This window comes from Ruminiclostridium cellobioparum DSM 1351 = ATCC 15832, from assembly GCF_000621505.1.
In the GTDB taxonomy this organism is placed as follows: domain Bacteria; phylum Bacillota; class Clostridia; order Acetivibrionales; family DSM-1351; genus Ruminiclostridium; species Ruminiclostridium cellobioparum.
The window spans coordinates 115,344-346,029 of record NZ_JHYD01000001.1; the positions used below are offsets into that span (position 1 = coordinate 115,344).

General features: G+C 41.6%; 198 protein-coding genes, 1 tRNA gene, 4 pseudogenes, 2 riboswitches and 1 other annotated feature (2 of these 206 only partly in view). Of the genes and pseudogenes, 172 read left to right on the forward strand and 31 right to left on the reverse strand.

Translation table 11 applies throughout. The features are described from left to right. The 30 genes and pseudogenes from mtaB to T344_RS31850 form a co-directional block, all read left to right on the forward strand. Nucleotides 1-703 carry the 3' portion of a tRNA (N(6)-L-threonylcarbamoyladenosine(37)-C(2))-methylthiotransferase MtaB gene (mtaB, locus tag T344_RS0100555; protein ID WP_027627098.1) on the forward strand. 614 nt of this gene lie to the left of the window's left edge, so the window shows 703 of its 1,317 coding nt (coding positions 615-1,317); its start codon lies beyond the left edge, outside the window; the stop codon is at nt 701-703. A gap of 203 nt (nt 704-906) precedes the next feature. Beyond that, nucleotides 907-1,173, forward strand: a complete 267-nt coding sequence (locus tag T344_RS0100560) for an IreB family regulatory phosphoprotein (protein WP_004630108.1) — start codon at nt 907-909, stop codon at nt 1,171-1,173. Nucleotides 1,174-1,311: 138 nt separating this feature from the next. Then, entirely contained in the window at nt 1,312-1,737 is a 426-nt protein-coding gene (gene ruvX / locus T344_RS0100565; RefSeq protein ID WP_027627099.1) for a Holliday junction resolvase RuvX, read from the forward strand. A gap of 132 nt (nt 1,738-1,869) precedes the next feature. After that, nucleotides 1,870-2,163, forward strand: a complete 294-nt coding sequence (locus T344_RS0100570) for a DUF1292 domain-containing protein (protein WP_479692225.1) — start codon at nt 1,870-1,872, stop codon at nt 2,161-2,163. A gap of 270 nt (nt 2,164-2,433) precedes the next feature. Next, the gene (gene nuoE / locus T344_RS0100575) at nt 2,434-2,928 is read left to right on the forward strand and encodes an NADH-quinone oxidoreductase subunit NuoE (protein WP_027627101.1); all 495 of its coding nucleotides are present in this window, start codon (nt 2,434-2,436) and stop codon (nt 2,926-2,928) included. 14 nt (nt 2,929-2,942) lie between these two features. Beyond that, complete coding sequence (locus T344_RS0100580) at nt 2,943-3,521, forward strand: ATP-binding protein (protein ID WP_027627102.1); 579 nt, start codon at nt 2,943-2,945, stop codon at nt 3,519-3,521. Continuing rightward, complete coding sequence (locus T344_RS0100585; protein ID WP_027627103.1) at nt 3,505-3,879, forward strand: (2Fe-2S) ferredoxin domain-containing protein; 375 nt, start codon at nt 3,505-3,507, stop codon at nt 3,877-3,879. Before T344_RS0100580 ends, T344_RS0100585 begins: the two co-directional genes overlap by 17 nt. Nucleotides 3,880-3,896: 17 nt before the next feature. Continuing rightward, the gene (nuoF, locus tag T344_RS0100590; protein ID WP_027627104.1) at nt 3,897-5,690 is read left to right on the forward strand and encodes an NADH-quinone oxidoreductase subunit NuoF; all 1,794 of its coding nucleotides are present in this window, start codon (nt 3,897-3,899) and stop codon (nt 5,688-5,690) included. A 16-nt stretch (nt 5,691-5,706) separates the two neighbouring features. After that, complete coding sequence (locus tag T344_RS0100595; RefSeq protein WP_027627105.1) at nt 5,707-7,464, forward strand: NADH-dependent [FeFe] hydrogenase, group A6; 1,758 nt, start codon at nt 5,707-5,709, stop codon at nt 7,462-7,464. A 173-nt stretch (nt 7,465-7,637) separates the two neighbouring features. Next, the gene (locus T344_RS29505; protein ID WP_027627106.1) at nt 7,638-8,435 is read left to right on the forward strand and encodes a zinc dependent phospholipase C family protein; all 798 of its coding nucleotides are present in this window, start codon (nt 7,638-7,640) and stop codon (nt 8,433-8,435) included. A 188-nt stretch (nt 8,436-8,623) separates the two neighbouring features. After that, a complete protein-coding gene (locus tag T344_RS0100610; RefSeq protein WP_027627107.1) occupies nt 8,624-9,946 on the forward strand; it encodes an ABC transporter substrate-binding protein in 1,323 nt (440 codons plus the stop codon). A gap of 137 nt (nt 9,947-10,083) precedes the next feature. Further along, nucleotides 10,084-10,956, forward strand: a complete 873-nt coding sequence (locus T344_RS0100615) for a carbohydrate ABC transporter permease (protein WP_034860457.1) — start codon at nt 10,084-10,086, stop codon at nt 10,954-10,956. Beyond that, on the forward strand, nt 10,953-11,777 hold the full coding sequence (locus T344_RS0100620) for a carbohydrate ABC transporter permease (protein ID WP_027627109.1): 825 nt from the start codon (nt 10,953-10,955) through the stop codon (nt 11,775-11,777). Before T344_RS0100615 ends, T344_RS0100620 begins: the two co-directional genes overlap by 4 nt. Nucleotides 11,778-11,881: 104 nt before the next feature. Next, the gene (locus tag T344_RS0100625; protein ID WP_027627110.1) at nt 11,882-13,681 is read left to right on the forward strand and encodes a sensor histidine kinase; all 1,800 of its coding nucleotides are present in this window, start codon (nt 11,882-11,884) and stop codon (nt 13,679-13,681) included. 5 nt (nt 13,682-13,686) lie between these two features. Then, nucleotides 13,687-15,243 carry a response regulator transcription factor gene (locus tag T344_RS0100630; RefSeq protein WP_027627111.1) on the forward strand — a complete coding sequence of 519 codons (1,557 nt, stop codon included), beginning with the start codon at nt 13,687-13,689 and terminating at the stop codon, nt 15,241-15,243. Continuing rightward, the gene (locus T344_RS0100635) at nt 15,240-17,252 is read left to right on the forward strand and encodes a beta-galactosidase (RefSeq protein ID WP_027627112.1); all 2,013 of its coding nucleotides are present in this window, start codon (nt 15,240-15,242) and stop codon (nt 17,250-17,252) included. Before T344_RS0100630 ends, T344_RS0100635 begins: the two co-directional genes overlap by 4 nt. Then, the gene (locus tag T344_RS0100640; protein ID WP_027627113.1) at nt 17,242-19,851 is read left to right on the forward strand and encodes a glycosyl hydrolase family 2 protein; all 2,610 of its coding nucleotides are present in this window, start codon (nt 17,242-17,244) and stop codon (nt 19,849-19,851) included. Before T344_RS0100635 ends, T344_RS0100640 begins: the two co-directional genes overlap by 11 nt. Nucleotides 19,852-19,943: 92 nt before the next feature. Further along, complete coding sequence (locus T344_RS27290; protein WP_051571504.1) at nt 19,944-22,322, forward strand: glycoside hydrolase family 95 protein; 2,379 nt, start codon at nt 19,944-19,946, stop codon at nt 22,320-22,322. A gap of 269 nt (nt 22,323-22,591) precedes the next feature. Beyond that, the gene (locus T344_RS0100650; RefSeq protein WP_027627114.1) at nt 22,592-24,430 is read left to right on the forward strand and encodes a cache domain-containing sensor histidine kinase; all 1,839 of its coding nucleotides are present in this window, start codon (nt 22,592-22,594) and stop codon (nt 24,428-24,430) included. Continuing rightward, nucleotides 24,423-26,006, forward strand: coding sequence for a response regulator (locus T344_RS0100655; protein ID WP_027627115.1), 1,584 nt, complete (start codon nt 24,423-24,425; stop codon nt 26,004-26,006). Before T344_RS0100650 ends, T344_RS0100655 begins: the two co-directional genes overlap by 8 nt. A gap of 195 nt (nt 26,007-26,201) precedes the next feature. Beyond that, nucleotides 26,202-27,167, forward strand: coding sequence for an ABC transporter permease (locus tag T344_RS0100660; RefSeq protein ID WP_034860462.1), 966 nt, complete (start codon nt 26,202-26,204; stop codon nt 27,165-27,167). Between the two features lie 51 nt (nt 27,168-27,218). Further along, nucleotides 27,219-28,100, forward strand: coding sequence for a carbohydrate ABC transporter permease (locus T344_RS0100665; RefSeq protein WP_027627117.1), 882 nt, complete (start codon nt 27,219-27,221; stop codon nt 28,098-28,100). A gap of 96 nt (nt 28,101-28,196) precedes the next feature. Then, the gene (locus tag T344_RS0100670) at nt 28,197-29,786 is read left to right on the forward strand and encodes a type 2 periplasmic-binding domain-containing protein (RefSeq protein ID WP_027627118.1); all 1,590 of its coding nucleotides are present in this window, start codon (nt 28,197-28,199) and stop codon (nt 29,784-29,786) included. 115 nt (nt 29,787-29,901) lie between these two features. Further along, a complete protein-coding gene (locus tag T344_RS0100675) occupies nt 29,902-30,918 on the forward strand; it encodes a dienelactone hydrolase family protein (protein ID WP_027627119.1) in 1,017 nt (338 codons plus the stop codon). 391 nt (nt 30,919-31,309) lie between these two features. Then, complete coding sequence (locus T344_RS0100680; RefSeq protein WP_027627120.1) at nt 31,310-32,464, forward strand: aldo/keto reductase; 1,155 nt, start codon at nt 31,310-31,312, stop codon at nt 32,462-32,464. 271 nt (nt 32,465-32,735) lie between these two features. Further along, a complete protein-coding gene (locus T344_RS0100685) occupies nt 32,736-34,481 on the forward strand; it encodes a glycoside hydrolase family 9 protein (protein WP_084331035.1) in 1,746 nt (581 codons plus the stop codon). Between the two features lie 54 nt (nt 34,482-34,535). After that, nucleotides 34,536-35,234 (forward strand): flavin reductase family protein, encoded by a 699-nt coding sequence (locus T344_RS0100690; RefSeq protein ID WP_027627122.1) that lies wholly within the window; start codon nt 34,536-34,538, stop codon nt 35,232-35,234. A 16-nt stretch (nt 35,235-35,250) separates the two neighbouring features. Then, a complete protein-coding gene (locus tag T344_RS0100695) occupies nt 35,251-36,156 on the forward strand; it encodes a dienelactone hydrolase family protein (RefSeq protein ID WP_004629711.1) in 906 nt (301 codons plus the stop codon). A gap of 406 nt (nt 36,157-36,562) precedes the next feature. Next, nucleotides 36,563-37,240 (forward strand): annotated as a pseudogene (locus tag T344_RS31845) (sensor histidine kinase); the annotation flags it as partial. Nucleotides 37,241-37,334: 94 nt separating this feature from the next. After that, nucleotides 37,335-37,526, forward strand: a complete 192-nt coding sequence (locus T344_RS31850) for a hypothetical protein (protein ID WP_422784856.1) — start codon at nt 37,335-37,337, stop codon at nt 37,524-37,526. A gap of 118 nt (nt 37,527-37,644) precedes the next feature. On the opposite strand, the gene T344_RS0100705 is transcribed toward T344_RS31850, so the two are convergent. The 4 genes from T344_RS0100705 to T344_RS0100720 form a co-directional block, all read right to left on the reverse strand. Then, entirely contained in the window at nt 37,645-38,514 is an 870-nt protein-coding gene (locus T344_RS0100705; RefSeq protein WP_027627123.1) for a MurR/RpiR family transcriptional regulator, read from the reverse strand. A 48-nt stretch (nt 38,515-38,562) separates the two neighbouring features. After that, on the reverse strand, nt 38,563-39,486 hold the full coding sequence (locus tag T344_RS27300; RefSeq protein ID WP_051571508.1) for an ROK family protein: 924 nt from the start codon (nt 39,484-39,486) through the stop codon (nt 38,563-38,565). Further along, a complete protein-coding gene (locus tag T344_RS0100715; protein ID WP_027627124.1) occupies nt 39,479-41,323 on the reverse strand; it encodes a class I mannose-6-phosphate isomerase in 1,845 nt (614 codons plus the stop codon). Before T344_RS0100715 ends, T344_RS27300 begins: the two co-directional genes overlap by 8 nt. A gap of 88 nt (nt 41,324-41,411) precedes the next feature. Beyond that, on the reverse strand, nt 41,412-42,833 hold the full coding sequence (locus T344_RS0100720) for a hypothetical protein (RefSeq protein WP_027627125.1): 1,422 nt from the start codon (nt 42,831-42,833) through the stop codon (nt 41,412-41,414). A gap of 623 nt (nt 42,834-43,456) precedes the next feature. Here T344_RS0100720 and T344_RS0100725 point away from each other — a divergent pair. Further along, nucleotides 43,457-45,538: a beta-galactosidase gene (locus T344_RS0100725; protein WP_027627126.1), complete on the forward strand. Its 2,082-nt coding sequence runs from the start codon at nt 43,457-43,459 to the stop codon at nt 45,536-45,538. A gap of 81 nt (nt 45,539-45,619) precedes the next feature. Here T344_RS0100725 and T344_RS0100730 read toward each other — a convergent pair whose 3' ends face one another. Then, nucleotides 45,620-46,459, reverse strand: coding sequence for a MurR/RpiR family transcriptional regulator (locus T344_RS0100730; protein WP_242842004.1), 840 nt, complete (start codon nt 46,457-46,459; stop codon nt 45,620-45,622). 269 nt (nt 46,460-46,728) lie between these two features. Between T344_RS0100730 and T344_RS0100735 the strand changes: the two genes are divergently transcribed. From T344_RS0100735 to T344_RS0100785, 10 genes and pseudogenes are all read left to right on the forward strand, one after another. Further along, nucleotides 46,729-47,676 carry an ABC transporter permease gene (locus tag T344_RS0100735; protein ID WP_027627128.1) on the forward strand — a complete coding sequence of 316 codons (948 nt, stop codon included), beginning with the start codon at nt 46,729-46,731 and terminating at the stop codon, nt 47,674-47,676. 10 nt (nt 47,677-47,686) lie between these two features. After that, nucleotides 47,687-48,565, forward strand: a complete 879-nt coding sequence (locus T344_RS0100740; protein WP_027627129.1) for a carbohydrate ABC transporter permease — start codon at nt 47,687-47,689, stop codon at nt 48,563-48,565. 77 nt (nt 48,566-48,642) lie between these two features. Beyond that, a complete protein-coding gene (locus T344_RS0100745) occupies nt 48,643-50,193 on the forward strand; it encodes an extracellular solute-binding protein (protein WP_027627130.1) in 1,551 nt (516 codons plus the stop codon). Between the two features lie 134 nt (nt 50,194-50,327). Then, nucleotides 50,328-52,316, forward strand: a complete 1,989-nt coding sequence (locus T344_RS0100750) for a DUF6259 domain-containing protein (RefSeq protein ID WP_027627131.1) — start codon at nt 50,328-50,330, stop codon at nt 52,314-52,316. Between the two features lie 6 nt (nt 52,317-52,322). Next, nucleotides 52,323-53,186, forward strand: coding sequence for an aldose 1-epimerase (locus T344_RS29515; protein WP_051571510.1), 864 nt, complete (start codon nt 52,323-52,325; stop codon nt 53,184-53,186). Nucleotides 53,187-53,257: 71 nt separating this feature from the next. Beyond that, nucleotides 53,258-54,340, forward strand: a complete 1,083-nt coding sequence (locus T344_RS0100760; protein WP_027627132.1) for a glycerol dehydrogenase — start codon at nt 53,258-53,260, stop codon at nt 54,338-54,340. Nucleotides 54,341-54,392: 52 nt separating this feature from the next. After that, nucleotides 54,393-56,080 (forward strand): annotated as a pseudogene (gene dhaK, locus T344_RS31855) (dihydroxyacetone kinase subunit DhaK). Between the two features lie 325 nt (nt 56,081-56,405). After that, complete coding sequence (locus T344_RS0100775; RefSeq protein WP_027627134.1) at nt 56,406-63,371, forward strand: S-layer homology domain-containing protein; 6,966 nt, start codon at nt 56,406-56,408, stop codon at nt 63,369-63,371. Nucleotides 63,372-63,445: 74 nt separating this feature from the next. Beyond that, complete coding sequence (locus tag T344_RS0100780) at nt 63,446-64,303, forward strand: Cof-type HAD-IIB family hydrolase (RefSeq protein ID WP_051571512.1); 858 nt, start codon at nt 63,446-63,448, stop codon at nt 64,301-64,303. A gap of 27 nt (nt 64,304-64,330) precedes the next feature. Beyond that, complete coding sequence (locus T344_RS0100785; protein ID WP_027627136.1) at nt 64,331-64,855, forward strand: type 1 glutamine amidotransferase domain-containing protein; 525 nt, start codon at nt 64,331-64,333, stop codon at nt 64,853-64,855. A 211-nt stretch (nt 64,856-65,066) separates the two neighbouring features. Here the strand turns inward: T344_RS0100785 and pflB are convergent, their stop codons facing one another. Next, nucleotides 65,067-67,295: a formate C-acetyltransferase gene (gene pflB, locus T344_RS0100790; RefSeq protein WP_027627137.1), complete on the reverse strand. Its 2,229-nt coding sequence runs from the start codon at nt 67,293-67,295 to the stop codon at nt 65,067-65,069. A gap of 83 nt (nt 67,296-67,378) precedes the next feature. Then, a riboswitch (ZMP/ZTP riboswitch) is annotated at nt 67,379-67,458 on the reverse strand. Between the two features lie 286 nt (nt 67,459-67,744). Between pflB and T344_RS0100795 the strand changes: the two genes are divergently transcribed. The 3 genes from T344_RS0100795 (at nt 67,745) to T344_RS0100805 (ending at nt 70,048) form a co-directional block, all read left to right on the forward strand. After that, nucleotides 67,745-68,311, forward strand: a complete 567-nt coding sequence (locus T344_RS0100795; RefSeq protein WP_027627138.1) for an HD domain-containing protein — start codon at nt 67,745-67,747, stop codon at nt 68,309-68,311. Nucleotides 68,312-68,319: 8 nt separating this feature from the next. After that, entirely contained in the window at nt 68,320-68,979 is a 660-nt protein-coding gene (locus tag T344_RS0100800) for an HAD family hydrolase (protein WP_027627139.1), read from the forward strand. Nucleotides 68,980-69,184: 205 nt separating this feature from the next. Continuing rightward, a complete protein-coding gene (locus tag T344_RS0100805; protein WP_027627140.1) occupies nt 69,185-70,048 on the forward strand; it encodes an AraC family transcriptional regulator in 864 nt (287 codons plus the stop codon). 243 nt (nt 70,049-70,291) lie between these two features. Here the strand turns inward: T344_RS0100805 and T344_RS0100815 are convergent, their stop codons facing one another. Then, nucleotides 70,292-71,539 (reverse strand): 6-phosphofructokinase, encoded by a 1,248-nt coding sequence (locus T344_RS0100815; RefSeq protein ID WP_027627141.1) that lies wholly within the window; start codon nt 71,537-71,539, stop codon nt 70,292-70,294. 481 nt (nt 71,540-72,020) lie between these two features. Between T344_RS0100815 and fba the strand changes: the two genes are divergently transcribed. Both fba and T344_RS0100825 read left to right on the forward strand, forming a co-directional pair. Continuing rightward, nucleotides 72,021-72,956: a class II fructose-1,6-bisphosphate aldolase gene (gene fba, locus T344_RS0100820; protein ID WP_027627142.1), complete on the forward strand. Its 936-nt coding sequence runs from the start codon at nt 72,021-72,023 to the stop codon at nt 72,954-72,956. A gap of 291 nt (nt 72,957-73,247) precedes the next feature. Then, complete coding sequence (locus T344_RS0100825) at nt 73,248-74,048, forward strand: CPBP family intramembrane glutamic endopeptidase (RefSeq protein WP_027627143.1); 801 nt, start codon at nt 73,248-73,250, stop codon at nt 74,046-74,048. A 2-nt stretch (nt 74,049-74,050) separates the two neighbouring features. Here T344_RS0100825 and T344_RS30675 read toward each other — a convergent pair. Further along, nucleotides 74,051-74,173: pseudogene (locus T344_RS30675) on the reverse strand (IS200/IS605 family transposase); the annotation flags it as partial. Nucleotides 74,174-74,849: 676 nt separating this feature from the next. Here T344_RS30675 and T344_RS0100830 point away from each other — a divergent pair. From T344_RS0100830 to T344_RS0100865, 8 genes are all read left to right on the forward strand, one after another. Then, nucleotides 74,850-77,846, forward strand: coding sequence for an N-acetylmuramoyl-L-alanine amidase (locus T344_RS0100830; RefSeq protein WP_027627144.1), 2,997 nt, complete (start codon nt 74,850-74,852; stop codon nt 77,844-77,846). A gap of 15 nt (nt 77,847-77,861) precedes the next feature. After that, entirely contained in the window at nt 77,862-78,575 is a 714-nt protein-coding gene (locus tag T344_RS0100835; protein WP_027627145.1) for a response regulator transcription factor, read from the forward strand. Then, on the forward strand, nt 78,572-79,618 hold the full coding sequence (locus T344_RS0100840; RefSeq protein WP_027627146.1) for a sensor histidine kinase: 1,047 nt from the start codon (nt 78,572-78,574) through the stop codon (nt 79,616-79,618). The genes T344_RS0100835 and T344_RS0100840 overlap by 4 nt, the downstream gene beginning before the upstream one ends. 127 nt (nt 79,619-79,745) lie before the next feature. Next, entirely contained in the window at nt 79,746-80,516 is a 771-nt protein-coding gene (locus T344_RS0100845; RefSeq protein ID WP_027627147.1) for an ABC transporter ATP-binding protein, read from the forward strand. Further along, nucleotides 80,506-82,482 (forward strand): ABC transporter permease, encoded by a 1,977-nt coding sequence (locus tag T344_RS0100850; protein ID WP_027627148.1) that lies wholly within the window; start codon nt 80,506-80,508, stop codon nt 82,480-82,482. The genes T344_RS0100845 and T344_RS0100850 overlap by 11 nt, the downstream gene beginning before the upstream one ends. Nucleotides 82,483-82,598: 116 nt before the next feature. Further along, a complete protein-coding gene (locus T344_RS0100855) occupies nt 82,599-83,597 on the forward strand; it encodes an acyl-CoA dehydratase activase-related protein (RefSeq protein ID WP_027627149.1) in 999 nt (332 codons plus the stop codon). Beyond that, complete coding sequence (locus T344_RS0100860) at nt 83,569-84,684, forward strand: CoA protein activase (RefSeq protein ID WP_027627150.1); 1,116 nt, start codon at nt 83,569-83,571, stop codon at nt 84,682-84,684. Before T344_RS0100855 ends, T344_RS0100860 begins: the two co-directional genes overlap by 29 nt. Next, nucleotides 84,653-85,621 (forward strand): acyl-CoA dehydratase activase, encoded by a 969-nt coding sequence (locus T344_RS0100865; protein WP_027627151.1) that lies wholly within the window; start codon nt 84,653-84,655, stop codon nt 85,619-85,621. Before T344_RS0100860 ends, T344_RS0100865 begins: the two co-directional genes overlap by 32 nt. Before the next feature lie 154 nt (nt 85,622-85,775). Here the strand turns inward: T344_RS0100865 and T344_RS29520 are convergent, their stop codons facing one another. Next, complete coding sequence (locus tag T344_RS29520; protein WP_051571513.1) at nt 85,776-86,531, reverse strand: DUF6544 family protein; 756 nt, start codon at nt 86,529-86,531, stop codon at nt 85,776-85,778. A gap of 423 nt (nt 86,532-86,954) precedes the next feature. On the opposite strand from T344_RS29520, the gene T344_RS0100875 reads away from it, so the two are divergent. Further along, a complete protein-coding gene (locus tag T344_RS0100875) occupies nt 86,955-87,512 on the forward strand; it encodes a hypothetical protein (RefSeq protein WP_027627152.1) in 558 nt (185 codons plus the stop codon). 117 nt (nt 87,513-87,629) lie between these two features. On the opposite strand, the gene T344_RS0100880 is transcribed toward T344_RS0100875, so the two are convergent. Both T344_RS0100880 and glgP read right to left on the reverse strand, forming a co-directional pair. Further along, nucleotides 87,630-87,884, reverse strand: coding sequence for a hypothetical protein (locus T344_RS0100880; RefSeq protein WP_027627153.1), 255 nt, complete (start codon nt 87,882-87,884; stop codon nt 87,630-87,632). Between the two features lie 346 nt (nt 87,885-88,230). Further along, the gene (glgP, locus tag T344_RS0100885) at nt 88,231-90,792 is read right to left on the reverse strand and encodes an alpha-glucan family phosphorylase (protein WP_027627154.1); all 2,562 of its coding nucleotides are present in this window, start codon (nt 90,790-90,792) and stop codon (nt 88,231-88,233) included. A gap of 833 nt (nt 90,793-91,625) precedes the next feature. Here glgP and T344_RS0100890 point away from each other — a divergent pair. The 12 genes from T344_RS0100890 to mnmL all read left to right on the forward strand — a co-directional run bounded on the left by T344_RS0100890 (nt 91,626) and on the right by mnmL (nt 102,944). After that, a complete protein-coding gene (locus tag T344_RS0100890; RefSeq protein WP_479692226.1) occupies nt 91,626-92,054 on the forward strand; it encodes a putative ABC transporter permease in 429 nt (142 codons plus the stop codon). A gap of 189 nt (nt 92,055-92,243) precedes the next feature. Then, nucleotides 92,244-93,272 (forward strand): phosphodiester glycosidase family protein, encoded by a 1,029-nt coding sequence (locus T344_RS0100895; protein ID WP_027627156.1) that lies wholly within the window; start codon nt 92,244-92,246, stop codon nt 93,270-93,272. 96 nt (nt 93,273-93,368) lie between these two features. Then, complete coding sequence (locus T344_RS0100900; RefSeq protein WP_027627157.1) at nt 93,369-94,418, forward strand: hypothetical protein; 1,050 nt, start codon at nt 93,369-93,371, stop codon at nt 94,416-94,418. 85 nt (nt 94,419-94,503) lie between these two features. Beyond that, entirely contained in the window at nt 94,504-94,830 is a 327-nt protein-coding gene (trxA, locus tag T344_RS0100905; RefSeq protein ID WP_027627158.1) for a thioredoxin, read from the forward strand. A gap of 195 nt (nt 94,831-95,025) precedes the next feature. Beyond that, nucleotides 95,026-95,457, forward strand: coding sequence for a membrane protein (locus T344_RS0100910; protein WP_027627159.1), 432 nt, complete (start codon nt 95,026-95,028; stop codon nt 95,455-95,457). A gap of 138 nt (nt 95,458-95,595) precedes the next feature. Then, nucleotides 95,596-95,863 (forward strand) — a binding site (T-box leader). Between the two features lie 117 nt (nt 95,864-95,980). Continuing rightward, complete coding sequence (locus tag T344_RS0100920; protein WP_004630105.1) at nt 95,981-96,460, forward strand: Lrp/AsnC family transcriptional regulator; 480 nt, start codon at nt 95,981-95,983, stop codon at nt 96,458-96,460. Beyond that, nucleotides 96,457-97,623: a pyridoxal phosphate-dependent aminotransferase gene (locus T344_RS0100925; RefSeq protein WP_027627160.1), complete on the forward strand. Its 1,167-nt coding sequence runs from the start codon at nt 96,457-96,459 to the stop codon at nt 97,621-97,623. Before T344_RS0100920 ends, T344_RS0100925 begins: the two co-directional genes overlap by 4 nt. 45 nt (nt 97,624-97,668) lie before the next feature. Beyond that, on the forward strand, nt 97,669-98,496 hold the full coding sequence (locus T344_RS0100930; RefSeq protein ID WP_027627161.1) for a Cof-type HAD-IIB family hydrolase: 828 nt from the start codon (nt 97,669-97,671) through the stop codon (nt 98,494-98,496). Nucleotides 98,497-98,555: 59 nt separating this feature from the next. Further along, nucleotides 98,556-99,678 (forward strand): peptide chain release factor 2 gene (gene prfB, locus T344_RS0100935; protein ID WP_207641809.1). Its coding sequence is split into 2 segments (ribosomal slippage): nt 98,556-98,630 and nt 98,632-99,678, totalling 1,122 coding nucleotides; the frame shifts between segments, so codons are not numbered across the junction. Between the two features lie 49 nt (nt 99,679-99,727). Continuing rightward, a complete protein-coding gene (gene larB / locus T344_RS0100940) occupies nt 99,728-100,474 on the forward strand; it encodes a nickel pincer cofactor biosynthesis protein LarB (protein ID WP_027627163.1) in 747 nt (248 codons plus the stop codon). Between the two features lie 123 nt (nt 100,475-100,597). Then, nucleotides 100,598-102,019 (forward strand): nickel pincer cofactor biosynthesis protein LarC, encoded by a 1,422-nt coding sequence (larC, locus tag T344_RS0100945; RefSeq protein ID WP_027627164.1) that lies wholly within the window; start codon nt 100,598-100,600, stop codon nt 102,017-102,019. After that, nucleotides 102,006-102,944, forward strand: a complete 939-nt coding sequence (gene mnmL / locus T344_RS0100950) for a tRNA modification radical SAM protein MnmL/YtqA (RefSeq protein WP_027627165.1) — start codon at nt 102,006-102,008, stop codon at nt 102,942-102,944. The genes larC and mnmL overlap by 14 nt, the downstream gene beginning before the upstream one ends. Before the next feature lie 47 nt (nt 102,945-102,991). Here mnmL and T344_RS0100955 read toward each other — a convergent pair whose 3' ends face one another. Beyond that, complete coding sequence (locus T344_RS0100955; RefSeq protein WP_027627166.1) at nt 102,992-103,741, reverse strand: type II toxin-antitoxin system Phd/YefM family antitoxin; 750 nt, start codon at nt 103,739-103,741, stop codon at nt 102,992-102,994. 481 nt (nt 103,742-104,222) lie between these two features. Here T344_RS0100955 and guaA point away from each other — a divergent pair, with 481 nt between their 5' ends. The 16 genes from guaA (at nt 104,223) to T344_RS0101050 (ending at nt 121,872) form a co-directional block, all read left to right on the forward strand. Next, nucleotides 104,223-105,758: a glutamine-hydrolyzing GMP synthase gene (gene guaA / locus T344_RS0100960; RefSeq protein WP_027627167.1), complete on the forward strand. Its 1,536-nt coding sequence runs from the start codon at nt 104,223-104,225 to the stop codon at nt 105,756-105,758. 455 nt (nt 105,759-106,213) lie between these two features. Further along, nucleotides 106,214-106,435, forward strand: a complete 222-nt coding sequence (locus T344_RS0100970; RefSeq protein WP_154669401.1) for a hypothetical protein — start codon at nt 106,214-106,216, stop codon at nt 106,433-106,435. Continuing rightward, nucleotides 106,413-106,796, forward strand: a complete 384-nt coding sequence (locus tag T344_RS0100975) for a PDDEXK family nuclease (RefSeq protein WP_242842005.1) — start codon at nt 106,413-106,415, stop codon at nt 106,794-106,796. Before T344_RS0100970 ends, T344_RS0100975 begins: the two co-directional genes overlap by 23 nt. After that, nucleotides 106,783-108,609, forward strand: a complete 1,827-nt coding sequence (locus tag T344_RS0100980; protein ID WP_027627170.1) for a Mu transposase C-terminal domain-containing protein — start codon at nt 106,783-106,785, stop codon at nt 108,607-108,609. Before T344_RS0100975 ends, T344_RS0100980 begins: the two co-directional genes overlap by 14 nt. Then, nucleotides 108,593-109,843, forward strand: a complete 1,251-nt coding sequence (locus tag T344_RS0100985; RefSeq protein WP_027627171.1) for a TniB family NTP-binding protein — start codon at nt 108,593-108,595, stop codon at nt 109,841-109,843. Before T344_RS0100980 ends, T344_RS0100985 begins: the two co-directional genes overlap by 17 nt. Continuing rightward, nucleotides 109,840-111,264 (forward strand): TniQ family protein, encoded by a 1,425-nt coding sequence (locus T344_RS0100990; RefSeq protein WP_027627172.1) that lies wholly within the window; start codon nt 109,840-109,842, stop codon nt 111,262-111,264. Before T344_RS0100985 ends, T344_RS0100990 begins: the two co-directional genes overlap by 4 nt. A gap of 738 nt (nt 111,265-112,002) precedes the next feature. After that, complete coding sequence (locus T344_RS27320) at nt 112,003-112,206, forward strand: aspartyl-phosphate phosphatase Spo0E family protein (RefSeq protein ID WP_034860471.1); 204 nt, start codon at nt 112,003-112,005, stop codon at nt 112,204-112,206. A gap of 62 nt (nt 112,207-112,268) precedes the next feature. After that, nucleotides 112,269-112,619 carry a hypothetical protein gene (locus T344_RS0101005; RefSeq protein WP_027627173.1) on the forward strand — a complete coding sequence of 117 codons (351 nt, stop codon included), beginning with the start codon at nt 112,269-112,271 and terminating at the stop codon, nt 112,617-112,619. Continuing rightward, nucleotides 112,616-113,479, forward strand: coding sequence for a diguanylate cyclase (locus tag T344_RS0101010; protein ID WP_027627174.1), 864 nt, complete (start codon nt 112,616-112,618; stop codon nt 113,477-113,479). The genes T344_RS0101005 and T344_RS0101010 overlap by 4 nt, the downstream gene beginning before the upstream one ends. A gap of 191 nt (nt 113,480-113,670) precedes the next feature. After that, a complete protein-coding gene (locus T344_RS30895) occupies nt 113,671-113,820 on the forward strand; it encodes a hypothetical protein (protein ID WP_154669402.1) in 150 nt (49 codons plus the stop codon). A gap of 237 nt (nt 113,821-114,057) precedes the next feature. Next, complete coding sequence (locus T344_RS0101020; protein ID WP_027627175.1) at nt 114,058-114,483, forward strand: Hsp20/alpha crystallin family protein; 426 nt, start codon at nt 114,058-114,060, stop codon at nt 114,481-114,483. A 461-nt stretch (nt 114,484-114,944) separates the two neighbouring features. Then, a complete protein-coding gene (locus T344_RS0101030; RefSeq protein WP_027627177.1) occupies nt 114,945-115,517 on the forward strand; it encodes a putative ABC transporter permease in 573 nt (190 codons plus the stop codon). Nucleotides 115,518-115,585: 68 nt separating this feature from the next. After that, nucleotides 115,586-115,870 carry a co-chaperone GroES gene (locus T344_RS0101035; protein WP_027627178.1) on the forward strand — a complete coding sequence of 95 codons (285 nt, stop codon included), beginning with the start codon at nt 115,586-115,588 and terminating at the stop codon, nt 115,868-115,870. Nucleotides 115,871-115,885: 15 nt separating this feature from the next. After that, complete coding sequence (gene groL, locus T344_RS0101040) at nt 115,886-117,508, forward strand: chaperonin GroEL (protein ID WP_027627179.1); 1,623 nt, start codon at nt 115,886-115,888, stop codon at nt 117,506-117,508. A gap of 194 nt (nt 117,509-117,702) precedes the next feature. Further along, complete coding sequence (locus T344_RS0101045; RefSeq protein ID WP_027627180.1) at nt 117,703-118,404, forward strand: hypothetical protein; 702 nt, start codon at nt 117,703-117,705, stop codon at nt 118,402-118,404. A 579-nt stretch (nt 118,405-118,983) separates the two neighbouring features. Further along, nucleotides 118,984-121,872: a DEAD/DEAH box helicase gene (locus T344_RS0101050; protein WP_027627181.1), complete on the forward strand. Its 2,889-nt coding sequence runs from the start codon at nt 118,984-118,986 to the stop codon at nt 121,870-121,872. Nucleotides 121,873-121,909: 37 nt separating this feature from the next. Here the strand turns inward: T344_RS0101050 and T344_RS0101055 are convergent, their stop codons facing one another. Continuing rightward, nucleotides 121,910-122,641, reverse strand: coding sequence for a hypothetical protein (locus tag T344_RS0101055; protein WP_027627182.1), 732 nt, complete (start codon nt 122,639-122,641; stop codon nt 121,910-121,912). A gap of 119 nt (nt 122,642-122,760) precedes the next feature. Continuing rightward, nucleotides 122,761-123,158, reverse strand: a pseudogene (locus tag T344_RS31860) (four helix bundle protein). Nucleotides 123,159-123,382: 224 nt separating this feature from the next. Here T344_RS31860 and T344_RS0101065 point away from each other — a divergent pair. The 8 genes from T344_RS0101065 (at nt 123,383) to T344_RS0101100 (ending at nt 133,978) form a co-directional block, all read left to right on the forward strand. Then, nucleotides 123,383-124,900: a type I restriction-modification system subunit M gene (locus tag T344_RS0101065; RefSeq protein WP_027627183.1), complete on the forward strand. Its 1,518-nt coding sequence runs from the start codon at nt 123,383-123,385 to the stop codon at nt 124,898-124,900. Nucleotides 124,901-124,904: 4 nt separating this feature from the next. Continuing rightward, entirely contained in the window at nt 124,905-125,162 is a 258-nt protein-coding gene (locus tag T344_RS0101070; RefSeq protein ID WP_027627184.1) for a hypothetical protein, read from the forward strand. Continuing rightward, nucleotides 125,155-126,423: a restriction endonuclease subunit S gene (locus T344_RS31115; RefSeq protein WP_051571518.1), complete on the forward strand. Its 1,269-nt coding sequence runs from the start codon at nt 125,155-125,157 to the stop codon at nt 126,421-126,423. The genes T344_RS0101070 and T344_RS31115 overlap by 8 nt, the downstream gene beginning before the upstream one ends. A gap of 16 nt (nt 126,424-126,439) precedes the next feature. Beyond that, on the forward strand, nt 126,440-126,775 hold the full coding sequence (locus T344_RS0101080) for a hypothetical protein (RefSeq protein ID WP_027627185.1): 336 nt from the start codon (nt 126,440-126,442) through the stop codon (nt 126,773-126,775). A gap of 83 nt (nt 126,776-126,858) precedes the next feature. After that, complete coding sequence (locus T344_RS0101085) at nt 126,859-128,628, forward strand: CFI-box-CTERM domain-containing protein (RefSeq protein WP_027627186.1); 1,770 nt, start codon at nt 126,859-126,861, stop codon at nt 128,626-128,628. Between the two features lie 30 nt (nt 128,629-128,658). After that, the gene (locus T344_RS0101090; RefSeq protein ID WP_027627187.1) at nt 128,659-131,811 is read left to right on the forward strand and encodes a type I restriction endonuclease subunit R; all 3,153 of its coding nucleotides are present in this window, start codon (nt 128,659-128,661) and stop codon (nt 131,809-131,811) included. A 9-nt stretch (nt 131,812-131,820) separates the two neighbouring features. Continuing rightward, complete coding sequence (locus tag T344_RS0101095; RefSeq protein WP_051571519.1) at nt 131,821-132,540, forward strand: M48 family metallopeptidase; 720 nt, start codon at nt 131,821-131,823, stop codon at nt 132,538-132,540. A gap of 40 nt (nt 132,541-132,580) precedes the next feature. After that, a complete protein-coding gene (locus T344_RS0101100) occupies nt 132,581-133,978 on the forward strand; it encodes a hypothetical protein (RefSeq protein WP_027627189.1) in 1,398 nt (465 codons plus the stop codon). A 581-nt stretch (nt 133,979-134,559) separates the two neighbouring features. On the opposite strand, the gene T344_RS0101110 is transcribed toward T344_RS0101100, so the two are convergent. Continuing rightward, on the reverse strand, nt 134,560-135,168 hold the full coding sequence (locus T344_RS0101110) for a hypothetical protein (RefSeq protein ID WP_027627191.1): 609 nt from the start codon (nt 135,166-135,168) through the stop codon (nt 134,560-134,562). A 432-nt stretch (nt 135,169-135,600) separates the two neighbouring features. On the opposite strand from T344_RS0101110, the gene T344_RS0101115 reads away from it, so the two are divergent. From T344_RS0101115 to T344_RS30900, 4 genes are all read left to right on the forward strand, one after another. Continuing rightward, the gene (locus T344_RS0101115; RefSeq protein ID WP_027627192.1) at nt 135,601-136,089 is read left to right on the forward strand and encodes a hypothetical protein; all 489 of its coding nucleotides are present in this window, start codon (nt 135,601-135,603) and stop codon (nt 136,087-136,089) included. 116 nt (nt 136,090-136,205) lie between these two features. Beyond that, entirely contained in the window at nt 136,206-136,517 is a 312-nt protein-coding gene (locus tag T344_RS0101120; RefSeq protein WP_027627193.1) for a hypothetical protein, read from the forward strand. Nucleotides 136,518-136,600: 83 nt separating this feature from the next. Continuing rightward, complete coding sequence (locus tag T344_RS0101125) at nt 136,601-137,182, forward strand: homing endonuclease associated repeat-containing protein (RefSeq protein ID WP_027627194.1); 582 nt, start codon at nt 136,601-136,603, stop codon at nt 137,180-137,182. Between the two features lie 368 nt (nt 137,183-137,550). After that, nucleotides 137,551-137,724: a hypothetical protein gene (locus T344_RS30900; RefSeq protein ID WP_154669403.1), complete on the forward strand. Its 174-nt coding sequence runs from the start codon at nt 137,551-137,553 to the stop codon at nt 137,722-137,724. Nucleotides 137,725-137,744: 20 nt separating this feature from the next. On the opposite strand, the gene T344_RS30905 is transcribed toward T344_RS30900, so the two are convergent. Next, entirely contained in the window at nt 137,745-137,912 is a 168-nt protein-coding gene (locus T344_RS30905) for a hypothetical protein (RefSeq protein ID WP_154669404.1), read from the reverse strand. A 120-nt stretch (nt 137,913-138,032) separates the two neighbouring features. Here T344_RS30905 and T344_RS0101140 point away from each other — a divergent pair, with 120 nt between their 5' ends. Both T344_RS0101140 and T344_RS0101145 read left to right on the forward strand, forming a co-directional pair. Continuing rightward, nucleotides 138,033-140,006 carry a hypothetical protein gene (locus T344_RS0101140; protein WP_027627196.1) on the forward strand — a complete coding sequence of 658 codons (1,974 nt, stop codon included), beginning with the start codon at nt 138,033-138,035 and terminating at the stop codon, nt 140,004-140,006. Beyond that, entirely contained in the window at nt 139,969-140,958 is a 990-nt protein-coding gene (locus tag T344_RS0101145; RefSeq protein ID WP_027627197.1) for a hypothetical protein, read from the forward strand. Before T344_RS0101140 ends, T344_RS0101145 begins: the two co-directional genes overlap by 38 nt. Before the next feature lie 738 nt (nt 140,959-141,696). Here the strand turns inward: T344_RS0101145 and T344_RS0101150 are convergent. Both T344_RS0101150 and T344_RS0101155 read right to left on the reverse strand, forming a co-directional pair. Further along, nucleotides 141,697-141,903: a hypothetical protein gene (locus T344_RS0101150; RefSeq protein ID WP_027627198.1), complete on the reverse strand. Its 207-nt coding sequence runs from the start codon at nt 141,901-141,903 to the stop codon at nt 141,697-141,699. Between the two features lie 37 nt (nt 141,904-141,940). Further along, entirely contained in the window at nt 141,941-142,351 is a 411-nt protein-coding gene (locus T344_RS0101155) for a hypothetical protein (RefSeq protein WP_027627199.1), read from the reverse strand. 134 nt (nt 142,352-142,485) lie between these two features. On the opposite strand from T344_RS0101155, the gene T344_RS0101160 reads away from it, so the two are divergent. The 4 genes from T344_RS0101160 (at nt 142,486) to T344_RS0101175 (ending at nt 146,891) form a co-directional block, all read left to right on the forward strand. Further along, a complete protein-coding gene (locus tag T344_RS0101160; RefSeq protein WP_154669405.1) occupies nt 142,486-142,800 on the forward strand; it encodes a hypothetical protein in 315 nt (104 codons plus the stop codon). Nucleotides 142,801-143,275: 475 nt separating this feature from the next. After that, nucleotides 143,276-143,360, forward strand: a riboswitch (cyclic di-GMP riboswitch). A gap of 125 nt (nt 143,361-143,485) precedes the next feature. Then, complete coding sequence (locus tag T344_RS29535; protein WP_162178014.1) at nt 143,486-144,670, forward strand: stalk domain-containing protein; 1,185 nt, start codon at nt 143,486-143,488, stop codon at nt 144,668-144,670. Between the two features lie 13 nt (nt 144,671-144,683). Then, nucleotides 144,684-146,423, forward strand: a complete 1,740-nt coding sequence (locus T344_RS0101170; RefSeq protein WP_027627201.1) for a tetratricopeptide repeat protein — start codon at nt 144,684-144,686, stop codon at nt 146,421-146,423. A gap of 132 nt (nt 146,424-146,555) precedes the next feature. Continuing rightward, nucleotides 146,556-146,891 (forward strand): helix-turn-helix domain-containing protein, encoded by a 336-nt coding sequence (locus T344_RS0101175; RefSeq protein ID WP_027627202.1) that lies wholly within the window; start codon nt 146,556-146,558, stop codon nt 146,889-146,891. A 556-nt stretch (nt 146,892-147,447) separates the two neighbouring features. Here the strand turns inward: T344_RS0101175 and T344_RS0101180 are convergent. Beyond that, nucleotides 147,448-148,314, reverse strand: coding sequence for a tyrosine-type recombinase/integrase (locus T344_RS0101180; protein WP_242842013.1), 867 nt, complete (start codon nt 148,312-148,314; stop codon nt 147,448-147,450). Between the two features lie 178 nt (nt 148,315-148,492). Then, nucleotides 148,493-149,044 (reverse strand): helix-turn-helix domain-containing protein, encoded by a 552-nt coding sequence (locus T344_RS0101185; protein ID WP_027627204.1) that lies wholly within the window; start codon nt 149,042-149,044, stop codon nt 148,493-148,495. Between the two features lie 155 nt (nt 149,045-149,199). Here T344_RS0101185 and T344_RS0101190 point away from each other — a divergent pair, with 155 nt between their 5' ends. The 12 genes from T344_RS0101190 (at nt 149,200) to T344_RS29540 (ending at nt 158,385) form a co-directional block, all read left to right on the forward strand. Beyond that, on the forward strand, nt 149,200-149,421 hold the full coding sequence (locus T344_RS0101190) for a helix-turn-helix domain-containing protein (RefSeq protein WP_027627205.1): 222 nt from the start codon (nt 149,200-149,202) through the stop codon (nt 149,419-149,421). Between the two features lie 172 nt (nt 149,422-149,593). Beyond that, nucleotides 149,594-150,196 carry a hypothetical protein gene (locus T344_RS0101195; RefSeq protein ID WP_027627206.1) on the forward strand — a complete coding sequence of 201 codons (603 nt, stop codon included), beginning with the start codon at nt 149,594-149,596 and terminating at the stop codon, nt 150,194-150,196. A gap of 86 nt (nt 150,197-150,282) precedes the next feature. After that, nucleotides 150,283-150,576, forward strand: coding sequence for a hypothetical protein (locus T344_RS0101200; protein ID WP_027627207.1), 294 nt, complete (start codon nt 150,283-150,285; stop codon nt 150,574-150,576). 14 nt (nt 150,577-150,590) lie between these two features. Further along, nucleotides 150,591-150,848, forward strand: a complete 258-nt coding sequence (locus T344_RS0101205; RefSeq protein WP_027627208.1) for a hypothetical protein — start codon at nt 150,591-150,593, stop codon at nt 150,846-150,848. Next, on the forward strand, nt 150,832-151,323 hold the full coding sequence (locus tag T344_RS0101210; protein ID WP_027627209.1) for a hypothetical protein: 492 nt from the start codon (nt 150,832-150,834) through the stop codon (nt 151,321-151,323). The genes T344_RS0101205 and T344_RS0101210 overlap by 17 nt, the downstream gene beginning before the upstream one ends. A gap of 336 nt (nt 151,324-151,659) precedes the next feature. Beyond that, nucleotides 151,660-151,833 carry a hypothetical protein gene (locus T344_RS30910; RefSeq protein ID WP_154669406.1) on the forward strand — a complete coding sequence of 58 codons (174 nt, stop codon included), beginning with the start codon at nt 151,660-151,662 and terminating at the stop codon, nt 151,831-151,833. 293 nt (nt 151,834-152,126) lie between these two features. Then, nucleotides 152,127-152,927, forward strand: coding sequence for a nuclease-related domain-containing protein (locus tag T344_RS0101215; RefSeq protein WP_027627210.1), 801 nt, complete (start codon nt 152,127-152,129; stop codon nt 152,925-152,927). Nucleotides 152,928-153,924: 997 nt separating this feature from the next. Next, a complete protein-coding gene (locus T344_RS0101220) occupies nt 153,925-154,563 on the forward strand; it encodes a glycoside hydrolase family 11 protein (protein WP_027627211.1) in 639 nt (212 codons plus the stop codon). Between the two features lie 179 nt (nt 154,564-154,742). After that, entirely contained in the window at nt 154,743-155,600 is an 858-nt protein-coding gene (locus T344_RS0101225) for a formylglycine-generating enzyme family protein (RefSeq protein WP_027627212.1), read from the forward strand. 221 nt (nt 155,601-155,821) lie between these two features. Continuing rightward, complete coding sequence (locus T344_RS0101230; protein WP_027627213.1) at nt 155,822-156,715, forward strand: lysozyme family protein; 894 nt, start codon at nt 155,822-155,824, stop codon at nt 156,713-156,715. Between the two features lie 12 nt (nt 156,716-156,727). Then, entirely contained in the window at nt 156,728-157,474 is a 747-nt protein-coding gene (locus T344_RS0101235) for a sulfite exporter TauE/SafE family protein (RefSeq protein ID WP_027627214.1), read from the forward strand. A 122-nt stretch (nt 157,475-157,596) separates the two neighbouring features. After that, nucleotides 157,597-158,385, forward strand: coding sequence for a flavodoxin family protein (locus T344_RS29540; protein WP_051571524.1), 789 nt, complete (start codon nt 157,597-157,599; stop codon nt 158,383-158,385). Between the two features lie 387 nt (nt 158,386-158,772). Here T344_RS29540 and T344_RS0101245 read toward each other — a convergent pair whose 3' ends face one another. Continuing rightward, nucleotides 158,773-160,437, reverse strand: a complete 1,665-nt coding sequence (locus T344_RS0101245; protein ID WP_027627215.1) for a peptidoglycan-binding protein — start codon at nt 160,435-160,437, stop codon at nt 158,773-158,775. Nucleotides 160,438-160,783: 346 nt separating this feature from the next. Continuing rightward, nucleotides 160,784-161,485 (reverse strand): Pr6Pr family membrane protein, encoded by a 702-nt coding sequence (locus tag T344_RS0101250; protein ID WP_027627216.1) that lies wholly within the window; start codon nt 161,483-161,485, stop codon nt 160,784-160,786. A gap of 345 nt (nt 161,486-161,830) precedes the next feature. On the opposite strand from T344_RS0101250, the gene T344_RS0101255 reads away from it, so the two are divergent. The 6 genes from T344_RS0101255 (at nt 161,831) to T344_RS0101280 (ending at nt 171,074) form a co-directional block, all read left to right on the forward strand. After that, entirely contained in the window at nt 161,831-162,958 is a 1,128-nt protein-coding gene (locus tag T344_RS0101255) for an ROK family transcriptional regulator (protein ID WP_027627217.1), read from the forward strand. Between the two features lie 445 nt (nt 162,959-163,403). Further along, the gene (locus tag T344_RS0101260) at nt 163,404-164,915 is read left to right on the forward strand and encodes a sugar ABC transporter ATP-binding protein (RefSeq protein WP_027627218.1); all 1,512 of its coding nucleotides are present in this window, start codon (nt 163,404-163,406) and stop codon (nt 164,913-164,915) included. A gap of 1 nt (nt 164,916) precedes the next feature. Then, a complete protein-coding gene (locus T344_RS0101265; protein ID WP_004629889.1) occupies nt 164,917-165,918 on the forward strand; it encodes an ABC transporter permease in 1,002 nt (333 codons plus the stop codon). Nucleotides 165,919-166,049: 131 nt separating this feature from the next. Further along, nucleotides 166,050-167,060: a sugar ABC transporter substrate-binding protein gene (locus T344_RS0101270; RefSeq protein ID WP_004629828.1), complete on the forward strand. Its 1,011-nt coding sequence runs from the start codon at nt 166,050-166,052 to the stop codon at nt 167,058-167,060. Between the two features lie 343 nt (nt 167,061-167,403). Then, nucleotides 167,404-168,441: an NAD(P)-dependent alcohol dehydrogenase gene (locus tag T344_RS0101275; RefSeq protein ID WP_027627219.1), complete on the forward strand. Its 1,038-nt coding sequence runs from the start codon at nt 167,404-167,406 to the stop codon at nt 168,439-168,441. A 746-nt stretch (nt 168,442-169,187) separates the two neighbouring features. Further along, nucleotides 169,188-171,074: an SUKH-3 domain-containing protein gene (locus T344_RS0101280; RefSeq protein WP_207641810.1), complete on the forward strand. Its 1,887-nt coding sequence runs from the start codon at nt 169,188-169,190 to the stop codon at nt 171,072-171,074. Nucleotides 171,075-171,415: 341 nt separating this feature from the next. On the opposite strand, the gene T344_RS0101285 is transcribed toward T344_RS0101280, so the two are convergent. Further along, nucleotides 171,416-172,171 carry an alpha/beta hydrolase gene (locus tag T344_RS0101285; RefSeq protein ID WP_027627221.1) on the reverse strand — a complete coding sequence of 252 codons (756 nt, stop codon included), beginning with the start codon at nt 172,169-172,171 and terminating at the stop codon, nt 171,416-171,418. 287 nt (nt 172,172-172,458) lie between these two features. Here T344_RS0101285 and T344_RS27345 point away from each other — a divergent pair, with 287 nt between their 5' ends. The 5 genes from T344_RS27345 to purF all read left to right on the forward strand — a co-directional run bounded on the left by T344_RS27345 (nt 172,459) and on the right by purF (nt 176,638). Further along, nucleotides 172,459-172,917 carry an ABC transporter permease gene (locus T344_RS27345; protein ID WP_278246130.1) on the forward strand — a complete coding sequence of 153 codons (459 nt, stop codon included), beginning with the start codon at nt 172,459-172,461 and terminating at the stop codon, nt 172,915-172,917. A 138-nt stretch (nt 172,918-173,055) separates the two neighbouring features. Next, nucleotides 173,056-173,268 (forward strand): hypothetical protein, encoded by a 213-nt coding sequence (locus T344_RS0101295; protein WP_027627222.1) that lies wholly within the window; start codon nt 173,056-173,058, stop codon nt 173,266-173,268. A gap of 165 nt (nt 173,269-173,433) precedes the next feature. Beyond that, nucleotides 173,434-174,414: an AEC family transporter gene (locus tag T344_RS0101300; protein WP_027627223.1), complete on the forward strand. Its 981-nt coding sequence runs from the start codon at nt 173,434-173,436 to the stop codon at nt 174,412-174,414. A 218-nt stretch (nt 174,415-174,632) separates the two neighbouring features. Further along, on the forward strand, nt 174,633-175,145 hold the full coding sequence (purE, locus tag T344_RS0101305; RefSeq protein WP_027627224.1) for a 5-(carboxyamino)imidazole ribonucleotide mutase: 513 nt from the start codon (nt 174,633-174,635) through the stop codon (nt 175,143-175,145). 29 nt (nt 175,146-175,174) lie between these two features. Next, a complete protein-coding gene (gene purF, locus T344_RS0101310) occupies nt 175,175-176,638 on the forward strand; it encodes an amidophosphoribosyltransferase (protein WP_027627225.1) in 1,464 nt (487 codons plus the stop codon). Nucleotides 176,639-177,013: 375 nt separating this feature from the next. Here the strand turns inward: purF and T344_RS0101320 are convergent, their stop codons facing one another. Continuing rightward, nucleotides 177,014-178,177: an IS110 family RNA-guided transposase gene (locus tag T344_RS0101320; RefSeq protein ID WP_027627226.1), complete on the reverse strand. Its 1,164-nt coding sequence runs from the start codon at nt 178,175-178,177 to the stop codon at nt 177,014-177,016. Between the two features lie 285 nt (nt 178,178-178,462). On the opposite strand from T344_RS0101320, the gene purM reads away from it, so the two are divergent. The 11 genes from purM to T344_RS0101375 all read left to right on the forward strand — a co-directional run bounded on the left by purM (nt 178,463) and on the right by T344_RS0101375 (nt 189,251). Continuing rightward, entirely contained in the window at nt 178,463-179,494 is a 1,032-nt protein-coding gene (purM, locus tag T344_RS0101325) for a phosphoribosylformylglycinamidine cyclo-ligase (protein WP_027627227.1), read from the forward strand. Then, nucleotides 179,482-180,150 carry a phosphoribosylglycinamide formyltransferase gene (gene purN, locus T344_RS0101330; RefSeq protein WP_027627228.1) on the forward strand — a complete coding sequence of 223 codons (669 nt, stop codon included), beginning with the start codon at nt 179,482-179,484 and terminating at the stop codon, nt 180,148-180,150. The genes purM and purN overlap by 13 nt, the downstream gene beginning before the upstream one ends. Before the next feature lie 23 nt (nt 180,151-180,173). Beyond that, the gene (purH, locus tag T344_RS0101335; RefSeq protein ID WP_027627229.1) at nt 180,174-181,718 is read left to right on the forward strand and encodes a bifunctional phosphoribosylaminoimidazolecarboxamide formyltransferase/IMP cyclohydrolase; all 1,545 of its coding nucleotides are present in this window, start codon (nt 180,174-180,176) and stop codon (nt 181,716-181,718) included. A gap of 54 nt (nt 181,719-181,772) precedes the next feature. Next, nucleotides 181,773-183,032, forward strand: a complete 1,260-nt coding sequence (gene purD / locus T344_RS0101340; protein WP_027627230.1) for a phosphoribosylamine--glycine ligase — start codon at nt 181,773-181,775, stop codon at nt 183,030-183,032. 207 nt (nt 183,033-183,239) lie between these two features. Continuing rightward, the gene (locus T344_RS0101345; protein WP_027627231.1) at nt 183,240-183,797 is read left to right on the forward strand and encodes a CBO0543 family protein; all 558 of its coding nucleotides are present in this window, start codon (nt 183,240-183,242) and stop codon (nt 183,795-183,797) included. Between the two features lie 225 nt (nt 183,798-184,022). Further along, entirely contained in the window at nt 184,023-184,628 is a 606-nt protein-coding gene (gene nadD, locus T344_RS0101350) for a nicotinate-nucleotide adenylyltransferase (protein WP_479692227.1), read from the forward strand. 64 nt (nt 184,629-184,692) lie between these two features. Beyond that, nucleotides 184,693-185,274, forward strand: coding sequence for a bis(5'-nucleosyl)-tetraphosphatase (symmetrical) YqeK (yqeK, locus tag T344_RS0101355; protein WP_027627233.1), 582 nt, complete (start codon nt 184,693-184,695; stop codon nt 185,272-185,274). Between the two features lie 25 nt (nt 185,275-185,299). Continuing rightward, nucleotides 185,300-185,827: a LytR C-terminal domain-containing protein gene (locus T344_RS0101360; RefSeq protein ID WP_242842007.1), complete on the forward strand. Its 528-nt coding sequence runs from the start codon at nt 185,300-185,302 to the stop codon at nt 185,825-185,827. Nucleotides 185,828-185,877: 50 nt separating this feature from the next. Continuing rightward, nucleotides 185,878-186,219: a ribosome silencing factor gene (rsfS, locus tag T344_RS0101365; RefSeq protein WP_027627235.1), complete on the forward strand. Its 342-nt coding sequence runs from the start codon at nt 185,878-185,880 to the stop codon at nt 186,217-186,219. Nucleotides 186,220-186,221: 2 nt separating this feature from the next. After that, nucleotides 186,222-187,580: an MATE family efflux transporter gene (locus T344_RS0101370; protein WP_027627236.1), complete on the forward strand. Its 1,359-nt coding sequence runs from the start codon at nt 186,222-186,224 to the stop codon at nt 187,578-187,580. A gap of 54 nt (nt 187,581-187,634) precedes the next feature. After that, entirely contained in the window at nt 187,635-189,251 is a 1,617-nt protein-coding gene (locus T344_RS0101375) for an ABC-F family ATP-binding cassette domain-containing protein (RefSeq protein WP_027627237.1), read from the forward strand. A 130-nt stretch (nt 189,252-189,381) separates the two neighbouring features. Here T344_RS0101375 and T344_RS0101380 read toward each other — a convergent pair whose 3' ends face one another. Together T344_RS0101380 and T344_RS0101385 are read right to left on the reverse strand one after the other, a co-directional pair. Continuing rightward, entirely contained in the window at nt 189,382-191,100 is a 1,719-nt protein-coding gene (locus tag T344_RS0101380; RefSeq protein ID WP_027627238.1) for an AMP-binding protein, read from the reverse strand. 194 nt (nt 191,101-191,294) lie between these two features. Then, nucleotides 191,295-192,623, reverse strand: coding sequence for a D-alanyl-D-alanine carboxypeptidase family protein (locus tag T344_RS0101385; RefSeq protein ID WP_027627239.1), 1,329 nt, complete (start codon nt 192,621-192,623; stop codon nt 191,295-191,297). Between the two features lie 330 nt (nt 192,624-192,953). Between T344_RS0101385 and T344_RS0101390 the strand changes: the two genes are divergently transcribed. The 3 genes from T344_RS0101390 to thrS all read left to right on the forward strand — a co-directional run bounded on the left by T344_RS0101390 (nt 192,954) and on the right by thrS (nt 197,368). Further along, entirely contained in the window at nt 192,954-193,721 is a 768-nt protein-coding gene (locus tag T344_RS0101390) for a ComEA family DNA-binding protein (RefSeq protein WP_027627240.1), read from the forward strand. A 577-nt stretch (nt 193,722-194,298) separates the two neighbouring features. Next, nucleotides 194,299-195,066 (forward strand): fumarylacetoacetate hydrolase family protein, encoded by a 768-nt coding sequence (locus tag T344_RS0101400; protein WP_027627241.1) that lies wholly within the window; start codon nt 194,299-194,301, stop codon nt 195,064-195,066. Between the two features lie 364 nt (nt 195,067-195,430). Further along, nucleotides 195,431-197,368 (forward strand): threonine--tRNA ligase, encoded by a 1,938-nt coding sequence (thrS, locus tag T344_RS0101410; RefSeq protein WP_027627243.1) that lies wholly within the window; start codon nt 195,431-195,433, stop codon nt 197,366-197,368. Nucleotides 197,369-197,467: 99 nt separating this feature from the next. Here thrS and T344_RS0101415 read toward each other — a convergent pair whose 3' ends face one another. Continuing rightward, nucleotides 197,468-197,887, reverse strand: coding sequence for a hypothetical protein (locus tag T344_RS0101415; protein ID WP_027627244.1), 420 nt, complete (start codon nt 197,885-197,887; stop codon nt 197,468-197,470). A gap of 336 nt (nt 197,888-198,223) precedes the next feature. Between T344_RS0101415 and T344_RS0101420 the strand changes: the two genes are divergently transcribed. The 8 genes from T344_RS0101420 to dinB all read left to right on the forward strand — a co-directional run bounded on the left by T344_RS0101420 (nt 198,224) and on the right by dinB (nt 204,764). Then, a complete protein-coding gene (locus tag T344_RS0101420; RefSeq protein WP_004629834.1) occupies nt 198,224-199,177 on the forward strand; it encodes a glycosyltransferase family 2 protein in 954 nt (317 codons plus the stop codon). A gap of 28 nt (nt 199,178-199,205) precedes the next feature. Continuing rightward, the gene (locus T344_RS0101425; RefSeq protein ID WP_027627245.1) at nt 199,206-200,639 is read left to right on the forward strand and encodes a glycosyltransferase family protein; all 1,434 of its coding nucleotides are present in this window, start codon (nt 199,206-199,208) and stop codon (nt 200,637-200,639) included. Nucleotides 200,640-200,787: 148 nt separating this feature from the next. Further along, nucleotides 200,788-201,582 carry a thymidylate synthase gene (locus tag T344_RS0101430; RefSeq protein ID WP_027627246.1) on the forward strand — a complete coding sequence of 265 codons (795 nt, stop codon included), beginning with the start codon at nt 200,788-200,790 and terminating at the stop codon, nt 201,580-201,582. Further along, complete coding sequence (locus T344_RS0101435; protein ID WP_027627247.1) at nt 201,579-202,058, forward strand: dihydrofolate reductase; 480 nt, start codon at nt 201,579-201,581, stop codon at nt 202,056-202,058. Before T344_RS0101430 ends, T344_RS0101435 begins: the two co-directional genes overlap by 4 nt. 349 nt (nt 202,059-202,407) lie before the next feature. Continuing rightward, on the forward strand, nt 202,408-202,902 hold the full coding sequence (gene infC, locus T344_RS0101445) for a translation initiation factor IF-3 (RefSeq protein WP_027627249.1): 495 nt from the start codon (nt 202,408-202,410) through the stop codon (nt 202,900-202,902). A gap of 18 nt (nt 202,903-202,920) precedes the next feature. Continuing rightward, a complete protein-coding gene (gene rpmI / locus T344_RS0101450; protein ID WP_004630256.1) occupies nt 202,921-203,118 on the forward strand; it encodes a 50S ribosomal protein L35 in 198 nt (65 codons plus the stop codon). A gap of 18 nt (nt 203,119-203,136) precedes the next feature. Further along, nucleotides 203,137-203,490, forward strand: a complete 354-nt coding sequence (rplT, locus tag T344_RS0101455; protein ID WP_004630110.1) for a 50S ribosomal protein L20 — start codon at nt 203,137-203,139, stop codon at nt 203,488-203,490. An 83-nt stretch (nt 203,491-203,573) separates the two neighbouring features. After that, nucleotides 203,574-204,764, forward strand: a complete 1,191-nt coding sequence (gene dinB / locus T344_RS0101460) for a DNA polymerase IV (protein WP_027627250.1) — start codon at nt 203,574-203,576, stop codon at nt 204,762-204,764. Nucleotides 204,765-204,877: 113 nt separating this feature from the next. On the opposite strand, the gene T344_RS0101465 is transcribed toward dinB, so the two are convergent. Beyond that, nucleotides 204,878-205,591 carry a flagellar brake protein gene (locus T344_RS0101465; protein ID WP_027627251.1) on the reverse strand — a complete coding sequence of 238 codons (714 nt, stop codon included), beginning with the start codon at nt 205,589-205,591 and terminating at the stop codon, nt 204,878-204,880. A 251-nt stretch (nt 205,592-205,842) separates the two neighbouring features. Here T344_RS0101465 and T344_RS0101470 point away from each other — a divergent pair, with 251 nt between their 5' ends. The 12 genes from T344_RS0101470 to T344_RS0101530 all read left to right on the forward strand — a co-directional run bounded on the left by T344_RS0101470 (nt 205,843) and on the right by T344_RS0101530 (nt 216,708). Further along, nucleotides 205,843-206,634 carry a lysophospholipid acyltransferase family protein gene (locus T344_RS0101470; protein ID WP_027627252.1) on the forward strand — a complete coding sequence of 264 codons (792 nt, stop codon included), beginning with the start codon at nt 205,843-205,845 and terminating at the stop codon, nt 206,632-206,634. An 83-nt stretch (nt 206,635-206,717) separates the two neighbouring features. Further along, nucleotides 206,718-206,794, forward strand: a tRNA-Pro gene (locus T344_RS0101475). 557 nt (nt 206,795-207,351) lie between these two features. After that, nucleotides 207,352-209,190, forward strand: a complete 1,839-nt coding sequence (locus T344_RS0101480; protein ID WP_027627253.1) for a TIGR03960 family B12-binding radical SAM protein — start codon at nt 207,352-207,354, stop codon at nt 209,188-209,190. A gap of 51 nt (nt 209,191-209,241) precedes the next feature. Continuing rightward, the gene (locus tag T344_RS0101485; protein WP_051571525.1) at nt 209,242-209,952 is read left to right on the forward strand and encodes a TIGR03936 family radical SAM-associated protein; all 711 of its coding nucleotides are present in this window, start codon (nt 209,242-209,244) and stop codon (nt 209,950-209,952) included. Nucleotides 209,953-210,033: 81 nt separating this feature from the next. Then, the gene (locus T344_RS27350; protein WP_034860479.1) at nt 210,034-211,341 is read left to right on the forward strand and encodes an Rne/Rng family ribonuclease; all 1,308 of its coding nucleotides are present in this window, start codon (nt 210,034-210,036) and stop codon (nt 211,339-211,341) included. 435 nt (nt 211,342-211,776) lie between these two features. Continuing rightward, entirely contained in the window at nt 211,777-213,264 is a 1,488-nt protein-coding gene (gene araA / locus T344_RS0101500) for an L-arabinose isomerase (protein WP_027627255.1), read from the forward strand. Nucleotides 213,265-213,526: 262 nt separating this feature from the next. Continuing rightward, nucleotides 213,527-213,838 (forward strand): 50S ribosomal protein L21, encoded by a 312-nt coding sequence (rplU, locus tag T344_RS0101505; RefSeq protein WP_004630078.1) that lies wholly within the window; start codon nt 213,527-213,529, stop codon nt 213,836-213,838. A gap of 13 nt (nt 213,839-213,851) precedes the next feature. Further along, nucleotides 213,852-214,184 (forward strand): ribosomal-processing cysteine protease Prp, encoded by a 333-nt coding sequence (locus tag T344_RS0101510; protein WP_004629646.1) that lies wholly within the window; start codon nt 213,852-213,854, stop codon nt 214,182-214,184. Between the two features lie 4 nt (nt 214,185-214,188). Further along, nucleotides 214,189-214,467 (forward strand): 50S ribosomal protein L27, encoded by a 279-nt coding sequence (rpmA, locus tag T344_RS0101515; protein WP_004629598.1) that lies wholly within the window; start codon nt 214,189-214,191, stop codon nt 214,465-214,467. Between the two features lie 257 nt (nt 214,468-214,724). Then, on the forward strand, nt 214,725-216,002 hold the full coding sequence (gene obgE / locus T344_RS0101520; RefSeq protein WP_027627256.1) for a GTPase ObgE: 1,278 nt from the start codon (nt 214,725-214,727) through the stop codon (nt 216,000-216,002). A 38-nt stretch (nt 216,003-216,040) separates the two neighbouring features. After that, a complete protein-coding gene (gene yhbY, locus T344_RS0101525) occupies nt 216,041-216,331 on the forward strand; it encodes a ribosome assembly RNA-binding protein YhbY (protein WP_027627257.1) in 291 nt (96 codons plus the stop codon). A gap of 107 nt (nt 216,332-216,438) precedes the next feature. Then, complete coding sequence (locus T344_RS0101530) at nt 216,439-216,708, forward strand: hypothetical protein (RefSeq protein WP_004630070.1); 270 nt, start codon at nt 216,439-216,441, stop codon at nt 216,706-216,708. 52 nt (nt 216,709-216,760) lie between these two features. Here T344_RS0101530 and T344_RS0101535 read toward each other — a convergent pair whose 3' ends face one another. Beyond that, complete coding sequence (locus T344_RS0101535; protein ID WP_027627258.1) at nt 216,761-217,294, reverse strand: DUF4364 family protein; 534 nt, start codon at nt 217,292-217,294, stop codon at nt 216,761-216,763. Between the two features lie 235 nt (nt 217,295-217,529). Here T344_RS0101535 and folE point away from each other — a divergent pair, with 235 nt between their 5' ends. From folE to cobO, 6 genes are all read left to right on the forward strand, one after another. Further along, nucleotides 217,530-218,117, forward strand: a complete 588-nt coding sequence (folE, locus tag T344_RS0101540) for a GTP cyclohydrolase I FolE (RefSeq protein ID WP_027627259.1) — start codon at nt 217,530-217,532, stop codon at nt 218,115-218,117. Nucleotides 218,118-218,139: 22 nt separating this feature from the next. Beyond that, nucleotides 218,140-218,619, forward strand: coding sequence for an HD domain-containing protein (locus tag T344_RS0101545; protein ID WP_027627260.1), 480 nt, complete (start codon nt 218,140-218,142; stop codon nt 218,617-218,619). A 94-nt stretch (nt 218,620-218,713) separates the two neighbouring features. Next, entirely contained in the window at nt 218,714-219,538 is an 825-nt protein-coding gene (folP, locus tag T344_RS0101550; RefSeq protein ID WP_084331050.1) for a dihydropteroate synthase, read from the forward strand. A 2-nt stretch (nt 219,539-219,540) separates the two neighbouring features. Further along, a complete protein-coding gene (folB, locus tag T344_RS0101555; RefSeq protein WP_027627262.1) occupies nt 219,541-219,906 on the forward strand; it encodes a dihydroneopterin aldolase in 366 nt (121 codons plus the stop codon). A gap of 1 nt (nt 219,907) precedes the next feature. Continuing rightward, nucleotides 219,908-220,396, forward strand: a complete 489-nt coding sequence (folK, locus tag T344_RS0101560; protein ID WP_034860483.1) for a 2-amino-4-hydroxy-6-hydroxymethyldihydropteridine diphosphokinase — start codon at nt 219,908-219,910, stop codon at nt 220,394-220,396. A 53-nt stretch (nt 220,397-220,449) separates the two neighbouring features. Next, the gene (gene cobO, locus T344_RS0101565) at nt 220,450-220,983 is read left to right on the forward strand and encodes a cob(I)yrinic acid a,c-diamide adenosyltransferase (RefSeq protein WP_027627264.1); all 534 of its coding nucleotides are present in this window, start codon (nt 220,450-220,452) and stop codon (nt 220,981-220,983) included. A 62-nt stretch (nt 220,984-221,045) separates the two neighbouring features. Here cobO and glgA read toward each other — a convergent pair whose 3' ends face one another. Next, nucleotides 221,046-222,488: a glycogen synthase GlgA gene (gene glgA / locus T344_RS0101570; protein WP_027627265.1), complete on the reverse strand. Its 1,443-nt coding sequence runs from the start codon at nt 222,486-222,488 to the stop codon at nt 221,046-221,048. A gap of 276 nt (nt 222,489-222,764) precedes the next feature. Here glgA and T344_RS0101575 point away from each other — a divergent pair, with 276 nt between their 5' ends. From T344_RS0101575 to T344_RS0101610, 8 genes are all read left to right on the forward strand, one after another. Further along, the gene (locus T344_RS0101575) at nt 222,765-223,061 is read left to right on the forward strand and encodes a YtxH domain-containing protein (RefSeq protein ID WP_004630175.1); all 297 of its coding nucleotides are present in this window, start codon (nt 222,765-222,767) and stop codon (nt 223,059-223,061) included. 38 nt (nt 223,062-223,099) lie between these two features. Next, the gene (locus T344_RS0101580; protein WP_027627266.1) at nt 223,100-223,480 is read left to right on the forward strand and encodes a hypothetical protein; all 381 of its coding nucleotides are present in this window, start codon (nt 223,100-223,102) and stop codon (nt 223,478-223,480) included. Nucleotides 223,481-223,733: 253 nt separating this feature from the next. Next, the gene (locus tag T344_RS0101585) at nt 223,734-225,125 is read left to right on the forward strand and encodes a LysM peptidoglycan-binding domain-containing protein (RefSeq protein ID WP_027627267.1); all 1,392 of its coding nucleotides are present in this window, start codon (nt 223,734-223,736) and stop codon (nt 225,123-225,125) included. A gap of 175 nt (nt 225,126-225,300) precedes the next feature. Further along, entirely contained in the window at nt 225,301-227,439 is a 2,139-nt protein-coding gene (locus tag T344_RS0101590) for a YcdB/YcdC domain-containing protein (protein ID WP_027627268.1), read from the forward strand. A 459-nt stretch (nt 227,440-227,898) separates the two neighbouring features. Next, nucleotides 227,899-228,186: a Dabb family protein gene (locus tag T344_RS0101595; RefSeq protein ID WP_027627269.1), complete on the forward strand. Its 288-nt coding sequence runs from the start codon at nt 227,899-227,901 to the stop codon at nt 228,184-228,186. A gap of 152 nt (nt 228,187-228,338) precedes the next feature. Further along, complete coding sequence (locus tag T344_RS0101600) at nt 228,339-229,496, forward strand: polysaccharide deacetylase family protein (protein WP_027627270.1); 1,158 nt, start codon at nt 228,339-228,341, stop codon at nt 229,494-229,496. A gap of 276 nt (nt 229,497-229,772) precedes the next feature. Beyond that, nucleotides 229,773-230,084 (forward strand): hypothetical protein, encoded by a 312-nt coding sequence (locus T344_RS0101605; RefSeq protein ID WP_027627271.1) that lies wholly within the window; start codon nt 229,773-229,775, stop codon nt 230,082-230,084. A 22-nt stretch (nt 230,085-230,106) separates the two neighbouring features. Next, nucleotides 230,107-230,286: a hypothetical protein gene (locus T344_RS0101610; protein ID WP_027627272.1), complete on the forward strand. Its 180-nt coding sequence runs from the start codon at nt 230,107-230,109 to the stop codon at nt 230,284-230,286. 49 nt (nt 230,287-230,335) lie between these two features. Here the strand turns inward: T344_RS0101610 and argH are convergent, their stop codons facing one another. After that, nucleotides 230,336-230,686 carry the 3' end of an argininosuccinate lyase gene (gene argH / locus T344_RS0101615; RefSeq protein ID WP_027627273.1) on the reverse strand. The gene runs 1,029 nt beyond the window's last position, so the window shows 351 of its 1,380 coding nt (coding positions 1,030-1,380); its start codon lies beyond the right edge, outside the window; the stop codon is at nt 230,336-230,338.

The window sequence follows — 230,686 nt, forward strand, 5'->3', positions numbered from 1 at the left end:
CTACGGCAGGGACCTGAAAACCACAGATCTGCTTGATATCATACAAAAGCTCAATGGGATAGAGGGTATACAACGGATCAGGCTGGGGTCAATTGAACCTACTACCATAACAGAAGAGTTTGTCAGAGCTGCGGCTGAAATGCCAAAACTTTGCCCCCACTATCATCTTTCGCTTCAAAGCGGGTGTGATAATACCCTGAAGGCTATGAACCGGAAATACACATCGGAGGAATACAGTAAAAGTGCTGCCCTGCTTAAAAAGTATATTCCTGACGCAGCCATAACTACCGATATTATGGTGGGTTTTCCGGGAGAGACCGAAGAGGATTTTAAAAAGTCACTGGAATTTGCAGAGAAAATAGGTTTTTCAAAAATCCATGTGTTTAAATACTCTCCAAGAAAGGGAACTCCCGCAGCCGGGGCGGCAAACCAGATTACCCCCGAAATCAAGGAGGCAAGAAGCGAAAAAATGCTTGCGTTGTCCGACCGGTTGGAAGAACAGTATTTAAACAGATTTATTGACAGGGAAATGGAAGTGCTGTACGAACAGGAACTTCATGACAAAAAAGGATATATCGAGGGCCTTACCAAAAATTATATCAGGGTTGCGGCACAGGGCGGCCCGGAAATGACAGGTAAAATAGTCAATACAAAATTGAAAAAAGTTTCGGGAAACCTGTTTGAAGGAAATATTTTATGGTAAATAAGACATAAAGACTTCAACCTGGATTGGGAAGTGGAAATAAATAACAAATTTGTTATTGACACAGTAAAGTTGTTGCAAAAGCTTAAAGGATATATTAGTATTAATATATAGCGTATAAGGAGAATTAAAACCCAAAAAGGGTTCGGCAGGTTACAAAAGCGTATAATGAGAGACTACGGCTACGCTAGGAAGGTGATTAAATGGGCATTAATGAAACTATGATGTTTAATGTAGACAAGGAAAAGGATAATGAAGCCAAAGAGATTTTGATTTCGGTTTATCAGGCGCTTAAGGAAAAGGGCTATAACCCCATAAACCAAATGGTAGGTTATATATTATCCGGAGACCCTACTTACATCACAAATTACAAAAATGCAAGAAGCATTATTCGGAGATTGGAAAGAGACGAGCTTCTGGAGGAAGTGCTGAAGTTCTACCTTGAAAGCAATAATAATACCGTGGAATAAATATTATTAAGATTTTAAGGCACTCTAAATTAAAGGAGTGCCTATTAATTTTTCCCGAAATATTTTTATGTGCGGCGGGCGGACAAGGAAAGGGATTTTTATTATTGTTTGCGTGCTGTACGGTGGCGGAGGTTAAAGTTGAGAGTATTGGGCATAGATTACGGAGATTCCAGGATAGGCGTTGCTGTCAGCGACCCCATGGGCTGGACTGCGCAGGGGCTTGAAACGGTAAAGTGCAAGGATAGCCTGAGGAAGGCAATTGAGAGAATAATGGAGATAATAAAGCAGTATGAGATCAAAGATATTGTCATAGGTTATCCCCTTAACATGAATGGAACGGCAGGTCCACGGACAGAACGCACCGAAGCGTTTATAAAGAAACTGCTGGAACAGGGTGATTTCAATATTGTCAAATGGGATGAAAGACTTACAACGGTATCGGCCCACAGGGCCATGAATGAGCTTGGGGTCAGAGCCTCAAACAAAAAGAATATTGTGGATACCATGTCTGCCGTATTCATCCTTCAGGGATATCTGGACAGACAGAGCAGGAATAACATATAAAACTTATTGTTGGAAATCCTTTATAAGTGTGATATTATTAAATCAATAATTTTAGTGTAAAAATATTGAAATTATTGTTTGATAAATAGTAATAAAATAATAAATTCGATTGGTTTCAGGAGGAAATAGATTATGAGCAATATGGATGAAGAAAGAGACGACATTGTAATATTGGTAGGAGAAGACGGAGAAGAAGTAGAGTTTGAACATATCGATACCATTGAGATGAACGGAAATGAATATGTAGTTCTTCTGCCGGTGGAAGACCAGGAGAATGAAGAAGCTGATGAAGTGGTTATCCTCAAAGTCGATCACGGTGATGACGGAGAGGATTCCTTCGTAACTGTTGATGATGAAGACGAATTAAATAGTGTATTCGAGGAATTTAAAACAAGAATGGAAGAAGAATACGACTTCGAGGAATAAGCTTGCCAACAGGCCTCCAAATGGGTGAATATGCATCGTTTGGAGGTTTTTAGTTATATATTGGATCACAAAACTCAATTCTATTAAAAAATTTCCATACAAAATTAAAACAGACTACATGCAAAATATGTATTATGTACCTTATCTATAATTTGATATATTTTTAACAGGTTTATTGAATAATTCAACTTTATTTGTTATAATATTAACGAATATTGTTAATATTATAACAATTTAAATTAATACATTTTTTAAGGGGGGTCAAAATTAATGAGTGCAAATGAGTGCTGCTGCGGATGTGCAGACGAAACCAGCTTGAAACTCACCGAAATCATTGCAAAATACAAAGAGACCAGAGGTGCTCTTATCCCTGTTTTGCACGAAGCTCAAGAGGTATACGGCTATCTGCCGGAGAAGGTATTGAAAACAATCTCCGACGAGTTGAACGTACCGCTTGCTGAGATTTACGGTGTTGTAACTTTCTATACTCAATTCTCATTAAATCCAAAAGGACGTTTTAAAATCAATGTTTGTATGGGTACTGCCTGCTACGTGAAAGGTTCGGGGGACATTCTTGAAAAGTTCAAGGAGAAACTCGGCATAGACGTAGGACAATGCACTGAAGATGGGAAATTCTCATTGGATGCATGCAGGTGTATTGGTGCCTGCGGTCTTGCTCCTGTAATCATGATTAATGACGATGTCCATGGAAGACTGGTTCCTGACGATGTAGCCGGGATACTGGAACAATATAAAGACTTATAAAACCGGAGCTACATATGAGAGACTTATCACTTCATATTCTTGACATAGTACAAAATTCTATAAAGGCAAAAGCAACAGAAATCTCAATAATATTAAAACACGAAGACATTTCATCACTTGGTAAAAATATTCTGAAACTTATAATAACAGACAATGGCACAGGAATGGAGTACGAACTGCTGAACAGGGTTGAAGATCCTTTTATGACAACACGGACTTCCCGCAAAGTAGGACTGGGAATACCGCTGTTAAAGGAATCTGCCTTAAAATGTGACGGTGAATTCAAATTAAGTTCTCAAAAGGATGCAGGAACGGAGATTACAGCCGCTTTTCCAATCGACCACATCGACAGGCTTCCTGTAGGTGATGTGGGTGAGACCATGATTACCTTGATATCATCAAATCCGGAAATACGCTTCATGTTGTTTTTGGAAGGTGAAAAGGGTAGTTTCGGGCTGGATACCCGGGAGGTTGCTGAATCACTTAAGGGTGTGATTATTACGGAATATACAGTTATAAACTGGTTGAAAGAGTATATTGATGACGGCATAAAAAATATTTTCGGAGGTGTACTTAATGAAGTCAATTGCTGAATTGGATGAGATCAGAAGGAAAACACTTGAACAGATCTCGCTCAGATCAAATGAAAATGGTCTGAGGGTTATTGTCGGAATGGCTACCTGCGGTATTGCAGCGGGTGCAAGACCGGTGATGAAAGCTTTTATGGAAGAGATAAGCAAAAGAAAGCTGCAAAATATTACCGTATTTATGACGGGGTGTATAGGTGCATGCCGGCTTGAGCCCATAGTGGATATCATTGACAGTGAGGGAAATAAGACTACCTATGTGAAAATGACTGCTGAAAAGGCTGAAAGAGTTGTATTGGAGCACATTGTAAACGGCAAGGTATGTTCCGAGCTTACTATTGGAGCTGAAGAGTCCAAAAAATAATTATGGAGGTTGAAATTATGCAATTATATAGAGCACATGTGCTGGTCTGTGCAGGTACGGGGTGTACTTCCTCCAACTCCTTGAAAATCATGGAGGAAATGGAGACCCTGCTCAAGGATAACAGCCTGGAAAGTGAGATAAAAATTGTTAAGACAGGCTGCTTTGGTCTCTGTGCCGAAGGTCCCATCGTTGTAGTATACCCTGAAGGTGCCATGTACACCAGGGTTGGAGTTCCAGATGTGAAGGATATTGTTGAGGAGCATTTGCTCAAGGGCAGAATTGTCAAGAGATTGCTTGCAGGGGAAAAGGAAGCCGAGGATATTTCAAAAGCACTTGAAAGTGTCGACTTTTTTAAGAGACAGCACCGTATAGCGCTGAGGAACTGTGGGCGTATCAATCCTGAAAATATCGATGAATACATAGCTTTCGACGGATATAAGGCACTTGAAAAAGTATTGACCGAAATGACTCCCGAGGCGGTTATTGACACCATTAAGAGATCAGGCTTGCGCGGAAGAGGGGGCGGAGGCTTTCCGACAGGTGTAAAGTGGGAATTTGCAGCAAAGCAGGTTGCGGATCAGAAGTATGTCTGTTGTAACGCCGACGAAGGCGATCCCGGCGCGTTTATGGACAGAAGCGTACTTGAGGGGGACCCTCATTCGCTGATAGAGGCCATGTCAATTGCAGGATATGCCATAGGCGCAACAGAGGGTTTCATATACGTTAGAGCGGAATATCCCATAGCTGTAAAAAGACTGCAAATAGCCATCGAACAGGCAAAAGAATACGGAATTCTTGGTGACAATGTACTTGGTACCGGCCATAAGTTTGATCTTGAAATAAGACTTGGAGCCGGAGCTTTCGTTTGCGGTGAGGAAACCGCATTGATGACTTCCATTGAAGGACACAGAGGGGAACCGAGGCCAAGACCTCCTTTTCCTGCTGTTAAGGGATTATGGCAGAAACCTACCATACTTAACAATGTGGAAACCTATGCAAACATTCCTGTAATAATTCTTGAAGGCGCCGAATGGTTTGCCGGCATCGGAACGGAAAAGAGCAAGGGAACAAAGGTTTTTGCACTGGGCGGAAAAATCAACAATACCGGCCTTGTGGAAGTTCCGATGGGAACTACCCTCAGAGAGGTTGTTTATGATATAGGAGGAGGTATTCCAAAGGGCAAAAAGTTTAAAGCTGCCCAGACAGGAGGACCTTCGGGCGGATGCATCCCTGCATCCCATCTGGATACACCCATAGACTATGATTCACTTATAGCCCTTGGTTCCATGATGGGCTCCGGCGGCCTTATAGTTATGGACGAAGATAACTGTATGGTTGACATAGCAAAATTCTTCCTTGAGTTCACTGTGGACGAGTCCTGCGGTAAATGTCCGCCTTGCAGAATAGGTACAAAGCGCATGCTTGAAATACTTGAAAGAATAACCGAAGGAAAAGGTGAAGACGGCGATATTGAAAAGCTCGAGCTTCTGGCTAAAAATATCAAGGCCTCGGCACTGTGCGGTCTGGGGCAGACTGCTCCAAACCCCATACTGAGCACTTTGAAATATTTCAGAGATGAGTATGAAGCCCACGTGTACCAGAAAAAATGTCCTTCCGGGGTTTGCAAATCCATGCTGCAATACACCATAGACGCCGCCAGGTGCAAAAGCTGCGGTCTGTGTACAAAAGTCTGTCCAATGAACTGCATAAGCGGAGAAAAGAAGGTTCCGTATGTGATAGACCAGAGCAAATGCGCAAAATGCGGCGCTTGTATGGAAAAATGTCCATTCAAGGCCATAGCGAAAATATGAGGGAGGAGAGTGCGATATGTCAATGGTTAATATAACAATAGACGGCAAAAAACTGCAGGTTGAAAAGGATATGACTATTTTAGAGGCAGCGAGGCAGGCCAACATTAAAATACCAACACTTTGCTTCCTGAAGGACATTAACGAAATAGGCGCATGCAGGATGTGCGTCGTTGAAATAAAGGGGGCAAGGGCACTCCAGGCAGCATGTGTTTATCCTGTGGCCGAGGGACTTGAAATATATACCCAGAGTCCAAATGTAAGAGAAGCAAGAAAGGTAACCCTGGAATTGATTTTATCCAATCATGACAAGAAGTGCCTCACCTGCGTCAGAAACAGGAACTGTGAGCTTCAGACCCTGTCGGAGGAATTGAATATCAACGAACTTAGATTTGAGGGCCAGAGCACGGATATGCCGCTGGACAATTTTTCACCTTCAATAGTAAGAGATCCCAATAAATGCATACTTTGCAGACGTTGTGTAAGCGTGTGCAGGAATGTTCAGACCGTATCGGTCATAAGTGCTGCAGAAAGGGGTTTCAAGTCGGTAATTTCCTGTGCTTTTGACAAATCCCTGGCTGATGTGCCCTGCACCATGTGCGGACAATGTATAAGTGTCTGTCCCGTAGGTGCCTTGAAAGAAAGGGATGATACCGGCAGAGTCTGGGAGGCGCTGGCAAATCCCGAACTGCATGTGGTGGTTCAGACTGCTCCTGCCGTAAGGGTGGCAATTGGAGAGGAATTCGGTTTGCCTATCGGCTCCAGAGTCACCGGTAAAATGGTTTCGGCGTTGAGCCGCCTGGGCTTTGCAAAGGTTTTTGACACCGATACCGCTGCCGATCTCACAATCATGGAGGAAGGCACCGAACTGCTGAACAGGATCAGGAACGGGGGGAAACTTCCGGTCATAACTTCCTGCAGCCCCGGATGGATCAAATTCTGCGAGCACAATTATCCTGAATTTCTGGATAACCTGTCCTCCTGCAAATCGCCCCATGAAATGTTTGGAGCCGTTCTGAAAACCTATTATGCAGAAAAAACGGGTATTGATCCCGCTAAGATATTTGTTGTTTCAATCATGCCGTGTACCGCAAAGAAGTTCGAGGCGCAAAGGCCGGAATTGTCGGCGGCAGGCTTTGCTGATGTGGATGTTGTACTCACTACCAGAGAGCTTGCAAAAATGATAAAGGAAGCGGGAATAGACTTTAACAGTCTGGAAGACGGCCAATTTGATGATCCCATGGGTGAAGCAACAGGTGCGGGGGTTATTTTCGGAGCCACCGGCGGCGTAATGGAAGCAGCCCTGCGTACAGTGGCCGAAATCGTATCGGGAAAATCCTTTGATCTTGTGGAATATGCTGCTGTCAGGGGAATTGAAGGCATCAAGGAAGCTACCATAGAGATAGGCGGCATGAAGGTGAGAGCCGCCGTTGCAAACGGTCTGGGCAATGCGAGAAAGCTGCTGGACAGTATCAAGGCAGGAGAGGCACAGTATGATTTTGTTGAGATCATGGCTTGCCCCGGCGGATGTGTAAATGGCGGCGGACAGCCGATACAGCCTTCATCGGTCAGAAGCTGGACCGACCTCAGAGCTGAAAGGGCGAAGGCAATATACCGGGAGGATGAGAGCCTCACCATCAGAAAGTCCCATGAGAACCCAATCGTACAGGAAATGTATGAAAAATATTTTGGTGAGCCCGGAAGCCATAAGGCCCATAAGGTACTGCACACACACTATGTACCGAGAGAAAATTATCCTGAAATAACAAATAAATAATTAACTTATTGGTTATTATAAGTCCTGAGTTTCAATTTGATGAATTGAAGCCCGGGACTTATTTTTTGTCAATAAAAATTTTTACACAAACTTTACACCAGTATAATTTGAAATCATAACAAGCCGGTTATTCTGTAATTAAAGAATATAATATTGCACAGGAGCGATAACATATGCCTAGTATAGCTGCTCATTATTATTTCGGACAGGAGATATTAAAAAAGATAAATAAGGATAATTCTGAAATAGGTGAATTTATTCATAATTACAGGGCTGTATTCAATCTGGGCTTGCAGGGACCCGATCTGTTATTTTATTATAAGCCGTATATGAATAACAAAATAAATATACTGGGGGAGGAAATTCATTTCCGTCCTGCCAGAGACCTGGTTGGCAGTGCGGCTGTAAATATCAGACAGGAAAAAAGCAATGCCGCACTTGGGTATCTGATGGGGCTGGCCTGCCACTTTGTGCTGGACAGCGGCCTGCACGGGGAAATAACCCAATATGCCCCTGATATAAGAGAGCATCTTCTGCTGGAAGCCGAGATGGACAGGCAAATCATTAAAGGGAATTACAGCAGCAAGCCTCACACTTTTAACAGATATCAGCTGGTAAAATCAACAAATAAAAAATGGGATTTTCTGAAACTGGTCTATCCGCAAATTGAAGCAAGGCATTTAAAAGAGTGTGTGAACAGTATGGGCTTCTACCTGATGATATTGTTTTGCAGGTGGGATATCAAGAAAAAGCTCCTTGAGTTTGCAGAAGGCCTTTCGGGCAAAAAAGGTCCTTTTACAGCTCTGATTGTGGACAGCAAGGAAAATAAACACTTTCAGCCATATGCGAAAAAATTGTGCTGTGATATGAAGGACATAGTTTCAGATGGTCTGCTTGCAGTTGAGAATATATATGAAACAACAATATACAATGCACCGTTGAACTGTATGTTCAACCGGAATTTCGGATGACAAATCAAAAGAATAAAAGTTCATGCTGCCGGTATTGCTGAAAAGCTCACCGGCTTTTTTATATCCAAATGGCCGTATCCTGCCGGTGCAAAAAATAGTCCATATTTTATTTGTGAAATCTGAATATAATTGCTGTTCAATTCGGGATACAATAAAGACAAATCAACAAATGAACAGGGGGAAACAGAATGAAATACGGAAAGAAGCTATTGACAATGAGTCTGGCGGTTATGATGTCCATGGCATTTGTTCTGACAGGCTGCGGAGGAGAAAAGCCGGCCGAAAGCGGCAGCAGTACTTCGACGGATACGACTTCGGCTCCAAAGAAAAATGTTACATTGAGTATTGTTATGGCAAAGGGCTGGGAAAAGCCTGCAATGCATGAACTGTTCCAGAAGTATACCGACAAGACAGGCGTACAGTTTGATGTTCAGGTATTGCCTGATGACAAAGCCTCTGAAATCATTAAAACCAAATTTGCAACAAATGAGTTCCCGGATATTATGGTTAATTCAGCGTCGGTATTGGAACTGAACTATATGATGCCTGAACAAAAGCTGGTGGACCTCACCAATGAACCATGGGTGGACAAGCTCATCAATAAGGAAGATTTTATGGCTGAGGGCAAGGTTTGGGGACTTCCGCTCTGGGGTCAGGATTTATGGGGCTTTGCAGTTAATACCGAGGTATTCCAGAAATACAATATTCCCATCCCGAACAGTAAAGATGAGCTGTTAAAAGCCTTTGACACTTTAAAGCAAAACAATATACAGCCATTGTATCTGGGAAGCAAAGATCCCTGGATGGTAGGGCAGATGACCAGCGGTTCGCTGTGGGCGGCCATACAGAAAGATCCCGAACTTCCGAAAAAGCTGGAGACCAATCAGGCAAAATACTCTGAAATACCGGGTTTTGTAAGCTGTCTTGCAGATTTGAAAAGCTTTAATGACAAGGGTTATCTCGGACCGAATACCATGGCAAACACCTGGGACGGACAGTTTGCAGCTTTTGCCGAGGGCAAGGCAGGCGTAGGTGTAGGATTGACTTCCTGGGTTAATGAAATTGAGAAAAAATATCCGGGGACAGCTGATAAAATAGAATTTATTCCGTTTTATATAGGGGATAATACAACAATCTTTGCAGGAACAAGCGGACAGTGGTATATACCCAAAACCGGCAAAAATGTTGATATTGTAAAGGATTTCTTTAATTTTGCCGCAGAGCAGGATAATTTAAATGCATATTACAGCAATTTGCAGTCCATATCCCCGTTCAAGGATGTTAAGGCACAAATTCCAAGTGCTGCACAAAAGCTTTCAGACAAAATCAACAGCGGGGAATATTTGACTCACCGTTCACACAATTCATTGGTGAAGGGGCAGGACTATGACGGTCTTTGCAAGCTGGGACAGGAAGTTATCATAGGTGGAAAAACACCTGAAGCTGCTGCAAAGGAATACGATACCATGAGGGCAAAAATTGCAAAATCCATTGGATTGGAAGGGTTTTAACAAGTCAGAGATTGTTTAGGATTTTCACACGGGGATAAGGTCAATGGATTTTACGGTACCTGTAAAATTGTCGGCTTTATCCCCGATGTTCAATAACGTATATTTTTCAGAGCATCAGGAAATTGAGGTGTATGACAATGAATATGAAAAAGACTTATCCCAACTATTTTTGGATAGTACCTTTTGCCATTTACACAATTCTTTTTATTTTACCGGGCCTTTTGGGGCTCATATATTCCTTTACCAACTGGACTATTTATTCCTCTACCAAGTCTTTTGCCGGACTGGAGAATTACACCAACCTGTTGAATGACAGTTTATTCAAAACAGGTTTAAAAAATACTCTGCTTTTTGCACTTATCACTACCGTGTTTAAAAATGTATTTGGTTTTGCGCTGGCTCTTGCGCTCAATACAAAGCTTAAGACCAGAAATCTGCTCAGGACGGTTTACTTTCTGCCCATGGTTTTAAGTACCCTTATAGTGGGTATTATTTTCAAATCTATTTTTATGCCCGATACCGGGCTGCTTAATGTATTTTTCTCATTTTTCAGCACAAACCTTTCGTCTACCGATTGGCTGGGGAATCCCGCATATGCCATGTGGATGGTAATACTTGTTGAAATATGGAGGGGTACGGGTTATTGCATGGTAATCTTTTTAGCCGGACTTCAGGTAATTTCCAAGGATTACTATGAGTCTGCAACAATTGACGGAGCAAACAACTGGCAGCAGTTTAAAAATATTACTCTGCCGATGATGATACCTTCATTGAATGTAAATATTCTGCTCAGCATTATTAACGGGCTTAAGGTTTTTGATATTGTCATTGCACTTACCGGAGGAGGCCCCGGCCTTTCCACCGAAGTGCTTAGTACGGGGATTTACAAATATATGGGCAACGGGGCACTTGCTACCGGAGGTGCGGCCAATATAGTACTTACACTGTTTGTTGTAGCTGTATTTGCAGTCATCAACGGTGTGTTCTCAAAACTGGAGGTGGAAAGATGAACAGGCAAAAACGCTTTTTTCAAGGTTTGGCACTGGTGGGGCTTTGGGCACTGAGTCTGTTGATTTTACTGCCTTTGCTGCTGGTGGTCATAAATTCCTTCAAGTCGTCGGCCGAAGCAGATGCCATGAATCTGCTGATGCCTAAAAGCTTTATGGTTGAAAACTTTAAAACGGTTTTAACAACGGGCTCGGTGTTCCGCTCTCTCATGAACAGCGCTTTAATTACCGGAGCAGCGGTACTTCTGTCCGTAATCCTGGGTTCAATGGCCGCATTTGTATTCAACCGCAGGCGTTCTTCTCTGAACCGGACCGTATATAATTATTTCCTGCTGGGCCTTGTCATTCCGGTACAGATAATCACCCTGATAGAGATATTGAAATATTTCCATATGATGAATAGTTATCAGGGCATTATTTTAGTTTATGTGGCAATATTCACGCCCTTGACGATTTTTCTCACCTACGGCGCGGTGTCGTCCATTCCCCGGGAACTGGATGAAGCTGCAATCGTGGATGGCTGCGGGGCACTGAGGCTGTTCTTTAAAATACTTTTTCCTTTGCTGACACCGGTGATTATCACTTCCTGTATCACGCAGTTTATGTTTATCTGGAATGATTTCCAGTACCCTTTGTACCTGCTTTCAGATACTAAGAAATGGACGCTTGTACTGGGGATTTACGGGTTTATAGGCCAATATTCCTCTGACTGGAATCTGGTTTGCGCACATATACTGATGTCGAGCCTGCCTGTTGTAATCATCTATTTGTCGGGACAAAAATATATTATTTCAGGCATGGTTTCAGGTGCGGTGAAAGGCTGACGGATACAAAGCTGTTACAGGCATACGATTGGATATATAAGTATTACTGCTGGTATAATTGTGTATGATAATATAAATATCTGTCGGATTCGGAGGTTTGGGCTTTGCTGAAAAATGTAAGTTATCTTACGAAACTGCTGTTGGCATATTCTACAATAATAGGTCTTTTGTTTCTGATTTTCATAAGTATTTATTATGAGGTTCAGGTCAAAAATTTGAAGAAATCCTCCCAGGATAATCTGATTCAGATGACTTCCAGGGTTTCGGACCAGTTTAAGGGAGTGCTGGACGAAATGAGCCGTATATCGCGCGGAGTTGCCATCAGCAGCGAAGTCCAGGCTGCAATGAATGAAATTACCCAGGATAATGCACCGGAGAATTATTTTTATTTCCACCCCCAGGGAAAAAGCCGGATACAGGATGTTATTATCGGTCTTAACGGCACGTATTTCAATAACCGCAGCTTTAATGTAATATCAAAGAACTACGACTATGTGGGGGTGGACATTTATAATGGTGTAACACTGGACAAGAAAGCCCTTTCCCGGATTACCTGGATCCGTTACGTACTTGAAAACAATATAAGCAAATATATTTCACCCGTCTCTGAGGATATGTACGGAAGATCCCGGAACGAAACCTTTTCCTTCGTACGGCTGATTCAAAATGAATATAAAACCTATGGAGTAATTGATGTTCAGTTTGAAAGAACCTACCTGGATAAAATATTTACCATGGAGCTGTCGGGCTATCCGGTGCATACGGTAGTGGTGAAGGATGACAATATAATGTTTTATTCAACAGGCGGTGCCCCGGCCGGAGCCATGGAGCCGCTGGTCCGGAATTGTGAGGTGGGGCCGGGCAGCCAGACCATACAGTCAATGTCCCTGGAAGGGAAAAAGTATATCGTTTGCTCCACTTTGCTCAATGATTATGACATGAAGCTTTATTTGCTGGTCAATACCGAGCACTATCTGGCTTCTGTCAACAATACAACTACAGTTTTTGTAATATGTGCCGTTACCATCCTTGCAGCCCTGCTGCTGATTGTCTATGGGGTGACGCAAAGCCTTTACAAACCCATCAGACAACTGCGTGACAATGTGAGCCGCATTGATTATGCCACTATTTCAGTGGATTTGCAGGTAGCCGATACCAACAATGAGGTAACTCAGCTCACCCATGCCTTTGAAAAAATGCTGGAGGATATACGGCATGCAACAGGGGAATTGATGCAGCTCCGCACCAGGGAAATCCAGGCTTATTATAAAATGCTCCAGGCCCAGATAAATCCTCACTTCATGCACAATATCCTGGCGGTTATCGGAATGATGGGCAGGCAAAAAAATGCACCTGAGATTATGGACATGTGCTCTTCACTTACCAGAATGCTGAGCTACTCCACAGATACCACTCAATCAACCGTGACCATGCAGCAGGAACTGGAACATGTGTCCAATTATCTGAAATTAATGAAATACAGGTATCTTGATTATCTTGAGTACACACTGGAGATTGATGAGCGCTTAAGACAGGTGATTATTCCCAAATTTGTACTCCAGCCCATTGCCGAAAACTGCTTTCAGCACAGCCTGCAGGATGCTGAACCTCCGTACAGGATCATAATCCGGGGAAGTATTGATGAAAATGGCTGGAATATCGCCGTAGAGGATAATGGAAGGGGTTTTACAGAAGGAGCCATTGTCCGGCTGAAGGAACAATTTGAGACGGTAAACCGGGAGATTGACGAGGGAATGTTCTCCTCCGATTTCCAGATCGGCGGACTGGCTCTTATAAACACATACGGCAGATTACGCCTGTATTCCAATGGGAAGATGCGGCTTGATTTAAGCAATACCCCAGACGGAGGATCAAGAGTGGTAATTTCATTTGAGGGAGAGTGATAACTATGGCAAAACTGCTTATTGTTGAAGATGAACCGGCTATTCAGAACGGGATTATGGCAATGATCCCGGACTTGAATCTTCCCCTGCAGATTGTGGGGGCCTGCTTCAACGGAAAAAGTGCGCTGGAAAGTCTGGAAACACTTCAGCCCGATATTGTGCTTACCGATATAAAAATGCCGGGTATGAACGGTCTGGAGCTGATTCAAAAGTCCCGTGAAATTATGCCCTCCATAGAATATATTATTCTCAGCGGGTACAGTGATTTTGAGTATGTAAGGACGGCCATGCAGTACGGTGTCAATGATTATATACTGAAGCCTTTTACTTATCAGGAATTCCGGGAGGTAATGAAAAAGGTATGCGAAAAAGTTGAAAATAAAAAAATGTACAATTACAGGCGGTATATACAGGAGCTGTTGTTTAATAATCATCCTGAGAAAAATAAAGGGGCGGAGGTACCTGGAAAATACCGCTGCCATTATCTGGCCCTCCTGTGCCTGGGAGCCTTTTCGGTGCGTTCGGTGGATTTTATAACGCCTGACTATACAGTTTGGAATGCGCCGGAAATCGAAAAGCGGATCAATGATAAAATGGGACAGAGCGGACAATGCTGTGTCCTTGATGCCAAGGTGGCCAATGAGAAGATTGTTTTCCTCTCTGTCACCGATGAGAGTGTAATGCATGTAAAAAGGTTTGTCAATGAGGCAAGCAATTATGCAAAGGAACTGGATATGCCGATGACAATTGCCCTGAGCAACCCTTTTGAAGATATTGAACAGCTCAACAAAATCCACCATGAGGCCAGAATAAATCTCAGCAACCGTATTGTGCTGGGGAAAAGCAGTGTGATCATACCCGAGGATACCGCACCGATTGAAAATTATGTTGCTATCAACAGCCAGCAGCGCAAAAGCATCCATGAATTGCTGGGCAACGAAAACCTTACCGGTGTGATAGACCAGTTTTTGCTGCTGGCCGGAGAATGGCAGAAGGCCAGGCTGCCCCAGGTGATTTGTGAGTTCAGCGCTAAATATCTGGTTTCGGAAATATATAACCGGTACGATTGTCTTCAGAAGTTATATCCGCTGGAGGATTTGCTTTCAAAGGTGGAACAGGTTGTTTGTTCATCGGCCGGCTTCGGGGATTTCAAGGAAGGCATTGCAGGCCTTATGCGGGATATTGGGGAAGATGTGGTGAGATCCAAGGTAAATCTTAATGTGCATGAGGTGGTTGAACGGATTTACCAGTATATATGCCAGCATTATACAGAGGCTGTTTCTTTTGAGCAGTTGTCAAGAAAATTCGGTTACCATGCAAGTTATATTTCAAACACCTTTACAGGAATCAAGGGGATATCCCCCATGAAACTGATGACCAATCTACGGATTGCAAAGGCAAGGGAAATGCTTGCGGATTCAAAATGGCCCCTGAAGGAAATTGCCGCAATGACAGGCTACAATGATGTGAACTATTTCAGCAGGATATTTAAAGAGGTGGCGGGGGTAAGCCCCAAGCAGTACAGAAAAAATATACGACAGGGGGATGTTGATAAAATATGAGTATTTTTTTTGGAGTGGATTATTATCCCGAACATTGGCCCAGGGAGCGTTGGGAAACAGATGCCTCCATGATGCGTGAGATGGGACTGCAGGTGGCCCGGCTGGGGGAGTTCTCCTGGGCCAGGTTTGAGCCCCGCATGGGCGAATTTCATTTTGAGTGGCTGGATGAAGCAATCGAGATCCTGGGAAAAAACGGGATCAGCACTGTACTTGGTACACCCACGGCGGCGCCGCCTGCCTGGATAATCGAACAAAATCCTGAAATACTTCCGGTGGATTCCGACGGCCTGGTAAAAAGCTTCGGAGGCAGGCATCATGACTGCCAGAGCAATCCGGCCTACAGGGAGCATGTCGGCCGCCTTGTAACCGCCATGGCCGGGCACTATAGGGACAATCCGGATGTAATTGGCTGGCAGATTGACAATGAGCTGGGAAACAGCCATGAGAACCTGTGCATGTGTGATTCCTGCAAGGCACATTTTCAGCAGTGGCTGAAAAAGAAATATAAAACTGTTGAAACACTGAACAGGGAATGGGGAACCTGTTTCTGGAGCCAGGACTATGACAAATTCGAGCAGGTACCGGTTCCCAGAAAGACACCCACAGCCCATAATCCTTCTCTTTTACTGGACTGGAAGCGATTTTGCTCGGATTTGATAGTGGATTTCCAGGATTTCCAGGTAGATATTATCAGGGAAATATGTCCGCACCATTTTATAACCCATAATATGATGGGCTTATATGATAAAACCAATTATTTCGATCTGGGCAGGAACCTTGATTTTGCCTCAAACGACCAGTATCCCACGGGATATTATTTTGAAAGCGGAGAAGGACAGCCGGATTTTGAGATTTCGGCCTGCCTTGACTTTATCAGGGGAGTAAAGAAGAAGAATTTCTGGATGATGGAACTGGAAGCAGGCCCTACCGGCGGTGCCATAATAGGCAGAACGCCGCGGCCCGGCCAGCTGAGGCTGTGGACCATGCACTGTGTGGCGCACGGAGCCGATACAATAGTGTACTTCCGGTGGAGAACCTGTACTGTGGGAACCGAGCAGTACTGGCATGGGATTTTGCCCCACAGCGGTATTCCGGGCAGACGGTATGAGGAATTAAAAAAGACCATTGCAGAAATGGTTCCTGTCATGGAAGATATCCATGGAGTGGTAACAAAAGCACAGGTGGCCGTCCTCTTTTCCTATGATCAGGACTGGGCCTTTCAGATACAGCCTCATCACCCTGAGCTCAGTTATGTTGACCAGATAAAAAAATATTATGACGGGTTTTACAAACGTAATGTTCCAATGGATTTTATAAGCGAAAAGGATGATTTTACAGCTTACAGGTTGGTGATAGCACCACTGCAGATTCTCATGACACCTGAGCTGGAGGAAAAATTTGAAAATTATGTGTCCAACGGCGGAAATCTCGTGCTTACAATGCGGACGGGCGTAAAGAACATCAACAGTGTATGTGAGATGGACAGGGAACTGCCGGGGAATTTGGGCAGGCTTACCGGCCTTGTCATAAGGGATTATGACTGCCTTCTGGATATGGAGGTTGAAGTTGAATGGAAAAACGGCAGAGAGAGGGGAAAAGCCCGGAAATGGTGTGACATTGTCACATTGAAGGGGGCAGAGGCGCTTGCGGAATATAAGGGGGAATTCTATAAGGATACCTCTGCCGTTACTGTGAACGGTTTTGGTAAAGGCAAAGCTTTCTACATTGCCACAGAGCCGGATGGACCTCTGATGGACAGGCTGGCGGATTATCTGATATCGGAGCTGTCCCTCCAGAACTGGGGCACTTCACCCGATGGTGTGGAGCTCACTGTAAGGAACGGCAGAAAAAACGACTATATGTTTGCCATAAATCATACAAATAAGGCCCAAAGCCTTGAAATAGACCAGACCTGGAGGCCGGTTTCACCGGGCTGTCAGGGCACGGTCAGAGAGTACGGGGTAGAAGTTTTTACCCGGGCAGCCAGGGAGGATAAGAATGGACAATAAACTGCAGCAGGTTTTAAAGAACCGTCAGGACAATTATATATTTCCGTTTTTCTGGCAGCACGGGGAGGCTCCGGAGGTCCTTCTGGAGGAAATGAAGCGCATCCGTGAAAGCAATATTTCAGCTGTATGTGTGGAATCAAGGCCTCACCCGGATTTTGCAGGAGAGCACTGGTGGCGTGACATGGATCTCATTATGGAGGAGGCGCGCACCAATAATATGCAGGTATGGCTTCTGGATGACGACAGTTTTCCAACCGGCCATGCCAATGGAGCATTCTCAGGCGTTCACAAGAATTTGGCCAATCTTTTTCTGACAGAGTGGCATGCCGATGTGAACGGTCCCCTGGAAAGGAGTGCCATGCTGGTGGACGCCGTGCTTGGGGAAGGCGATGAACTCATAGCTGTAACGGCTTATCCCAGGACCAGCCAGGATACGGGGGACATTGATCTCAGGCAGGGTGTGGATTTGACGGCGCAGGTGCGCAACGGCTGGCTTCGCTGGGATGTACCCCGGGGGTTATGGAGGGTGTTCATAATATATACCACCCACCATGGCGACGGAAAGAGGGATTATTTTAACATACTGGATTCACAATCGGTGGGCGTACTGATTGATCAGGTATACAGGCCCCATTACGAAAGGTACCGAGAGGATTTCGGCAAAACCTTTATGGGCTTTTTTTCCGACGAGCAGGAATTTGGCAATTTGCCGGGCTATGATTTTCAGGCACGGCTGGGAAAAGGCATGAAATTCATCCCCTGGAGCGGGGAACTGAGAGAGAGATTGAAAAAACGCTGGAAGGACGGTTTCTCTATCTTTCTTGCGGCGCTGTGGTTTTATGCGGGACAGGCTACCGAAAAAATTCGGTATTCCTATATGGATGAAGTGACCCTCCAGCTGGAGGCCGCATTCTCAAACCAGATTTACCAGTGGTGCAGCCAGCGCGGCGTTTCACATATCGGACATATTATAGAGGACGACAATTCCCATGGAAGGCTGGGCTGCAGCACGGGACATTATTTTAGAAGTATTTCGGGAATGGGCATGGCCGGGATTGATGTGGTACTGCTGCAGATCATGCCCGGGCTCACCCAGACCGTCCACCAATGGGTGGCGTCCGACAGGGACGGGGAATTCTTTCATTTCGGACTGGCAAAAATGGGCAGCTCCCTGGCCCACATAGATGCAAAAAAAGAAGGAAGGGCCATGTGTGAGATTTTTGGAGCATACGGCTGGCAGGAAGGCGTTTCCCTTATGAAATGGCTGGCTGATCATATGCTGTGCCGGGGCATAAACCACTTTGTTCCCCACGCTTTTTCTCCCAAGGCTTTTCCGGACCCCGACTGCCCGCCGCATTTTTATGCCGGAGGGAATCATCCGCAATACCGGCACTTTGGGGATTTGATGGCATATATGAACCGGATGAGCCATTTGCTTTCGGGAGGACGTTATCTGGCCGAGGTTGCGGTGCTGTACCATGCCGATGCCGAATGGGCGGGCGGTGCCATGCTGTTTCAGAAGCCCCTCAGAGCATTGATGGAGCATCAGATAGAATGTGATGTTGTTCCCAATGACCTGTTTGCAGAACCTGAAAAATACGGTATGAAATTTGATACCCTGCTCCATGCGGGTACACAGGCTTACCGTGCTCTGGTAATTCCGTATTGCGAATATATTCCGCAGGCGGTGGCGCGTTTTGCAGGTGAGGCGGTACAAAAAGGGTATCCCGTATTCCTGCTGGAAGGTGTGCCCCGGGCTGTTTGCGAGGACATACCCGATGAGGCTGAAGTTTTGAAGAAGCTGGCCGCCGTCCCGGTGGCTTCACTTGAAATGCTTGCCGGAATGGTGCAGGAAGCTATAGGGCCTGCAATAAAGACTGACGGAGTTTATCCCGATCTGCGTACCTATTCCTACCGGAATGACAGCGGGATTTGCATATACTGCTTCAATGAGGGTATGGTAAATGCTGTAGATACTGTTGTAACAGCTGCATTTCAGGAATGTACGGGAAAGATTCTGAGGCTTGACGGGTGGAAGAACAGGATATATACACTGTGCGAGGGAATTTCTGAAGGAAAGACATCTTTTCGGCTGCAACTGGCACCGGGGGAGGCAACTGTTATCATTTTAACGGATGAAGCCCCGTATGCACCGCCCTTTACACCCGGATACAGCTGTGAAAAACTGCAGGGTGCATGGAAGGTATTCTGTGCAGACGTGAGTGAATATCCTGATTTCAAGTGGCTGTGCGACATCGGGGAAGAGGAAGTTTTTCCGGATTTAACCGATTGGGCGGCCGAAGGTAAGTTCAACGGCATGGTGCGCTATGAAACTGTTTTGATTGAGAAGGCAGGGCCAAGGCAGGCTGTTCTTGCACTTGAGGGACTGCCGGATGCCGTGGAGGTTTTTGTCAACGGAAAGTCCTGCGGCAGGCGAATTGGTACTCCCTATGATTTCGAGCTGGTACTGGAGCAGGGTGAAAATGTGATTGCAATTGAACTTTCAACTACACCGGTATGGCGGGCTGGAGATGCGTGGTCGGCTCTTGCGGTGCTGCCGCCCTTCGGGCTGCGGTCGCGGCCGCAGCTAAGGGTATAGGCCAGGCTTTACATTGGACTTTACCTTTATGTACAAACCTATGAATATATACGACCTATGAAAATGTGCAACCTACGAAATGGAGAATATATATGAGCTTGAATCTTAATTCCAAACTGTGGTATCAAAGGCCTGCCCGGGCTTTTAAAGAGGCTCTTCCCCTGGGAAACGGGCACATGGGAGCCATGGTTTACGGCTCCTGCCCCGGGGAGCGTATCAGCCTTAATTCGGATACATTATGGTCCGGAGTGCCCGGAGTAAAAGAGGTTCCCGTAGCAGCCGGGCAATTGTCCGGCGTACGCAGTCTCATTTTCAGCAGGAAGTACCATGAAGCGGAGAAGCTGATGGAGCAGGATATGCTGGGCTGCTGGAATGAATCCTATATGCCTTTGGGAACGCTGCACATCAGTTATAATGATGTGGCGGATTTTACTGAATACCGCAGGGAGCTGGACCTGGAGACAGCCATAGCTTCGGCCTCTTTTCAGGCCCACGGGAGATTGATAAGCAGTGAAGTTTTTATTTCTTATCCTGCAAATGTCATGGCTGTCAGAATTGTCAGCCGGTCGGCTCAAAAGCTCAATCTGACGGTGGGACTGGAGAGCCGGCTGCAGTGCAAAGTGGAGGAGAAGGGTGAAGATGGCCTGGTACTGTATGGAAATGCTCCGTCCCATGTGGAACCCAATTATGTCAGCAGCCGGAATCCTGTTGTATATGATCCTGAAAGCCCGGGGATGAGATTTCATATTCATTTGAAGGCGGCTGTGGACCATGGGAAAGTGAGTACAAAAGAAGGAAAAATAACTATAGAGAATGCAAGCGGAGTTTTGCTGCTGCTGAGTACGGCCAACGGATACAGGGGTTATGACAGTCCCTTGGAAGTTAATGACCGGGTTTTGGAATCCTGTTGCAGAGAGCGGATAACAGCTTCGGAGAAAAAGGGATACCTTGTTCTCAAGGAAGAGCATATTGCAGATCATCGCAGTCTATACGGCCGTGTTGGTTTACAGCTGGGAGATGAGGAAAGAGCCATGCTCCCCACCGATGAGAGAATCCGGCGTTTTAAACGGGGGGAGAGGGACAACGGCTTGTTCAGTCTGCTCTTCAATTATGGCAGGTATCTTCTGACAGCAAGTTCACGTGAAGGCTCCCAGCCCGCCAATCTCCAGGGAATCTGGAATGAGGACATGAGGCCGGCCTGGAGCAGCAACTGGACAACAAATATCAATGTGGAAATGAATTATTGGCCGGCAGGTGTCTGCAATCTGAGCGACTGTGAAGCCCCGCTCATTGATATGGTCAGGGAATTGAAGGACAGCGGAGTGAAAACGGCTGAGCTGACCAATCACTGCAGAGGTTTTGCGGTGAATCACAATGTGGATATCTGGAGGCAGACTGCTCCTGTTTCAGGCCTGGCGAAATATGCCTACTGGCCTATGGCAGGTGTATGGCTCTGTGCCAATTTGTACGAACATTACCGTTTTACCCGGGACAGTGAATATCTCATTGAGACCTGCTACCCGGTTATGAAAAGTGCGGCGCAGTTTTGCCTGGACTGGCTGGTAGAAGGTGAGGATGGAAAATTGCACACCTGTCCGTCCACTTCCCCGGAAAACAGCTTTTTTGATTCAGAGGGCCGACCCTGCAGCGTCAGCTATTCCTCTACCATGGATATGGCGTTGATAAAGGAACTGTTCGGCAATATTATAGAAGCAAATGAGCGTTTCCACATGGATGACGGATTTACAGAGGTTTTAGCCCAAAAGCTGCCGCTGCTGCCCGGATTCAAAATCGGCAGATACGGTCAGCTCCAGGAGTGGATTGAGGATTTCAGGGAAGTGGATGCCGGTCACAGGCATTTTGCGCCGGTTGTTGCCTTCCACCCCTTTGCGCTGATAAACCAGAAGGATACGCCAGGGCTGGTACAGGCGGTGAAAAGGCTGATAGACAGGAGGCTGGAGAACAGCAGCGGTCACATCGGCTGGAATTGTGCATGGCTTATAGGGATTTTTGCAAGGCTGAGGGAGAGCGGAAAGGCATATGACTACTGCAGGCAGTTCATCACCCACGCCATGTATGACAATCTCTTCGGACTTCATCCTCCGCTGGGGGAAACTGAAGGCGAACTGGAGGTTTTCCAGATTGACGGCAATCTGGGAGCAGTGGCCGGTATTGCAGAAATGCTGCTGCAAAGCCACCTCGATGAGATTCTGCTCCTTCCTGCCCTGCCGGAAGAATGGGACAAGGGTTCTGTTACCGGTCTGAAGGCAAGGGGGGGCTTTGAAGTGAATATGGAGTGGAGCTCCGGAAAACTGGTACTGGCAAAGATCAAACCGTTAGAAACCTGCAGGGTAAAAGTAAGGTACAGGGAGACTTCCATTGAATTTGATGCAGAAGCCGGAATATGGTATGAGGTAGCAGGCAACCGGGACAGTTTGACACAATCCGGGAGAAATGCATCTTTTCTGTAGACGGAGGATATTATTAGGTTATAGATGCGGTTCCATTCCGGTCTTGGGCACCATCCCATAAAAAAGCGGCATTAAGAGTTTGGGGAAACTTTAATGCCGCTTTTTTATGTTTTTAAACAATTCTTTGATTGACATAACTGTACAAGCTGGTATAATTAGTAATTAACAAAATCAGGATTTGCACAGCAGTCCGAATATATGGAAATCAATATGTGCAGGCCTTTAATGACCAATGACCTAACGCGGTTGTTATCAGAGGGAGTTATATCATGCCTATCATGCCAAAAATTAATGACGTTAAAATGCGTCAAAAGCTTTTGCTGTCATATCTTTTTTCAATCATATTACCAATACTTATAATCGGAAGTTTTTTCATTACAAACACCAAAAATACTGTCTTAAATTACATAAATCATATTAATGAAATAGCTACCGATCAGGTGAGAACCAATATTGTCAATGAATTTGGCAGCTATATCAAAGTATCGGATAATATACTGCCTGAATCAAAACTTGTGGAAATGCTCTCAACACAATATGAAAGTAATTCAGACTATTTGAATTACTATATGGATAATATTTTGATTTACGTAAACAGAGTGCTGCTTGTAATGCCTGATTCAGTCAAAGTATCTTTTTTTACAACTAATAATACGATAGTGCCTGACAATAATGTTGTGCTGTACGCAAATGACAGTATTAAGGCTCAGGAATGGTATAAAAACTCTGTCAATGCGATGGGAGCCAACACAATTTCCATGCCCTATACAGGTAAAAACGGTAAAAAATATTTTTCTGTTTCAAGAATGCTCAGTTATAACGGCTACAAATATGTTACCGTCATGAGGATTGAGATTCCATTGGAAAAAATAAATGACCTGATAAAAGATGAAGGGAAAAACAAGGATATCTTTTTATTGAACAGCGATAATCGTATCTTTACTCTGTCGGCCATAAACAAATCGGTTGATGAGTATGGCATCGGAGATGTATTCAATTATGACGGGCAAACGGCTAAGAGCAATGTAAGCGGCTATGAAAGCAGTGAATTTATTAAAATTGAAAGAGATTTGGCAAGTAAAGGTGTATTACGCGGATGGAAACTGGTTTCAGTTGTTTCTTCCGAAGTGATAATGCAGGATATCAACAGAACGGTTCTATACAGCCTGATTATATGCCTGATAACGGTTATGATAACGATTATCCTGATAATTCTGTTTTCGTACAAATTGACCGGAAGATTAAGAAATCTGGCAAGTTCCATGATCAATCTGAGAAGCAATCTGCATGTGAATAATTCACTGGAAGTTGTTATGGATTGCGAAGGAGAGGATGAAATAGGCGAGTTGTCACGAAGCTTTAAAGATATGATAGACAGGATAAATATATTGATTTCAGAGGTGTATTTGTCAAATATAAAAATAAAGGATCTTGAGCTTGAGAAGAAAAAAGCCGAACTGCATGCATTGCAGAGCCAGATAAACCCTCATTTTGTGTTTAACACTATGGAATCAATAAGTATGAATTTGCTGAATAAAGGCGATATAGAGACTTGTGAAATAATCAGAAGCTTTTCCAAGATGCTCAGAAGAAGCATAGAATGGGGAAGCGGCATAACAACCCTGAAATCGGAGATGGATTTTGTCTGGGATTATATAAAAATACAAAAGTTCAGGCATAAAGACAAGATCGAATTCAAAATAGACATAGATCAAAATTTCTATAATATTGGCATACCCAAATTCGTAGTACAGCCAATTGTTGAAAACTCCATTTATCATGGACTGGAACTTAAAGAGAGTCCGGGCTTGCTGCATTTATACACCCGGCCGGCGGAGGATGCTCTGGAAATTGTTATTGAGGACAATGGCCTTGGCATCAAGCCAGATCTACTCAATACAATTTGTGTAAGCATTGAAAGCGGAAATGATATTGTGAAAAATACAGGAGACCGGAAAAGCATCGGGCTCTGTAATATCAACCAGAGGCTGAAGCTTTACTACGGTGAGGAGTATGGCCTCAGAATATCAAGTATTCCAGGCGTTGGAACAACAGTTATAGTTAAGATTCCCATGAATTCCGATAAAGGTGGTTTTGTTCATGTATGACGTTTTGATCGTTGACGATGAGTCCATTATTTGCGAAGGAATATCCAAAATAATCGATTGGAGAAAATACAACTTTAATGTGATCGGTCTTGCCGGAAACGGAAGGGAAGCAATGGAAATAATAAAAAACCGGCATACCGACCTTGTTATAACCGACATCAGGATGCCGGCCATGGATGGGCTGGAATTATCCGGACAGATAAAACAATATGATCCCAATATAAAGGTTATTATAGTCAGCGGATACGGAGATTTTGAATATGCCAGAAAAGCTATCGAATACGATGTTAAGGCATATCTTTTAAAGCCTGTCATTCCTGAGGAACTTCTGGAACAACTGCGATATGTACTTGAACTGCTTGACAAACAGGCCAGTTTGAACAGGGAAGAGTGTGAAAAGCAAAAAATAATCAAGGATAAGCTGTTGTATGAATTAGTCAGCGGGCCGTCTAATGCCGGGCAGATAATTAGTGAATTGGAGAGGTATAATGTAAATCTTGCCGGCGCTGCATATAATGTTGCGGTTATAAGCATTGAAAACCATTCCTCGGCAAGTAAGGCCAGCTTTGAAAATACAGAATCCCAAATCAGGGATATGGTTGAAAGCTATGCGGCGGAAAAACACCTGGGATATACGTATGAGGATATTAACGGCGCCATTGGCATTCTGACGGCTGGTAGTCCGGGCTCAAATGAAGGTGAATTGCGCGGTCATTTGACGGCAATTTCAGTTTCAATCGAAAAACAAACCGGTGCAGTAACTGTTATTGGGCTTGGAACTGAAAAGGCCGGACCGGAGAATATATTTTTGTGCAGACGAGAGGCATTGCGCGCATTGGAAAGAAAAATCACCGATAAGCATAACAATATATTTTCATACCGGGATCTTGCCGGGGCCGACCAGCAATTATGGTCGCTGAAATGGAATAAAGGAATTTTTATAAAATCGGTGGAAGATATGGATGAAGACTCCATAAAGGTGCAAATTCAAAACCTTATAGACGGCATAGTTTCCAGAGGGTTGGGAGTGGATATCATCAGATCGGTAATCATAAATATTATGTTTGAACTGTCCTTCCTGATACAGAATTACAGCGGGGATGCCAGCAAGGTATTCGGCTGTGATCCGGCAAGTGAAATAGAAATCATATGCGGCGATCTGAACACCATAAATGAATGGATACTGGACAACTGCAGGAAAACAATGCACTATATCATGGAACTAAGGTCAAGAAATACTGTCAGTGTGATTGACAATGTTTTGAAATATATTGATGAAAATTATGCGGAGGATATAAGCTTGTTTTCCGTTGCCGGGAAATTTTACGTCAATTCCGCCTACCTTGGTCAGCTTTTTAAGGAAAAGACCGGCTTGTACTTTTCTCAATATTTAAATACAAAAAGGATAGAAAAAGCCAAAAAGTTATACAGGGAAAGCGATTTGAAGGTATATGAGATTATTGAGAAAGCAGGCTTCAAGCACACAGAGTATTTTTACAGACAATTCCTTAAGTATGAGGGCATTACTTTTGCCGAGTACAGGGACCGCTTATCGGCAAGCCGGAGCCGGGAATAAGCAGTGGGACGAAGTCCTTATTCTCAATATGGATACCCTGGATACAGGGCTGATGCGACGAGTAAAACGCCGCATTTTTTATTGTCAATAATAAATACACCTTCAATCAATAATTTATCAGTTAACTTACTCGCCGGTTTTGTTTAAAATAAACTTGTCACAAACGAAACAACGTATCAGGAGGGTTTTGAGTCAATGATCAATAATTCGCTTACCGGCAAAAAGCATGCAAATCATTTGTGGAACAGTTTTAAAAAACAGGCGTATCTTCAAGCATTTGTTCTCATCGGAATACTATTCCTGTTTGTGTTCAGCTATATACCCATGATCGGGTTAATAATAGCTTTTAAGGATTATGTTCTTACCGACGGGGTAAAAGGCTTTTTCACCAGCCCCTGGGTCGGCTTGAAGTATTTTATGGAATTTTTTACTGAAGTCGACAGCGGAATGATCATCAGGAATACTTTTGGGATAAGCATATTAAAAGTTATTTTTACCTTCCCTGTTCCGATAATTTTTGCGATCATGATAAGCGAGGTCGGACCCCTCAAGTATAAAAAGGTTGTTCAAACGGCAAGCTACCTGCCGCACTTTATTTCATGGGTGGTTGTCTACGGGCTGGTATTCTCGTTTTTTTCCAATGATGGAGTAATTAACAGTGCCCTTAAATCCTTGAATATTATCGACAAGTCCCTTCCGTTTCTGACCGATCCGTCCAAATTCTGGCCGTTGGCCGTTATATCCGACGCATGGAAAGAATTTGGATGGTGGGCCATCATATTTATCGCCGCAATAGTGGGGATAGACCCGAGCATATATGAGGCCGCGCAGATAGACGGAGCATCCAGGCTGCAAAAGATCAGGTACGTGACTCTGCCGGGAATACAGGGCACTATCTGTGTAGTACTTATACTGACTCTTGGAAATCTGTTGGGCGGCGGCATGTCCGGTTCCAATTTCGAGCAGTCACTGCTGCTTGGAAACAATCTGAACAGGGAAGCTTCAGAAATACTGCAGACCCATATACTGAAGGTGGGTCTGGTGCAGCTCAGATATTCGTATGCCGCTGCGGTAGGAATGCTTCAGTCGGTAATTTCCGTTGTCATGATATTCGGCAGCAATTTTATAATCAAAAAACTATCCGGGACGGGTCTGTATTAAATTTCCGTCAGAAACCAGGATGACGAATTATTCAGAAAGGATCATCGCCATATGAAAAACATCAAAAACGAAGATAGGATTTTTAAAATCATTAACTATACATTTCTTACACTGCTAACTTTTTTGACCATCTACCCGTTTTACTACATACTTATAATATCTCTCAACTCGGGTATCGATGCTTCAAGAGGCGGTATATATTTTTTCCCGAGGGTGCTGACTTTCGAAAATTATGAAAAGATCCTGTCCGACAGCAAGTGGATAAACGCACTGGGAGTTTCTGTATTCAGAACGGTAGTCGGTACCATATTGTCGGTATTTTTCACGAGTATCGTGGCATACGGACTTTCACATAAAACTCTGGTATTCAGAAAGTTCTATTATTCAATTATAATTTTTTCAATGTATTTTTCCGGGGGATTGATTCCTTACTATGTACTGCTGAAATCACTCGGCATTACAAATACCGTTTGGGTATATATCATACCATTATTGCTGAACTCATTTCTGGTTTTAATAATGATATCGTTTTTCAATGAAATATCTCCTTCACTCAGGGAATCGGCATATATAGACGGAGCCAATGACCTCAGGATATTCCTGCAGATTATCCTGCCCATTTCCAAACCCGTTTTGGCTACCGCTGTTCTGTTCACTGCGGTAAACCACTGGAATTCATGGATAGATTCCGCATATTTTGTGTCAAAGCCGGGTCTTAGAACGATGTCCTATCTTATGATGGAGATCATAAACAGGAGCCAGGCATCCAATATGGGAGACCTGCAAAGCGCTTTCAGGAGCACTACCAGCGTGACCACCAGATCCATTCAATCTGCTGTAATTATCGTATCGACGGTGCCTATCCTTTTGTCTTACCCATTCCTGCAGAAGTATTTTGTGAAAGGTATAATGCTTGGGTCGGTAAAGGAGTGAGTTTTCCGGATAGAATTTAAATAGCTTTGAAATCCTAGGAAAATCAAGGCTATATTAAAGGGTATATATAACAAAATATTAATTGGAGGTGTCATAATGAAAATCAGGATGTTTTCAACCGTATTACCGTTGCTTATTGTCCTTTCAATGGTTATGACGGCATGCGGGTCACAGACCGGGAACCAGACTGCCAATACGGCGGGAGAAACAAATTCAGCAGATGCAGGCAGCACTCAGCTCGAGCCCATCACATTATCGATATTCGTCAACATGGATTGGTATTGGGTTGACTCTTTCGGCGGCAGGCCGGTAGACGACGAGATCACAAAAAGAACAGGTGTAAAGCTTGAGGTCACCAAAGCGGCAGAGCAGGACAACCAACTTGCCATATTGATCAGCTCAAATGATTTGCCCGACCTGGTTTACAACGGTACAAAAAAGCTCGATCCAATGCTGATAAAGCAAAGCTATTCTTATAATGAACTGATAGAAAAATATGCAAAAGATTTTGTTGTTGAACCCGAGGTAATAGCAAATAATACGGTAGAGGACGGAAAGTTTTATACTATCAAAAACAATTACTCCACTCCTGAGGAATGGAGAGCAGACAATCCGAGGCTTGTAGCTTCTCCGGGATCTCCCACGCTTGCTGTCCGGCAGGATATACTCCAGGAACTTGGCAACCCGGCCATAAATACTTTGGCGGATTATGAAAAAGTACTCGGCATGGTAAAGGCCAAACACCCTGATATGAATGCTCTGGCTCTGGGACCTGATCAATACGGCGAAAGGTATTTCAAGATGTTGTTTGGTATCAAGTCGGGAGAAAGTGAGATATTTGAAGAAAACGGGGCAATAAAGTTCCAGGCCAGAGATCCGAATTATATAAATGCATATAAATACATGAATAAATTGTACCGTGACGGGTATATAGAGGCCGAATCTTTGATTTATAAATATGAAGATTTCCAGCAGGCCGTCAATAACGGCAAGACCTTTAGCGCAGCACGTTCGGCAGATTTGTACGCCGAAGCCAATAAGGCTTTTGAACAGGCAGGCGCGCCTTATAAAATGGCCATATTGAACAAAATGCTCACCGAAGAGGCTGGCACTGTTAACGACGGCATAGGCTGGGCAGGACTTTATATAACCAAAAACTGCAAAGCTCCGGACAGGGCAATCAAGCTCGAACAGTTCCTCAGAAGTGATGAAGGTCAGAAGCTTTGCGTATGGGGTGTTGAAGGAGAGCATTATACACTTACCTCCGACGGTTATCCCGAACTCACTCCGAAGATGGCTGAACTGGCCGGAGATTATACAAACATGGTACAAAAGGTCGGAAACATGGCATGGTCCTTTGCTGTCACCTCCAAACCGGAAGGCGTCTGGAACTACAGTGAAAATGAAAGGACACAGTGGTTAAGGCTGAGCAAGGAAAAAATTAAGGATTTCAAGCCTGTTTATAGTTTCCTCGTACCGACTGATAACATAGAGGAAACGGCCATATATTCCAAAGTCGTTGACTATGAAAAAACGCAGACGGTCAAGCTGATCAGTGCAAAGTCAGAGGAGGAATTCAACAAAGTATACGATACTATGATTAAGAATTTCGAATCTATGGGGCTGGTAAAGCTTGAGACCTGGATGACAAACAAATACAATCAAATCAAGTCGCGCTTTAATTAAGCTTTATCAGGGTCATTATCAGCCAACCGTTTTGCATATGCCGGTTGGCTGATAATGTATTGTAAGTGTATACTATACCGACAATTTGGAAATGAGGATAATGAGAATAATGAGGATGAGAAGTGTAGAGAGCTATTTGCAGCAGCAATATGAAAATATCATGCCTGAGTTCAGGTTTCAGGCCCGGAACAGGAATGAGTGGGAAAAATGGAGAATTGGACTAAGGGACGCTTTAGTGCATGACCTGGGTGGTTTCCCGGAAAGGAGGGGTCCTCTGAAAACTGCTGTTATGGAGAAAAGGGAATATGAGGATTACTGGATGCAGAAGATAACCTATCAGATGGATGATTTACTTCCGGTTCCCTCGTATGTATTGATTCCAAAAAAGAAATCCCGGAAAATGCCCGCAGTGCTGGCCTGCCATGGTCATGGCCGCGGATGCAACGAAATGCTGGGACTGAATCTGGACGGAACGGATAATACAGGGGATCCCGGTTATCAAAAAAAGTTTCCGGTAGAATTGGTTAAGAGGGGCTTTCTGGTAATTGCTCCTGAATTCCTGGGATTTGGTGAACGCAGGCTAAAAGCGGATAAGGAAAAGCGGGCGGATAACTCCTGCTACAATATATCGACAAATTTGCTGATGATGGGCAGTACAATGGCTGCTTCCAGGATTTATGACGCCATTTGCGCCATAGACTACCTGGAGTCATGCGATGATGTGGATATAAAAAGGATCGGGTGTATGGGTATTTCGGGAGGGGGACTGGTAGCAGGGTTTGCCAGTGCTCTTGACGACCGCATAAGGGCCACGGTAGTCAGCGGTTATACAAATACCTTCAAGAACAGCATAATGTCCGTATACCATTGTGTGGATAATTTTATCCCCGGAGTCCTAAAGCATGCCGAATTGCCCGACATATTGGGTTTAATCGCTCCGAAGCCTTTACTTATAGAGTCCGGAACAGAGGATCCCATTTTCCCCATAAAGGTGACGCGGGAATCTTATGAGCAGATAGGAAAGGTTTATCGTTTGCTTGAGTCGGAAGATAAGCTTGACCACGACTTTTTCAAGGGCGTACATGAGATATCCGGGGCTAAATCATATGACTTTTTTGGGAAATGGCTTTAAAATAACCCGACCTCCGGCTTTTTGTCCAGAGCTCCGTGCAGTCCCGCGGAGCTTTCATCATGCAGACTGGTACTGCAATGCAGAATTTACTTTAGCTTTTACTCAATCAAGAATTTACCTTTTCATTTAACAAAAAACTATTGCATTAAAGTGCACTCTAAGGTATACACTTTATTTATAACACAGGGGTACAGGTAAAACAGTTCCCGCGGCCTGTTGGAGGCGGGGACTGCTATAACCCGGTTATAATCAGCTGAGACAGCTGATGCCGTTCATAGACGGCAATAAAAAAATGTATGGGTTGCTTGATACGTAACAAAATACATATACTCTACCTGGTAAAATTTTGACTCGCAGGACAAAAATAAGATTTATTACAGGAGGCATGATTATGCAGTACAGAAATTTCGGAAGTCTGGATTTTAAGGTATCTGCCCTTGGTTTCGGAGCAATGCGTTTACCCACCAGGGAAGTTGAAACAGCCGGCGACAAGCCGCAGAACAAAATTGATGAGGCTGAAGCAATAAGAATGATGCGCTACGCCATTGATAAGGGAGTTAATTATATTGATACGGCATATGTTTATCACGATGGCTTCAGCGAAATAGTAACAGGTAAGGCACTGAAAGACGGCTACAGGGAAAAAGTAAAACTGGCTACAAAATCCCCTACCTGGTTAATTAAAAAGCCTGAAGATTTTGACAGATTACTTGACGAGCAGCTTGAAAAACTTCAGACTGATCACATAGACTTTTATCTGCTTCATTCTCTTTCAAGGAATTCCTGGAATAACGTCATATTAAAGTTTGATATTATCAAAAGGGCTGAAGCCGCTAAAAAGGCCGGAAAAATCAAATATCTCGGGTTTTCCTTCCACGATGAAGGTTCAGCATTCATTGAAATAATAGATGGATACGATAAGTGGGACTTCTGCCAGATACAGTACAATTACCTCGACATTGAAAACCAGGCAGGTCAAAAAGGGTTAAAATATGCGGCGGAAAAAGGGATTGCAGTTGTAATAATGGAACCTCTTTTAGGCGGTAAATTGGCTAATCCCCCAAAAGATATCAAGGCCATTCTTGATGAGAACGGAAAAAATCAATCCGGAGCAGACTGGGCTTTGCAATGGCTCTGGAATCAGCCAGAGGTTTCGGTTGTATTAAGCGGTATGAGCACTATGCAGCAGGTTGAAGAAAATATTGTATCTGCCGGCAAATCCGGTGTCGGAACCCTGGATAAAACTGACCTGGGCATTGTCTGTAGGGTAATAGACAGGTATGCTCAAAGGGCGGCCATACCGTGTACCGCATGTGCCTATTGCATGCCATGTCCCAATAACGTAAACATTCCAAAGAATTTTGCACTGTACAATGAGAGTGTAATTCATGAAGATTTAAAGGGAGCAAGATTTTCTTACAGCAATTTCTTCAACAAGGAGAATCACGCCAGCGAATGTGTTCAGTGCAGAGTCTGTGAAGAAAACTGTCCTCAGAAAATACCCATAAGCGAGTGGATGCCCAGGGTTCACGCTACACTGGGATAAGCCGTATTAAAAAAGCCTTATGTTAACGTAGGGCTTTTTTTGTGCACAAAAATTCATTAGCAGTATTTGGCTTATATGGTATAATATTTAGTTATATACGGATATATGGCATATTTACTTGAAAGCATATTAATAAAAAGTTAATAAATTTACATTAAAAATGCTATATAATTGAAGGAGTATTTTCTTAAAATAAGTCTGAAAGTAGAGTGTACATATGAATTTATTGAAAAGAATAGTTACTATTACATTAACCGGGAGTCTAATATTTATGACAGCATCATGCACCTCAAAGACAAAGCCGGCGGACAGTACCCTGCCAACCAATGCAGGAGCCGGAGAAACAGGCCTCTCTTCAGCAGCCGGAAATGGGACGGCTAATTCCGAGGAATTAAGTGAAAATATACTTGTAAATCAGGTCGGTTATAAAATTGATGATAAAAAAATTGCAATCATAAAAGGCTTTGACAAAAAATTCAAGGTAATAGAAACTGCAACCGGCAAGGTTGTTTTATCCAAGGATACAACCGGCAAGGTAAATGATGAATCCAGCGGTGATACCGTCTCCTATGCTGATTTTTCAGAGTTAAAAACCGTTGGCAGTTACTATATTTCGGTTGAAGGCCTTGGAAAATCCTATGACTTTAAAATAGGTGACGGTAATCTGTTTTCAAAAGTAAATGAGGCAATGGTAAAAGCCTTATATTATCAAAGGTGTGGAATGGCATTGGACTCAAAATATGCAGGGGAATATGCCCATGCATCCTGCCACACAGGCAGGGCCAGGCTGTATGGGAACGAGGAAACCGAAATAGATGTCAGCGGCGGCTGGCATGATGCCGGGGATTACGGCAGATATGTGGTGCCTGCTGCCGTGACGGCTGCCGATCTTATGCTGGCCTATGAGTTTTATCCTCAAAGCTTTGAAAACAAATACAATATACCTGAGAGCACCAACAATATACCGGATATTTTGGATGAAGTAAAATACGGTATGACATGGATGCTGAAAATGCAGGATAAGCAGACCGGCGGAGTGTACCACAAGGTTACCTCCAGAAACTTTCCCGATTTGACTGCCATGCCGGATACCGATGTGGATGAGCTTCTGGTCATGCCGGTATCAACCACTGCCACGGCAGATTTTGCTGCCGTAACAGCTATGGCTTCAAGAATATTTAAGGACTTTGACTCCGCTTTTTCACAACAGTGCCTGATTGCTTCATTAAAGGCCTGGAACTGGCTGGAAACGAACAAGGATTTTGTTCAATATAAAAATCCTCAGGATGTTACGTCAGGAGAATACGGCGACAGCTCAGGCAAGGATGAAAAAGCCTGGGCGGCAGCCGAGCTGCTTAGAGCGACAGGGGATAAAAAGTACAATGACTATTTTAAGGCAAACTACGGAACTGAGGGCTTTGGACTGGGGTGGCAGAGTGTAAGCGGTTTTGCAGCCATATCATATTTGTTTTCAGATCAGAGTACAATTGATTCCCAAAAGGCTGAAGAAATAAAAAAAGCGTGGCTTGAAAAAGCCGATATGTTCGTCAGTACTGCTGAAAAAGACGGCTACCTGCTGGCAATGCATAAAATGGAATACACCTGGGGAAGCAATATGAATGTGGCCAATCATGCCATACATTTATTAATTGCCGATAAATTGAGCAATAATGAAAAATACACCGAAATGGCAGCGAACTGCGTTCATTATTTTCTTGGCAGAAATACCATGAATCAAAGTTATATTACAGGCTACGGCAGTAAAAAGGTCATGCAGCCCCACCACAGACCATCGGTGGGAGACGGTGTGGCCGAACCGGTTCCGGGACTGCTGGTGGGAGGTCCCGATTCTGCGCTGGAGGACGATGTGTCCAGGTCAAAGCTGTCGGGAAAAGCTCCGGCACAGTGTTACATAGACGATATGAACTCCTATTCCTCTAATGAAGTTGCAACCTATTGGAATTCGGCTGCGATTTTTGTATTTTCATTTATGTCATCCAGGCAGATGCAGGGCTGATTAACCAATTAGCACAGCACATTAAATTAATATAGCTGATAGGAGGCGGTTTTTTTGGCTAAACAGATATGGAAGCCTTCCACCATGCTGAATCCGGTGCCTGTGGTCATGGTATCCTGTTCAGACAGTGATGGAAAACCTAATATTATTACTCTTGCGTGGGCGGGAACAATAAATTCCGATCCGCCCATGGTATCTATATCAGTGAGGAAACAAAGATATTCCTATGAATTGATTAAACAAAAAGGACAATTTGTTATAAATCTTCCCACGAGGAATCTGACTTTTGCTACAGATTTCTGCGGTGTAAAATCGGGGAAGGATGTTGATAAATTTGCAGAAATGAAGCTGACACCCGAAAGAGCTTCCAAAGTTGAGGTTCCATTAATAAGGGAATGTCCTGTAAACCTTGAGTGCATAGTCAGGCAGGTTATGGAGCTGGGTTCACATGATTTGTTCCTGGCCGAAGTGGTAGCCACCAATGTGGACGAAAAGCTTCTGGATGAAAACGGAAAATTAGATCTTCATAAAGCGGAGCTCATATGCTATTCCCATGGAGAGTACTACCCTCTGGGGGCTTCTTTGGGCTATTTTGGATACTCTGTGACCAGGCGGAAGAACTTGAAAAGAAATCAGAATATTACAGCCGGTAAAAAGCCCTCGGAAAATTTGAAGTCAACAAATAGAAAACCCAGGCCGGTATCCGGAAAATATAAAGCAGCAGGAAAAAAGAAAAATAATCATTCAATATAATTAAGGTGAGGGAAATATGAGCAGGACCGAGGACAGAGCAAAACTATACGGTTTGTTGGGGGACTTGCCCGACAGGCGGGCTCCTGTGAATTCAAGGCTGATTTCCAGGGAGGAAAGAGAAAAATTCCATTTGGAAAATCTCATATTGGACCTGAACGGTATTGAGCCGGTACCCGCTTATTTTATAACTCCAAAAAAGGCAGGAGAAAAAACTCCCGTAGTAATATTCAATCATTCCCATGGAGGACATTATGATGTAGGCAGGCAGGAGCTGATAAACGGTGCACCCTACCTGAACAGGGCTTCATATGCAAATGACCTTGCCGAATGCGGTTTTTCGGTACTTTGCATAGATGAATGGGCTTTTGGAGATAGAAGGGGAAGAACTGAAACCGAGATATTCAAGGAAATGCTCTGGAAAGGGCGGGTAATGTGGGGAATGATGGTTTATGACAGCATGAGAGCCATTGACTACCTCTTTACAAGACCTGATGTGGATACCGGGCGTATTGCCACACTGGGTATGTCCATGGGCGGAAACAAGGCATGGTGGCTTTCGGCTGTGGATGAAAGGATCAAGGTATGCGTTGACATCTGCAGTATGACCGAGTATAACTCATTGATCGAAACCCAGGGCATTGACAAGCACGGTGTATATTATTATGTGCCCGGTCTGCTGAAATACTTTTCAACTGCCCGGATAAATGCTCTCATTTGCCCCAGACCCCACTTGAGCATGAATGGAATCTTTGACAGGATCACTCCTCATAAGGGTTTGGATTCAGTCAATGAGGAATTGAGGGAAATATACCTGAATGATAACAGCAGTGAATGTTTTGAGTTGAAAAAGTACCCGGTGGGACACTATGAAACACAGGAGATGAGGACTTACGCTCTGGAATTTTTAAAGAAATGGCTGTAGAGATTTTAGAGATGAAAATATTATGAAAACCCCTTTTGATATGATAAAGTTTCTGCAAAAAATTTTAAATATGAAAATGCTTTATCTGGCGGCCCGGTTTGTTCTGCTTGTCTGGGCGGCGGTGGGGATAAGCGCTGTCCTACCGCAGAACTCACCGTTATTTGTACTTTTATTTGTAATTGTAACCCTGCTGATTCTGCTTGATATTGGAAGGCTGTGCCTGCCGTTTGTCGGCAGACATTCTGCCGCCTTTTTAATTCTGTCCATTACTCTGTGCTTATTGTTCTTTACAGCAAGAAGAGCCGACCTGGTCCAGATATATTACTTCTTCCTGCTCCACGATATTTTCACCATACAAAAAGGCAAAGTACCGAAGGCACTGGTGGCATTCCATTTCGCCGGATTTATGGGCGCGGAGGGCTACGCCGTTTTTGTGACGGAGCATGAAATTTTCAGGCACGGTTTTTCAGACATCATTGTGGTGTTTGTCTGCTATGCCCTGATATTACTCATTTTTGCCTGGATACACTATTTCAAATGGGAACGGGAACGGCTGAAGGTTCTTAATGCCAATCTGATCGAATACTCTTTTCAGGAACGGGAATATCTCCTTGCGAAGGAAAGGGGCAGCATATCACAGGAACTTCATGATTCACTCGGACACTCCCTCATGGCGGTAGTGATGAACGTACAATATTTAAAAGCAATTCAGGGCAAAAGCCAGGAAGAAAAGGACAAACAGCTCGACGAGATTGAGAATCTCCTCAAGGAGTGCGTCACAAACCTGCGAAGCAGCGTATATAGCTTGAGGGAACTGGATAAAAACATCAACCTGCGCCAAGAAATCCAGCGTATTATTCAAAAATTCGACGAACTGGGCCTTGTTAGGATCGGCCTGGATTATGACAGTGAGGCGGATAAGGCCCCCGGTCATGTCAAAGAGGTCATACATAAGGCCATACGCGAGGGAATAACCAACAGCATCCGGCACGGCAGCGCAAGCTCGATACAGATTTCCATTCACTGCAGGGAAGACGGTGTTGAACTTGTCATTGAGGATAACGGTTCGGGCTGTGCGGATATTCACAAGTCCTTCGGCCTTAACGGTATTATGGAGCGCGTGCATGATCGTCGTATTGGTTATGGCAGGTATTCTGATACTGGTAAATTCCATCTCCATGAACATCAAGAACAACGGATATTCACTGGCTGTCACAAAACTGCTTGGAGCCGCAAAATGGGATCTGATGCTGCAAAGCGGGATAGAAGGCATTCTTTACGGCATTTTCGGGGCGGTTCTTGCCGAAATAATGGCAACGGCGCTCAATTACAGGTATGTCTTTAAGTCTGGGCTGAGGGTACAACTTTGATAAAAGGGAAGCTATATTAAAAGTACAAACCTGAAATTGTGGTAAACCATAAAAATTTCAGGTTTGTACTTTTTGAGCAGCCCTTAATCAGGTGCTTGACTGAAGCTTACTGATGCGATTACTGGTATTGGTTGCCTCCATGGAGATGCTTCCGTGCCGAGAGCAGCCTTGTTTCATCCAGATGGATTTTTACAGAGCCGTAAAGCCGGCTTACCACAGCAGTGTACAAAATATCAATAATTGTAAGCTGTCCGATTCTCTGCCCCATTACACCGCTGCGGATCAATGTCTCGGAAGACGAGGAATACAGGCTGATGTCGGCTTTCTGGCTGAGAGGATTCTTGCTGTAACAGGTGATGCTTATTAATATTGCGTCTGTTTTCCGTATTACTTCGGCTGTTTCAAGGATATCCTTTGTATCACCGCTATACGAAATAAGTACTGCCACATCTCCTTTTTGAAGGCTGGTAGCGCATAAAAGCTGATCGTGGGGATCGGAACTGGACATGGAGAGCTTATGAATACGTACAAATTTATTATGAGCATCCATTGCTATGATTCCGGAGGTGCCCACACCGTAAAAGTCCACACGCTTTGCAGCACTTATCGCATCTATGGCGCGGTCAAGAATTTCGATATCCAGAAATGCCCTGGTATTTTCAATGGATTTGATATTGCTGCTGCAAACGCTTTGCACGATGGATTCGGTGGAATCACCGGGCCTTACGTCATTGTAGGGTGTGACCTCCTGCTGCTCAAGGGCCAGGTCTGTGAACAGCATACGGCAGAGCTCCTTATAGCCTGAATAATTGGCAGACTTGCAGAGCCTGACAACCGAGGACATACTGGTGCCGCAAGCATCGGCCAACTCCTCTATGGACATATTTACAACTTCGCCGGGAAAATCAAGTATAAACTTTGCGATTTTCTGCTCCTTGGGAGCAAAGGAATTCATCAGCTCCTTAAGACGCAGGCAACAGCTGGACATAAGGCTTCCTCCTTAAAACTAAAATACTGTTATTAATGCTGTTATTATTTATGTCAATTCATACTGGTAATGGAGCGGAAAAAGTGCCGCACGGGCTGCTCCAAATACCGGTGCCATATCAATATCGTCTGCAGCTGCAATGTAACGCAGCTGCGGCAGATCGGACAGGCCATTTTTGAGCTGGGGAAGAAACAAACCGGCAGATTTCGAAATGGCCCCTCCCAGAAGCAGGCCTTTAAAATGGTTGTCACGCAGGATATCATGTATTATTTCAGAAAGATGCTGTCCCAGCTCTTTAAAAACCAGTTGAGCTTCAGCCTGCCCCTGGTATGCCAGCCCTGCAATATCAACTACATCAAGGGTATCCGGAGTGCAGCCTGTCAGCTCGCAATAGCGGGACAGTATGGCCCGGCGCGAAACATGGTCTTCGCTGGTCCGGCCTTTGTAAGGCCTTGAAAATATACTGATACCCGGCCCGTTCTGCAGGTTTGCATATATTCTGCCGTTCAGCATGGAAGCAAATCCTAAACCTGTGCCGATTATAACGCCTGCAGTTCTCTCTGCTCCATAAACCGTGCTGTTCCACAGTGCTCCAAGTAAAAAGGCATGTGAATCGTGAAGAAAGCAGACAGGAATATCACCAAGGCTTTCCTGCAGCCATGGACGCATTGGCAAGCCTTTTACAGAGGCATACTTATGGGTCATCAGACTCTTTCCTTCAACATAGTCAAAGGGACCGGGAATGCATACACCCACCGCCGTTAGATTAAGATTGTTCTCCCGGGCTTTTGCCAGACCAAGAACCGCCAGCTGCCTGTAAGAGGTGCTGATAGCGCCGGCACTTCCGGCTGAATTGACAGGCACCCGGAGAAAGCTGTTTTCTACAAGGGTTCCGTCACCTTTAACAAGCGCGGCTTTTAAAAAGGTTCCTCCTGCGTCTATGGAAAGAACACATGCATCGGATTTACTCATTTTCAAAGCCGTCCTTCAACAGGGTTTTGTGTATTGTAACCTTGCCGACACCTTTATTTATAACCTCATAAGGTCCGAAACCGGCAGGGATGATAACCATATCAAGATAATTCTGTTCAAAAAAGCGGCCAGGATCGGTCAGTGACCGGATCAGGCACTTTTCGCCCTCAACAAGCACCAGGACATGGAATCTGTCGGTAGTTTCATCCTCATATTTCTCAAAAAACCTTACGTTTCTCAAGCTGAAATACAGAAGCTCATGTTCTCCGACAACTGTTTCCTCATATCCATTCCCTTCGCGGATGACACGGGGCTTCTGGATAAGGTTTTCCCTGACCCAGCTTTCCTTGAAGTCTCTGCGCAATACCTTGTCACCGTGGTATGTGTGAATGGGCCGAAGATTACCGTCCAGGTCTTTTCTCATATAATCATACATTTTATAAGTATAGGAACCAATTGTCAAGCTGCCGATCTCCAGGATGACCTGGTTGCGTCCCGAAGCATGTATGGTGCCGGCAGGTATCAGGAACTGCTGTCCCGCAACCGACGGTTCGGAGTACACATATTCGTCATGATCAAAGCCTTCTCCGTATTTTTCGGCACGTCTGGCTTTTTCGATGAATTCCTCCACATCTGCATTTTGGCGGAAACCGCAGTAGGTTTTTGCCTCCTGGCCGGTAACGACCATGTAATAGCTTTCATCCTGGCGTCCAAGTTCGTTATTCCCTTTTATGTAATCGCCGTTGGGATGAACCTGGATTGACATGTTTCCGCTGGAATGGTAGGTGTCGTCATAGTTAAACCTGACAGGGAAATAACCGTTGAATTTTTTTGCGGATTTTTCACCCATGAGCTTTGTACCGATTACCTGCACAAAACAGTAGAAGGGAAATTCCAGCTCCATTGTATCAATGTCGGCAGCAATGGAGACTTCCATAGGAATCAAATCGAAAACCCATGCGCAATTTTTCATATCCTCCGGCAGGTTGCGCAGGCGCTTTATATAGAACCCCCCCCATACACCTTCAAGATAAACCGGACGGCAGCGGAGAGGATAGCTGACCATGGTATCGAAAAGTGCTTTCAAAGTATTGACCGGAAGCATTTTTATCTTATCGGGATTGTCACCGGTCAGATAATAGTCGATTTCATTATTGCGTATCAATTGTCCGCGCAGTTCTGCCGCTACTTCAAAATCTATGTAATAACTGCGGCGGAGAATATGATTTATCGTCATCTGCCTGGTTGAACCAAGATTGGAGAAGGCTCCGGCACGGATATTCAAAATAGTACGCTTTTGGGTCATATCGATGTAAAGCTTAAGATTGTAAAAGGGGCGGAGAGCATCTATAAGTGCTCCGTAACCGTATATGACAAGTACGCCTTTTCCTTTTTCGGAAAACTCCTTTAGCCTGGCAGACAGCTTTTCAATTTCTTTCTGCTGCATCAGGCTTTCATAACCTTCCTCATAACGGGAACCGTAGAGCAGGACAGGGTCGGTTTCCCTGTCCTCGGGCAGGTAGGGAAGAAATTTCTCGTAAAGCGTATCGCTGTCCAGAAAGAGTGTTCCAGTGGATAGCGTATCGACCTGGATACCATTAAGAGCCAGCTGAAGCGAAAGAAGTCCTTTGAAACTGTCCATAGGTGCACTCATATAACCATCAAGGCCTATAATGCAGCGGGGGGACCCCGAAAGCATATCCTTGACCTGTGCGGCCAGCTTTTTGGCCGATGCAGGTGAATCAGGAGTGATGCTGCTTTTCAATTCAGAATTAAAGGAAATATGATTGACGGCATTTGGATCATCATATGGGTATGGATTAAACATAAAACTCATTATCGGGCACCTCACTATTTTTTATTTTAATTATGATTCTTATATGATTCTTAATTGAGCTTCATACATTTATCAGATGACACCAGAATTATAGAATTTCGAAATCAAAATCCAGCAACTGTGCCAAATATGACAATTCACGGGTGTAGTCACCGGAGACTATACCGTAGTGTTGAGTAACTCCAATACTTACAAGCCTTTGAAACAGTTCCTGTACCGTGCCGGCCGCAGGACGGAAAAGGCCGTGGGAATAGGATGTGATAAAATGCTCGCAGGGCAAGGCCTTCACCAAGGTACATACCATTTTAAAACGGCCGCTGCATTCCGAGACATGAAGCATTGTTTTCAGTCCCGGGGGAATCACATACCAGGCAAAGGGAGCCCCGGCATGTTTGTAGTTTGTTTTTGCGAACCTGACATCTCTGGCAATTCTCACACTGCCGGAAGGATCGGTATAATCGTTTGGTCCTGCGTGGCCTCCTGCAAAGCAGTCCTTTTTCATATCAATATGAAAAGGTTCAATAAAGCTGACCGGTTTCCCGGATAGCTTTTTTAAAATATAAACTGCCAGGCCTCCTCCCAAATCCCCTTCAGGTACGACCGCAACGTCGTCGGTGCCAGGGCATGGCAAAAATCCGGGACGGAGGCCTACCTCGGTCAATAGAACGGGGTCCACGTCGTTGAGCACCACCATGCTCACACCTGCCTTGCGCGCCATGCTCTCAACAGCCAGGGAGGCGCGGATGGAGGCATTGAATTTTTCGACGTCAATGTCAGGCAAAACCTGATACTGTTTCTCTAAAATGTTACGGGTATTATGTACAAGTTGGCTGTCAATTGTGCCGATTTCTTTCGTCAGACCGGCAACAGAAAGAAATCTGAGCTCCGGACCGGCTTTCATGAAAAAATTATAAGGATCTACATAGGTTGACCACATGACTTCATTATACGAGGCCAGCAAACCGAAGCTGATATTCCGGAGAGCAGTGCGGACTGCGGCAGCCTGTGAAAAATGTCTTGCGGCAAGCATGAGCTCATCTGTTTGCCCGATGGATGTGACCAGCATAGGCCGGCCGAAACGTTTTATTGAGCCGGATGCTTCAAGGGTACCTACAAGCCCTCCGGCCGAAAGGAATTCTACAAAGTCCGATTCATCGGCGGTATCGGTGAATGAAATACTGTCTCTGGTTTTGCAGCCAAAGAAGACAGGTACAGGCACCATATCCCGCAAAAACCGTACCCAGGCAAAATCCTCTGACCAGGAAAGAAACAGTGCAAAAACCCAATCAACTTTTTCGGACTGAAAAAATTGTATGGCAGTCTCAATATCCTCACGGGTATAAACTATGCCGGGGAACGATACCTTACTGAATTTCTCAAGCTCCTTTACATATTGATCTGCTTCTGCTTCCTTTCGTAAACCATAATCGCCCTGCGCAAGGCCTTTGCCAAGTTCACGGAAGCGGGACGTAGCAATCAGCAATAGTCCTGTTTTTGGTATTAGTTGCATGTTAACCTCCAAGCCATGCTATGGCTTTAAGCCGCAATAGCGGCAACAAATTGTAATGAAATTTGTTAACTCCTCTATTATCCCCAAATATGCGGACAACAAAAGCATTTTATACTTTTTTATGGGGTTAATTTATTTAATGCACCAGCTGTTTGTTTGCCCGGCAAACGGGCAGATGATACCGGCTTTTCCGACTAAAAGTCTTTCCACCGTTACTCCTAATTAGTAGTAAGAATGACCTTAAGATAACATGTTCAGGGCAGCTGCCCACTTAAGGCTTATATTCCCGTTATCACAATTATATATTTAACACCAAAAAGCGTCAATAGTATTTTCGAAAAAAAATAATAATGATGAAAATAATTTCGGAAATTATAAATTATATAAGAATAATATTTAGGTCAAAAGCCCACGTATTAACGGTTTTCTAAAATTTTACATAAGTATATTATGGGAAACATAAATGAAAAATATGAAACAAAATATCAGAAAGTATTTTTAAATGCGAAACAAATTATCTTGAATTTTAATTTAAAATGCGATATATTTCGTAATAAAAGGAACAGTAAAATTTGAGTTGGGCAGTGTAAAGTTACTTCAATTATTAAATCAGGAGGCTTGAAATGAATAAACAGAATATTGATTTAAAAAAATTCCGTTTACTGCAGGGGACAGAACTCAATGGCGGGGATTTGCGGGTTATTGAGCCCGATGCCGACGGTTTCATCAGGCTGAGGCTTGAGGGCGAAACTGCTGAAATGGGAGATGTCAGCTGGGGGAATTACCGGTACTTTATTGTTGACATGCTTGCGGACATGGATTCCCAGATGCTTCTGGATTTTCGCTTTGAAAAGGCCAAACCGGCTGAAGGAGAGGAAACGGGGTATATCAATTATGAAATGCTTCCTACAAGAAGGGTGAAGCTGGTTGTGGACCTTGAAGCACTTCAGTCCAGGCGCTTTTTCCTGTTGACCTTACCGGGAATGCTGAAGGCAAGGGTCAGCTGCAAGCCATGTACCATTACTGAAATGAACGCTGTGGAGCTGTATTTCCATCCTGGCTACAGCCGTATTTTCAACAGTATCACCATTTTTGAGGCATATCTTTCCGATGCCCTTCCCGATATGAAGGTCATAGGCCAGCCGATGGTGGATGAAATGGGGCAATGGATTCAAAAAAGCTGGAGTTCAAAAACAGGCAGTGTGGAAGAAATGGTGGAATATCTTCAGCAGGAATATAAACGCTCCGAAACGGACAACAGCTACCCGGAAGGCTGGAGCGTATACGGCGGCTGGAAGGCACTGAAGTTTGATGCTACCGGATTCTTTCATACGCATTATGACGGTAAACGCTGGTGGCTTGCAGATCCTGACGGGTATGCTTTTTTCAGCAACGGTATGTGTTATGGCAGCAGAATGGGAGTACATGGTTTTGTGGATAAAATGGAAAACCTGTTTTCCTGGCTTCCTGATCCCGGGGATGAAACTTACACAGCTGCCTGGACCACTGCCGACAGGATACCGGAATTCGCAAAGAGGAACGGTCCCGAGGCAGGTAAAAACAGAAAGATGTTCAACTTTGCACGTGCAAACATGATCAGGGCTTTCGGCCCTGATAAATGGTGGGAGGCCTGGCTGAAAATAAACAGCGCCAGGCTGAAAAGGTGGGGCTTCAACACCATCGGTGTCGGTGTAGATAACTACGGCGATGAAAGAGTTATGGACTTTCTTGCTCAAGCCAGGATTCCTTTCGTGTGGACGCTCAAGGATTTTCCTCTCACGGATGAACTTGTATTCCGTGACTTTCCGGATGTATACTCCCGGCAGTATGAGGAGCGTTCAAGGCTATTTGCCGAAAAACAGCTGGCACCTTTTGCGGGAAATCCGTATATGATAGGATACTTTATCACCAACGAACCGGAATGGAAGTTCCAGACCTCGGTCAATATTGCCGAGAGGGTATTTGCCCATCCTCAAAGGCTGGCATCAAAAACAGCGCTTATAGATATCCTGCGCAATAAATACGGTACCATAGATGCATTGAATGGGGCCTGGAACCGGAGTTTCGGAGCATTTGAGGACTTGTATGAGCCCTTTTCCCATGCGGACGGCTTCAGCGCTGAAGCCATGGAAGATATGAAATTTTTAAGGGCCAGGCTTCTAGAAAAATATTCACAGGTTCCGGGGGATGCCCTGCGCAGAGTAGATCCCAATCACATGAATCTGGGAATGCGGTACAGCGAAATCAGCAGGAATGAAATAGCAGGCAGTGAATACTTTGAGGTTATTTCATTCAACTGTTATTTCGATTCGGCGGTACTCAGCCTGAAAATTGCGGCGGATTCTGCAGACATGCCCTGTATTGTTGGGGAATGGCATATCGGAGGGGCCGACAAGGGACTTCTGTCCTGCGGCCTGCTGGCCGCCGAAACCCAGGAGGAGCGCGGCAGGGCGTGCGAATACTATATGCAGGGGGCTATGAATCACAAAAACTGTATTGGAATTCATTATTTTGAAATGAATGATCAGCCTCTGCTGGGACGTTTTGACGGCGAGTGCATGCAGCATGGAGTAATAGACATATGCAACCGGCCCTACGATGAACTGATAAGGCATTTTATTTCAACAAATCATAAGCTTTACGACTATGTATCCGGCAGCATCAGTCCTGGGGCAAAACCGGCAAAAGTCTTCCGGTCGAGATAATAAACAGGATAATAAATATGAATTTCCGGAAATAAAAACAGGAACGGATGGAGTATTTCCAGGCTCCAACCATTCCTGTTTTTATTTGCTTGAACGCAGACGTCCGGCGGCAAACAGTGATTTGTCCAGGTGAGGCTTCACCTTTGAATAATTATTGCTGGCTACCGCCGTGTATAAAATATCGATGATGGTAAACTGGCTTATTCGTGAACTCATGGCGCCGCTGCGGATGAGATTTTCAGTACTGTAGGTGCACAAATTTATATCTGCCAGTGTGCTCAATGAATTTTTTCCGTATTTTGTCACGGCAATTACTGTTGCGGAAGTTTTCTTGATAATGTCTGCAATAACCAGTATATCCCTGGTTTCACCGCTGTAGGAAATGATGACGGCAACATCGCCTTTCTTCAGGGTGGCTGCGCTTAAAACCTGCACATGGGGGTCTTCGCTGGCGTTGCTGTTCTTGCTTATACGCAGGAACTTGCTGTGAGCGTCCATGGCCACAAGACAGGAGGTGCCGACTCCGTAAAAATCCACCCTGTCGGCCTCTGAAATAGCGTCTACAGCCTGCTCCAGCTGGGCTTCGTCCAAAATCTGCAGAGAACTTTCAATAGCTCTGATATTACTCATGGCAACACTTTTGGCAATGGAGGAAAGACTGTCTCCGGGACGCACATCTTCGTAAACTATGTCATCTTTCCTGCTGGCACTGACATCTGCGGTAAGCAGTCTGCAAAACTCCTTGTAGCCGTCATAGCCAAGACTTTTACAGAGTCTGACTACTGCAGAGGGACTTGTTCCGCTGGCCACTGCAAGCTCATAGATGGACATTTTGGGGACATCCTGTGGAAATTGAAGTATATAATTTGCCACCAGCTTTTCTTTTTTGGTAAGTCCACTTAATGACTCTTTTATCTTCAAACAGCATCCGGTCAATTTACTTGTTCCTTTCTTTGAATTCCTTGTATTTATTTGAATTCTTTGTATTTATTAAAATTCATTGTATTTATATTATCAATAAATCAAACAAAGGACAAGTTACAAAAATATATTTAAAAATTTGTTTTAAAATAAATAAAAAATATTGACATAATCATTTCAAATGATTATACTATGAAATATCAACAATTTACATCTCAAAAACTCTATATTATTTATGCAATTTTTAGTTCCAGAGAGGAGAAACAAAAATGTCAATTCAGACCAGGCCACTCGCTGTTCCTAAAAAACGGGGAATCTTTTCCTATATGAGAAGTGAATATATGCTTTATCTTCTTATGGTCCCGGGGCTTCTTTATTTTCTTGTTTTCAAGTACATACCTATGTATGGCGTATCAATTGCTTTTCAAAACTATAACATTTTTAATCCCGACAATTCCACCTGGGTGGGATTTGACAATTTCAGCAAACTTATTTCCCAGGTCGGATTTCAAAGAGCATTGTATAACAACATTGTAATCAGTCTGCAGAAGCTGGTTATCGGCTTTCCAATACCGATTATACTGTCTTTGATGATAAATGAGGTGAACAGCCGCAATTGCAAAAAATTTATCCAGACTTCGGTTATCCTGCCGAACTTTGTTTCATGGGTGGTAATAAATGGTCTGATGTACGCACTGTTTTCTCCAAGCATGGGCGGAATACGTGAAATAGCCAATTTTATAGGATATACCGGACAGCTTCCCAACCTCCTGACAGATGTGGACAGCTTTCAATCGGTGATTGTTTGGTCCCACGTCTGGAAAAATGCAGGTATGGGTACAATCGTTTACCTGGCAGCCCTTATGGGCATTGACGATCAGCTGTATGAGGCAGCTTCCATTGACGGCGCGGGAAAATGGCGCCAGCTGATACATATAACACTTCCCTGTATAAAATCCACAATAATCGTACTTCTGATGTTCCGTGTCGGTGAGGTTATGTATGCGGGTTTTGACCAGATTTTTGCCATAACCAATCCTATGGTAAACCCTGTAGCCGATATCATAGACACATTTGTGTACCGCGTGGGACTTCAAAACAAACAATTTGCCCTTGCCACTGCCGCAGGTCTGTTCCAGTCCGTGATCGGTCTTGTGCTGGTTATCATAACAAATGCTATCGCTAAAAAAACTGATCCTGATAGCAGCATGATCTAAGGAGGATACCATGAAAAAGTCAAAAGCAGAAATAATCGGAATGATCATAAACGGTGTAGCCTTGTTCCTGATCGCGTTTATTACAATATACCCTTTCTGGCATGTTTTAATGTACTCTATAAGCGATTCCCAGAGGGCGTCGGCAGGAGGACTGTTCTTCCTGCCCAAGGGCCTGGACATTACAGGCTATGAGCTGGTGCTGAAGCAGCCGCAGCTGTATAACGCGTACTGGAATACCATAGCAAGGACTGCAGTGGGAACCCTGCTCAGTGTTATACTGACGGCCATGCTGGCTTATCCTCTTTCATTGCCGCGCCTGAAAGGCAGAAAGTTCCTATGTATTGCCATATTCTTTACAATGCTGTTCAACGGCGGCATGATTCCTACATATCTTCTTGTAAACGACCTTCATATGATTGATACTTTCTGGGCGCTGGTTATACCAAACGCAATGAGTGCCTACAACCTGTTCATCATGAGAAACTATTTCCAATCCATTCCGGCAAGCCTGGAGGAATCTGCGAGAATTGACGGAGCCAATCCCATAACCATTCTGTTCCGTATAATTCTTCCCATTTCGACTCCCACTCTTGCAGCAGTCGGTATGTTCTACGGGGTCAGCAACTGGAATGCGTATCTGGACGGAGTCCTTTACATTAACAACAACAGTCTTCAAATCTTGCAGGTTTACTTGAGAAACCTGTTTTCCTCGGCGGGTTCAGGAGCGGTACTTTCAGGTATACAGGGCATCAGCGATGCTGCCAGGGTGACGGAGGAAACTCTGAAAATGGTAACCATATCGGTTTCTGTAATACCTATACTGATCGTATACCCGTACCTGCAAAAATACTATACAACCGGCATAACCACCGGCGCGGTGAAGGGATAATATTATGCTGAAACCTGCCAAATGGGTTTTGGTGTTTTACAAATAACCAAAAAAAATAATTGTTAAGGAGAGAGCGTATGAAAAGGATTCAAAGAATTATAAGCGCAGCACTTGTTGCCGTAATAGCATTTACAATGAGTGCCTGCGGGGGTTCACCTTCGGAAAATTCCGGAAGCTCAGGTGCTTCGGCCGGGCAGACGGCTTCTGCATCAGCAGCTGGTCCTGCTGAATTAAGCATGCTGGTGGTAGGTGACAATTCTCCGCCGGATACCAACTCAGTATTGAAGGAAATCGAAAACAAGACCAACAGCAGTTTGAAGGTAACCTATGTTTCACTGGCTGATTCAGCCTCAAAGCTAAATACCTTGATCGCAGCAAAAACTCTACCTGACATCTTTTGGGCGTCGACCATATCTGACGCCGAACAGTTAAAACAAAACGGTATGCTGTCCGACCTGACGGAATATGTTAAGGATGCAAAGGCAATTCAGGACAATCTTGGAGAAGTGCTTGCCAGCCATCCCTTAAACAAGGACGGAAAAGTATATGCACTGTTCAACGCCGATCACGATTATGCACAGAATATGAATATCCGTACCGACTGGTTGAAAAAAGTCGGAAAGGAAATGCCTACAGATCTGGACAGCCTGTATGACGTACTCTATGCTTTTACTTTCAATGATCCGGATGGCAACGGAAAAAATGACACATTAGGGCTTGGTGCTTCCATAGTAGGCAACTGGAACAATTTCACCAGCATACTGGGAGCCTATGGTATTGCAGCAAACATGAACGGTCTGCGTCCTGTCCAACTGGACGACGGTACTGTAACCACAGGCTTGAAGCATAAAAACTTCCTGGATGCCATTAAATATTTCCAGAAGCTGTACCAGAACGGAGTAATGGATCCCGATTTTGCCACCATCCCCACAATGGATTCCTTTGGCAAGCTGTGGAACGGTAAGGTTGGAGCTTTTGACTTCCAGTGTCCGGGACCGACTAATAACTGGATGCCTTCCCGTTACACCGAAAATCCTGTGCCGACCTTTGATTTTGCAGCAATAAAAGGGCCCACAGGCCAGGCGGCCCAGGGAAAAATCTATCCCAGCTATACACCGAGTGTTGTTGTAAGTTCCACCTGCAAGAATCCTGCCGCAGCCGTAAAGCTTATTGATTTCTTCCTGACCGAAGATGGAAATGCTCTTCTTCGTCTGGGTGTTGAAGGCAAGCACTTTAATTGGGTGGACAAAGCTGCCGGCACCTATGAGATGATTAAACCATATGACGACAGCACAACCAACAGAAATGACGGAGTGTTTGTTTATTCCGATTTCATCAGACCAAAGATAACCACCGAACGCCGTACATTTAATGCACAGACCAAACAGGGCGTGGAAATGGCCGATGCAATGTGTACAATAGAATGGCCTTTCATTTACACATCCTTTGAAGCTGATACCAATTACGGAGCGAATTTAAAGACTGTAGAAAAGGAAGTATTCTGTCAGCTTATATCAACGAAGGGAAATCTGGAAGAGGAATATAAGAAAGCCATAGCCCGCTGGGAAAATGAGGGCGGAAAAGAGTGGGAGCAGGAAGCGACAGCCGCTTACAACTCACAGAAATAGAGATATCGTAATCAAGTAAAGCGGGGCTGTCTCAGAGCCTGTTTAACGTCTCATTGCACTCGCCGTTTTGTCGGATTTTGCAGCAGAGATTAAACAGGCTCTCAAAATGAGACAAATTTTTGGAGGATAAGAACATGTATCAATACGAGACGTTGGAAGCAGGTAAATTGCAGTTACAGATCAGCAGTGACGGAAGCCGGATAATATGGTCGGCAAAGGAGCTTCCGCTTGAAAACAGGGAGCAGGCTGATTTCTGGCGTTGTCACATGGATGACGGATATTACCGTTCCATGACAATACGTTCTTCAAAGCAAAAAGGTACTGCCGAAAAATTTAAAGATGAAATCATAATAAGTTATCCTCAGTTGACAGGTGATGACGGGCGGGTATTTGATGTAAAGCTCAAAATTCATATAAAAGCCGCGGTCCACACATATGAGTCGCTGGAAATGTGGGCCGAAGCAGAAAACCAAAGCGGAGCAAGGCTCAACGAGTTGCAGCTTCCATTTGTGGAACTGTCCTCCATCGCTTCTCTTGAGCGTGAAAAGGACATCTATTACAAGATGAACGGGCTGGGGGAGAAAATCATAAACCCGTGGGAAGCTCTAAAAAAATCACACAGCGAGTATATGGCGGCAGACTACAATGAGATATGGAATGTGGTGCAGTATCCCTGCGATGCGGCAATGTGCTGGTCCGGTGTGGAAAGCGGAGGGCATTTCCTGTATGTGGGCCGCCATGACAATCAATTCCGGTCTGCTACTCTGGCAGCGGGGTTGAATCCGCGAGGCTCCGGGCCAAGGATGATTCTTTCGATTTCCAACTATATGCTGGTTCAACCGGGAGAAAGGCTGGAAAGCGCGCACTCTGTGATCTCATTGAACGAGGGGGACTGGAGAACAGGCTCCGATATCTACGGGAACTGGGCCAGGGGCAACTGGTATTCAGTGCCTGAAAAACCTGAGTGGGTTCAGGATATGCCGGGCTGGCAGAGAATAATACTGAGGCACCAGTATGGTGAGGTATTTTTCAGATATGAGGATTTGCCCCGCGTTTATGAAGAGGGCATGAAATACGGACTCAATACACTGCTGGTGTTTGGCTGGTGGAAGGGCCGGTTTGACAACGGCTATCCCCGGTATGAGGCCGACCCGGAGCTGGGCGGAGAGCAGGGCTTGAAGGACGCCATTGCTCAGGTGCGTCAGATGGGAGGGCATGTGGCACTCTACACCAACGGGGTCCTTATCGATATAACTACCGACTATTATCAGGAAACCGGCCGGGAGATCTGCCGCAAGGATATAGACCTCAATGAATACCGTGAGCACTACCAGTTTTCAAACGATGGCATGCTGCTGCGGAGCTACGGATACAAGAGCTTTGTATCGGCCTGCCAGGCAACGGAACAGTGGCAGGAGAAGCTGCTGGAAAATGGAAGGACAAAGCTTTCCTTCGGTCCCGACTCCATATTTTATGACCAGATGGGGGGACATCTGCCGAAAATCTGCTTTGATGAAACACATAAGCATGGAAAACGCGGGGATACCGAGGCAAAATGGCGCATTGAGAATATGGATGCCATAGTCAGGCTGTGCGGGCCGGAAGTGGCTTACGGAACCGAGCAGTGTGTTGACGCTTTTGCACCCCATGTTCATTACCATCACGGCTGCCAGTACGGTAATTTTTATGGCGAGACTGCTTTTCCGGAAATGTTTCTGAGGACTTTCCCCGAGCCCATCATGTCGGACAGATTTCTGCACGATGACCGGGAGGATTTCAAAAGGATACTCAACTATTCATTTGCCTACGGTTTCCGGTTCGACGTTTCAATATACCGGGGCAGGAAGTCCATAATCAGTGATTTGCCAGATTATGCGGCCTATGTTAAAAAGCTGCTGGATCTGAAAAAAATGTACAGGGATTTTTTCTACAGGGGGCGTTTTGTGTGCAGGCATACTCCTGTTTTACCGGAAAAAGTGCGCATGACCCAGTATGAAAATGCAGACCGGCAAATCCTGCTGGTACTCTGGAACGATTCGGACATACCCGTGGAGTTTACAGTATGCGGTCAGGCAGTGACCCTGGCTTCACAGGCTGTGACCTGCCTGCCCTTGAAAGGCTGAAAACCTATGCTTGAAAATTGTATACACTTGGGCTTTGAGGACTGGGAGGCTGAAATATTGCCGTCCTTCGGGGCGAATTTGATTTCACTTGAATATAAAGGTCTCCCGGTTTTGCGCACACCGGATAATATTGAACAGCTGAGGGAAAATCCATGTCTGTACGGAAATCCGGTGCTTTTCCCTCCAAACAGGACTGCAGACGGCATTTTCAAGTTCGAAAACAGGAAATATCATCTGCCGGTGAACGAACCCAACACAGGCAGCCACCTGCATGGCAGACTGTACAATGCACCCTTTGAGGCTGCTGAAGTAACAGACAGAAGTGCTACATGCCTGTTAAAAAACAGTGGGAAATGGTTCCCCTTTGACTTTTCCATGAAGCTATCCTTTGAACTTGACAGGGAGGGTCTTACCCAAAACATAGAGATTCTCAACGACGGCAGCTGCAGCATGCCGGTTTTGCTGGGCTTTCATACCAGCTTTGCCGCACCCGGGGAATTTTCGGTATCCATAAAAGAGCGCTGGGAAAGGGATGAACGTCATCTCCCCACAGGAAAGCTCAGCGCTTTGAAGGAACATGAGCTGTGTTTCAAGAATGGCTGTGCTTCAGAGGGACAGGTGATTTCGGACTATTTTACTGCTGAAAACCAAGCTGCACGTCTGGGACATATTTTGTATCAGGTTTCTTCGGAATTTACGCAGTGGGTGCTTTATAACGGCGGAGGAAATAAGGGATTTTTGTGTGTTGAGCCTCAGACAGGACCTGTAAACGGGCTTAATATGCCGGGAGGCCATTTGGTATTGCCCCGGGGAGAAACAGCGCGGTTCTGGCTCAGGTTTTCAATTACCGGATACAAAAAACAAAATTAAATTCCAGGTTTAAGTTAAATAAGACCAATTTAATATTATGTAAATAATTTATTTTACAAGGAGTGTGTGATATGAAAAAAATAATGATTTCGCCATCAAAGTATATTCAGGGACAGGATGTGCTGTCCGAACTGGGCGAACTGGTACTGGAGTTTTCAGACAGTGCTCTGCTGGTAGCTTCAAAAGATGACCAGGCACGTGTCCAGAAGTACCTGGATGATTCAATCAAAAAAAATCCTTTTAAAATTATTTATGGAGAGTTTAAGGAAGAGTGTACACAGGCTGAAATCCAACGCATGATGAAGCTGGCGGAAGACAACGGCTGCGGTGTGTTCATCGGCCTGGGAGGAGGTAAGGCCCTTGACACTGCAAAGGCAGCAGCCTGCAACGACAAAAAGCCTGTTATCATCGTACCTACCATTGCATCTACCGATGCCCCCACCAGTAAACTTGCCATAATTTACAATGAAGCCCATGAATTCGTGCAATATTTTCATCTGAATAAAAACCCGGACATTGTACTGGTGGATACGGCTATTATAGCAAAGGCCCCGGTAAGATTTCTGGTGGCAGGTATGGGCGATGCAATGGCCACATACTTTGAAGCAAGATCCTGCGTGCGCGCAAATGCAGATAACATGTCGGGCGCCAAAAGCACAAAAGCTGCTTTTGCAATAGCCAGAACCTGCTATGAGACGCTGCTGGAGGATTCGGTCAAGGCAAAGGCGGCCTGTGAGTCCAAAGTTGTCACCCAGGCACTTGAAAATATTGTGGAGGCAAATATACTTCTGAGCGGCCTGGGCTTCGAAAGCAGCGGACTTGCAGCCTGCCACGCAATCCATGACGGCCTTACACAGCTGGAGGATACCCACCACTACTATCATGGGGAAAAGGTGGCATTTGGGGTAGTGGTTCATCTTGTACTGGAAAATGCTCCCGAAGAAGAAATCAATACTATAATAAAATATTTTAAAACCGTAGGGCTGCCAACCTGCCTCAAGGATGTGGGTGTCACAGAGCCTGACGCCGAAAAGCTGATGCTTGTCGCCAGAGCAGCCTGTGCCGAGGGTGAGACTATACATAACATGCCGTTTAAAGTGACACCGGAGGATGTGTATTCCGCTATCCTGGTTGCAGATAAATTGGGAGCATAAGCAGGGTATTCAAGGGCTTGATACTGATTATTCACATACTATGGAGGTTACTATGAAAAAAATTATTAACAGTCCTGAAGCAGTTGTAAATGAAATGTGCCTGGGCATGGAACGGGCCCATCCGGATTACCTGGTTTTTGATCCAAAATACAGGGTTTTATCGAGAAAACAGCCCGATAAAAGCAAGGTATGCCTAATAAGCGGAGGCGGCAGCGGCCATGAACCCGCTCACGGAGGTTTTGTGGGCAAGGGCATGCTGGATGCGGCCGTTTGCGGAGATGTCTTTGCGTCTCCGTCAACCGTGCAGGTATATAATGCCATTGTAAACAATAAAACGGATAAAGGCACACTGCTCATTATAAAGAACTATACGGGGGATAAGCTGAATTTTGAAGCGGCAGCCGAGATGGCACAGGAAGATGACGATATTGCAGTAGAAAAAGTATATGTGGAGGATGATGTTGCGGTAAAAAACAGCTTGTATACGGTTGGCCGCAGGGGTGTAGCCGGTACCGTTTTTGTGCACAAGATAGCCGGTGCCGCTGCAGAGACAGGTCTGGAACTGCCCCAGGTGAAAAGGATAGCTGAAAAGGTGGCTGAAAATGTCCGCTCAATAGGATTTGCTCTTACCTCCTGTACCGTTCCTGCCAAAGGTACGCCTACCTTCAGCCTTGCTGAAGATGAGCTGGAATTTGGAGTGGGTATACACGGTGAACCGGGTGTCGAAAGGAAAAAAATCACCGGTTCCGATGATCTGGCCCAAAAACTGCTGGACATGATTCTTGAAGATATGCCGCTGGCTCGGGGTGAAAAAGCAGCTCTTATGATCAACGGGCTGGGAGCCACGCCCCTTCAGGAACTGTATATACTCAACAACAGCGCCGGAAAAATATTGGATCAGCACGGAATAGAAGTATACCGGACTTTTGTAGGAAACTATATGACGGCAATAGATATGGCAGGTGCTTCAATTTCACTGTTAAGGCTGGATGAGGAAACTATGGCCTATCTGGACAGTCCTGCCGATACGCCGGCTTTCAGGCTTCTCTGACAGAGTCTGCGCCGGAACTGAAAATATAGATTGGAGTGTTGTAAATGGATGTGCTTACAGTAAAACATATTGAAATCATTATAGAAACCATGACAGATATCATTATTGAAAACGAGGTGCCCTTTTGCCAGCTTGATTCTGCTGCCGGGGATGGTGACTTTGGAATGTCGCTGGCAAAAGGCTTCAAAGAGGTTAAAGCCAGATCGGGTGAGCTGTCACGGGAGAGTATCGGACATTTTTTGAAGGATGTCGGTATGATCATCACCGAGTATTGCGGCGGGGCTTCAGGACCAATCTGGGGCTCGGCCTTCAGAAGTGCTGCCAAATATTCTGCCGGAGCCGCAGCTTTGGATCTCAATGGTATTGCGGAAATGCTCAATTGTGCCGTTGAAGGAATCCAAAAGAGGGGCGGGGCGAAGCTGGGGGACAAGACCTTGCTGGATGCACTGATTCCGGCGGCACAGTCTCTGAGAATAAGTGCAAACTCAGGATTGTCAATTTCCGAAGCTTCCAAGCTGGCAGCGGTGTCGGCAGTTCAGGGGGGAGAAAAAACCCGTTCCTATGTCGCATCAAAGGGCAGGGCCAGCTATCTGGGCGAGAGGAGCCTTGACTATCCCGATGCAGGAGCGGTGGCAATAGGTGTAATTTTTACGGGTATTTCAAAAAAGCTTGAAGATATATTAAAATAATTAAAATATAAGTCTGATCCAATAGAAACAATTCTCAAAATGTTTTCTGGGAAAATTTGAGCAAGAAGGCATTTTTCGCAGCATATCAGGAATACCATACCAAAATTATCGGGACTACTTTTCATTCCATATTTTTTTATTGTTTTTCTCAGATCATTCCCAATCTTACACGAAACTTTTAGCTATCTATTAAAAATAACGGAAAGTTAACAGTAACTGTACAGATTAATCCTGTTTTATTAAATATACTTAGGAATAATTAAATTAACAGTCTGATTTGGCTAATGTATGAGCAAAGAATTTAAAATAAGTAATGGAGGTAGTAATGAAAAACATACTGAAAAAAATAGTTGCAGGGATATGCACCGTCGCGCTGACATTTTCAATGTTTGCAGGCAGCGGCGGAGTGGCAGCTGCGCAAAAGGCAGCCAATATTCTAATTACCGAAGTCTATATAGATGATATAGACAGACCCCAGTGGGTTCCCACAGGTTCGGCCGTGTTTGACCCTATGGAATATGTGGAGATTTACAACCCCACAGACAGCGATATAAACCTCTCCAGGGATTACAAGCTGTACCACTACAGAAAAACTGAAGACAAGGAATACCTGATGCCTTTTTTGGAGCAGACAGGGGATGTCATAATTCCTGCCAACAGCTGTGCTGTTTTGTGGGCATATTATTCAAGCAAGTACAGTTCTGCGTCTGAAAGCCAGACTCCAACCGTCAGCGATTTCCGCAGTGCATTCGGCATCCAGGAAAGCGTGCCGGTGTATAAAATAGACTCATCGTCATGTAAAGGTTTTTACAATACATATAACGGAAGTATGCGGATAAAGAGCAGCAGCGGAAGTTTGATATATGAAGCTGCTTTTACACCTGCAACAGATTCGGCAGACGGGAAAAGCATTGAATTCCGTGCTCCCGCCGAAGGCACTGTCATGCTGGTTTATAAGCAAAAAGCGGTGCCCAGCCCCGGAGTGGTATCAGAGGAGCAATATACTCCTCCCATGCTTCCAAATCAGCCGGTTATTTCAAATATTTCTGCCAGTGCTGATTATTCCGGTGAGGAACCATTCACTGTTTCGGCTGATTTTACAGATACAAAGTCAGCCAGTCTTTTTTTGAAACAAAGTGAATATACGGGATTTCAGCAATTTCCCATGAAAAGCACCGGAACCGGTAAATTGGGTGTAACTGTCCCCAGGACAAAGCTATGGGGTGACAATGTGACCTGGTATATTGAAGCTTATAACGATACAAAAACCACCAGGTCTGAGGAGAAAACCTCCGGCATCCAATATGCCTATGATTCCTCAAAGCAGCCGCAGGTACTTATGACAGAGCTTAAAACTGAGGACACCGATTATAATTATATTGAATTTTTTAATAATTCGGACCATACTATCAACTTTAGCCACTACAATGTGTTTTATGAATACCCGTCGGGTTTGTCATACCTGCGCTGGACCTTTGCCACCAATGCACTTTACATAGATCCGGGAAAAACGCTGGTAGTGTGGATAAACGATGATGAAAAAACAGTTGCGCAGTTTAATCAGCACTATGGTGTGGCACTTGAAGAAAATAAGTCCATAATTAAAGTGAATTATTCGGGTATGAGCCCTGATATTGAAAGAACCATAAAATTAGGCAATGTTTATGAAAAGCCTGTAGTTTTGGGCACATACCATGAAGATGAAATAGATGATACGGCAAAAACCACCACAATAGATTATACATATAACAGGGATAACGGAATACGGATGGTCAAGGCCGAAACAAAAAGCACGCCCACTCCCGGCAGCGTAAAAGCCTGGCAGGTGCCTGCCCAAAGGGTTGCCTTTGACAATTACGGAGGTTTTGAAGACGACGGAAGCACCATGGTACTCAGACCCAGAGAGGCCATACCGCAAGCAATTGATGAAGGTATTGCCTTGAATGTGGCTTTTGACTGTTATGACACTGCAACCGGGGTAAATACAATTGAGACATATTACAGGTTTGATGACGAAGTTCAGTACAGGGTCAAGCTTGAAAAAACACAGCGTATTGCCAGGCAGCTCATAACCTCCATCCCGGCCAGTGAATTTCTGGGGCACAAGAAGGTAACGTTTTACATAAGAGCGTACAATGCATACAGATATTATGATACTCCGGTTTACAGCGTGGACATCAGTCCAACGGTGAAAACCGAAAGTATTACTTTGAATGTATCCGATAACCAGGTTGTGAGCGGAGTCATTCCTGTTTCTGCAATAATGTTGAACGGAGACGATGAGATAAATATTGAGATTGACGGTCAGCCGCAGTCCATTGCACCGGTTCTGCATAACGGAGCATATTTCTCATACAAGTCCGACAATCTGACTTCCTATTATAAAAATGCCGTAACTGTGGGCGGTAAAGCTGTAAAGCTGCTGTCCAGCTGGGCAGGAGTGGGCTTGAAAGGAGCTCATATAGACAGCGGCGATTTTGTCAGGAAGGCAAACGGAGATTATGAGGTAACGGTAACACTCCGTGCGGGTACCGAGGGAAGTCCCTTTCAGGAGGGCGGCACCTATGCGAGCTTTGCAATGAGCAATATGGCGCTGTATTTACCAGATGGAACATTTATCTATCCCGACAATGGAATAAACTATTCGGATAAATATACAATTGGCAGCAGCGGTCTTTCACTGGATGTACATTTTACAATTCCGGAGGAAATGCTGAAGGGCAGGGGTTTTCAACTTGATACAGCGGCTCTGGCCGAAGGAAGACATGTTATAAGGGCTTCTGCGGGCGGCAGCACAGCAAGTGCGTCCATAATTTCAGATAATGCCGGACCCGGTGTGGATGTGGGTTTTGAAGATGGACAAAAACTGGATCAGGGATATGTTATTTCCCCGGCAGCCAATGACGGCGGAAGCGGTATTGACAGTTCAAAGACCCAAGCGGTCCTGGACGGCAGGAAAATATCGCTGCCGTATACGGTTTCCTCAAGTGATATCGGCAACGGAACACATGTATTGAATGTCTCCTTTACCGATATGCTGGGACAAACCACTCAGAAATCGGTTACCTTCGTTACCGATATTACGGTACCCGATGCTGCTGTAAATCAGGTTGAACAGGAAAGCAGCACGTCGGCAGCCATATCGGTGCAGGTGAACGGCGGTTATAATGCCGGAGTTACCGTAGCTTTTATGGAAGGTAAACAGTTTTCTCTTCAAGATAATAATATTCAGGTAAGTTCAGGAGCCGGGGACAATCCGGTGTTCGACGGCAGCTCAGGCAGTTTGAGCTCAAGCAGTGACAGGGAGCTCCCGTATCAGCTTTTCCAAATACAGACGGGAGAACTGAAGGATGAGGATCTGATCGAGGCCGATTGGAAAGGCAGCAGCAATGCACCCGGTACTCTTCAGATGTATGTGCTCAATGTGTCTGAAAACAAATGGGAGCCTGTTGCTTCTGAAGACCAGGGGGGAATCAAGGCTTCCTTCAAGGCAAAAAATCATATAAAAGACGGTACGGCACTGCTGCTGGTGCAAAACCGGAGTGAAGGCAGTATTCCATCCACATCGGGGAGGAACACGGCTCAGAGCCCGGGAAATGGCTCCAATGAAGGCAGCCAGGCATGGGATGGCACAGGTGTGCCTGGAAACTATGACTTCAGCTTTGCATGGATATCCGACCCGCAATACTATGTGGAAAGCTGGCCTCATCATTATCCTGAAATGAATCAATGGATTCTGGATAACCGGGACAATTATAATATCAAGTATACAATTAATACGGGAGATTTGATCGATGAATGGGACCGGGAAGAGCAATGGAAGATATCCGATCAGGCACAAAAACTGTTTGATGATGCGGGAATGCCCAATGGAGTGCTTGCGGGGAACCATGATGTGGCATCGGGAAATGAGGAGTTTGACAGCTACTGGAAGTACTTCGGAGAGGACAGGTATAATAAGAATATCTATTATGGAGGTTCCTACCGCAATAATCTCGGACATTATGATCTGATTTCGGCCGGAGGACAGGACTTTATCATTCTATATATGAGCTGGGATTGCTATAAGCCGGAAGTTGACTGGATGAATGAGGTTCTGGCGAAGTATCCCGAACGCAAGGCAATCATTGCCATGCACCGCTATCTTAAACAGGGCGGTACTCTGGATTATACGGGTTTGCTTGTGCAGGAGCAGGTAGTGGCTAAAAATCCAAATGTCTTTGCAGTTATCAACGGACATTACTTCGGGGCTGCAATAAAGGTTGACGGTTTCGACGATAACGGAGACGGCATAAAGGAACGCAAGGTATATCAGATCTGTACCGACTACCAGGGAGCAGCCGAAGGCGGTTTGCAATACATAAAAATGCTCTATTTCGACCTTGAAAACGATAAGATTTATATGAATTCATATTCTCCTTATTTAAACGACTTCAATTACTTTGACAATCCTAAATTGAGCTCCTATGACATCGGAGTAACGGCTTCATCACAGGATATTTATGAACTGGACGTGGATTTTGACACAAGCATAAAGACCTTGGAGACCGGTGGACTGGATGTGGGTGTTTACACAAACAACCTCATAGGGAAGCAGGAAAATATGTCGGGAACGGTTACCCAGCTGTGGGAGGGATTGTCGTCCGATACACAGTACTGGTGGTACGCCAATGTAACAAATGAGGAAGGTGCGGTATTGCGCACTCCGCTCACAAGTGTACGGACTGTTCCAGGTACCCTGGAGGTGCCGGTAATATCATCGGTAATACCGGGAGATTCCCATGTTTTGATCGGCTGGAACCCGGTATCTGATGCAGAAGGCTATAAAATATTCTCAGGTACGGTATCGGGGATATACAATACAGAACTGGGTACTGTAGGAAGCCTGACCAACAGCTATGATGCAACCGGATTGGTAAACGGAAAAAAATACTATTTTGCAGTAAAGGCTGTCAGCGGCAGTACTGAGCATAGTTACTCCAGGGAGGTCATGGCCCAACCTCACGCTTCTGCGGCCGGCGTACCTGAAATACTGTCTGCAGATGCCGGAGACGGCGGGGTTAAAATCAGCTGGAGCCCTGTTGAAGGTGCCGCAGGCTATAAAATATATGCCGACACAATATACATGAGTACAGCTGATGTGAACACAACAGCAATGATCACAAATACAACATCAGGTGCAATAGATATTGCCGACGGAGGTTCGACTTCTCCCGGTGCAATATATCTGGATAATGTTGACGGCGCAGCCGGAGGACACCTTATACAATATGTTGATGGCGCTACTTATGAATATAATATACAGGATCTTACAAATGGCACCCTCTATTACCTGGCTGTAACAGCAGTCAATGCATATGGTGAAAGTCCGCTCTCAAATCAGGCAATGGCAGTTCCAACCGGTATTCCTGCCCCGCCCGGCGGTGTTTCGGCGGCAGCTGGAAGTTCTGAAATTATATTGACCTGGAACAGCGTTCCGGAAGCAGACAGTTATAAAATATACAAATCTGAAACCTCAGAAGTATACGGAACGGCGTCAGCTACGGTGGATGGTACTGTACTGAGTTACAGGGCTTCCGGGTTAACAGGAGGCAAGACCTATTACTTTGTTATACGGGCTGTAAATGAGCACGGAGTAAGCAGGAACTCAAACGAGATCAGTGCGGTCACTGCCGCCGTACCTGGTGCACCCACCGGAGTCAGTGCTACAGCCGGCAATGGCAGTGCAACCATAAGCTTTACTCCTCCGGAGGATAACGGCGGAAGCCCGATCACAGGATATATTGCAACCTCAATTCCCGGAGGCATAACCGCAACCGGAACGGGAAATACCATAGTTGTCACGGGACTGAACAACGGCACTTCCTACCGGTTTACGGTAAGAGCTGTGAACAGTGCCGGCAGCGGCCCCGAATCAGCAGCATCCAATGTTGTTATTCCTTTCGCTGCTTCGGGAGATAACGGAAATACTCCCAGTACGGGAAATTCGTCGGGCAGCAGTACTTCCGGGGATACAAAAGCTCCGGCAGCTGAAAAAGCCAGTGTAAAAATATATGTAAACGGAATTGAAGGAGAATTTGCCTCCGCAGTTACCGAAAAGACCGGCGGCCAAACTGTTACCACTGTTACTGTTGACGATGGCAAGCTGCAGGAAATAACAGGCGGCTTGAACAATGGGGCAAAAATCACAGTACCGTTTGACACCGGGGATGATACTTCAATATTGGTACTTAATGCTCAAAGTATTAAAAATATGGAAGCGAAGCAGGTTGTTCTTGAAATCAAGGCCGGTAGCATGATATACAATGTTCCTGCCGCCATGATGGGGATAGATGATATTCTTCTTCAATTTGGCAGTAACATTGAGCTGAAAGATATAAAAGTTAAAGTGAAACTATCCGAAGTATCCGGGGAAACGGAAGCCACGATCAGGGAAAATGCCGGCAAAAACAACTACCGGGTGATAACCGGGCCGGTTGAATTTGAAATAACCTGTACAGCTGGAAGCAAAACAGTAGAGGTTTCCAATTTCAAAGGTTATGTCGAAAGGATGATCGCAATACCGGAAGGTGCTGATCCTGCAAGCATCACTACAGGTGTTGTGGCAGGGCAGGATGGGGCATTGTTCCATGTACCTACCACCATAAATGTCATTGACGGAAAATATTATGCAAGGATAAACAGCCTTACCAACAGCGCATATCTGCTGATAGAAAACACAAAGTCCTTCAAGGATGTTGAAAAACACTGGGCAAAACAGGCAATAAACGACATGGGGTCAAGATTGATAGTGTCGGGTACGGAAGATGGCAATTTCAATCCGGGAGGAAGCATAACCAGGGCGGAATTTGCTGCTATAGTTGTGAATGCTCTGGGTCTCAGGCACACAAGCAGCAGAAATAATTCCTTTACCGACGTACCTGCTCAAGCCTGGTACCACGATGCTGTTTCAATTGCAGCAGCATACGGGCTTATGGCCGGCAGCGGAAACGGCGAATTCCGGCCGGAAGACAGGATTACCCGCGAGCAGGCCCTGACTGTTATTGCAAAAGCCATGGAAATTACCGGATTGAAGCCGGAAGCAAATTCTGATGAATACCAAAAGGTTCTTGCAGGTTTTGGTGATTCATCAAAGGTTGCTTCCTGGGCGGTCAAAGGTGCTGCCTCATGTGTGGATACGGGTATTGTTTCGGGAAAGGATGCAGGAATGCTTGCTCCCAAGGCTGACATAACCAGAGCCGAAGCTTGTGTTATTATAAGAAATCTTTTGCAGAAATCAAAGTTGATATAGATATAATACTTTAATTAATGGGGAGCTGTCTCAGAACTTATACAATATAAGTTTTTGGGACAGCCCCTACCATTATGAATATAAAGGAAGGTTCGGACATGACAGGCAGCTATGAACAGTATCTGATATTGAGTGACATGGATGGAACTCTCATTGGTTCAAATTTTAAAATATCGCAGAAAAATTTTAATGCCATAAGATATTTCATTGAGCATGGAGGAATTTTCGGAGTGGCAACCGGCAGAACAAAATACAGTATCAGACCGTATATGGGAGACCTGAAACCCAATGGCCCGTGCATCCTATACAACGGTGCATTGGTATACGATTTTGAAAAGGACAGGGATATAAAGTCCGAATTTCTGGAAAAACATATGCTTGATGAATATGTTGACCACTGTTTAAAAAATTTTGAGAATATGACAGTGGAAATTTTCACTCCTGAAATGATGTACATAGTTTCGTCCGAGGGAAATGTGGATCCCTCTGTTGAAAGGGAAAAAAAGGTGTTCAGGTATTCCGCATTGGCTGAAGTTTCAGAAATGGACTGGTACAAGGCAATACTCTTCGATACCGGTAAAAATCTGTTTGAGGCGCAGGCTGCCCTTAAAACTTTTGAACTGGAGGAGAGAGTTGAAAATGTTTTTTCCCAGGATTTTTATCTGGAGCTTTTGAAAAAGAATGTTTCCAAGGGCATGGCTCTGGAAGGGCTGAAGAAGCTGCCCCGGTTCAGCCAAAAGACCGTTATCGCCGTGGGTGACTACGACAATGATATTGGAATGATAAAATCGGCTGATGCGGGCATTGCTGTGAGAAATGCAAGGGCTTGTGTCAAGCAGGCGGCAGATATAATAACCGTAAGCAATGATGAGGATGTAATGCAGGATATTATTTTTAATATCCTGCCTGCTTTACAGATAAAAAGATATTAAGAATACTTTATTCAAAGGGTGATGTATATGAAAAAAATATTAATGATCACAGCAGACGGATATGATGATTCCGAAGTACTCTATCCATATTTCAGACTGCTTGAGGAAGGGATCCGGGTGGACACGGCATCATTTGAAAAGGGGTCCGTAAGCGGGAAATACCATTTTGTAATAAATGCAGACATGAGTTTTGAAGAGATCAATCCCGAAGAATATTCCGGTTTGATGATACCGGGCGGAAAGGCTCCTGAAAAAATCAGGCAGAATTCAGCCGCTCTTAAGGCAGTCTGCTATTTTATGGAGAAGCAGCTGCCTGTTGCAGCCATTTGCCACGGACAGCAAATTCTGATATCGGCCCGGGTTTTGAGCGGCAGGAAGTGTACCTGTTATCCCGGCATCAGGGACGACCTTATAAATGCGGGAGGTGTGTATGTTGAACAAAGGGTGGTTGTTGACGGCAAACTGGTCACCTCGCGCCGTCCTGAGGATTTGCCCTATTTTATGAGAGAGTTTGTAAGTATGCTGGACGGAAGAGGTGTGTCGCAAAACTAACACAATTTAAATAGATGTGAAACACTTAATAGTGCTACATATTAACTTCAAAAATGGATAGCTCACAAAGTACATGACTGAAATTTTACGGCTCATCGCAAGTATTTACTTTTTATAGAGCTTCTCATTTTTTGAAGTTGCACTAGCGAACTATTATCAGTGATATATTATTATAATTATATTACTTTGAGGCAGCTCCATGTTTTAGGCCTTATGCCTTTGCATGGAAGGTTCTTGACAGTACCTCCAGCTGCTGGGCTCTCGAGAGCTTAATAAAATGTACGGCATAACCCGAGACCCTGACTGTGAGCTGATTGTACTTCATGGGCTCATTCATGGCGGCCTCAAGGGTTGACCGGTCCAGTACGTTTATATTTATGTGATGCCCTCCGTTCAATATATAGCCGTCAATAAGTGCCGAAAGATTGCTTGTTTCAGTATTTTCTTCCTTTCCCAATGCTGCCGGGATCACTGAAAGTGTAAGTGATATTCCGTCGCTGCAGCAGCTGTAAGGTATTTTTGCAACAGAATTAAGCATGGCCAGCATACCTGATCTGTCCCTGTTGTGCATGGGGTTCGCACCCGGGGCAAAGGGCTCTCCTTTTTTTCTGCCGTCGGGTGTTGAGCCGGTTTTTTTACCATATACGACATTTGAAGTTATGGTCAGCACAGACAGGGTATGCTTTGCATTTCTGTAGGTGGGGTGGGTTTTCAGGCTGTTGTAGAAGCCTTCTACCACTTCTTTTGCAATGCTGTCCACACGGTCGTCGTCATTTCCGAACTGCGGGTAGTCCTCAGTGAGCCCGAAATCGGTTATAAGGCCTCTTTCATCCCGGATTATTCTGACCCTGGCATGTTTTATGGCGCTCAAGGAGTCGGCAATGACTGAAAGGCCCGAAATGCCAAAAGCCATGAGCCTGTTGACATCGGTGTCGTGCAGCGCCATCATCAGTCTTTCATAGGCATACTTATCGTGCATATAGTGAATGGCATTCATGGTATTTACATAGAGTCCGGTAAGCCACTGCTGAAGCTTATTGAAATTGTCGAGCACTTTATCATATTCCAGGTAATCCCCTTCGTAAGGGGGAAGTGCCGGAGCCACCTGTTCGCCGGTGATTTCATCTCTGCCTCCGTTTAATGAAAGCAGCAGAAGCTTGGGGAGATTGCATCTGGCTCCGAAAAATTGCATGTCCTTTCCAAGGCGCATGGCAGAAACACAGCAGGATATTCCGTAGTCATCCCCGTAAGCAGGTCTCATAAGCTCGTCATTTTCGTATTGTATGGCACTTGTCTTTATGGATATTTTGGAACAGTACAGCTTGAAGGATTCTGGCAGCTTTGGAGACCAGAGAATTGTCAGGTTTGGTTCAGGTGCTGCACCAAGATTATTCAGGGTGTGCAAAAATCTGTAGGAGGTTTTGGTTACCATATGTCTCCTGTCTGTTCCAATACCGCCGATGGACTCGGTCAGCCATACGGGGTCACCGGCAAAAAGCTCATTGTATTCCTTGGTTCTCAAATGTCTTATGAATCTGAGTTTTATGACAAACTGGTCTATGAGCTCCTGGGCCTGAATTTCTGTTAATATGCCGTCTTCAATATCTTTTTCTATATAGATATCAAAGAACACATTGAGTCTTCCCAGGGAATTTGCCGCGCCGTTGGTTTCCTTCATGGCCCCGAGAAAAGCGAGATAAGTCCACTGAACTGCTTCAAAGGCGTCCTGTGCGGGGCGCTTAAGGTCAAAGCCATAAGAATTGCCCAGTTCTATCAAGGCCTTAAGTGCTGAGATCTGATCGTGGATTTCCTCCTTGAGCCGGATTACTTCTTCGGACATTTGCGGCGGCAGGGCCTCAAAGTCCTGCTGCTTTTGAAGCAGCAGCCTGTCGATACCGTAAAGCGCCACCCGCCTGTAGTCTCCGATAATCCGGCCCCTGCCGTATGTGTCGGGCAGGCCTGTGATGACTCCGCATTTTCTCGCCCTGCGCATTTCTTCGGAATAAACGCTGAAAACACCGTCATTGTGTGTTTTGATTTCTTTGCTGAAAATACTTTCTATTTCAGGCGCAGGCGAGATGCCGAACTGTTCGCAGGCCTGCTTTGACATGCGGTAGCCGGTTTTTGCAATAAAGGCCCTTTTCAGGGGTGAATCTGTCTGAAGACCTTTTATTACCTCAAAGGGTTCATCTATAAAACCGGGCTTGTGACTTGTAATTCCCGAGATGGTTCCGGAATCGATCTCCAGAACTCCTCCGTTCAAATGTTCTTCAATGAGCAGGCTTTTACAGGTTTCCCACAAATGTTTTGTTTTTATGCTTGAACCGGCCAGAAAGCTTTCATCGCCGTCGTAAGGTTTGTAATTTGTTTGAATGAAATTTTGAACGTCGATGGTATTATTCCATTTGCCGCTTTTAAATTCAGGAAAAGATAGATTCATAAGTACTGCCTCCCTATATGATTTTTTTGCCAAGGGATTTACTCTGCAATACAAAAGTAGCAAAATAAAAGCCGCCTGGGCATTTTAAGCGCCCAGGCGGCCGGCTTTTAAAAGTCATACTCCCGTGTGGTAATCTCCACTTCCGCCAGTTGCATGACAGTTTTGAATCAAAATTTAAAATTAATTCTTACATACTAAGTATAAATTAACTTTGATTCAAAAGTCAAGTGATATCCCAAAATTCAAGATAAAATTTATGAAAAAATCTACAAGATATGCTAATATGTTAAAGCAATAAACTATATATTGTGGCTTATTTCAAATGTGAGCGCAGATAAAGCATTGTTGACAAGAACATACGTTTGGTATACTATTACCATAGTTATGGAGATGTACAGAATTAATTATATTATTTAAAATAATAAATAAGACATTAACCGGAGGCACATATGACCGAAATATATAATATTCTTAATTTTATAAAAGATACGGAAGGACTGAAAAATGTAACAAGAACTGCATGGACCTCTGAAGGAAAGCAGGAAAGTGTCGCAGAACATTCCTGGAGGCTTGCAGTATTCGCACTTTCTCTGGCGGAATGTTTTCCTGAGGCTGATATGGGTAAAGTATTGGGAATGTGCATTATACATGACTTTGGTGAAATTTATGAGGGTGACGTGTCGGCAAAGTTTGAAAGCGACCCGGATGGAAAATTGAAAAGAGAGGCAGATGCTGTAAGTACATTGGTAAAGGATCTGCCGCAAAATCCGAAACAAAGGATTAAAGACCTCTGGAATGAGTACAATACTGCCGTGACTTTAGAAGCAAAACTTGTCAAAGCTCTGGACAAGTTGGAGACAATAATTCAGCACAATCAGGGAAGGAATCCCTCTGATTTCGATTATGAATTTAATTTAAACTATGGTAATTCATATATGGGTTTTAATAAAGTTATTAAAAACATCAGGGAACTGGTAGATGAGGAGACAAAGGGAAAATGCAAATCAGGAGGGTAAACAATAATATGAGATACCGTTGTTTGATACTGGACCATGACGATACTGTTACTAAAAGTACGCCTGATATCCATTATCCTTCCTTTGTGGAAGCGGTAAGGACTCTGCGGCCGGATATGGAGCCCCCCAGCCTTGAAGAATTTGTTTCACATTGTTTTAATCCGGGGTTTAATGAATTGTGCAGGGACATTATGAAGTTTACAAAAGAAGAGCAGGAGTGCCAGTATCAAATATGGAGAAGTTATACAAAGAGCAGGATACCGGTGTTCTATGAAGGCGTCAAGAAGCTGTTGAAGGAATTTAGGGAGGCCGGAGGCCTTATTTCGGTGGTTTCTCATTCCGAGAGCCAACAAATCCGGAGGGATTATTTACATAACTGCAATATGGAGCCCGACCTGATTTTCGGCTGGGACATGGAGGAACGCCAGAGAAAACCCAACCCATATCCAATATACGAGACTATGAAAAGGTACAATCTGAATGTTAAGGATATACTGGTGGTTGACGATTTAAAACCGGGGTTGGATATGGCCAGAAAATGCAATACTGAGTTTGCAGGCGCCGGCTGGTCGCATATTGTTCCTGAGATCAGGGAGTATATGAAAATCCACTCCGACTATTATTTCAATACGGTCCAGGATTTCACTAAGTTTTTATTTTTGCATTAAGAGAACTCTGTGAACGTACTTGTAAATTTTTTAATCAGAGAGCTGGAAATTAAAAATTTGGAAGATCACTTGTTATGGAATATTAAAAGAAGAATGGCAGACACTCAACGTGTAAACGTATATTAATGAACCCTGCAAACATGTGCAACAAAAGTCGGACACCATTATCCTGTTTTTATTATTATATTACTCGGAAGGGCATCAAATGGATTGGATTAAGAGCATTAATAATGCATTGGAGTACATAGAAACAAATTTAACTGAAGAAATCGATTACTCCAAGCTTGCACAAACAGCATGCTGTTCTGAATATCATTTCTCCAGAATGTTTTCCTCTATGGCGGGTATAACACTTTCGGAGTACATCAGACGGAGGCGGCTTACGGAGGCGGCCTTTGAACTGCAGAAAACCGGTATCCATATAATCGATGTTGCTATCAGGTATAATTATGATTCTGCTGACTCTTTTACCCGTGCGTTTAAAAAGCTTCATGGAATTAAACCTTCAGAAGCCCGTGAGAAGGGTACCATGCTTAAAGCCTATCCGAGAATGTCCTTTCAATTATCTATAATAGGAGTAAAAGAAATGGACTACAGAATTGAGAATCTGGATTTTGAACTAAGAATTGCGGGTAAAAAGAAAACTGTAAAAACCCGGATGGCTGCAAGGATAATCCCTGAACTATGGGGAGAGGCCAAAGAAAATGGATTTCTTCAAACACTGATTGATATGTCCTGGGAAAAGCCGCAGTGTAAAATGGAAGGCATCCTGGGTATCTGCGGAAAAGATTCCGACATCAGGGATGAAGAGTTTGAGTATTTTATGGGGGCAAGATACCAGGGTGAGGTCCCCGTGGATATGGAAACACTTTTAATTCCACCGTCAAGCTGGGCTGTTTTTCCGAATGTTATTGATGCCTGGAAACGCATATACTCCGAATGGCTTCCTGCCTCAGGCTACCAACTTGGAAATCTGCCCTGCATAGAGAATTTTCTTGCACCGGGGCACCAACCTGAAAATGAATTATGGGTACCTGTTATAACCGGATACATGGAGGTGAAAGGGTAAAGTGAAAAAAACAAGCTTATTTTCAGCATTTCCTTATATCAGGACCGATGAAATTACACTTAGAAAAATAGAAAAATCAGATGTAATTTAACTTGAACAATTATAAAACAAAGGTTGAATTAATGGACTTTCGTTCTTTGATGAGCCGGGTAAATCTCATAAGTACATAAAAAGGGCAGGTTACATTTTTACTGTAACCTGCCCTTGAATATTTGCATGCATATTTATTATCATGTATATTTACTATTTAGTAGCTAATACCTTCTTGAGCCTGGCAAACCTTGGGAGACCATCTTCCTTAGGAGGAGTTGATTCACCCTGTATCAAAGGTAATGCATAATCGATGAATTCCTGTTTCAAACCGTTTCCGGCTTCGTTTATCCATTCTCTTGGAATTTTCTTTTCGGTATTTGCAACATCGTTCAAGTCAAGCAGCTGAATTTCGCACTTGTATTCTTTTCCTTCAGCTCTCTTGAAACCAACCATTTTGTCAGTCATACCTTCAACTGCATATCTGACAGCCATTTGACCCGACATGTAGGATTCGTTGACGTCGCTGGCCGAACCGCAGTGAGCAGCACATCTCTGGAGAAGGCTGAATTCTATGCCACGGACCTTGGCTCCGGTCTTTTCTTTAACAATAGCGGCCAAAGTAGCTGCAAGACCTCCTAATTGAGCATGCCCGAAGGAATCTCTCTGCTGGGCAAGATCTGAACCGTATTCGGAGATATACTTTCCGTTCTTATCCTTGATACCTTCTGAAACAGCTACGATACAGTTGCCGTTTTTCTTGTAGATTGCTGTGCAGTCTTCAAGGAACTGATCCATATCAAAATCTATTTCAGGGAGGTATATCAAATCAGGACCTGCACCCTTGTAAGCAGCCAATGCTGTTGAAGCAGTCAGCCATCCTGCATTTCTTCCCATAACTTCCAATATTGTGATCATGCCTGTGTTGTAAACTCTTGCATCGTGGTAAACTTCCATGGTAGAAGTTGCAATGTATTTAGCGGCACTTGAAAAACCGGGGCAGTGGTCTGTTCCGAAAAGGTCATTGTCTATAGTCTTTGGAACACCCATTACTCTGCACTCGTAACCAACCTTCTGCATATACTTGCTGACCTTGTTGCAGGTATCCATTGAGTCGTTTCCGCCATTATAGAAGAAATATCTGATGTTATATTTTTTGAAAACTTCAACGAGTCTCTTATAGTCAGTTTCATCCTGATCAGCTGATTTGAGCTTGTAACGAACTGATCCCAGAGCGGAAGAAGGAGTAGTTTTTAATAAATCAAGTTCGTATGGATCTTCCTTGCTCATATCATAGAATTTTTCATCAAGAATACCCTTGATTCCGTGAGCTGCACCGTATACAGCTGTAATAGCTTCCTGCTTTAATGCTTCCTGGAAAACGCCGCAGGCACTTGCATTAATTACTGAAGTTGGTCCACCCGACTGTCCGAAGATAGCGGCACCCTTTAAAACTGTCATTGTATATACCTCCTAATGATTTATATTAATTTGTATAAATGTACGCTGCTTTTACCAGACCTTTCTTTGAAAGGCTGATATTACAATACGCAATCACATTAAAATATAGCATAATGGATAATAAATTGCAATTACACATATTCATTTCTTGCAGATTTAACATTCTGAGTCATTCGCTGCTTCAGTCAGATTTATGGGTAGTGTTTTATAATAGTATTTGATTGTTGTTTGAATATTATTATTGCTGCTTAGCCATTGACAAAAAAATATCAAAAATTCCCTTGATTTTAAGCTGAATTTTTCATAAAATAGAAACGATGGGTTTCTGGAATTACCTTATTATTTATTAAAAGAATATTTTTGATAAATAATAATTATTATAAAATGGGATTCATAGTTTTTGTACTGAAGGCAAAGATATGCAGGCCACAAAAACATAGGATTTCAGGTAAAATAAAATATAAAAGGAGTGCATTTAAAAATGGCATTAGTAACTTCTACAGAAATGTTTAAGAAAGCTTATGAAGGCGGATACGCCATAGGTGCTTTCAATGTTAATAACATGGAGATAGTTCAGGGTATAACCGAAGCAGCAAAGGAAGTAAATGCTCCACTTATTCTTCAAGTATCGGCAGGGGCCAGAAAGTATGCAAATCATACTTATCTCATGAAGTTGGTTGAGGCTGCAATTATTGAAACCAACCTTCCAATATGTCTGCATCTTGACCACGGTGATACATTTGAGCTTTGTAAATCATGTATTGACGGAGGATTCACTTCGGTTATGATAGATGGTTCACACCATTCCTTTGAAGACAACATTGCATTGACAAAACAGGTTGTTGAATATGCCCATGCAAGAGGAGTAGTTGTTGAAGCTGAATTGGGAAGACTTGCAGGTATTGAGGATGCAGTCAATGTATCAGATGCCGATGCAGCATTCACAAAGCCTGATGAAGTTGAAGAATTTGTTACCAAGACAGGTGTTGACTCTTTGGCAATAGCTATCGGAACAAGCCACGGTGCTTACAAATTCAAGCCGGGACAGAAACCACAGCTCAGATTTGATATATTGGCAGAAGTTGAAAAAAGACTTCCCAAGTTCCCAATAGTTCTTCACGGTGCATCATCAGTTATTCCTGAGTTTGTTGAAATGATCAATAACAACGGCGGAAAAATGCCCGATGCTATAGGTATTCCTGAAGAAATGCTCAGAAAGGCAGCATCAATGGCTGTTTGCAAAATCAACATTGACTCTGACCTGAGACTTGCAATGACAGGCAGCATCAGAAAGTATTTTGCTGAAAATCCAAGCCACTTCGACCCGAGACAATACCTCAAACCAGCTAGAGAAGCTATAAAGGGACTTGTTAAGAACAAGATCGTTAACGTTCTCGGTTCAGACGGTAAAGCTTAATTAACAGTAATTTAATTTGAAGAAATATAATGAACAGCTTCCGGACTTTTGTCCGGGAGCTGTTTTATTGTGTAACGAATACTACACGTTCTGCGTGTGGTTCAGGAAAGCTTATAGCTTTGAGTGGAAAATATAAAGCCTCCTTGTTAAGCTGGCGAACTTCTAAAAAGTCCTGTCAGGCAGAGGGGGAAGAGAAAACACAAGCGATATGACTGGATTTATGTGGTAGAATGGATTTATTACAGGTTCACAAGGGTAATGTATACTTCAAAAATGTGAGGTGAAGAAATCATGACAGACAAAAAAATCACAGTACAATTTACAATGCTGACATTTTGCATAGCCTATCTTGTGTCAGGTGCTTTGATTTCTCTTGGGCAATTCGGATATTCGGTTCACAATTGGGTTTACTCGTTACAGCAATTCGGGATGAATATTCCTTTTGCAATCTATATTTTGTCGCCCGCCATTGCTTCATATATCGTTCTGAAGAAAAATAACAAAATAGCAGATTTTAAGGAATGGTTGAAAACTGTTTTTTACGCCAAAAATAACATATCTCTTTATTTGTTCGTTGCTGGAGGGCTTGTGCTGTATTTTTTGGTACATATTGCAGTTTCAGGCCGTGCCGAAATGGTGCTTCCATTTTATACGCTCTTCCTTTCCCTGCCTGGTTGTCTTATTATCGGTGGCTTGGAGGAAGCTGGCTGGATGTACATATTGCAGCCTGAGCTTGACAAAAAATATGGCTTTGTTTTATCCTCCGTTTCTGTTGGAATCATTTGGACTTTATGGCATATTCCTCTCTTCTTCATTCCGGGGACCAATCACGGAGAGGGACTCATTAACTTTTGGATGTTTGCAGTTCAACTCATTGCATTTCGGTTTTTCAATGGGGCAATCTACAAAATATCAGGAAAAGGCCGTGTGTTTATGTGCGTGTTATTCCACACCATGTTCAATGCGGTATCTCCCATTTTTGGCACCATGACTATGACTTGGGCTGGAACAATTGCCGCAAATGCTGTGATTGTTCTTGTCTCAATTGCAACCGTTGTGATATACGACAGAAAGAACAGGCGAATAGTATAAGCATTTGCTTCTATAATTTCTGGTCTTTTTTGGTTGTATAACTTTCTCAATATTTGACCTATATCTGTTTTTATTTTCCCGCATATTGCCTGTCTACGGTATTTTGGTGAAACACTATATTGCAATTATATTTAGGTCAGCATACAAGGAACTACACGCAGACAGTGAAACGGCTGCTGACAACAAAAGGGCTTGGCCTTATTAGTATAAGGTGATTGAAGATAATGCTTATACAGATTGTGCTAAGTGAAATTTTATTTTGCTTTACAGATAGATTTATTTGGAATCAACTGGTAACGCGAGGACAACTTCATGAAATAGGGATGCACGGTTAAAAACAATTTCCCGCAATTGTTTTGGGTGCGTCCCTATTTTATGAAGTTAGTACGGAAGTTACCAGTTGATATAATGAACTACACAGGTAAAGCAAATCTAAATTAATTGGCACAACGCGTTAATTTAAATCACCCGAAACCTGTAAAACACTTACTTGACCATAAAAGCTATCAATGCTCCGCACTGTCTTATTACACTGTCCGGAATGAAATTATCAGAAATGAATACACAGCCGACAAGGGAAGCCCAAATCAATTAAAGTATATATTCAAGTCGAAAGTCTCATCCCTTAAAATACCGGGGAATGGGACTTTTTTGCTGAAACTGTGTTTTTTATATTAAGAAATTATTAAATATTCTAAGATTTGTTGAGATATAAGGTCGAATTGTTTATATTTATAGTAGAAATGTATTTTTGGTAATTTTAACTATTTGATTTTTATGATTAATGATGTGGGGGTAAAAATGAGAAAAAAAGCGGGAGTAGTTTGTCTTTTACTTGTTATTTTGATGCTTTTTCCAGTGGTGGGGTACAAGGTCTTTACAGAAAAGGAGTATCCGGGAAATGTGACAAATGCGCAGGAAATAGCTGCAGTTGAGGATATGCGTGGAGTGTGGATCGCGTCGGTAAGCAATATTGACTTTCCCTCCAAGCCGGGACTAAGTGCGGAACAGCAAATGAAAGAGCTTGATGCAATAGTGGATAATGCTGAGTACATGGGGATGAATGCAATATTCTTCCAGGTGCGGCCTACAGGAGATGCATTGTACAAATCCTTAATTTTTCCATGGTCTGAATATCTGACCGGCAAGCAGGGAAAAGCAAATGACAAGAATTTTGATCCCCTGGCATATATAATAGAAAAGGGACATAAAAAGGGCATACAAATACATGCGTGGCTGAATCCTCTCAGGCTTTCAATGGGCACGGCCTCAAAACCGGTTAAAAGTGTGGACGCTTTATCAGCTGGTCATCCTGCCAGAAAAATATCCAGTGCTGTAGTGGCGGCAGGCAACGGCAGGCTTTATCTCGATCCAGGCTCACCCGAAGCCATTAAGCTCATTACCGACGGGGTTGCTGAAATTCTTAAAAATTATGATGTGGACGGTATTCATTTCGATGATTATTTTTATCCCTCAAAAAGTGAATGCAACGGTAAGGACTTTAACGACAGCAAATCCTACGAAAAATACAAGGGTTCCTTCACCAATAAGGACGATTGGCGCAGGAACAATATAAATACACTGGTAAAGAGTACATACGACACTGTAAAAGCAATAAAACCTCAGGCTCAGTTTGGAATCAGTCCGTTTGCAATATGGTCCAACAAGGATAAAAATGCAGAAGGATCCGATACACAGGGCGGTATATCAACGTATTACGATCACTATGCCGATACAAAGAAATGGGTAAAGGAAGCATACTTAGATTATATAGCTCCTCAGATATACTGGAATATAGGCTTTAAGATTGCGGATTATTCGGTAATTCTGGATTGGTGGAAAAACGTATGCAGCGGCAGCAGCGTAAAATTATATGTTGGACATGCCGCCTACAAGATAAATGATCCCTCACAGGCCAACGAGTGGCTTGACCCATTGCAGATACCCAAGCAGATTGCAATGAACAGAGAAAGCAAAGCTGTCAGCGGAAGCATATTCTACGGATATTCGAATCTGAAAGCAAATGTGCTGGGAATCAAGGACAAACTCAGAGGGATATATGTGGCAGGCAGGGATGCCGGCAGCCCGGTGCCTGAAGACCGTCAGCTTTATATTGCAGCTCCCGGAAACGGATATAAAACCTCCTCCTCAAAGGTGAGTATAATGGGAAGCTGTGACCCCGATCAGCCGCTGTACCTGAACGGCAATCAGATAACTCCCTCCGAGGATGGATATTTTACGGTTTACCAGGAGCTGCAGGTTGGTGAGAACGTACTTGTTTTCAAGCATAAGGACAAGGAAACCATATTTAAAATAACAAGGACAGCTGCCTCAACTTCTGCTGCTCCCTATCAGATGAACAAGCCGGGCTTCAGAACAGGGTATTTTTCACCGACAGCGTCCATGACAATGAAAACAGGTCAGAAAATTGATTTTTCCTGTGTAGCGCCCACTGGAGCAAAGGTATGGGTGGAGATAGGTAAATACAGGGTGGAGCTTGCCAATGCCGGTGACATGGATTCCAACGGAGGGGCCATCACCCCGGCGAGGTATAGAGGAACCTTTACCATGCCGGCAGTGCCGGGAAGCCAGAAAATATTGAATCTTGACAAGCCTGTTTTTGTCATGGAGTACAAGGGACAGAAAATAACAAGCAAGCAGGGCAATATCCTCGGCATTCAATCCGACAAGTATTATAAATATGCCCTTGTCAGCACTTCCGAGGCCGAAGCCGTGGCAAGGTCAGGACCGTCATCGGATCAATCCAGAGTTACTCCGTTAATAAACGGTGCGGTGGATTACATCGTAGGTGAGCAGAACGGTTATTATCTGCTGAAAAGCGGTGTTTGGACCGACAAAAAATATGTTAAGGTAGTGAATGACAAACCGCTGGCCTCCAACAAAATATCCTCCGTAAACGTAAAGGATAACGGAAGCTATACCGACATTACTTTTAAAATGCCTGTTAATATGGTGTTTGGCATAGAAGCATCCCCGACGGCAGTAATTCTGAAAATATACGGTACGACAGGTATTAATGCCGGGTCGGCAGCGCCGGGAGCAGCTATTTTCAAGTCCATAGATTATATGGCAGTTGACGGTGCGGCCCAATACACCTTTAATTTGAAGTCACCTGACAACTATTTCGGGTATTATGCCCAGTATAAAAACGGAGCACTTGTTTTATCACTCAAGAATGCACCAAAGATTTCGGGCACCGGAAGCAAACCGCTTACAGGCCTAAGAGTTTTACTCGATGCGGGCCACGGGGGAAGCGAAACCGGAGCCATAGGGCCTCTTGGAAAATACGGCCCGTATGAGAAGCAGCTCAATCTGGCCATTACTTTAAATACCAGAAAGTATCTGCAGGATTTAGGCGCTGCGGTTATTATGACCAGAACAGGTGACAAGACTGTCAGCCTCAATGAAAGAGCAAATTTAATAAGAAAAGAGAAACCCGATATAGCGGTTTCCATACACAACAATTCCATGGATGTGACGGCAGACTACACAAAGCACGTAGGTTTGCTGGTATTATATTCAAAGGACAGTTCAAAGGCTGCGGCAGGTTTTGTGAAGGATTCCCTGATAGCAGACCTGAAGCGCAATGATGGAGGATTTAGATGGCAGAGCCTTTCTGTATGCACAGTTACTCAATCTCCGGCCATATTGGTTGAAGGCGGCTTTATGTCAAATCCCGAGGAGTATCAGTGGCTGTCCAATTATGACAACCAGGTACAAATGGCCAATTCCATAGGCAAGGCCATACAGGAGTGGGCCGTAAAGAACACAAGATAACATGAGAGGTATTGTATGCCGAAGGTATTTCTTGCAGAGGATGATCTGGCTCTCTCAAGTCTGGTGGCTGACAGATTAGCCAAATATAACTATGTTGTTGAAAAAGTAACCGATTTCAAGAATGTGGAAAAGCAGTTTGAGCAATCAAGGGCCGACATTGTGCTTATGGATATCAACCTGCCGTATCTGGACGGTTTTCATTTCGTGCGTTATATCAGGCGTGTTTCGGAAACTCCCATCATCATAATATCTGCAAGGAACAGCAGCAGTGAACAGGTCATGGGAATTGAATTCGGTGCCGATGATTATATAACCAAGCCCTTTGATATTGAGCTGCTCATTGCCAAAATGGGAGCGCTGCTCAGACGAAGCCGGGCGGCAGCCAATTTGTTTGTCACGGTAATAAAGGCGGGAGAGCTAGAACTGGATACCGAAAAACTGACCTTGAAGACCCGGGGTAACCAGGTCATGCTGTCAAAAAACGAGTATAGGCTTATTAAGAAGCTTATGGAAAAACCGGGCAATGTGGTTCCACGGGAAGAGCTTTTTGAGGAATTATGGGATGATGCAACCTTTGTTGAGGAAAATACCCTTTCGGTTAATATGACCAGAGTGAAAGCACGCCTCCAGGAGCTTGGATTTTCAAATGCAATTAAAGTTAAACGGGGAGCAGGCTACTTTCTTGATGCTGCAGCCCTGACCCGGTCCAAAGAGGAGAAGAGCTTATGAAACAGGAATTATACATATTCTTATGTTTCCTGAAAGACAAGCTCTCCCTTCTGATTCTCCTTATCATAAATACAGCTGTAATTATCCTTTTCTTCAATCTTTCCATGGACAGCACCGAATGGCTTTATCCGGCCTGTCTTTCTGTTGTCCTATCCGGACCGTTTCTGTTTGTACAATACTTTTCCTACAGGAAATTGATGATCATGTGTGATACCGGAGAAATAAACCTCCCGGACGAGGTTTATTCCGGCAAGCATTATGTAAGGAAAATAAATTCGACGCTTATCAAAATCCACAGGCATCATAATACAAGACTCAATGAAGAGAAACAAAAAAACCTGGATTTCAGAAGGTTTATCTCACAGTTTATCCACGCTATGAAAACACCTGTAACGGTCATCGACCTGGCCGTTCAAAACACCCCCGGCACTGCTTGCCAGGATAGGCGGGAATGTGGCTTGTATAACACCATTCAGGATATTTCAGAGGAAAATACAAGACAGCTTGAAATGCTGAACAATCTGCTTGACTATCTGCGTATCAATGAATTCAACAAGGATTATAAGCCTGAGTCTGTGGATTTATACCCGGAATTGATAAAAATTATCAACAGCAAAAAACGGAGTTTCATTTATAACAACGTATGTCCCCATATTGTTCCCAACGGAATTCAAAAGGCCGAAGTACTTACCGATTCAAAATGGAATGCTGTAATGCTTGAACAGATAATATCCAACTCCATAAAATATTCCGGTGCTTCTGAGGAAATGAAAAAAGTGGATTTTAAAATTGAAACTGACGAAAATAAGACAATATTAAGTATACGCGATTACGGAATAGGGATTCCGGCACATGACCTTCAGAAGATAATGGACCCCTTCTTCACAGGGGAAAACGGCAGGAAGATGAAAAACGCCACCGGTATAGGACTGTACATAGTTAAACTCATATCCCGGGGGCTGGGCCACGAGATTGTTGTGGAATCCCATCCCGGCTCAGGTACATGTGTGTCGGTAATCTACCGTAAATTAAAACTTCAGTAACGTAAAACCTCAGTACGCAAAACTGCTTTTCTTTCAAAACTGTAAGTTTTGTGAAAGGTTGTTGAATACTTATTTATTCTCCGTAAATTTATAATTTGATTAAAGAGATCAAACGGAGGGAATGCATATGGCATTAATTGAAGTTAAAAATCTGATAAAAACATATTACGGCCAAAAAAACAAGCAGAGCACAAATGCTCTTAACGGTGTGGAATTAACCATAAATGAAGGAGAGTTCCTGGGTGTCATGGGACCGTCGGGAAGCGGCAAAACCACGCTGCTGAACATGCTGAGCGGCATAGATGTCCCCACAGGCGGCAATGTGGTTATTGAGAAGCAGGACCTGTTTTCCATGAAGGCTGAGGAGCTTGCTCTTTTCAGAAGACGGAGGATGGGTTTTGTTTTTCAGGAATTCAACCTGCTTGACAGCCTTACACTGAGGGAAAATATCATGCTGCCGCTTATACTCGATAAAAAGCCCATGTCTCAGATTGAAGAGAAAATAAACAGGTATCTGCAGCTTTTTGATATAGAGAAGGCGGCAGACAAACATCCTTACAATGTATCAGGCGGACAGCAGCAAAGGGCGGCTGTGGCAAGGGCCCTTGTCAACAACCCGGCGGTAATATTTGCCGATGAACCCACCGGAAACATTGATTCCAAGTCAGCTAAAGCCGTAATGGGCTGTCTTGAAAAAATCAACGAAAATGAAAAGGCAACAATATTGATGGTTACCCATGACCCGTTTGCGGCAAGCTACTGCAAGAGAATTATATTCATACGGGACGGTCAGATATGTTTTGAACAGCTCCGGGACGGCAGCAGAAGCCAATTTTTTGAAAAGATAATAGACAGCCTTGCTGTACTGGAAGGGGAGGCTGATAAAGATGAAATTTAGCGGAATTGTGTGGAAAAATTTCAAATTCGGGATTCGCAAATATATCGCCTTTTTTCTGTGCAGTACCTTCACCATATCTATTTTTTTCATTTTCTGCAATCTTTCCTTCAGTAAGGAAATCAATGATTTTATGAACAGGGCAGGAATGGGATCCGAATATGTTTTTTCAATAATGGTCATTATTTTATCCATATTTTCGGTAGGCTTTATCAGTTATATCAACAGCAGCAAAAACAAGAGCAGGTCAAAGGAATTCGGGCTTTACATGACAATGGGCATGACTTACAGGGATATATCCAGACTGATAATTCTTGAGGATCTGGTGATACTGGCTGCCTCAATTGTGTTGGGAATAGCGGTGGGAACGGTTTTTTCCAGATTGGTTTACATGATCAATATGAAAATAATCGGGGAAGAAAACGGAAGATTTGTACTTGACTATCGGAGCTATTTGCTGACTGCCGCAATATTCATCGTCATATATGGTGTAAATATTTTTATAACTATTCTTTCCCGCAGAAAAATGAACATTAAAAGGCTGATGACCTCGGACAGGGAATCCGAGTTTACCGCCCGGAGTCACAGCGGTCTTGCTGCCGCGGGGCTTGTGCTGATGGCGGTATTTGCTTCAACCTCGGTGTCAGCAGCAATGTCAAGGGATATAGCCATGAAAAGAATACCCATTATTCTGGCGATTATTGCAGGCATGGCCGGAATGTATCTGGTCATATCGCATATAACGGGAATTCTTTCGGCATTTGTCAAAGGGAATAGGGAGCTTTACGGCAGGAGCCTGCTCAATCTTTCGGAACTGAAATATACTTCAAAAAAGAATGCAAATGTGCTTTTCCTTCTCAGTATACTCAGCGGAATGATATTGTTATGTTCGGCTTCAACCTTTGCCCTGCTGAGTATATCCGAAAAAATCGTAGAGAGGACTCCGGAACAGGTAATAACTTATATTGAGGCTTTCGGGGTAAACAGGTTTGAAGAGGGCTATGCGGATGAGCTTGTTAAGGAAAGCGGCGCAGGGCTGAGAGAGCATTTCAGGTATCCCTGTACTTTTGCAAATAAAATTGAAAGTGTGCCGGCATCACCGGCAGATAAGGGAGCTTCACAGAGCCCTGCCGTTCCGGTATGTATCATAAGCAGATCCACACTGCATATTATGACCGGGGACCAGTTGGCAATAGGCAGCGGTGAAGCACAGATTCTTGCAGCCGACCCCCTGGCTGTACCTTCAGAGAGCAGTCTTAAGGAAATTGAAATAACAAACGGTGTTATAACAAAAAAACTCTTAATGAAAGGCACTGTCACCAGTCACCATTTCAGCAGTGAAATTGTTCTGGGAAACAGATATATTCTGGTTGTTGCCGATGAAAATTACAGAGAGCTTGAAAGCTCAAATAAAGAATTTAACGGTATAATACACGATATAAGAGTGGATAAATGGAAAAAAACAGGGCCTGTTTTCGACAGGCTGAACGGGATAAGGGACAACAGCAATCCCCTGTCACAGCATTTTACCGTATTTGGCGATTATGCAGGCTATACCTTAATGAGACACCTTTATTCAAACTTTGTGTTTGTTACAAATTTTATAAGCATTTTGTTCTTTGCAGCTTCAATACTGATATTGCTCTTCCGCCAATATGAAAGTACCGATAAGATGGCAAAGAAATATTCACAGTTAAGAAAAATCGGAGTAATGAGAAAGGAATTCAGGAAATTTATTCATACCCAGACAGGTTTCCTGTTTATTATCCCTCTCATCCTTGGTTTATTTATGGGTGTCTGCCTCATGCTTATTATCCAGTCAATAATGGGAGGTAATGATTTATATAAGGAATTTTGGAGTGCCAGCGCAAAAATTGCCGCAGTATATATCGTTCTTCAATTGATTTTCAGCAGAGCAGTTTCAGAAAATTATTACAAAGGGATTATCAATAAAGCTTCTATAAAATAATAAAGTTCAACAGAATAATAATAAAGTATAACAGATTGAATCCACGTCAATAATGAATTGAGAGTGGATTTTTTTTATTCCATTCATTTGCATAATATGAATCAATGGAGGCTTGAATGGTCAAAGTAGGAATACCGAGAGGTTTATATTATTATAAGTTTTCCACCCTGTGGGAAAGCTTTTTTACCGAACTGGGAGCAGAAATTGTAATTTCGGATAAAACCAACAAAAACACATTATTGGAGGGTGCCAATAACTGCGTTTCCGAAGCCTGTCTCCCAATAAAGGCATATTACGGACATGTGATAAATCTGCTTGGAAAAGCGGACTTTATTTTCCTGCCGCGTTTTACAAGTATCTCAAAAAAACAGTACATCTGCCCGGAAGTCGCCGGAGTTCAGGATATGATAAGAAATTCCATAAAATTAATGCCCAGGATAATCGATACCGAAATCAATCTGAGGAAGAGCGAAAAAAATTCATGGCTTGCTGCGCAGTATACCGGTGAATTTATAACGAAGGATAAACAAAAAATAAAAAATGCCTATAAAAATGCATTGGAGGCATACAGAAATGAGAGGCAGGTCATGAAATCCGGAGTGCTGACCGATGAGTTCAAGCAGGAAATCGGTTCAATGCCCCTGCGGGTCATTCAGAAACGCAGCACTAATATTACGGTTGCTGTTTTAGGCCATTGCTATACGGTATATGACAGTTTTATAAACATGGAATTGATGAGGAAGCTGAGAGATTACGGGATAGGAATCGTAACGCTGGATATGCTGGATTACCGGGAGTCAAAGGAAAAATGCAGGGAACTTGACAAAATGTTGTTCTGGGATTATGGAACCCGGGCATATGGAGGAAGCATTCAGCTCATAGAAAATGGCGGCATAGATGGAGTTATTGCCATAACTTCCTTTGGCTGCGGGGTGGACAGTTTTGTGATAGAACTGGTTGAAAAGAAAATAAGGGAGGAAAGTGACCTTCCATTTATGAAGCTGGTTTTGGATGAACATTCGGCAGAGACCGGCTTCTGCACCAGACTGGAGGCATTTGTAGATATGATTGTGAGGAGGGTAACCCATGAAAATAACGTTTCCTCATATAGGTAATACTTATATTACAGCAAAATCTTTTTTGGACGATTTTGGCTCGGAATATGTGGTTCCGCCATTTAATACAAACAAGACGCTGGAATTGGGCTCAAAATATACTTCTGAAGCACATTGCCTGCCCTTTAAGCTTTTTGTGGGGAATATGCTCCAGGCTCATGAACTGGGTGCCGATACCATGCTGATAACCGGAGGCTGCGGACCGTGCAAGCTGGGATACTTCGGAGAGATGCTGAAAAAAACCGCCGCCGAGATCGGAATAAAGATGGATATTATAACTCTTGAGGTTCCGGATCAGGGCATAAAGGAGCTGGCTGCAAGAATTAAGAAGGTCAGCGGCGGCTCAAACTATCTGAACGTTGCAAAAGCGGTGAACGCAGCCAAAAATGTGGCGGTTCAGCTGGACAACCTGGAAAGGCTGTCTCGTATAAAACGGGCCAGGCAGCTTGAAAAGGGAAGTGTTGATAAAATATACCGCGGCTTCCAAACAGGAATTCTGGAGGTCAGTGGTTCGAAAGAAATATTAAAATTTATAAGACAGACAGAAAAGACACTTAAAAAGCTGCCGGTAAATGAAAAGGCACGGCCCTTGAAAGTCGGCATTGTCGGAGAGATTTACACCACAATCGAGCCATATGCGAATTTTTCCATTGAGAGAATGCTGGGCAATATGGGGGTGGAAGTGACGAGACAGGTTACGGTCAGCGGCTGGATAATAAATGACATGCTGAAGAAGGGTCTTCATCTGCCTGTGGAATCGGAAGACGTAAGAGAATCAAAAGCATATATGAGCAGCATGGTAGGCGGACATGCCCATCATACCGTGGGCAATACCGTCGTCCATGCAAAGGAAGGCTATGACGGCGTTATTCATATTTATCCCCTGGGCTGCATGCCTGAGATCGTATCACAGGCAATCCTTCCTGCGGTGGAAGAAAATCATCAGATTCCCGTAATGACCATCATCAGGGACGAAATGACGGGGGAAGCCGGATTTAATACCAGAGTTGAAGCATTTGTCGATTTAATTAAAAAGAGAAGGGAAGAGCACTTGAATGAACAGAATAAAATGTTATATGGGTATTGATGTAGGATCGGTAAGCACAAATATCACACTTATTGACGAGGAGAACAATGTCCTTGACAAGCAGTATCTCCGCACTGAAGGACAGCCCATCGAATCCATCCGGAAAGGTCTGAAGGACATTGACCGGAGGATCGGCAAGAATATTGTGGTATCAGGTGTAGGAGCAACAGGAAGCGGCAGGCAGCTGGCAGCTGCAATAGTGGGAGCCGATGTTGTAAAAAATGAAATAACGGCCCATGCGGTGGCAGCACAAAAAACAATACCCGATGTCAGGACTATTATTGAAATAGGCGGGCAGGATTCCAAGATTATTCTGTTAAAAAACCAGGTGGTCCATGATTTTGCAATGAACACCGTATGTGCTGCCGGGACAGGTTCCTTCCTGGACAGGCAGGCCTCCAGAATAGGGATAGCAATTGAGGATTTCGGGTCATATGCGTTAAAATCTAAAAATCCTGTGAGAATAGCAGGACGGTGTGCTGTTTTTGCCGAAAGCGACATGATACATAAACAGCAGATGGGACATTCAAGAGAAGATATCATCGGCGGTTTATGTGATGCCCTGGTCAGAAACTATCTTGCAAATCTGGCAAAAGGCAAAAGGCTGGATTCTCCGGTTGTATTCCAGGGCGGTGTGGCGGCAAATATAGGTATTGTCAGAGCATTTGAAAAAGCCTTGGGAGTCGGGATCATAATACCGGAGCATTTTGATGTCATGGGCGCCTATGGCGTGGCTCTGCTGGCAAGGGAAAATGTACAGGCCGCCTCGGGAAAAACACAATTTAACGGCTTTGACAAGCTTAACGGTTCATATACCACTGAAAGCAGGGAATGCTCAGGCTGCTCCAACTGCTGTGAAATTGTCCAGATCACACTGGATGACGACCCTGTGGCGTGCTGGGGTGACAAGTGCGGCAAGTGGAGCGGGACTGCGTAAAGGCTCTTTTTAGATAAAGGGCCGTCTTGAAATAAGGGAATTGCTAATAATGGATTACTGATTATAGTGTGCGAGTACAGCTTCGATAAATGGGAAGCTTTATGATAATTTTTCACATATATTTCAATTGTGTTAGTTTTGCGACACGCCTTCTCTAAAAACTATCGCAATTATATTTCAGCCCCTTTATATTTGTCAGCTTAATATAGCAATCATCGCCTTGCGGATAGTTCCAGACGGCTTCCACGCGGGAAGCCAGTAAAAGTCCATTGATGTACCTGTAATCTTTCAATGGAGTTGACCATTTTACTTTCTTGTATGAACTGTCTTCTTCCAAGCAATATATATATCCGCATACAGAATTAACTAATCCTCCTTTTTCATTAAAGTATAAATCAGCTGAGACAGTGCAGTATCGGGTTTTGGCTTGCAGGTTTGTCAGTATAGGAATGTAGACCATATATAGGAATAACATATTAAGATAAAACAATCTGGAAAGATGACTGCCTAAGAAGTTATATTGGTCAATTGTCAAGCAACTTAATATTTCGGTAATAAACTGTTTATCCAATGCATCACGGTCTCTCCAGATATTAATGCATTGCTCGGTTAATATAAGCCTGACAGCCTGCTCATCCTTCTCCAGTGTTAAAAAGTTTTTTTTCTCAAGTTTTATTGCAAGTTGCTTTACGTTCTGACGGGAGCTTCCAATGAGCTCAGATACCTCACTGAGAGTTGGAGGAGTTTTAAAATTCTGAACCGCTGCAATCAGAAACCACTGTTTGGTAGTCAGACCGACGCTTTCAAGATGTTTGTCACTGCTGACCTGAAGTTTATTTGCCAAGAGAAATAAACTGCCGAATATAAAACCTTGTTCCTCTAAAAATTTTACCTGTTTAGAATCATACACATTAATTTCTCCATCAACGTAATATATTATCTACTTGGGTAATATATTACGTAAGTCGAAAATTATCAATACAAAAAACGGATGTTCTTGGCTATTCACTAAATAAAAGAAAAACGTAAAAAAGGAAAGTTCAATTTTTTGAAAAAATAGGATTATTTTTTGACGATTAAAAAGCTAAATTGGTTCTTAGAGTTATTTGAGACTTGAGTAAAATTCTGATATGCACTTACAGCATAAAATAGATATTTCGTGTAATTACCGTGTTTTTTCACGATTATTTTGACCTATGACACATATGTTCTTAATTGCGTTTTCCAATTATTGACATATTTAAAAAAATATGTTATTTTATGTTATAGACATGTCATAAATACACAATACATCAATATTGATAAAAAAACAATCGTAAAGGAGATCATTCAGATGTTTAGTATTAAAAAAATTACTTCACTTGCTTTAGTTCTATGTATTCTATTTGTTTTTAGTTCCCAAAGCTTTGCAGCTTCTACAGAGGACAGTTCTGAAACTGTCGTTATTCAGAATAATTTAACTCCAATCAATAAAGCAAATGTTGAAAATGCATTAAAACAGTTAGTTGAAAATAATTCAATAACACAAGATTATGCCGATAAAGTATTGGCAATCGTAGAAAAATATACAAATGTTACTAGTCCATCTAACCCTACTGAAATACATCCTAACTACTATAATCCATCTACTGGGGCTAGTATAATGTACATACCTTTGGCTTTACCTTCACACGGAGAACTTGTGTTTAATAAAGCCGGTTGGGACATTATAAAAGAAATAATCAATTTAGGCGGTGGATCTACTACCATAGGATTGGCAATTGCTGCTCTTTGTGGTGTTACCATAACAGGACCAATAGCTGCCCTTGTTGGTGGTATTGTTGTAGTGTCAAATGCAAGTGTAAATTTGCAATTTGCACTTGGTAACGAGTATGCAGTTTTAGTATTCTAATCATTAAATTTTATATTTAGAAAATAACATAACAAAGTAGGGTATTATAAGTTGATTTAAAACACTTATAATACCCTACTTTGTTATGTTATTACAGCTCCTGAAACATTTCTAATATTATCCCATTGTATAAAGTAATATAAGAAGTAGTCCTGATACGCCTATAAAAAGTGGACTATGATACTTATCTGAACCTTTTTTAAATCCAATATAGCTTGGCGTTAAATACATGCCTAGGCTAAGTAAAATTGTCATAACTCCCGCACTAAGTAAAAAATAATTTATCTTTCGAGTAAGAAAAGTGACTAACAGTATAGGTAATAAATATAAAATAATTGTCAATACCCTTGATTTAATAACAGCCTCTTGCATAGAAACTCTCCTTTTTTAATAATAGTACCGCTTGACTTTATTATATGTAATATATTGGAAACAGTCAACATGAACATACAATTTTATTGAAGGGTACTAGCAGGATAAAGCGGAAATTATACTCTAGGGAATATCAATACATTTTGTTTTGTTGAACCAAACAAAATGTATTGAATTTTAACTTTATAAACTCTAATCCTGCCTCAAATGCTATTTATGAACACAACAAATCATATTTATGTAGTGTTCAATGGCTTTTGAATTTCCCTCTGTCTGCCTGACTGGGAAAATTCAAAAACAAACCTATCACAAATCTTAACCTTACACTTTTAATCATTCACTATAACTATATAGTCCAGCGGATCAATCCAGTATCAAACCTGTTTATCATATCCGGATGCTTTGGGGTTGCACGGAAAGTATAGGCATATTCTCCGCCGTCTTCAATTCTAAGGTTCAGAGAATATCTGTACAGGCTGTCGGCCAGCTTTTCGGTGCAATTCATCTCAACTGCCTGTGCATTTGCTATTTTCCCGTTTTCCAGAGTTCCGTAATATAATTCAACCATAATGTTTGCCGGATCGATTGCACCTAATTGGGCATTGACCCACAGGTTGATTTCCTGCCCGGAATTTGACCTGTAATCTTTGAGGTCATTGTGGTTTTTATCTGCCATAAGCTGTACCTGGGCCCAATTGTTTTTCATATGTTCTTCAAAGGAGCTGAAACTTCTTGCCGTATTGCAGTTATCCTCCAACAGCTTTGAAGCCCCGGTCATGGCGGGCAGATACATTCTTTCGGTGTACTCCTTTACCATTCTGTCGGTACTGTAATTCCAGGCCAGTGACTTTATGGAATTTTTCATGATTCGGATCCATTCCTCAGGTATACCTTTCTCGTTAACCTTGTAGAAAAGGGGAATGATCTTTCCTTCAAGAGTGTCATATATGGATTCGCTGTCTATATTGTCCTGGGAGTTCTCATTGTCAAATTCGGTCTCATCACCTATAACCCAGCCGTTTTCACCAGTATAGCCCTCGCACCACCAGCCGTCCAGAATGCTGAAATTAATGATGCCGTTTATGCAGACCTTTTGACCGCTGGTTCCGCTTGCTTCAAGAGGCCTTCTTGGATTATTCATCCATATGTCAACGCCTTGAACAAGATTTCTGGCAACAGTCATATTATAGTTTTCAAGAAGGATAACCTTTCCGTAAAAGCCTTCCTGCCTTGCTATATCGTTTATATTCTTGATGACATCGTGAGCCGGGCCGTCGGCAGGGTGGGCCTTACCGGCGAAAATAATCTGCACCGGCTTTTCCGGGTTATTAAGGATATTCTGTATCCTTGCAAGATTTCTGAATATGAGGTTTGCTCGCTTATAGGTTGCAAACCTTCTAGCAAAACCGATGGTAAGCGCATTGGGATCAAGGAAGGTATCAACTTGTCTTACCGCTTCCATAGATTCACCGTTAGCCAGTTTCTGAGCCTTCAGCCTATCCCTTACAAAACCGATCAGCTTGTGCTTTAATTCCAAATGGGTATTCCAGAGCTCTCCGGAAGGAATATTGTCTACAGCTTCAAAAGTGGAAGCGGAGTATATCCTGGTTTTCCAGTCGGAATCGAGATATTTGTCATAAAGCTCCTTTATTTTAGGCGATAACCAGGTCAGTGTATGGATTCCATTGGTTACGTGCGTTATGGGAACATCATCCTGGGGTACGCCGGGCCAGACATCTCCGAAAATATCCCTGGAGACGGCTCCGTGAAGCTTGCTTACCCCATTTTTTCTGCCGGCAAGCGTCAGAGCGAGGACTGTCATGTTGAAATTCTGATCCTCGGGATTTTTCAGTCCCAGTTCAAGAAAATCATATCTGCTGAGTCCCAATTGACCCCAGAAATCTCCGAAATATTTGTCCATCATGTACAGAGGGAAGGTGTCATTTCCTGCCGGAACAGGGGTATGGGTGGTAAATATGGCGGAATTGGACACAATCTGCTTTGCTTCCTTAAAGGTTAAATGTTTTTCATTAATAAGTTTTCTTATAAGTTCCAGTCCCATGAAAGAGGAATGTCCCTCGTTCATATGATAAACCGTGGGGTGGATATCCAGTGCATCCAAAACACGGATGCCGCCGATACCAAGGAAAATTTCCTGCTGAATCCTGGTTTCATGATCCCCTCCGTACAGCCTTGAAGTAAGGGCTCTGTCAGAAGGATTGTTCTTCGACACATCGGTATCCATCAGGTAAAGATTGATTCTGCCGATTTGTACTTTCCAGACCTTTGCATATACGGTTCTGCCCGCAAAGGTGATATTGATTTCAGCCTGCTCGCCGTTTGAATTGAGTGCCGGCAATATTGGAAGCTGGGAAATATTCAAATTATTAAAGCTGGTTTCCTGCCAGCCGTCAATATTGATTCTCTGACTGAAATAACCCTGTTTGTAAAAAAGACCGATTGCAGTAAAGGGAAGGCCCAGATCACTGGCAGATTTGCAGTGATCACCCGACAATACGCCCAGACCGCCGGAATAAATAGGCAGCACTTCGTTTAGACCGTATTCGGCCGAGAAATAGGCGATTCTTTTTCCGTTACTTTCGGGATGATTTATTGAAAACCATGTGTCTTTTTCGGACATATAGCTGTCAAAGGCAGCGACCACATTATGAAGCCTTGACATATAATCCTTATCTTCAAGCCTGGCCTGAAGCTTTTTCTGACTTACCTCCTGCAGAAAACGTACAGGGTTTTTGCCCAGCTTTTCCCAAAGCTCCAGGTCGATCTCCCTGTAAAGGTCGATTGCCTCAGGATTCCAGGACCACCATAAATTATATGCGATATCGTTCAATCTCTTAAATTCTTCCGGCAGGGCTGATATTACGTTGATTTTTCCAACAAGATACATGTGCATCCTCCAATCTGTTATTTAGTAGATTATATATTTCTACCCGTTATTTATATGATTCAAGCTGTATTTGCTTATCCGATTTTCAGTTGTTGATATAATAACATAAAGAAGATGTTATTGGTAGCGTTTATCATTAATTAATACAATGTTAAAATTTATTTAACGCGTAGTGCTAATTAATTTGAATTTTGCTTTACCTGTGTAATATTCTATATCAACTGGTAGCTTCCGTACTGACTTCATAAAATAAGGGCGCCCCCAAAACAATTACATAAATTGTATCGCCTCATTTAAAGCGGTTTTGCCGACAATTTATCACAATTGTTTTTAACCGTGCATCTTATTTCATGAAGTTGTCCCTCGTACCAGTTGATTCTAATTAAATCTATCTGTAAAGCAAAACAAATTATTAACTAGCATTACGAGCTAATTTAACTTGTTGTGCCGGTTAAATTATGATTGCTTTTCAGTAATATGTAGTATTTGTCTTAATGGGATGCAGCTTCCAAAAAAATGAGGCACCAGTAGTGCGCGAGGCCGGTACCCGTCAATGGGAAGCCCGGTTAGAAGAGCTTGCTTGAAATTTGTAGACTTACACCAAGTGCAGCGACGGCCGTACTATTTCAGGCAAGAACTTCGGGGGCAATCCATTGACGGATACCGGCCGGGAGAACTACTGACATGCATACATTGGTCAAAGCTGCCCTCCAATTCTGCAAAGCTCCATGAGCTGAAAAGTCAATTAAATTAACCGGCAACGACCCGCTGAATTAAATGGAAAAAAATACTTTTCACAATTTATGATTTTGATAAATAAAAAGTACCAAAATGTGAAAAAAATATATATTATGATAAATATGATAAAACGATTCTTTATTTACGGTATTATCGGCTGGAGCATGGAAATAGTCTGGACGGGACTATATTCGTTAATCAACGGCAATATGACCCTTGAGGCATATACCAGCCTGTGGATGTTATTTATATACGGATGCGGAGTTTTCCTGGAACCTCTTCATGACATTATACGTTCCTGGAATGTTGTACTGAGAGGTTTAGTTTGGGTTGTGATAATTTGGGGAATAGAATACACAACAGGAAAACTGATCCTGAGCATATTGCACGTGTATCCATGGCAGTATTTCGGCAGATTTGCCGTTGAGGGTATTGTCAGGCTGGATTATGCTCCCGCATGGTTTCTGGCAGGGCTGCTGTTCGAACGTGTGCACCGGGCACTTGACAGATTGAAGATCGTGTAGAAAATGGCAGATTTTCCAGTATCCTGTGTCACTAATGTTACAAATATTAATTTTTTGTGATTCATTTGAAATATACCAATAACAATATTATAATATAATTACTTTTTATATTAGATTACTAAAAAGTATACACGAGGGTGTATGCTTTTTGTTTGCACTTTGTGGGGCTTATTTGATTTAGGGGGCTAAATGAATAACATAACGGTAAATGAACAGTTTGGGCTGCAAAATCAGCTCAAGCAGGTAAAGAAGAAAAAGAAAAAATCAAAGCTGAAAAGCATTATTGTTTTTTTAATATTTGAGTTTTTATTTATGTCGTTAACAACACCGCTGCTGGTCTTTTACGGTCCTTTCAACAACGTAAAGCGAACTATAATAGGGATGACCTGGAACTCCTTTACGCTTCAGAAAATTCCGAAGGCCTTTTTGTCGGACAATGCAATATCCAGGATACTGGGTGACGGTTATGCAATATCGGATTTGGATACCGAAGCAATAAAAATGCTTAAATTTGGAGTAAAGCACACCGGGGAGATTGAACTTTTTGATGTTGAGAGCTCCAATTTTAAAGGTAAGATGCTTTTGATAGAAGATCCCACCAGAATAAAGGTCGGATACTCCAATCAGATGCCCAGAGCCGGTGAAACCACCAGCAGTATAGCAAAAAGAAATGGTGCCATTGCAGCCATAAACGGAGGCGGTTTTATTGACACCAAATGGGCAGGAACAGGAGGCGCTCCGCTGGGATATCTGATCAGTAACGGCAAGTATATAAGCGGACAAATCAAGGATAAGGACAAAAAACGTGATACCATCGCCTTTACTGAAGATGGTATGCTCATAGTAGGAAAGCATTCGGAGAACGATCTGAATAAATACAAGGTTAAGGAGGCAATCAGTTTCGGTCCTCCGCTGATAGTTAACGGTAAACCCACTGTAAAGGGCGACGGCGGATGGGGTATCTCTCCAAGAACAGTAATAGGGCAAAAAGAAGACGGGTCTGTACTCATGCTGGTTATTGACGGGAGAAGCCTGAAATCCTTTGGAGCAACCCTGGAGGAAGTTCAGAACATCATGCTCAAGCATGGCGCCGTAAATGCTGCCAATCTGGACGGAGGTTCTTCAACAACAATGTATTATGACGGAAAGGTAATCAATACACCTTCGGATGCTCTGGGTGAAAGATCGGTTCCGTCGGTATTTATGGTAATGCCGTAGAATAGAGCTCTGCTTCACGCCTTACCCGGCTCACGGTAGGTGCGTACATTTATTCATAACTCATTTATGTGGGCTGGAAAGGCGAATGGTACCTGATTGAAAACTTTAGCTAGGTGGTATAAGTGGATATTATTAGCAGTAATGTTCCAATTCTGTGTATTGTTTTATATAAATAATATATTTTTAAATAGTGATGGTTCGGTTAGTATAACAACGGCTGAAGGTGAAGTGAAGGAAAAGCCGGTAACCGGAGTTTTCACTGTTGCAGCCGGGGTCAAGGAAGTAAAGGTATCATATAATTCAAGATTCGGCGCATATGTGGACACTGACGGAGCGCTGCATATAGTGGATATAAAAGCGAAAAAAGATAAAAAGATAGCCGGTCTTGAAGACGATATGATAACATTTTTCAAGTGGCTGCCTGACAGGGATATGATTATTTACTCCTCGGATACCAAAAACGGTAAAAAGGGAGTGATACAGATTTCAACCTATGAGGCCGATTACGGAACTATCAGGGATCTGCCCGAGATAAAAGCCGTAAATGCACAAAGCAAAGTTATGGATATAGATCTTTCACCGTATACAAACGTAGTTTATGCACAATTAAATACTTCGGAGACAAGGTCAAGAATTTACAGGATCAATGTCATGAACCAGTATTCAAATGTTTTAACCCTTGGTGCTGACGCAATTATCAAGGAGAGCGCCTATGTTAACAAGCTGGTTTATCAGAACCCGGGCGAACCGGTTTATGTGTATAATGATATGGATAAGTCAAAATCAAAGATAACCATTGATTCCGAAAATGTGAGGATACTGGATATAGATGCAAACGATACCCTGTTTATTGCAGCTCTGGGGAACGACGGGAAGGTGACTCAGCTATATCAGCAGAAGATTACAGAAAGCAGGTTTACTGATGACTGGACCAAAACTCCTTTGAAAGAACCTGTGCCTCCGGAAGATATAGTTGTATCCGGCAGCGGAAATGTTTACTATATTAATAGAAGTGAGAACAAAATTATTAATGTTAAAAATGATTTGAAAGCTTCATTCAGAGGAGAGTTTTTGGAGGTACTTAACGGTACGCTTGTTTCCATCGACGGGAATAAGGTTAACATTAATTCCTTGAAGGAATATTAGCCGGCAGAGATGTTTAATAATTTTTCAAATGGGTATAAATAAATTAAGTTTTAGCAACTAACATGTGAATCAGGAGGAAATTTTTATGTCAGGTAAAATAATTGATATTACCAAAGATACATTCGAGGGGTCGGTACTTAAATCAGAAAAGCCGGTAGTGGTTGATTTCTGGGCATCATGGTGCGGCCCTTGCAGGATGGTGGCTCCAATAATGGAGGAATTGGCAGAGGATTATGAGGGGAAAGTTCAGATTTCAAAGATAAACGTGGATGACCAGGGTGAACTGGCTGCCCAGTTCAGAATAATGAGCATACCGACTGTGCTGATATTTAAAGACGGCCAGGTTGCCGAAAAGATTGTCGGAGCCAGGGCAAAAGATGAGTTTTCCGAGCTTATAGATAAACATTTATAGAATCGGAGCTTTGCAGTATAGCAGTGTAATAGTTAATTCTTCTTTACAATAAATGAGAATATTATTTATTTCCATATGATGAATCTCTTTCGGCAGTTGATTTGTTCAAGCTTGCCCTTAAGAGATTCATTTGTTATAATGGAAGATATTATAAAATAATTCATTTACTACAAATATTTTGTGGGAGGATGTACTATGGCAGGGGAAAAATTATTTTCTACGGCCCTTTTCGGTTTCAAGAAAAAACATGTTAATGATTATCTTGAAAGATTAAATAAAGAGTATGAAGAAAAGCTTAAAGCCAAGGAAAAGGAAATTGCTGATGTTAAAGCCCAGTATCGTGATATCAAATCCAAATATGATGAGATCAGTTCAAATATCCAGCAGATAAAGGAAGACAGGGAGAAGATAGCCACTGCATTTATTACTGCACAGGAAAAGGCAGAGACTATCATTAACGAGGCAAAACTTCAGGCCATCAGCGAGAAGAAAAATCTTGAAAAACAGGTGGAAGAAGAAAAAGAAAAGCTTGTGGATATAAAGGAAGAACTTAAGGTCTTAAAGGTGGAATTAGTCGGCAAGCTTAAAAAATATGAGGGTGAACTGTCAGGCTTTATAAAGGAATAAAAGTATAAATTATTTTTATACTTGAATAAAAATATAATTTAAATTATAATAGGCTTTAATAATTATTGTGTTTTTTTGATGTCTATTGCATATATTAATATTGCACACATTAATAAGTAGGGTGACAAATTTATAATTTTAAATGCTGTGAATGGGAAGAGTAAGTATTGAATCAGTTTAAGAGAGCCGGTAAACAGGTTGCTGTTGGTGGGATTCCGGTACTGGTTGGTATTGAAGGCAGCCCGGGAGCAGCTTTTTCGAAAGTCGGAGACGGCAAGTAGAAAAAGACGTGACGCTACGTTACAGGCGCGTAATGTAAACATTATTTGTAAATAATGTCGCATTATTTGAGTGAATGCATTGCAGCATTAATTAGGGTGGTACCGCGGAAACCTTCGTCCCTGTTTTGGAGGACTTGGGTTTTTTTTGTGCCACCTTTCTTATTATATTAAAAAAATATTCTGATCAGATATTATTTATAAGTCAATAACGACTAAATAAAAATGTAAAGGAGAGATTGAAAATGGAAGAGATTCTGGAGATTTTGGAAAAGAACAGCAAAGTGACAGCGGCGGAGATAGCGGTTATGCTTGGCAAATCGGTTGAAGAGGTAACGGAAGCCATAAAGAAATATGAAGCTGAAAATGTAATAGTCGGATACAGTACACTGGTCAATTGGGATAAAACCGAGAGGGAAAAGGTTACGGCACTTATAGAAGTCAAGGTGACACCTCAAAGAGGACTGGGCTTTGATAAAATAGCCGACAGAATTTACAAATATCCTGAAGTTACAGCCTGTTATCTGATGTCGGGCGGGTTTGACCTCACCGTAATCATTGAGGGGAAAACCATGAAGGAAGTTGCGCTGTTTGTATCGGAAAAGCTTGCACCCCTTGAATCGGTTCTAAGCTGTGCAACCCATTTTGTATTGAAAAAATACAAGGACAAGGGAACTATTTTTGAGGAAAAACCCATAGACAGAAGGGAGCCGATTTTCATATGATAATGAAAGATATGATTTTGGACAGAATAAAAAATGTCCCGCCTTCTGGTATCAGAAAGTACTTTGATCTGATTAACGAGATGAAGGATGTCATATCCCTGGGAGTGGGAGAACCTGACTTTGTAACGCCCTGGAATATCCGGGAGGCCGGAATTTATTCACTGGAAAACGGGCATACACAGTATTCCTCCAATGCAGGTTTTATTGAACTCAGGGAAGAGATAAGCAAATATCTGCAGAGAAAATTTTCACTGGAATATAATCCTGTGGATGAAATATTGGTTACGGTGGGAGGAAGTGAAGGAATTGATGCAGCTTTGAGGGCTCTTGCGGGTCCGGGTGACGAGGTAATTATTCCGGAGCCCAGCTTTGTAGCATACAAGGGCTGTACCGGGTTTACAGGCGCTACAGCCGTCACCATTCCGCTAAAGCAGGAAAATGAATTTAAACTGACGGCTGAAGAGCTGGAAAATGCCATTACCGATAGAACAAAAGTAGTAATCATACCATTTCCCAATAATCCCACAGGAGCTATAATGACCAGAGAGGATTTATATGAACTGGTTAAGGTACTGAAGGACAAAAACATAGTGGTACTGTCGGACGAAATATACTGCGAACTTACTTATGAAGGCGGGCATACTTCAATTGCAAGCTTTCCGGAAATGAAGGAACAGACGGTTGTAATCAACGGATTCTCAAAATCCTTTGCCATGACCGGGTGGCGTCTGGGCTATGCCTGCGGCCACAGGGACCTGATCGGTGAGATGAAAAAGATACATCAGTATGGTATCATGTGTGCCCCCACAACGGCTCAGGATGCCGCGATTGAGGCCCTGCAGAACAGCGATGACGATGTGGCCATGATGGCAAAAGAGTACAACAGGCGCAGGAGAGTCATGGTGGACGGATTTCAGAAGGCAGGATATTCGAGCTTTGAACCAAAGGGAGCCTTCTATGTATTTCCCAATATAAAAAGCTCAGGTCTCAGTTCGGATGAATTCTGTGAAAGACTTTTGATGGAGCAGAAGGTGCTGGTGGTGCCCGGAACCGCATTCGGAGAATGCGGTGAAGGATATGTCCGTGCCTGTTATGCATCGTCAATGGAAAATATAATAGAAGCAATGAAGAGGATAAGGACTTTTACCGACAGTCTTGGTTAGGGTGCTGCTGCGCTGCTGCCGGTTGAAGTCTGGTTGGAGGAATTAATGTACAGATTGGTTGCAATAGATTTGGATGGAACGCTGTTGAATATGGATAAGGAAATATCGGAGAGAAACAAGAAAGCAATTTCCCAAGCAATGGAAAAGGGCGTTAAGGTTGTTGTGTGCTCAGGCAGAGTGTATACCGGAGCGAGGCTGTATGCCAAGGAAATAGGCTCCCGGGATCCGATAATTGCCTGTAACGGAGCTGTTATTACAGATAAAATCGACGGTAAAATAATATATTCGGATTATATGGATGTGGAGGTCAGCTTAAAGATTAACCGCATTTGCCAGAAGCATGGCGTATACTACCACGTTTATGCCGGTGATACCATGCTGACCGAAAGATTGGGTTTTACATCCAAAAAGTATTATGAAAGAAACAGGTCTCTGCCGTCTGAGGACCGGGTGGATATCGAAGTGGTACAAAACATGGAAGCCAAATTAAAAAGTATTCCGGATACCGTGCTGAAATTTGTTATAGTCAACGATGATCTGCAGCAGCTCAGGAAAGTGAGAGCAGATATGGAACAGCTCCGGGAGATTGATGTCATGAGTTCCAACTTCGACAATTTCGAGGTGATGAACAAAGGTGTCAGCAAAGGCTCGGCTCTGGCTAAATTAACTGATATTTACGGCATTCCTGCCCAACAGATGATAGCCATCGGAGACAACGAAAATGATATTTCCATGTTTGAATATGCCGGTATGAGCATAGCTATGGATAACGGTGAAGAAATTGCCAAGGCTGCTGCGAACTACATAACGGCATCCAATGAAGCTGACGGTGTCGCACATGCTATAGAAAAGTTTATTTTGGCAAAAGGCTAGATGTTGGATATAATAGTAATGTACAAAATCAATTATTAACTTTAGAGAGGGATGATTAAATGCTTGAGCTGGAACAATACAAGCTTGAACTTCAAGGCTTGAAAAGCAATTTAGAGGAAATGAGGGCTTCACTTTGACATCGCCAGACTGAGCGATGAGATAACCGAGTTGGAGCACAAGGCTTCTGAACCCGAATTCTGGAATGATATGGAGAATTCGCAGAAGATACTTCAAAGAACAAAGAATCTTAAATCAAAAATAGAGAGATTTACAAGCCTCACCTCCCAGTGGGAGGATCTAATCACTCTTGCCGAGCTGGGGATTGAAGAACAGGATGAAAGTGTAATACCCGAGGTAGGTGAAGGGCTGGAAAAGCTGAAAAAAAATCTTGAGTCACTGCGGTTGGAAACCTTGCTGACAGGACCCTATGATAAGAATAATGCCATACTTACCCTGCATGCAGGTGCCGGGGGAACAGAAGCCCAGGACTGGGTTGAGATGCTGCTGCGCATGTTCACCAGGTGGGGAGAGGCTAAAGGCTATGAAGTAAAGATACTGGATTTGCTCGATGGCGATGAGGCGGGAATTAAAAGTGTAACAATTCACATTATCGGGGAAAATGCATATGGGTATCTGAAATCAGAAAAAGGAGTGCACCGTCTGGTCAGAATTTCTCCATTTGATGCTTCAGGCCGAAGACATACTTCCTTTGCGTCCATGGATGTCATGCCCGAGCTGGATGATACCATAGAAATCAATATCAATCCCGATGATTTGAGAATTGATACCTATAGGGCGTCAGGAGCCGGAGGACAGCATATAAACAAGACCGACTCTGCCATCAGAATAACACACATACCCACCGGTGTTATAGTTGCCTGTCAGACAGAGCGTTCACAGTTCCAAAACAAGGATACTGCAATGAAGATGTTGAAGGCAAAGCTTTTTGAGCTAAAAGAGCGCGAGCAGAAAGAGAAGATAGAGGACTTGAAGGGTGTCCAGCTGGATATTGCCTGGGGCAGCCAGATAAGGTCATACGTGTTCTGCCCATATACCCTTGTAAAGGATCACCGCACAAATTATGAGGAAGGAAATGTCAACGGTGTAATGGACGGGAATCTGGACGGTTTTATAAATGCATACCTTTCAATGGAAAAGTCCGGTGAAAATGCTGCCGGTTAAAGGCAATGCAAAGGCTTAATACTAACAGGTAACGGAAAGAAGGATTGGTATGAATTCTGAAGAATTGAAGGCATTGCTTGAAGGAGTTAAGAACGGTACAGTTGAAATAGACCGGGCCTTCAAGGAAATAAAGGCATTGCCTTATGAAGATCTGGGCTTTGCAAAGATAGACCACCACCGCAGCATCAGAGTCGGCTATCCTGAAGTTGTCTACTGTGAAGGGAAAACCAGCGGACAAATTGTTGAAATAGTTAAGAGATTAATGGAAAAGAATAATAATATACTGGCCACAAGGGCATCAAAAGAGGATTTTGCCGCAGTGAGCGAAGTCATATCCGATGCTGAGTACCATGAGGCTGCAAGGATAATTGTTGTCAAAAGAAAAGAGATAATTGTCAATGAAAAGCAAATTGCGGTTATAACCGCCGGAACCTCCGATATCCCCGTTGCCGAGGAAGCAGCAATTACGGCAGAAGTACTGGGCAACAGGGTCAACAGGATATACGATGTGGGGGTAGCAGGTATTCACAGACTTTTGTCCAAAATTGATGCCATTACCCAGGCAAATGTGGTAATTGTGGTGGCAGGAATGGAAGGGGCCCTGGCAAGTGTGGTAGGCGGTTTGGTTGACAAGCCGGTGATAGCAGTGCCCACAAGTGTAGGCTACGGAGCAAATTTCGGCGGTCTGGCGGCGCTGCTTACCATGCTGAACAGCTGCGCCAGCGGTATAGGCGTTGTCAATATAGACAACGGCTTCGGCGCAGGCTACCTGGCCAGCAATATCAATAAGCTTTAGCCGTTCTTGAAATTAGTACGGGAGAGTTCTGTTATATTAGTGTTTATATTTCAAAATTTAGGGTATAACAAGATTAAAATTTTAAAAAATTTCGATTAATTATTTAGTATTGCGGAGGAATTAATGCGAGTTTTATATTTTGACTGTTTTTCCGGAATAAGCGGAGATATGACCCTTGGTGCCCTGCTGGACCTGGGGCTTGACAGTAAAGCTTTTTTACAGGAACTGGACAAGCTTAAAGTAGACGGTTATTCCATTGAGATAAAAAAGGTTGTTAAAAATGGTATAACCGGTACTGACGTAAATGTTATACTCCATGACGAATGTGAAGAGCACCGGCACGAAGATGGTGACGGTCATACTCATGACCATCATCACCATGACCATGAGCACCGACATCAGAATGACAATGAACAGGCTCCTGGACACAGTTCTGAGCATAACCACCTTCACAGCCATGACCACGATCATGATCATAACCACAATCACGAACATCAGCATGATAATGATCACGACCATGACCACAGTCACCGACATGAACATAGCCATTCCCACCAGGAGAGGAATCTTGCCGATATAGAAAATATCATTAATATGAGCGGTCTGAAGCCGGCAGTCAAGGCTATGAGTACCAGGATTTTCAGGGAAATAGCCCGTGCTGAGGCAAAGGTACACGGCAGGGATATTAGCGAGGTCCATTTCCATGAGGTTGGAGCAATTGATTCAATAGTGGATATTATAGGTGCATGCATATGCATCGACATGCTCGGGGTTGAGAGGATATATGCCTCCGAGCTGCATGAGGGAAAGGGTTTTGTCAAATGCGCACACGGTCTCTTACCAGTGCCTGTGCCGGCTGTTATGGAAATGCTGTGCAACAGCAAAATTCCTCTGGTGACTGAGAATATTCCTTTTGAACTGGTAACTCCTACAGGTATCGGAATTCTTAAAATGACCTGTTCTGCTTTTGGAAAAATGCCTCCCATGTCCATAGAAAAAACGGGATATGGTATGGGAAAAAGGAATACCGGCCATTTTAATGCCTTAAGGGCGGTGGTTGGCACACTTTATGAGCAGGACAACGTACCTAACGATGAAATTTCAATACTTGAGACCAATATTGACAATATGTCTCCCGAAATCCTGGGCTATACTATGGAGAAGCTTCTGGACACCGGTGCACTGGATGTATACTACACCCCCATATATATGAAGAAAAACAGACCTTCGGTAATGCTGACGGTATTGACAAAATGCGGGGATGAGAAAAAGTTTTCGGATGTTATATTCAGTGAGACCTCCACCCTGGGGATAAGGGTAAAAAGGTCGGCCAGGTTTTGTATGAACAGAGAATTTGTGAAGGTTAATACAATGTACGGAGATGTGAGAGTTAAAGTCGCCAGCATGGGTGATATACATAAATTTGCTCCCGAGTATGAAGATTGCAAGAGTATAGCCGTCAAGAACGGTATACCCATAACTAAGGTATATGAAATGGTAAATGAAACTTACAGGCAGGAAGGAAGCTGCATTGCTGTACAATAAATTTTCTCAATTTCTGAAAGACAAATATGGCTCAAAGGTATATAAACTCCCGCTAAACCTGCCTGTCACCTGCCCGAACAGGGATGGCAGTCTGGGTTGGGCGGGATGTATTTTTTGCGGAGAAGAAGGGGCAGGTTTCGAAAATCTGTCCTGTGAAATCTCGGTTGCAGATCAGCTGGAGCAAAACGCCAGGTATATAGGGAAAAACTATGGAAGTGAAAAGTTTATTGCCTATTTTCAGAATTATTCAAATACCTACCTTCCATACGAGCTGTTCGTAAAAAATATATCCGAAGCCTGCAGAGAGGGAATTGTTGCAATATATATATCAACACGTCCTGACTGTATTGCCGACAGATATATGGAATTTCTGGCCGGACTGAAAGAGGAAAAGGGAATAGATATTGTTATGGAACTCGGCCTGCAGACTGTCAATTATCATACACTAAAGCTGCTTAACCGGGGGCACACACTTGCAGAATTCATAGATGCCGCAATAAGGATCAGAGAATACCGGCTTGAGATCTGCGCCCATTATATAACCGACCTTCCCATGGATAATGCGGACGATGTTATTGAGGGGGCAAAGATAATCTCTGCTCTTGGTGTTTCACAGGTGAAGTGCCACTCGCTGTTTATTCTTAAAGATACTGAGCTGGAAAGAATGTATTCCCGTGGAGAAATTCAGCCGATAACCATTGAGGAGTTTATTGACAGAACCATAAGATTTTTGGAGTATCTCAACCCTGATATTGTAGTACAGAGGCTGATTGGCAGGGCCCCTGCCGAAAGAACTGTTTTCTGCAACTGGAATACCAGCTGGTGGAAGCTACAGGATATGATAGAAGCAAAAATGGTTGAGCAAAACACCTGCCAGGGCAGACTGTATAAAGCAGGTAACAGCTTGGTGAATAAAATACATTGAGCACTCTGAAATATAAACAATCAGGTAAGGTATTTTGAAGGCTTGTTTCAGCCTTCAAAAATATCTCCAAGGCAAACCTCCAGATCTTTAAACCAATATGACGTTACAATATCATTGTTTTTGCTGACTGAATGGAAGTCAATTCCACAATCTTTAAAGCCATAGAGAAGAACAGATTTGTTTTTGGGATCAATTACCCAAAATTCCTTAACACCCGACAGCATGTAGGTGTTTAATTTGTCAACCATATCTTTAGACCGGGTACTCCGGGACAAAATCTCCACAACCAGAGTGGGTGTTCCCATATACCGTCCTTTTTCGGTAACGGTATTTTCAAGATCACAGGCTATAAGCAGGTCGGGCTGCATGACATCAGGCGTTTTCAAGTCTTTCTTAAAAAAGTGTACATCAAAGGGAGCATAGAAAACCTTGCAGGTTTTCCCTTTTAAATAATTTCTTAAAATTACATGCAAATTGCCGGAGATTACCTGGTGAAAGGTGCTTGGCGAAGATAACAGGACTATCTCACCATTGATGTATTCCATACGGAGCTCGCTGTTTTCATAGATTTCCATAAACTCCTCATAGGACACCTTTTTACCACCATACTGATAGTCCAGGGCTTTTTCCTTCACTGTAAAATATCTTTCGATGTCATTGATGTAGGGGGTCAGTCTGATGGCTTTCTTTCCGTTTTTTGTAATGATTACCTCATTGTCATTACTCACCAGGTCAAGGTATTTACCTAAATTTAATTTGAGCTCGGTTGCCGTTATTACCTTGGTTTCGTAATCCATGGCAGATCTCCTTTATGTATTTATTTTAAGGGGTTTCTTGGAAAAATCGTATGAAAGATCGGAGCTATCTGCGGAAATATGTACGATATTAATAATGAATGTACGATTATTAATAATATTATTATATAATATAGAACGATTTTGTCAAGAATAATCTGTAATAATTTCCATAATTGTGATAAAGATTGCCGGGATTTTGCCGATTCCGGTCCCATTGCCAATAACTGGGTGAAACCTGATGGCCGGTGTTTATTGCCAATTAATCCGGATTTTATAGTTAGCCGAATCCAATAAATGCTAATTATGAATAATTATGCACGTAAATGCTTAAGTATTCAATTTGGCTACAAAATTTTATTTACAAAAGCATTTTTGATGCTATGCATACCAAACAAAATTCGATATAATATTAAAATATTGATATGACTTAAAGTATTAAGCTTTAAAATATGCCTATTATACGAATAAGGAGTTGTTATTTTTGAACAATGAGATGGTATTGGTGCTGGATTTCGGCGGACAGTACAACCAATTGATAGCACGCCGCGTCAGAGAAGCTAATGTATACTGTGAGGTCATTCCTTACAGTGCGTCACTGGAGCGAATTAAATCATATAATCCCAAGGGCATCATATTCACTGGAGGGCCTAATTCGGTGCTGGATGAAGGTGCACCGAAATGTGATCCGGGAGTATTTGAGCTTGGTATTCCGGTTTTGGGAATATGCTATGGCATGCAGCTTATGAGCGTCATGCTGGGAGGTTCGGTTGAAGCCGCCAAACAGCGTGAATATGGCAAGGTGGAGATTTGTGTGGACAAGTCCCAGCCCTTTTTCCGGGATGTTGACGAGAACACTACCTGCTGGATGAGCCACACGTACTATGTGAGCAATCCGCCCGAAGGGTTTGTCATTACTGCTAAATCTTCAAATTGCCCGGCCGGAGCTATGCAGCATGTTGAAAAAAATCTGTATGCGGTTCAGTTCCATCCTGAGGTTATGCACACTCCAAAGGGAAAGGAAATGTTGAGAAACTTCCTGTTAAATATCTGTCACTGCAAGGGTGATTGGAAAATGTCATCTTTCGTTGAAAATTCTATCAAAGCCATCAGGGAAAAGGTTGGAGACAAAAAGGTTTTATGTGCCCTGTCAGGCGGAGTGGATTCTTCTGTTGCGGCGGTTCTCATTCACAAGGCAATCGGAAAGCAGCTGACCTGTATATTTGTCGACCACGGACTTTTGAGAAAGTATGAAGGAGATCAGGTTGAGCAGGTATTCAGAAACCAGTATGACATAAACATGATCCGTGTTAATTGTGAAGACAGATTTTTGGAAAAGCTTAAAGGGATATCCGACCCTGAATCCAAGAGAAAAATTATAGGTGAAGAATTTATAAGGGTATTTGAAGACGAAGCCAGGAAAATCGGGAAGGTTGATTTCCTTGTTCAGGGAACAATCTATCCTGACGTAATAGAAAGCGGTCACGGTGATGCGGCAGTTATCAAGAGCCACCACAATGTGGGGGGACTTCCTGATCATGTGGATTTCAAGGAGATAATCGAGCCATTGAGAAATCTGTTCAAGGACGAGGTAAGAAAGGCCGGGGAAGAAATGGGCATTCCCGAGGACATCGTCTGGAGACAGCCCTTCCCGGGTCCCGGTCTTGCTATCAGAGTAATCGGTGATCTTACAAAGGAAAAACTCGATACATTGAGAGATACCGATTACATTTTCCGTGAGGAAATAAAGGCGGCAGGCCTTGGCAGAGAAATAAACCAGTACTTTACAGTATTGACAAACATGCGAAGCGTGGGAGTTATGGGTGACGAAAGAACCTATGACTATACTCTGGCTTTGCGTGCAGTAACAACCACAGACTTTATGACCGCCGACTGGGCGAGGATTCCATACGATGTGCTGGAGCGTATTTCAACCCGTATCGTCAACGAAGTGAAGCACATAAATAGAATAGTTTATGACATCACCTCCAAGCCACCGGCGACGATTGAGTGGGAGTAGGGTGTGTGTCCCAGGGCAATCCCGCTTTCCCTCCAAAGGGCAAACCGTGGTTCCCTGACCCAACTGAAAAATAAATGAAGATGAGACCTTGAGATAAGCAATTTCGGCTTATTTCAGGGTCTTTTTTATTTATCTGAATGGAGTATCAAACCCTTGATTCTACTGGTGTTACGGCAGTTTTGATGAGTTGCCTGACCCCCGCCTTCCCCAAAAATGTGTGTGCCTCTCGGTTTTGGGGGCCTGTTTTTGGGAGGGAAAGCGAGTTTGCCTTTTTTGGGTGGATGGAGGGAAGGGGGGAGTGACCCTATACATAGAGGTTTTAGGAAAATGTGTTTTTGGGATAAGGGGAAGTATCAGGAGAATCCAGTAAAATCAAGGGGTTCGGCGATTTCATAAATCCCCAAAAACCAAATGATTTTTGAGAAAACCTTGTTTTTGGGGATTCAGTGGCGTTTTTGGGAAACACATTTTCATTTTTGGGAAAAGGTGTATTTGGGGATGAAACCTTGCTTTTGGGAATGCTTTTGGGAACTTTTTTGTTTTTGGGAAAAGGGAGGATGAAAGAATGCAGTAAAATCAAGGGTTCTGGCGATTTGGCAAGTTCCCAAAAAGGAATGGATTTGGGAAACCTATTTTCACTTTTGGGGATTATGTATGGGCCTTGTAATGACTGTTAATTGGAGGTGCCAAATGAGAAAAAAGAACTACAAGGGAAGGTGTGAAAAAAAGATGGTAGCAAAGTGTACGGAGGTGTGTCGGACCTATGATACCATTCAGTATGCGTATGTGGATATCCTTTCCGCCAGTCAAGATATTGTAGAGATTCGGTGTAATGTGCCGCTTGATGGATTGGAAGAAGGAGCGTACACGACAGATCTCGTCTGCACGAAAGTGGGAGGGGATCTGATGGTAAGGGAATGTGTATTTCGCAAACTGATTGACAAACCAATGACGGTTAAATTGTTGGAAGCATCCAGACAGTATTGGCTGCGGCACGGCGTTACAGATTGGGGGCTGGTGATTGATGAAGAAAAATGACTTGTTCAGGAATGGTGAAACAATCGTAAGGGTGTTGGCGGTTGAGGGTGACAGGCTGCTTCTGATCGACTGCATCAGGCTTACGATGCCAAAATGGGAAACAATAGCTTCCATAGTGGACTGTACTCCGTGTGAAGAGCGGGAATTGTCGAAAGGTTTGGTGGATATAGAAGACGTGGGGGCGGATGCAAGGAAATCAGCTTATCAGCGTTACACCATGATTTCAGGAGTGCTGCCTTATGTGTCAGATAATACGATGAGGTGCAGAGCCATTGAAAAGGCGACGGAAGAATACCAGGTCAGCAAAAAAACAATACGAAAATACCTGTGCCGCTATCTGGCATATCAGAATATCGCCGCTTTAGCCCCAAAGACAGATGAGGATGAGCATGTTTTATCCCAAGATGAAAAGAATATGCGTTGGGCTTTGAATAAGTTCTTCTACACGAAAAACAAGAACAGCTTACACATCGCTTATACAATGATGTTAAAGAATAAATATTGTGACGGAGAAGGTAAACTGTTGTTGATATATCCCTCGTTTCATCAGTTCCGATATTTTTATCGGAAGACAAAAAATATGCAGACCTATTACATTTCCAGGGATGGACTGAAATCGTACCAGCGAAATAACAGGCCGTGTGTCGGTGACGGAGTAAGAGCCTTTGCCACTGCTCCAGGTGTTGGGATGATCGATTCAACAGTTTGTGATATTTATTTAGTCAACGAAAGCGGTCATCTGGTAGGAAGACCGATTCTGACCGCCTGTGTTGATGCTTATAGCGGTTTGTGCTGCGGATATTCTTTAACGTGGGAAGGCGGTGTCTACAGCCTCCGCAATCTAATGACTAATATCATTGCCGATAAGAAAGAGCATTGTAGCAGATTCGGAATCGGTATCAGTGAAAGTGATTGGCCTGCAAAAGAAATACCAGGAAAACTGATAACAGACAAGGGGGCGGAGTACATAACGGATACATTTTCCCAACTTGCAGAATTAGGTGTAACGCTCACCAATCTACCTGCGTACAGACCAGAACTTAAGGGTCCCGTAGAAAAATTCTTTGACCTTGTTCAGAACAGCTATAAACCATTTTTGAAAGGCAGGGGTGTCATAGAGCCTGATTATATGGAGCGAGGAGCACATGATTACAGGAAGGATGCCTGCCTGACATTAAAAGAATTTGAGAAAATTATACTACATTGCATTCTCTTCCATAATTCCAAGAGAGTATTTGGTGATTTTCCTTACATGGATGCAATGATTGAAGCAGGTGTTAAGCCTAATGCAAACAGTATTTGGGAATGGGGAAAGAAGCAGCCTGGAGTTAACTTAATCCCAGTTACTTCAGAACAGCTTGTGCTTACCTTGTTGCCGAGAACTACAGGTAAGTTTACCAGATTTGGTCTAAAAGCAAATAAGATGCGGTATCACCATGCCAATTATGCAGAGAAGTATTTGCAGGGGAAAGAGGCAGTGGTTGCTTATAATCCAGAGGATGTCAGCAATGTGTGGGTAATGGAGAAGGGTATATATATCCGATTTGAACTGATTGAATCCAGATTTCAAGACAAAGCACTGGCCGAAGTAACTGATGTGAAAAAGAAGCAGAGACAGATAGCAGGAACCGCTAATAAGGACAAAATACAGGCGGAAATCGATTTGGTGGATCATATTGAGGTGATTTCCAGAAATACCACAAAGATCGAAAGGGTGAATCTCAAGAGCATCCGTGAGACCAGAAGAAAAGAGCAGGATAGACAGCATCTTGACCATGTGAAGGAGGCTGGCATCGATGAACGAGATCAGTAACATAATTTATAAACTCCCGAAGATGAAGGCAGGGGAAGAACTGAAATCCGCTTTGGAGAATATCCCGCATTATGACGAAAGTATCAGGATGGAAAATGATGCGTTGCGGTTGATGGAGCTGAACGAGCTTTATAATATCTATCTGCCTTCGGAAATGTCACTGGAGATATACAGTAAGCTATATCTGGCAATGCTGCGTTCCCTGCAGAAGAAAGGGACAAAGTTGGCAATACAGCAGAAAAATGAAAATTTTAAAGCAATCCAGCAGAGCAGCTATAGTGGTATCATTGGTGGTTCTGACAGTTTTACGATCATTGGTACATCTGGTATTGGTAAAAGCTGTGCCATATCCAGAGCCATATCACTTATCACCGAAAATCGCATTATAGAAGCACAAAATCCATATGTAAAAATAATTCCGTGCTTAATTTCTCAATGCCCGTTTGATTGTTCAGCAAAGGGTCTGTTGTTGGAAATATTACGCAAGGTAGATGAGTGGTTGGGCAGCAAATACTACGAAAATGCTCTGCGAGCAAGGGCAACTACAGATATGTTGATTGGAAATGTGTCACAGGTGTCATTAAACCATATTGGATTATTGGTAGTGGATGAGATACAGAATATTTGTAATAACAGAAGCGGCAATAGTCTGGTGGCGGTGCTGACCCAGCTTATCAATAATTCTGGTATCAGTATCTGTATGGTTGGGACACCAGAGAGCTCTGCATTCTTTGAACAGGCTATGCAGCTTGCAAGAAGGTCGTTGGGGCTGCATTACAGCACCATGCCTTATGATAACTATTTCAGAGAATTTTGTAAGACTGTATTTGGATTCCAATATGTGAAGCAGCGGACAGAACTTACAGATGCCATTACAGAATGGCTCTATGAGCACAGCAGTGGTATTATTTCTATTGTGATTTCTCTGATCCATGACGCACAGGAAATCGCTATTCTGAACAAAAAAGAAATACTCAATATAGACACCTTGAATGAAGCATATCAGAAACGGCTTAATATGCTCCATGATTACCTGAATCCGTCTATTGTTGTCAATCGGCAGACTTCCAGACAGAAAAAGAAAAAGTGTCCTGTGGAGCCTTGCGAGATCGGCAGTGTAGAGGCAGATGATAAGAATAGCATTGTGGAAATGGCCATAAGAGCAAAGCGGGAAGAAATCGATTTGCTGGACTTGCTCAAAGAAAGCTTTTCTGTGGTGGAGGTGAGCGTATGATTACATATTTTCCTGCCATATATCCAGATGAACTGGTGTACAGTCTGTTATCAAGATTTTATCTGCAATCGGGATACCTATCATACACCTATGCCGCAGAGGATATTTATGCCTACAAACAGGTGAGGCCAGACCACGAATTTATTAATGTACTTCACCCAGAAATGCGGGAGATGATTGCAAAAACAGTTCCGATGGAAAAGCTGGTGGAGAAGCATACAATGTATCCTTACTACGGAAGGTTTATGGGGAAATTCCGCAGGCGGAAGGCCTTTGAGTCGTTAGTGACCTTGAATGGAAATTATAAGAATCTGTTAGCCATGCCGACAAAAAGGGATGGGGCAGACAGATTCCTTCGGTATTGCCCATTATGTGCAAAGGCAGATAGGGAACAATACGGAGAAACATATTGGCATCGAGGCCATCAGATGGTAGGCGTAAATGTTTGTCCCATACATAAATGCTATCTGGTAAACAGCAGCATATTGATTAGTGGGAAAGCAACACCAAATCTTACTGCGGCAGAAAAGGTAGTACCAGAGGGGGAAGCGATATCAAGGTGCAATAATTTGCTGGAATTAAGGTTGGCGGAATATACCCTTGCAGTATTCCAAGCTCCTGTAGATATAGACAGTAATGTATCAGCGGGACGATTCCTGCATTCAAAGCTGAAAGGAACAAAATACATATCGGATTCTGGATTGTTTCGGAATTTAACAGTCTTTTATGAGGATTACCTGCATTTTTATGAAGGACTTAAAGAAAAAACAAAAATGGAGCTATGGCAGGTGCAAAAGATTTTTAACAATTATCGTTATAACTCCTATGAGATTTGCGAGCTGGCAATGTTTTTAAATATTCCGACACAAGAGTTGGTCAGGATGGCATTGCCAGAAGAAACACAGCATATGGATACGCTCTATAGGCGTGTGTCGAAGGAGCTGGATGCAGATTTTGATATCGTAAAAAACATCGGTGATGCGGTTTTAAAAATATATCAGACAGAGCATCGGGTACAGCAAAAATGCGGAGCAAAAGGCTATCAGTGGAGCAAACGGGATACTGAACTTTTGCCAGAAGTGAAAAGAACAATCAAAGAGCTTTATGGTAATGGAGCAGATCGCCCGCATAAAATTACGCCGTCGCTTATCAGCAGGAAGCTGGAATTGCCTGACAAACAGCTTGAAAAGTTACCTTTATGCAAAGCAGAAATATTAAAGTATGAGGAAAGTCAGCAGCATTATTGGGCCAGGGAAGTTGTATGGGCTGTCTATAAGGTTTTAAGGGAAGGGCAGTCGCTAAACTGGAGACAAGTTCGTAACCTCACAAACATGCGGCGTGTAAATTTTGAAGCCTGTCTACCGTATATAGATGAAATGGTAGAGGAAGAAATGGCAGAAAGGATTAAACACTTGTTGTAAACTGATTGATTTATTCAAATATCAAAAGCCATATACCGACTACTACTATACAGAAAATATGCTTAAGCCATAGCTGAAAGCTCATATGCTCAAGCTTATTCAGAAACCATATCTTAATCGCAGCATAGTAGAAACTCCCGAATTCTCTTTATATATATAAGAAATGCGGGAGTTTGCTATATACTCTATAATTGGAACGATCAAGATATGATTTATCATCCAATTATGGGATGAATGGGCAAAACAATGGCCTTATCTGATATGCTGGATTAAAGTGTTATCGTCAAAAAAACCTTCATCGAAAAATAGAGTTTTTAATGGAACTGGAAAGTTGGAGCAAAAGTCTGATAGAACTGTTCCTTATCAAGAACTGTATCTTTATTTCTTCTTTCACTTGCCATCAAGATATCCTAAACATTTCTTAATAATGGTATAGGGCAATTTTAAAAAACAAAATATGCAGTAAGCATATAAATTGTGTTTGCAGTTGGCAAATTATAGTAGTAAAATATTCTGTATACATTATGGAGTCTGATGTAATATATGGGATAAGATAACAATATTGACTTTTTTGTCAAAGGAGTTGCATAATAATGTATTATGAGCTTTTCCAGACAAAAGAAGGGAAGATTACATATGTAGCATTAATTGTATTGACTTTCGTTCTCTTTATTATCAATAAGGTTATTGAGAAAAACAGAAAAAAATTTGATGAATTATAACGTGGAGAGGGTACAAATGCTGACGGATAAAATCAATGAATTGAGAGAAGAATTGAATAAACAGGTAATAAGCAGAGATATCCATAAGCAATCGGTTCTGCGATTAAGCCAGGAATTAGATAGATATATTGTGGAATATCTGAAAAATAAAGACGGCAAAAAAGTAGAAAATAAAATTTTCAAAAAAAAGCAAATTACATACAGGAAAAATATTGAATAAATATAAAATAATAATTCAAAATGTGATAAAATATATTAAAGCGAACGGAAGAAGGAAAGGAAATGTCGAAAAGCGTTGACAGCACTAAAAAAGCTGAAATCACCATGCGTATGTCAGAATTTGAAATGCCCCCGATGCAGGATGTCCTCATTGTTGGCAGAAGGGCACCTATAGGACCAGAGGCGGCAAGACGCATGGTAGATATATTGTCTCCAGACCAGTATGAGATCGTAAAGGTAGACCATCCTGCCATAGAGGCTATGGTGGTGAGAAAGGCATTGTTCAGTATGCTTCCGAAGGAGAAGCTGGTTGAAGTTTTGATAGAGGAGGGTGAGCGCGTTGCTAACGAATCAATTATCGTGAAGGCACAGGTGAATATTGTGCTCCAGGTTAGAAAGGCAATAGATTTATGATGAGGAAAGTTTCTGAAATTATGGTGAAAGACTATACTACCGTTGATGCTCTTTGGGGAATAAGACGTGTTCAGGACATTGCAGAAGAAAACAAAACAGATTGCTTCCCTGTAACCGATAATGGGGAAATTATTGGTGTTCTGACAAGAAATGATTTAATTAAATCCCATCCTAACAGAATTGTAATAGATGCCATGTCTGAAAGCAGCAAATACATTGAGGCGGATGAAACTGTTTGGAAGGCAAAGGAGCTGTTTGAAGCAGAAGATACAGATATTCTACTTGTAACTCAAGGAAATAAAGTCACTGGGGTTATAACCAAAAATGCTGTTGACGTTGAAATCGGCAAGCATATAGATATTTTGACGGGTTTGTACAAAAGCGACTACATTATTTATAAAGCTTATAAGTGCCTGGAACAAGGCAAAGAAATATCTATCATATTCTTTGATGTCAATAATTTCGGGCACATCGATAAAGAATTTGGGCATATGGTAGGGGATAATATTTTAAAGGAAATTGCTAAAATTCTCAACGACAATACACCTGCAGGCACTTTCCTTTGCAGGTACGGCGGTGATGAATTCGCATTATTGACGGATCAATGTGCGGAAAACAGTGAATCACTGGCACAAGACATATTGAACAAGGTAAAGCAGCATGAATTTTATAGCGATATAAGCATTGGTGTTTCAGCAGGAATTGCAGGGGGTAAAAGACGTAATCCCAGAAAAGTAAATATGTACAATACTATTACGAAACTGATAAATATCGCCAGTCTGGCCTCAACAAAGGCAAAAAAAGAGAAGGACAATCTGGTGCTGGGGTATAGCGGGGCTATCGATGAAATAGCCATATAAAGGGTGTAGAAGGAAGAAAGCTCTGATAGTAGGGCTTTATTTTTTTGCATCCAAATGGCAGTGTACATAAGAATCCGTATGATAACATCCAATGTGTATTCAATAGCAGAATATTGGCTTTAATGGTTGACCACTGATAACGGCTATAATGATAAAAATGAACCAATACCACAATCATTGAAGAAGGCTCAATGAAGGCCAATGATGCATGTCATGGATTGAAAGCTGAACAGCAAATAATGGAAGGAAGTATTGTTGCTGATGTAAGGCCTGTGAATTCTTTTAGTTTGTTATTAACAGGTTATGCACAATATGAGAGTTTTGGTGATGTGCCATTTTAAAATGTTTAAAGAAATATCCACATAACAAACAAATAAGTTATCCACAAGAATAGAGACTGCAATTTCGCAGGAACAAATCCAGCATAAACCAAACATAAATCATGGAAAGGCAGATTGCTTAAAGTAATCCATAATCATCATTAAATAGGTGTTATTATACTACCTTCATAAAATCTTATAAAAAATCATTTATGAGGAAAACTATTATTGATAAAAAATGTGAAGGAGGAATTTGATATGGCTCTTGTACCATGGAACCCTTTTAGGGATATGGATAATATCGGGAGGGAAATGAGCAGCTTCTTTGACTTTCCCTCAAAAATATTTGGAGGTTTCTCTTCTCCACGTGTGGATGTGTACCAGACGGAAGACGATGTATTGGTAAAAGCGGAAATACCTGGTGTTTCCAAGGAAGATCTGAACTTATATATCGATGAGAACACTGTAAGACTTACAGGTCAAACAAAGAGAGAAAACGAACTTAAGGATGAAAATGCTTACAGGACAGAACGATATTACGGTAGCTTTTCAAGGACAATCCCGCTGCCTGTCGAGGTAAAATCAGAACAGGCGAAAGCAGAGTATAAGGATGGTATCCTTTCAATTACAGTACCGAAGGTTGAGCCTTCAAAAATAAAGAGTAGAAAAATTGATATTCAGTAAAGCTGAATGGCAGGCAGTCTGGTGATTTTAACAGGCTGCCTTTTCAATTCAAACTTATGCAGGTTCATTATCAACGTATTCGTTTTAAATCTGGTATAGAAATCGGGAGATTTTTCAAAAAAATCAAATCCTTTTGGGAATATCTTAAGCTGATCAAAAATAATCCTACCAAAATTGGAATTTTACATATTGACTTTGAAAAAAATATGATTAAAATAAAAATTGTTAGCACTCGGCAAGAGTGAGTGCTAATCATCGAGTAACTTTTTCTGATTTTTAATGGATAACATTAGTGATTGGTGAGAGGAGGCTTTATTTTTATGATGTACCTTAATAGAGTGCTGAATAAAAATTCATTATGACATTTTACATAGAACACTGCAACACCCCAATTCTTACAGGCAAAGCCTGAACTTGATTTTCAAAAAACTTCATAGATGAATTTTAAAGGGGACATCAAAATGAATGACAGCTTTTATGAGGTAGTAATTTGTTTTATGCTGTACTCCTTTATCGGATGGCTTCTTGAGGTTGCGTATGCTTTCTATGAGGAAAGAAGGTTTGTAAACCGAGGCATTTTGGCAGGACCTATCTGTCCTATATACGGTTTTGGAACACTTCTGATTCTAAATATTGGTTCCCTCTTGAAATTACAGCATCCAGGTCTGTTAAGCAACATCATATTCATAATTCTGCTTACGACTATTTTGGAGTACCTGACGGGATATATACTGGAGACGTTCCTTAAGGTGAAAGCCTGGGATTACAGCAATGAATTTTGTAATATAAGAGGGCGGATTTGCCTGAAATTTTCGATATTCTGGGGACTGCTTGGATGCTTTATCATTTATGGCTTACATCCGATAGTGACACAGTTTATAAATGAAGTAAACGAAGATATGAAAATAATTGCCGTTTTCATGCTTCTTGGATTTATTTTGATGGACATGATAAAAGCTATTCTTCCGAGGCTTGCTTCTATGAAGCAGTTAAAATCCCGTGTGAGCCTGCCTGTGCATATCTTCAAGGTGTAATTTGTTTATGAGCTGCTTAATCAAGTAGCTTTACTATAAAAAAACAAGAGTAAAGGAGCTGAACAATTATGCAAGTTAAACCATTAGGAACAAGAGTTCTACTTAAAGAGGTAGAAACACAAGAGACCACAAAGAGTGGCATTGTTCTGCCCTCAAATGCAAAAGAGAAGCCGTTTGTGGCAGAAGTGGTTGAAGTCGGTCCTGGCGAAATCAAGGACGGGAAGGAAATTAAAATGCAGGTAAAAAAAGGAGATAAGGTGCTCTACGGCAAGTATGCAGCGACCGAAATCAAACTGGACAGTCAGAAATATCTGATAGTAAATCAGGAAGATATTTTAGCAATCGTAGAGTAAAGGAAGGTGGAAAATATGGCTGCAAAAATAATTTCGTTTGATGCGAACGCAAGAAAATCAATTGAAAATGGTGTAAATAAATTGGCAGATGCCGTAAAGGTCACACTGGGACCTAAAGGCAGAAACGTAGTATTGGAGAAAAAATTCGGCTCTCCTACTATCACAAATGACGGTGTAACTATCGCAAAAGAAATTGAATTGGAAGACCCCTACGAGAACATGGGTGCTCAACTTGTAAAGGAAGTAGCCAGCAAGACCAACGATGTTGCTGGTGACGGAACTACTACAGCAACATTGCTCGCACAGGCAATCGTCAGGGAAGGTATGAAGAACATAGCTGCAGGTGCGAACCCCATAATACTTAAAAGAGGAATAGAAAAAGCCACTGATAAGGTGGTTGAGGTTATAAAGGGAAACAGCCAGAAAATTAAAGGCAAGAATGATATGGCCTTTGTAGCGACTATCTCTTCTGGAGACGAAAAAATAGGCAGCCTTATTGCCGATGCAATGGAGAAGGTTACAGCAGAAGGTGTCATTACCATAGAAGAAAACAAAGCCTCGGACACAGTCATAGAGATTGTTGAAGGTATGCAGTTTGACAGGGGATATATCTCCCCCTACATGGTTACAGACAACGAGAAAATGGAAGCCGTACTGGAAGACCCGTATATCCTTATAACAGAAAAGAAGATCAACAATGTACAGGATTTGCTGCCTGCCCTTGAACTGGTGGTTAAGAACGGCGGGAAAATGCTTTTAATCGCAGAGGATGTTGAAGGCGATGCTTTGGCAACCCTGGTAGTAAACAAATTAAGAGGCACTTTCACCTGTGTAGCCGTAAAAGCTCCAGGCTTTGGTGACAGACGAAAAGAGATGCTGCGTGATATTGCAATCCTGACGGGCGGACAGGTTGTATCCGAAGAAGTGGGCATGGACATTAAGGATATTAAGCTCGAATGGTTTGGAAAAGCAAAATCGGTAAAAGTCCAGAAAGAAAATACCATTATTGTAAGCGGTGCAGGAAGTCAGAAAGAAATAAAAGACAGGGTTGAATCCATCAAAAAGCAAATAGAGCTTACTACCTCAAGCTATGATAAGGAAAAGCTCAATGAAAGACTGGCGAAGCTGGCTGGCGGTGTAGCAGTAATCCGTGTCGGGGCTGCAACAGAAACCGAAATGAAGGAAAAGAAATACAGGATTGAGGACGCTCTCAATGCAACCAGGGCAGCTGTAGAAGAAGGAATTGTCCCTGGCGGCGGTACAGCTTATCTCAATGCAATACCAGAAGTTGGGAAATTAGTAGATACTCTTCATGGCGATGAAAAGACAGGAGCTGCAATTATATTAAGAGCTTTGGAGGAGCCACTCCGTCAGATTGCTGTCAACTCTGGTGTTGATGGTTCAGTAATTGTTGAAAAAGTGAAGAGCAGTGAAAAAGGAAAGGGCTACGATGCTGCAAAAGATGAATATGTGGATATGTTTGAAGCAGGAATTATCGACCCTGTGAAAGTGACCAGATCTGCTATCCAGAACGCAGCATCGGTGGCAGCGATGATCCTGACCACAGAAAGTGCTGTGGCTGAAAAGCCAGAGAAAAAGAAAGCTCCAGCAATGCCAGCAGGAGACATGGACTACTAAAATAAGGCTTGTGGCCTAAATAGCCTTTAGCCATATATATGGAAAAGGGAGTCAGCTTTGTCCAGCAAAGTCCCCCAAAGGCTCCCTTTCCTCAAATGATTTGTATACGGGCTGCGGAATTTCAACTCCGCAGCCTTTACTATAAAAAATGCATTTATATCATAAGCCAATTCCGTTTTTTTGGGGGTGATGTAATGGGGAAGTGCTTATTATCAATAGATTGGGATTATTTTATTTATACACAGAAAGAAAATTGGGGTTCATATATAGAAAATACTAAAAATGTTATAAATTTGTGGTATAAGCGGTATATCCAGGCGAAGGCACTGGGAAAGGATATAGAAAAGTCGTTTTGGCTTTCTTCGTATATAGACGAATTTTGGGAGAAAATCAAGGAGAATTTTATATTCGCAAAGGGAATTAAAGCCTATGTTTCCGACTCCCATACTTTATCTTATGATATAGCAAGAGAGCAGGGGTGTAATGCAGTATATCTTTTTGATGCTCATGCAGACCTGGGCTATGGAGGGCTATCTTCGCTTGATTTTGAGGTTAATTGTGCTAACTGGCTTGGTAAGCTCTTAAAGGATAATTGGATTGGAGAAGCAAATATAATTTACAGCCCGTATACAGCAGAAAAGCCAGATTATTTTAAACAGATAAACAATGCTTTCAATGTTCGTTATCCAGGTTTTGATGATCTGGATACAGGAATTAAAGTGTCAGCAGTTCATATATGCAGGTCGGGTGCATGGACACCGCCCTGGCTTGATGAGCGATTTGCAAAATTTGTCGATAGTTTAGGGATTTCATATGAGCTTAAGGACTGCCCAACAAGGAAGTGGGATACCACAAATATCAGCTTTTCTGACCAAATCTACTACTTAATGGCATGATTTCTGACAATAAAGTAGCTCTGTGATTATTTGAAACAAAATAAAATAATTGCAACCATATGCTCAATCATAGTATGCAGAATTGTATGCTTAAGCCCATATCCTTATCCCAGCATAGTAGAAACTCCCGAAAATTCTATTATTATATAGGAAATTCGGGAGTTTGCTACATCCGCCCATAATTGGAACGATGAAGATATATGCTTTATCATCCTATTAGGTTTGATTGTACAGAGCGGAGTTTAATCCTTTTTATGCTGGGCTTAAGGTTATACTCATATTATGGCTTAAGCCATATTTTTAACCCAGCATATTTGATTTAGAACTCCTGCGAATCCCATAATTATATAGGAATTGCAGGAGTTTGATTATAATGGGATTGCTAACCATTAAATGATGAATATCGGAGAGAGTAAATTTGTCGCAGAAATTGATTTGGTGATAGAAATTGTATATAAATAATCTACTTTATATATAAAGAGTGATATAATGTCCATAAAGAGTAATTTATGGTAACAAAATGTCATAAATATAACAACAATTAATCATGCTGTAAGTATCAACTTCAGGAGGTAGGGTGTGAGGAGTTACTTTGAAAAACAATATAAAAATCTTAAATTTGTAAAAGAAACAAAAGCATCTTCTGGATTGAGAAATGCACAGATAGGAGCTATACATGCTATTTCTTCATTCTTTACCTTGCGTAAGAACAAAGCGGCAATTGTTGTTATGCCGACAGGATCAGGTAAGACAGCGGTTCTTATGATGACACCATATGTTGTTGGAAGTGCAAAAGTTTTAATTGTAACACCCAGCGTTATGGTAAGGGGACAGATATTTGAGGATTTTTCATTGTTAAAAACTCTATGCCATGCAAATGTTTTTAGTGAAAGCGTTCCAAAGCCTTCGGTGTATGAAATGAAGCATACATATTCCGACGATTATTATCAACATATTGTTGATGCCGATGTTGTAGTTGCCACTCCGCCATGTGCATTATCACTTTCGATGAATGAAGGAATTAAGGCAATGTTTGATATGGTTCTTATTGACGAAGCTCATCATGTGCCTGCAAGGACATGGGAACAAATATTAATGAACATGGACAGATCAAAGCATATTCTGTTTACAGCGACACCGTTTAGAATGGATAAAAAGGAAATCAAGGGGGATATGATTTATACGTATCCACTTTCTATGGCATATAGCGATGGCATTTTTGGAGATATTGAATACATTCCCATAGATGTAGCACCCAATAAAGATTTCCTTATTGCCAAAAAGGCTGAAAGAGTATTTTATTCAGATCGTGAATTAGGATATGATCACTATTTAATGGTTAGAACAGATACAAAGGACAAAGCTAAAGATTTGGAAGACTTATACTTAAAAGAGACAGCGTTAAAACTAAAACGAATTGATAGTTCTATGAGCAATAGTGTAGTTAAGAAGTGTATTGAAGAGTTAAAGAGCAAGTCCTTGGATGGGATTATTTGTGTCGATATGCTTGGAGAAGGATTTGATTTTCCGCATTTGAAAATTGCAGCAATTCATTCTCCACATAAATCTTTGGCAAGTGCGTTGCAATTTATCGGACGATTTGCACGAACAAATGCAAAAAACATTGGTACTGCGAAGTTTATTGCAATGAATGATGAAGAATTGTTCATTGAAAATACTGTTCTGTATAGCAATGATGCTATTTGGCAAGACATTATCATTGACTTGAGCGAGAATAAGGCCAATGAAGAAGAGGAGAATAAGGAGTATTTTAAGAAATTCAAAAAAGGCGAAAAAACGCTAATCGATGCGAATGACGAAATATCTCTTCATAGTATACGTCCAAACTGCCATGCAAAAGTATATAAAGCATCTGGGTTTAATATTATGGGCCAATTCCCAAAAGAATGTAATGTTTCGGATAATGTTTTAATAAATGAAAGTGATAATACCGTTGTTGGAATCGGAAAAGATATTGTTCCGCCCAAATGGGCGACAGGAGATGCTTTGGTGGATATAAGCAATTCACTGTATATGGTTCATTACCAGGTCGAGACAAACTTGCTCTTTATATACTCACAATATAAAACAGAAGCATTGTACAAATCTATTGCAGCAGCCTTTTGTGGATCGTATGAAAAATTACCAAAGCATCAAATGAATCGTGTTCTCGGTGAACTTAAGGATTTTGAAATATTTAATTCAGGCATGCAAAATAGGTATGTTGAATCGGGAGAATCATATAGGATTTCTGCAGGATCTGATGTTAGTTCAGCTATTGATCCCGCTACAGGACGGCTCTATTCAGCAGGGCATGTGTTCTGTAAGGCAATAGCAGAGGAGAGTGCAATAACTATCGGGTATAGCAGTGGATCAAAAATGTGGAGCAGCACATATTTCAATATACCACAATATGTAAAATGGTGTGATTCCAATGGGAAAAAGATCAGCAATGTGGAGATAAAAGTAAAAACAAACACAAACTTTGACTATTTGCCGATTCCGATGAAATTGACCAAGTACCCAGACACAATTTTTCTATGTGACTATGATGCTGATGTGTATAGCTCTCCGCCAGTTGTAAAGAGCACCAGAGAGCAAGATGAAAAGCAAATATTAACAGATATTTCGCCTCGAATCATTAATGTAGAAAATGAAAAAGTTACGATTGAGTTTTGTTTCGGAAACGAAGTGGAGCAAATTGTGTGCGATACAGATGGAGAATATACATCATCTACCAAAAAGATAATGCTTGTTGATGGAAGAGGTGTTGTTCCGTTGGTTGATTACCTAAATGAATATCCAATGCAATTCAAGACCACGGACGATGTGCTTATTCATGGAATTGAATTGCTTCAAGGTAATCCAGATGCAATGGTCTATTCTTCGGATAATATCATAGGAATTGAATGGGAGCTATATGGTACAGATCGGAAAATAGAAGTTAATGATCCAGTGCATCATCCTACGGGCACTTCAATACAAACGACACTTGAAACTATTCTTAAGTCCGATGTAGAGAATAAGTACATAATTTATGATCATTCAAGTAGCGAGATGGCTGATTTCATTACATTAAAGGAAAGTGAACATGTGATGGAGGTGACTCTTTATCACGTAAAGAAAATGTCTTCCAGCACATATAACAGTAGCGTTGGGGATGTTTATGAGGTGGCGGGACAAGCTGTTAAGTCAACAACATGGTTGCGAACAAAACAGTTTTTCAGGAAAAAAATTATAGACAGAAATCGAACTGGGCATTGCCAGTTTAAGGTCGGAGATTTTGAAGACTTTAAAGCTACCATGAGACAGAACAAGCAATTAATAGGCAGGATAGTCATTGTTCAGCCTGGAATAAGCAAAAGCACTCCGATGCCTGATAAAATTCAACAGATATTGGCTGCCTCAAATTTCTACATTAATAACTCTGGTAAAGTAAAATCTTTAGAAATATGGGGGAGCAAGTAAATGAAAAAGCCCCAGCCCAGCGGTTGAGGCTTTCAAATTACGACAAACTGTCTTCCCAGCCATTATCTATGACCATATCTCCGATGTAGCCTTCTACATCCATATAGACTCCGTTCTTAAATTCTTCAATATCGTTCAGGTCGGACACAACCGTTTCTGCATAATTATTGGCAAGGAAATCCTCCCAATCCTCCCCGTACTCTTCGGCTAATAACTCGGAGAGTTTAGGATTAATATGCTCTGCAAAATAATCCAAAGCGGTCTTACGCAATTTTTCTGCAATGATTTCATTGGTTGCTCTTTCCTCTGGTAATAATGAAAAAGCGTATCTTTCCCAATTGCTGCCTTTGTAGTCTTCTCCTTCGGCACGTTTGAAGTTACTTTCTGGATGGATGACGCTTAACGTAATGTCGCATAAAATTGATAGCAGTGAATTAATGGTGTCATCAATATCCAGCGATGCATTCATGCTATCGAACGAAATGGACAAGTCCACGGGCTCACCAGTAATGTTGCTGTACTTGTGGTTGTAAGCAATACGTGAACCAAGGTTCTCGATAACTTCAATTCTTGCGTCTTTAATTTTGTATTCCAGAATTTCTCTATCGGAATCTGTAATTATTTGCTTTTGATGCAAAGCAGAAACACCAGCAAGCAAGATAGACTCAATAGTCTGCTTGTCATATTTTGGTTTTCCATTTTGATCAACAGGAAGAATTATTTCTCCGATTTTTTCGTGGTTTAGCACAGTTGTTTTTGCTTTTGGCATAAATCAAGTCTCCTTCTTCTTCAAAATTATGTTGATTTTTATAATGATATTTTAGCGAGGGATATTAGTGGCTTTCAAGTATTTTGTTGGATTTTTTTGCGTTTTTTAAAGTTGACTGTTTAAGCTGCACCGCCACTGTCGATAACCTGTTTGACACGCCGCATGTACCCATATAGCATCTTCGTAATTTCAAGACACAGAGCATCCAAACGCTCATACTCGGCTTTGGGAACGAAATCCTGATCATAGGCGAATTCCAGCCAGTAGCGGACTTCGCCGAGACTCCCTATGGCAGTACTAATGAAGGTCAATTCTTTTGATGGGTAGATTTGACTGTTGCCCTCTGCTATATTGGCCGCCACGAAGTTGCTGCTCTTCGTATCTGGCTGGTGCTTTCATAGCGTTCGGACGGCGTAAATCTGTCCGAGAGTTTGCATATATCATTAGCAAGTTCTTTGGCTCGTTGGTATACAATCAAAGAACGGAAATCTCTTATGGTTTCATACATAATTGGCATAGCATTACACTCCTTTGAAATTAAAATGTCTTGTTCTGACTACATATTACCTCTGGATGAAATTGAAGTCCAATTTTACTCAAAAGGCCCATAAACAGTGGGTTTGGTGGTATAATGAATTTTGTGGGCATTTGAGGACAAGTTTTCTTTAGAATTTAGTTGAAATGTGATAAAATTACATTTGACTATTAACTGATTTTTACATATATGAGGGGTAAATGATAATGGCAAAACTGACACTGCAAGAACTGGAAGCAAACCTGTGGAAAGCAGCAGACATCCTTCGTGGAGAGCTGAATGCTGCCCAGTATAAGGATTATATATTTGATCTATTATTTTTAAAACGCATGAACGACGAGTTCCAGACAGAAAGAGAAACCAAAAAGCAGGAATTCCTGAAGCAGGGCATGCCTGCTGAAGAAGTAGACGAGCTGCTGGAAGATCCCCAGGTTTATGTATCGTTTTTTGTTCCTGAACGGGCTCGCTGGGACAATCTTAAAAATCTGAATCTGAATATCGGTCCTGAACTGGACAAGGCCTTCAAGGCTATTGAAGACGAGCCCAAGAATGTTGAATTGATTGGCGTTCTGACTACAACGAATTTTAACGACAAAGAACGTGTAAGTGACAAAAAGCTTTCACAGCTACTGTTGCTCTTTGATACCATGCAGCTGGATGCTGACAATTTGGAAAGCTCCGATATGCTGGGAGATGCTTACCAGTACCTTATTAAGGAGTTTGCGGATGAAGGCGGAGCCAAGGGTGGCGAATTCTATACGCCGTCAGAAGTGGTTCAGGTGCTTGTAAATATATTGAAGCCGCAGGAAGGGGATCGCATTTACGACCCGACTGTTGGCAGCGGCGGTATGCTGATTAAGAGCATCGAATACGTCCGTGACCATGGCGGCAATCCTCGGAACCTGTCTTTGTTCGGACAGGAAATCAATTTATCAACTTGGGCGATTTGCAAGATGAATATGATCTTTCACAATGCCAAAGGGGCAGATATCCGCAAGGGTGATACCATCCGCAACCCGATGCATCTGGAAGGCGGCGTACTGAAGACCTTTGATAAGGTGCTGGCAAATCCGCCGTTCTCCCTGAAAAACTGGGGTTATGAAGAAGCCATGGTAGATCCATATCATCGTTTTGTCTACGGTGTACCGCCACAGAGCTACGGCGATCTGGCGTTTGTGTCCCACATGGTGGCCAGCCTCAATGCCAAGGGGAAGATGGGGACAGTAGTTCCGCATGGTGTATTGTTCCGTGGCGGGGCCGAAGGAAAGATACGCGAAGGTTTTGCGAAGGATGACCTGATTGAAGCTGTAATTGGACTGCCAAATAATATTTTCTATGGGACAGGTATTCCTGCGGCACTGCTGATTATTAACAAGAATAAACCGCAGAATCGAAAGAGTAAAATTCTCTTTATAGAAGCCAGTCAGGGGTTTGTGAAGAACGGTAATAAGAACAAGCTGCGGGATGAGGATATAGAAGCTATCACCAAGGCGTTCGATGCCTTTGAAAATCAGGAAAAATTCTCTGCTGTGGTGAGCCTGAATACCATCAAGGAGAATGATTACAACCTTAATATCAGTCGCTATGTGGATACCTCCGAGGAAGAAGAAGAAATCGATATTGAGCATGTACTGCAGGATATTCGGGATTTGAAGATGGAAATTGCGGATACAGAAGAAAAGCTTAATACGTATCTTGAAGAACTGGGATTTGAGGGGATTTAATAGTATGGAAAAAGATAAATTTGAAGAGAGCCTTGAGGAAGACAGTGATGTGGTAGGAGATAACTCTTTTTATATAAACGGGGCTATAACAATTCCAGAAGGTGCTAACTGGGAAGAATTTCTGGACGAAATGCTTCGGTGGCTTGAAAGCAAGGGGGCATGCTTTTTCGGAGGAACCAGCAAAGTTGAGGACAAGGAAGAAGCAGCACGTCAGATATTGAAAGATACGACAGGCATAGATTGGGTGGATGAGAATGAGTAGAGAAGGGTATAAAATGACCGAGCTTGGGGAGATACCGCAGGAATGGAATATATGTAGGGTATTTGATATAAGGGATAAATCAGATAAATATTCGTTTACAGGAGGACCTTTTGGCTCAAACTTAAAATCTTGTGACTATACTGAAGATGGCATAAGGGTAATACAGTTGCAGAATATTGGTGATGGATATTTTTCCGATCAATATAAAATTTACACATCACAGAGAAAAGCTGACGAATTGTTAAGCTGTAATATTTATCCAGGCGAAATTATTCTTGCAAAAATGGCTGATCCTGTAGCAAGGGCTTGTATAATACCTAATAATGAAAACAGGTATTTAATGTGTTCTGATGGAATTCGATTAAAAATCGATAATAATGAATGCGATAACAGATACATTATGTATTCTATAAATTCTGAATATTTTAGGAGAAGTGCTATTGCAAATAGTACTGGATCAACACGTTTAAGGATAGGATTAAATGAGTTAAAGAATCTTCAATTAATTATTCCTCCACTCAAAGAACAGCAAAAAATAGCAGATATCCTCTCTACTGTTGACCAACAAATCGAACAAACTGATGCACTGATCGAAAAAACAAAGGAATTAAAAAAAGGTTTGATGCAGAGGCTTTTGACGAAGGGGATTGGGCATATCGAGTTTAGGGATACGGAGTTAGGGCGGATTCCTAAAGGGTGGGAAGTAGTTCCGCTGGGCAAAGTATGTACGGTTAGAAGTGAAAAGTATACACCGTCTCAAGATGAGGATAGGCAGTATGTTGCATTAGAGCATATCGAGCAAGAAACAGGACGCTTACTTGGAATAGGTAAATCCAGTGAAACAAGCAGCCTCAAAGCAATATTCAAAGAAGGCGATGTGTTATTTGGGAAACTTCGCCCATATCTGAAAAAGTATTACTTGGCAGATTTTGAAGGGGTTTGTGCGACCGAGATTCTTCCTATAATGGTAAACGATAAATGTTTATCGAAATTCCTTTTCTATATAGTGCAGCAAGAAAAATTTATAAACTTCACTGTTCAGGGATCTTTCGGGACAAAAATGCCTCGAACATCGTGGGGAGAAATTAAGGAATATTTGATAGCATTACCCTCTATTCAGGAGCAAAAAGACATTACGGATGTATTGTACATGGTCGATACAAATTTAGAGCAATATCAAGAAAAGAAAAAAAATCTTTTGCTTGTGAAAAGTGGTTTGATGGACAAATTGCTAACTGGAAGAGTTAGAGTGAAGATATAGCGGGAGGATTTTGAGGATGGATTTATGTTTTACAGTTGTAATCAAATGTGAAAATGGGTATCAGGCATCTTATCAATTAGCTTATCAGCCCTGTCCAGTTTGGATGCAAGGAGATAAGTATGTGGTAAATATGTGTGACGATGGAGTTCATTATAAAAAAGGTGCTTTTGGGAAACTTCTCGAATTCCACGAAAAAGATAACGGCAGGGTTATTCATGCAGATAAGCAGTGTTTGTTAATTTGTGATAAAAAATGGACAGAAAATGCAGGATATGATGGCAATGATACTTTAAATCGAATAGCTGAAGATATTGAAAGTGAAGGGTTCAGGGTTACTGTTATTCAATTTTAATTTTACAGGGAATAGGCCATATAGCCATAAATTCAGGAACAAGTAAGTATGAACAACCATGGAGTATTAAGGGGGGACATCACATGGAACTTATAAATATCAAGTTTGACAGGGTTGATGAAGAACAGAATGGTAAAGCGAAGTATAAAGTGGACGGCAGAGAACTGTTTGCAGAGGAAACCGTTATGTACCATTATAAGCAGAATGGATATAATGCCATCTGGTGTGAAAACAACTACTGGTGGTGCCTCCTCGGTTTGCTTTTTTGGGATGTTATTTTTGCAAAAGTTAAAGGAGCCGTTCAAATCAGCAGAGGCGGAATTGACGAAGAATTATATGTTGACTCACCAAAATTCAACGAGCTTTTCCAATGGACTATAAGCACAAACGGTATGCCAGCAGACTTCTTCACAGTTGATTTCTACAAAAACAGAGAAGCAATGATAAATAACCGTATAAAGGAGCTGTCGAACTCAAATATTGAGTCGGTGCTACGTCAGTCTTATCAAAAGCATCACGGCCAGAATTTCAGAATGATTGAAAACTGGAACAGGTTCAGCATTGAAGAACTATGTGTAGCTCCAAGAATGTTGCCAGGTGAAGCAGTAATTAAAATTTTAGATAGAATTCTACGGAATATTAGCGAAAATCGGTCAGGCTTGCCTGATTTATTAGTATATAACGACTCCTGCCTTTTCATGTCGGAAGTAAAAAGTGAAAAAGATAAATTATCGGAAGGACAAAAGAATTGGATAGACTTTCTGGAATCAACGGGTATTAGAGTGGAATTATGCCTTATAAACCACACAGAACGCCAGATCGCTAATCTCAAAAAGAAGGAGCAGGAAAACAAAAAAATGGTCACAGTATCCTTTGGTAACTCAACAAGCAAGAAGAGGGATGAAGCTATTGAGTTCGTAAAAAAGCAGCCTACATATTTTTCTTCTGGTGAAGGAAAAGAACAAATTTACGGTGCGATATTTGATGTTAATGATATAGAAACTCTTTATACCATGTTGGACCTGACAAGCGGTTGGAAGAGCCAAAGGATTGAAATTGACGGCAAAGAAGTAAAATCAACCGAGTTGAGAAGCGTGCTGTGGTGCTTTAGAGAAAAGAACAAACAAGGAGCTTCCCTGGATTACTGTAAGCATGGCAGGTACGATGGTGATAAAAATAATTTTGGTTGTAGGATGGTTTCCTTGGATATAGACCGTTGGACTGAATACGGGTATATCAGTACCGATTCGGGCGATTGGATTTTTGATAAAAAAGAACTGGAGGAGTACAAAGACAGCCTACTTCAAAATACAAGCTATTGTCCGCTTTTTGATCCTAAAAAGGTAGAGAAGGTGTTTGAAAAAATACCTGAAAGAATAAATCCAATTAGGGATAAAGACTGGGCATACATATCAAGTGAGCATAATGAGTGGTTCAATCATAACGGTAAATGGTATACAACATGGGGAAACACTAACTTTCCTGGGATTGCTGCTATGATTGGTGTATGCAAGATGAGTAGAAAAGAGATTAATGACGCCATTCGGGATATAAATGAAGAGCAGAAAATGGATAGATACCTGTCAAACAGCAGGACTGTACCAAAGCCTCAAAAGAAATCTGGATGTTTTATTGCTACTGCTGTATATGGCGGATATGACTTGCCAGAAGTGATGACCCTTCGTAAGTTCAGGGACAAGACACTAAACAAAAATCCTTTAGGAAGGCTGTTTATCAGGATTTACTACCGCTTAAGCCCACCGCTCGCAGATTATATAAAAAACAAAGAAAAGCTTCGCAAAGGTGCAAAATCAATACTTGATGTAATTGTTAAACGGCTGAATGATAGATAACAAGGATTATGATTTCGGTGGTGAGAAATATTGAAAACTTATTTAGGCAACGAAGAAATGCTGGTGGAACTGCCAGCGGTACAATACATAAAAGATAAACTGGACTATGAATTTGTGTATGGAGACCAGCTGAACCCTGAACAGGGAGAGAGGGATTCCATGACGGAAGTGATTCTGGTCAAGCGTCTGGAGCGTTCTTTGAAACGGCTTAATCCATGGATGGATGAGGGCAGTATCAATAAAGCGGTTCGGCTTTTAGCTCGTCCTGAAAATCTGGGAACCAATCTCCTGGAGATAAATGAGAAGATCTATGATGTACTTGTGAACCTGACCTTCGCTCTGGATCAGGATCTGGATGGTAGTGGGCAGAAGAAGTATCACACCGTGACGTTCATTGACTGGGAGAATCCGAGTAATAATGAATTTCTGATAACAAGGCAGTTCAGGATTCAGGGGCCCAATGAAAAGGCCATCCCTGATATCGTACTGTTCGTCAACGGTATTCCTGTGGTCGTCTTGGAATGCAAGTCACCGTTCTTGGAGCAAAGCAAGAATGAGAAGATGGGCAAGCATGAGGCCTATGAGCAGCTCCGCCGATATATGGATGCCCGTGGTTCAGAGAAGGTCGAAGGTGTACCAAGGCTGTTCTATACCAACTTTTTTACTGGAATTTTGAACAAATACCATGCTTATGCGGGAACGATTAGCTCCAAGTATGGTCATTACGTCGAGTGGAAAGACCCGTATCCTTTTAAGAAGGAATCCATTGAGGATGTGGGGAACAACGGGCAGAACCTGTTCCTACAGGGACTGCTCGAAAAGAGTAACCTACTGGATGTGATGCGGAACTTTCTGCTTTTTGAAGCCGACAGTGAAACAGGCACAAAGGTCAAGAAGCTCTGCCGTTATCAGCAGTATCGTGCGGTCAACAAGGCACTGGATAGGTTGATTCATGGAAAGGACTCTGTTAGCCGTGGTGGGGTGGTTTGGCATACACAGGGTTCAGGGAAATCATTGACCATGGTGTTTCTTGCACGAAAAATCCGACGAGTTGCCGAGCTGATGGATGCTACCATTGTTGTAGTTACTGACCGTATTGATTTAGACAAGCAGATTTACAATACCTTTGTACGTACGCTTTCCAGCATCACGACTCCTGTCCGAGCTGAATCTGTCAGCGAGATGAAGGATCTGCTTTCCAAGGCACAACCGCAGATCATTATGACCACCATCCATAAGTTCCAGTCCGAAAAGGAAGCTTCGGAAATTATGAACGACAGCAAGCAGAGAGCTGCTTTGGTGTTTGAGAAGGAATTCCCTGTACTGACTACCAAGTCCAATGTCATTGTTCTGGCCGATGAAGCTCATCGCAGCCAGTATACAGGCATGGCTAAAAATATGCGGGATGCTCTGCCCAATGCAGCCTTTGTCGGCTTTACTGGAACTCCGATTGACAAAGAAGATAAATCGACTCCACGTACCTTCGGGAGTTATATTGATAAATATACTATCCAGCAGGCCGTAGATGACGGAGCAACCGTCAAAATCGTTTACGAAGGCAGACGACCTGACCTGCATATCAAGGCGGATACGCTGGAAGGTCTGTTTGATCAGGCATTTGAAGATAAGTCCGATGACGAAAAGGAAGCCATCAAACAGAAGTATGCTAATAAGCGATCCATTGTAGAAGCGGATAGCAGGGTGGAGGATATTGCAAAGGATATGCTTCAGCATTACAAGGAACAGATTTACCCCAATGGCTTCAAGGCCCAGGTGGTCTGTGTGTCCCGTGATGCCTGCGTGAAGTATTATAATGCCATGAACAAGCACATGAAGGCTATCACAGGGGAAGAGCTGGAGGTAAAGGTCATTTTCTCGGGCAACTTGAATGACCCGCCGCATTTGAAGGCACATTTTACAACCAAGGAAGAACAGGATGCCATCATCAAGCGGTTCACCAAGCCTCTTGATAAGGACAAGCTGGCCTTCCTGATTGTCAAGGACATGCTGCTGACGGGGTTTGATGCCCCTATCGAGCAGGTCATGTATCTGGACAGGCCTCTCAAAGAGCATGGACTGCTTCAGGCTATTGCACGAGTGAACCGAACCTGTGGTGAAAAAAAGAAATGTGGCTATGTAGTCGATTATTACGGCGTAACGGACTTTCTGGAGGAGGCTCTGGCCATTTTTGACCGTGAAGAGCTGGGGCAGCCCATGGAGTCACTGGATTCTATATATAAGCAAATGCTGTCGTACCGTGAAGCTGTTATGGCTATGTTTGTCGGCATAGAGAAAGATGATCTGGATGCCTTGGTCAGAAAAATCGAGCCCGAGGACAAACGTGCCGAGTTTGAGCTTGCTTATAAGCGATTTGCTTCAGCCATGGAACAGATCCTGCCTGCCCATGTTCCGACCGAGCACATTAACGACCTTCGTTGGCTGGGCTATATCAGAGCAGCGGCGAAAGCCCGCTTTGAGCCTGGAAAAGAACTCGATATTGCGGACTGCGGTGAAAAGGTTAAAAGGCTGATTTCAGAGCATCTGGAGTCGCTGGGGGTTCGTCAGTGGATTGCCCCTGTCACGCTGTTCGATTCAGACTTTTCTTCCAGGATGAAGACTCTTAAGTCGGATGAAGCTGTGGCTTCAGCCATGGAACATGCGATCAAAAATGTTATCCATGTCAAAATGGATGAGAATCCAGTGTATTACACAAGTCTGCTGGAAAAGCTGCAGCAGCTTCTGGAGGAAACCAAGAATAACTGGGTGGAGCGTAAAAAGCAGCTCGAAGAATTCATCAATGGACATGTGGAGAAAGGTGAGCAGCATGAAGCGAAAGCTCTTGGATTGTCTGTGGAAGAATATGCTTTCTTTGAAACAGTGAAGAAGTATTTGACTGATACGGAAGAAACATCAGCAAGCATTGTAAAGGAAGATGCAGCAGAATACATAAGCCAGGATGTAATTGAGCTCTCTAAAGGCATTGCAAAGGATGTTGCCGACATTATCCGACAAAACTATGTTGTGGATTGGACGACTAACCTGACAAAGACAGGGGATATTGAACGGGCCATCTACATGCTGCTCAATACACAGTACTTTAAACAAATAAAGATAAATGTCAGGAAACAGCTTGTGCAGCCACTACTAATACTGGCAAAGAAGCACTATGCTGTCTTGGATTGAGGTAGATAGATGATGCAGATGTCCTTTCAGTACGGGACAAAGACAATTATATATGATGTGACATATTCCTCCAGACGCAGGACTATGGAAATCAGTGTTGAGCCTCCTGATTTGGTTCATGTTGTGGCTCCAGAAGGTGCAACCGAGGAAGCAATCCTGAACAAGGTTAGAAGTAGAGCCAGCTGGATTGTTCAGCGGCTTTTTGCAATGCGGGATATGGCGTATATTCCAATTAGGAGAGAAATGGTCAATGGAGAGTCGCTTATGTACCTGGGGCGGAATTACTCTATGCAGGTGATAGTTGAGCCTGGGATTGAACGCCCAAGAGTAGGGCTCATCAATGGAAAGTTCCAGGTTTCTGTGGAAACCAGGGATGAAGTACAGATACACAAGGCTCTGGAAGACTGGTATAAGCAAAAAGCCTTGGAGAAGATAAGGGAACGTGTAAAATTGTATGAGAGTAAATTTCATATAAAACCGACGCAAATACGGGTCAAAGATCAGCAAAAGCGTTGGGCCAGCTGTACCAGCAAGGGTGAGTTGCTGTTCAACTGGAAGAGCATCATGGCTCCATCGCCTGTTCTGGACTACATCGTGGTTCACGAGATGGCTCACTTGCTGGAGCATGGCCATTCACAGAAGTTCTGGGATATCGTTGCTGCGGTGCTGCCTGATTACAGCAGCAGGAAAGAATGGCTGAAAAATAACGGGATCAAGATGGATTTGTAGTTAGTGACACGTTGAAATGTTAGGTGGAGAATCGTTATTTATGATAAAACATCTTTTTCTGAATTTAAGCAAGAAAATGGGCTTTTTACTAAATGGATTGAGAAGTCGTATAGACGGAAGAGAATTTTCCGAAAGCCAATACTATCCTAATAGACGTATTAAGTCAGAAACAATTTATAAGTATGATAAAGAACTAAAACGATACATATTTCTCAAAGAAACCGACTACACGGAATCAGGCAATATTGCCCGATGCGATGAAGTAATAAAGCATGGCGAAGGAACGAAAACGATTAAAACCACAAAATTTATCTATGTTGTACCTCAAAGTATGTTTTGTTCGGAGATTTTTGTGCGGAATGGGTGTATAAACGCATCAAAATCAGAATTACTTGTATTTGACCTTGGACTGGGTAAATATACAAGCAAGGCATCTTCGACATTTCTTTCATATACAGGTAAACTTGATGGGGAACTGAAGATATTTGGCCATAGCAATAATCTTCTTTTCGATGGAAGTATCCGAAATGGTGTTCCTTTTGGATATGGAGTTCAGTATGATTCGAGCGGAAATATCCTCTATCAAGGAGCCTTTGGTGGCGGGTTTGTACAGGAAGATCCAATAATTTCGGGAATGGCTTCAATAACATCCGAATTTGAAGGATTGAAGAAGCGTTTTGATGTTATGGAAAATCAAATTAGCAGTATTAATGCAGATATTCAAAATCTCCGTAGCCAGTTTTCTGAAACAATGGAAAACATGGCATTGAAGGACGAAATTATTAATAAACTTGTGAACCTGACGCAAAATAATGCCTTTCAGCTGATGCAGGATAGCTTTGATAAGAATATTTTTATGGAAGCAGATTTGTTTTTAAGAGATTTATTTGGGGAAGCCTGGTATAAACTGGAGGAAGATTCAAAGAAGTTTCTGTATAGCTCTGAATACTTGTTTAAAACATATGGGGAAAAAGTAAATGACCAATTTGATTATTCTCCGTTATGTATACCAATAACAAAAGCTTTGGAAGTGGAGTTGAGAAAATACATTTTTGAACCTATGTTGAAGTATTGCGTTGAAAAATATGGGGATTGGAAAAATAATAGAACCAATTTGGACAAATATCCAGATCAAATTAGGCATTGCATGAATACAAGAGAAATTAATTTTACATTAGGAAAAGTATATCATCTCCTTGAAGATAATGAATGCAAGAAGATCTTCAAAAGTTTTGCTCTTAATAATTTTAAACCAGGAATTCTTGAATCAGAAGAAGATATACAGGGATTCCAAAAAGAATGTACGAAAATTACGAATAAATATCGAAACAAAGTTGCACATGGTAATGGAATATCCCTTGCAACAGCCAAGGAATGCCGTGAGTATGTAATAACCGTCAGAATGTTTTTCGTAGAGTTTATGAAGTGTATAAAATAGAAGTGATGTTAATAGAATTACATCTACACGCCCAGTCAGATTTGTGACTGGGCGTTTTTACTGCTTTTTTTGATGTCTTGGATCTGGTCTCTGGATATTCCGAGCATGAATGAAAGATCTATTTCTGATAATATGCAACATGACTCGGCAGCTTGCTGACGGAGTGATTGAACTGTATTACTGATATGATTCTTAATCCGAACACCATCAAATAATCGAAATCGATCCGAGGAATATAAATGCAAGTTGATTGGACTTCTGGTTGCTTCGCCAGTCGAATCCTCTAAATTAGTCGCTTTTGGATATCGAAATAGTGAAGTTGACATATCTTCATTGCCTAATATATTTCTATCAATGGCTTCGTTGTATTGCTCGAATATCTTGATCATTGCAGTTGTTCCAATAGGATCTGGACTGCATGCTGTAGCTACTGATGCGAGTAATCGGATGGGAACGGTATGTTGGAATGATTCCTGGAAGAAGTCATTATAAAGGGGATTGAGCTTATGAGCATAATTTTCAAATAACTTGATGTAATCAGCATATTGCGATTCATTTATGTAAAGGGCTTGTATGATATTTTATGCTGCCGAGGTCATATATGTATTGTGCAGCTTGCAGATTAGCATCTCACAAAAGAACCATCGCCGTTCTGATGGAAAGGTATATTGGTTTTGATAGTTGAATCGAACTTTATCTGTAATTTTCCCTTGGAAGCATTCAGCATCTAAATATTGCTTCAACACAACAGTCCGTCTGGCTGGAATATAATTATCGGAAGGACTTAAGGAATAACCACATAAACCAGCATCAGTAATCCATTTAGCCACGGTGTTTTTGGTGGTGAAATGAAGATAGGCAATATCTCGGTAAGACAATGGTTTGCCTTGTTGTAATGCTGATTCGTAAGTTGTTACGATTCTTCGCCTTCGCACCATGGACATCTCGCCGTACTCATATAACACTTCAAGATCAGCATAACTGAAAGGTGTCAGAATGACACCTTTATATTTGATCTGTGTTGGTGTAAACCAGTTAATCAATCTCGGAATGATTTCGGTAAGAACATAGCGAATAAACCAATCATTGGGATTGATGCCTGCCTTAACTTGCCAAGATAAAGATGGAAACATTGTTAAGTACATGTGGTTGAGCATTATATTGTATCTTTCATATGTTGGATTAGCCATATAGTATTATTTCACCTCAATGGTAAGTATACCATACATTTAAAAATCGTACAAATATGCCGCCGTGAGTGAAATTTGAGATTCATATTGCCTTTTTGCTACTATGAGAATGTCAAGAGACACAGATGCTTTGTTGTTGAGATGGCGAAGAAGAAAGCAAAACAAATGGTAACAAAGTCAACAAAATACTTGAAAAGGGAGGGAGTCTTTATGAAAAATAGAATTATGAACTGATTGATCAAATAAAGATAGCCAGTCAATCAATTATCAGTCGCCAGTCGGCGGTGAAGTAAGTTCCAAAGAAATAGGCAATTGAACATACGAATTTGGCATATGCCAAAATTCAAAAAAGCCCAGTATACATGGGGTTTATTAAAGTCACCCATTTTCAGATGAATGGGAATCGTCAAAAAGAAAAGGAGCGGATGTAAGATGAACAAATTTGGATTTATATTCAAGGAAACAGAACAGAAAGTAAAGGCATACCCAAGAGGGGAAATGCTGCCCTCCGAACCTGAAGACAGGGAGAAAATGTTTGATTATAACATGAGAATGTTTGTTGAAGAAATGATTGGCACTCTGTATGACTTGCATGAGCTGACAAAAAAAGAGCTTACAAACCTTCTTACCAAGGAAGAAGCCCTCGTAATAATGAGAGCCTTTCACTCTACACGCTATACCGTTGATGGAAGATCGCCTAAACAGATTTTGCTGATGAATTTAGGGGCGATGAATTGTTTTGAATATTGCGAGGACGGACTCAAGGGTGCAACTCGTACGTTGGTTGAAAAAATCAAGAAGCTTTCGGAGTTCCAATGCCACGTTCTCATTATGATGAACTATGAGCTCTTGAACTCAAGAAAGCATTGCTTTGAAATATATGATGAAGAAATAAACAAGGCATTTCTCATTGAGAAGTAGCAGTTAATTAAGCTTTTGCATACAGACAGATACTTTCGGAAAAACACAATTCCGAAAGTAGTACATAGGTTGCATTCATGCAGCCGAATCAAAAATAAAAAAGGAGAGTGATCGATATGAAAAAAGTGATTGAAGGAAAGGTATACAACACAGCAACCGCAACAAAGTTGGCGGAATACAGTTATGGATACAGCTCGGATTTCTCTTATATTTCCGAGGAGCTTTATTTAACAAAGAAAGGAAAGTATTTCCTTGCAGGGGAGGGCGGGCCATATACCTGCTATGCCGAACGTGTAGACAGCAACACCTATTGCGGCGGCGAAGCCATAATTCCAATGACAAGGCGAGAGGCATTTGAATGGTGCCAGGAACATGATTGTACGGAAGCGATTGATGAACATTTTTCCGATCTGGTGGAGGAGGCTTAAAGCTTGATGACTGAACGGAATACTGTGTTATATCGTGCGGGGAAACCCGCACGGTGACAGAATCAAAGAAAGGGAGATAATGAATGGAAGGAAATGATGCTATAACATTCCGAAAAAATACCAATGAAGAGTTGCTGGAACTATTTCTAAAGCACTTTTCAAAAACAGGCAAGACACCAACAACTCGGGATTACAGAGCGATGGGGATTTCGGCAAAACAAGTATGTAAAATCTATGGAAGCCACAATAATGCTGTCATTGCAGCGGGGTTGCCACTGAATAAGAAGCCGCCACACGTAGATTCAGAAAATGACGCAATGCTTGATGGATACATTGAGGGCTCATGGGATAAAGGTGCTCCGCTCTACGCAGATGAGATCAACCGTGCTTCGGGGTTATACAGCTCATCTGTTTACAGCATAATTTTTGGCGGAATGAACGGCTTAAGGATTGCTGCGGGATTCCAGCCATCCCCAGTGGATCGCACCAGATACCAAAAAGAGGATGTCCAACGCAGACTCAAAGAGGAAGTTGCAAAGGTGGGACGACCGCTCAAGGCCAGAGAAATCAATGACAATCCAAACTTGCCGAGCGTAACCACGGTCTTGAAAAGTTTTGGCACAACCAGTCTTTATAATGTTTGGCACATGATTGGGATCGCATAATTACCAACAGCCATATCTTAATCCAGTGCATGACAAAGATTTCAGCATTACAAGTCTAAAGCCTATCTATGAAATTTCCAATAATTAGTATACTAAAACAGTCTTTTAGAGAGAGGCTTGGTTTTGTATTGCCAAAATCAGACCAGGAGACCGCTCTCCTGGCTACATATACGAATTGAAAGGGGTGATGCAACATCAATGAATATAAACAATATGAGATTGAACGGTGGAGTTGGGAACGGTACGGATACTACGTCCGTGTAGAGATGGACCATGAGGACCCTGCGGTGGTTAGCTATTTTACATGTGGACTCCTGCATAGCAGAGGAAAGCCTAATCTTCAAATCAGGGAGCCCCTTGATCCATTTATGGCAGTGGCGATTCTGCGTGAAATGGTTGAGCAGATGGACCAAGGAGTGGAGATCAATCCAGGACAGCGATTGGAAGATGTTGTTCCAGGCGTTATTTTGGAAGTATCTGAAGCGTCTGATGAATCAGATATGCTGACAATCTCCGTAAGCGAAGCCAGCTTGGCCGATTGATGGTCAAGCTGGGATGCGACTTAATTGACACCCATAAGGATGTCGTAAACGGCCTCGGAAATTAAACCATTGGTAAGTAAGAGTTCTGCAAGATCGCTTGCGAAAACGACGGGATCATTCGAGCGGCTGGCTATTGCTACTATTTCATCAAGAACATCAGCCTTACTTTGAAAATCATCAGCCTTCATACGGGCACCTCCATATCAATTATGATGTATTGATTATATCAATTCAGTCACATCCAGCATATGGGAGTTTGGAGGCGTTTGAAGGCATTTACATAATTTTTTGTGAAGGAGGATAAGGAAATGTATGGAAAAGGTATCGAAGGGAAAACAAGATACGCTTTGAATCAAATCATCGTGAAAGATGATTACAGATATTTGGTTAACAAAGCCACAGGAAAAATAGTGGAGAGATTGCGGTCGTACGGTGTGTTCGTTGGGGAAGAACATGAAAGGCTTATAAGAGAACTGTGCAGTGTGGTTACCAATCAGTGGAGAGAAGAGAACCGCATCGTCGTTCACCCTGGCGTGTGTGGCTTTGGAAAGACGACCGCCATTATCGAATTGGTCAAAATATTGGCAGATGCCTTTCCTGAAATGGGAATTGTGATTGCAGTTGAGCGGGTTGCAGATATGCTGCGAATGGAGAACGAGTTGGATGGAAGAGCAATCCCTTATTTCAGCTTCCATGCGGATTTATGCTTGCAGAGATTATCTAAATATGACCCAAGGGCATGTCGAGAATGTCCGCATTTTTGCAGAAAAAAGCAGGCAAGAAAAGAGCATGAAGATTACCAGGTATTGATTATCAGCCATGAACGTCTTCGGATGCGAGCTTTATACGGTGAGGATCTCGGTGAACTGGCGTACTTTGTGGACAGAAACGGTAATAAAAGAAAGCGTTCATTGATGCTCATTGACGAAAAGCCACAAATAACTATGAATCAATGCCTCTCCAGAAATGATCTATCTAAACTTCGAGAATTTTTGATCAAAGTTGATCCTGAATCACCACTCTACAGTGAGGCAAAGCTGCTTGAGGGATATATCCATCATATTAATTTGAAAGTATCGGAGCTTAATGACGACTATATTATTGCAGATCCCATCGACGCATCATTTCAATTATCGGATGAAATGAAAGGGTACTTCTTTCAGGCATATGAGGGTGAGGACTTTGCAGTACTGGGTTTACTGGTAAGCTTCATTTGCAAGGGGGGTATTGTGCAGTTCACAAGTTATAGAAAAAATCAGCCCATACCAGAGAAGATATTTACAGCTGACATTCTGCATCCCGACTTTGATATGAAAATTGTAATTTTTGATGCAACTGCAACTGTTGATAGGGATTACCAAGGTAAACGGTACCTGATTCTGGATGCACCGCAAATTCGTGATTTCTCCAACTTGACAATAAATGAACACAGAAACATAAACTTGAGCCGCACAAAACTTTTGAGTAATGAGAAGCCGATCGATCCCAGAGCTTTACTCACCGATGTCCTTACTGATTTTTCAGGCGAAATGCTGCTGTTGACATACAAGGATCGGGTTGGGGAGTTCCGTGCGATTTTAGATGAATGGCAGGATAATAACTTTAACTGTAACGTCAACTATTATGGGAATATTAAGGGGGATAATCAATACGCCAATGCGGAACGGGTTTTGCTGTATGGACTTAATCACAAACCTGATGCTTATTATGCTGCCAAAGCGTTATCTCATGGCATTCGGACCGAGTTCGGCACATATCCCTTTACCAAAATAGATGGGCGAGTTTATCAAGATGAAAGGCTGCAGGAAATATTTGAAAGCGAGATGGCTGCGGACTTGATCCAGTGCATTATGAGGACAAAGTTACGGAAGCATACAAAAGAGCCTGTTGAGGTATACTGCTTCATCCAAAGCAACCGCTTGATGTGCGTCCTCCAGGAATATTTCTGTGGATGCCTGACGCAAGATTGGCACCCATTCGCATTTTGCGTGAAACACCAGAACAATAATACCAGAAATGGACAAAGAATCAGCGAGTTACTTGCATATTTGGAGAAGAAATTCGGTACGGCTGAAATCGGGACATCTGTTGAAAAACAGGTGATTCAACGTGAGTTGACAACGTGCAATGGTAAAAACACACTCGGGACAGATTTAAAGAATGACTTGGTGCGTATTGCACTCAAACGACTCGGCGTGTATGTCGGACATCACAAACTTATAAAAAATGAAAGGGGTTGGTCACATGACAAAGATAACACGAATCAAAAACAAGTATGTTAAAGCATACAAGATTATGGGAATGTCGCTGGAGGAGGCTGTGAGCGGAGCGATGCAGAACCTCAAAAAGCTGGACCATCGAAAGAACTACACCATTATGCATGACTGTAATCGGGAAAGCTGTATCGATGTGCCTATTGCAGTTAATGGAGCCGAACAGTATGCAGTAGGCAGCATTGATGAGACCGATGTTGTCAATTTTGCCTTGCAACTATTTTTGCCGATTGCACGGCTGGACCGATTCAAGCGGCTTTTGAAAGATAAACTGTCGGAAAAAGTGTTCTTCGATATGCTGGAGCAGCTGGACATTTCGGTTGATGACCAGGAAACTGACAGGGAGAAGGGGCGGGTGTATGCTTACACCGACTGCCCCAAATGCGGAGAAAGGCGTTTTTACTTTTCATGGGATCAGGTGCGTAAAAATATCTTTGCGGGTTGTTATAAGCCAGGTTGTGAGATGCATGACGTTATGGACATCATCACGTTTGTCCAGAAACAGAAGGAAGTGGGCTATAAGGAGGCTGTAGCCTTACTCACTGATATGCTACAGCAGATAACTAAAGAAACGAGAGAAAATGAATCCAGCATAATTCCAAGTATTCCGTTGGAGTACTGTGAAATCAAAGCAGAAGCCCAATACTGCATTGTGGTTACAGCAAAGGCGGATTTGCTAACAGTCTGTCAATTCATGCAGTCTGAAAGTATAATTTTGATTGAACCCCATCAAATGCCGTATCTAAAAGATATTATTGTATCGATTGTTCCTTCCGAGCAAATTTTGATACTTCTGTGCGAAACATCTCAATGTGAACAGTATAAGTTGGCTGCTCGCCGAGCTTGGAAGGGTGATAGGAAAGTGATAGTGAAAGGACTTCCTGAAGAGCGGCATGGGAAGCGATTGTTGGGGCTTACCGCAGTCAAATTGCTGGCAAATGAATTCAGCATTCGGATGTAATCAATTCGTGCAGAAAAATATTTGACATTGGAGAGAGTCATTGATTATGCTTAAAGCATCCAAGATAATCTTACAAGATGAACTGGAGCTATTGATCATCATAATAAAAATCCTTTGTCAACAAGGGGTGTCTTCCCATACCCCTTGATTTTTTTAATATAACGCTGGATTGCCAGCTTTATATAGATCCTTCTTCTTCTGTAAGATCTGACGTGCAAGCCTATCAAGGCTTGTACTACATATTTGGCCATGTACTTTAATGAGGTACATGGCTTTTTTATGCCCATTTGCGGGAGTTTGCAGGAATACGTTTTTAAAAACGTATTTAATTTAGGAATGAAATGTGATAGATTGTCAATTCCGCTGTTGTTTATAGAAGTGAGGAATGTTTGCGTGGGAAATATTGTAACATTCAGATTAAGATGAATTAAAATGAATTAATTCAAATTGCGACAAACTAATATGAATTAATCTTTACGTTCAATCTACTCAAAAAGGCTACATATGACCCAAATCGGTATAGGACTTGTTGGACTTTTTGGCGTCCACGTTTTTAAAAACGCAATAGTCTTATAGATAGAATTTGTTGAGAAATTAGAAAGACCGCAGGAACGTGAGTATACCTGCGGTCATATTGCTAAAAACGTATTTATTCGTCTCTTATCACAGATAATTCCTGATAACTGTCTCTAATCAGGAATTGCCATTTCACCTGTCAACACTTCAATCTATATGCCGTTAAACCCTGTCTGCTGCAAATTCTACGACTTTTTGCAGTGGGAGTCCCATAAAGAAGGGCACATTCCGAGTAATTGTGCGAATTCCAGACTTGATTGGGTAGCGGATTGTTAAACTATCCAACAGTCCGCAGCGAGTGCGGAAAATATGATAAAAGCGGCCATTTCCCGCCCATACGATTTTGGTATCTATTACTTCTGTTTTCATTGATAATCCTCCTTGCTGGGTGTCTTACCCATAGATTTTATTTTGATATTTGGGACTCAAAGCGGTTATATATTGCCCAGTCAAATGGGCCGATTTTCATTATTAAGTAACGATGCTGGAGATAGTATGCTTCCAGCGTTGGAACGGTTGGATAAAGACTGAAACGCAGCTCTGGTTCTGGCGATTCCACCAGGAAGCCTAACAAATATCGTAATTTTGCACGCAATATTTTTGCGGTATCTGCCAACTTTTCTGTGTCCGAGTCAAGTCCGCCTATGACATGGTAGTAGTTATCTATAGGTAGCAAGACATATTTGCCCATTCGGGTAATAGCCCGATAATTCACTGCTTCATCTTGCTCATCCATCAGTACAATTCGGACGGCTTCCAGACATCTGTTGTAATATTCTGCGGTTTCGGGAGTTTCGCTGGGGACAAGCTGGAGCATAGTTTCACCTCCAAGGGTAAGTTGTTATGCTATTAGCATACAATAAAAATTATCCTTCAGCAACAGAAAGTTTGACTGTTTATTTGAATGTAGATTATTATATAAACGATGATTATCAGAATCGAGGTGAAAAAATGGATAAGCAGAAGGTTTGGTTTGCTCTTTCAGAGTGCGTATATGATGGGATGAAAGCATATTATTCGGTTGGGAAAAATATGCCCAAAGTGCGGGGAAAATTCATCATGTATGTAATGCATAATTTTTCACCTGATGAAGTAATGACAGATTATTCATTTGAACATTCCCGCAGGAAGATGATTTGTGTAAGATTACGAAGCTCCGACATTGAATTCATCGAGAGTCTTGAAAAAAAGTATGGTCGCAATACCAGCTCTTTAGCAAGAGATTTGCTATATACATTTCTTAAAGAAAAGAAGATTATTGGATAACTTTAAGATTCAGTCTATGTTAAGGATATTAACGGACTCCGCCAGCCTGGATGAATAACCGTAACACAGTATAAGCTTAAGCTATAGCATAATCGCAGCATAATGGATATTTGTGGAACTCCCGTTTTTCCTTTATATATAAAGAGAACTCGGGAGTTTGTGACCGTAAAGGGATGGCTAAAGATATGCTTTATCTTCCCATTAGGGTTGAATAGACAGAATAGCGATTTTATTCAATATGCTGGGCTTGAGATATGCTTGAGATATGGCTTGGATATGCTTAAGCATATAGGAGTTGTCCAGTGGATATCTAAATATTTGTTACTCTAATCAGTTGGATATATATCTTTGACTTGGCTACTGACTGGGCATAGATTATGCTAATAGCATACTAATTAACATTGCTATTAGCATTTAAATATTGTAATATAATACCATGATGTAAATGGCGGCAAGGTCGCCACCAAATTGAATATGGATACTTTAGTAAATCTGTCGAAAGGCAGAGACACAAAGCCACGAGTCTAAAGCATTGCTGCCATGACAGTCGGGTTGCAGATTGATTGTGAAAGCTGTGGCACATTTGCTGCGGCTTTTTGTATGCGTAGGGGAGGGAAGGCTGAAACCGCTTAAAACATTATTTCAAAGAAGTGCTATTTATAAAATGATAACGGAGTGTGTATTTATGAAAAAGAAAATTACGAGAGAGATTCTGGCCCTATTTATGGTCTTTACGGTGATGTTTTCGGCAGCTAATATTACGGTCGCCAGTGCAGCCAGTGATGAAAAGGTTCCAAGAAATGCTTGGGATGTAACAGATGAGGAAGAAGCAAAGCCGCCAGTTGCTAAATATACCGACTGGGCTTTCAATGATGATTTCACCAAGGTCACGGTCGAAGGAAAAGAATATGATAATTGTGTAGTCTTGACGAGATCGGGAACGGAATTAAGTGTCGTAAATTTATGGGCTTCTTACTTAACTAACCCATATAGTCAATTGGATATGACACCAGATGAATTTGCATTTGGAAGTGAAGTAGGTTCTCTACAAAATGAATTGATGGGTCTTATGACTGGAAGTGAATCAAAATATCCGAATGGCTTTGAATTGATAGCTATCAATTGGGAGCAATGGCAGGATACTAAATATAAGGACTTATATCTCGATATGTTTAAGCAATATTATGATCCATATCATAAAGATATTTTTAAAAGCGAAAACGATATGATTTCATATCTTGAAGACAAAAGTAATAATGGTCTTGCTTTAGGTATTCTAAAAGAAAAAATGACCAAGGAACAGGCTGCAGCAAAGTACGATTTGTCAAAAATGAAGGTTTCAATCAATGAGAATGAATTTTTGAAGACTTCCGATGAATACTTGGCGGTCAGTGGTGGCAAGGCATACTTTGGCGGAGTGCTTTCATTTGATAATATCAGCGACATCAAGTCAAAAATGGCTTCCAGTACCGAAATTTCTATAAAAACAACGGTTGTTCTGCATCTGAATAATACATCGATGTCCGTAACAAAAGGTTCTGAAACCAAGCTCATAACTCTTGAAGCAGCTCCAGTAGCTCCAAAGGGTACAACTCTGGTTCCTGTCAGAGCTATTACCGAGGCCTTTGGCTCTACAGTGGAGTGGAACGGTACTACCCAGGAAGTGTTTATCACAAAAGACAATACTACCATTAAACTCAAGATTGGCTCCAAAACAGCATATGTAAATGGTAAGGCTGTAACAATGTTGGAAGCAGCACAGACCATCAATGGAAGAACCATGGTTCCTCTGCGGTTTGTTAGTGAAAACATGGGGTACTCGGTACAGTGGAACGCAGAATCCCAAGAAATAGTTATAAATAACAAATAATAAGGAGACACACATGATTAATAATGGGATAGCTGAAACTTCAATTGTAGAAAACAAGAAAAAACGCAGCATGGGAAAGTTTATCATTGGGACTGCTCTGGTATTAATAATTATTGCTTTGGGATTCCTTTTCTTTACTGGTAAAGCTTTTATGTTCATTGCAGATGGATATTATAAAGCACATAAGTTTCCAGAGTCAGTACTTTATTATGAGAAAGCTGCCAGTTTGGGCAATAGTAAGGCACAGACAGGATTAGGTATGCTTTATGAACTTGGTGCAGGTGTCGAAGTTGACATTGAGAAAGCACTTAAATTTTATACTGAAGCAGCAAATAAAGGCGATGCAGAAGCACAAAATAGACTCGGAGATATTTACGATGGTTACGAAGGATATCCAGTTGATTATAAAAAAGCATTCCAATTGTTCTCAAAGGCTGCAGATAGAAATTATCCTGATGCGATAATGAATCTTGGTTGGATGTATTTAAATGGATATTCGGTTGACTTGGATTACAATAAAGCAAAAGAATTATTTGAGCAGGCTGCGAAAAAGGGAAGTGCTGCGGCATATTGCCAGTTAGGGGATATGTATCTCGAGGGCAGAGGAGTTCAAATTGACTTAAAGAAATATCGAGAATATTATTCGGAAGCTATTAAGATATATGAAAAACAAGCTTCTGAAGGCGAAGTTGAAGCTTTAAATAAATTGGCAAACATTTATTTTGGAGGAACAGGCGTAGACGTAGATAATGAGAAAGCCAAAGTTTATTTTGACGAATTGATGAAAATAGGGATTCCTGCTGGATATAAAGGGATGGCTTTTTTCAATTATCAGGGAAGAGAAGGTAAAGTTGATATACAAAAAGCAGTAGAATTGTATACTGCTGTAGCAGACAAGGGAGACAGTGAAGCACAGTATAGTCTGGCAAATTTACTTTTTGATGGAAAGGGTATTGAAAAAGACATTAATAAGGCAATTGATTTCTATAAAATGGCTGCTGATAATTATAATGTTTTAGCATGTAAAAAGTTGGCGGCTATCTATTTGAAGGGTGAAGGTGTGGTGAAAGATTCAACCCTGGCGGAGAAGTATGAAAAGCAAGTTGTCGAGTTTTATACGAGGTCAGCAGAGCAGGGGAACGCAGATTCAATGTACCAGTTGGGTATTTTTTATGGCACAAAAGAAAATTTACTTTATGATGCAAAAAAATCAGCGGAATACTACAAAAAATATACTGAACAATGTAATATGCAGATACAGAAAGGATCTGTTGAAGCAATAAACAAGGTGGCAGTTATTTATGATAAAGGCTTGGGTACTACGGCTGATATACAAAAAGCTGTAGACTATTATAAACAAGCAGCAGATAAAGGACATTATATTGCATCGAAAAACCTTGCGTATAAATATACGGATGCTGGCAGCAAGTTCTATAATCCAAATTTGGGGTACAAGTTAATGAAGTATGCGTCAGAGTGTGGAAATGCCGATGCAATGAATAGATTTGGTGTATTGAATTACAAAGGAGAAGGAACAGAAAGCAATATTGCCGAATTTATTAAGTGGATAAGTAAAGCTGCGGATGCAAGTGACGCAAATGCTTTATATAATCTCGGACAGGCATATTATTATGGCGTTGGAGTTGAGAAGGATGTTATAAAGGCGAGTAATTTTCTTGAGCGGGCTGCAAATTTCGGAAATAAAGACGCTGAAAAATTATATTTTGATATGAAAAACAAAGGAGAAATATAATTTATCTACTGCTATGTGCTATAAGCATATAAAATTATTATGCTAACGGCAGGTTTATCATTCGCTAATATCCATATAAAGTAAAAGTGATGCTGGCTGCATCACTTTTTGTGAAGAAAGAGTGGATATAAAGTGAATGAAAAGGTGCTGGATTTACCAGGAATAGGAATACGAATTAGGACAGCAAGAGAAAAAATTGGATTGACCCGTGAACAGTTTGCCGAAGCTGTGGATTTAAGTGCTCTCTATATCGGCCAAATTGAACGTGGACAGAGAACGATGAGTTTAAATACGTTTGTACGCATTTTGGAGTGTTTGCATGAAGATCCAAACGAGATAATCTTTGGCGAACAAAAGGAGCGGCAGATTGACACCAGTGGTGTTCAGGCTTTGCTTAAAAAATGTAACGAGCGGGAAATGAAATTGGCAGAAGAAATGCTGAAACTTGTTTTAACCTATGTTAAATGAAAAAATCTCGATGCCTGGCGATTAGGGTATCGGGATTTTTGCTTTATTGGGGCTGCTGCAATGGTGAGGACAAGGTTGTTTTGTTTATTTGATTATTGGATGAATATAATGAAGGATGCGGATTCCTATGGTTAATGGTTAACAGGAATATTCATTGAAACATAAGCTTAAGCATACCTAAAGCCATATCAATAGCCATATCTTCAAGCTGACGGAAATATCCTTAAATTATAACTTCATCACAGCATAATGGATATTTATGGAACTCCCGAAATCTCTTTATATATATAAGAAACTCGGGAGTTTGTACCATAAAGGGATTCCTACAGATATGCTGAAGCATCATCCTTTTATGGGATGAATGGGCAAGCTACGGTCACATCATTTATGCTGGACTTAAGGATATGCTTGATATAAGGCTTAAGATATGGCTAAAGTTAAAGCTTAAGCTTAAGCATACCAGAGTAGTCCGTATGTTTATTCCTCAACAGTCAGATAATATATTTCTGTAAGTACTGCAAGAATCAAGAAAGCAGAAACAAACTGTATATGTATTTTATAATAACTTCTCCACTGCCGCTATCTTGTCAGTGCGAGGGGTATGCACATAGAAGCGTGTGGTGGTTTCTACGGAGCTATGGCCTGCCAGCCTTGATACGGTTGGAAGTGGTACACCTTCCTGAATAAGCTTGGTACAAAAAGTATGCCGAATGACATGGCTGCTGATTCTATCAATCCCAGCGTCAATACAATACTTTTTTAGTATTTTGTCTACGGCTTCCCTTCCAAGTGGGCCACGCTGACCGACAAAAACTCGGTCGATAGTGGCAGAGCGGATCTGTAAATATGCCTCTATCGCCGAGCGGGCTTGGGCATTGAGAGGACATTCTCTGTATTTTCCACCTTTGCCTTGGCGGACGATGATGTGGCTAAAATTATGACTTCCGTTTCTTGAGGTCAAAATTATGTCGGGGATTGTTAGGGATACAAGCTCTGAAACCCGTAACCCGCAGTTATAGAGCAACTCAAAGATTGCGATATCCCGTTTGGAGTCAGCAGCGTAGATTGCCCGCTTGAGCTTATTGAGTTCTACACGTTCCAGCGTTTTGATTTCACGGTCGGATGGATCGGCCATTATCAATCCAGAAATGGGTATGTCCTTGCTCAACCCTTGTTCAACCAAAAACTGGTTGAAGCTTTTCAACGCTGCCATTTTCCTGTTAATAGTGGCAGGCCTTCTTTTTAGGACATTGAGAAGGTAGCTTCGGAACTCCCGAGCGTCTTGCTCCAATATCTTTCCGTCAAATTCCTTGCCGTATGTAATTGCGAACCATTCGAGAAATTCATGCACGTCGGAGGCAAAACTGCTGACGGTATTCGGACTCTTCTGTGCCAACTGCAGGTGGTTTTCATATTCGGTCATCCAATACAATTCGATTTCCCCTTTCTACATAATAGGAATGATTAAGCATACTGGTCATATAATCTGGCTTCATAAGTATACATTATGTAGCCAGTTGACGATTTGCCGAAACGAAAGTATGCTGTTTTCCGTGCTTCAAAATAAGAATAAGATTCAGATATCTGGTCACATAAGTTTTTTATGATTCACTTTTACTGTCTTCTGGCATAAATATTAGTTCCAGTAACTTGTTTAAATTGTGAAACGTATCGGCGGCGATAGAACTATGCAGATCGAAAACTTGCTTGTTAAATACAGTAGTCTCCCGTCTCAATCTATGCAAGTCATTAAAGTAAACTGTCATATCGCTTATCATCCGAAGCAGATGCTGCAATTCATCTTCTGTTGCCTCTTCGCATTTAAATAGATCAAATGAGGCTGATAGATTCTCTAACAAGGAGTATGCATTGCGGATGTTCCCCATGGAAGCATCATCCAGGACGCTTAAAAATCCACTCAAGTCATTTGTTCTGTTTACTATGCTTGAATCTCTTATATTTGTCCTGCAAAACAAAAAATCCAACGATACCTCAAAGTATCTGCTCATCTTATCAATAACATCATAGGATGGGTAGGATTTGTTTTTTTCGTACTTATTAATTGCCCCGTCTGAAACGCCAAGTATTTCTCCGAGTTCACGCATTGAAAGATTACGTTCTTTCCTCAACATATTTATTCTTTCACCAATCATTGGAAATCCTCCTTTTTTATGAGTATATCATAATGGAAAACAAACATGAAGTTCATTTAAAAAAAATACGAACTAAAACTCGACATTACACATGAACACAGAGTAGAATTATACATATAAAAGGAATTAAAGTTCATAAAAGGGAGGTGAAGCCAATGGATGTCTATTACCAATTTAGGTATCAATACGATCTTGATAAACTCAAGATGGAACGCATCAGACAAGGAATGAGTATGCGAGAAATGGCAGATAAATCAGGGCTTGATATAAAGACGGTTATGCGTGTAGAACAAAAGCAGGTTACTCCACGGCCTCAAACCGTAGGTAAAATGATTCGAGTTCTTGGAATGGAGCTGGAAGACTTCATCTTGAGATAGAAGCTGGAATTGAAACTATGGGGCAAGCATCGAACTTCTTGGCACTGCAGGATATGATATAGAAGCCATCCATGATTTTGAAGGTTTTCGGTGTCGGTTCCTGAAAGCGAAAGAAAGACGGGAATTAAGTGGACGATAAAGGATAAAGAAATCAACGAAAGGATGATGTGAAATGGCAGGTTATATTGATAGAATTCAAGAAAAAGCAGTAGAGACATGGAGCAAGTATATAAGACTTGATGGAATTACTCAAAGGCTTACTCCAAAAGAGTTCTATGCTGAAATGCAGTTAGAAAGAAATTGGGTATTGGAAATCATTAAAAGCGGTATCATAAGCAACTTTACAACAGCAGATTCACTTGAGGGTGGACTTAAAAACTACTTCATTATTAATGATTTAGGCGAAGGAGTTGTATGCGAAAAATGCAGATCGACAGGTGCAGTAATCTTGTTGATGGATGAAAATTATCTTGATAATTTGGGAAACAAGGTTTTTCGCCCAAGTCTTGAAACCTATTATTTAAAAAGAATTCAGCCCGAAAGTGACGAATTTGTTAGGATGTTTCCTGTGCCCGTAAATGCCGAGAGTGATTACTGGTACTGTCCCAGATGCAATCAGCTCCATAGATTTGGATATACAGAAAATAAAAAAGTAATATATGAACAGAAGGTAATACCAGTGAACATAAATGTTAAAGAGTATCAGGAAAGAAAGGAAAAAGAAATGAAAGCCCTCTTAAAAGATCCATTTGAGGCTTGGCTTAAAAATTTATAGACAAGTCTGCTTAAAAGGCCGAGGGTATGTGCGATTAAGATAATTCAGTAGGTAAAAATATTTAATGAAAACTGGAGGAGACAAAAATGGTGAAACGGAAAATTGATACTCTAAACGACACAGGGTTTCTGATTGCATGTGAGATAGTACCATATTTATGTAGGGGCAAAACGGTTGAGCTTATTGCCAATTGCATGGTGGACGGCTACATGGCAACTGAAGCAATTATTCTTTTACCAGAGATATTAGCGAAAATTGAGTGTGGTATCCATTTCCAAATGTCATCAAAAGATATCACTGCTGATGGTTCACCAAAAGATGGAGACGAACAGATTCGTTATAGAATCAAATTAAAACCAGGCTGTAAAGCAATCGCGTGATCGGGAGGTATACGATGACGGAAGAAGAATTATACGATGAAATCGTCCGACTCATCACAACGGGTGAAGTAGAGCGTGTAAGTATTGTTGGACAGTCAGCGAACGATGCAACTCTTGATCCACTGACGGATGCTGAAGAAATTATAAAGGTAATGGGCTTAAACTCAAATATAATAATTGAACAAGATGCAAAAACAAACCAAATTTCTTGGACTGTCCACTCCATCGGGACTGCTACAAAGGGGGGATTAAAGGATGGTAACGAAAACTGATAAAGAAGGATTTGTCGATTACGATGAACTGTTTGATAAATTGCTTAACATGAGTATCGAACCTATTTTCCGAACAGCATATGCAGGCTGGAGTTTCAGTGAAAAATCTGGGGTAGCACTCATGGATCTGCGGACTGGCGAACTGGTCACAAAAAGCGTAAATCTGGGAAAAGAAAGAGAATCTGCTGCTGACCACGAGATTGTTGTTTATTACATTCCTGCAGATCAGGATATCATAAATTGGGACAACGTACTGATTCCAAGTGAAATGTTGACTTGGGGATATATAACTCCAGAACAATACACTGAAATTATGGCTGGCGGTGGAGAAGACATTATCGAAGATGTGAGGCGAAGGTATCTACAGAAAAGAAACAAGACCTTGGAAGAGCTCGCAATTCTGGAATACACTCGCAGTGAAGAACTCGATTGGGTTTTTCTTCATTTTCAACTTCGAGATCGGTACCGAGAATAGATGTGGTTACATGACTAAAATTGATTTGGTTGTGATAACGAGGGATTGATTATAACCATTTAGATGTTATAATAATGGTACAAGGTTGAAACTCCATGTCCCAGGGCAATCCCGCTTTCCCTCCAAAGGGCAAACCGTGGTTCCCTGACCCAACTGAAAAATAAATGAAGATGAGACCTTGAGATAAGCAATTTCGGCTTATTTCAGGGTCTTTTTTATTTATCTGAATGGAGTATCAAACCCTTGATTCTACTGGTGTTACGGCAGTTTTGATGAGTTGCCTGACCCCCGCCTTCCCCAAAAATGTGTGTGCCTCTCGGTTTTGGGGGCCTGTTTTTGGGAGGGAAAGCGAGTTTGCCTTTTTTGGGTGGATGGAGGGAAGGGGGGAGTGACCCTATACACGCCGAGCGCTGCCGGTGGCAGAAGAAGCGAAGGCGATTATTGAGCAGCGCAAGGAGCAATGCGACCTGGAGGGAGCAGAGCGACTATGCGGCAAGCCGGGTACATTAAAGAATGCCGAGCGCTGCCGGTGGCATTAGTGTTTTTTGCTTATTAGCAAAAAGGGTTTTATGATTTTAAATTTCAGATGATTATATATAACCGTGTCAGATATTCACCGATTTTAAGGTATATCTAAGACGGTTTTTTTATTATTTCTCAAGCCAAGTTAGAGCATTTTACTCCATGCATTTCATTTTTAGAGAGAGCAGGAAAATATAGACTTTAATTACAAATTAATATAATATTATACAGTAAAATACATATGTTTATAGACGGAAAAAAGATTAAGGGAGTGAGTTCTTATGGCATGTATTCAAACAAAGAAAAAAAGCATTATCCAAAAGCCTGTTTCTTACCTGTGTACAGGGCTAATCTTAATAGTTGCAGGATATATAACGTTTAATTATTCATACTCAATTGTAAATGCTTTAAAAACATTTTTCAGAGGAGCGGTTACGGTACTAAAGGATTTCATTAATCCTTTAAGTGGGATTAACATTCCTTTGAATGTTCCTACAATGATAACTGCTGTTTTGTTAGCATTAAGCGCATGGTTTATCGTAAAAGGAATCAAGAGTATCATACATAACTATAAAGATTCTGATGTTATAAGGTTTTTGTCAAAACTCCCCAGCGATTATTATTTATTTAATGATGTTAAAATTGAAAACAACTCAATTGACCACATCGTGGTTTGTCCCAAAGGCATATTTACTATAGATACAAAGAATTGGAAGGCTTCTGCTCAAAAGAATCTAAAGTATAATAAGCAGTATAATATGATAAAGCAAGGAATATTGAATTCTAAACTTTTAAATGATTTTCTACAGAAGAACCAAGCGGGAAACTATTTTGTTAATACAATTGTTGTATTTGCTGACTGGGATGAGAAACTGAAAGAACATTTCTCTGATATACCGGTATTACAGCCAGAACAATTGACCCAACATATTACCAGTTTCCCGGATAAGTATTCTTTCGATGAATGCAAAAAAATTGCAGGTGCACTGAAAATTAATCTATTTCCACAGGTAAGTCCTGCAGAAGAAAAAAGTCAGAATAAAGAAGATACTTCAAAGAAGAAATCTGCTCAAAAGGTATAAAGGATTAAACATCTGGAGGTAATTCAGATGGTAATATCAAAGTTAGTTAAAGTATTTTTTTAGAAGTTTATATGGCTTGATGGCTATAGTATAATTGGGTAGTATATAGTTATGAATAAATTTGTATGTGAAGTGAAAATTTCAACTAACCAAGGATGAATCAGCCCAACATTTTGCATGCAGGGTTTAGAGTTAAGCATATCTTGACGATGTAATTTACACGATGCTGAATTTTGGATATCATGCTGTCTATGGACCAGCAAGTTATTAAAAATAAAAGTCTGCTTATTGATTACTATTGTAGAAAGTATTACATCAAAACGTATCAATATTCAACAAGACGTAACTTTTTAAAATATTTTTATAAAACTGACAACATTTTACATGAAAATCTATTTACAATATTATACATAAATGGTATTATTAATTTGAGGAGGAATTTACAATAATTTACATTTGGGAGGTGGAAAAGAAATATACCGATAGTATTTTTCTTATGAAAATTTTCCTTACATATTATCTTATTAAGTCATTCTTGTTCACAACTAAGTAATTATCAGCAATGTGTTTTCCTTCGAAAAATTTTTCATAACTCAATCAAAAAGTATTTTACTAATTTCCAGTAACAGAAGAAATTCTATTTCAATATGAATCCAATTAATAAATCTATTAAAAAAGCGGAGCTTTTATAGGCTCAGGCAACTATGCAATAATTTTATGTAAATATTTATTGCAGGTATATTTAGTTTACCATTTTTACCGGTTTCCTTCTATTTTGAATTTCAATTTTATGTTTTCAAGTGAGAATATTTTCTCAGTAAGGAGGTGACAGTCAGATGTTAACGGTATACGACACAGGATAAGTAATGTCCGGAAAAGTGAAGCAGCCGTCAAAAACATGAAAGGGAGTGGTTGCTAAAAAAATATTTAAAAAATATCAAATAGTACACAGACAGGTATTGACAAGTAAAATTAAAAATTTTAGGAGGGTTATAGTATGATTAAATTAAATAAGAAGGCTTTGGCATTATTTTTTGCCATTACAATGAGTTTTACATGCGTATTTGCAGGAACTGCATATGCTGCTACAGATTACTGGCAAAATTGGACGGATGGGGGCGGAACAGTAAACGCTACCAATGGATCGGGCGGCAATTATAGTGTTTCGTGGACAAATTGCGGAAATTTTGTTGTTGGTAAAGGCTGGAACACCGGATCGGCATCCAGAGTGGCAAACTACAATGCCGGCGCTTTTTCGCCTTCAGGCAATGGATATCTGACTCTCTATGGATGGACGAGAAATTCACTCATAGAATATTATGTTGTTGATTCCTGGGGCACTTATAGACCTACCGGTACGCATAAAGGCACAGTGTCCAGTGATGGAGGTACTTATGACATATATACAAGTATGCGTTACAACGCACCATCCATCGATGGTACTCAAACTTTCCAGCAGTTCTGGAGTGTCAGACAATCCAAGAGAGCAACCGGAAGCAATGTTCAAATCAATTTTGCCAACCATGTCAATGCATGGAGGAGTAAGGGAATGAATCTTGGAAACAGTTGGTCCTACCAGGCATTATGCGTAGAGGGATATCAGAGCAGCGGCTACGCCAACGTAACTGTATGGTAACAGCCTGCCTTTTGAGCAGGTCTGCTTATGGAAACCTGGTGTTTCCGGAGTATTTGGAATTATTTTAAACATTATTTTGCTAAGGCCTGCCGGTTTCACAGCCGGCGGCCTCATATTAAAAAGCATTGGAAGTACGTTACGGTCTACAATACTTCCTGTCAGGTTAAAGGAGAGATATCATGAGAAAACTATTTATTTTCCTTTTATTAACCATAATGATTGTTATCAGCGCCTGTTCGCAAGAAAAGACGGACAGCTTTGTATTAGTCAAGGGCGGGACTTTCATAAACACGAAGTCCAATTACTATAAAAAAAGCGTATCAATACCAGACTTTTATATGGGCAAATATGAGGTATCTCAAAAAGAATGGACTGAGGTAATGGGAAGTAATCCGTCACAATTCAGGGATAATGATTTGCCGGTAGAAACGGTGAGCTGGTATGACTGTGTGGAATACTGCAATAAAAGAAGTGTTAAAGAGGGCTTGCAGCCGTACTACAATATAGATAAGAATAAATTGGATCAGGATAATAAGAGTGAAAACGATGATATAAAATGGACGGTGACTACAAATCCGGAGGCCAATGGTTACCGGCTGCCCACCGAGGCTGAGTGGGAATATGCCGCAAGCGGGGGTCAGTTGAGCGGGAGCTGTACCTACAGTGGAAGCAACAATGAAGAAGATGTGGCATGGTATTGGAGAAATGCAGGCAATAAACGCCTTTCAGGGGATTGGAGCTGGCCTGCGATAGAAAACAACAAAAACAGGACAAAAACTGTCGGCGCCAAGAAAGCCAATGAGTTAGGACTTTACGATATGTCTGGCAATGTAAGGGAATGGTGCTGGGATTGGTATGGGGACCCGGACAGCAACAGTGGTTCTCAGCGGGTCTGGAAGGGCGGCGGTTGGCTCGGGGACGTCAAATGCTGCGAATCGTCTTACAGGGGAAAGTTCGAGGCCAATGGAAAAGGCGCCGATCAAGGTTTTCGCGTGTGCCGCGGGGGGCTTGAGGCAGCAGGAGATTCTGGAGAATAGGAAAATAAAGTTTACAACAGATATATAAATAACCGTGTTAGATATTTCTAAGACGGTTTTATTATTGCCTTTTTACGATGTTTTTCCGGATTATTGGAGATATTAAGTATTCAAAAACCGAAGCATAATTGGCAGTTATTCCTAAAAAAACTTCCAAAAAGGGAAGGGCATTGATATAATATTCATGTTGTACCAAAATATCCGGTCCGGAGGAAGATGAATTGAAGAAAAGTAAAAGACTTTTAGCACTTATTGTTGTATTTTGTTTTGCAATAAGCTGTTTTTCACCCATTCATTCGTATGCTCAGACAAATACGGTTACTTCAGACAAGACAGCTGCAACAGGCCAGACTGCAAATCCGCAAAATACACAAGATACAAAAAATGATAAAGACACCAAAAATGAAAACAATACAAAAGAATCAAACAATGCAAAAGAATTAAAAGATACCAAAGATACCAAAGATACCAAAGATACGAAAGATACAGTAGTTACACAGGATGCAGAAGATAAAAAAACTGCAGAAAACGGAGAAGATATTAACAAAGCTGATGATAAATCCGGAATAAAAGGAGCAGAAAATCCAGCCGATCCCGGCCCGGAAGTGGAGACTGCCGCACCTCCTGATGCAGAAGCGAAAGACAAGAATGAAGATGAAGAGGATTTATGGTTTAGGAAGCAGAATCCAATGAAAAAGGAGCATCAACAGCTGCTCTGGGATTATTGCAAAAAAAGAAAAGTAGACTATATAGATATGCTTGCACTGATTTATACAGAGAGCAATTTCGATGAGAAGTGTTCTACAGGCAAGTATTACGGCTATTTTCAGATCAGCCGGGGGAATTGTGCAAATCTTGCGGCAGAGCTGAAAACAAAAAACAAACCTCTTGACGGTGCTGTAAATATAAACTGGGGTACGGCCATGTACAGCTGGATACTGGCGGACAAGCGAGTCAAGGATGCTGCCGACGACAAGAAACGTGACGTGGCGCTGTCCATATACCAGAGGGGACCCGGGGGGTACGACAAATACGGCATCAGTACAAGTTTTCTTAAGATATATTACAAAAAAAGGAATAAAGTTCTGGAATGGTATGAAGAAAAAAATAAATAAAGGTTATACAGGATGGAAATACAGATATATTTGTTTTTAGCAGTATCAGGAGCATATTTGATTAAAAGCCTGACAGGTTTTGGCAACACACTGATAATTAATTCACTTCTGTCAATAGTCAAAGAAAACAGGTTTATAACCCCTGTAGATCTGCTGTTGGGTCTGCCTGCGAACATATACATGGCGTGGAAGGATAGAAAAGCCATAGATGTAAAAATTGTTGCGCCTTTGTCAATAATGGTGCTTGCAGGGAATATTCCAGGCATATTACTGCTCAATATGGGCGGGGATAAGCAGTTAAAAACCATTTTGGGGGTAGTGCTTGTTTTACTGGCAATTGAAATGTATGTCAGAAAGCCTCAGCTGTCTGAAGCACAGGGAAGCAAAGCCAACGGTTCCGCTATTTACATGGTTGGAATTATTTCAGGCGTTTTAATGGGGCTGTTTGGTATCGGTGCGCTTCTGGCTGCCTTCATTGGAAGACAGACCGGCGGCAGGAGTAATTACAGGGGTAATTTATGCTTTGTATTCGTAATTGACAATCTGTTCAGGCTTGTGATGTACTGTATCAACGGTCTGATTAACCTTAAGATTCTGGCTGTAAGCTTAAGTTTATTGCCTGCGGTGGCAATCGGAATGTTTTTTGGAAGGAAGATAGATTCAAAAATAAGCGATAAGGCTGTAAAAAATGCTGTTATTGCCCTATTATTTATCTCAGGTATAGTTTATATTGTAAAAAACCGGTTTGGGATACTATAACCACACAATACACGTATATTGTATATAGGGGTTTATGATACGACAGCCAATAATGGCCGGGGATAATGGTTAAATGTTTATGGTCTGATCATTGAAATGGAATGGAACGGAGCAGTGAGGTTGTGAAAATATTGCTATTGAACAGCAGTTACAGGAAAGAGGGCAATACGGCAAGAGTGCTGGAATGCATAAAAGAGGAAATACTTCTGACAGCAGGGCGGCAGGGTTTAAGTGCTGAGTTTGAAACTGTGTCCCTGGCGCATGCGGATATACAAATTTGCCGGGGCTGCCGCAGGTGCTTTGACAGGGGAGAAAAGAGCTGTCCTTTAAAGGATGAGGTTCCGGGAATAAAAGAGAGGCTGGATAGTGCTGACGGTGTTGTTCTGGCAAGTCCTGTTTATGTGGAGGATGTCAATGGTATTATGAAAAACTGGATTGACAGGATGGCTTTTAACAACCACCGTCCCGCATTTAGCGGGAAACCGGCCATAATTCTGACAACTTCGGGCACATATTCCTCAAAGCACGCTCTTAAAACCATGGAAACGGCTTTTAATGCCTGGGGAGGCATATCTGTGGGAAAAGACAGGTTTAGAACGGGAGCTTTCACAGGTAAAGAAGATATAAAAATTAAGAACCTCAAGAAGATCAAAAAGCTGTCTGCCAGGCTGTACAATGCAATTACACACAAAACTGAGAGGTATCCGTCGGTTTATTCTCTGATTTACTTCAAGGTACAGCAGAAATACTGGCAGAAAACCAAAGACACCCGGACATTTGACTATACCTACTGGAAGGAAAAAGGCTGGCTGAACAACGACTGCAGCTATTATACCCGGAACTCTGCGGGGTGGATCAAGATAAAATTTGCACGGCTGTTAGGCAGTATTATTTCAGTATTGTTTACCTGAATTATTTATTTAATTTAACTCGTTGTGCTAGTTATTCTATATTTGCTTTACCTGTATAATTTTTTATATCAACTGGTAACTTCCGTACTAACTTCACGAAATAGGACGCACCAAAAACAATTACGAAAATTGTATCGCCACAATTTCAATTTGCACAACATGTTAAATTAACCGTCATGCGGTTAAAACTGCCTCTCAACTTTGAAGTTTGTACGGAAGTGCCGGTATATTAGTATTGATTTCATACGGGAAAAGTTTGATCAACTAACCCGCACAACAGGTTAATTTAAAAAAATGCCCCCGGCGCCATAAGGCCCGGGGGCATTTTTCCAAACGTGCTGCTGTTTGTTTAATGTAATGAGTTCTCAATATTATATTTTGCCGGTACTAAAAAATTCTGTATGCGCATTCGAAATGATTTATCCAATAGGATGAATTAATAGAGGTAATCCTTACCCTTCCCTGGCTGGAGGATGCATCTACCATCTGACCGTTGCCCAGGGCAATACCCACATGGCCCCGGTAGGAAATTATATCGCCGCGCTTGATGCTTTTCATGCTTGAAATTCTCTGGAATTTGCCTGTATTCTGCCAGGAGTAGGAGGTCATATAACTTTGTCTGATACCTGCCTGATTCAGCACCCAATATACAAAACCGGAGCAGTCAAAAGTGTTAGGCCCCTTTGCACCGTATACGTATCTGGAACCGATTTTTGATTTTGCTATTGAAATTATCCGTTCTACCGTTGAACTGGAGGAATAGCCGGAATCATTGCCAATGCCGCTGTTTCCTCCTGAATTGCTGCCGCCCGAGCCTGAATTTGAACCGCTGCCGGAAGAGCCGCCGTTCCAGCTTTTTGCACTGTCCGAAAGAAGCTTGCTTATGGTCTGTGATCCGACTTTACCGTCTGCGGACAGTCCGTTGCGTTTCTGGAAGTTTATTACAGCGTCATTCGTATCCGAGCCGAAATAGCCGGTTACACTCTTAAGATATTTCAGTTTTTTCAGATAGGTTTGAATATTTTCAACATCCGAACCCTTGTCACCGGTTTTAATGCAATATTCCTGGGCATCACCGGACATTAACAGTTCCTTTGTGGCAGGTCCCATATATCCGTCTGCTATAATGCCGTTGATATCCTGGAAGTGCTTTACAGCCAATACCGTATCGTTGCCGTACTTTCCGTCGGGCTTCGTTGTCAGATAACCGAGCTGACCAAGTCTTTGCTGGAATTTCAGTATTTCGTCGTTTTCGTCACCCAAATAGAAGGAGAGAGGTACTGCTTCAGCAGAATATAATTTTTCACGGGTATTTTTACCTACGTTTCCATCATCAAAAAGACCGTTTCTCTTTTGGAATTCTTTTACTGCAGCTTCAGTATCCGTACCGAAATAACTTGTGACCTTATTCAGGTAGCCCAGTTCGTACAGGCGCGTTTGAAGCTGTTCCACATCTGTGCCCTCAGAGCCTATGTACACAGTGTATTCTTTTGCGTCGTCGGACATAAGCAAATTGTAGGTTTCAGCGTTGACTTCGCCCGTTATTTCCAGCTCATGTTTTCGTTGAAACAGTTTTACGGCTGTTTCTAATGCTTCACCGAATTCCTCGGTAGGTTCGTCCGACTCCAGGTAATAAAGCTGAACCAGTCTTTGCTGGATAACGGTAACAATTTCGTCTTTTACTCCAAGCTTTATTATGTCACCTTTTGAAGGGTCCATGGGCGCTTTTTTGCCGCGGGAGACCTTATCTGCTGAAAATTTACCTGCTTCCGCACTTGCTTCAGACGAAGCGCCCTTTACAGCTTTTGCCGGGGTGCTGTCAGAGGCATGGAGTGCAAAAGTATCTGAGGTTTGGTTATCCGCCGTGGATAAAGGAATACTTGGGCCGGATGGAAGAGAAGTGGCTACGGCAACTGCGAGGGTTATCACCAAGGCTCCCGAGGCTGAGATCAAATAATATTTGAATTTTCTGGGGTATTTTTCTTTATATGCTTTAATCTTCCGTGTAAGATTGCTATAAAGGTGTTTTGCATTTTTATTTTTTTTACTCATGTTTTCTCCAATAAATTATGTATTATATTAAATTTTGTATAGAAATGGTTTTTAAAAAACTACGTATTCTTTTTATTTTTCACGCAATAAAAAACCACTTCCCACATAAAAAAATTGCAACAGGAATTGGTAATAGATTTGAAACAAAAAGAATTAATTACAGGATAATGCAATCAAAAAAGAAAGTTTTAAAAATATGTTTTACCAGACAAAACTTTATGTAGGCATTAAAATTCAATTGTGACAATTCCTAGTATACATAATTTTTTTAAATGCATGGTAACATGATAACACAATATTAAAACATTTTCATTGCACATACATTACAATGTGGCAGGATTAGACATTATCTCGTCTGTAATACGTCAAATTTCGGGGAATGTCTCCTTATTTTTACTCTATCTACAATGAATATCAGGTAGCCAAGAACTAAAAACCCAAAAATCAACAGACAAGCATTTTTGATAACCTTAATCCAGCCAAGCAGCTCAACGTCAATAAAGAAGTATGGATAGGGACTTTTAACAATTTCAATAACGCCTCCGAATCTGGCGCGGATTAGAATAAATATAAAATAAGCAATAGGAAGCATCAGCCATACTATGGGATCAAACCAACGGAAATTGAGCTTTTCATCAAAAACCAGCCAATCGGTTAAAGCCGCAATCGGAACAAAATAATGGACCAGCATGTTTTGCCAGTTGAATATAGTGTAAGCAGCAGCTGCGGCACTCAAAAACTTTGGAACCAAAACAAACTGATAAATTATGAAGGTCACGGCTATAGCCATTGTAACCGCACCCTTGAAATGAGGAAGAAATACCGTCGTACCCTTGATACCTTTGTTTTTTAAATCCAGGAAAGTTTTAATTATGAGGATGGCAAAGAAAATAAAGCATAAGGCATTGCTTTGAATAGTATAAAAAATCAGCATGTAAGGTGCGGGCTTCCCGCTGGGAAGGCCCGAGTTGAGGTAAAGTCCGATTCCACAACCTGCTAAAAACAGAATTCTAAAAATTAATGCGAACAAGCGATTATGAATGCACATGACATTTCCTCCGCATGAAGCTAATTTTTAATACTGCAACGCCGACAATATTTACTTTTATATTTTGATTATATCATCAATGTATTTTATTTAAAACAATTTGAAGATATGTATACAATATATTTTTTAATTTCATATATAATACTGTATTAATATGGTATAATTAAGCATATGTAACAAAACCACTGTAGAAATTACATAAAATACAACTCCTATTTGTCACAATATAAAAATTATCATAAAAATCCTTATCTTCTTTTGTTTAAACTTTGGATTGCTTTAAAAATCAAAATATATTATTATAAATACATTATTAAAAGACATTTATAAAACTGGGTGATTATTATGACGACTGGTAGAGTAAATAGTATCGAGGTAAAAAAAATAAATAGAAATGCCATATATAATTTCCTATATATGAGAGAACCAATTTCTATCCAGGAGATAGCATACTCTTTAAATATGAGTCTGCCAACCGTGACTCAAAATATAAAGGAGTTATATGAACGCGGGTTGGTCATAGAGACAGGCCTGTTTGAGTCCACAGGAGGACGCAAGGCCAAGGCCATATCCTATAACAGTACGGCCAAATATGCAGTTGGTCTGGACATAACAAGGAACCATGTGGGTATTGTTATGATAGATCTCAGTGCCAAAGTTATCAGGAATTATAGGAAGTTGTTTCCGTTTGTCAACTCAAAGGAATATTTTAAAGGTGTAGGCCATCTTGTAAACAGCTTTATTCTGGATTGCAAAATAGAACCTGAGAACATATTGGGTGTCGGTATAGCATTGCCTGCTATTTTGTCCGATGACAGCCGTTCAGTGAGCTACGCCCAGGTTATTGACTTTGAAGGCGGCAGCATTACTGCCTTTGAAGAGTTTATTCCATACAGATGCACCTTCAGCAATGATGCAAATGCTGCCGGTTTTGCCGAAAGATGGGGGGATAAGACAGACGAAAGTGTTGCATATTTATCTCTGAACAATTCTGTGGGCGGATCCATTATAATAGGCAAAAACATTTACAATGGTCAAAATCAGCGGGGCGGCGAATTTGGGCATATGACCATCGCTCCTGCCGGGAGAACCTGCTATTGCGGACAAAAAGGCTGTGTGGATGCCTATTGTTCTGCGAAAATATTATCTGACAGCACAAATGGGAATATTGCGGAGTTTTTCAGACTTTTAAGATTGGGGAAGGAGCCTCAGAAAAGTATATGGGAGGAGTATGTATCATATCTTGTGGTAGCCATTAACAACTTAAGGATGCTGTTTGACTGTAAGGTAATCCTTGGGGGGTATGCCGGTGCATACATGGACGAATATATTGACGAACTGAGACAAAAGGTATCAAAATACAACACCTTTGAAGTGGACGGAACATATTTGCATGTATGTAAATACAAGCTGGAAACAACGGCAGTGGGAGCAGCTCTGCTCCATGTTGAAGAGTTTATAAAAAATATCTGATAATTCAAAGATTTTGTATTTTCTTAAATAAATTCTGAGATTTCTGGAAAAATAAAGTGTATGTATCCTTCATCAAATTGATGGTATTATGGGTTACGTACCTTTTTTTTATTAATTCATAATTTCCGTTCAAAATAATTCTAAAAAGTGGGTTATGAGGATACATATAGGAACAGCTGTATAGCCGCATGGACGCTTTATGCAAAATTACTAAAAAAAAATTGATTATTTTAAAATTGTATATTGACTTTGTATAAAAACACGATATAATCTTATTAAAAGTAATTTATAAAAGTCTTATATAAATATATTCGCTGAATGTGTTTTAGAAAACGTTTGCGATAAGTGTATATTTGTATAGGAATTCATAATTGCCATTTTGGCTCTGAATTGCAGCTGTCAATTTAGAACAAATCTATTCAGGGGAGTTTACGGGGAGAGGGATATGAATCAAAACATTAAATTAAGAGTTTCACAAATTGAAAAATCCTTTCCAGGGGTAAAGGCACTTGATAAAATCGATTTTACTGTAAAAAAAGGCTCAGTCCATGTTTTGTGCGGTGAGAACGGTGCAGGAAAATCAACATTAATGAAAATAATTAATGGTGTTTATCAACCTGACGGCGGTCAAATATTCATTGATGAAAAACCGGTAAAAATCAGTAATCCCATACAGGCAAGAAGCCTTGGGATTTCAATGATATTTCAGGAAATGAACTATGTCCCTGAAATGACGGTTGAGGAAAATATTTTCCTGGGCAATCTGCCTGTTGGAAAACTTGGAAATGTTGATTGGAAGGAAGTAAGGCGTCGTACCAACGAATTGCTGAAAAAAGAAAATCTGCCATATTCTCCGACGACGCTTCTCAAGGATCTCACTGTTTCAGATATACAGATGCTGGAGATAATAAAAGCCGTATCTTATAATTCTGAGATCATCATCATGGATGAGCCGACATCGGCCATAACCCTAAAGGAAGTAGAAAAGCTGTTTGCGAAGATCAGAGAGTTAAAAGCAAGAGGTGTGAGTATCATATATATTTCTCACAAACTTGATGAAATATTCCAAATAGCTGATGAAATTACAGTTTTCAGAGATGGTACGGTAGTTGAAAGCCATCCCAGGGAAGAACTGGATATTGAACAGGTAATAGCGCTTATGGTAGGCCGTAAGCTTACAAACACTTATCCCAAGGAAGAAGTGAAAATAGGGGAGGACATCCTCAGAGTTGAGAATCTGAATAATGGTAATGTATACCACGATGTGAACTTCCACCTTAAGAAGGGTGAAATAATCGGGTTTGCAGGTTTGATGGGAGCAGGCAGAACAGAAGTCATGCGTTCTCTGTTCGGTCTTGATCCAATTACTGCCGGCAAAGTTACCATCAAGGGTAAAGAGGTCAAAATCAAAAATGTAAGGCAGAGTATTGAAAACGGATTGGTAATGCTTTCAGAAGACAGGAGAAGATATGGAATAATTCCTGTAAGGTCAGTAAAGGAAAATACCACATTGTCTTTCCTGCAAAAGGTATTTTACCGGTTCAGGCTTCACCACAAGACAGAGAAGAATATCGTATCTGATATGTTTTCAAAAATGAAGGTAAAAACTCCATCTTTGGAAACAACTATCCAGTCCTTAAGCGGAGGAAATCAGCAGAAGGTTGTTCTCGCAAAATGGATGATCAGAAATCCTGACATACTGATATTGGATGAACCTACAAGAGGTATTGATGTCGGAGCCAAGTTTGAAATTTACAAGCTAATGACCAATTTGGCACAGGAAGGTAAAGCAGTCATAATGGTTTCTTCGGAATTACCTGAATTGATTGGTATGTGTGACAGAATTTATGTTATGTGCAAGGGCACAATTACTGGTGAGATTTCAAGGAAGGATTTCTCGCAGGAACTGATAATGAAGTATGCTACCGGAACTTTAATATCTAACGAGGTGAACTAAAATGGATTTAAAAAATGTTTGGAGTACGGCTAAAAAGAAATACAGTATTTTTATGGTACTATTTGTACTATTCTTTATTTGTTCAATAATAAATGAAAACTTCTTAACACCCAATAACCTGACAAATATATCCAGACAGCTGGCAGTTACAACAATTCTGGCTTTCGGACAGACAATGCTCATCATATCAGGCATGCTTGACCTGTCCCAGGGTTCGGTACTTGCATTGTCGGGAGTGTTTGCCGTATCGGCTTACAAATCAACCGGTTCATTGGTAATAGCCGTATTGGTTGGTATTGTAACAGGTGTTGTATGTAATATTGTAAACGCCATAATGGTAAGTACCTTCAAGGCACCTCCGTTTATTGCAACGCTGGCAATGCTTACGATGGCCCGAGGTGTGGCACTGTTGTTTACAAAGGGGCAAAACTTACTGCAGCTTGGCAATTTCGTAGTATTTGGTCAGGGTTCAGCCGGTATTATTCCCATACCTATCATATTCCTTGTAATAATAGCCATCTTTACGTGGTATATCCTGAAGCACACACGGTTCGGAAGATCTCTGTATGCTGTGGGAGGAAATGAGGAAGCTTCAATTGCATCAGGTATCAATGTTCACAAAGTAAAATATACGGCCTTCATTATCAATGGTATATTTGTGGGTCTGGCAGGCGTATTGTTCATGTCCCGTGTTAATGCAGGTCTTCCCAACGGAGCCGTAGGTTATGAATTCACAGCCCTGACAGCCGCAATCATCGGCGGAACAAGCTTCTCAGGCGGTGTCGGTACTGCTGCAGGTACTTTGGCCGGTGCCTTCATAGTGGGCTTCCTGGATAACATTATGAACCTGGCAAGTGTGGATTCCTATATGCAGCAGATAGTCAGAGGTGCCATTATAGCCCTTGCGGTTATTTATGATATCCGTTCAAAGAACAGAAGAACAAAGAGTGCAATGGGAAGAATCGAAGACAAGGAAAAGCCTAAAGCCATAAAAGCAAAATAGTTTGAGGTATTTTAGCTAGAGCATTTTATTTATAGTATTTTATTTAAACTTGTTATCAATAACACAAAACAGTATTAAGCAGCACAAAGCTGTTTAAAATAAAAAAAATTATGCGAAAAGGATGGTCAACAATGAAGAAGAGACTGATTAGCGTACTTTCAATGTTACTGGCAATTGTTTTACTCGCTGCTTGTGGTAAGACAGCTACACCAAACGCTTCAAACAGTACAGCTGCAGGGACAACAACTGGTAATGGCGGAGCAAAAACTTATAAAATAGCATATATTGCTCGTGCACAATCAGATTCCTTTGCTGCATGGCTCGCAAATGCTGTTAAAGATGAAGCCAAGAAGTATCCGGGCATAACTCTTGATGTATTTGACGGTGAAGCAAACGATGAAAAAGAAAACTCCATGATAGAAAATGCTATCACAAACAAATACGATCTGGTTATAGTACAGCCAAACAATGGTGAAGCACAAAGACCATATGTTGAAAAGGTTGTTAAAGCAGGAATTTTCGCAATAACAACAAATGCTCGTATTTCAGGTATTGAAGGAGCATCTTCGGTAGACGCAAATCCATATGAACAGGCAGCCGTTAATGCTCGTGCAGCAGTGGAGCAAATCCCGCAGAATGCTAAGGTTGTTGTATTAAAAGGACCTTCAGGTAACTTCCACGCTGATGAAAGACGTGCAAGCTGGCAGAAGGAATTCTTTGACAAACGTCCTGATGTTAAAATTGTTGGAGAACAGATTGCAAACTGGAATAAGGATGAAGCCATGAAGTACATGGAAGACTGGGTTCAGGCCAATGATAAGATCGATGCCGTTATCTCAATGAACGATAACATGGCAGCAGGTGCTATTGAAGTTGTAAAAGACAATGCAAAGTTCAAAGACATGCTTGTTTACGGTGTTGACGGAACTGCAGAAGCTCTTCTCTTAATACAGGAAGGCAAGATGACTTCAACTTGTATGCAGAGTGCTTATGACCTTGCAACAAAATTGATGGAAACAAGCAACAAGCTTTTAACCGGAGCAGAAAAGCAAATTGATACAGATATCGGAAACCCATTGGTTAACAAGGATAATGTTCAAGAGTATATTGATGTATTGAAGAAAGCCGGAGCAATAAAATAGTAATTAATTAATGAGATCTATTGATTTAAGTGCACTGAAGATGCGTGAAATGTGTTTCACGCATCTCAGGTGCAATATTATGTATCACAAATAACAGGCTGCTTATAAATATTTACTAAAAGATAACTATAAAACTTTTATAAAACTATATAATAAAACTATTTACTAAATGCAATAAAGTATTTAAAATTAAAGTTGAAAACAATAACAATTGAATTTATATACATTTAACATTGTTAAAAAATTATCCAAATCTAATTAAAAGACTTCTTAATATACATTATAATAAGCGTGATTTAATGACAGCTAATATTTTAAAATCAAATTACAGGAGGGTTTAATGATGAAAAACAGAGCAGCATATATGACTGGTATCAACAAGATGGAAATCAGAGACATTGAGATGCCCAAACTAAGGGACAGGGATGTAATGGTAAAGCTTGAATACGTTGGGATATGCGGTTCGGATGTACACTATCTTGAACACGGAAAAATAGGTGATTTTATTGTTAACGGTGACTTTATACTGGGTCATGAGTGCGCCGGAACTATTGTCGAGATAGGAAGCGATGTCCAGAATCTTAAGGTTGGAGACAAAGTAGCACTTGAGCCCGGCATTACCTGCGGTCAGTGTGAATTCTGCAAAACAGGTAGATACAATTTATGTCCTGATGTGGAGTTTTTGGCTACACCCCCATACCACGGCTCCTTGATGAATTATATTGCTTTTCCGGAAAATATGTGCTTCAAACTTCCTGACAATATAACAACTAGGGAAGGTGCACTTGTAGAGCCTTTAGCAGTCGGAATGCATGCTGCAATTCAGGGAAATGTGAAGCTTGGGGACTCAATAGTAATATTGGGAGCAGGCACCATCGGACTTGTAACCCTTTTGGCCTGCAAGGCGTATGGCGCTACTGATATCACAGTGGTAGATGTTATACCAAAGAGACTCGAATATGCTAAAAAGCTGGGAGCCACTGCAACAATAAATGCTGCTGAAACCGATGTTTTTGCTGAAGTAGAAAAAATGACCGGTAAAAAGGGTGTGGATACGGTAATTGAAACCGCCGGCTCTGCCCGGACAATTTCCCAGACTCCTTACCTGATCAAAAATGGCGGAACTATTGTACTGGTAGGCTTGGCTCCACAGGATATAATAGAATTCAATTTTGCAAAGATAATGGCAAAGGAAGCACAGATAAAATCTGTATTCCGTTACAGAAATATTTATCCTACAGCTATAAAAGCCATAGCAAAGGGTATAATTGATATTTCGGGTATAGTTACTCATGAATTTGATTTTGATGAAGTTGCCAAAGCATTTGATTACGTTATAAATAATAAACAGGATGTTGTAAAAGCTGTAATAAAAATCTAGATAAATTGTCTCCTTTAAATATATCCTCTTATACGGCTGTCGCAGACGCGGCAGCCATTTTTTTGTCCGATTTTACCGGCGAGTTTAATGGATTAACTGACACAGTAGTTAATTTAACGCATTGTGCTAATTAATTTAGATTTGCTTTACCTTTATAATTCTTTATATCAACTGGTAACTTCCGCACTAACTTCATGAAATAGGGCGCACCCAAAACAATTACAAAAATTGTACCGCCTCATTAGTAAAGCGATTTTGTCGTCGCTCAAACTCGACATCCTGTCTCGATTTGAAGCTCAAAGCAGCGTCCTGCTGCTTTGCCGGCAAAACCGCTTTACCTTCGTCGACAATTTATCGTAATTGTTTTTAACCATGCATCCTATTTCATGAAGTTGTCCTCGCGTACCAGTTGATTCCAAATAAATTATCTGTAAAGCAAAACAAAATTTCAACTAGCACAACAGATTAATTTATGCACATCAGCAACTAAAAAAATATCATCTCTTGGCCAAATAACAGTTTACTCAAAAAATATTGAAAATTCATTTATTAAATCAGCTCTAAAATTTACTATTCAATATAGGAATAAATTTTAGGAGTTGAACAGGATGTACACCAGAGCCCCGGATAAATCGGCAGCGGCACAGAACAAAAACCTTCAGAACTCATCATCCAGGCAAAAACCCCTGGTCAAGCAGCCCAACTACATAGGAATAATTCAACGTCTCAAAAGACTGCCCAATTCATTGACACAGCAGGATATAAATATCCTACAGAAAACCATCGGAAACCAGGCAGTTATTAAGCTGCTTACCGATATAAAAAAGATACCTCCAAAAAACAACCAACCCGGTCAAGACAAAGAAACTACTCCCGGCACACAGGACAAGCAGCCGGATTCTAAAATGCAGCAATCGGAAAAACAACAGTCGGAAAAACGGCAATCCGGATTGCAGCAGCAGGATACCGGCAGCAAGACCGTGGAAAAAAGCGGAGAACAAAGTGACTCAGGTGACCTGAACAGTAAGTCGTCAGAGGCATCCGGGCCGGCTGAACAAAAAGTTGAAAAACAGGAAGCAAAGGAAAAGGCTGCTCCGGTAACGGCAGAAAAGTCCAACGCTGGCACTGTTTTAAGTAAATCTGATGCAGGCAGCAACACCGGTAAGCAAGTAAGCCTAAAAGAGAGTGAGCAGGCAAAGGAAAGCTCTTTACAACAAAATAAAGAGCCCCTCCAAACAAAACTTGAAAACGGGGGCAATACCGATCTCCAGACAGGTAAAGAATCAAAACCTGCTTCCCTCAAGGAAGAAAAAGCTGCTGAAGGCGGTAAGCCAGTAGAAAATAAAAACGTGGTGAAAACAGCCGGCAATGGAGCAGAAACAGCTGCTAATAAAGATGCCCAAGCCAAACAGGAAGCCGTGTCACCGGTGGAAGATGTCCCAACTCCAGCAGGCTCTGAAAAAGCAGGCGGCAAGGAAACCGGACAGGCCCAGGGCGACAGCAAAGGCGGCAGTAAATCAGAAGGCGGAGGAGACTTCTTCGGAACCGTCAGGAGCGGCATACATAACAATCTCATGACACTAGGCCTAATAAATCTGAAGAAGCTTGGAATGCAGATACTGGCAGCCGGAGCAGCAAAAATATCAGGAGCCATAAGAAAAATGCTCACTTCGAAGGTCAAATTCAAGCTGGGCAGCGAAAACCATGAGATGTGGGTAGAAAAAGGCCAGAACAGAAATGTTGTTATGATGGCCAGTGGAAAAGGAGAACCATTTGGCGATCAACTTAAAAGGAGGAATATTCCAAATGATGTAGAAGTAATTAGAGATCAAAAAGAAGCGGAAGCTCCAGAAAATGAAAAAATAGCTGAACCTAAAGTGAGGAATTTGGCAGAAACGACAGAAACTGTTGCTTCCGGGACCGGGCTAATTACCACATCGGGTGGAAATAAGAAAAATAGGAGTCCTGGGGGAGATAGACTTAAGGATGGAGAGAATCCTAAGGGAGAAAATGATGTTAAGAATAGAACAAAAGCATCCGTATATGCTGATGAAGTAAGGGATTTACCAAGTAGTAAACGTCCAAATACCGTTGCTGTTATTGAAATTAGAGGGGGACAAATAATATATGGGTACAATAGCGAAGGTGTATACAATAAAAGTATTCAGGATATTTTAAATGCTCTAGGCAATATTTCTTTTCTTGAAACATATGTATTTGAATTATTAAAACACTGTGGTTGGTACGATGGTAGAAAATTTGATATATCATTTTGGATAAATGAACTAACAAAAGAAGGATATGAGTGTTTCAAATATGCCGAAGATATCTTACAAGAGTTAGGAGATATAAAAGTAAATGTGGGAAACAATAAAGGATATAAAGGTGCTATGTTTGATTTTAATCCATATAATGCAGCAAGTGGAGAATATGACAGAATTGAAGCATTTCAAGTTGCAGCAGGAGATAAGTTGTTTCCAATAGGTAGTATGTGTGATGCTATTGTATATGTTGGACAGAAAAAAAATATATATTTTGGAGATTGGAGTACATTTTTTTGGCATGGTAAAAATTTAGAGGATTATTTAAACAGATTATTTAGGGAAGACTCTAAACCAATACAACTAATTTAGGGAGTGTCCCAAATTTTGTGTTTTTACTATTTTTGAAGGTTGTCAGAGTTTCCATAATGCCATATCAAGAAGCAAAAATTCTCCTTGCGTCAGCTGAATTTTTGCTTCTTATATTAGAAGTCCTTTTGTAACAGATATTATGGATTTTGTTAGTTATAAATAATAAATAGCTTTATATTATGTTGTCTCAACGCATCATCTATTTATAACAACAAAAATACTTCTACATTTATTCCAACTGTTACCTACAATAGAATTAGTATAACGAAGATAAGACGTATAATCATGTGATGAGCTTATATCCAGTTTAACATTTCAGTTTGCTTATTAGTGAGTGCGTGCTATAATATTTTTTCCAAGTCGTGGTTAATCTTCTCGAATTTCCTGTACTCATGCGGGATATTCAACGAATTCAAATATAAATGTAAAATTTCATTATCACAAAATAATATGTCAGCTGTGCCGATATGAATATCAATTTTTAGTTTGCCTCGAATTTTTTCCGCGTTTTGCCATACCAAGCATAAAATATTGTTTTCCTCCAAATACCATTCTTCTCTCATCATATCTTCGTATAACTCGATGACTTTTTCCGGTGCTACCCCCACAGTACGGTATTCTTTGAGATAGAGATGGTGATAGGTTCCTGCGTAAGGGGTTACGGAACCAAACAGCTCGGGGTGCTTAACTGCATAATAAAACGCCATGTTGCCGCCCATCGAAAACCCTGACAGCATTCTGTTCTCACGGGTTGTGTCTGTTCTGTACTGACCGTCGATATGGGGAATCAGTTCCTTAATAATGATGGATTCAATTTGCAATAAGGCATCGAAATAATTGTCTTCCGACGAAATGGCGTTGACAAAAACAGTAATGGCTCGTCTGTTTTTATAGACCTTTTCCAGCGGCCATATCTCGGAGGATTCGTTGCCCGTCCATCCGTGAATGTGGTACGCAACCGGATATTTTTCGCCGCAGTCTTTGTACTCGGGTGGAAGATAGATATTATAGCCTATTTCGTGATTTAATACTTGGCTGTAAAATGTTTTATGAGTAACATATTGAGGTGATTCTGCTGGTGGGTTTACAAAGTTCATTCAACACTCCTTCGATGCCGACTAATATAAATTATATCATTGATCTTAAGAAAACAATTACACCTTAGAAAATATTTCTACTATTTGATTATATTACTAGACAGACAGTTATTCAAGTGCAAGGTAGACGGACTCACCTCCTATCTCAAGAATTGTCTTGAAAACAGAGTAGTTATTTTTTTTGCGGTTCAGTCATTTGTGGTGTGGTTCACCGTATCATTTTACAACTAAATGAAAAGATATTTGAAATAAGAATAGTCTGCAAAATCCAATATCACAAAAACCCAGTGCTTTTTAATTCGTTTTCAACTATAGTGATACTTGTTTTTGGATTTGTAATGGGCTTCAGAGCTGGTGCAGGTATTGCCGGTTGGCTTCTTGCCGCCGTGATTTTACTGCTTTTTACTCTGGCAATGACCTGGACAGCAGTTATGTTTGGCCTGCTGGCCAGCAATGCCGAAGGCGCAGGAGTATTCAGCTATATTTTGTTGATACTGCTTTTTATTAGCTCAGCTTTTGCACCAACTCAAACCATGCCCCCGGCGGTGCGTATATTTGCAGAAAATCAACCCATGACACCCATTATTGAGGCGGTCCGTTCACTGCTCCTGGGTGGAAGTGCCGGAAATAATGCAATAACAGCGATACTTTGGTGCCTTGGAATTCTGATAGTCACTTATATTGCATCAGTACGAATTTACAAGCGAAAGCTGCTTAGTCAGCATCATATTAAGATGGGTTTATGATGTTTCCATACTGTCTCTCATACAAGCGGTTGAATTAGCCTCCAAAAATATGGAACTAATTAGTTAATATGTGATATATTTAATTAAATAAATCTAATTAAGAAATCATAATCAAGAAAAATCCTTGGAGGTGAATATATGGAGGCAATTGTATACCTGTTTTTTATTGGTATCGGTATTATTATAACCATACTTGCTGTCAGGACAGCAATAGACTATTCCAAAACAGCGGGAGATATAGTCGAGATAAAAAGACTGCTTCAAACTATTGTAGAAAATGGTGTGGTAACAAAAACTGATGCCGAAAGAGAACACCGAAGAGAAGATAAAAAAGAAGATAAAGTAAATTAAATCAGAGAGCCGTGTACATTAAATTGCAAATTGCATGTAGTAAATATGTATTTAGCTATGGACTTTAACAGAATAAAGTAATAAGATTATATAATAAAAGCGGCTGTACAGGTCGCTTTTATTATATCTTTGCGACAGACCTTGACCTATTTTCGGAGGCAGACAATGAACGAAGTAGAAATTATTCTGAAACAGATACTTATATTAACTTTACTGGGTGTAACCGGCTTTGCTGCGGGAAAGGGAAAATTCCTGCCGGAAAATTCCCACAAATACATCTCGGCTCTGATATTGAAAATAACAATGCCGTTTTTAATATTTACAACCATGGGAAACTACTCCTTTACCGGTGAGACCCTGAAAAACGGTTTCCTCATATTTGTTCTCGGTATATTTTTTATATTGCTGGGCGGGTTTATTTCACTGGGACCGTGTAAATTGCTGGGTATACGCGAAAAGACAAAAAATATATACATTGCACAGTCAATGTTCGGAAATGTCATATTCATGGCTTATCCGCTGCTTAAAGCAATGTACGGGGATGAGGGAATCGTATATGCCATATTCTTTAACATTGCAAACGACGCTATCCTCTGGACACTGGGAGTTTACCTGTTCAACAGGCATAATACGGAAAACTGGAAGGACAATCTGTCACATCTGGTCAATCCCAATACTCTGTCTTTTATGGGCGGACTGCTCATTATCCTGTTGAAAGGGATATTTAACTTTGAAAATACCCTTGTTTATAAGTCAATCTGGGATATATTCTATTCGGCTTTCTATAATCTCGGGCACATTACCATCTATTTGTCCATGATATTTATAGGACTGATACTTTCCGGAGTGAGGCTCCGGGGGATAAAGGATATATTTGACAGGGCAATATATCTAGTCTATTCACTGTTCAAGCTGATTATAGTACCAGTGGCGGCAATATTGTTTTTCAAGGCAACCGGCAATTTCTTTGATTTGTTTGTAAAGAGGATTGTAGCCCTGCAGCTTGCCATGCCGGCTTCTACCATAGTTTCGGCACTGGCGCTGGAATATGATTCCGACTATAATGCAGCTACCGAAGGCATATTTGTTTCGACCATTCTGTCCATATTTACACTGCCGTTGATAGTTTATCTGCTGACGCTTTAAATGTGAATTTTAAGCAGGTAATGTATGAGCAGATCACTTGAGGATATTGCAATAATCCGAATATTTGGAGCGAACAATTGAAAATTGTTCGCTTTTTTAATTGACAATGGTCTTTGTTCTTTGATAATATTATTGTATCAAAAGGCGAATAATTTTTTTAAAAATGTTAAAAATGTTCACAATTAATTAATATTATATTAACAATGGAGGCAAATAGCATGTGTATTTCTAAAGATGCCAGGGTAGCGGTAATTATGGGAAGCGATTCCGATCTTTCGGTAATGAAAAGCTGTATTAAAATTCTAAAGGATTTTGAAGTTCAATGTGACGTAATGGTATGTTCAGCTCACAGAACACCTGATAAGGCATCCGAGTTTGCACGGAATGCGGAAGCAAACGGAATCGATGTTATCATAGCTGCGGCGGGAAAGGCTGCGCATCTTCCGGGAGTGTTGGCTGCCTACACCCCGATTCCTGTTATAGGAGTACCCATAAAGTCGTCAACACTTGACGGACTTGATTCACTTCTTTCAATCGTCCAGATGCCATCTGGAATTCCCGTTGCAACGGTTGCCGTTGACGGAGCCGAAAATGCCGGATTGCTTGCGGTTCAGATCCTGTCGGTAGCATATCACGGTTTACGGGACAAAATGCTTGAATATAAAAAATCCCTGGCTGTAAAAGTAGAAAAAAAGAATAAGGAACTTCAGAAGAAACTTGAGGAAATATAAACCAATAAGGCAATAAAAAGGAGTTACTCATGTGTGAATTTGGACAATGCATGCAATGCGAAAACCTTGACTGCTTCGATGACAGAATGGACAAAATGCATGAAGAGTGCGGAGTATTCGGGATATATTCAACTGATAACAATGATGTAGATGTTGCAGGAATGACTTATTACGGCCTGTACTCACTTCAGCACAGAGGACAGGAAAGCGCCGGTATTGCAGTAAGTGACAAGGAAACCATCGTATTTCACAAGGATATGGGTCTGGTTCCTGAAATTTTTGACAAGGTGCTGTTAACCCATCTTCAGGGTACAATGGCTGTGGGGCATGTGAGATACTCCACCACCGGCGCCAGCAAACGTGAGAACGCACAGCCCATAGTTGTAAGATCAAGAAACGGACAAATTGCCCTTGCACACAACGGTAATATTGTTAATGCCTCAATTCTCAGAGAACAGATGGAAGACAACGGAACCATTTTTCAAACCACCAATGATACAGAAGTTCTTGTTAACCTGGTTACAAAGCACAGTATTACTTCAGAGACCTTAGAAGAAGCGGTTGAAAAAATGATGAAGGACGTTAAGGGCTCTTACGGACTAATTTTAATGACCGCAAACAAAATGCTGGGTGTCAGGGACCCATACGGCATCAGACCGTTATGCATCGGCAGGACCTCGTCCTCCTATGTAATCGCATCAGAATCCTGTGCCCTTGACGCGGTCAACGCCGAATTTATCAGGGATATCGAACCCGGGGAAATTGTAACCATAGAAAATAATGAAATCAGATCTATAAAAGTTTTCAACAACAAGGATACAAAGCTCTGCATATTTGAATTTGTATATTTTGCAAGACCCGACAGCGTAATTGACGGGGCAAGTGTTCAGCAGTCCCGGTACGAAGCTGGAAAGCTCCTGGCTATTGAGCATCCGGTCGATGCAGATGTTGTAATAGGTGTACCTGATTCAGGCATATCCGCTGCTATCGGCTTCTCAAAGCAGACAGGAATTCCATACGGCGAAGGTATAGTGAAGAATAGATATGTGGGAAGGACCTTTATTCAGCCCAGTCAGGGTATGAGAGAGGTGGCTGTCAGAATAAAGCACAATGCCATTAAAAAGACAATTGAAGGCAAAAGAGTCGTGATCATAGATGATTCCATAGTCAGGGGTACTACTACAAGAAGAATAGTAAAGATCCTTAAAAAAGCCGGAGCAAAAGAGGTACATATGAGAGTGAGCTCACCCCCTCTTAAATTTCCATGCTATTTCGGAATTGATATATCATCAAGAAAAGAGCTTGTAGCAGACAAGCTTTCCGTCGAAGAGATAAGAGAAATGATTTGTGCCGATTCATTGGGCTACCTGAGCCTGGAAGGACTCCTGCAGACTCCTGTTGATTCCAGATGCGGCTTTTGTTCTGCCTGTCTGACGGGTGACTATCCCATAGAAGTTCCGGCCGAAGGAGACAAATTCAGCTGCGGCAGCTGATGCAAAGCCGGTGTGGGAGAGAGTAAATTTTCATCAATAATATTTTGTGGCCGCAATGCGGCTCATGGAGGTTAGCTTGAAAGACTTCACTTGCGTTCGTCTTCCAAGCAAACCTGTGAATTTATGGCCGTGCGAAATATTCAAAGTATTTACCAATACTTTGAAAGCGCACATGGCCAATTAACCTCCTTTATTCGCCACATTGCGATAAAGGATATAGGTTTTCATTACATTTTGTGGCCGCAATGCGGCTCATGGAGACCAACTATGAATTGTCAAGTGAAAAGTGGATAAATTTGTATAAGTAATTTAGAAATGAAAAAAGAGCATACTTTAATAAGCCTATGTGTTGATAGACTTTTTGACTGAATGATTTTAGTCTAAGTTGAAAGCAACATTGTCTTTAAGTATTTTGAAGATAATGCGAATCAGCTTATGAGCTACATGACCGAGTGCTGTATAATGGTTGTTACCCTGAGATTGTTTTGATAAAAAATAATTTTTAAATGTCCTGTTATTAAGTGAAACATTCCAAGCAGCATTGATTAAAGCATATCGAAGAAGTTTAGAACCACGCTTGGACATTCTGGTACTTTTAGCATTAAAATTGCCGGATTGATTAACCGCAGGATCTAAACCGGCATAGGCTAAAAGCTTTGAAGGATTTGAAAATCTTGATATATCACCAATTTCGCTGAGTATCATAGCACCATTAAGATATCCGATACCAGGTATGGTCAAGATTACAGAATCCATTTCAAGCATTATGGATTTAATGGTTTTATCTAATTCAGTAATTTGCTTTTCTAATAGCTCAATTTGTGAGATGGATTGAGTTATTTGAATAGAAACCGAGGTATTGCCAGTACCAACAGATGATTTTGCCAGACTTTTTAAAGCGATAGCTTCTTCTTTACCAAAGCGGCCGTGGGAAGCCTTTTGAAGAAGATTACCTAAGTATGTAAGGTGTAAAGCAGCAATATCATTTGGGATAGAATGCCTCTTTAGCAGTTCATAGCATGTGTTGATGTGGATACCGGATTTAAAGAAATATTGCAACTCAGGGAACAATACATCAACATATGATACGAGCTGGATTTTAAGGCGGGCTTTGGACTTTTTGATTTTCTCTCTGAAGCGGCAAAGGCTTTTCAGATGCAGTAAATCAATATCGGTTTTAGTAAAGAGCCTATAACTATTGACCATCATTGATTTAATGATTAGCATGGCATCAACCTTATCAGTCTTAGTTTTACGAATATTTGTCTTTCGCAAAGTGGCTGTTTGGATAGGGTTGATAACTGCAACATGATAGCCTAGATCAAAAAGATAGCCGATAAGGTTTTCACCATAATGGGCAGTTGATTCAAGGCCGATTAGGAGATTTTCCTTATCAAATGTTTTGAGTTTGGATAGCAAGAAGGTGAAACCCTCAGAGTTATTAGTAAAACCAAAAGATGGAATTAAGACTTCGCCATCAGCGGTCATAGCAGCGGCAAAGTGTTTTTGTTTGGCAATATCAATGCCAATAAAAATCATGGAACCACATCCTTTAATAAAAAAATCAGACAACTGCTTTGACCCACTTAGTCTTATTCTCATAGCCTTGCAGGAGATAAAAGTTTAAAAACTTATCCAACTATAAATGATTTAAATAAGACAGTGGCAATACACTCCATCGAATAGTCAAGCTATAGGTTAAAATAAAAAGTCCACAGTGTCTGAATCAATTATAGCTAATAAAAAAATAGTGTATATAAAAAATGAGCAAATTTTAGAAAGGAGCGTATGATTTAGTTACTAACTATATCATACAAGGTTAATATGACCACTTACAGAGATGCAGGTGTAGATGTTGAGGCAGGTTATGAAGCAGTCAAGTTAATGAAGAACCATGTAAAACGTACGTTCAGACCGGAGGTAATGACTGAGCTGGGGGGCTTCGGGGGCTTATTCAGCCTGGACAAGTCAAAATATGAACAGCCTGTTTTGGTTTCAGGTACTGACGGAGTAGGAACAAAATTGAAAATGGCTTTTCTATTGAACAAACATGATACAGTGGGTATTGACTGTGTTGCAATGTGCGTGAACGATATAGTATGCAGCGGTGCAGAACCGTTGTTTTTCCTGGATTATGTCGCTGTCGGAAAAAACTATCCCGAAAAGGTTGCAGAAATTGTAAAGGGCGTTTCAGAGGGCTGCCTTATGTCGGGCTGCTCGCTGATCGGAGGGGAGACGGCCGAAATGCCGGGCTTTTACCCTGTTGACGAGTATGATCTGGCAGGCTTTGCCGTTGGGATAGTGGACAGGAACAAAATCATTGACGGTAAAAAAATAAAGGCGGGAGACAAGCTGATAGGACTTCCCTCCTCGGGTATTCACAGCAATGGTTATTCCCTGGTCCGCAAACTGATAAATCCTACCGAAAAGAACTTGAAGGAATATGTAGAAAGTCTGGGCTGCACCCTGGGGGAAGAACTCCTCAAGCCCACCAGAATATATGTGAAAACAGTACTGGAATTGATCGGAAAATACGAGATAAAAGGAATTTCACATATAACAGGCGGGGGCTTTATCGAAAATATACCAAGAATGTTACCTGACGGTTTAAAAGTTAATATTGAAAAGGGAACCTGGCCGGTATTGCCCATATTTGAGCTTTTGAGAGGCTTGGGCAACATGGAGGACAGAGATATATACAACACCTTCAATATGGGGATAGGGCTTGTTATGGCAGTAGACGGCCAAAAGGCTGAGGAAATTACAGCTTATCTTAAATCGGCAGGAGAAGCGGCATATATTATCGGAACTGTCACTGAAGGCGAAACAGGAGTTGAAATCATATGCTTAAAATAGGCGTATTGGTGTCTGGAGGAGGTTCAAACCTTCAGGCCATAATTGATAAGATAGAAAGCGGATACATAAGGAATGTTGAAATTGTAACTGTTGTATCCAGCAAACCCGGCGTATTTGCTCTTGAGAGGGCAAAAAAATACGGAATAGAGGGCACATGTATTTCCAGAAAGTTCTTCAATAATATAGATGAATACGACGAAGCGCTGATCGGCCATTTTGTTGAACATAAGGTGGAGCTGGTTGTTATGGCGGGTTTTCTTTCCATTCTGGGAGAACGTTTTAACAAATATTACACAAACAGGGTTATAAACATTCACCCCTCATTGATTCCCGCATTCTGCGGAAAGGGGTTCTACGGGATAATTCCCCACAGACACGTATTGGAATCAGGTGTTAAAGTCACGGGAGCAACAGTACACTTTGTGGAGCTTGAGGCCGATACAGGACCCATCATACTTCAAAAGGCTGTTTATGTGGAGGAGGGTGACACTCCGGAAATTCTTCAGAAAAGGGTTATGGAGCAAGCCGAATGGGAAATACTGCCCGAAGCCATTAAACTGTTTGCTGAAAACAGATTGGTTATTGAGGGAAAGAAGGTACTGATCAAGAAAACAGCTCCCGTCCTATCGGCGGCGAGTAAAAAATATTCAATTTAAAATTTCGATTGGAGGACTGGATAATGATTAAACGTGCACTAATCAGTGTCTCGGACAAGACAGGCATAGTTGATTTTGCAAAAAAGCTGGCTGCAAAAGGCGTGGAGATAATCTCTACCGGAGGTACGGCCAAAACATTGTCTGACGCAGGCTTAAAGGTTATAAATATCTCTGATGTCACAGGTTTTCCCGAGTGTCTGGATGGAAGGGTCAAAACACTTCATCCCAAGGTTCACGCCGGACTGCTTGCCATCAGAAGCAATGAAGAACATATGAAACAGATCAGGGACTTGGGCGTTGAAACCATTGATATTGTTGTTATAAATCTCTATCCGTTCAAACAGACCATATTAAAGGGAAACGTGGAGCTTGAAGAAGCCATCGAAAATATTGATATCGGCGGACCTACCATGTTAAGAGCTGCCGCAAAGAACTATCAGGACGTGGCAGTTGTCGTCGATCCTGCAGACTATGAAAAAGTACTTTCGGAATTCAATGAAACTGGTGATGTATGTGTGAAAACAAAATTCAGACTTGCATACAAGGTTTTTGAACATACAAGCCACTACGACACACTTATAGCCAAATATCTCAGAGATACCCTCGGTGACATTGACTTCCCGGAAACCCTTTCACTTACCTTTGAAAAGGTCCTGGATATGCGCTATGGTGAGAATCCCCATCAGAAGGCTGTTTTCTATAAGGAAGTGGGAGCCAACAGAGGGGTTCTGCCCAGTGCTGTTCAGCTTCACGGAAAAGAATTGTCCTACAATAATATAAATGATACAAACGGTGCAATCGAACTTGTTAAGGAATTTGACGAGCCTACGGTTGTTGCCGTCAAGCATACCAATCCATGCGGGGTGGGCAGCGCAGCAACAATATATGAGGCATACCTGAGAGCCTATGAATCCGATCCCGTATCCATTTTTGGCGGGATCATCGCTGCCAACAGGGAAATAGATGCAAAAACAGCTGAAGAGATCAATAAGATTTTCGTTGAAATAGTTGTCGCACCATCCTTTACTGATGAGGCTTTTGCAATCCTTTCACAGAAGAAGAACATCAGATTGCTCAAGCTTGAGGGAATCTCGGAAAAAGTTCCTGCAGACACGCTTGATATGAAAAAGGTATGCGGCGGTCTTCTGGTTCAGAAGTATAACAGCCAGCTATTTAATGAAGAGGAGCTGAAGGTTGTCACAGATGTTGAACCTACCAGTGAACAGCTGGAAGATCTGGTGTTTGCCATGAAGGTGGTCAAGCACACAAAATCCAACGGTATAGCACTTGCAAAGGGGAAGATGACAATCGGTGTGGGCCCCGGGCAGACAAACAGAATAGTTCCTACCAGAGTCGCAATTGAATATGCCGGCGAAAGATCAAAGGGTGCTGTTATGGCCTCGGATGCCTTCTTCCCCTTTGAAGATTGTGTTGAAGCAGCTGCGGCGGCGGGGATCAAGGCAATAATACAGCCCGGCGGTTCATTGAATGACCAGAAATCAATTGATGCCTGCAACAAGCACGGCATAGCAATGGTATTCACAGGAATGAGACATTTCAAACACTAATGGTCAATAACATCTAAGATGTTACAAACCACTAAGAAAATCAGGGGGGTTCAAATGAAGGTTTTGGTAGTTGGCGGGGGTGGAAGAGAGCATGCAATAATATGGAAGCTTTCTCAAAGCCCGAAGATAAGTGAATTGTTCTGTGCTCCCGGAAATGGCGGTATCTCCAAACTTGCTTCCTGTGTTCCCATTAAAGCCTCGGATATCGGGGGGATAGTTAATTTCTCCAGAGAGAATAAAATGGATCTTGTTGTGGTGGCACCCGATGATCCTCTGGTGGCAGGGATGGTAGACGCACTTGAGGCTGCAGGCATCAGAGCCTTTGGCCCGGTCAGGGCGGCAGCCATTATAGAAGGCAGCAAATCCTTTTCAAAGGATCTGATGAAAAAATACAATATACCCACTGCGGGCTATGCGGTTTTTGAGAGCAGTGCCGAGGCGCTGAAGTACCTTGATACCTGCAGCGCACCCATTGTTGTCAAAGCCGACGGCCTGGCACTGGGAAAAGGTGTTATTATAGCCCGGTCCATAGAAGAAGCCAAAGCTGCCGTGAATAACATCATGAATGACAGGGTGTTCGGAGAAGCGGGAAACAAGGTTGTCATAGAGGAATTCATCGAAGGCCCCGAAGTGTCCATACTGGCCTTCACAGACGGAAAGACGGTAGTGCCCATGGTTTCCTCACAGGACCACAAGCGCGCATATGACCATGATATGGGGCCGAATACAGGCGGCATGGGAACCTTCTCTCCCAGCAAGCTGTACGACAGCAAGCTGGCAGACCAATGCATGAAGGAAATATTCATACCCACCGTTGAGGCAATGAACAGGGAAGGCCGCAAATTCAAGGGGATACTGTACTTTGGTCTCATGCTTACCAGGGAAGGGCCAAAAGTACTTGAGTACAACGCCCGTTTCGGGGACCCTGAGACACAGGTAGTGCTTCCGAGACTTAAAACCGACCTGCTGGACATATTTAATGCCATAATGGAGGAGAAGCTTGCCGATATAAAAATCGAATGGAGCGACAATGCCGCAGTATGCGTTATAGCAGCTTCGGGCGGATACCCCGGAAAGTATGCCGCCGGTCTTGAAATAAACGGTTTGGAAGAGGCAGAAGCAGATGAAACCATAACTATCTTCCATGCGGGTACAAACTGTGAGGACGGCAGGTTTTATACTGCCGGAGGAAGAGTTCTGGGTGTCACGGCAGTGGAAGGCAACATGGAAAAGGCCATCAGCAAAGCCTATGCAGGGATCGGGAAAATCAGCTTTGAAGGTATGCACTACCGTAAGGATATCGGAAGAAAATAAATTCGGAACACTTATTCCCGAAGCCTTTAAAGGGATTATTATTTAAGCAGGCTATATTTTAAACAGACTCAAATGTTAACAGTGCCGTATCAAAACAGGAAAACTTAAACCTGATCTGATACGGCATTTTTATTCCAATTAAGGAGTATGCATTTATTCCATTTATACAATAATATTACCGACTACACATAACGGAAGGTATAAAAAATGAATGAATCGCAGACTTTTCAGCAGGTCATAGACACTCAGAACAAGTCCATCCTTTTACAATTTGAGCATTGGTGCAGATTTGAATTATTCTCATTTCAGTTCTGGCTGTTGCTGGCCATGCTGATAATACCATGGATAATCTGGGTAAGACTTGCAGATAAAAAAAGACTTGCAGAGATATTTATATACGGGCTGCTTGTGATGACGGTGGTCACATTTCTTGACGAATTCGGATGTCAGCTCAATTTATGGGAATACTATATTGATATAGAACCATATTTTCCAAGACTCATACCTATGAACTTTTCAATGCTGCCGGTATGGTACATGCTGGTTTATCAGTATGCTTGCCGCTGGAAATCATTTTTGCTGGCCAATTTTTTTTCAGCAGCGTTCTTTACTTTTGTCGGCGAGCCAATGCTTGTCGCTTTAAAAATATATGTTTTATTCACCTGGAAGCATATATATTCATTCCCGATTTATATAATTATTGCGGTTTTATTAAAGGCGCTGACGATGCTCGTTATGAAAAAGTACCGGCAAGCTCAGGAATAACAGGCCATTTCGTATAGGTACATCTTAAAATTTCTATTATTTAACACCGTGTTTTTGTATTTTTTAATAAATAGTTAATATTTTTATGCTATAATATCACTTGTATTATAATAATCAGCAGTCTGTGATATCTAAAACGTTATCGTCCGTTGGGGGAATTTGGATATTACGGATTACCGGATACCGGCATTTATAAAAAGGAATTTCCAGATGGGAGATACACGCTTGAAAATTGGCATTTGCGGAGGAACTTTTGATCCGATTCATACAGGGCATCTTGCCGTTGCAGAATTGGTAAGATGTGAATATGGGCTTGACAGGGTATTATTTATTCCATCAGGTATGCCCCCGCATAAAAGTTTGGAAGATGTCACGGCTCCTGTGCACAGATTAAACATGGTCAAATGTGCTGTCGGTTCAAATTCAAGCTTTGAAGCTGTGGCAATGGAAACAGAAAGGTCAGGCTATACCTATACTGTCGATACATTAAGAGAATTACACCGGCTTTACCCTGAGGGAACAGAATTTAACTATATAATCGGTGCAGATGTGCTATTGGATCTGTTGACCTGGAGAAATGCCCGGGAGGTTTTCAAACTGACTGATTTTATTGCCGTCATGAGGCCGGGCTTTTCGGATGAAGCCTTCAACAAGCGCTTAGCTGAATTGAAGAGAGAGTATGAAATAAATATAAGAAGCTTTGAAATTCCGCTTCTTGACATATCCTCAACCTTTATCAGAGACAGGATCAAGGCTGGAAAGTCGGTTAAATACCTCGTCAAAGAAGAGGTTGAAGAGTATATTATTAAAAACAAACTATATCAGCAGTAAAATTATTTACTGATATTTTTGAAGGTAAGTAAACGCAATTGAATTATAAAAAAGGAAAATGACTATGAAGCTGGACCAAATGGATCTCTTGTTAAAACAAGCCTTGAAGCCGGGAAGATATATTCATTCGGTCAATACCATGAAGGCAGCTGTTTCGCTGGCCGAACATTATGGTGAAGACGTGGAAGCGGCAGCCGTAGCAGGCCTCCTGCACGATTGTGCAAAAAACTTGAGAGATGATGAAACACTCGAATATTGCAGGACTCATGGAATAGAACTAAGTGAGCTTGAAAAGCGGCAGGTGTTTTTAATGCACGGTGAAGTGGGTGCGATATTAGCCTGTGAAAAGTATGAAGTCAATGACGAAATTGTATTGAACGCCATCAGATATCACACTACGGGATATCCCGATATGAATATGATGGATAAAATTATTTTTCTTGCAGATTACATAGAGCCTGGAAGAACACACAGTGAGGTCGACAATGTGAGAAAGCTGGCCTATGAAGATATAAACAGGGCTTTGATCAGTTCTTTTGACAATATAATAAAATATGTCATTCACCAAAGGGGATTGATCCATCCCAATACTATTAAAGCCAGGAACAGTATTTTAATGATGATTTCTGATAATAATCAGAATTAGAATTTAAGGGGTTAATTATTGAATTATGAGTAATATGAGTAAATTTATAAAGATTGCATTTTATACAATTGGAACTTTTTTATTGTTATTTTCATCAATTATAGTAGGTGCTAATTTTACCAGGGATTCCGGGGTATTTGACAAGGAAGTTGTAGAGGTAAAAAAACAGCCGCAAAAAGAACAAGCGTCGGAAAGCAGCACTCCCAAAAAAATAATCGTTGACAGTGAGCCCACGAAAAAAAGTGAACCGTCAAAGGATACTGTGGCTCAATCCACGGTTGACAATAAGAAACTGATTATAGAAGTGTTAAACTGCACCGACAAAAACGGACTGGCCGAAGATACAAGAGGTATGCTGGAAGCTCAGGGCTATAAAGTAAGTGCAGGCACAAATGCGGAAAAACAGGGCACATCACAGATTATAATCAGAAAAAAAGGTGTAATACCGGACGTTATTAAGGATGTACTGAAGATTTCGGTGGTTAAAGAGGAATTACAGCCGGATTCCAGGTATGATGTGACAATTATTTTAGGAAGTGATTTTAATCCGTAATAAAATTAATTTTTTCATTAAAAATTTAGCTTAGGACGAGGTGCAAACATTTGGATTCTAAAAGATTGGTAGAGAAAATCGTATCATTTATGGAAGAAAAAAAAGCAAGAGATATAAGTATAATCGATATTGAAAACATTACTGAAATTGCCGACTATTTCGTCATTTGCAGCGGAACCTCCACAACCCATATAAAAGCAATAGCTGACGAATTGGACTTCAAGCTGGGCGAAATGGGGCTTCATGCACATCACAAGGAAGGCTATGAAACAGCAAGGTGGATACTGCTGGATTACTCCGATGTTGTAATCCATGTTTTCCATCAGGAGGACAGAGGCTTTTACAATTTAGAGAGGCTTTGGTCAGATGGAGTATTGACTAATATAAGATAAAAATGGTTGTAGATGAGAATAATATTAGAGGAAGTATTTTTAAAGTAGCTGTTCCAGCTGTTGTGGAACAGCTATTGATTATGATTGTAGGGGTTGTTTCACTGGCTTTTGTAGGGCACTTAAGCAATCAGGCAGTTGCGGCGGTAGGCTTTATAAATTCCCTGTTCGGTTTTATTCAGGTGTTTTTTGTAGCCCTGTCCACCGGATGCACGGTTATTATTGCCCGGCTGATAGGGGAAGGTGATACTGAAAACGCAAAAATGGCAATAAAGGAATGTGTCCTTATCGGCTTTGCGGTGTCTTCAGTGATGGCCATCCTGCTGATCATTTTTGCGGAACCGGTAATTTCGGTATTCTTCAGCGGTGCCGAAAGATCGGTGGTTGAGATGGCTGCCGGCTACTTTAAGATAACCTTGATAACACTGCCTTTAATGTTTTCCAATATAATAATCAGCGGTTCACTGAGAGGGGCAGGCGACACAAAAACGCCCATGCTCATTGCAAATGTGGTAAATATATTGAACATTGTTCTAAGTTATGTTTTAATATATGGGGTTAGTATTGGTAATTTGACAATTGAAAAAAAAGGTATCACAGGTGCGGCAATTGCTGTATGCGTATCAAGAGGTGTGGGCGGGCTGCTTAGTCTGCTTGTAGTTCTGAGCAAATCCGTTGCATTGTCCTTCAGCCTGAAAGGAAAGCTGACTTTTGATTTTCAGCTGCTTAAGAGAATTCTTCATGTGGGGATACCGGCTTCAATGGAACAGCTTATTATGCAGGGCGGATTTCTTATACTGCAGGTCGTAATATCACGGATGGGTACTGAAGCATCAACTGTCTATCAGATAGTAATGTCCATTAATTCCATGTGTTTTGTTCCAATATTCGGTTTCGGCCTGGCAGCAACGACTATTGTCGGTCAAAGCCTGGGGGCCAGGCGGATAGATCTTGCAAAAAAAGCCGGTTGGAAAACCATTAAGATATGCCTGATGATCACTGTTGTAATTTCAAGTCTTCTGTTTATCTTTGCCGGAAGTTTGATCAGAATATATACAAATGATCCTGGAATAATTTCCATCGGAACAGCGGCTATAAGGATTTTCAGCTTTTCACAGCCCTTTGTATCTATTGTAACAGTGGTATCCAATGCATTAAGAGGTGCAGGGGACATAATATATGTCATGATCACAAGCTTTGTGGGCATATGGTGTTTCAGGGTATTTGTAACTTTTATTCTGGGATTGCTGTTTAACACCGGAATAACTGCTGCATGGATAGCCTTGGTTCTGGATTTTTCCATCAGGTCGGCAATGTATCTGGTAAGATTTAAAAAAGGTAAATGGGCAAATATTACAATTTAAATATAACAAATGGAGGTGAATAGCGGAAGAAATTATTCCGCTGTAAAAAGAAAAATGATTAGTGCAAACGGTATTTCCCTGAGATACGGGGGACGGGCTTTATTTGAAAACGTTAATATCAAATTTACAAAGGGTAATTGCTATGGTTTGATCGGGGCCAACGGATCGGGAAAATCAACCTTTTTAAAGATTCTTTCGGGTGAAATAGAGCCCAGTAAGGGAGATGTATCCATTACACCCGGTGAAAGGCTTGCAGTACTTAAGCAGAACCACTATGAATATGATGAATTCGAGGTTCTGAAGACTGTGATCATGGGTCATAAAAGACTCATTGAAATAATGGAGGAAAAAGAAAAGTTATATGCAAAATCCGAATTCACTGAGGAAGAGGGAATCCGCCTCTCTGAACTGGAAGCTGAATTTGCAGAATTAAACGGGTGGGAGGCCGAATCAGATGCGGCTATTCTGCTAAACGGCCTGAATATAGGTGAAGAGTATCACTACAAGCTGATGAAAGACCTTGACGGTACCGAAAAGATAAGGGTTCTGCTGGCCCAGGCACTTTTCGGAAACCCTGACATACTGCTCATGGACGAACCGACCAACCACCTTGATGTGGCTTCAATAACCTGGCTGGAAAACTTCCTTGCAAACTTTGAAAACACAGTAATCGTTGTTTCCCATGACAGACACTTTTTGAACCAGGTTTGTACCCAGATTGCGGATATCGATTTCGGTAAAATACAATTATATTTCGGAAACTATGACTTCTGGTATCAGTCAAGTCAATTGGCCCTGCAGCAGGCAAAGGATGCAAATAAGAAAACCGAGGCAAGGATGAAGGAACTGCAGGAATTTATACAGAGGTTTAGTGCCAATGCTTCCAAATCAAAGCAGGCCACTTCACGTAAAAAACTTCTGGATAAGCTGACTTTGGAAGACATAAAGCCATCTTCCAGAAAATATCCTTTTGTGGATTTCAAGCCTGAAAGAGAAGCCGGCAACGACCTTCTTATGATAAGCGGCATATCAAAGGAAATTGAGGGCGAGCAGCTTTTAAAGGATGTAAATATCATAGTAAACAAGGGTGATAAAATAGCTTTTGTGGGAACTTACGGAAACGCAAAAACTGCGCTGTTTAAAATCCTTATGGGTGAGATGGAAGCCGACAGCGGGGATTTTAAATGGGGAATAACAACCTCGCAGGCCTATTTCCCCGGAGATAACTCGGAATACTTTGACGGAGTTGATCTGAGCCTTGTGGACTGGCTGAGACAGTATTCCAAGGATCAGACCGAAACCTTCCTGAGAGGCTGGCTTGGAAGAATGCTGTTCTCGGGCGAGGAGGCATTAAAAAAGGCTTCGGTACTGTCCGGAGGAGAAAAGGTCCGCTGTATGCTGGCAAAAATGATGCTTTCAGGAGCAAATGTCCTTTTATTCGATGAGCCTACAAACCACCTTGACCTGGAATCCATCACTGCACTGAACAATGGCCTTATCAACTACAAGGGAACAATAATGTTTACCTCCCATGACCATGAATTTGTGCAGACCATAGCAAACAGAATTATTGAAATAACTCCAAAGGGAATCATCGACAGACAGATGACCTATGACGAGTACCTTGAAAATGAGGATATTCAAGCTCTCAGAAAAGAAATGTGGTCATAGGAAACTCTTTAGTACAATAAAACTATCCGCATAACAGAAGGGTACGGAACATTGCTTCCGTACCCTTAATTTTAAATATCTGTTCTCATATTGGTTTAATTTATCATATATCTGTAAAATATCTGTAAAACTAGCCTATGTTTTCAACATATCTCTTGATTTTTTTAGTAGTGGTTTTGGCAAACTCTTCCTCACGGATGGTGAAGTCCTTGATTCGTTTGTACATAGGCATTTGCTTGTTTATTTCCTTTATTTCGGATTGAATAAGCTTGTATACCTCATCATTGGAAATAATATTCAGGCGGAGTTTTTCTTTAATTTCATCAATATCCACTACAACCTGTGCATTTACCTCAGTCTCGCCCGACTCTTCATCAAAACGGCCCCATACAAGGCTTTCCTTAACATACGGACACTTTGCAAGGTATGCTTCAACCTCTTCAGGGAATATGTTTTTACCGTTTTTAGTTACAATCACATTTTTCTTTCTTCCGGTTATATAAATATATCCTTCTTCATCAATATAGCCCAGGTCACCTGTATACAGGCGGCCGTTTTTCAGCACCTTGCTTGTAGCTGCCGGATTTTCGTAATAGCCCAGCATTACATTATCCCCGGTCACTACGAATTCTCCTATGCCATCTTCGCCTATATCTTCAACCTCGATATCTATTCCGGCAAGCGCCTTCCCGGCAGAGTCATGTCTGAAGCCGCGGTCGTTGTTAACCGATACGATAGGGGCACATTCTGTGAGTCCATAACCTTGAACGATCCTTACTCCCATTGCGCATAAATCATTTGACACATCGGGGTTTATGGCGGCAGCTCCTGAAATGACAAGCCTGACTCTTCCTCCGAATATATTATGAACCTGCTTGAATATTTTCTTCCGTATGTCAATTTTCAGGAAATAGTAAAGGAAATTACTTATTTCCAGGGCAACATTCAACTTTATTTTGCTCAACATATTCTTTGAGGCCTGTTTTATTATCTTCTTATGCATATTTTCCAGAATCAGCGGCACCAGCATCAAAATTGTCGGCCTGGTTTCCTGCAGGTTCTGTACGATATACTTCAAGCCTTCATTAAAAGAGAAGCAGCAGCCATTGTACATCATTACAAGGAAATTGGCGGTACATTCATAAGTGTGGTGGAGCGGCAGTATGGAAAGTCCGCTGTCGGTTTCATCCAGATACAGCATGGAACATACCGATATGACGTCGGAAACTATGTTCTTGCTGGAAAGCATAACACCCTTTGCCAGATCTGTGGTTCCTGAAGTGAAAATCAAAGCCGCCATTTTGTTTTCGTCTATTTCGGCGTCCAGATAGCGCCTGTCACCATTTGCCAGCAGTGATTCACCTTTTTCAATCAATTTTGGGAGTGAAAGAAATTTGTTATCGTCATCCGCATCCAGGTCCATATCAATAAAATACTTAATATCCGAGGTTCTGGAAAGCTTCAGCATGTCACTTCTGTGTTTTGAAGAAAATACAATGGCGTCCACGCCTGCTCTTGAAGTAAGGTTCTCAACTTCATTGTAGGGAAGCTCCCTGTCTAACGGAACAACCACACCGACCCCTCCGGTCACCGTTAAGTAGGTTGTACACCACTCGGCCCGGTTTTGAGATAATATAGCTATTTTTTTGTCCTTTAAACCCATATCAATTAGAGCAGTTCCCAAAGCATCAATATCATTTTTCAGTTCCTTATATGTTTTTGCGTAATATTCTCCATTTTTGCCTTTGATTAAAAATGCATTTCTTGATCCGAATAAATTTGTACTCTGAACCATCATATCTTTTAGATCTTTGACTTTTCTGAGTTGGTAAATCGGTTCGGCTCTCATTGATTACACCTCTCTTAATAAGCAATAAATGCTGTTATTTTAACTTCTAATCGTTTCCGATTGAACCATTCCAAGCTCCAGAACCCACATAACCAGTCATAATGGTTCATTCCATATATTACTATCAAACATATACTATAATATAAGTATATTGAAATTAAATCAATATATGAAGTAAATAAAAATCAAATAAATTACCATTTATGTCTTTCTTTTATCTTATAAATCCTTCTTCTGGATATTTTTCTTAATATCTTTCTTAAAATAAAAAAGCATATTACAACGGCCAAGGCTATTGATCCAAATTTGAACCAGGGAGAAGAAGTAAATTTATTTACATAAGCTTTAATCTTTGCGTTCATGCTCTGATCGATTGTTCTGGAGGAAACAATATCAACCTTGCCTATGTTTACTCCATCAAGTGTATATGCTATATTTCCCAGAACGGTACCCTTTGTGACCGGAGCTTTTAAATTCTCCTTTATGGTCACTTTTTCATCAATCTTCCAGAGCTTTTTGTCATTGGGTAAAATTGCCTCTACCTTGCCGTTGGTCACCAGATCCAGCTGGCCGTCATCTGCCGCATCCTTTACGACAACTTTTTTTATTATTTCATTTCTGTCAATTATCAGCTGGTTTGAGTAATTTTCGTACCCTGCCCGAAGCAGGGTTTCAGTAAAATCAAAAACTGTCCTGCCGGGTTTGTTGTTTACTCCCAGTATGACTGAAATAAGCTCCAGGCCATCCTTGTTTACTGCCGATGCAATGAAGTTGGCACCTGCACGCACGGTTGAACCGGTCTTTAAACCTGTTACGGTAAACTGATTTCTGTCATCTCCCGTATCCGGACCGTAGTTGTATGACTGGCCCAGCATTTTGTTGGTGTTGCTCAACACATTCCATTTGTTATGCTTATTTGTAGGACTGAGCATGTCTAATTTCTTCCGGCCTATAATATCCCGGAAAGTTGGGAAGGTTAAGCATTCTTTTGCTATCAGAGCCAGATCTCTTGCAGTTGAATAGTGCTCCGCATCTTTTTCATATTCGTCTATACCGCAGGGGTTGGTGAAAGTAGAATTTCTTGCACCGGCCTCGGCAGCCATTTTATTCATTTCCTTCATAAACTCTTCTTTACCGGAGAAAAGATTTTCAGCTATAATATTCGCAGTTTCGTTTGCCGATGCAATTAACAATGCATGGAGCAAATCATCCAGCGTAAGTTGTTCACCAGGCATAATTCCTATATTCATTCCGCCGACTCCGATATCGGAAACGGCTTCCTTGCTTGCAGTCATAACCTGACTTAAATTACCTTTTTTCAGAGCGACAAGTGCAGTTGCTATTTTGGTTGTACTTGCGGGTCTCAGACGGGCGTCGGGGTTGTATTCATATAAAACACTTCCGGTCTTGGCGTCCATCAATATGTAGGCGGCTGCATCAATATCCAGATCTTTGCAAAAAGCGGGTGAGATTTGAAATGCAAGAATGATGGCAAGTATTAATGTAACTAGTGCTTTCTTCATATTTCCTCCTCAGTAAAATACATCTTATATAAGTATAAAACAAAAACCAAAAATATGAAACCTTTCGACAACATTTGTTATATATATAGTAATTTGACAGTAATTGTATTATAATGTTAATAGATCAATTCTTTTAATTCTTAAGCTGCTGAAATTCGTGCATACGGCAGTGTTTTCCAAGTTATTTCTAAAATTTCGCGTATCCAAAAAAACAACCTTTATTAGATTAATATGCGCTATTCTTCTGATTTGTGCCATTAAAATTGGGTTAAAGCAAGAAATCAATACTTAAAACCATGTCATTTTATTCAAAAGTATTAAGGAGGTATTATGGAAATATGCATATTTGGAAAGCAATACTTTATCAACAAGGTGTTGCTTTTAGCAGTCATTTTATTGATGGTTGCCGGCTCAGGCCTGCTGGGATACTTTTTAAAGCAGGTATATCAGCCGTTGAAGGAGCCGGTGGTAGAAAGAGCGCCAATAACTGCGGGGAGTGAAAAAAGCGGTATTGACCGGGAAAACAGGGAGGAGGAAACAGTCGAAAACATTAAGATTTATATTGTGGGCTGTGTAAATAAACCCGGCGTTGTGACGCTTGAGAAGGGCAATGTCATAGAAGATGCCATAAGGCTGGCAGGAGGAGCCACACAGGAGGCTGATCTGGATAATATAAATCTGGCTTACCGGCTGGAGGATAATACCATGCTGAGGATCAAGGGGAAGACAGCTGCCGTTGTTAAGAATACTGCTCAGCCTGAGAACAAGACAAAAACTGTCGCCCCTGCTTCAGACTCAAAAGCAAAGACACCGGATGTCCTGAACAGCGGTGTGGACATTATCAGTGACAGCCTGGGGGCAGTGATTTCGGATGAACAGGTGAAAGCCGGCGGAAACGGAAAAAACAATCTGGTAAACATAAATACGGCAACCCAGGCTGAACTTGAGGGATTGCCCAATGTTGGACCTGCCACTGCAAAGGCCATTATTGAATACAGAGAAAAAAACGGCGGATTTAAGAAGGTTACCGATTTGATGAAAATAACCGGAATAAAACAGAAAACCTTTGATAAAATAAAAGATCATATATGTATTTAGTACGATATCGTTTTAGATGCTGCAGAACGCTAAAATCCGGTGAAACAAAAACCGGCTTGTATAAGCAAGCCGGTTGTAAAATAATTTAAAGGAGGAAAATATAATTAAATTTTCACTATTTATTATAGTATTATAATGAAGTATTTCAAATGGCATTTATAAACGATTTTATTGGTCGAATAATGTAATATTATATACAATATTAACAATCACCTTGTTAATGATGGCAGTATCAGTACTGAAACCAGTATATATGCCAGCAGCAAAGAAATTAATGGCACCAAAATACCGAAAAGAATTATGCTGAATAGCTTTTTATGTCTAAATTTTTTAAATCTTTTGAATCGGGTGTTTCTCAACTTTGCCTCCCTAAATTACCTTGCAGGGTACTAAATTGCATCAACAAATATTATCTCCAAGAAATTAAGCGAGTAGTCAGCAGAAGGACATCATATACGGATTTTTTGTTGCAGCAGAAAATATGCTGTGCTATAATTGCTCTCAATAACACTCAAACAAGTAATCTGGTTTTAATTGGGCATGTGACTCTGCAAGCCGCGGAACGGGGGTAACTGATATGAAGTATTTAAGATTTTTAGCCGATGGAATGGAAAAGTACGGAATTTTAGACGGAAATGAGATTACCGAAGTACAGGGCAGTATTTTTGAAAATCCGGCAGTGACCGATAAAAAGTATAATTTGAGCCATGTCAGGCTTTTAGCACCCTGCAAACCTGGCAAGGTTGTAGCTGTCGGGCTGAATTATGCCGATCATGTCAAAGAGTTTTCCGGCCGGGATATACCTGAGAATCCTGTCATCTTCATAAAACTTCCTCATACCGTAATAGGGCCGGATGATTCAATTATATTGCCGGAGATATCCAACCGGGTTGATTACGAAGCAGAGTTTGCCGTAGTTATTAAAAAATACTGCAAAAATATTGAGCCTGAACAGGCCTCCGAATATATTCTGGGAGCAACCTGCCTGAACGATGTTACGGCAAGGGATATCCAGAAGTCGGATGGACAGTGGACCAGAGGAAAAAACTATGAGACCTTCTGCCCCATAGGGCCGTATATAGTTACTGATCTGGATTATACCAAACTGGATGTAAAGCTGATTTTGAACGGGCAGGTCAAGCAGCACGGGGATACTTCCATGCATATATTCAAGACCGATTATCTTATCAGTTTTATTTCAAAGGTCATTCCTCTTGAACCTGGAGACGTTGTTACAACAGGAACACCGGAAGGTGTAGGTCCCATGAAACCGGGAGATGTAGTGGAGGTGGAAATAGAGGGGATCGGCAGGCTGATAAATCATGTAAAACAGGCCGATTGCTGATACAGGCAATATCTGGCAAAGTGCTGCGGCCTATTGGAGTATTGACACATAAATTGTGTGAGAATATAATTAATTATATTGTTGTTATATTGACAAAGGCGTTGATGAGAAGAGTAAGTAAAAAATGGGGTTTCAGAGACCGGATACAACAGCTGAAAGTAACCGGACCTGCACTTTACCGAAAACCACCTCTGAGCCTGATCGGTGATTACGTTATAATCTGCACTATCAAAATTTTGATATGCAACGAGCTGCAAGTAGGGTGGAACCGCGAGATAACTCTCGTCCTTATATAGTCAATTTATGATTGACTTCAGGACGGGAGTTTTATTTTTATAATAAAATAGAGAAAAGGAGACAGCATATGATTAAAATAGCATTAAAAGATGGAAGTGTTCAGGAATACCAGGAGGGTATTACCATACTTCAAGTTGCCGAAAGTATCAGTGCAGGCCTGGCTAGAGCCGCACTTGCAGGTGAAGTGGACGGAAAGGTCAAGGATCTGAATTTCAAGCTGGAGAAGGATTGTTCCCTGAACCTGCTCACCTTCTCGGATGAAGGCGGAAGGCTTGCATACAGGCATACGGCCTCGCATGTACTTGCACAGGCTGTTAAAAGACTTTTCCCCAATGTAAAGCTGGCAATCGGTCCTGCAATAGATAACGGTTTTTACTATGACTTTGACGTTGAAAAGAACTTCTCACCCGAAGACCTTTCAAAGCTTGAAAAGGAAATGGAAAAAATAATAAAGGAAGATCTGCCCCTGGAAAGATATACTCTTCCAAGAGAAGAAGCAGTCAGATTCATGGAGGAGAAGGGCGAACCCTACAAGGTTGAGCTTATAAAGGACCTCCCCGAAGGAGAGGAAATTTCCTTCTACAAGCAGGGCGACTTTGTAGACCTGTGTGCCGGACCACACCTTGCTTCAACAGGAAAGCTCAAAGCTATCAGGCTTATGAGTGCCGCAGGTGCTTACTGGAGAGGAAATGAAAAAAACAAGATGCTCCAGAGGGTATATGGTACTGCTTTCCCAAAGAGGAGTGAACTGGATGAATACATTACCAGGCTGGAAGAAGCAAAGAAGCGTGATCACAACAAGCTGGGAAGAGAACTGGAATTGTTCACAACCGTGGAAGAAATCGGTCAGGGTCTGCCGCTGCTTATGCCTAAAGGTGCCAAGATCGTACAGACCCTGCAAAGATTTGTTGAGGACGAAGAGGAAAGAAGAGGCTATGTTCTTACAAAAACTCCTCTTATGGCCAAAAGTGACCTGTACAAACTATCAGGCCACTGGCAGCACTACAAGGACGGCATGTTCATACTGGGTGACGAGGAAAAGGACGATGAAGTAATGGCCCTCAGACCTATGACCTGTCCCTTCCAGTTTATGATATACAAATCAAAGCTCCACAGCTACCGTGATCTTCCAATCAGGTACGGCGAGACTTCGACTCTTTTCAGAAACGAGGCATCAGGTGAAATGCACGGCCTTATCCGTGTCCGCCAGTTTACAATTTCCGAGGGTCATCTGGTATGTACTCCTGAACAGCTGGAAGAGGAATTCAAGGGTGTTGTCGACCTTATCAAATATATGATGGAGACTTTGGGCATACAGGAGGACGTAACCTACAGGTTCTCCAAATGGGATCCCAACAACAAGGAAAAGTATATCGGAAGTGCGGAGGATTGGGAGGATGTTCAGGGCAAGATGAGAACCATTCTGGATCATCTGCAGATTGAATACAAGGAAGCTGAGGGTGAGGCTGCCTTCTATGGCCCCAAGCTGGATATCCAGTTCAGGAATGTACACGGAAAAGAAGATACAATAATAACCGTACAGGTTGATTTTGCACTTGGAGAACGCCTGGATATGGTTTATATTGATAAAAACAATGAAAAGAAGCACCCGTATGTTATTCACAGAACCTCAATCGGCTGCTATGAAAGAACTCTTGCGATGCTGATCGAAAAATACGCCGGTGCCTTCCCGACCTGGCTGTGTCCTGTACAGGCCAAAATACTTCCATTGGTTGAAAAGCATCACGACTTTGCTCAAAAGGTTGCGCAGATGTTGAAAGACAGAGGTGTAAGAGTTGAAGTTGACTACAGGAATGAAAAGATAGGTTACAAAATAAGGGAAGCCCAGATGGAAAAGATACCTTATATGCTGGTAATAGGCGATAAGGAAATGGAAAACGGTGCTGTGGCAGTCAGATCCAGAAAAGACGGAGACCTCGGAACATTGGCAGCCCAGGAATTTGTCGACAGGATCGTGGAGGAAATCAGAACCAGGGCTAAATAATAATATAAAAGCAGTTTTCTGAAATTTATATACGAAGCACGTGGTTTAGCTGGCAAACCGGCAGGAGACCGATTTGCCAGCAGCTTCTTTAAACTTTAATCAATTGAAAAAGGCAGCTACAACTTTTGTTAACAGATCCTTTTCAATCCTGTTAAGTGATTTGCTCTTTAACATACTTAATATTTCACTGTATTCCCTCTCAAAATCACTGCCGGCAACAGCTTCGGTTTTTATTAAATTTTTGCTGTCCCTGCTTTCCAGAGTTTCAGTGATATAAATCATTTCTCCTGACATATCAATGGTTACATTTTTGGTCAGGCAGCAATCCTGGCTGACTTCCCAGGTGGTGACACATTCAAAGACTCCTTTTCTTAATTCCGTTAAAGTAAGTATATTGAGTACTTCGTCAATACCTTTTTGTGAAATGGCACCCATGATCTCGGAAGAATTCTTATAAAAAGAAAATTCAATGTAATCTGCAGTTTCCTTTAAGTATGAGATTAGTTCAAGCAATTCCATAATATCACTCCCAATATAATTTATATAAAAAACCTGTTAATCTGTTATCGGCTAAATCTCCCCATAATCTTAGGATCAGATGAAATGAGTCCGGGCTGGAAGGAAAAAAGACAAATATGTATTAATACCGTCTAAAAATGTAAATAATCTCTATTGGGATACTCTGTGAGGATGCAGATTTCAAGAGGCCACAGATAATATATTCAGAAGAATTTATATTATTTGCGGCACATTATTTGCTATGTTATAATATTTTTTAGTGCTTTGTTGGCTTAATTTGGAATTTTATCATATATGAATATAAGCTAAGCTCTTTTGGAGCTTGTGGAGGATGGTATGGCAAACAAGCTGTTGTCGATTGTAGTACCTGTTTACAATGAGCAGGAAGTGATAGACGAAACCTACAGACGTCTATCGGAGGTTTTTAAAGATTACTTTATGGATGTGGAATATATATTCATTAATGATGGGAGCAAGGATGATACATACTTCAAGCTGAAGGAAATTGCCTCCGGAAATAAAGAAGTACGTGTTATTAATTTTGCCAGAAACTTCGGACATCAGATCGCAATTACTGCCGGTATGGACTACGCCAAAGGTGATGCCGTCGTCATAATAGATGCGGACCTGCAGGATCCTCCGGAAGTTATTCTTCAGATGGTGGACAAGTGGGAGGAAGGCTATGAAGTGGTATACGGAAAAAGACTTCAGAGAGCCGGGGAAACTTTCTTTAAAAAGTTCACTGCCAAGACCTTTTACAGGTTTCTTGACAGTATGACCGATGTAAAACTTCCTGTGGACGTGGGAGATTTCAGACTGATTGACAGAAAGGTCTGTGATGCCATGAAGTGCCTGCCTGAGAGGTCCAGGTATGTGAGAGGGCTTGTAAGCTGGGTAGGTTTTAAGCAGACCAGTGTTGAATATCAGAGGGAAAAGAGATTTGCCGGTGAAACCAAATACCCTTTGAAGAAAATGCTGAAGCTTGCAGGGGACGGGATTTTTTCATTTTCCTACAAGCCGTTGAAACTGGCTACTTTTGTGGGAATGCTGGTATCGGTATTTAGCTTTATATACCTTGTGGTCGTTCTTGTACAAAAATTTATAAAAAATGATGTTGTCTCGGGCTGGGCTTCCTCCATCGCGGTGACATTGTTTTTAAACGGTGTAATGCTGATAGTGATAGGTATTATGGGGGAATATGTGGGAAGAATATATGAAGAGGTAAAAGCAAGGCCGCTGTATATTGTCGGTGAATTAATGGGTTTTGATGGGGATAATAAGAATAAATGAAGATGACGTTAAAAAGCAGAGGTAATTGATGGAGCCCAGACCCGCATCCGTATTAAGCAAGCTTATAATTCTTATAACGGCTATATTTGTGACATATATAATAATTCTCAATTTGTGGTTTTCAGTATATACAAATTCCATTTTGTATGCGCTGATCACAATTCCGGTTTTTGCTGCTGTTTTGTTTTTATCATTAAAAATGAATATTTTACCTGCCAGTTTCGCCATTATGGTTTTTATAATGGCGTTTTTATTTAAGGGAACCCTGGCCTTTTTTGCAGATACCAGACCTGTCTCGGATTTTAGCTTATTCTATAAATATGCTGTAGACCTGATACAGGGGAAAAAGGCGTTGGAGCAATATCTGTATTTTAAGACCTGGGCCTATCAGACCGGACCTGTGATATATTACGCAGGGATTATGAAGCTTTTTGGAACAGGACTCCTGCCGTTGAAACTGGTGAACTGCTTTTTCATGGCAGGTTCGAATATGCTGGTATATCTCATAGCGAGAAAGGTGTCCAATGATTTTACCGCCAGATTTGTTTCGCTTTTGTATTTGATTTATCCCGCACCTTATTTTCTGGCTGCTGTTCTGACAAATCAGCACTTTGCAGCCTGCATGTTTTTAGCGGGGATTTATCTGTTGCTTCTGGAACATAAAAATATCCTTGCCAGAGGAATTGCGGCAGCTGTTTTCATTGCGGCCGGCAATGCGGTCAGGCCCCTGGGGCCGGTCATCATCACAGCCGTTGCCGTGTGGTGTATCGTAGAGGCGCTGAACCACAAAAGCGTGGCAAAAATTCTTTTGTCTGCTGTTCTTGTGGCGGTTTATCTGACTGCCAATCTTGGACTGTCGGCAGCTGTAAAAAGTACCGGAATTAATGCCGAAGGCCTGAACAACAACTTTCCGCTCTGGAAGTTCGTTGCCGGTTTGAATCAGCAGTCGAAGGGGCAGTTTTCCTATGATGACCAAAATAAAATATATATGATAGAGGATTTTTCAAAGAGGAATGAAGTGGCTCTAAAGACCATAAAGGAGAGAGTTTCGGTTGAACCCCATAAATTGCTGGAGTTTTTCGGTACAAAGGTTCTTGTAATGTGGGCTGAATTTGATACTCTTGCATGGGAATTTTATGAAGATGACAACGGAACACTCAAGGCACCGGCGCGGATAGAAAAGATAGAACCGGTTGCTGTAAGGGTTGAAAAGATGTTTTATATACCGGTGTTTTTGCTGCTGCTCACGGGATTGATCAAAGCGCTGGCCGGCCGGGATATCCCTTCCGGAATAAAGCTGCTTTCAATAATCCTGCTGTGTTACTTCGGAGTGCATTTGTTTATAGAGATTCAGGTCAGGTACAGATATTTTGCGGTATTGATTGTGTTTATACTGGCTGCTGCCGGCAGTGAGGTTCTGTTCACACCGTTTAAAAAATATAAAAAAAGCAGTATGCTTTGACGGATAAAATGATAAAAAACAGCATTGTGTTTAATTATTAATTATGAAATAATATGTAGTAGCCGGCGGCACGATATATGTTTTAGTGTCGGCGGCTGCCTGAACGGGTTTATAGAGAATTCTACATATATTTAACGGGGGTTGGGTTATGAAACAATATCTTGATCTGTGCCAGTACATATTGAAGAATGGCACAAAAAAGGAAGACAGGACAGGAACGGGCACAATCAGCACCTTTGGGTATCAAATGAGGTTTGATCTGCAGGAGGGCTTCCCTCTGCTGACTACAAAAAAACTTCATCTAAAGTCTATAATTCATGAACTTCTATGGTTTATAAAGGGGGATACAAATATAAAGTATCTCAAAGACAACGGCGTTTCCATATGGGACGAGTGGGCTGATGAAAACGGTGACCTGGGGCCGGTTTACGGGCATCAGTGGAGATCCTGGGGCACTGCCGACGGCAGGCAGATAGACCAGTTGGGCCAGGTGATTTCACAAATAAAGAAAAATCCCGACTCCAGAAGACTGATAGTGTGCTCCTGGAATGTGGGGGAAATAGAGAATATGGCTCTGCCGCCATGCCACTGCTTCTACCAGTTTTACGTGGTGAACGGCACGCTTTCCTGCATGCTGTACCAGCGAAGCGCCGATGTGTTTATCGGTGTGCCGTTTAATATCGCCTCTTATGCGTTGTTCACAATGATGGTGGCCCAGGCATGCGGCTTAAAGCCCGGCGAATTTGTCCACACTTTGGGTGACGCACACATATATATCAATCATGTCGAGCAAGTGAAGCTGCAGCTTTCCAGAGAGCCCAGAACGCTGCCAAAGATGGTAATAAACCCCGGAGTCAAGGATTTGTTCGACTTCCGGTTTGAAGACTTCACACTGACGGAATATGATCCGCATCCACATATAAAGGGAGCTGTTGCAGTATGATTTCAATGATCTGGGCAATGGGGAAGGATAATGCCCTGGGCTGCAGAAACAGGATGCCCTGGTATCTGCCTGCCGATTTCGCCTACTTTAAAAAAGTAACCCTGGGAAAACCTGTAATAATGGGAAGGAAAACTTATGAATCCATAGGAAAGCCGCTTCCGGGCAGGAAAAACATAATAATCACCAGGGACGGGGACTTCAAACCCGAGGGCTGCATAACTGTCAATTCCATAGACGGGGCAAAAGCATATGCGGCTGAAGGTGAAGTTTTTATAATTGGCGGAGCTGAAATTTATAAAGCATTTCTGCCGCTGGCCCATAAGCTGTATATAACCGAAATCGACCATGCCTTTGAAGCAGACACATATTTTCCTGAGATTGACTACTCACAGTGGAAGCTCGTTTCAAGCCAGCCGGGACCCAGGGACGAAAAAAATCCATATGCTTACAAATTCCTGGTGTATGAACGCAATTGAAGATCTGCCTTTTAGCGGCAATCCGGCTAAATTTATAAGAAAGCGTTTCAGCGATGATAAGGTTCAGTTTTTGCTATTTGCAGATTTTAAAAATAATTTGACAAGTAACTTAATTTCTGTTATCATATTCATGCAAAACAAGAAGAAGTTTTCCACTTCTCACCTGGCGGACTTAGATTTGCAGGGTTAATATCGGTTATTAAGTGTGTATTTTTGCGCATTGACTGAGATTACTGGTGGATACTTGCTTCTATCCACTTTTTTTATTGTTTTTTTATTATTGAGGACTTGAAGTTAACCTTCTGCCTATTATTTTTCGGAGGTGTCAGTTATTAGCAAAAATGAATTAATGATCAATGAGGAAATCAGGGAGAAAGAAGTCAGACTTATCGATGCGGATGGTACTATGATTGGTATCATTGCAGCTAAGGAAGCCCAGAAGCTTGCCAATTCTAAAAATCTTGACTTGGTTAAAATTGCTCCACAGGCAGTACCACCTGTTTGCAAGATAATGGATTATGGTAAATACATGTTCGAGCTTGCCAAGAAAGAGAAGGAAGCAAGAAAAAATCAAAAGATCATAAGCATAAAAGAAGTCAGAGTATCTCCTTCGATTGAGGATCATGACTTTGAATTCAAGGTTAAGAACGCATACAAGTTCTTGAAGGATGGAGACAAAGTTAAGGTTTCTGTAAAGTTCAGAGGAAGAGAAATGCATTACACCTCAATAGGCAATGAAATTCTTGAAAAGTTTGCTGAATCAGTAAAAGACGTTGGAGTGGTTGAAAAGAAACCCAAACTTGAAGGCAAAAGTATGATAATGATACTTAATCCAAAGCAGTAGGATAGGAGGAGAATAAATATGCCAAAGTTAAAGACTCATAGTGCATCAAAAAAGAGATTCAGAGTAACAGCTACCGGAAAGATCAAAAGAGGACAGGCTTGGAGAAGCCATAGACTCGTTTCCAAGGCAACAAAGGCTAAGAAGCACCACAGATTGGGTGCGTACGTTTCAGCTGCTAATGAAGCTGCGATTAAAAAACTTATTCCATATAAATAAGAGGGAGGACGAAGGTTTATGGCAAGAGTTAAAGGTGCGATGAGAACTCGCGCAAGACATAAAAAAATATTGAAGCTTGCAAAAGGATATTTTGGAGCAAAGAGCAAGCTTTTTAGAATGGCTAATCAAGCCGTTATGAAATCTCTGACTTATGCTTACAATGACAGAAGAGCAAAGAAGAGAGACTTCAGAAAGCTCTGGATAGCTAGAATAAATGCTGCTGCAAGAATTAACGGTTTATCCTACAGCAGATTTATCAGTGGATTGAAAAAATCAGGGATTGAACTTAACAGAAAAGTTCTCGCTGATATGGCAGTAAACGATGCGGCTGGATTTGCTCAGCTTGCTGAGATGGCTAAAGCCGCTAAATAGGAATACCGTATAGTTTATAAGGAGTATCTTTTTGAAGCCAAAAAGATACTCCTTTTTAGCAGTGTAACTTGAGGTGAGCAGTTATGAGCAGAGTTATTTTTTTGGTTGATATGAATGCGTTCTTTATTAGCTGTGAGATGTCCAGAAGGCCTGAAATTATTGGAAAGCCGGCTGCGGTGGCAGGAGACCCCAGAAACAGGTCGGGCATTATACTTGCTGCCAATTACGAGGCCCGCAAATTTGGAGTAAAAACAACAATGGTCGTTCACCAGGCTTTAAAGCTATGTCCCGGCATGCTTTTCATCCCGCCCGACCATCGATATTATGAGGCCAGGTCAAGAGAAGTAATGTCACTGCTCGGAAATTATTCACCGGTTATTGAGCAGAACAGCATCGATGAGGCATGGCTGGATATGACGGGGACCGAAAGCCTGTTTGGAAAGCCGGCAGAGGCTGCCGGTAAAATCATGGAGGATATAAACAAGGGCCTTGGTCTGTGGTGCTCCATAGGTATTTCAGAGAACAAGCTGCTGGCCAAAATAGCTTCTGAAATAAAGAAACCTATGGGGATTACCGAATTATGGGTAAAGGATATAAAACAAAAGCTTTGGCCTTTAAAAGTAACCGATATGTACGGAGTAGGGAAGCATACGGGAGAAAAGCTTAATAATCTGGGAATCCTGACCATAGGTGACCTTGCAGAATATGATCCGGCAGCGCTTGCCCGGGTTCTGGGGAAAATGGGAGCTGAACTTCAGAACTATGCAAACGGACGTGATGATTCTCCGGTGGCACCTCATACCTCAGGGGAGATGAAATCAATAGGCCGCTCTACAACTCTGTCCGAGGATGTTACCAATGTTGAGGCTGTCAGGAACTTATTTCTTGAGATGTGCGAAGAGGTGGGCTTTGACGCCAGAAAGCATGACAAAAAGGCCGGAACTGTTCAAATAACCATAAAGTATTCGGATTTTCAGAGCATTACAAGGCAGGTTGGCATTGAGCCCACTTATCTGACAAAAGAAATTTTTGAAACAGGTTTTGCGCTGCTCGGTAAAAACTGGAACAGCTTAAGGCCGGTACGGCTCATTGGTGTGAGCATAAGCAGTTTTGAAAAATGTAACAGGTCAAAGCAGCTGTCACTCTTTGAAGAGGATGAAATTGATAATAATTCTGAAAAAGAGGAAAAACTTGAAAAAACCCTGGATGATATCCGGAACAGGCATGGTTTGTCCTCTGTGACAAGAGCGGTACAAATAAAGAGACCGCAATAAGAATGCAGCTGCAGCAACGCAGAAGCTGCATTGAATAGGTGCAGTGAATAAGATGAAATAATAAGCTGTAATGAAGAAGGCCATACAAAAATGGCCTTCCGGACTTCAGTAGACTATTTTAATTTTGCTTGCATGGTATTTTTTAAAATCTGTCTTTGTTTTTCAAATATATATCTGGTCAGAACATCAGAATCACGTGGTGAGATTTTAATGTAATGCATGCCGGCCTCGAATTTTTTATTTTTTTCACTGGAGTTGCGTATTACCTGAGCAATAACCCTGATTGTGGCTGAACCCTCCAGATCAATACTTATATCAAGAACTGCACCGGAATTGAGAGGCTCCTCAAGAATCATGCAGAATCCGCTGCCGCTTATGTTTTTTGTGTAGGCAGTAGTTAATTCGGTATTGCTGAGATCATCGAACTGGTAATTGTCGGTACTGATTGGCTGGTGGTCAATTACTCTATACAGACAGTTCAGAACAACATCAAGTCTATAGAAGCGTCTCCTCTGTATTTTATTGAACTCACTGACAATCTCTACGTCAAATACATCCAGAGCCCCGCTTTTTCTATGGCCCTTTACCTGGCCCTTGAAGTACAGGAGCTCCTGTCTTTCGTTTAAATAGTAAATAATGATAGTTAAATTTCTTGACAGGAATTTTAATCGTCCTTCACTCATAGGTGAAACAATGCATATGGTTTTGTCATCTATAACATCAGCCAATTGGCTGATGTAACTGGTTGTTGACTCATCAGCTTTTCTATCGTATTCAGGTATTTCAACTTCTAATTTGGTTCCAACTTTTATGTCTTTCGCGTTCATTAAATATCTCCATACCAATATTATTATAAATTTAAATTTTATGTCTTATTACATTATATTCTATAAATAGGGATTTTTCAGTAAAAAAATCAAAATATTTATAAAATATTTGCAGGGTTATTTTTGGAGGAAGAAAACATATACTATACTATGCTTCCATGGATAACTGGACATGGAATAAAATGTGATATATAATAATCCCTAGCGTTAAAATAGTACATGTCAATCAAAGTGTTGGGTGTGATTTTATAATGAAACCTTTTTTTAATGAAAACAAATATGAAACCGGCCGGGATAAAAGAAATATATTTGATAAGCTTTTTTTAAATACAAGATGGTATTTTGTTTACGGCTATGGCAAAGAAGTCATAAATGGCAGAAACCTAGCGGTGAAAAACGAATACGACACTGAATCCTGGGCGCAGTCCAGCTACAGGATATTACAGGATATTGAGAAAAGCGGCGGCAGAATCTTTATTGATGGTATTGATAATATATTAAAAGTGGACGGACCTGTGGTTTTTGTGAGCAATCACATGAGTACGCTGGAGACCTTTGTTTTCCCTTGTATAATTGCTCCATTGAAAGAGGTTACTTATGTTGTCAAGGAAAGTCTCATATCCATGCCGCTTTTCGGGCATGTTATGAAGAGCCGGAACCCCATAGTTGTTTCAAGAAAAAATTCCAGGCAGGATTTGCTGAATGTTATCAGCCAGGGCAAAGAGAAAATTGAAAAAGGTATCTCCATAATTTTGTTTCCTGAGGGAACCAGGCAGGAAGTGTTCAATCCCGAAAAGTTTAATTCACTGGGAATAAAGCTGGCGAAGGAAGCAGGTGTACCTGTTATACCTGTTGCCATAAAGACTGATTTCTGGGGTAACGGAAAAATTATAAAGGACATCGGCCCTATCCGCAGAAAAGAGCCGGTATGCATTTCTTTCGGAGAACCGGTCAGCATAACCGGTAACGGCAAAGCTGAGCATAAACAGGTAGTAGAATTTATTTCTGGAAAAATAGACGAGTTTAAAAAAATAAAATTATAAAAAATTTAAAAATAATTTGATTTAACAAATATTTAGTCTTGTCAAATTGCAATCTTCGTACTAAAATATATAAATGTAGTATTCGGGAATTAGCGCAGTTTGGTAGCGCGCTTGGTTCGGGACCAAGAGGCCGGGAGTTCGAGTCTCCCATTTCCGACCACTGGGAACAGCAGGTTTGAATGATATTTCAAACCTGCTGTTTTTGTGTTACGCCATTATAAGCGGCAGATGCTTTTTTTGATCAGCTCACCTGATGTTTATGTTATAATGAACGAAAGATTGTGGAACAAAATTTATAGCAAAACCAAACGAGCATAATATTTCCTGCATCTGTTTAACCTGGCTGATTTATTCGTTCCAAATTTTCTTGACACGGGAATAAAATAAGTTGATAATTACATACGTGTGGCCAATACCAAAATCTGATGAAATATATGCCGCTAATTTTAAATTTCAAAAAATGAGGGAATATTATAAATACAATTTAATTATTTTAACTGTTACAAAAATTATATTATCATATTGTATTTGTTCTGATATAATAAATTCTGGTAACAGTCAATATTTACCGAAAGGTTTTTAAAGAATTTATTTTGTTCTTTTTTTTTGGCTTTTTGTTTATATGAAATAATCCTATTAGGTCAATAGAGCCTATTTTTGGGTATATAATTGAGTATATAATAATGTAAAAATATTTAATTGAGAATGGAGCTTGATATGGGGATAAAACTCTCGGACGGATTACTGAAAAGTGTTGAAAAACCATCCAGATATACCGGAAACGAATGGAACAGCATCATAAAGGATCCGAAAAGCATTAATATACGATTCGCATTTTGTTTTCCAGACACCTATGAAATAGGAATGTCACACCTTGGCATGAAAATTCTGTATCATTTACTGAATGAAAGACAGGACTGCTATTGTGAAAGAGTATTTGCTCCGTGGACGGATATGGAAAGCAAAATGAGGGAAAACAACATACCGCTCTATTCACTGGAAAGCAAGGACCCAATTAAGGACTTTGATTTTGTGGGCTTTACCCTTCAATATGAAATGAGCTTTTCAAATATAGTAAACATGCTTGACCTTGCCGGGGTTCCCATTCTGGCAGAAGAGAGAAATGCCGGGGCTCCCTTTGTCTGTGCAGGTGGACCATGTGCATACAATCCCGAGCCCCTGGCCGGCATAATTGATTTTTTTATGATGGGTGAAGGTGAAGAAATAATAAATGAAGTTATGGACGTATACGGCGGGTGGAAGGGGACAGGCAAGCCGAGAGAAGCTTTTCTTGAGGAAATTGCCAAAATAGAAGGTATTTATGTCCCTTCCTTCTACGAGTTTACCTACAACGAGGATGGAACCATAAAGGAATTTCTGCCTCTTAAGCCCCATTATCCCACCAGGATAAGGAAGCGTATTATCAAGGATATGGATAAGGCATACTTCCCTGATAAAATTGTTGTCCCATACACAGATATAGTTCATGACAGAATAATGCTTGAAATATTCAGGGGCTGCACAAGAGGCTGCCGTTTCTGTCAGGCAGGCTTCATATACAGGCCTGTCAGGGAAAAAAGTCCCGAAAGGCTGCTGGAACTGGCCAGGAAGCTGGAAGAAAGCACCGGTTATGAGGAAATATCCCTCACTTCTCTCAGCACCAGTGACTATACGGGACTGGAGCCTTTAACCACAGGTTTGCTTGAAGATATGGAGGAAAGGAAAGTTAATTTATCACTTCCTTCCTTAAGAATTGATTCCTTTTCACTGGATTTGATGGAAAAGGCGCAGAAAGTGCGTAAGAGCGGACTTACCTTTGCACCCGAGGCCGGGACGCAAAGATTGAGGGATGTTATCAACAAGGGCGTAACAGAAGAGGATCTTCTGAGGGCGGTATCCCTGGCTTTCAACGGCGGTTGGAACGGTGTCAAGCTGTACTTCATGCTGGGTCTGCCTTCCGAAACACTTGAAGATGTTGAAGGGATAGCTGATTTGGCCTATAAGGTAGTTGATGCATACAAAAATGTTCCCAAAGAGAAAAAGGGAAAGGGACTCAATGTAACCGTAAGTACTGCAACTTTTGTACCAAAGGCCTTTACGCCTTTTCAGTGGGAGCCACAGGACAGTATTGGAAATGTCCATGAAAAACAAATGCATTTAAAAGATAAAATACGTTCAAGGCAGATCACATATAATTATCATGAGAATAAACTCAGCTTTATGGAAGCTGTATTTGCCCGCGGAGACAGAAGGGTCTGCAAGGTTTTGATCAGGGCCTGGCAGATGGGCTGTAAATTTGACGGTTGGGGAGAGCATTACAAGTATGATGTTTGGATGAAAGCCTTTGAGGAATGCGGTGTGGATCCGTATTTTTACGTTACCCGCAGGAGACAGTATGACGAGATTTTGCCCTGGGATCATGTGGATGTGGGAGTATCCAAACAATATCTGATAAATGAGAGTAAAAAGGCTCTGGAGGGAAAGATCACTCCCAATTGCAGAGTTGACTGCGGAGGCTGCGGCGCTGCCGCTCTGAACAACGGAGTATGCGGATAAGGTGTTAATTATATAAATTGCATGTAAGAGTGTGATAGATGGAGGTTAATTTTGGTTAATATACGGGTAAAATTCAGGCGTGGAGAAGAAGTAAAATTTATTTCACATTTGGATCTGATGAAAGTGTTTGAGCGTGCCATAAGAAGGGCCAGACTTCCCATCGCCTACTCACAAGGCTTTAATCCCCATCCCGGCATGGTGTTCGGTCTGCCCCTGAGTGTAGGGGTTACAAGTGAAGCGGAATATGGAGACTTTGAAATTACTGATGACGCCCTGCCCATGAATGAGTTTGTTGAGAGGCTTAATGAACAGTTTCCCCAGGGGCTGGAGGTTTTAGCAGCAAAACAGAGGCAGACAAAGCAGAATATAATGGCTACAATTTCAGCTTCTGAATACATTGTAATAGTCGGTACCGGGTATGAGTGCACTGAAAAGAGTCTGAAAGCCGGTATAGGCAAATATCTTTCACAAAAAGAGATAATAGTAAAGAAGAAAACTAAAAGCGGAGTCAAGGATACCGATATAAGAAACATGATTTTCGACCTGGATTTTGAGCTGCAGCCCTGCGGAACTTTTAACATGATAAAGCTCACCATGCTGGTCAGTGCCGGCAGCAAGGCCAATTTAAAGCCCGAATTGCTCGTGGAATCTCTGTTTGAAATGTTGGGAGCCCGATACGAAATAGACAGGATTCATAGATCCAAACTTTATGTCAGGGTTCAGGAGGAATTGCTGGACCCCATGGATGGAAAGGTTTTGTAAGTTGTGTTTGGGAAAAACCCGGATACACGTGAAATAGACAGACGTGATTGGCACTAATTCCACGTAGGAATGGAGATTTGAATGATTAACGAGATTATTGTAGACGTCGGCGCCGGTGAGATAAGAGTGGGTATCCTTGAGGATAAAGAGCTGGCTGAAATTCACATTGAAAGAACTAATCATCAGGGGCTTGTAGGAAATATATACAGGGGTAAGGTCAGCAGTGTCCTGCCCGGTATGCAGGCGGCATTTATCGATATAGGCTATGAAAAGAATGCTTTTCTTTATGTCGGTGATGCCGTACCCCAGAAAGAGTACACTGATGATGAATTAGACGTTTTTCGTGATTATACCGGGTACAATATCACAGATATACTGAAAGTCGGGCAGGAAATAACTGTCCAGGTTATCAAGGAGCCTATCGGAACCAAGGGACCAAGGGTTTCAACACATATTACACTTCCGGGACGTAATCTGGTTCTTCTTCCAAATGCCGATTATGTGGGCATATCCCGCAGGATTGAAAGCGATGACGAAAGACAGAAGCTGAAAAAAATAGCCGAAAAGCTGAAGCCCGAAAATATGGGGCTTATTGTCCGTACGGTATCGGAAGGTAAGGATGAAGCTGATTTTATTGAGGATGTTTCATTCTTAACCAGGTTATGGGCCAAAATAAAACAGTCGGAAAACAGCGGACCGGTCCCGAGATGCATCCACAAGGATATAAACCTGATATACAGGTCTGTGAGGGATTTATTTACCTGGAATATTGATAAATTCATCATAAACGATGAAAAAGAATACAACAAGGTGCTGGAGCTTGTGGAAATGATCTCTCCCGTACTGAAGAACAGGGTTGAACTTTTCAGCAAGGATTATGCCATTTTTGACTATTACCAGATTGAAACAAAAATAGAGAGAGCCCTGTCAAGAAAGGTATGGTTAAAATGCGGAGGGTATATCATTATCGATAAGACAGAGGCGCTTACAGTAATAGATGTTAATACCGGAAAATTTGTGGGGGATAATAACCTTGAGGATACGGTGCTGAAAACAAATATTGAAGCCACAAAGGAAATCGCAAAACAACTTAGGCTTCGGGATATAGGCGGAATTGTCATCATAGATTTTATTGATATGAGTGACTCCGAGCATCAGCAGATGGTTTTGGATTCACTGCGCCAAAGTCTCAAAAGCGACCGGACCAAAACCATCGTTTTGGGAATGACTGCTCTTGGACTTGTGGAAATGACCAGGAAGAAGATCCGTCAGGAGCTTGCAACAGTAATAAAATGTGACTGTCCCTATTGCGAAGGTACCGGTAAAATAAATTCAGCCGATACAAATGCGGTTAACAGGCTGAAATCAAATACTGATCAGAAAATATAACAGGGGTGTTCTCTATTTAAGTGAATGTGAATTGCAGGATCAATAATTACACAGAGAAAATAACCGGTTCAAAAAAGGTTGATGAAGATAAAAAGTATTCATCAACCTTTTTTTATTCTTTTGTGCCTCCTGAGCCTGAATATTCGTATATATAAGCGGTCATAATACTTTTGTCCCCCGGATAGCTTGATTTGTCCTCTGAAACTTTAACTTGTGCATACAATGCATTGAAGTACTATATACCATCAGCTGTTAGCTTCTAATACCTGAGTCCGAACGGCAAGCGGAATACAAATCGGAGTATGCGTCGCATTGCCTGTAGGAAGTGCTTTGTCCGGATATGGAAAAATGTATTGATTTTTTTACAAATGGGATATAAAATTAACTTATAACATGTGCATACAAGTTTAACACATAGGGAGGAGTTAGAATAATATGATGAATTATAAGGATTTTGAATTTTGGTTTATAACAGGGAGTCAGCATTTATACGGACCCGAAACCCTGAAGCAGGTTGCGGAACACTCAAAGGCAATGGTTGAAGCTTTGAACAGGGACTCTGCCATCCCCTATAAAATTGTTTATAAACCGACGGTTACCACACCTGAAGAAATAACAAAGGTTCTCACCGACGCAAACACAGATGAAAAATGTGCCGGTGTCATCACCTGGATGCACACTTTTTCACCTTCAAAGATGTGGATAGCAGGTTTTTCACAGTTGAAAAAACCTCTGCTGCATCTCCATACCCAATTCAATCAGGCACTTCCGTGGAATGATATAGATATGGACTTTATGAATCTGAACCAGTCGGCCCATGGGGACAGAGAACATGGCTTTATCGGTGCGAGAATGCGTTTGTCCCGTAAGGTAATTGCTGGATACTGGGAGGACGCAAAGGTCCGCGAAAGGATCGGAGCCTGGGAAAGAACAGCAGTCGCATTTATATGGGGAAGGCAGCTCAAGGTTGTAAGATTCGGAGACAACATGCGCGAGGTTGCAGTTACCGAAGGTGACAAGGTTGAAGCCCAGATTAAATTTGGCTGGTCGGTTAATACCCATGGGGTCGGAGATCTTGCAGCCAGAATAAACAGCGTTACCGATGAGCAGATAGATGAGCAGATGGCTGAATATAAAAATAAATATGATATTGCAGATTCTGCAAAAACGTATGAAAAGCTGCAGGTAATCAGAGAACAGGCAAGAATTGAGCTTGGCATTAAAGCAATTCTTAAAGAAGGCGGTTTCAGTGCATTTACAACCACCTTTGAAGATTTGCATGGAATCAAGCAGCTGCCTGGTTTGGCTGCACAGGATCTGATGGCACAGGGCTACGGCTTCGGCGGAGAGGGAGACTGGAAAATTTCTGCTCTGACCAATGTAATGAAGGTAATGTCAGATAACAAGGGAACTTCATTTATGGAGGACTATACTTATAATCTGGTGCCCGGTGAGGAAATGATTCTCGGAGCTCACATGCTGGAGGTTTGCCCTACCATAGCCGCTACAAAACCGCGTCTTGAGGTACATCCGCTTGGTATAGGCGGTAAGGCCGACCCTGCCAGAATAGTATTTGACGGTGCTGCAGGGCATGCTGTTTGTGTATCGCTGATTGATATGGGAAACCGCTTCCGCCTGATTATAAATGAAGTCGAAGCTATCCAGCCCACTGCCCGGATGCCGAAGCTGCCTGTTGCAAGAGTACTGTGGAAACCGGAACCATCTCTTCAGGTAGGCGCCGAAGCCTGGATTTATGCCGGCGGTGCACACCATACGGTGTTCTCCACGCAGGTTACTGCCGAGCAGCTTGTTGACTGGGCTGAAATGGCTGGAATCGAATATGTGCTTATCAATAAGGACACTACTATTCAGAACCTTAGAAATGAATTAAGATGGAATGAAATTTCGTGGAAATTACTGTAAGTAAGACGAAAAAAGTATGGCGCATAACCTGTGCCGTACTTTTTTCGTCCTGTTATATGCAGGTTTTGTACTGTTGATAATCGTTGACAAGACTACCTTGTTGTGCTAGAATATATCGGTAACCGCTCGGCCAGGGCTTTCAAATATAACGGGTCAATAATAATTCCATTATTGGTTTTAATAAGGTTATTGCCTGTGATGAACATATTTTATGATATGTATACGTCATTCAGCCGGCGAGACTGTTAGTAGGAGGTGTATCATGTACGCTATTATAATGACTGGTGGAAAACAGTATAAGGTTCAGGAAGGCGATGTGGTTTTCGTAGAAAAACTCGCCGCTGAAGAAGGTTCGGCCTTTACTTTTGATAAGGTTCTTGCAGTATCAAAGGACGGTAAAGTTAACTTTGGAGCTCCATTATTGGAAACTGCCACTGTTAATGCTAAAGTTCTCAGCCATGGTAAAGGTGAAAAGATTATAGTTTTCAAATACAAGGCAAAGAAGAACTACAGAAAGAAGCAAGGTCACAGACAGCCTTACACAAAAGTTCAGATCGAAAAGATCAACGCGTAAGGGTTAACTATTGATGATTAATGTAAATATATGCAGGGATAAAGCAGGAAATATTATAAAGTTTGTTGTCAAAGGACATGCAGGTTATGCAAGAGAAGGCAGAGATATAGTGTGTGCGGCGGTTTCAGCTGTTGCGTATACTGCGGCCGGTGCTCTTGGAGACCTGATAGGGATAAAGGACTTTTTTGAAGAGAAGCATGGCTTTATGACATGCTCTGTCGATGTTGATATTTTGCCTGAACTTAGGCATGATGCCGAAATAATTATGGCTACTGCCGAAATAGGTTTTAAACAGATAGAGCTTGCTTACCCCAAACATGTAAAGGTAATGGATGAGGAGGTGTAATCTCATGTTAAAGATTAATTTACAACTTTTTGCTCATAAAAAAGGTGTTGGTAGTTCAAGAAACGGCCGTGACAGTGCGGCTAAAAGACTTGGCGTTAAGAGGGCTGACGGTCAGTTCGTTTTAGCCGGTAACATTCTTGTTCGTCAAAGAGGTACAAAGATTCATCCTGGCGTAAACGTAGGAATAGGTTCTGATGATACCTTGTTTGCACTTAAGGATGGAAAGGTTAAGTTTGCAAGACTTGGCAGAGATAAGAAGCAGGTTATGATAGTTGCCGAGTAAGAAATTTATCGCATTAAAATAATTAAAATAGGAAATGTGATATGCATTTTCTACTTTTTTATTTGTGTTTTTTAACGTTAACTGACTTATATTATCAAGATAATATTTTAAATATGCCGATACTTGGGTATAATAAATTCAGTTTAACAAATTGCGGTTAATAATGCCCGGCTCATGGCGGATAATTGAGAGATTTCATTGCAGTTTTGTGGCCGCTATTGCGGCTAAAAGCCATAGACATGGCTTAGGAGGTTAATATGTTTATAGATAGTGCTAAGATATATGTTAAAGCTGGTAATGGCGGTAATGGAATGGTATCCTTCCACCGTGAAAAATACATAGCAGCCGGAGGACCGGATGGCGGGGACGGCGGGAAAGGCGGAGATGTTATCTTCCAGGTGGATGAGGGATTAAATACCCTGATCGACTTCAGATACAAGAAGCATTTCAAAGCCGAGCCTGGACAGGATGGAGGCCCGTCCAACTGTTCGGGTAAAAACGGTGAAAACATGATAATCAAAGTTCCTCTGGGAACAATGGTCAAGGATGAAATGACAGGAATGACACTGGTTGACCTGATAAAACCCGGTCAGACATGTATAATAGCCAGAGGAGGTAAGGGCGGAAAGGGTAATCAGCATTTTGCCACACCCACCAGGCAGGTGCCTAACTTTGCCAAAAGCGGTGATCTGGGAGAAGAGCGCAACCTGATTCTGGAAATGAAAATGATTGCCGATGTGGGTTTGCTGGGCTTCCCAAATGTTGGCAAATCAACAATTCTGTCAATGGTTTCTGCTGCCAAGCCTAAAATAGCCAATTATCACTTCACCACATTAGTACCCAATCTTGGAGTAGTGCAGATTGAACAGGGAAAAAGCTTTGTTATAGCGGATATACCCGGACTTATAGAAGGGGCCCATGAAGGTGTCGGCCTGGGACATGAGTTTTTGAGGCATGTTGAAAGAACAAAGCTGCTTGTACATGTTGTTGACATTTCAGGTGTCGAAGGCCGTAATGCCATTGAAGATTTCGACACAATAAATGCCGAGCTTGAAAAGTATAATGCGGTGCTTGCTTCAAGACCTCAGATTGTTGCCGCAAACAAAATGGACATACCCGGCTCGGAGGAGAATTACCAGGCCTTTAAAGAAGAGTTTGAGGGCAGAGGCTATAAGGTGTTTGGAATATCAGCGGCTACCAATAAGGGATTAAAGGAGCTTATGTATTATGTTTCCGATATATTGAGCACCCTTCCCGATACCATACTCCTTGATGAAAGCAGGGAAGAAGAGGTGGTATATACTGCCGAGGGAGAAAAACCTTTTGAAATCCGCATTGAAGACGGTGTTTATGTTGTGGAGGGCAGCTGGGTGCGCAAGGTCCTGGGGTCTACGAACATGGCCAATTATGAATCCCTGCAGTATTTCCAGAGAGCTTTGAGAAGGAAAGGTGTTATTGATGCTCTTGAGGCTATGGGTATAGAAGAGGGAGATACCGTACGGATATTGGATACGGAATTTGATTATACGAGATAAATGTGCTGAAATATATTTCAGATCCATAAGGAGGATATATGTTAACAGGAAAACAAAGGAGTTACCTGAGATCATTAGCAAACAACCTTCAGCCTATTTTTCAGGTGGGAAAAGGCGGAATAAATGAAAATATGATCAAACAGTTCTCAGAGGCCCTCGAAGCAAGAGAACTGATAAAAGCCACTGTACTGAGAAATGCCGAGTGCGATACCAGGACCGTTGCCGAAGAACTGGCCGAGTCTGCCGGGGCCGAGCTGGTTCAGGTAATCGGGAATAAGTTTGTTCTGTACAGGGAATCTGTAAAAGCACCTGTAATAGAATTACCTTAACTGAAATAGGAGCAAATCAACAACCACTTACATAATCTGGGAATGAAATGCTTTTAATATGAATATAATATTAAGTATTTCAATAATTACTATTTCCGGAGGTAAGCATGCAAGAAGGAATTGATTTAAATAATTACAACTATGAATATCTGAATATTGAGGATATCAAAAAAATCAATGACAAAGCACTTCTTCAAAGAGTGGAAAAGACATATGAATTCTTAAAACTTTGCGAAATATATCTTAATGACGTAAAAGATGACTATGGAAAAAAGAAGATAGCCAGTCTTAGAGTAGATATTATAAGATATCAACTGGAACTTTTAATTCGGGAATGTTTCGCAAGGGGTTTGAAGCATGGACTGAAAATGGCGTAAAAAAAAGCAGTACTTCTCAGAAGTATTGCTTTTTTGGTGGCTGTTTCGGCAATTAGTTTTCATCCAGATCGGCCATAATCTTTTTATAAAGCTTTTCGGAATTTACAGTCCAGTTATTGCATAGCTTTCTGGCATCATTTCTGCTTCCGACGGTTAATTTCAGATCTATATATGTAAAACTTCCTTCGCAGATTTTTAAATTTGTAATATACTCGTTTTCATTAACTGCGACAAAATCAGCAACGACACTGGTTTCATTCTTTATCCTTTTTCTGTAGTCCAGAAGTGCCTCATCTATGCGTGACTTGGTTCCGGCAGGTATCAGGGAAATAAAATAGTCAAGGCCCTGCCTGCCTGCAGGCGAGATCCTGTAGGATTTCTTATTGTCCGCATCCAATTTTTCTAAAAATTTACCGTCACAGAGTTCATCAAGATATTGCTGCAAAAAAATATAATTCATTAGTTTGTTTTCAAGTATTATTTTTGTTATAAGAAGATTTGAAACCGGGGGTTCAATATTATTTATAATATAAAGTAATATGAGCTTGTTTTCAGCCAGTTCTCTGTTGCTCTCTACCGAATTCATAAAACCTCCTTGATAGTATGGGGAATTAGCAAATATACAGTAGGGGACTTTATGCTATAATATATTTGCTGCGTAAAAATATTTATTTATTATAACATAGTAAGCTATAAGCCGCAACATATTACCGGAAGCTGATTTTACCGGTCAATGCACCGGTGAAGCGGATAAGGACGGACGGTAAGACGTTTCCATAATATGCTTAAAATTTTAGTAAGCCGGAAAGGTAATATATCAAATGGCAGTGGATATAAAGAAAGTTCAAGAACATATAAGGGGTATTTTGACAGCCATAGGTGAAGACCCTGACCGTGAAGGTCTTAAGGATACTCCCTTGCGTGTTGCACATATGTATGAGGAGATTTTTGAAGGTATAGGTTATTCAAATGACGATATAGCTGAAATGTTCAACAAAACCTTTGAAGATGATTTAATTATACCAGAGGACAATAGGGAAATTGTACTGGTAAAGGATATGGATATATTCAGTTATTGTGAGCACCATTTGGCATTGATGTATAACATGAAGGCTGCAATAGCCTATATACCTGTCGGAAAGGTTTTGGGTCTGAGCAAAATTGCCAGAATTGCAGATATGGTTGGAAAGAGACTCCAGCTTCAGGAACGGATTGGTTCGGATATAGCAGAAATAATGCACAAAATAACCGGTTCGGAGGATATTGCCGTCATTATCGAGGGAAAGCATGCCTGTATGACCACACGCGGTATAAAAAATACCGGATCATTAACAGCAACTACGACTTTACGCGGAAAATTTAACACCGACAGCAATTTGGTCAACAGATTGATGCTGCTTTTAAAATAAATGTGATACAGGTGACTATTTCATGGAAATTGTAAAAAAGGTGCTGATGCATCCGGATTTCATAAAATATGTGCGGTTAAACGAAGCCGCGGAGAAGGAACGAAAATTTTGTCGTCATGATTTGCAGCATGCTGTTGATGTGGCAAGGGTGGCTTATATTATTTCACTTGAAAGAGCTTACGGCTTGAGTAAGGAGCTTATATATGTCACGGCACTGCTTCATGATATAGGGAGATGGAAACAATATGAGGATAAGTCGGACCATGCTGAAGAGGGGGCAAAGCTGGCGGGAAAGATTCTTGAAAATTTAGATTTTGATAGACGGGATATGGAAATGATTATAGAAGCAATAACCGGTCACCGCAGAAGGAAAAGAGGGATATCACTTTTGGGGGAGGTAATCTATGAAGGTGATAAATCCTGCAGACCATGTATTAATTGTGTTATGGTAAATGAATGTAACTGGTATTCTGATGGTGGTCAACCTGAATTATTGTATTAGTGGTCTGTAACATTTAAATTTGCACTGGTTGAGTTTTGTAAGGATTATTGGGATATGCTGACCGCATGTCACAAACGGGCACATGGAGGCAGATATGGAACAGAGATTCATGAAAATATGGAAAAACATCTGGGAATGGGGCAAAAAAACATATATAATGGGCATCCTGAACGTGACGCCGGATTCATTTTCAGACGGGGGATGTTACGTCAGCCAGGACGCTGCAGTCAAACAGGCAATTCGCATGTACAATGAAGGAGCAGACATTATAGACGTAGGAGGGGAAACCACCAAACCCGGAGCTGTACCTGTTGCCGCAGAAATTGAGACTGACAGGGTGATACCTGTTATCGAAAGCCTTTCAAAAGCAATTAGGATACCTGTTTCTGTAGATACATACAGGGCTGAAACAGCAGAGCTTGCAATTAAAGCCGGAGCAAGCATGGTAAATGATGTTTGGGGGCTTAAATATGATCCGGATATGGCGGCTGTAATAGCAGCATACAGAGTGCCGGTTTGTATTATGCACAACAGGACCGGCGGAACAGATTATGGAGATGATTTAATAGGTAAAATTTTGCTTGAACTGGAAGAAAGTATTTCAATAGCTAAAAACGCGAATATACCGGATGAAAACATAATGATCGATCCCGGAATAGGTTTCGCCAAGACCTGGGAGCAAAATATTACGGTTATGAGACACCTGGAGGATTTTAAAAAACTTGGATACCCGGTTCTTTTGGGTGCTTCAAGGAAATCCTTCATAGGAAAGGTACTGGACCTGGAAGTTGCCGACAGGCTTGAAGGAACTCTGGCTGCTACTTCAATCGGTATTACAAAGGGAATTGACATGGTAAGAGTACATGATGTTTTGCAAAATTCCAGAGTAGCTAAAATGATGGATAGTATGGTGAGGTAAATATGGATAAAATAATTATTGAAGATTTGGAAATATACGCATATCATGGGGTCGCAGAAGAGGAAAAGAAGCTTGGGCAGATTTTCATCGTGTCTCTGCAGGTGTCGGCTGACCTTAATACCGCCGCGGTCAACGGTGATATCAATGCAACAATAAACTATGCCGATGTATGTAAGGCAGTCCAAAAGGCTTTAAATACCAAAAAGTACGATTTGATAGAGACTGCAGCATTAAAAGTGATAGATGAGATTTTTAACAGCTTTTCCAATGCATTGTCGGTTAAAATATTGTTAAAAAAACCATGGGCTCCTATGGGATATCACCTTAAATATGCCGCTGTTGAGCTTGAACGGAGAAGAGGCGATTAGTTTGAGTGATTCAGGAAAGGTAGTAACAGCTTACATTGGGATTGGATCTAATATAGGTGACAGAGCGGCACTGTTAAATGCTTCAATTGAACTGCTGAGTAAAAAGGAAGGGATTGAAGTTACCTCGGTATCATCATTTTATAATACTGCACCCGTTGGCTACTTGGAGCAGCCTGATTTTTTAAATGCAGTTGTAGAAATAAAAACCGTATTATCTGCAGATGAGCTTTTACAGATATGCGGGCTAATTGAAAAAGTGCTTAAACGAGAGAGATTGATACACTGGGGACCAAGAACCATTGATCTGGATATCCTGCTGTACGGAAATCAGATTATTAACAAGGAAAATTTGAATATACCTCATCCCAGAATGCATGAGAGGGCCTTTGTACTGGAACCGCTGAATGAAATAAATCCATCGGCCATACATCCTGTATTCAATAAGACGGTTTGTGAACTGTATGAAGCAATGGCACAAGATGATAGATAAGAATATACTTTGGTTTGCTTGAAAAATATAAGTTTTTTGGAGGAAATGTATATATGAATAGGACAGGTCTTGTACACATTTATACCGGTGAGGGAAAAGGTAAAACGACAGCCGCCGTGGGGCTTGGCCTAAGAGCCTGCGGCAGCGGACTGAAGGTGCTGCTGGTACAGTTTCTGAAGAGTGCGGCTACAGGTGAACTTGAGGCTATAAAAAGGCTGGAGCCTGACTTTAAGGTGATCCGTGGGTTTACCTGCAAAAAATTTTCCTGGGATATGACCGGCGAAGAACTTGAGCATACCGCCCGAGAAGCGGCTGAAATGTTTGAGCAGGTTAAAGCTGTGGTTCAGACGGGTCAATATGAGCTTGTAATCCTGGATGAGATACTTGGGACTGTGTCACTTGATTTTTTGCCTCTGGAAACCGTATTGGACTTTGTTAAAAACAAGCCGGAAAAGGTGGAGCTTGTGATGACGGGAAGAAATGCCCATAAGGCATTTGTCGAAGCTGCCGATTATGTCTCGGAAATCAAGGCGGTCAAGCACCCCTATGAAAAGGGCATGGCAGCACGCAAAGGAATTGAGTACTAGGAATTTTACAAGAGCCCCGCTTCAGGTATAAAGATTTGAAGCGGAGCTCTTTTGCAGATTTTCTATTTATGCAGGGTTTCATGATACATCTTCATGTATTCCCTTGCGGATTTATTCCAGCTGAAGTCGGCCCTCATGCCTCTTTCGACGATCAGCTTCCAGATATCCTTCCGGTCATAATAAAAGCTGACTGCTCTTCTGATGGTATTTAACATATCATGCGCATTATAGTTGGCGAAGGTAAAACCGTTTCCGGCGCCGGTTTCCTCGTTGTATGCAAAAACAGTATCGTTAAGTCCGCCTGTTTCGCGGACTATTGGGACAGAGCCGTACCGGAAGCCGAATATCTGACCCAGGCCGCAGGGCTCGAACAGAGACGGCATCAGAAACATGTCTGATCCAGCGTAAATACGCTGGGCGAGGGTGTCGCTGAAGGTTATGCTGGCAGAAACCTTGTCCTTGTGCCGGGAGGCTGCATCTTCAAAGACCTGTTTGTAATGCTCGTCACCTTTTCCAAGCAGCACCAGTTGGATATCCATTTGTATTAATTCTTCAAGCACGTACTCTATAAGGTCAAAGCCTTTTTGTGCAGTGAGCCTTGAGATTATACCAATAACTGGTACTTCAGGTCTTACAGGTAAGCCCAGCTCCTCCTGAAGCTTCTTTTTATTTTCATATTTTAATGAAATACTGTCGGCAGAGTAGTGGGCATATATTCTCCTGTCGGTTTTGGGATCATTTTTGTCATAATCTATTCCATTAAGAATGCCGTACAGGTCTTTAGAGCGTTTAACCAATATGTCCTTTAAACCCTCACCGTAAAAATCGGTTTTAATTTCCTGAGCGTAAGTGGGGCTTACGGTGCTGATGGAATCCGAATAAACCAGACCGGCCTTCATGTAGTTAACGCAGTCATGATATTCAATTCCGTCTGGAGTAAAATATTGCCAGTCAACATTCATTAAATCCGACAGGACACTCTTCGGGAATATTCCCTGATATTTCAGGTTGTGAATGGTAAAGACTGTTTTGATTTTGCTGTAGTGAGGCTCTTTGTAGTTTGCTTTCAGGAGAAGGCTGACAATGCCGGTCTGCCAGTCGTTGCAGTGTATAATGTCCGGCTTGAAGCCGATCAGAGGGAGCATTTCTATAATGGCCTTGCTGAAAAATGTAAATTGCTCCGCTTCATCAAAATCGCCGTACAGCTCATTCCTGCTGAAATAGTACTCATTGTCCAGAAAGTAGTAGGTGACATCCTCGTACACAAGCTTCAAAATGCCGCAGTATTGATGTCTCCAGGAGAGATCTACAAATATATAACCCATGAACTCCATTTTATCTTTATACGCTTGCGGGATACCTTTATAGTTTGGCATAACAACCCGGATGTCGGCACCAAGTTTTGAAATTGCTTTGGGAAGGGAGCCGGAAACATCCCCAAGCCCTCCCGTTTTGGCGAAAGGGAATACCTCGGAAGATGCAAATAGAATATTCAAGTTATTCATTATAAAACCTCCTAAGCAATGGATAAATTATAGCTTTAGTTTAGCAGAATTTACATTTCGGTACAATAACCATACTTATTATTATATTGGGACGTGTTGGTTTTGAATTTTTACGGCAAAAATTTTTAAATTTAAAAAATTTCTTAAAAAAACACATATGTATTATATCAATTTCCAGGTAACTGTCGTATAATGATTTTGTATAGGTAATCTGTGGTAATTATTTAATAGATAAGCAGAGTATTTATATAATTATTTTGTAAGGAGGTCAGATAAATGGACTTAAAGGACTTATTAAAGAAGAAGAAAAGATCGACTAAAAAACAAACTGCTAAGAATGTAGCTATTGGAGCAGGCATTGGTACTGCTGTTGGTGTAGCTGCAGGAGTTTTACTGGCTCCCCAGTCTGGAAAAGAAACCAGAGAAGATCTTGTGAAGACAACCAAAGAGACTCTTGAAACTGTAAAAGAGGGCTTAAATGTTGCAAAGGAAAAAATAGAAGAACTGGTTAAAAAAGAGAAGACTTTTATTTGCGGAGAAGATAAGGAAGAAGAAGCAGAAGAAGTTGAATAAACCGGAATATAAGTCATAAATGCGAAAGGAAGTTGTGTATGTCTGTTACTGTAGACCTTAGTGTTGTGGCATGGTTTATTATTTTCTGTATCGCTGTAATTATTGGAGTATTTTTAATAATTCTTCTGAGAAATTGCCTAAAGGTAGTAGACAGGGTCAACAAGATACTTGACAAAAAATCCGAAAGTATTGAAGAAACTCTCGAAGCGCTGCCGTCAACTGTAAAAAGTATTGATGAACTTGCAGTTAGTGCAAAAGATACTTTTGATAAAGCAACATCAATTGTTTCTACAGTTGAAGATACAGTTACCGAAACCATAGATTCATTCTCGTTTAATGCTGAGAACGTGCTGAGTATTATCAATGTAGCAAGCTCGGTTGTCAAATCCATTATTAACGCGTTTTCTTCAAAAAAATAATATTATTTTTAATAAAAAACGAAAGGGCTTACCTTTTCGTTTTTTATTATGCAGGCAAATTGGAAATGAGTTGAGAAATTTGTCGGCAGCGCTTTATATTACATTATTGAAACCATTCTATTGTTGTAATAATCAAGCGTGTATGATATTATTTAGTTACGCGGTCCTGCCAACAAAAGACAAATTTTTTACATTGAATGGCAATAAAAATGTCATTCGTTAAAAACTAAAATACGATATGGGGTGAAATCCTGTGGATGGAAATGTACGATTGAGTGCTACAGTAATAAGCTGTATGGGCAATGACTCAGAGCAAGACGACTTTTATTTTAATGGAAGTTTTTCCAATTGTCATAGTACGCAGAGTATACAATTATCCTTTGAAAAAGCGGCAAATAATTATGTCTTTGCCATATCAGATTCCATGGGCCTTGAAGATGGGGATTTTAATGGAATATCAGCCATAAGGGAGATTAAAAAATATCACGAAAGTGCAAAGATTCAGCAGTTTTCTCTTGAGACTATTTCTGAAAGAATATATGAAGCAGTACAGTTGTCCAGCAATTTGATATATAGCAAATCGGTAATTGCAAGTCAGAATTCCACCAGATTGACAGGTTTTTCTTCACTAATCATTGATAATAACAGAGCGGCAGTTATGAATTTGGGCAACAACGGAGCCTTTTTATTCCGACAGGGCGTACAAAAGGATATCTTCTCAAGAAATAACGGCCGTAAAACCGAAAAATTAAGAAGTCTGGGAATAAATCCTACTATGCCTGATTTGCTCAATGATACCGAGCAGATTCTAAAACTGGCCGAAGAGGAATCCAAAACAAAAATAAAATTGTCACCGAGTTTTGAGCTGGAAGAGGACGATTTGATCATTTTATGCAGTGACGGCCTTCTGAACGGCATAACCAGAAGCAGGCTGGAGGCTGTGGTGGATGCCGGTTTCGATCCTTCCAAGATGGCCAGTGTCCTGTATCAGGAGGCACTGAAGAGCGGGCTGGAGGATGGAATAACCATTATGGTCATCAAGGTTGATGAAATCAGAAGCCTTGCATTTGGTTATGGCAACAGGCGGATAAACCCGGTGGGTTATGAGAATGAAACTGAGGGAGAAGAGGAAGAAGAGCACAAGGAAAGCAATATTGTAAATTACATATTAGGGTTTGTTTGTGTTTTGGTAATATCGGGTGTATTGTTCATGGGGTATCTTATATTATCCAACAGCGGTATTTTTGGCTCGGATAAGGATAATAACACCTCTCAGGCAAGTATGACCACCAACAGCCAGGAGGACAGCGCGGACCTGACCCAAAACGGCGGGGACGATGCCGAGAATTCTGATGCCGTTGAAACTTCCACAGCATCAGTTGATTCACAAGGCGGCAGGGACAACAGTTCCTCCGGCAACGGCTCGGGCAATAATTCCCCGGGCAGCCAGCAGGGTAATTCCGGACAAAACGCAAATTATGATTATGATACATATATTGTAAAGTCAGGAGATACCTTCAGTGGAATAAGCAAACAGTTTTACGGAGATTTTAACAAATACAATATCATCATGGAGTTTAACAATATAAAGAAAGACAACAGCTTATATGTAGGGCAGGAGCTTAAAATACCAAAAATAAAATAGCCTGGGCCTGATTGCTGAAGCAACTTAATATTTTTACTAATAGCAGCTTTTAAAACGGCTGCTATTTTATTTTTAAATATTTGGTGTAAATACTGGAACATTTTAAAATCGGGCTACGTCTATTAGATATGTTGGCAAGATTTACTATCATTTATTAAAACGAGGGGGTATTAGATTGAAAAAAATAATTTCAATGCTGCTTGTAGTCACATTATTGATTACATTTATGACACCGGCTATGGCGAGCAGTTCCGCATCAAACGACAAGGGACTTGAAAATGCCATCAAGGCCGTAAAGGAAAAAATAACAATTCCGGCTGACTGCAACAAATTTAGTTATAATATTTATAATCAGGATGGTACGGTAATATGGAACCTGGGTTGGAGCAATGAAGCTGATCAAAAGTATATCAACGTTACTATTGATGAGAACAATTTCATATCCGGCTATTCATCATACCAGTACTCCTCGAATTATGACAAGAAAATTCCAAAATACTCAAAGAGCCAGGGCAGGGAGATAGCGGAAAAATTCATTAAGCAGCTGAATCCTTCTCTTCTTTCTGAATTCAAAGCTGTAGATAACAACAATTATTCACAGGACAGAGAGTACAATTTTAACTATGTGAGACAGGTTAACGGTATTGACTATCCCGGAAATGCAATCAGTATAAGTGTTAATAATTATACCGGAATAGTTTCCAACTTTAACTGCACCTACTCCAAAAATACCAAGTTTGAGTCTGCGGATAAGGTCATAAGCCTTGAGGAAGCAAAGAAGGCATTTACAGAGAAGCTTGGATTAAAGCTTGTATACAATTTCAAATCCGACAAGGATAAAATTGTATCATACCTGGCTTACATTCCGAAGGATTCCAACAAGTATATCGACGCAATCACCGGAGAAGTGGAAAAAACAACAAGCAATAACAGGATACTCTACAGCAGTGACATGATGGAAAAAATGGCTTCTTCCAATGCGGGAGCGGCAGTGGTACTGACTCCGGAGGAAACAGATGCCGTCAAGGACATGTCAGGACTTAAAACAAAAGAAGAACTTGATACTAAAGTACGGGCTATAGCACAGTTCAAACTTGACAGCGGCTTCACCCTGTCAAGTGCCGAACTCAGGAAGGATTGGAGAAACAGTGATTCCTTCATCTGGTATTTGCGCTACACTAAGGTTGTCAACAAGGAGACAAACCAAATAAGAGAAGTATCGGTGTCATTGGATGCCAGGAGCGGAGATATGATTAATTTCTGGACATATTACGATTCTCCTGCAGGTACCAAACCTCAAAAGACAAAGGATGAGGCAAAAAAAATCAGTGACGATATTTTACAGAGCTTGATACCGGGTTATTATTCTCAAGTAAAATATGACGATACCTATTATGCTTATGATGAAACACAGAACCAGCAGTTTACCTTCAGATATGTCAGGATCCAGAATGGTCTGGAGTGTCCCGACGACTACCTCACAATAACCTATGACAATCTCAGTGCAAACGTTACAAGTGTCAACTCCAATTGGACCAAGAATGTGAAATTCGATGATCCTAAAAAGGCAATTGCAATTGAGAAGGCATATGACATACTCTTTGATAATGCAAAATTGGGATACGGTATCCAATATGTCAGTGATTACAGCAATACTTCTCTGAAAGATATAGTACCGGTAAAGCAGGATTCTGACAAAGCCGTACTGGGATATTTCATAAACAGCAGCAAGCCATGCATTATCAATGCCGAAACAGGTGATATTCTCAATTATTCGGGAGTTGTATACAATGAGAATAATGTTTCGGATTATACCGACATAAAAGGTCTATATGCTGAAAACCAGGTAAAGATACTCACTCAGCTGTCAATCAGATATCAGGAAAATGAACTGAAAGCAAATGACCAGCTGCTTCAGAAAGATTATTTCATTTTATTATGCAAGCTCAATGACCTTTATTTTATTGATTCAAACTCAGATAAGGAAACGGCTGTTGACAGAATGTATACCAATCTTATAAATTCGGGAATCATTACAAAGGCTGAAAAAGCTCCAAATTCTTCTTTAACCAGGGAAGAAGCGGCGAAATTCTTTGTAAAATTCCTTAAATTGGGCCAGGTGGCTGAATTGAAGGGGATATACAAATCCGATTTCAAGGATGCCGCAAAGATTAACCCCGACCTTCTGGGATATGTATGTATAGCATCGGGATTAAAAGCAATGAACGGTGACAACAATAACTTTAATCCACAGAATAAAATGACCAGATTGGAAGGACTGCTTTCAATATACAGTTACTTAAGCAATAAATAAACAAAGAAATATAGCTAAACAATAAATAAGAAATAAGTAAAAATAATGAGTAAGTGATATGAGCAGGCACAAAAAAAGCAGGGGAACGGCGGTTAAGCTGCCGTTCCTGAAACATTAAAAAAAAAGAGGGGACTGACCGAGGTCAGTCCCTTAAATAATAGGGATTTATCAAAAAATAGATATAAGCTGATTTAAATGTATTAATAAACACGGTTATTGTATAATTATACGATATTATAACCAATATTTCAATAAGAAATTTTAATAATTTATCATAATAAATTGCTAAATTATTAAAACCTGACAATTATTTTTTTGTACAATTTTATTTTATCCATTTACAACTTTTTTCGGTAAGCTAAATATATATATGCCGATTATTGGTTTTTTATATTTGACTATTTATTGTCGGAAAGGTTAAAATTAAATAGACAAAATATTTTCGGAGGTAATTTACTGATGCTTACACATGTAGTATTTTTCAAGCTGAAGGATAAAAGCAAGGGAACACTTGAAAAAGTAAAAAATGATCTTCTTGCGCTGAAGGAGCAAATTCCATTGATCAGGTCAATAGAGGTCGGTATGGATATTTTACAGACTGAAAGATCTTTTGATGTTGTACTTTATTCAAAATTTGATTCTTTAGAGGATATGAAGGCCTATCAGGTGCATCCTGCACATGTTAAATTTGTGGAGTATATTGAAACTGTAAAGGATATCATTTATTCCGTGGATTTTGAAAGCTGATTTTAGCTGCTGCTGCTGATTGGCATTGGGTAAAATAATAAAAAAGTCAATTACTGTCGGCTGAAAGCTTAATCCGCCTGGAAAGCGAAGGCTTTAAACCGTAATTGACTTTGTTAAAATTGACTAAAGATGAGACTTTGGAGATTGGGATTATGAGAAAATTATGCTCTGTATTACTTGTATTAACTTTTATGGTGACAGTTTTTACAGGATGTTCAAACAATAATTTGTACACCAATAAAACAACCGTTGAAAATTCTGCCAGTACGCAAACACAAGCACCGGAACAGGCCGGGCAATCGGAACAAACGCAGTCCTCCGACAGCAGTCCTGCTGCCGAAACTGAAAATTCCCAGGCTGCACCTGCAACGGATACAAAAGGAATAGATGTTATTGATTACACCAAGGTAAAGCCAAATGAAAGCGGACAGATTATGGTTGTAATGTTCCATAATTTTGTAGAGTCCTATCCCAAGGGGAATAATGAATACACGACAACTTTTGATGAATTTGAGAAATTGCTGCCGGAATTGTATGAGAAGAAGTATAGATTGATCAGTCTTACGGATATGCTCAATAACAACATAAATGTGCCCGCGGGCTGCATTCCCATTGTGTTTACCTTTGACGACGGTACTTCCGGACAGTTCAATATGATTGAGAAAGACGGAAAGCTGGCGGTTAATCCAAGATCAGCCGTAGGGATCATGGAGGAGTTCTATAAAAAACACCCCGATTTCGGGTTGCAGGGCACCTTTTACGTTAACCTGGGAGTAAAGACCTTCCAGGGTTCGGGTAATATGACCGACAGGATGAATTACCTGATTGAAAAGGGCTTTGAGATTGGAAACCATACAAAAACACATGTGTCGCTGCCTCAGGTCAAAACTGTTCAGAAAATGCTTGAAGAGGTGGGCGGGAACCAGGTGTTGATGAATGAAATCGTGCCAGGATATGCTTTTAATTCATTTTCACTGCCTTTCGGAAATGCCTCAAAAGATCTGAAGGAATATGTAATAAAAGGGAATTATCAGGGTGTTGATTACAAGCATTCAGCTGTTGTGCTGGTTGGTGCAAATCCGGCGCCGTCACCGGTATCACCGAAATTTGATCCGCTGGCGCTTCCAAGGGTCAGGTCAACCGGTCAAAAGAAAGTGGAATGCGACCTGGCCTGGTGGCTCGATACTCTGGGCAGGGGAAGTTCACAATATGTCAGCGATGGAAATCCTGATACCGTCACAGTACCTAAAGACAAGCAAAAAAATGTGGATATGTCCAGGCTGAATGGAAAGCAATTGATCACATATTAGGAGCTAGCTCCAAAGTACCCCGAGGAGGCAGAAAAACTGCCGGCACGGGGTACTTTTTTATTGTCCGGGAAAGTATGATTTTTTTGCGCGTGCCGACTTTGTTCCATAGCGGCAGATATTCTGAAATAAGTTGTGTTTTCTCTCCAAAATGCAGGTATATTTGCATGCAGGAATGTTTACAATAAGCAAGGGAATATTATATAATTAATGTAAATTACTGGGTGTAACATTTGTACAGTTTGTATTAATAATTTCAAAGGGAGAGGGAAACAGAGTATGAGTCAAAGACAAATAAAAAAGATGCAAACCGATACTGATGTCAAGCGGAAGGCTATTAAACAGGTAGTTGCCCATATAAGAAAAAAAATCACTTCCGAATACGTGGGCAGTGAACATTTAAAAGAGTGGCTTACTGAGATAGAAAGTATAATTGCCAAGGAAGAATTCGATATCAAAGATTATATCCATGCCAGGAAGAGCCTGAATGACATAATTGAGAGGACTCTTGATGAGGAAATGCGTTTTAAGCTGAGAGACTCATGGTTCAGCCTGGGGAAGGCTTTGGAGAAAAAGGCAAAAATAAATTAATACTGGGTTTGGAGGGCAGTATATGCTGATTAAACAAAAGAAAAAAGTTGAAGAGAATAATGATTTGCTGGAAAGAATCAAAAGTGAAATACAGTCTCAGCTGGGTGACAGAGGAGTGGCTGTATCAGGTATAAATATGCAGATTAATCCAAACAACATATCTCTCAGTATTTATATAAGCGGATCTAAAAGATTGGCATAAAAAGTTGAAACAAATCCCCTGATCACAGAAAAAGACCAGGGGATTTTTATTATTTGAAGGAGTTTATATAATCTCTAGCCTTTTGAATAGCCATGAGAACAGTTTCGGCTGCCGGGCCCCCAGGCAGGTTTCTGCCCGAGACACACTTTTCAAGGCTTATCTCAGTATAGACATCCTCTTTAATTTTATCTGAGAAACTCCTGAATTCCTCCAGACTCATTTCATCAATAGCCTTGTTTTTTTCAATGCAATAGAGCACCATCTTGCCGATTATTTCATGGGCGCTTCTGAAGGGTATACCTTTTTTTACCAGATAGTCTGCAATGTCTGTGGCATTGGTAAAACCTCCCCGGGCGGCCTTATACATGTTTGCCTTGCGGAGTTTCATGGTAGCCAGCAT

Bases quoted from the DNA above. Each gene is read 5' to 3' on its own strand.
- folE (WP_027627259.1), top strand. From the start codon at position 217,530: ATGGCAGTGGATATAAAGAAAGTTCAAGAACATATAAGGGGTATTTTG.
- T344_RS0101400 (WP_027627241.1), top strand. From the start codon at position 194,299: ATGAAGTATTTAAGATTTTTAGCCGATGGAATGGAAAAGTACGGAATT.
- T344_RS0100585 (WP_027627103.1), top strand. From the start codon at position 3,505: ATGAAGTCAATTGCTGAATTGGATGAGATCAGAAGGAAAACACTTGAA.
- T344_RS0101125 (WP_027627194.1), top strand. From the start codon at position 136,601: ATGGAAGGAAATGATGCTATAACATTCCGAAAAAATACCAATGAAGAG.
- T344_RS0101080 (WP_027627185.1), top strand. From the start codon at position 126,440: ATGGATTTATGTTTTACAGTTGTAATCAAATGTGAAAATGGGTATCAG.
- T344_RS0101385 (WP_027627239.1), bottom strand. From the start codon at position 192,623: ATGAAGAAAGCACTAGTTACATTAATACTTGCCATCATTCTTGCATTT.
- T344_RS0101055 (WP_027627182.1), bottom strand. From the start codon at position 122,641: ATGCCAAAAGCAAAAACAACTGTGCTAAACCACGAAAAAATCGGAGAA.
- T344_RS0101095 (WP_051571519.1), top strand. From the start codon at position 131,821: ATGATGCAGATGTCCTTTCAGTACGGGACAAAGACAATTATATATGAT.
- T344_RS0100980 (WP_027627170.1), top strand. From the start codon at position 106,783: ATGAAGAAAAATGACTTGTTCAGGAATGGTGAAACAATCGTAAGGGTG.
- T344_RS0101120 (WP_027627193.1), top strand. From the start codon at position 136,206: ATGAAAAAAGTGATTGAAGGAAAGGTATACAACACAGCAACCGCAACA.
- T344_RS0100635 (WP_027627112.1), top strand. From the start codon at position 15,240: ATGAGTATTTTTTTTGGAGTGGATTATTATCCCGAACATTGGCCCAGG.
- glgP (WP_027627154.1), bottom strand. From the start codon at position 90,792: ATGTATCTTGTTGGAAAAATCAACGTAATATCAGCCCTGCCGGAAGAA.
- T344_RS0100845 (WP_027627147.1), top strand. From the start codon at position 79,746: ATGGCATTAATTGAAGTTAAAAATCTGATAAAAACATATTACGGCCAA.
- T344_RS0101530 (WP_004630070.1), top strand. From the start codon at position 216,439: ATGCAAGAAGGAATTGATTTAAATAATTACAACTATGAATATCTGAAT.
- infC (WP_027627249.1), top strand. From the start codon at position 202,408: ATGATCAATGAGGAAATCAGGGAGAAAGAAGTCAGACTTATCGATGCG.
- T344_RS0101600 (WP_027627270.1), top strand. From the start codon at position 228,339: ATGAGAAAATTATGCTCTGTATTACTTGTATTAACTTTTATGGTGACA.
- T344_RS0100930 (WP_027627161.1), top strand. From the start codon at position 97,669: ATGTACAGATTGGTTGCAATAGATTTGGATGGAACGCTGTTGAATATG.
- T344_RS0100825 (WP_027627143.1), top strand. From the start codon at position 73,248: ATGACAGACAAAAAAATCACAGTACAATTTACAATGCTGACATTTTGC.
- T344_RS0100985 (WP_027627171.1), top strand. From the start codon at position 108,593: ATGAACGAGATCAGTAACATAATTTATAAACTCCCGAAGATGAAGGCA.
- T344_RS0101270 (WP_004629828.1), top strand. From the start codon at position 166,050: ATGAAGAAGAGACTGATTAGCGTACTTTCAATGTTACTGGCAATTGTT.
- thrS (WP_027627243.1), top strand. From the start codon at position 195,431: ATGATTAAAATAGCATTAAAAGATGGAAGTGTTCAGGAATACCAGGAG.
- T344_RS0101390 (WP_027627240.1), top strand. From the start codon at position 192,954: ATGGAAATATGCATATTTGGAAAGCAATACTTTATCAACAAGGTGTTG.
- T344_RS0100750 (WP_027627131.1), top strand. From the start codon at position 50,328: ATGTATCAATACGAGACGTTGGAAGCAGGTAAATTGCAGTTACAGATC.
- T344_RS0101250 (WP_027627216.1), bottom strand. From the start codon at position 161,485: ATGTGCATTCATAATCGCTTGTTCGCATTAATTTTTAGAATTCTGTTT.
- T344_RS0101140 (WP_027627196.1), top strand. From the start codon at position 138,033: ATGTATGGAAAAGGTATCGAAGGGAAAACAAGATACGCTTTGAATCAA.
- T344_RS0100850 (WP_027627148.1), top strand. From the start codon at position 80,506: ATGAAATTTAGCGGAATTGTGTGGAAAAATTTCAAATTCGGGATTCGC.
- yqeK (WP_027627233.1), top strand. From the start codon at position 184,693: ATGAAGCTGGACCAAATGGATCTCTTGTTAAAACAAGCCTTGAAGCCG.
- T344_RS0100775 (WP_027627134.1), top strand. From the start codon at position 56,406: ATGAAAAACATACTGAAAAAAATAGTTGCAGGGATATGCACCGTCGCG.
- T344_RS0101185 (WP_027627204.1), bottom strand. From the start codon at position 149,044: ATGATTGGTGAAAGAATAAATATGTTGAGGAAAGAACGTAATCTTTCA.
- T344_RS0100910 (WP_027627159.1), top strand. From the start codon at position 95,026: ATGGCAGGGGAAAAATTATTTTCTACGGCCCTTTTCGGTTTCAAGAAA.
- T344_RS0100975 (WP_242842005.1), top strand. From the start codon at position 106,413: ATGGGCCTTGTAATGACTGTTAATTGGAGGTGCCAAATGAGAAAAAAG.
- T344_RS0101070 (WP_027627184.1), top strand. From the start codon at position 124,905: ATGGAAAAAGATAAATTTGAAGAGAGCCTTGAGGAAGACAGTGATGTG.
- T344_RS0101145 (WP_027627197.1), top strand. From the start codon at position 139,969: ATGACAAAGATAACACGAATCAAAAACAAGTATGTTAAAGCATACAAG.
- T344_RS0101005 (WP_027627173.1), top strand. From the start codon at position 112,269: ATGTCGAAAAGCGTTGACAGCACTAAAAAAGCTGAAATCACCATGCGT.
- T344_RS0101030 (WP_027627177.1), top strand. From the start codon at position 114,945: ATGAATGACAGCTTTTATGAGGTAGTAATTTGTTTTATGCTGTACTCC.
- T344_RS0100705 (WP_027627123.1), bottom strand. From the start codon at position 38,514: ATGTCCAGCTGTTGCCTGCGTCTTAAGGAGCTGATGAATTCCTTTGCT.
- T344_RS0100840 (WP_027627146.1), top strand. From the start codon at position 78,572: ATGAAACAGGAATTATACATATTCTTATGTTTCCTGAAAGACAAGCTC.
- purM (WP_027627227.1), top strand. From the start codon at position 178,463: ATGACCACTTACAGAGATGCAGGTGTAGATGTTGAGGCAGGTTATGAA.
- T344_RS0100990 (WP_027627172.1), top strand. From the start codon at position 109,840: ATGATTACATATTTTCCTGCCATATATCCAGATGAACTGGTGTACAGT.
- T344_RS0101580 (WP_027627266.1), top strand. From the start codon at position 223,100: ATGTCTGTTACTGTAGACCTTAGTGTTGTGGCATGGTTTATTATTTTC.
- T344_RS0101235 (WP_027627214.1), top strand. From the start codon at position 156,728: ATGGAAATACAGATATATTTGTTTTTAGCAGTATCAGGAGCATATTTG.
- T344_RS0100925 (WP_027627160.1), top strand. From the start codon at position 96,457: ATGATAATGAAAGATATGATTTTGGACAGAATAAAAAATGTCCCGCCT.
- T344_RS0101610 (WP_027627272.1), top strand. From the start codon at position 230,107: ATGCTGATTAAACAAAAGAAAAAAGTTGAAGAGAATAATGATTTGCTG.
- T344_RS0100830 (WP_027627144.1), top strand. From the start codon at position 74,850: ATGAGAAAAAAAGCGGGAGTAGTTTGTCTTTTACTTGTTATTTTGATG.
- T344_RS0100560 (WP_004630108.1), top strand. From the start codon at position 907: ATGGGCATTAATGAAACTATGATGTTTAATGTAGACAAGGAAAAGGAT.
- T344_RS0100860 (WP_027627150.1), top strand. From the start codon at position 83,569: ATGAAAATAACGTTTCCTCATATAGGTAATACTTATATTACAGCAAAA.
- T344_RS0101435 (WP_027627247.1), top strand. From the start codon at position 201,579: ATGATTTCAATGATCTGGGCAATGGGGAAGGATAATGCCCTGGGCTGC.
- T344_RS0101160 (WP_154669405.1), top strand. From the start codon at position 142,486: ATGGATAAGCAGAAGGTTTGGTTTGCTCTTTCAGAGTGCGTATATGAT.
- T344_RS0101345 (WP_027627231.1), top strand. From the start codon at position 183,240: ATGAATGAATCGCAGACTTTTCAGCAGGTCATAGACACTCAGAACAAG.
- T344_RS0100630 (WP_027627111.1), top strand. From the start codon at position 13,687: ATGGCAAAACTGCTTATTGTTGAAGATGAACCGGCTATTCAGAACGGG.
- T344_RS0100895 (WP_027627156.1), top strand. From the start codon at position 92,244: ATGAATAACATAACGGTAAATGAACAGTTTGGGCTGCAAAATCAGCTC.
- T344_RS0100610 (WP_027627107.1), top strand. From the start codon at position 8,624: ATGAAATACGGAAAGAAGCTATTGACAATGAGTCTGGCGGTTATGATG.
- T344_RS0101430 (WP_027627246.1), top strand. From the start codon at position 200,788: ATGAAACAATATCTTGATCTGTGCCAGTACATATTGAAGAATGGCACA.
- T344_RS0101480 (WP_027627253.1), top strand. From the start codon at position 207,352: ATGGGGATAAAACTCTCGGACGGATTACTGAAAAGTGTTGAAAAACCA.
- T344_RS0100660 (WP_034860462.1), top strand. From the start codon at position 26,202: ATGATCAATAATTCGCTTACCGGCAAAAAGCATGCAAATCATTTGTGG.
- T344_RS0100670 (WP_027627118.1), top strand. From the start codon at position 28,197: ATGAAAATCAGGATGTTTTCAACCGTATTACCGTTGCTTATTGTCCTT.
- T344_RS0100620 (WP_027627109.1), top strand. From the start codon at position 10,953: ATGAACAGGCAAAAACGCTTTTTTCAAGGTTTGGCACTGGTGGGGCTT.
- T344_RS0100785 (WP_027627136.1), top strand. From the start codon at position 64,331: ATGAAAAAAATATTAATGATCACAGCAGACGGATATGATGATTCCGAA.
- T344_RS29505 (WP_027627106.1), top strand. From the start codon at position 7,638: ATGCCTAGTATAGCTGCTCATTATTATTTCGGACAGGAGATATTAAAA.
- T344_RS0100675 (WP_027627119.1), top strand. From the start codon at position 29,902: ATGAGAAGTGTAGAGAGCTATTTGCAGCAGCAATATGAAAATATCATG.
- groL (WP_027627179.1), top strand. From the start codon at position 115,886: ATGGCTGCAAAAATAATTTCGTTTGATGCGAACGCAAGAAAATCAATT.
- T344_RS0100595 (WP_027627105.1), top strand. From the start codon at position 5,707: ATGTCAATGGTTAATATAACAATAGACGGCAAAAAACTGCAGGTTGAA.
- yhbY (WP_027627257.1), top strand. From the start codon at position 216,041: ATGTTAACAGGAAAACAAAGGAGTTACCTGAGATCATTAGCAAACAAC.
- T344_RS0100745 (WP_027627130.1), top strand. From the start codon at position 48,643: ATGAAAAGGATTCAAAGAATTATAAGCGCAGCACTTGTTGCCGTAATA.
- purN (WP_027627228.1), top strand. From the start codon at position 179,482: ATGCTTAAAATAGGCGTATTGGTGTCTGGAGGAGGTTCAAACCTTCAG.
- T344_RS0101155 (WP_027627199.1), bottom strand. From the start codon at position 142,351: ATGCTCCAGCTTGTCCCCAGCGAAACTCCCGAAACCGCAGAATATTAC.
- rplU (WP_004630078.1), top strand. From the start codon at position 213,527: ATGTACGCTATTATAATGACTGGTGGAAAACAGTATAAGGTTCAGGAA.
- T344_RS0101425 (WP_027627245.1), top strand. From the start codon at position 199,206: ATGGAGCCCAGACCCGCATCCGTATTAAGCAAGCTTATAATTCTTATA.
- cobO (WP_027627264.1), top strand. From the start codon at position 220,450: ATGAATAGGACAGGTCTTGTACACATTTATACCGGTGAGGGAAAAGGT.
- T344_RS0101295 (WP_027627222.1), top strand. From the start codon at position 173,056: ATGGAGGCAATTGTATACCTGTTTTTTATTGGTATCGGTATTATTATA.
- T344_RS0100955 (WP_027627166.1), bottom strand. From the start codon at position 103,741: ATGGATTACGAAACCAAGGTAATAACGGCAACCGAGCTCAAATTAAAT.
- T344_RS0100780 (WP_051571512.1), top strand. From the start codon at position 63,446: ATGAATATAAAGGAAGGTTCGGACATGACAGGCAGCTATGAACAGTAT.
- T344_RS0101255 (WP_027627217.1), top strand. From the start codon at position 161,831: ATGACGACTGGTAGAGTAAATAGTATCGAGGTAAAAAAAATAAATAGA.
- T344_RS0101420 (WP_004629834.1), top strand. From the start codon at position 198,224: ATGGCAAACAAGCTGTTGTCGATTGTAGTACCTGTTTACAATGAGCAG.
- T344_RS31850 (WP_422784856.1), top strand. From the start codon at position 37,335: ATGAACATCAAGAACAACGGATATTCACTGGCTGTCACAAAACTGCTT.
- folB (WP_027627262.1), top strand. From the start codon at position 219,541: ATGGATAAAATAATTATTGAAGATTTGGAAATATACGCATATCATGGG.
- T344_RS0100695 (WP_004629711.1), top strand. From the start codon at position 35,251: ATGAGCAGGACCGAGGACAGAGCAAAACTATACGGTTTGTTGGGGGAC.
- T344_RS0100835 (WP_027627145.1), top strand. From the start codon at position 77,862: ATGCCGAAGGTATTTCTTGCAGAGGATGATCTGGCTCTCTCAAGTCTG.
- T344_RS29535 (WP_162178014.1), top strand. From the start codon at position 143,486: ATGAAAAAGAAAATTACGAGAGAGATTCTGGCCCTATTTATGGTCTTT.
- T344_RS0101275 (WP_027627219.1), top strand. From the start codon at position 167,404: ATGAAAAACAGAGCAGCATATATGACTGGTATCAACAAGATGGAAATC.
- T344_RS0100920 (WP_004630105.1), top strand. From the start codon at position 95,981: ATGGAAGAGATTCTGGAGATTTTGGAAAAGAACAGCAAAGTGACAGCG.
- T344_RS0101265 (WP_004629889.1), top strand. From the start codon at position 164,917: ATGGATTTAAAAAATGTTTGGAGTACGGCTAAAAAGAAATACAGTATT.
- pflB (WP_027627137.1), bottom strand. From the start codon at position 67,295: ATGAATCTATCTTTTCCTGAATTTAAAAGCGGCAAATGGAATAATACC.
- T344_RS27290 (WP_051571504.1), top strand. From the start codon at position 19,944: ATGAGCTTGAATCTTAATTCCAAACTGTGGTATCAAAGGCCTGCCCGG.
- T344_RS0101375 (WP_027627237.1), top strand. From the start codon at position 187,635: ATGATTAGTGCAAACGGTATTTCCCTGAGATACGGGGGACGGGCTTTA.
- purH (WP_027627229.1), top strand. From the start codon at position 180,174: ATGATTAAACGTGCACTAATCAGTGTCTCGGACAAGACAGGCATAGTT.
- T344_RS0101510 (WP_004629646.1), top strand. From the start codon at position 213,852: ATGATTAATGTAAATATATGCAGGGATAAAGCAGGAAATATTATAAAG.
- T344_RS0101150 (WP_027627198.1), bottom strand. From the start codon at position 141,903: ATGAAAACAGAAGTAATAGATACCAAAATCGTATGGGCGGGAAATGGC.
- T344_RS0101380 (WP_027627238.1), bottom strand. From the start codon at position 191,100: ATGAGAGCCGAACCGATTTACCAACTCAGAAAAGTCAAAGATCTAAAA.
- T344_RS0101110 (WP_027627191.1), bottom strand. From the start codon at position 135,168: ATGGCTAATCCAACATATGAAAGATACAATATAATGCTCAACCACATG.
- T344_RS0101190 (WP_027627205.1), top strand. From the start codon at position 149,200: ATGGATGTCTATTACCAATTTAGGTATCAATACGATCTTGATAAACTC.
- larB (WP_027627163.1), top strand. From the start codon at position 99,728: ATGAATTCTGAAGAATTGAAGGCATTGCTTGAAGGAGTTAAGAACGGT.
- fba (WP_027627142.1), top strand. From the start codon at position 72,021: ATGGCATTAGTAACTTCTACAGAAATGTTTAAGAAAGCTTATGAAGGC.
- T344_RS0100735 (WP_027627128.1), top strand. From the start codon at position 46,729: ATGTCAATTCAGACCAGGCCACTCGCTGTTCCTAAAAAACGGGGAATC.
- T344_RS0101180 (WP_242842013.1), bottom strand. From the start codon at position 148,314: ATGACCGAATATGAAAACCACCTGCAGTTGGCACAGAAGAGTCCGAAT.
- T344_RS0101595 (WP_027627269.1), top strand. From the start codon at position 227,899: ATGCTTACACATGTAGTATTTTTCAAGCTGAAGGATAAAAGCAAGGGA.
- T344_RS0101300 (WP_027627223.1), top strand. From the start codon at position 173,434: ATGAACGAAGTAGAAATTATTCTGAAACAGATACTTATATTAACTTTA.
- T344_RS0101210 (WP_027627209.1), top strand. From the start codon at position 150,832: ATGGTAACGAAAACTGATAAAGAAGGATTTGTCGATTACGATGAACTG.
- T344_RS0100615 (WP_034860457.1), top strand. From the start codon at position 10,084: ATGAATATGAAAAAGACTTATCCCAACTATTTTTGGATAGTACCTTTT.
- T344_RS0101215 (WP_027627210.1), top strand. From the start codon at position 152,127: ATGGCATGTATTCAAACAAAGAAAAAAAGCATTATCCAAAAGCCTGTT.
- T344_RS30900 (WP_154669403.1), top strand. From the start codon at position 137,551: ATGGCAGTGGCGATTCTGCGTGAAATGGTTGAGCAGATGGACCAAGGA.
- T344_RS0101205 (WP_027627208.1), top strand. From the start codon at position 150,591: ATGACGGAAGAAGAATTATACGATGAAATCGTCCGACTCATCACAACG.
- T344_RS0101010 (WP_027627174.1), top strand. From the start codon at position 112,616: ATGATGAGGAAAGTTTCTGAAATTATGGTGAAAGACTATACTACCGTT.
- T344_RS0100880 (WP_027627153.1), bottom strand. From the start codon at position 87,884: ATGCAAGAGGCTGTTATTAAATCAAGGGTATTGACAATTATTTTATAT.
- T344_RS29515 (WP_051571510.1), top strand. From the start codon at position 52,323: ATGCTTGAAAATTGTATACACTTGGGCTTTGAGGACTGGGAGGCTGAA.
- T344_RS0101605 (WP_027627271.1), top strand. From the start codon at position 229,773: ATGAGTCAAAGACAAATAAAAAAGATGCAAACCGATACTGATGTCAAG.
- T344_RS0101260 (WP_027627218.1), top strand. From the start codon at position 163,404: ATGAATCAAAACATTAAATTAAGAGTTTCACAAATTGAAAAATCCTTT.
- T344_RS27300 (WP_051571508.1), bottom strand. From the start codon at position 39,486: ATGAGTAAATCCGATGCATGTGTTCTTTCCATAGACGCAGGAGGAACC.
- T344_RS0101285 (WP_027627221.1), bottom strand. From the start codon at position 172,171: ATGAACTTTGTAAACCCACCAGCAGAATCACCTCAATATGTTACTCAT.
- T344_RS0100760 (WP_027627132.1), top strand. From the start codon at position 53,258: ATGAAAAAAATAATGATTTCGCCATCAAAGTATATTCAGGGACAGGAT.
- T344_RS0101575 (WP_004630175.1), top strand. From the start codon at position 222,765: ATGGACTTAAAGGACTTATTAAAGAAGAAGAAAAGATCGACTAAAAAA.
- rpmA (WP_004629598.1), top strand. From the start codon at position 214,189: ATGTTAAAGATTAATTTACAACTTTTTGCTCATAAAAAAGGTGTTGGT.
- T344_RS0100640 (WP_027627113.1), top strand. From the start codon at position 17,242: ATGGACAATAAACTGCAGCAGGTTTTAAAGAACCGTCAGGACAATTAT.
- T344_RS0100680 (WP_027627120.1), top strand. From the start codon at position 31,310: ATGCAGTACAGAAATTTCGGAAGTCTGGATTTTAAGGTATCTGCCCTT.
- T344_RS0100800 (WP_027627139.1), top strand. From the start codon at position 68,320: ATGAGATACCGTTGTTTGATACTGGACCATGACGATACTGTTACTAAA.
- T344_RS0101220 (WP_027627211.1), top strand. From the start codon at position 153,925: ATGATTAAATTAAATAAGAAGGCTTTGGCATTATTTTTTGCCATTACA.
- T344_RS0101535 (WP_027627258.1), bottom strand. From the start codon at position 217,294: ATGAATTCGGTAGAGAGCAACAGAGAACTGGCTGAAAACAAGCTCATA.
- T344_RS0100855 (WP_027627149.1), top strand. From the start codon at position 82,599: ATGGTCAAAGTAGGAATACCGAGAGGTTTATATTATTATAAGTTTTCC.
- T344_RS0101065 (WP_027627183.1), top strand. From the start codon at position 123,383: ATGGCAAAACTGACACTGCAAGAACTGGAAGCAAACCTGTGGAAAGCA.
- T344_RS0101045 (WP_027627180.1), top strand. From the start codon at position 117,703: ATGGGGAAGTGCTTATTATCAATAGATTGGGATTATTTTATTTATACA.
- T344_RS0101245 (WP_027627215.1), bottom strand. From the start codon at position 160,437: ATGAGTAAAAAAAATAAAAATGCAAAACACCTTTATAGCAATCTTACA.
- T344_RS0101470 (WP_027627252.1), top strand. From the start codon at position 205,843: ATGAAACCTTTTTTTAATGAAAACAAATATGAAACCGGCCGGGATAAA.
- dinB (WP_027627250.1), top strand. From the start codon at position 203,574: ATGAGCAGAGTTATTTTTTTGGTTGATATGAATGCGTTCTTTATTAGC.
- T344_RS0101320 (WP_027627226.1), bottom strand. From the start codon at position 178,177: ATGATTTTTATTGGCATTGATATTGCCAAACAAAAACACTTTGCCGCT.
- T344_RS0100685 (WP_084331035.1), top strand. From the start codon at position 32,736: ATGACAGCATCATGCACCTCAAAGACAAAGCCGGCGGACAGTACCCTG.
- T344_RS0101465 (WP_027627251.1), bottom strand. From the start codon at position 205,591: ATGAACGCGAAAGACATAAAAGTTGGAACCAAATTAGAAGTTGAAATA.
- T344_RS0100865 (WP_027627151.1), top strand. From the start codon at position 84,653: ATGAACAGAATAAAATGTTATATGGGTATTGATGTAGGATCGGTAAGC.
- T344_RS0101545 (WP_027627260.1), top strand. From the start codon at position 218,140: ATGGAAATTGTAAAAAAGGTGCTGATGCATCCGGATTTCATAAAATAT.
- T344_RS0101100 (WP_027627189.1), top strand. From the start codon at position 132,581: ATGATAAAACATCTTTTTCTGAATTTAAGCAAGAAAATGGGCTTTTTA.
- nuoF (WP_027627104.1), top strand. From the start codon at position 3,897: ATGCAATTATATAGAGCACATGTGCTGGTCTGTGCAGGTACGGGGTGT.
- trxA (WP_027627158.1), top strand. From the start codon at position 94,504: ATGTCAGGTAAAATAATTGATATTACCAAAGATACATTCGAGGGGTCG.
- T344_RS0101020 (WP_027627175.1), top strand. From the start codon at position 114,058: ATGGCTCTTGTACCATGGAACCCTTTTAGGGATATGGATAATATCGGG.
- T344_RS0101415 (WP_027627244.1), bottom strand. From the start codon at position 197,887: ATGGAATTGCTTGAACTAATCTCATACTTAAAGGAAACTGCAGATTAC.
- T344_RS0100795 (WP_027627138.1), top strand. From the start codon at position 67,745: ATGACCGAAATATATAATATTCTTAATTTTATAAAAGATACGGAAGGA.
- obgE (WP_027627256.1), top strand. From the start codon at position 214,725: ATGTTTATAGATAGTGCTAAGATATATGTTAAAGCTGGTAATGGCGGT.
- T344_RS0101225 (WP_027627212.1), top strand. From the start codon at position 154,743: ATGAGAAAACTATTTATTTTCCTTTTATTAACCATAATGATTGTTATC.
- T344_RS0101170 (WP_027627201.1), top strand. From the start codon at position 144,684: ATGATTAATAATGGGATAGCTGAAACTTCAATTGTAGAAAACAAGAAA.
- T344_RS0101115 (WP_027627192.1), top strand. From the start codon at position 135,601: ATGAACAAATTTGGATTTATATTCAAGGAAACAGAACAGAAAGTAAAG.
- T344_RS30905 (WP_154669404.1), bottom strand. From the start codon at position 137,912: ATGAAGGCTGATGATTTTCAAAGTAAGGCTGATGTTCTTGATGAAATA.
- T344_RS0100650 (WP_027627114.1), top strand. From the start codon at position 22,592: ATGCCTATCATGCCAAAAATTAATGACGTTAAAATGCGTCAAAAGCTT.
- T344_RS30895 (WP_154669402.1), top strand. From the start codon at position 113,671: ATGAAGGCCAATGATGCATGTCATGGATTGAAAGCTGAACAGCAAATA.
- T344_RS0100805 (WP_027627140.1), top strand. From the start codon at position 69,185: ATGGATTGGATTAAGAGCATTAATAATGCATTGGAGTACATAGAAACA.
- T344_RS0100580 (WP_027627102.1), top strand. From the start codon at position 2,943: ATGAGAGACTTATCACTTCATATTCTTGACATAGTACAAAATTCTATA.
- T344_RS0101195 (WP_027627206.1), top strand. From the start codon at position 149,594: ATGGCAGGTTATATTGATAGAATTCAAGAAAAAGCAGTAGAGACATGG.
- folP (WP_084331050.1), top strand. From the start codon at position 218,714: ATGGAACAGAGATTCATGAAAATATGGAAAAACATCTGGGAATGGGGC.
- rpmI (WP_004630256.1), top strand. From the start codon at position 202,921: ATGCCAAAGTTAAAGACTCATAGTGCATCAAAAAAGAGATTCAGAGTA.
- T344_RS0101360 (WP_242842007.1), top strand. From the start codon at position 185,300: ATGAGTAATATGAGTAAATTTATAAAGATTGCATTTTATACAATTGGA.
- T344_RS0101085 (WP_027627186.1), top strand. From the start codon at position 126,859: ATGGAACTTATAAATATCAAGTTTGACAGGGTTGATGAAGAACAGAAT.
- T344_RS0100655 (WP_027627115.1), top strand. From the start codon at position 24,423: ATGTATGACGTTTTGATCGTTGACGATGAGTCCATTATTTGCGAAGGA.
- glgA (WP_027627265.1), bottom strand. From the start codon at position 222,488: ATGAATAACTTGAATATTCTATTTGCATCTTCCGAGGTATTCCCTTTC.
- T344_RS0100725 (WP_027627126.1), top strand. From the start codon at position 43,457: ATGAATAAACAGAATATTGATTTAAAAAAATTCCGTTTACTGCAGGGG.
- T344_RS0101370 (WP_027627236.1), top strand. From the start codon at position 186,222: ATGGTTGTAGATGAGAATAATATTAGAGGAAGTATTTTTAAAGTAGCT.
- purD (WP_027627230.1), top strand. From the start codon at position 181,773: ATGAAGGTTTTGGTAGTTGGCGGGGGTGGAAGAGAGCATGCAATAATA.
- T344_RS0100740 (WP_027627129.1), top strand. From the start codon at position 47,687: ATGAAAAAGTCAAAAGCAGAAATAATCGGAATGATCATAAACGGTGTA.
- rplT (WP_004630110.1), top strand. From the start codon at position 203,137: ATGGCAAGAGTTAAAGGTGCGATGAGAACTCGCGCAAGACATAAAAAA.
- T344_RS27320 (WP_034860471.1), top strand. From the start codon at position 112,003: ATGCTGACGGATAAAATCAATGAATTGAGAGAAGAATTGAATAAACAG.
- purE (WP_027627224.1), top strand. From the start codon at position 174,633: ATGTGTATTTCTAAAGATGCCAGGGTAGCGGTAATTATGGGAAGCGAT.
- T344_RS0101200 (WP_027627207.1), top strand. From the start codon at position 150,283: ATGGTGAAACGGAAAATTGATACTCTAAACGACACAGGGTTTCTGATT.
- T344_RS0100570 (WP_479692225.1), top strand. From the start codon at position 1,870: ATGAGCAATATGGATGAAGAAAGAGACGACATTGTAATATTGGTAGGA.
- T344_RS0100715 (WP_027627124.1), bottom strand. From the start codon at position 41,323: ATGAGTTTTATGTTTAATCCATACCCATATGATGATCCAAATGCCGTC.
- araA (WP_027627255.1), top strand. From the start codon at position 211,777: ATGATGAATTATAAGGATTTTGAATTTTGGTTTATAACAGGGAGTCAG.
- T344_RS0100720 (WP_027627125.1), bottom strand. From the start codon at position 42,833: ATGCAACTAATACCAAAAACAGGACTATTGCTGATTGCTACGTCCCGC.
- purF (WP_027627225.1), top strand. From the start codon at position 175,175: ATGTGTGAATTTGGACAATGCATGCAATGCGAAAACCTTGACTGCTTC.
- T344_RS31115 (WP_051571518.1), top strand. From the start codon at position 125,155: ATGAGTAGAGAAGGGTATAAAATGACCGAGCTTGGGGAGATACCGCAG.
- T344_RS0101035 (WP_027627178.1), top strand. From the start codon at position 115,586: ATGCAAGTTAAACCATTAGGAACAAGAGTTCTACTTAAAGAGGTAGAA.
- T344_RS0100815 (WP_027627141.1), bottom strand. From the start codon at position 71,539: ATGACAGTTTTAAAGGGTGCCGCTATCTTCGGACAGTCGGGTGGACCA.
- T344_RS27350 (WP_034860479.1), top strand. From the start codon at position 210,034: ATGATTAACGAGATTATTGTAGACGTCGGCGCCGGTGAGATAAGAGTG.
- T344_RS0100875 (WP_027627152.1), top strand. From the start codon at position 86,955: ATGTTTAGTATTAAAAAAATTACTTCACTTGCTTTAGTTCTATGTATT.
- larC (WP_027627164.1), top strand. From the start codon at position 100,598: ATGCGAGTTTTATATTTTGACTGTTTTTCCGGAATAAGCGGAGATATG.
- T344_RS0100665 (WP_027627117.1), top strand. From the start codon at position 27,219: ATGAAAAACATCAAAAACGAAGATAGGATTTTTAAAATCATTAACTAT.
- nuoE (WP_027627101.1), top strand. From the start codon at position 2,434: ATGAGTGCAAATGAGTGCTGCTGCGGATGTGCAGACGAAACCAGCTTG.